Genomic DNA, 230,686 nt, shown 5'->3' on the forward strand with positions numbered 1-230,686 from the left:
CCTTCTTTCGGCGTGACGAACTCGGCCGGGATGCCCTTGGCCTTGAGGTTGGCGATGGCAGTCACGGTCAGCGGGAAGATCGCGGCTTCGTTGGTCTGGATCATTTCCGAAATCTTGGCCGAGCTCGACAGATATTCGAGCACGTTGGGGCCGACCGAGGTAGGCCATTTCTTGAAGCCCGGCTCGACGTTCTTGTCGGTGCCGCCGACCAGGCGGTTGTACATCATGAAGCCATACAGGCCGAAGGTGCTGCTGGAGATGGATTGGAATACCACCTTCTGTTTGTACTTCGGATCGGCGAAATCCAGCCACGAGGTCGGCGCAGGCCAGCCCTTTTCAGCAAACATCTTCTTGTTGTAGCCGATGCCGACCACGCCCATGTCGACCGCCACGGCCTGATCGTTGGCCAGGCGGGCGAACGGATAGAGGTCCTTGAGCACGGGGGTGTCGCGCACTTTTTCGCACAGGCCCATGTTGACTGCGCGGTACATCACGCCGTCATCGAGGAACACCACGTGCATTTGCGGCTTGTCTTTTTGCGCCTGCATCTTGGCGATGATGTCGGACGAGGTGCCGGGCACGACCACCACCTTGACGTTATTGGCTTTCTCGAAATCGGGGAAGATGCCGGTGGTGTAATTCTTTTCCATGGTGCCGCCGTTCATGCCGACGTACAGGGTTTTGGTCTGGGCCTGGGCAGACGACCACACGCCGAGGACGGCGGTCAGCATACAGGTCAGCGTCAGATATTTCATGTTCATTTGTGGATCTCCTTGGCGGTAAAAACGACCCCCGGAACCTTGGGCGCCGGGGAATTCAAACTTTTCAACTTGAAACGGTTAAACCCTTGATTCTTCTTTTGATGGCTGTTGAACTGCAAATCGCTTGATTGAAAATGCGTCAATCGGGGTGCTGCTTTCTCCTTTGGTGACCAGTTCGGCGAGCACTTCGCCGACGGCCGGGGCGAGCTGGAAACCCGCCCCCGAAAAACCGAATGCATGCAACAGGCCGGGCGTGGTGGCGCTCGGGCCGATGACCGGCTGGTGATCTGGCGTCTCGCCTTCGACGCCGCTCCAGGTACGGATCACCAGCGCGTTGCGTAGCGCCGGGACCATCTCCGTCAGCGCAGCCAGCGCCTTGAAGCTGGAGCTTGCACGCGGCCGCGTGGCATCCAGCGCCAGGTTGCCGATGCCGCGACCGCCGCCGAGCACGACGTTGCCGCGCTCGACCTGGCGTGCATAAAACGCGCCGCCGACCACGCCCAGGCTCAGGTTCATCAGCGGCGGCAGCGGTTCGGTCACGCACATGTTGGGATAGATCGCCTGTTCGGAGACGGTGTCGCCGAAATGTTCGGCGATCTCCTTGCCCCAGGCGCCGCTGCAATTGAGCAGGAAGCGGCTGCGCACGCGCTCGCCGCGGCTGTTGATCAGTACGAAATAATTGCCGTCGAAACTGCATTCCCGGACGGCGCTCTGTTGCAGCAGTCGTGCGCCGGCCTGTTCGGCGGCGCGCGCAAAAGCGGCGGCGATCAGGCGCGGATTGGCGTGACCGTCTTCGGCGCACAGCGATGCGCCATAAGCCTGCTTGCCGATCCACGGATAGCGCCGCCGCAGGGCCTCGGCTTCGAGCAATTCGAGTTCCAGTCCGTAAGCGGCCGCCATCTCGCGATAGGCGATCAGCTCTTGCATGTCGGCGTCGCTGCGCGCCAGTTTCAGATGGCCGGAGGCGATGTATTCGCCGTCGCTGCCGATGGTTTGTTCTAGTCGCCGCCAGATCGCATGCGCGCGCTGCGACAGCGGCAACTGGCAGGCGGCGCGACCCTGGCGGCGCACGCCGCCGTAGTTCACGCCGCTGGCCTGCGCCCCGCACCAGCCTTGTTCGAGCACGACTACCGAGCGTTGCTGGCGGCGCAATTCCAGCGCCGCCGAGGTGCCCATGAGGCCGCCGCCGATGATGGCGACGTCGGTGTCGATGATGCTGTTGACCTGCTTGTCGGCTGGCTTGCTCATGTCTGTTCTTCCGCAGCCAGCGCGGCGCTGACCGGTATCGGCTTGACCGGGGCCTGCACGCGCAGGCGGCCCGCTTCGGCGACGCTGACGCCGGTGGCGTGGGCCAGAATTTCTGCTGCAGCCGCGCCGCACATGCGGCCCTGGCAGCGGCCCATGCCAACACGCGTCATCGCCTTGAGGCGATTGATTTCAACGGTGCCTTCCTGCTGCACGCTGCGGCGCAATTGTCCGGCGGTGATTTCTTCGCAGCGGCAGATCACCAGATCGTCGGCGCAGTCGCGCGCCCAGTGCACGGCGGTGGGGAAGGCCGTCTCCAGTCCCTGGCGGAATTGCAGGTTGCTGCGCAGGGTTTGCGCAAGCCGCCTGCTCTCTTGTTCCGCTGCTGTTTTGGCGGCGGCGTTCGCCGGCAGGCCAAGGTCTTGCAGCAATGCCAGTGCGGCGGCGCGTCCGCTCAGTTCGGCGGCGTCGGCGCCGGCGATGCCGCTGCCGTCGCCGGCCAGATACACGCCGGGCACGCTGCTGCGGCCGGCGTCATCGCGTTGCGGCAGCCATTGCTGGTTGAGTTCATCGAAGACGAAATGGCAACCGGCCAATTCGGCGAGCTGGGTTTCCGAACGCAGGCCGAAGCCGGTCGCCAGCGCATCGCAGGCGATCTCGGTGGTCTTGCCGCCGCGCGTCCAGCGCAGGCTTTGGATGGCTTGCTTGCCATCGGCGGCGATCTGTTCGACGCCGTCCAGGAGCGGGATTCCTTTGACGCGCAGCCATCCCATGAAATACAGACCTTTGGCGAACGTAACCGGCTGGCGCAGCAGCGCCGGCAGTGCGCGCAGCTTGCCGCCGAAGCGCGCGGTATCGAGTACGGCGACCACATTGGCGCCGGCCTTGGTGTATTGATAGGCCAGCAAATACAGCAGCGGACCGGAGCCGGCGATGACGACGCGACCGTCGAGCACGCAGCCCTGCGCCTTGAGCGCGACCTGCGCTGCGCCCAGCGTGTACACACCGGGCAGCGTCCAGCCGGGGAAGGGCATGACGCGGTCGAGCGCGCCGGTGCACAGGATCAGGTGCGAGTAAGCTTGTTCGGCATGGCGTTGCGCGTGCAGCAGGTCGAGTTGTCCGGGATGGCCAGGCATGCAGTTCCATACCAGTGTGTCGGGACGGTAATCGATCTTTGCGCGCAGTTGTTCGAAGCTGTTGTGCAGCGCTTCGGCCTTGGCGGCTTCGAAGCCGTAGAGTTCTTTCTTCGAGCGTACAAAACCCGGCGGCGGCTGGCGGTAAATCTGGCCGCCGGCGCGCCGGTTTTCGTCGATGACGATCGGACGCAGGCCGGCTTCCACCAGCGTCTGCGCCGCGCGCACGCCGGCCGGTCCGGCGCCGATGATGACAATGTTCGGGGAGGTCGGGGCGGCGGCGTTCATGCGGTGTCTCCTGCGACCGTCGGAACCGTGCCGCTGAGCAGGCGCATGCCTTCCGCAATCTCGGTGGTGCACGCACGCACGGCGCCGCCGTCTTCACTGCGCATCCAGCAATCCTGGCAGCAGCCGATCAGGCAAAATCCGGCGCGCGGCGCACCGCTGAATTCGCTGCGGCGCAACTGATCGGCCTGCGTCAATACCGCCGTCAGTACGCTGTCGCCGGCGCGCGCGCTGAGCGGCTTGCCGTCGAGCCAGAACGAAACGCTCTTGCGTTCCTGTTCGGCCACGCGCCTGAGCAGGCTCATACACGTTCTCCGATGAGGATGCGGTCGAGACCGTACAGGCGATCAAGAATCAGCATGGCGCCGCCGGTGATCAGGATCATCAGCGCCGACACCGAGGCCATCATCGGATCGATCGATTCGGTGGCGTACATGTACATGCGTACCGGCAGCGTGACGGTGGCCGGCGTGGTGACGAAGATCGACATCGTCAGCTCGTCGAAACTGTTGATGAAGGCCAGCATCCAGCCGCCGCTCAGGCCAGGCAGGATCGCCGGCAGCGTGATGCGGCGAAACACCGTCCACGGCCCGGCGCCCAGCGACTGCGCGGCCTGTTCGCTGCTGCGGTCGATGCCCATCACCGCCGCCAGCACCATGCGCAGCACGTAGGGCGTGATGACCACGGTATGCGCCACGACCAGCCAGAAGAACGAACCGGTAATTCCCATCACCGAAAACATGCGCATGAAGGCCACGCCCAGCACCAGTGAAGGAATGATCAGCGGCGACAGGAACAAGCCGTTGAGCGCGTCCCGTCCGGGAAAGCGATAACGTCCCAGCGCCAGGCCGGCAGGCAGCGCGATGCATACCGACAGCGTGGCCGACATCAGCGCCAGTTGCAGGCTGTTGTAGAAGGACTGCAAAAAGTCAGGGTGATCGAACACCGCCTTGAACCAGCGCAGGGAAGCACCATAGCCGCCGGCGAACGGCAATGACAAGGTGTCTTGCGCCGTGAAGGCGACCAGGCATACCAGCACCAGCGGCGCCAGCACGAAGGTCACCACCAGCGTGTGAAAGAGCAGGGCAATCGGACCGTTGCTTCGCATGTTCTTGTCTCCGTCAGCCCAGGGTCTTGGAATAGCGGCGTTCCAGGATCCGGTTGTAAGTCATCATGATGATCAGATTGGCGACCAGCAGCACGATGGCGATCGAGGCGCCCAGCGGCCAGTTGAGCGAACCGAGGAATTCGTCGTACACGGTGGTGGCGACCATCTTCAGGCGGCGTCCGCCCAGCAGGCCGGGAATCGCGAAGGCGCTGGCGCTCAGGCCGAACACGATCAGGCTGCCCGAGAGCACACCGGGCGCGACTTGCGGCAACAGGATCCGGCGCAGCACGGTCGCTTGCGAAGCATTGAGCGACAAGGCCGCGTGTTCCACGGTCGGGTCCAGCCGTTGCAGCGCAGTCCACACCGGGATCACCATGAACGGCAGCATCACGTGCACCAGCGCCACCACGATCGCACCGGAGGTGTAGAGCATCTTCACCGGCGCCATGCCCAGGGCTTGCAGGGCGTGGTTGATGAGGCCGTCGGCGCTGAGCAGCATGCTCCAGCCGAACGCGCGCACCACCACCGACACCAGCAACGGCGCCAGGATCACGATCAGGAAGAAGGCCCGCCACTTGCGACTCATGCGGCTGAGTACATAGGCTTCCGGCGCGCCCACGATGACGCAGATCAGCGTGGTCAGTCCGGCGATCCAGAAGGTGCGCCAGAAAATGCGCAGGTAATAATCGTCGCCGAAGATCGCCAGGTAATTGTGCAGGTCATAGGTCGACTTGATGCCGACGCTGTCGTCGTAGCTGTTGAGCGCTAGCAGCGCGGTCAGCAGCAGCGGCACCAGCACCATCGTGGCGAACAGCAGCGTGGCCGGCGCCGTCAGGATATAGGGCAGCGACCGCTTCGGCTTGAGAGTGGAAGCAGCGCGGTCAGACATGCGCGCTCCGCGTTGATTGTGACTCGACTGCGCGCATGGCCGACGTCGGCCAGCGCAGCGACACGCGCTGGCCCGGCTGACAGGAAGTCTGGCCGTTGTTCTTCAGGATCACCAGGATGTCGCCGCAATCGGTCTCGAAGCGGTATAGCCATTGATTGCCGAGGAAGAAGCTGGAGGCGACCACGCCGCCCAATTGTTCTTCGGCTTCGGTACAGCATTCGATTTTTTCCGGACGGATGCACAGCGTGGTGCGCTCGCCGACTGCCAGTTCGGTGCCTTGCACTTCCAGCACATGATTGCCGACGCGCACGCCGGCGCTGCCGTCCCTGACCCATTCGACCGTGCCGGGCAAGAGATTGGCCTTGCCGACGAATTGCGAGACGAAGGCATTGACCGGATTTTCGTAGGTCTCCAGCGGCTTGCCGATCTGCACCGCATGACCGGCTTCCATCACCACCACGCGGTCGCTCATGGAGAGCGCTTCGGATTGATCGTGCGTGACCATGATGGTGGTGGTGCCGACCTTGCGCTGGATTTCACGCAATTCGATCTGCATTTCTTCGCGCAGCTTGGCGTCGAGGTTGGACATCGGTTCGTCCAACAGCAGAATCGGCGGCTGGATCACCAGCGCGCGCGCCAGCGCCACGCGCTGACGCTGGCCGCCGGACAATTCACGCGGATAGCGATGGCCGAATTTGTCGAGATGCACCAGCGCCAACGCCTGCTTGACGCGCTCGGCGCTTTCCGCTGCGCCAACCTTGCGCATCTCCAATCCGAACTTGACGTTGTCAGCCACCGTCATGTGCGGGAACAGCGCATAGCTCTGGAACACGATGCCCAGTCCGCGCCGGTTGGGCTTCTCGTTGGTGATGTCTCGACCGTTGAGCAGGATGCGTCCGGCGCTGGCTTCGACGAAGCCGGCGATCATCTGCAAGGTCGTGGTCTTGCCGCAGCCGGAGGGGCCGAGCAGCGAGACGAACTCGCCTTTTTCGACGGTCAGGTCAAGGTTCTCGACGGCGGTGAAATCGCCGTAGCGCTTGGACAGGTTTTCCAACTTGAGGAACGACATCGATGCATCTCCGGTGGCTATTTATTGCTGTTGTTATTGCTGTTGTTTATTTCTTTCATGGCGCGGTGACGGTGAGGTCGGCGCTCAGTCGATGTCGAACTTCACACCCTGCGCCAGCGGCAAGGTCTTGCTGTAGTTGATCGTGTTGGTGGCGCGGCGCATGTAGTTCTTCCAGGCGTCGGAGCCGGATTCGCGGCCGCCGCCGGTTTCCTTTTCGCCGCCGAAGGCGCCGCCGATTTCAGCGCCGCTGGTGCCGATGTTGACGTTGGCCAGGCCGCAGTCGCTGCCGACGGCGGAGACGAAGGTTTCCGCTTCGCGCACGTCGTTGGTGAAGATCGCCGACGACAAGCCCTGTGGCACGGCGTTGTTGAGCGCGATGGCGTCGGCCAGCTCGTCGTACTTCACGACGTACAGAATCGGCGCGAAGGTTTCGTGATGCATGATCGCGGTCTGGCCAGGCATGCACACCAGCGCCGGGCGTACATACACGCCGTCGCCGAGCACGTCGATGCGCTCGCCGCCGGTGACTTCGCCGCCTTGTCCGCGCGCTTGCTGCAGGGCGCTTTGCATGGCGTCGTAAGCGGCCTTGTCGATCAGCGGGCCGACCAGCGTATCGGCGAGCAAGGGATCGCCAACCTTGACGCTGGCGTAGATGCGCTTGATCTGCGCGACCACCTGGTCATGGATGCTGCTGTGGACGAACAGGCGGCGCAGGCTGGTGCAGCGCTGGCCGGCGGTGCCGACGGCGGAGAAGGTGATGGCGCGCAGCGCCAGGCTCAGGTCGGCGGTAGGCGCGACGATCATGGCATTGTTGCCGCCCAGTTCCAGCAGGCTGCGGCCGAGGCGTTCGGCGACCACGGTGGCGACCTTGCGGCCCATGCGCACGCTGCCGGTGGCGCTCACCAGCGGCACCAGCGGGGAACGCGACATCACTTCGCCGATCTCGGCGCGGCCGATCAGGATCTGGCACAGATTGGCCGGCACTACGTTCGGACGCTGGGCCGAGAAACGCTCCACCGCCTTGGCGAACAGCGCCTGTACGGCGAGAGCCACGACCGGGGTTTTTTCAGATGGCTTCCAGACGACGGCATTGCCGCAGATCAGCGCCAGCGCAGCATTCCATGCCCACACGGCGACCGGGAAGTTGAAGGCGGTGATGACGCCGCACACGCCCAGCGGGTGCCAGGTTTCCATCATGCGGTGGCCGGGACGTTCGGAGGCGATGGTCAGACCGTGCAGTTGGCGCGACAGGCCGACGGCAAAGTCGCAAATGTCGATCATTTCCTGTACTTCGCCGAGACCTTCGGAGAGGATCTTGCCGGCTTCCTGCGTGACCAGTTCGCCCAGCGCCTGGCGATGTTCGCGCAGCACCTCGCCGAGTACGCGCACCAGTTCGCCGCGCACCGGCGCCGGCACTTCGCGCCAGGCGAGGAAGGCGGTCTGCGCATCGGCCAGCGCGGTTTCGGCTTGCGCCGTGGTGTGCGCCTTGAGCGTAGCAAGCAGTTGCCCGTCGCGCGGCGAGCGGATGGTCAGATCGCTGCCGGTGTAGGCGGCCAGATCAAAATTCAGGGTGGCGAAGAGACGGGAAGAAGGCATGAAATTCCTTTGTGGCTGAATAGGGTGCAAGAGCGGTGCAATAGCATTGCAACAGCGTTCGACGCCCGAGTATAAGGAATAAGGCGGCGTTTTTTAAAATCAAAAAATGTCACGACATCATTACATTTGCTAATGCACGAAAATGTTCTGCAAGGAGGTAGGACGGTGCGCCGCGATGGTGCGATGCATCAATTGCAATGTCGCCTGAAACGCCCAGGCACATAGGGTTGGCAGGGATTTTTGGAAAGCGGCGCAACGCGGTTGTTGGTGTTGATGCACCACTTTGATGCGTAGAGGAAATAGCATGTCGACGTGTTTCAACATGACTTTTAGTGTGTTTGAGCGTATTTCCGAAACGGAGTGGCGTCGAGGTCAGCCGGCTTGCAGTTCGCTCAGTATCCAGTCGCGGAATTTGATGACGGCGGGCTTGCTGGCGTTCTTCTCGGGATAGGCCAGGTAATACGATTGCGGGCTCTTCACCGCGAACGGGAAAGGCACGTGCAATTGGCCTAGGCTGATCTCGGTTTCGACCATGAACTTGGGCATCAGCGCCACGCCCATGCCGGCCACCGCCGCCTGGATCACCATCGCCAGTTGTTCGAAGCGCGGTCCGGCAAGCGCGTTGGGACAGTCCACGCCGACATGGCGGAACCAATCCTGCCAGGCCTGCGGGCGGGTGGTGTGCTGCAGCAGAGTGATGTCGGCCAGGTCGCTGACCGAGGAGATGCGGTCGTTCATGGCTTTGCTGCAGACCGGCAGCACTTCTTCGCCCATCAGGCGGACCATGACGGTGTCAGGCCAGTCCGGCTCGCCGAAGTGGATCGCGGCGTCGACTTGGCGCGTGTTGAAATCGAAAGGCAGGACTTCGGTGCTCAGGTTGAGCAGCACGTCGGGATAGGCGGCAGCGAATTTGGTCAGGCGCGGGATCAGCCATTTCACGCCGAAGGTCGGCAAGATCGCCAGATTGAGCACGCTGGCCAGGCTGTTGTAGGTCATGACCTGAAAGGTCGCCATCTCGATCTGCTTGAGGATGCTCGACACCTGCGACGCGTAGTCGCGGCCCGGCTCGGTCAGGATCAGGCGGCGGTTGATGCGCTCGAACAGCTTGACGTTCAGATAGTCTTCCAGGATCGCGACCTGGCGACTCACCGCGCCCTGCGTCATGTGCAACTCGTGCGCCGCCTTGGTAAACGACAGGTGGCGCGCCGACGTGTCGAAGGCGATCAGGCAGGACGTGGACGGGATGAATCGGCGCATGGAGCGGAATCCGCTGGAAGGATGACCCCGCACTATAGCAAAAGCGGTGCCAGCGTTGTTACCGTTGCCATGAGTATTTGTCATGTCAGAGCTTCCCTGTTTCACGCGATCGCTTGGGGCATGTTCCGGGCGTATTCAGCCAAAGCGCGTATTGCCGAGCAGGTAATGCGGATCGAAAACCGGTTGCATGCGCGCCGCCAGCAGTTGCTGCGCCTGGCCCTGATAGCGATCGTAGTAATGCTGATTGAACGGCCCGATGCCATGCTCGGCGCTGAAGCTGCCGCGATAGCTGTGCACCACCAGATCGTAGAGGGCGGTGCGCAAGGCCTCGATGCGCGGCGGCGGGAAATGTTCCTGCTGCGCCGGCGCGATGGCGATGTTGAAATGCACGCCGCCGTCGCCCCAATGTCCGAAGTCATAGACGTCGGCGCCGGCAAAGTCGCGCGTGATCAGCGCCAGCGCTTCTTCGCGGAAAGCCGGCATGCGCGAGCGCGGCACCGAGATGTCGAAGGCGACCACTTTGCCTTCCTGCTTGACGCTGTCGCTGATGGCGTGGCGCAGGCGCCAGAGCGTGTCGGGCTTGTCCACTACGGCGTCGACGATGGCGTCGTCGAAGTGGCGCTCCAGCCAGCTCATGAACAACTGCTCCAGGTTGAACTGTTCGTTCGCTGCGGCCGATGAACTCAGTTCGATCAGCAGCGCATACGGCGGCACGGGGTTGAACGGCGCGACCGCTTGCGGCAGATGGCGCTGCACCGATTCAAGCGCGTTTTGCGAGATGCCTTCAAAGGCGCTGAGGAAATCGGCGAATTCGCGTTCCGCATCCTGCAGCAGTCGCAAGGCCGCTTCCGGTGAAGACGGCACGACCAGCGCCGTGGCGCGCTGACGCGGCAAGGGATGGGCGCGTAGCACGGCTTGCGTGACGATGCCGTAGCTGCCGGCAGTGCCGATGAAGAGTTGCTTCCAGTCGGGGCCGGTATTGTTCTTGCGCAGGCGGTTGCCCAGTTCCAGCAGTTGGCCGGGCGGCTGCATCAGCAGCGCCTGCAATCCCAGCGTGTTGTGGCGCACGTCGCCGTAGCGGATCAGGCGCGCGCCGCCGGTATTGGCGGCGAGCATGCCGCCGACCGACGGATCGGCGCCGAGGTCGATGGGGAAGCACAGGCCGTGGGGTTCCAGTGCCTGGTTCAGGTCGGACAATCGCGTGCCGGCCCAGGCCTGGATCACGCCGTCAACCGGATCGATGTCGATGATGCCCTTGATGCGTTCCATGCTCAGCACCAACTGATGGCCGGAGGCGTCGGGAGAGGCGGCGCCGACCAGGCCGGTGTTGGCGCCTTGCGGGATGATGCTGATCTTGTCCGCCGCGCACAGCCGCATCAGTTCGGCGGCTTCGGCGACGTCGGCCGGGCGGGCGATGCACAGCGCGGTGCCGGCGCCATAACGGGGGCCGTGCTCATACGGCGCGCGGGCGGAGGCTTCGACGATGCAGCCGTTCGGTCCCAGCAGTGCGGCGATTTGTTCCAGCGAGGACTCAGCGGACATTGCCGCCGGTTCCTGTGGTGGCGTTTTCTGCCGCGCCTGTCATCTTGAAAATGCCCTGGGCGTTGCCGCTGTCGAAAGTCAGATCGAGCTTGCTGACGCCGGCGTCGTCTATATACGTGTCGCGCGAGATGAATTCGTAAAACGAACCCGGCACGCTGATGTCGACCGGGGCGCCGGCGGCATCCTTGAGCTGATAGCTGACCTTGCCGGCGCGGAAGGCGGTCTGGCGTACGCGGCCGTTGCGCGAGACTTCGACCTCGTCCTTGATCGGGCGGCCCAACTGACGCTGGAGTTCTGCCGTGGCGACGACGTTGGCGACGCGGTCGGTGGCATGGTTGAATACACTGCCTTCGGTGGAGATCCAGGCCATCTCGGCGGACTCGGCGCGCAGCGCTTCGTATTGCGGCAAGGTCGGGAGGTCGTGGTGGCGCGCAAAGCAGCCCAGCATCGCGGGCAGCAAGCGCTGTGCGGAAGTGATCGGCAGTGCGCCGTCATCGGCCAGCTTGCCGAGCAGGGCCAGCAAATCGGCTGACAGCGGATCGCGCGAGCTCGCCAGCACGGCATCGACAGTACTCTGGAATTCGGCTGAGAATTTTTCCGGGTGCAGTTCGCTCACAAAGAACTGAGCGATGTTTTCCGGATCGTCGATGTGGCTGTAGACGTGGCCGGTCATGTTGATGCGCGGCAGTGGATACAGGCCGGCCAATTGGTAGCCCAGCGGCAGGAACATGCGCGTGAACAGCGCTTCGCCGTCGGGGAAGGAACCGGCTTTGCCGCGCAGCACGGTACGCACCGCGCCATGGTCGAAACAGATTTTGGTGCCGGCGGCAGCCGCATCGGCGACGTAGTCGCGTCCGGCCGGGACTTCCTGCAGCAATTTGTCGAACAGCAGCATGTTCAGCGCCTGTGCCAGTTCCAGCCGTGTGACGCTGATCGATGCCGGACGCAGGGTCGATGCCGGGACTTCCAGCAGATCGAACAGGCGCTGGACGGCATTGTCGTTCTGATATGCCGAAGTTAACAGGAGATGCAGATTGCTGTCGCGGGCTGGGGTGGTCATGCTGGCCTTGTTTGCTTCCTTATTGGATGGAGGCATCTTAAGACGCTCTTGGCGACTGACAAAACGATTAATACTGATGTTCGAATGCATTTTTCTCATGCAAACGGTGAAATGTCGCCCGGAGACTTTTCGACGGCTTTCGCTTCCGCCGGTCAGCGACCGGGCGCTTGCACCTTCTCGTTTTGAATAAATTCGAGGATCGCCAAATCATTTGACGATAGTTTTCCATCTTTGCTTTTGCGGCCCGGGAAGCCGGCTGAAAGCCGATTCTTTTCGCGTATATTGCGCCCGGTTCAGCTAACGGCGAGGTGCGACGATGCGTGTGAAAAAGATCATTGCGGTATGTCTTCTAGGTTGGTTCGCGGCGACAGGAGCGACGGCAGGGGCGACACCGGACCTGCTCGACAGCGTCAAGGCGCGCGGCACCTTGCGCGTGGCGCTGGAAGGGACTTACCCGCCATTCAACTTCAAGGACAAAAAGACCGGCGAGCTGGCGGGATTCGATGTCGAGTTCGCCCGTGCGTTGGCCGACCGGCTGGGCGTCAAGGTGGAATTCGTCGCCACCGAATGGGTCGGCATTCTGGCCGGCCTGCAGGTGGGCAAGTACGACGCCATCGTTTCCGAAGTCACCATGACGCCCAAGAGGGAAGCCGAGTTCGACTTCTCGCAGCCCTATACCTATTCGACGGCGCAGCTGATCCTGCGCAAGGACGACAAGTCCGAATACCGCGATTTCGCCAGCCTCAAGGGCAAGACGGTCGGCGTGGGGCAGGGCAGCAGCTATGCCGAAACCCTCAATGCCGTCGGCGGCATCAACGTCAAGACCTATGTCTCGGCGCCGCTCAACCTGCAGGACCTGGCCAACGGCCGCATCGACGCCGCCTTGAACGACCGCCTGCTGGTGCCTTACATGATGCAGGAGGCGAAATTGCCTCTGCGCGCAGCCGCGGCCATCGGCGAGGCGCAACGGCAGGGTATTCCATTCAAAAAGAACAATCCGAAATTCAAGGCCGCCGTCGATGCCGCCATCGCCGGCATGATCCGGGACGGCAGTTACGCGCGCATGTCGCGCAAATGGTTCGGACTGGATGCATCCCGTCCGCCTGCGCAAGAGCGCTGACGGCATCGCCTTCCTCACTTATGCTCATGGCAGAGTTTCTATCCCTCGTCGCCGATTCCGGCAATCTTGTTCTGCTGGGGACGTTTTATACCTTGCTGTATGCCGTTCTGGGCATGCTGTTCGGCCTGCCGCTCGGCATGCTGGTGACCTTCATCCGACACGAACAGCTGCCGGTGCTGGCGGGGCTGGCGCATATATATGTCAGTTTCATGCGCAGCACGCCGCAGCTGATTCAGGCTTTCCTGGTGTATTTCGGGCTGGGCGCGGCCGGCATTGACCTGCCGCTGATCGTCATCGGGACGCTGGTGTTGACCGCCAACGCCAGCGCCTACCTGTCCGAAACCATGCGCGGCGCCATGGAGGGCGTCAGCGCAGGCCAGTGGAGCGCCGGGTATAGCCTGGGCCTGACCCGGTTCCAGACGATCTGCAATATCATCGCGCCGCAGGCGCTGCGGCTGGCGATCCCCGGCATCAGCAATACCCTCATCAGCCTGTTCAAGGATACGTCGGTGCTGTCGGTGATTACCGTCGCCGAATTGATGAAATACACCGGCGACATCATTTCGGTCACGTTCCGGCCCTTCACCTTCTATCTGATTGCGGCTTTCATTTATTGGGGCCTGTGCCTCTTATATGAGTACGGCATTCATCGCCGGGTCGAAGCACGTTTCAAAAAAGCCTACCAACCCGCATTTTAATCAGATTGCCGCGCCCGCATTTTGCAGGCCGGACAAGGAATTGCAAGGGATTGCTCCACCGGCGAGGCCCTGATCGGGGCGATGACAAGGTTTTCGATGCACTGCAACCAAGTCGGGATTTTCAGGTTTCACGAGAGATGTCTAAAAAACACCGGGCGGGAGAGTGAGTGTTTATGCCGCTTTGCAGCAATTTCCCATAATATGAAATCAAATATCGCTATTTGAAAATTAAAAAAGCCCTGTTAAAATGCCTCGTCCACGCGGCGCAAAGACCGTAAAGTATTGGCACAAAGAATCCAAAGAAATCGTGTTACGGCGTATTTGCAGCTTGAACAGGCGCCGTAGTGCAGCTTAACGATCGCAGCTTAGCGATCCGGCCTACCCGCCGATCCCCTTCAACTCAGGAGACGTACCATGTCAGCCCAAATCGACCAAGTCCTGGCGCAAGCCGCCAACGATCCCGATGTGATTGAAACGCAAGAGTGGCTCGACGCCCTCGAAGCCGTGATCGACGCCGAAGGCCCGGAACGCGCACATTACCTGATGGAGCGCATGGTTGATCTGGCCCGCCGCCGCGGCGCCCACATCCCGTTCTCCAGCAACACCGCTTACGTCAACACCATTCCTGCCGATCAGGGCGAACACTGCCCGGGCAACCTGGAAATCGAAGAACGCCTGCGCTCGTGGATGCGCTGGAACGCCATGGCGATGGTCGTCAAGGCCAACCGCGTCGACGGCGACCTGGGCGGTCACTTGTCCTCGTTCGCCTCGCTGGCGAACATGCTGGGCATCGGTTTCAACCATTTCTGGCACGCCCCGACCGAAGACCACGGCGGCGACCTGCTGTACATCCAGGGCCACTCCTCGCCAGGTATCTACGCCCGCGCGTTCCTGGAAGGCCGCCTGACCGAAGACCAACTGATCCATTTCCGCCGCGAAGCCGACGGTCATGGTCTGTCGTCGTATCCGCATCCGAAGCTGATGCCTGAATTCTGGCAGTTCCCGACCGTGTCGATGGGCCTGGGCCCGCTGATGGCGATCTATCAGGCGCGTTTCCTGAAATACCTGCACGCACGCGGCATCGCCAAGACCGACAACCGCAAGGTCTGGGCCTTCTGCGGCGACGGTGAAATGGACGAACCGGAATCGATGGGCGCCATCGGCATGGCCGGTCGCGAAAAGCTGAACAACCTGGTCATCGTGGTCAATTGCAACCTGCAACGCCTGGACGGTCCGGTGCGCGGCAACGGCAAGATCATCCAGGAACTGGAATCCGATTTCCGCGGCGCCGGCTGGAACGTCGTCAAGGTCATCTGGGGCAGCGGCTGGGACGAGCTGCTGGCCAAGGACAAGGAAGGCATCCTGCAAAAAGTGATGATGGAAACCGTCGACGGCGAATATCAGAACTACAAGGCCAAGGATGGCGCATTCGTGCGCAAGCACTTCTTCGGCAAGCATCCGAAGCTGCTGGAAATGGTCAGCAAGATGTCCGACGACGACATCTGGCGCCTGACCCGCGGCGGCCACGATCCGCACAAAATCTACGCCGCGTTCAAGGTTGCGCAGGACAGCAAGGATCAACCGACCGTGATCCTGGCCAAGTCGATCAAGGGCTATGGTTTCGGCAAATCCGGCGAAGCACGCAACACCGCACACAACACCAAGAAACTGGACGACGAAGCCATCAAGGCCATGCGTGACCGTTTCCAACTGCCGATCTCCGACGCCGACTTGCCGAACATCCCGTTCTTCAAGCCGTCCAACGACACCCCGGAAATGCAATACCTGCACGAGCGCCGCAAAGCGCTGGGCGGTTACCTGCCGCAGCGCCGTCCGCAAGCTGACGAAAAGCTGGTGGTGCCTGAGCTGTCGGCATTCCAGGTCATGCTGGAACCAACCGCCGAAGGCCGTGAAATCTCCACCACCGCCGCGTACTCGCGCGTGCTGACCGCGCTGCTGCGCGACAGCAGCCTGGGTCAGCGCGTGGTGCCGATCATGGTCGACGAATCGCGTACCTTCGGTATGGAAGGCCTGTTCCGCCAGATCGGTATTTTCAGCCAGGTCGGTCAGCTGTACGAACCGGTCGACAAGGACCAGGTCATGTACTACCGCGAAGACAAGGCCGGTCAGATCCTGCAGGAAGGCATTAACGAAGCGGGCGGCATGAGCTCGTGGATCGCTGCGGCGACCTCGTACTCGACCAACAACCGCATCATGATTCCGTTCTACACGTATTACTCGATGTTCGGTCTGCAACGTATCGGCGATCTGGCCTGGGCTGCCGGCGACATGCGCGCCCGCGGCTTCCTGATCGGCGGCACTGCCGGCCGCACTACGCTGAACGGCGAAGGCCTGCAGCACGAAGACGGTCACAGCCACGTGTTTGCTTCGGCGATTCCGAACTGCGTGCCTTACGATCCGACCTTCGCCCACGAAGTCGCCGTGATCATCCATGACGGCCTGCGCCGCATGGTCGGCAACCAGGAAGACGTGTTCTATTACATCACCGTGATGAACGAGAACTACGCACACCCGGGCATCAAGGCCGGTCAGGAAGAGGGCATCCTCAAGGGCCTGTACCTGTTGAACGAAAGCAGCAAGAAGAACAAGCTGCGCGTGCAACTGCTGGGTTCGGGCACGATCCTGCGCGAAGTCATCGCCGCCGCCGATCTGCTGCGCGACGACTGGAAGGTCGACGCCGACGTCTGGTCCGCACCGTCGTTCACGCTGCTGGCGCGCGACGGTCAGGACGTGGAACGCTGGAACATGCTGCATCCGGCCGATGCGGCAAAGAAGAGCCACTTCGAGCAATCGATGGAAGGCACCGAAGGTCCGATCGTGGTGTCGACCGATTACATGCGCACCTACGCCGAGCAAGTTCGCGCCTTCGTACCGAAGGGCCGTACTTACAAGGTGCTGGGCACCGACGGTTACGGCCGTTCCGACACCCGCGCCAAGTTGCGCGAGTTCTTCGAAGTCGACCGTCACTACGTGACTGTGGCTGCGCTGAAGTCGCTGGCTGACGAAGGCAAGATCAAGCCTTCCGTGGTTGCCGAAGCGATCGCCAAGTACGGCATCAATCCGGAAAAACCAAATCCGGTGACGGTGTAATTCGCCAATTTGGCGAACTTGAAACCATCCGCAAGGCGGCTTGTCAGGTAATATCGGCAAGCCGCCTTCAACATGAGTGGACATACATTCGACGCTGCATAGTTGCAACGTACCGGATCCAGAACAAACGGAGCGCAAGAGATGAGTCAAATCGAAGTAAAAGTACCGGATATTGGCGACTTCAAGGAAGTCGAAGTCATTGAAGTCCTGGTCAAGGTAGGCGATACCATCAAAATCGAACAATCCCTGCTGACGGTCGAATCCGACAAGGCCAGCATGGAAATCCCATCCAGCCATGCCGGCGTGGTCAAAGAGATCCGCGTGAAGATCGGCGACAAGGTCGCTGAAGGCTCGGTGGTCGTGATTGTTGACGCTGAAGGCGCTGGTGCTACCGCTGCACCAGCAGCAGCTCCGGCTGCAGCGGCTGCTGCCCCTGCCGCCGCGACAGCATCCGCGCCGGCGCCGGCCGCTCCTGCACCCGCTGCTGCCCCGGCAGCATCGGGCGGCGTACAAGACATCCTGGTCCCCGATATCGGCGATTTCGCCGAAGTCGAAGTGATCGAACTGCTGGTCAAGGTCGGCGACACCGTCAAGGTCGAACAATCCCTGCTGACCGTCGAGTCCGACAAGGCCAGCATGGAAATCCCGTCCAGCCACGCCGGCGTGATCAAGGAACTGAAAGTCAAGATCGGCGACAAGGTTGCCAAGGGTTCGCTGGTTGCCGTGGTGGAAGCCACCGGCGGCGCAGCTGCTCCGGCTGCTCCTGCAGCAGCACCGGCTCCTGCAGCTGCAGCGCCGGCAGCGTCCGCACCGGCAGCTGCCCCAGCCGCAGCCGCCACCCCTGCGATGGCGGTTGCCGCCGTCACGCCAGGTGCGGCCAACAAATCGCACGCGTCGCCGTCGGTACGCAAGTACGGCCGCGAACTCGGCGTTGATCTGGCCCGCGTGGTCGGCACCGGCCCGAAGAACCGCATCCTGCAGGAAGACATCCAGAAATTCGTCAAGGCGGCATTGGCCGGCGGCGCCGGTACGGCATCTTCCGCACCAGCCAAGAACGGCAGCGGCGTTGGCCTGGATCTGTTGCCATGGCCGTCGCTGGACTTCAGCAAATTCGGCGCGACCGAACTGCTTCCGTTGTCGCGCATCAAGAAGATCAGCGGCCCGAACCTGCATCGCAACTGGGTCATGATCCCGCACGTGACGCAATTCGACGAAGCCGACGTGACCGAGCTGGAAGAATTCCGCAAGACCTCCAACGACGCCTACGCCAAGGCCAAGTCGCCGGTCAAGCTGACCATGCTGGCGTTCGTGATCAAGGCCAGCGTCTCGGCGCTGAAGAAATTCCCGGCGTTCAATTCCTCGCTGGATGCCAAGGGCGAAAACCTGATCCTGAAGCAGTACTACAACATCGGCTTCGCCGCCGACACGCCGAACGGTCTGGTGGTGCCCGTGATCAAGAACGCCGATCAGAAGACCATCGGCCAGATCGCCACCGAAATGGGCGACCTGTCGGCGCAAGCGCGCGACGGCAAGTTGAAGCCTGCCGACATGCAAGGCGCGACCTTCACCATTTCGTCGCTGGGCGGCATTGGCGGCACGGCCTTCACGCCGATCATCAATGCACCTGAAGTGGCGATCCTGGGCTTGTCCAAGTCGATCATCAAACCAGTCTGGGACGGCAAGCAATTCGTGCCGCGCCTGATGCTGCCGACCTCGCTGTCCTACGACCACCGCGTGGTCGACGGCGCGATGGGCGCGCGCTTCTCGGCCTATCTGGCCGAAGTGCTGGGCGATTTGCGTAAATCGCTGCTGTAATTGTTTCTGCTGCGCCGTGCCGATTCAGATCGGTGCGGCGCTTCAGTTTCAGGCATCTCCAAAGCAGCGTCGCTGATTCGTTTCTGCAATGAATCAGCGCAGCGCAAACAAGCGAACAACAGAATTTACGGAGTTAAGACATGAGTCTGAGCGAAGTCAAAGTCCCCGATATCGGCGATTTCAAGGAAGTGGAAGTAATCGAATTGCTGGTCAAGGTCGGCGACACGATCAAGGTCGAGCAATCGCTGATCACCGTCGAGTCCGACAAGGCCAGCATGGAAATCCCGTCCAGCACTGCTGGCGTGGTCAAAGAATTGAAGGTCAAGGTAGGCGACAAGGTTGCCGAAGGTTCCGTGCTGCTGCTGGTGGAAGCCAGCGGTGACGCCGCAGCTGCGCCTGCTGCTCCGGCAACTACGCCTGCAGCCGCCCCAGCACCTGCTGCGGCAGCGCCTGCACCAGCCGCTGCCCCCGCAGCTGCAGCGCCGGCTCCGGTCGCCGCCAGCTTCGGCGGTTCGGCCGACATCGAATGTGACATGATGGTCCTCGGTGCAGGTCCCGGCGGTTATTCCGCTGCGTTCCGCGCCGCCGATCTGGGCATGAACACCGTGCTGGTCGAGCGTTATTCGACCCTCGGCGGCGTCTGCCTGAACGTCGGTTGCATTCCATCGAAAGCACTGCTGCACGTTACCTCGGTGATCGATGAAACTGCCGCGATGGCTTCGCACGGCGTCACCTTCGCCAAGCCGGAAATCGACATCGACAAGCTGCGCGCCTACAAGGAAAAAGTCATCGGCACCATGACCGGCGGTCTGGCCGGCATGGCCAAGGCGCGCAAGGTCAACGTCGTGCAAGGCGTGGGCCAGTTCGTCGGCGCCAACCACATCGAAGTGACTGCAGCCGACGGCAGCAAGAAGACCGTCAAGTTCAAGCAAGCCATCATCGCCGCCGGTTCGTCGGTGGTGAACCTGCCGTTCGTGCCGCAAGATCCGCGCATCGTCGATTCGACCGGCGCGCTGGAACTGCGCCAGGTGCCCAAGCGCATGCTGGTCATCGGCGGCGGCATCATCGGTCTGGAAATGGCCACCGTGTACTCCACGCTGGGCGCACGCATCGACGTCGTCGAAATGATGGACGGCTTGATGCAAGGCGCGGACCGCGACATGGTTAAAGTTTGGCAGAAGTTCAACGAAAAGCGTTTCGACAACATCATGTTGAAGACCAAGACGGTCGGCGTCGAAGCACTGAAGGAAGGCATCAAGGTCACCTTTGAAGCCGCCGAAGCCGGCGCCAAGGCGCCGGAACCGCAAGTGTATGACCTTGTGCTGGTGGCCGTCGGCCGCAGCCCGAACGGCAAGAAGATCGCTGCCGACAAGGCCGGCGTGACCGTGACCGATCGCGGCTTCATTCCGGTCGACAGCCAGATGCGCACCAACGTGCCGCACATCTTCGCCATCGGCGATCTGGTGGGTCAGCCCATGCTGGCGCACAAGGCCGTGCACGAAGCGCACGTTGCCGCGGAAGCTGCAGCAGGCGAGAAGAGCCACTTCGACGCCAGCGTCATTCCTTCGGTGGCCTACACCGATCCGGAAGTGGCATGGGTCGGCATCACCGAAGACGAAGCCAAGGCCAAGGGCATCAAGCTGGAGAAGGGCCACTTCCCGTGGGCCGCATCCGGTCGCGCCGTTGCCAACGGTCGTTCGGAAGGCTTCACCAAGCTGCTGTTCGATGCCGAGACACATCGCATCGTCGGCGGCGGCATCGTCGGCACGCATGCCGGCGACATGATCGGTGAAATCGCGCTGGCCATCGAGATGGGCGCGGACGCCGTCGACATCGGCAAGACCATCCATCCTCACCCGACACTGGGCGAATCGATCGGCATGGCGGCGGAAGTCTACAAGGGCGTTTGCACCGACTTGCCGCCGATGCGCAAGAAGTAATCCGGAATCACTTCGGGCCTCGGCAGAGGCAAAAGAAAAACGGCTGACATCGCAAGATGCCAGCCGTTTTTTATTGCAGATGTAGATGCAGTTTCAGTTTCAGTTTCAGAATCAACCGTTGACGATACGCATTCCTTCTTCGGTGTACCGCGGTCCGGCGGCAGCATCGGCAGGGAAGAGCCGATTCAGTTCTTCCAGATGCGATGCCGTCAGGGTGACCGCCAGCGCGCCGCTGTTTTCTTCCAGATAGCTGCGGCGCTTGGTGCCGGGGATCGGCACGATATGCTCGCCTTGCGCCAGCACCCAAGCCAATGCCAGTTGCGACGGTGAGCATTCGTAACGGGTTGCGAGCTCTTTCACCTTCTCCACCAAAAGCAGGTTCTTCACAAAGTTCTCGCCCTGGAAGCGCGGATTGTGGCGACGATAATCATCAGCGTCGAACTGATCCGGACGTGTAATCGCACCGGTCAAAAAGCCGCGTCCCAGCGGGCTGTACGGCACGAAGCCGATACCCAGCTTCTTGCATGTCGCCAGCACGTCCTGTTCCGGATCACGCGTCCAGAGCGAGTATTCGCTTTGCAGCGCAGTGATCTTGTGAACCTTGCTGGCGCGCTCCAGTGTCTGCGACGATGCCTCCGATAAGCCGATGTGGCGAATCTTGCCGGCCTTGACCAGATCGGCCAGCGCGCCCACGGTTTCTTCGATCGGCGTGCTTTGATCGATGCGGTGCTGGTAATACAGGTCGATGGTGTCGACGCCCAGGCGTTTCAGGCTGCCTTCGACCGACATGCGGATGTAATCGGGTTTGCCGTTGACGCCGCGCGCCGCCGGGTTGGCCGGATCGCGCACGATGCCGAATTTGGTCGCGATGAAGACCTGGTCGCGCTTGCCCTTGATGGCTTTGGCGATCAGCTCTTCATTGATGTGCGGACCATACATGTCGGCCGTATCGAGGAAGCAGATACCGAGTTCCAGTGCGCGATGGATGGTGGCGATGGATTCGGCGTCGTCGCGGTTTGAATAGAAATCGCTCATGCCCATGCAGCCGAGGCCGATGGACGAGACGGTCGGGCCGTCAGCGCCGAGCTTGCGGGTGCCGACTTGGGTCGCCGGTTTTGCGTGTGGAGTTGTTGCGTTTGTTGCTGTCGTTGCTGTGGTCATTGGAAGCGTCCTCGATAGATTGCGGGTGAGCGACGACGACCGGTGGTAGCGCGGCCTCCATGTCCTCATACATTTTGACCTTCATATGCAGGATGGACAGGTTGCTTTGCAGTTCGGCGATCGTCTCTTCCACGGTGCGGGCATGCTGTTGCAGCAATGCCTTCCGTGCAGACACACTTTCCGCCGTATTGCCGGCGCGACGCAGTTCGGCATAGCGCAGCATGTCGCGGATCGGCAGACCGGTCGAACGCAGCTTGAGCAAGAATCCGATCCAGAGCAGATCTTCTTCACGGAACAGGCGGTGCGTATTGTCCTGGCGTGCGATCGGATCGAGCAGGCCGATCTTTTCGTAATAGCGCAGGGTATGCACCGACAAACCGGTCTTTGCGGCAGCTTGTTGTATGGTCAGGGAAGTGGTCATGTGAGGCAGTCTAGAAGTTGGAGCGCACTCTAAGTCAAGAGGGGATTTTGACTTATTTCGAGACCATCGGGGGATTTTGCTGAAAGGGCGCTTGCCACGCTGATATTGCTATTGATGCTGCAAGCGCCCGTCTTTCATGGAGCAGGGCTGGGGAGGATTAGCTGTCTGCGTTGATGCGGGAGATCAGCGTTTTGAGGACTTCTTCGGCGCGATCGTTTTCAATCTGGCAAGTACCGGCGTTCTCATGTCCGCCGCCGCCGTATTCCAGCATCAGCGCGCCGATGTTGGTCTTGGAGGTGCGGTTGAGGATGGATTTGCCAGTGGCGAAGACGGTGTTCTGATTCTTCAGGCCCCACAAGACGTGAATCGAAATATTTGTTTGTGGAAACATTGCGTAGATGATGAAGCGATTGCCGGCGAAAATCACCTCTTCGTTGCGCAAGTCCAGCACCACCAGGTTCTTGTGCACGGTGGCGCAACGGCGGATCTGTTCCTTGCACTTGTCGGCATGCTCGAAATACAGTTCGCGGCGTTCCTTGACGTCCGGTGTCTCCATGATTTCTTCGATCGTATGCGTTTTGCACAGCTCGATCAGATCCATCATCAGGTTGTAATTGGAGATGCGGAAATCGCGGAAACGGCCGAGGCCGGTGCGTGCATCCATCAGGAAGTTGAGCAGATCCCAGCCTTCCGGATTGAGCACTTCCTGTTCGTTGAAGCGCGCGGCGTCGCCCTTGTCGACTGCGGCCATCATGTCGCCCCACGATACAGGGAAGGCCTTTTCGCCGCCGTAATAGTCATACACCACGCGCGCAGCCGACGGCGCGTCAGGGTGAATCACGTGGTTCTTGCGCTCGCCGGTGTGGCGGAGGGTTTCGGACAAATGGTGATCGAATGCGATATGCACGCCGGGCACGAAGGGCAGGTTGGTGGTGATGTCATTGTCGCTAATGGCGATCTTTCCGTCCTGCATGTCTTTCGGATGCACGAACAGGATTTCATTGATCATGTTCAGATGCTTGAGCAGCACCGCACATACCAAACCATCAAAGTCGCTGCGTGTTACCAAGCGGTATTGTTTTGCTTCCGACATCATCGTCCCCTTTAGAAATTGAGTATTCATTTGCATCCCGTTGCAACGGGACCATGGTTAATCATACAACCCAAATTTGGACGTGGATAGCAGAAAAAAGGGGCGTCCGTCGCGCACTGGCGACGCGTCCGCCGCCAGCAAAGTTTCGGCGGCTGTGCAAAGATAGCGGCTTTCGCCAGAAAGCCGTATGCGACCGGTTCCTGCAAAATGCACGCCGCATCTCCAGCGGGCATCTTGCAGGGACCCGGCCCCATCGGCTTTCCCCATCTGCAACTCAGGAGAACTGAATGAGTCACCATTTTGACGCCGCCCCCATCGCCGCAAAATTCGGCATCCCCACAACCGATCTCGGCATCGAACTGATCAGCCATACGCTCGACGGCGTCGAGTACGAAAACGTGCTGCTGTTCAACAAGAAGAACACGGCGCCTGTGGCCGGCGTGATTTCCATTCCCAACTATTTCGGCATCAGCCAGAAGGCGCTGGAAGTCACCGCCACCATCATCGGGCTGAACCAGGCGATCCTGGTCGGCGACGTCTACGGCAAGACCGTGCGTCCGACGACACCGGACGAAGGCGTCGCTGCCATCGTTCCGCTGAAGAAGGATCGCGCCGAACTGCGCAAGCGCATGAACGCGGTGCTCGATGCATTCAAGGGCCAGGAAAAGGTCAAGCTGAACGGCAAGCTCGGCGCCAGCGGTTTCTGCTTCGGCGGCACCGCAACGCTGGAACTGGCGCGCTCGGGCGCGGCCTTGCAAGCGTTCGCTTCGCTGCACGGTGCGCTCGACACGCCGAACTCGAAAGATGCGGAAAACATCAAGGGCGCCATCCTGGTGCTGCACGGCGTGCAGGATCCGTCGGTGCCGCGCGACCAGGTCAACGCCTTCATCGATGAAGTCAGCACCGCCAACCTGGACTGGCAACTGGTCAACTACGGCCAGGCCGGCCACTCGTTCACCGATCCGGAAGCAAAGAATCCGGGTTTCTTCTATCATCAGAAAACGGCCGAGCGCGCATCGGTGGCGTTGAAGAACTTCTTCACCGAAAAGCTTGCTTGACTGGTAACGGAACCGCTGAGATGCGAAGGCATACGCAGGGTGCCCATGGCCCGGCCACAGCCTGGTTTGTAAATCACGGTTGAAAATGGATTCATAAAAAAAGCCCAGCGGCACTCACCGCTGGGCTTTTTTTTGAGGCAGACAATCCGGTTCAATCAGTGGCACTTACAAAATCAAAGAGCCTGCGATTAAATCAGCACGCACTATCCATTACGCATCCCTGATTCCAATAAACGTTCCACGCAGACCATTTGGATACGATTTATCCAAATTTGCACCCATGTTGGGCGCCCAGCTATCAAATTGTTCAAATACCGTGGTGAACCCCAAATCGTAAATCAGACCCAAGAGATATTCTTTCTGTATCCAGAACGATTTGTCGTTTTCATAGGATGCCCATCTCATTTTTTCTCTTTCCTCGAAAGACAAATTTGGATCGAACTCGTAATACCATCTTCCAGGCAGACCTTCGTGCATAGCCATGGGTTCAAGATTAAATTGCTTCACTCCACTGTCCATCGGCGTTGCAAAGTGAGTCTCCAAAATCAACAACTTCTTCGTGTTCCTGGCTAATTTTTCCAAGAACGCCTTCGGATTATCAAAATGGTAAAAAAGACCGCAACAAAAAGCAGCGTCAAACGGCCCATATTTGTCGAGATTCCAAGCAGTGTCTTTAACGAAATCCAAATTCGGCAAATCCAGATTTTCTTTTACATAATTACAGCAGGCAATACTCTCTTCTCTGACTTCAAGTCCTAAAGTATTGAATCCCATTTTGGCAAATTCGACTGTATATCCACCTTCCAGGCACCCCAAATCGACAACACGATAGTTTTTCTTGTTTGAAGGAAAGACTAAATTCAATATTTTTCGGGTAGAGATGGTGCATGGATGATCGCTCATAAGCATCGCACCTGGTTTTGTAAAAGACCCATCGTCCAACTGAATATTATGAGCAGTAAAATTCATTGTTCACCTTGCCTTTATCTACAGAATCAATTTGGGAGAAGTTTTTATAAAAACCCTTTTGACTAACGAACGGTGTCACTGCAATCTTACTTGCTGATACACGTTTTATGTCGAAAAATTACGATCATCACATCGTAAAATGTAAATAATTCGCCAAGCTGACTCTGCTTCTGCAGTCTTCTTTCGCATATTTTTGAGGAAAAATGGTGATTCTTTGTCGAAACATTCGGCAAGAATCAAGGCGGCACCGAGCAAGCGAGTATTGCGGCGGGACGTTCAGATATTCCAAAATCACGCGATTCTGGTGCGAGGCTTAACGAAGGTAGAAAGAGGATACGCGGCAAGCGTGAGGTGACGGGATGGCGGTAGAGAGGCGCGCGCTAAACAGAGTCTTGCTGAAACTATTGGGAATCGATGCGGTGTTTGTTTCTAAAATCAGGATCGCACCGGCTTAACACTTCCTCACGGAGTGAAAAGTAATCGCGAAGGTAGTGCTCTCGTTGCGACGTCATATAAGCGATTTTCAACGCGTTGAGCATTCGCAGTTCATCCCGACATGGATAATATAGTCGGGGCAGGAGCGGCATCAGATAGTTGACGACCTTCAGGTTTGGCGTCAACGCAAGTACTGCAGAGGCGATGCGCTCAATCACGAAAACCTTGATCTGCATGAGACTGTTACCGTGATTGGTGACTGCATTGAGTCGTTCATTCAAGCTGCTCTTCTCATGTTCTGCGATGTCAAAGATTCGCTCTGTAATCGCGAACCATGTTCGCCAGAAAATCGGCTTGGCGACAATGTAGTTGCAAAAAACGGTCGTGCGGAAATCGTTGATCAATAGCTTGAAGTCGATGGGAATATCGATTCTTTTGAAAAAATCCTCTACGATCGCAAGCATCCCGGAATAAGATTCTTCACCTTGCTGAAATACATTCAGATAGCACGCCGAATCCACCACGGACGGCGAGAATGTGTAGATGTCAGCGCCCGGTTGCTCGTTCATGAACGCAAGCGCTTTTTCCGCCGTCAGATGCGTTTGTATTTTGAAAAGCGGCGAGAAGAAGCCGTAGTAACTGCTTTCTTCAAGCAGGTTCTCAAGGAAATAGCCGCGTATTCCCCAATATTCGCGCCAATCGGGCCGGAGCTTCCCCTTGATCTCCATTGGAAGGAAACCGGGATCCAGCATTTCTCGGCTGGCCTCGTCGTTGTAGAGCTGAAAGATAGGGATGCTCATGTCATTACCGGATCTTCGTAACGTGGCGGGGACATGAGGAGATCGGGATCCTTTTCATCTGTTTTGGCTGGCCGGACATTCTCGTCGACGTGGAAAAAATCGATGTGATGTTCGTTGAATTCCAGTGCTTCGCAACGCTGTAGCACGCAGGTGCGCAGGGAGAAGTAGATGCGCAGATATTCCGTGTCGAATGAATCCGCATAGGCGATTTTTAGTGCATTGAGCAGCACCATTTCTTTTCGATAAGCAAAGTAATTGGCATTTTCTTTCCAGGGCATGACTTGAATCTCGAAATCGCATACTTTCAGCTCCGGCAGCAGTGCCAGCAGCAGGGAGGCAATGCGCTCGATGATGAAAACCTTCATCGACAGGGAAGCTTTATGATAGTCGGTCGATTTGTTCAGCAACTGTGCCAACCGACCTTCCTTCCGTTCTGCAATCTGGAATAGCCGTTCGGTGATGGTGAACCACTTATTCCAGAATACGGGCTTGGCAATGATGTAATTACAGAAAACGGTACTGCGAAAATCATTGATGAATTTGCTGAAATCGATGTTGATCTCCAGCATGTCGAGAAATTCTTTCATGACGGGGATCATGCCTGGATGGCATCTGTTGCCGTGCTCAAATACGTTTAAATAGCATGCAGCTTCCGGGAACGAGGGCGAAAAGGTATAGACATCATCGCCAGGATTTTCTGCGATGAAAGCGAAGACCTGTTGCGAATCCAGACAGGTTTTTTCTTTGAAGAGTGGGGACAGAAATCCGTAATAATCGTTTTCCCGCAATGTATTCTTGAGGAAGTATTTTCGGATCGCCCAGTACTCACGCCAATCCGGACGCGGATTGCCGGCTATCTCCAGGGGGATGAAACCGGGATCCAACATCTTCCTGCTCTTCTTGTCATAGAACAGTTGGAAAATATTTACTTTCATTCGAAAGTGCTCCAAATTCAATGCGCCTGCAAGAGGAGGCTTCTTGAGGATAGAACGTATTTCAGAAAATGAGAGAGTCGACGCTTTCAGTCTGGCTCTTCAGTCCCTCCTGAAGTTGATTTCTGAATGTTCGCGACGCAGTTCAGTCCTTCTTGTACACCGACAAGGAGGCTTTCACGTCCATGCGCATGCGAATCAACTCCTCAACTTCGGCATCACCGGTCTGATCTTCGCGAGGGGCGAACAAGGCGCGTCCGCGCTGACTTATCCCCTCGACTGGTTCGCTCAGATAGTAGACGGCAAGGGACTTGCGGAATATATGGTCTGGTTGCGTCAACGGCTTGCTCAAGCCATGCCACGAGTTCTTCGTTGTATCGAAGATGACGGCCCGATTAAATAAGGGCGCGACTTCTTTAATCAACTTTCCCGGTCTATTGGTGTTGCTGTCGTGCTCCCATAGCCCGAGATGGCCACCGTAGACGCTCAGCATCTCCTGCGAAACATAAATGATCAGGTTGATCTTGCGCTGCAAATTGATTTTCGGATGAAGCGAATAATCGAGATGTGGATTCAGATTGCCGCCGGTGCCGTGGCAATGCCAACCGCCACCATGAAGGCCACTGTCCGAATACAGCGTTTCACCGACCAGGGAGGACAGTTCGTCAAGAAATTCAGGTGAATTGAGGTAGCAAAAGAAACGGTATGTTTCAGGAGGAAAGACATTCCAGTCGTTCAGCGCTTTTTTATCCTCGATCGCATTTTTGTAGCAAAACCATTTTGGCGAATCGTAGTCGAGAAATTCTTGTGCCAGCTGTTGCAAGACTTCCGGTTTCACGAATTGATCAATCACGGCGTGAGGGAATGGCAAGGCCGAAGGAAAATCCGCAAATGCAGATCGGAGATGATGAAGGTTAATCGGAGCGTAAGAATTCGACATTCAGATCCTCCTATACCACGTCATTCAGGGAAGGACGAATGACATGTGCCGGGTTGGTTGGATTCAGAATAGTCGGCTGGGTAGCACACTCATATAGTAAAAATTCGATTAATTATGATTATTTGATTTGCTTCTAAATCTAATCACTACCGATACTTGGTCGTATCTGTTGGTTGTAAAAACGAAAAAGGCTGACATCTTGCGATGCCAGCCCTTCATTTTAGGTAGGACGGAATTATTCCTTGACCGCTCCGGTCATGCCCGACACGTAGTATTCCACGAAGAACGAATACACCACCGCCACCGGCAACGACCCCAGCAGTGCGCCCGCCATCAGCGCGCCCCAGTGATAGACGTCGCCGTCGACCAGTTCGGTCACGATACCCACCGGCACCGTCTTCACTTCCGAAGAAGAGATGAAGGTCAGCGCGTAGATGAACTCGTTCCACGACAGCGTGAAGGCGAAGATACCGGCCGAAATCAGACCCGGCACCGCCAGCGGCAGGATGATCTTGATCAGGATCTCCCAACGCGTGGCGCCGTCGATCAGCGCGCATTCTTCCAGCTCATACGGAATCGAGCGGAAGTAGCCCATCAGCAGCCAGGTGCAGAACGGAATCAGGAAAGTCGGATACGTCAGGATCAGCGCCCAGCGCGTATCGAACAGACCCAGCTTGAACACGATCGCCGCCAGCGGGATGAACAGGATCGATGGCGGGATCAGATACGCCAGGAAGATGCCCAGACCAACTTGCTTGGAGCCCTGGAAGCGCAGGCGCTCGATGGCGTAAGCGGCGAACACGCTGGCCGCCAGCGAGGCAAACGTCGACACCACCGACACGATCACCGTGTTGAGCAGCCACGCCGGATACTGGGTTTCAAACAGCAGCTTCTTGAAGTGGGCCAGCGTCGGCGCCACCACCCAGAACGGATTGCCGGTCTGGCGCAGCAGTTCGTTGTCCGGCTTGAACGCCGTGATCACCATCCAGTAGAACGGGAACAGCAGCACGAACACGAAGATGCCCAACGGAATATACGTCGTGATCCAGCGGCGCGGCACCGATTGCAGGAAATCCATGCCTTGCGTTTCCTGCTGCAGGTCTTTTGACTTCTTGCTCATTTGTCACCTCCTTGTTGCCAGCCGCGACGTTGCAGGCCGAAGTACGAAAACATGATGGCTGCGAGCAGGAAAGGAATCATGTAGGTTGCCAGAGCGGCGCCTTCACCGAGCGAGCCGCCGGGGATTGCGCGTTGGAACGACAGAGTTGCCATCAGATGCGTTGCATTCAACGGACCGCCGCGTGTGAGCACATAGATCAGCTGGAAGTCGGTGAAGGTGAACAGCACAGAGAACGTCATCACCACTGCAATGATCGGCGTCAGCAACGGCAGCGTGACGTAGCGGAATTGCTGCCACGGCTTGGCGCCGTCAATCGCCGCTGCCTCATACAGCGAAGGCGAGATGGTCTGCAGGCCGGCCAGCAGCGAGATCGCCACGAACGGAATGCCGCGCCAGACGTTGGCGACCACGGTGGAAATCCGCGCCAGCCAAGGATCGCCGAGGAAGTCGATGTAGTGATCGATCAGGCCCATCTTCACGAGTGCCCAGCTGATCACCGAAAACTGCGAGTCGTACATCCACCAGAACGCCAGCGCCGACAAGGCGGTGGGGACGATCCATGGCAGCAGCACGATGGCGCGGAAGAAGGTTTTGAGCGGCAGGTTCTTGTTGAGCAGAATCGCCAGCCACAAGCCGAGCACGAACTTCAGAATGCTGGCGGTGATGGTGTAGAACAGCGTGTTGAACAGCGACAGCTGCGCCAGCGAATCGCCCAGCAGGTAGGAATAGTTGTCCAGCCCGATGAAGCTGCCTTCGCCACCGATTTTGGTATCGGTGAAGCCAAGCCAGATTCCCAGTCCGAGCGGGTAAGTAAGAAACACGACAAGCAGTAATACGGCAGGCGCCATGAACAGCATGCCCAGCACATTACGATTGTTCAGCAGTCGGGATAACATAAGCAGACCTCGGTAAGCGTGATGACTGCGTCCGCACGGCGGTTGCCGGTGCGAACGCATGTTTTGCTCCTTGCACTACGATTTCAAGAGCAAGAATTCATTACGTAAACCTGTTCACGATCTGTAGCGAGAGGTCGTCAGGCGGTGGCGGACGGAGCACAGGAACCGGAATGTACTTCAGTACATGAGGATTCCGAGCACCGCCCGACGCCGGATCACGGCCTCGCAGTAAGATCGTGAACAGGTTTTTACGCTTTGTAGAAGCGTTTGGCCCGATCGGCAGCGCGGTCAATTGCTTGCTGCACGGTTTTGGAGCCGCTGGCCGCTTCCGCCACCATGTCGACCACCACGTAGTCGGCCATGCAGGCGGCAGACGCCTGGCCCAGCGGACCTTCGTGGCCGTGATCGATCATCAGCGCAGCCGAATCGCGATACACGGTGGCCTTCGGATCCGAAGTCCAGATGGCGTTCTTTTCATAGGCCTTGAGCGATTGGCTGACGTAGCCGATGGATGCTTCCATCCATGGGTTGTATTGCTCCGGTTCAAACATGAACTGCACGAAAGCCTTGGCCGCATTCGGGAACTTGGTGTGCTTGAAGACCATCATCTGCGTGATCTGCATCAGCTCGGTCGGCTTGCCGGCAGGGCCGACAGGGAAGTGGGCGTGCTGCGTATCCTTCGCCAATTCCTGCATCTTCGGATCAGTCGAATTCTTGGCCGCGTAGTACACCGAGATGCCGTTGGCGGTCATGCTGATCTGGCCGTCCAGGTAAGCCTTGTTGTTCGACGGATCTTGCCAGGACAGGGTGCCCGGGATGAAGGTTGCGTACAGTTGCTTGGCGTATTCAAGCGCGGCACGGGTTTCCGGCGAGTTGATGGCGACTGCGCCTTTCTTGTCGACCAGCTTACCGCCATGCGACCACAGCAGCCAATGCGCCCAGTTGTTGGCGTCGCCGACAGCTTTGCCGAGTGCGAAACCGACCGGTGTGTTCTTGGCCTTGAGGGCCTGGCACATCTTCAGGAAGCCGGCGGTGTCCTTCGGCACGGCGTCGAAGCCGGCTGCTTTCAACTGGCTTTCGCGATAGACCAGCGCATTGCCGACCACGCCGACCGGCAGCGCAATCCACTTGCCGTCCTTGGTGCCGTATTTGCGGCAGACGTCGTACCAGCCGCCCAGACGGCTGCCCAGCGATGTCGCCAGGTCGGTCAGGTCGATCAACTTGGTCGGATATTGTTGCGGGTCATCGAACCAGCTCATGACGATGTCCGGACCCGAACCCACGTTGGCTGCAACCGCCGCCTTCGGGCGCAGGTCTTCCCAGCCTTCGCTGTCGGTGCGCACGGCAACGCCGAACTTCTCGGTGAATTTCTTCACGTTCGCATTCCACAGGTCTTCATCGCCCTGGACGAAACGCTTCCAGCGCAGCACGCGCAGCGTTGCACCTTTTTCGATTTCGAACTTCAGGCCGGCGCCGGTGGCGGCCGGTGCCGCCGGTGCGGCGAATGCATTGGTGGTGGCTACTGTCGATGCCGCAGCGACGGATGCGCTGGCGGCCAGGAAATTACGTCTGGTCAGCTTAGTCATGTCTCCTACTCCTTCTCTTCTGATGAAAGTGAATGGGCCCAGGTTTTAAGGCTTTTTATTTTTTACTTTTACTTGCTGTGTTACAGGGACTGCTTGCTAAATTTGCTACCAAATCTTGACGGCCTGAGTTCTCAGTCGCGCGCCAATGTCTTGCCGCTGTCGGCATCGAACAAATGCGTGCTGCCGTGTTCCGGCACCAGCGTGATGGTGTCGCCGGCCGAGAAGTCGTGACGTTCGCGGAAGATCGATGTCAGGCTGGTGTCGCTGAAGCGGGCATACACTTCGGTATCGGCGCCGGTCGGCTCGACCACGACGACCTTGGTGCTCATGCCGCTGCCGGCAGGACCGATGGTCAGATGCTCGGGACGCACGCCGTAGACCACGCGCTGGCCGTCGACGCCGTCCAGGCCGCGATGCGCATACGGCGCCGGCAGACGCGTGCCGTCGGCGAATTCGACTTCGGCCTTGTCGGCATTGCGGCGCAACGTGGCAGGGATGAAGTTCATCGCCGGCGAGCCGATGAAGCCGGCCACGAAGATATTGGCAGGGCGGTCGTACAGTTCGAGCGGACGGCCACGCTGTTCCACCAGGCCATCGCGCATGACGACGATCTGGTCGGCCATGGTCATCGCCTCGATCTGATCGTGGGTGACGTAGACCGACGTGGTCTTCAGGCGCTGGTGCAGCTCCTTGATCTCGGTACGCATTTGTACGCGCAGCTTGGCGTCGAGGTTGGACAGCGGTTCATCGAACAGGAACACTTGCGGATCACGGACGATCGCGCGACCCATCGCCACACGTTGGCGTTGGCCGCCGGAGAGCTGGCGCGGATAGCGTTCCAGCAGCGTGGTCAGGCCGAGGATTTCGGCGGCCTTCTTGACCTGTTGCTGGATGAAGGACTTGTCCTTCTTGGCCAGCATCAGCGAGAACGCCATGTTGTCGTTGACCGTCATGTGCGGATACAAGGCGTAATTCTGGAACACCATGGCGATGTCGCGGTCCTTGGGCTGGACGTTGTTGACGACGGTGCCGCCGATGGAGATTTCACCTTCGGTGATTTCTTCGAGGCCTGCCAGCATGCGCAACAGCGTCGACTTGCCGCAGCCGGAAGGGCCCACGAGCACTGCGAATTCGCCGTCGGCGATGTCGATGTCGACACCGCGGATAACCTGGGTGCTGCCGAATTGTTTCTTGATGCCGCGAATCTGTACTGATGCCATGCCTTGCTCCTCGTCTATATCCTCGTTTTTGTGTCTGCGATAAACCCTTTCTTGGAGGGCTTCGCACATTTAATTCTGATACCTGCGCCGTTTTGGTTTTTATGGTTTTCGGCGGTACTGAGAGATACAAAATGACAGCCACTATCGCTACGTCGATAACGCCATGACAGTGGACATAGTTACATCGTCGGTATTCGTACCTCTCTGTTTTGCTCGGGGCTGCTGCTCTGCTACGGATTGCTGTGAGTACCGTGCTGCGTCTGCTTGTGTTGCTGCTGCTATTACCATTGCTGCGGACGCAGCCGGTGCTCTTGCGATTCTTGTCTCTGTTTTTTTATTTCTTCCGGCCTTCCACCACCACATACGACGGGCGTCCATTGCGGTCCCAGTCGATCAGATTCTGTGCCGCTTTGCGACGCAGTTCCTTGGCGGCGACTTCGGAATAGAAGGCGGCGTGCGGCGACAATAGCACACGTTTGTGCTGGACAATAGCGGAACTTGTCTCCGGTGGTTCGACCGGCAGTACGTCCAGTCCGGCGCCCTTCAGATTGGTGTCAAGCGCCTTCAGCAAGTCCTCGATATTGACCAGTCCGCCACGGGCCGAATTGACCAGGAAGCTGTCCTGCTGCATCAGGCTCAGCACCGACGCATTGATCATGCCGCGCGTCTCGTCGTTGAGAGGTGTATGCAGCGACACCACGTGCGCCTGCTTGAACAATTCTTCCTTGCTGACGCGTTCCACATACGCTGGGAAGTCGCCGTCGATGATGTGCGGATCGTAGGCGATTACGCGCTTGAACAGGTTGCGGCTGATGTGCGCCATGCGCTTGCCGATGCGGCCCAGACCGAAGATGCCGATAGTCATTTCGGAGCAGCGCTGGATCTTGCCGGCGGTGGTGTAATGCCATTGGCCGGACTTGACGTCGCGGTCGTAGCCGGTGATGTTGCGGATCAGGTCGAGCGCCATCGCCAGTGCATGCGTGGAGACTTCGCCGACGCCGTAGTCGGGCGAGTTGCCGACCCAGACGCCGTGTTTGGCGGCGTCCTCGGTGTTGATGGTGTCGAAGCCGGCGCCGTAGCGGCTGGCGATGCGGATTTCGGGACGGGCGGCGAACACCTTGGCATTGACCGGCGCGTATTGCACCAGCAAACCTTCACAGCCTTCGGCGGCCTTGATGACCTCGTCTTCGGTGCGGCACTGCGCCGTCACCACTTCCACGCCGGCGTCGCGATACAGCGCCAGCTCAAGATCAACGTCGGGAAAATCGTAATCGGTAATCAATACTTTCATTGCTTCATGTCTCCATATGTCGCAGTCAAAACAGACGGAAGTTCATTTTTTGGTCTTCGCTTCCTTGAAGGGAGCGCGCCTGAATCTTCCGCCGCTTGCTTGTTGAAAAATCAATTCAGATTCTTGCCTGTGCCGTCAGTGGTTGTCCTTGGGAATGCCGGAGCCGCTCTTGCCGACCAGGAAGTCGAGGTCGGCGCCGAGATTGGCCTGCTGGACATGATCGACGTAGAGCTTGACCCAGCCGCGATCGGCCGGCGCTTTCGGCGCTTGCCATGAGGCGCGGCGGCGCTCCAGTTCTTCGTCGCTGACGTGCAGGTGCAGCTTGCGTGCTTCCACATCCAGCTCCACCATATCGCCGTTCTGCACCAGCGCCAGGGGACCGCCTGCAGCGGCTTCCGGCGTCACGTGCAAGACCACGGTGCCATAAGCGGTGCCGCTCATGCGCGCATCGGACACGCGCACCATGTCGGTGATGCCTTTGCGCAGCACCTTCGGCGGCAACGGCATGTTGCCCGCTTCGCCCATGCCGGGATAACCCTTGGGGCCGCAATTCTTGAGCACCAGCACGCAGTTCTCGTCGACGTCCAGATCCTCGTCGTCAATGCGTTTGTGCAGGTCGTCGCTATTCTCGAACACCACGGCGCGGCCGGTGTGTTTCAGCAATGCAGGCGTGGCGGCGGATGGCTTGATCACTGCGCCGTCCGGACACAGGTTGCCGTGCAGGATGGCGATGCCGGCAGCCGCCTTGAACGGCGTGTCGAAAGCGTGGATGACGTCGCGGTTCCAGTTCGGCGCATCCTTGCAGTTGTCCCACAGGGTCTGGCCGTTGGCCGACAGGGCGCTCTTGTCGATGACGCTTTCAAGCTCGCGGATCACCGACGGCAGGCCGCCGGCGTAGTAGAAATCTTCCATCAGGTATTTGCCCGATGGCTGCAGGTTGACCAGGCACGGCAGCTTCTGACCGATCTTGTCCCACTCTTCCAGCTTCAGGTCGACGCCGATGCGGCCGGCAATCGCCAGCAAGTGAATCACCGCGTTGGTCGAGCCGCCGATGCCGGCGTTGACGCGGATGGCGTTTTCAAATGCGGCCTTGGTCAGGATCTTCGACATGATCAGGTCTTCCTTGACCATCTCGACGATGCGGCGACCGGAGTTGCGCGCCAGCACGTTGCGACGTGCATCCACTGCGGGAATGGCGGCGTTGCCCGGCAAGCTCATGCCGAGCGCTTCCACCATGCTGGCCATGGTCGAGGCCGTGCCCATGGTCATGCAGTGGCCGTGCGAGCGATGCATGCAGCTTTCGGCTTCAAAGAATTCTTCCTGCGACATCTGGCCGGCGCGCACTTCTTCCGACATCTGCCACACGCCGGTGCCGGAGCCCAGTTCGCCGCCGCGGTATTTGCCGGACAGCATCGGACCGCCGGAGACGCCGATGGTCGGCAGGTCGACCGACGACGCACCCATCAGCAGCGCGGGCGTGGTCTTGTCGCAACCCATCAGCAGCACTACGCCGTCGAGCGGATTGGCGCGAATGGATTCTTCGACGTCCATGCTGGCCAGATTGCGGAACAGCATCGCAGTCGGGCGCATCAGCGTTTCGCCGAGCGACATCACCGGGAACTCCAGCGGGAAACCGCCGGCTTCCCAGATGCCGATCTTGACCTGTTCGGCCAGCGCGCGGAAGTGCGAATTGCAGGGCGTCAGTTCAGAGTAGGTGTTGCAGATGCCGATGACCGGACGGCCATCAAATTGATCGTGCGGAATGCCGCGGTTCTTCACCCAGGAGCGGTAGATGAAGCCATCGCGGTCTTGCCGGCCGAACCAGGCCTGGCTGCGGCGTGTGAATGTCTTGGTGTCGCTCATGTTCTTTCCTTTTTCCTTGTGGCGTCTGGTCGCGGAGACGCCATGAATGCTGTCTGTATCGGATGGCTGCAGGAAGGATCAGTGGCGAATATTGCTTTGGTCGAAAAAGTAGCGGGAGAAATCCATCAGGTGATACGCCAGCATGGCGTCACCGTTGCCGGCGTGGCCGAGATGACAGAGATAGCGGGAGGTCGATGCAGCACAAGCGCCGGATTGCACACGCGCAGAAACAGAAAGGGACGCCGCAGCCAGACCGCGCATGCGCGGCTGCGGAACGATGGAAGTACACCCCCGGCTAGCTAAGTTCTTCAATGCCTGTCTCCAGTGCTGCGGTATGGTCCGCGGGCAGTTTTTGCTCTTGTATTTTTTATGTGTCGCAAGTCCGTGTGAAGAATGACTTGCTTCCTCAGGATGCCAGCGAGTCTATTTCAGCATTCGGACTTTGGTCAAGTGGTAATACCAGATTTGTCATACATCTTTTTGATTGATATCCCATCCATGTTCCCCTTGTTCCCTATGATGCCCAATGGTGCGTTGCGGCGTAGGTGAATTATTTTCGTGCATCGTTTTCTTTCTTGACACTGCCGGGGTGATATGAAATTCTTTTCTCGTTCTGGTAAGACCACATGACCGCTTGACAAGGTTTTGTCAGGAAACAAAAACAAAGAAAAACCGGGAAAACCCCAGCACCGGAGAGGGATAAGCCGACACAGATCGAGCTGCATGGTTCATCGACGGATTTGCAATGAATCCGTACGCTACAGGCGAAATTGCCTGCTTTTACCATCAAACGGAGGAGAGACAATGATCAGAATTCGTAGAAATCTATTGAAGACGGTGGTTGCCGCAGCCGCGGTTTTAACCTTTGGTGTTGCACATGCAGCATGGCCGGATCGGCCGGTGACGCTGGTCGTGCCGTGGGGCGCGGGCGGCGGCACCGACGCCACCGCGCGCATCATCGGCGCGCTGCTTGAGAAAGAACTGGGTCAGCCCGTCAACGTCGTCAATCGCACCGGCGGCAACGGCGTGGTCGGCCATCAGGCCATCTCGGGCGCGGCCCCGGACGGCTACACCATCGGTCTGGCAACGGTGGAAATCGCCATGATGCATCATCAGGGCCTGACCCAGCTGAGCTACAAGAACTACACGCCGATCGCACTGATGAATTTCGATCCGGCTGCGCTCACTGTCAGCTCCGAATCGCCGCATAAAACCTTCGACGACCTGCTCAAGGCGGTCAAGGCCAATCCCGGCAAGCTGAAAGCATCCGGAACCGGGCAGGGCGGCATCTGGCATCTCGGCCTGGCCGGCATGCTGAGCGACCTCAAGCTGGCGCCGACGGCGGTGCGTTTCGTACCGTCCAACGGCGCTGCGCCGGCAATGGTGGATCTGGCCGCGGGCGGGGTCGACATCGTGGCGGCATCCTTGCCGGAAGCGCGCTCCCTGATCGATGCCGGCAAGGCGCGCCCGCTGGTGATCATGGCCGATACGCCGGCTGCGCTGTATCCCAAGGTGCCGACGCTCAAGAGCCTGACCGGCAGCAACTGGACCATCGGCGCCTGGCGCGGCATCGTTGCGCCCAAGAGCCTGCCAGCCGATATCCAGACCAAGCTGGCCGGCCATCTGCAAAAAATCTACAACAGCAAGGAGTACAAGGATTTCATGGGTGGACGCGGCTTCGGCACGATGTATGCCGACTCGGCCGAGTTCGGCAAGTTCATGGAGAAGAGCGACAACGACATGGGGCAGATCCTGAAGACCCTGGGCATGGCGAAGTAGCCAGGCAGCGGACGGTTGCGCCTGACCGTCCGCATGCATCTGCTTTTTCGCGCGGTTTCACATCACGTCACATCACGTTGCATCGTGACGACGATGAGAAGCCATGGTTGAACCCGTCGGACCTTCGAACCTTGCTGCCATGAAAATCAACGATACCGTCTCTGGAATCCTGCTGGCGATATTCGCCGTCGTGATTTACGTCTACTCGGCAAACTTGCCCACGATGGCCCAGCAGATCGGGCCGGGCCTGTTTCCTCAATCGCTGGCTGTAGCCTTCCTGATCTGCGCGATCCTGCTCATGATCAAGGGCGTGCGCGAAAGGCGCGCTTCCGGCGAAAGCTGGATCAGCCTGCCCGAATGGGCCGGCGAGCGGCGCGCCGTGTTCGCCTATGCGCTGGTGCTGTTGTCGCTGGTGTTTTACATCTACGCGTCCGAACCCCTTGGCTTCCTGCCGACGGCGACCATCCTGCTGCTGTCCCTGTTCGCGACCTTCGGCGCACGCCTGGCAGTTGCGCTGCCGGTCGCCGTCGCCAGTGCGCTGGGCATTCACTACATCTTCTACAAACTGCTGAAGGTCCCGCTGCCGTGGGGTCTTCTCGAGTCTGTGGCCTGGTAAAGGACCGACCATGCTTGCCAATATCTATGCAGCCTTCGGGCTGGTGTTCGACCCCTATGTCCTGGCGGTCATTCTCGGTTCGTCCATGTTCGGATTGTTCATGGGCGCGATCCCCGGCCTCAGCGCCACCATGGCGGTAGCGCTGCTGGTGCCGGTGACGTTCTTCATGCCCGCGGTGCCTGCGGTAGCGGCGATGGTGTCGGCCACGGCGATGGCGATTTTTTCCGGCGACATCCCGGGCTGCCTGTTGCGTATCCCGGGTACGCCGTCATCGGCGGCCTATACCGATGAAGCCTATGCGATGACGAAGAAAGGTCAGGGCGAAATCGCGCTCGGCGCCAGCCTGGTGTTTTCGGCGGTGGGCGGCCTGTTCGGCACCTTCGTGCTGATCCTCGCCGCGCCGGTGTTGGCGGAACTGGCGCTGAAGTTTTCGTCTTTCGAATACTTCTGGCTGGTGCTTATGGGCCTGACCTGCGCAATCTTCATCGCCTCGGACAATCCGCTCAAGGGCTTCGTCTCGCTGTTCATCGGCATGTTCATCGCCTCCATCGGCATGGGCAACCCGGCCGGCGTGCCGCGCTTTACGTTCGACAATGCCGATCTGCTGAGCGGCGTGTCGCTGGTGCCGCTGATGGTGGGCATGTTCGCCATGTCCGAGGTGCTGCGCTATGCGGTTTCCAAAGACCAGGCGATGACCATCCCGGACGGCAAGGTCGGCAACGTGTTCAAGGGCATGTGGGACTTGACGGTGAAATATCCGAAGTCGATCCTGCGCGGAAGCGTGCTCGGCACGCTGGTCGGCATCCTGCCGGGCGCGGGCGCCGACATCGCAGCCTGGATGTCGTACGCGATGAGCAAGAAGATGTCGAAGGAGCCGGAAAAGTTCGGCACCGGCCATGCCGAAGGCATCGTCGAGTCGGGCGCCGCCAACAACTCGGCGCTGGCCGGCGCTTGGATTCCGGCGCTGGTGTTCGGCATCCCGGGCGACTCGATCACCGCCATCGTGATCGGCGTGCTGTACATGAAGAATCTGAATCCGGGTCCGATGATCTTTGTCGAGAATCCGGTCTCCATGTATGCGATTTTCATCGTCTTCATCCTCGCCAATTTGCTGATGCTGCCGCTGGGCTACTGGTGCATCAAGGTCTCCAAGCGCATACTCGGCGTTCCGCGTAACCTGTTGATGCCGCTGATCCTGTTGTTCTGCATCGTCGGTTCGTACGCCACCAACAACAGCGTGTCCGACGTCGGCATCATGCTGGTGTTCGGCCTGCTGGCCTACTTGATGGAAGAGAACGGTTTCCCGGTCGCACCGGCCGTGCTCGGCGTGGTGCTGGGCGGGATGCTGGAAGAACATTTCGTCACGTCGATGATCAAGGCCGATGGAGAATTCCTGGCCTTCTTCAGCCGGCCCATCGCCGGTACGCTCGGCGTCTTGACGATATTGCTGTGGCTGTTGCCGCTGGTCCTGCGCGGTTTGCGCAAGAAGCCGGCAATGGCATGAGATTTTTATAACGAAAGGATGGTTTGCAACATGGCTGCACCCGAACGTTTTTCCGCCGTCGAACTCAAGCAGTTCTCCACGCAACTATTGCAGAAGGCCGGCTTGCCGCTGGAGCCTGCCGCTTCAGTGGCGAGCACGCTGGTCGACGGTGACCTGCTGGGACACGACACCCATGGCCTGGCCTTGCTGGCGCCGTACGTGAAAGAAATCGAGAAGGGCGGGATGACCACGTCCGGCGAACCGGAAGTGGTGTCTGATCGTCCTGCCGCGCTGGTGTGGGACGGCCGTCGCCTGCCTGGACCGTGGCTGGTGCACAAGGGCATCGATGCACTGATTCCGCGTGCGCGCGAGCTCGGCACGGCGTCGCTGGCGATTCATCACAGCCATCACATCGCGTGTCTGGCGGCATACCTGTTGCGCGCGACTGAAGAAGGTTTTCTGATGGTGTTGTCGAGTTCCGATCCTGCGGTGCACAGCGTGGCGCCGTTCGGCGGCACGCGCGCGGTGTTCACGCCGAACCCGATCGCCGCAGGCATTCCGACTTCAGGCACACCGTTCCTGGTCGACATCTCGGCCTCGATCACCACCAATGGCATGAGCAATCGCCTGCACAAGGCTGGCCAGCAATTCGAAGAAGAATGGCTGCTCGACGCGCAGGGCAACGCCAGCCGTGACCCGGCCGTGTTCGCCGCCGATCCGCCGGGCACCATTCTGCCGCTGGGCGGTTTGTCGGCCGGCCATAAAGGCTTCGGCCTGGCGGTGCTGATCGAAGCGCTGACCGGCGGCTTGTCCGGTTTCGGCCGCGCCGATCCACCGGCGGGTTGGGGCGCCACCGTGTTCATGAGCCTGTACGATCCGGCGGCGTTCGGCGGCGAGGCCGCGTTCAAGCGCCAGATGGATCACATTGCCGAAGCCTGCCGCAACAATCCTCCACGTCCCGGCGTGGAAAAAGTGCGCATGCCCGGCGACCGCGGCATGGCGCGTCGTGCGCAACAGCTGGAGCAGGGCGTGGCGCTGCATCCGACGATTGCGCCCGGCTTGCGCGAGGCTGCGCAGCAGTATGGTCTGACGTTCCCGGCAGCGCTGGGCTGATTGCTCTTCATCACCCTTCATCGCCCGTTTCCGCTTTGGCGGCGGGCGGCAAGCGGCTCATTCGCTTGTGGTGAGATACAATCCGGCGCCAAGATTAAGAATTTTTTCATCGGACCTCCTTTATGCCAATTGAAGCGATCGAACCGCAACGACTGTACCGCCAGATCAGCGACCAACTGCGCAAGCTGATTGTCGACGGCGAATTCCCGGTCGGTTCACGCTTGCCGTCGGAGCGTGACCTGTCGGTGCAACTGGGCGTGAGCCGGCCGTCGTTGCGCGAAGCCTTGATCGCACTGGAAGTCGAAGGCTATATCGAAGTCCACATGGGCTCCGGCATCTATGTCTCGCCGCCGTCGCCCGCGCCCGAGGGCGAGATCGACCTGTCCACGCAAGAGGGGCCGCTGGAGCTGATCCGCGCACGCGCCATGCTGGAAGGCGAGGTGGCTTATGCCGCCGCCAAGAACGGCAAGAAGGCGCAGATCGATGCGATCGAAGAAGCGTTTCAGCAGATGATCGAGAACACCAGCGCCGGCGCCAATCCACTCGAAGCCGATCGCCTGTTCCACATCCGCGTGGCCGAAGCGACCGGCAACAGCGTGCTGGTCGGACTGGTGACGCAATTATTCGATGCCCGATTGGGACCGCTGTTCGATCGCCTCCACAGCCACTTCGATACGATTGAAGTATGGAACGATGCGATCGAAGAGCATTCGCGCGTGATGAAAGCGCTGCGTGCCCGCGATCCGGAAATGGCGCGGCAGGCCATGCGGCGTCACATGGATATCGCATTCAAGCGCTATAGCGCCAGCCTGGTGGGGCAGGCCGTGCAGGGTGGCAATGCCGCAGATATCAAGAAAAAGAAAGCCGGGCCGGTGAAGGAAATCAAGGCAGCCAAGCCGGCAGTCAAGAAGACGCCTGTCAAGGCCGTCACAGTCAAGCGAGTAGCCAAACCGGCTGCCGTAAAGAAGACGCCGGCGCCGAAAGTCGCCGCCAAGCGTGCACCGGTCGCATCCCCGGTCAAACGCCGCAGCGCCCGCGCCTGAGGAGGCAGCAGCTTATCCCAGCTTGCCGACGTTGCGGTCCCAGTTGCGGCCGTCGAAGTCGACGAAGCTCAGCCTGTCGTCCGACAGGTCGACGTCATCCAGGCAACGGACATTGATGGTGTAGAGCTCCGGCGCAGCGCGTGGGCGTGTGAAGACGTGCACGCCGCAGTGCGGACAGAAATGGTGTTTGGCCGCCATGGTGCCGAACTGGTAAGTCGCCAGCACGTCGGCACCTGCAACCAGGCGAAAATTCTCGGGCTGCACGCGATGGTGCAGAAATCCCTTCTTGGTACAGATCGAACAATTGCAGACGGTGATGCGCTCTATCGTCACGTCGGCTTCGAAGCGGACCTGGCCGCAATGGCAACTGCCTTTGTGATGATCCATGCGCTGCGTCTCCACTAGTTGAAGTAAGCCCTGGCCATTTCAAAGCGCGGCGCAAAATACGGATTATCCATGCGGGAAATATGCACCTTGCCGTTACCCGACGGCGCATGCACGAAGCGTCCATCGCCGATGTAGATGCCCACATGCGAGAACGGCCGGTTGAGGGTGTTGAAGAACACCAGGTCGCCCGGACGCAGATTGGATTTGTCGATCTGGCGTCCCTGGCGCGCCATGTCGGCGGCGCTGCCGGACAGCCTGAGGCCGGCGGCGCGGTTGAAAATGTAGGACACCATACCGCTGCAGTCAAAGCCGGCTTCCGGATTCTTGCCGCCGAAGCGATAGCCGGTGCCGATCATGTCCAGCGCAAAAATCGCGACTTCGCTGCCATGTTCAGTGGCGGCGTCGGAGCGGACGTCGGTCGGCGCCGGTGTCGGGGTGGAGGCTTCCGGCGCACGCATCGGCGCGCTGCCGCAGGCCGTCAGCAGGACGGCGATGCAGCAGGCGGCGAGCGCATGCAGTTGCTTCGGCGAGAGCAGGTCGAGGCTGCGCATTGCTGCCGGGTCCTGATCAGTGACCCAGTTTCACCAGTACGCCTTCCAGCATGGTCAGCATCTGATCGATTTCATCCTTGGTCACGTTCAGCGACGGCATGAAGCGGAGCAGGTTCGGACGCGGCGAATTGAGCAGCAGGCCGACCGGGTTCAGGTCGCGCGCAGCTTCAACGATTTGCGGACCGATGTCCTTGCCCAGCTTCAGCGCGCGCAGCAAGCCTTCGCCGCGTTCGCCTTCGAAGCCATGCTTGTCCGACAGCTTGATCAGTTCGGCGCTGAGATACGCGCCGGTCGCCTTGACCGTCGGCAGGAAATCGGGCTTGAGCAATTCCTTGATCACGGCGGCGCCGACGGCAGTCATCAGCGGATTGCCGTTGTAGGTGCCGCCTTGTTCGCCGGCTTCGAAGCAGGCGATTTCTTCACGCGCCAGCAGGGCTGCCAGCGGTACGCCGCCGCCGATGCCTTTGCCCAGCGTCATGATGTCCGGCTCGATGCCCGACAGCTGATAACCGAACAGTTCGCCGGTGCGGCCGACGCCGGTCTGCACTTCATCGACGATGAGCAGCAGGTTGGCGTTCTTGGTCAGGCGGCGCAGGCCTTGCATGAATTCGCGCGTGGCCGGGATCACACCGCCTTCGCCTTGCACCGGTTCCAGCATGACGGCGACGGTCTTCTTGCTGATCAGGCGCTCAACGCTGGCGAGATCATTCAGATCGGCTTTCAGGAAACCCGGCACTTGCGGCGCGAACATGGTGTCCCAGCCCGGCTTGCCGCTGGCCGACATGGTCGCGATGGTGCGGCCGTGGAAGCTGTGGTTGAAGGTGATGATTTCAAAGCGGTCTTCGCCGGCGCTGTTCTTGTTGAGCTTGCCCCATTTGCGGGCCAGCTTGAACGCGCCTTCGTTGGCTTCGGCGCCGCTGTTGGTGAAGAACACGCGGTCGAAGACGGAGTTCTCGGTCAGCAGGTTGGCCAGCTCGATCGACGGCGCATTGTAGAAAGCCGGCGACGGATTGATCAGCTTCTTGCCCTGTGCGACCAGCGCATCGGAGATGCATTGCGGCGCATGGCCCAGCGCATTCACGGCCCAGCCTTGCAGATAGTCGAGGTATCGCTTGCCGGTGTGATCGGTCATCCACATGCCGCTGCCTTCGGTGAAAACGATTTCAGGGCGGTTAGTGACATACATCAGCTTGTTGATGGCGAACTCGTTGAATTCCATTGAATGACTCCTGCTAAGGATGTGTGAAAAATGTGAAAGGCGGCGGCGGTAACCGAACTGTAATAAAAATGACAGTAAACGCGGACACGAAAAAAACGATAAAAAAAAGCCACAGGGATTGCCTGTGGCTTCGTGACCAGGGTCAACTCACGCGCACGGCAAACCTCGTTGAGGTTGGCTGCGACGTCGCAAGGAGATGGTGGTAGCGTTCATGCGGTCAATATTAGGACGTTTTGCGCGATGCGTCAAAACTAATTTGGTGCAAATTGCCGCTGTTTTTTAGAACGCTCACCACTTTGCAACATGCAGCCGCATGCGGCGGCACATTGAATTACTGCACCGTCGCCAGATCCGCCGCCGACGTGAACGAGTCGGCGTAGAACTCTTCTTCCGGCAAGCCGCACTTGGCGACGAAATCACGCTGGGCGGACTCCACCACGATCGGCGCGCCGCAGGCATAGACCTGATAGCCCGACAGGTCCGGCTGGTCGTCGATGACGGCCTGGTGGACGAAGCCGGCGCGGCCGTTCCAGTTGTCTTCCGGCTGGGCGTTCGAGATCACCGGCACGTACTTGAAGTTCGGTAGGCTCTGCGCCCAGGTCTTGCACAGATCATCCATGTACAAGTCCTGCGGACGGCGGCCGCCCCAATACAGCGTGACCGGACGGGTCGACTTGGCGTGCTCGAGCTGCTCGACGATCGCCTTGATCGGCGCGAAGCCGGTACCGGACGCCAGCAGCACGATCGGCTTGTTGGAATCTTCACGCAGGAAGAAGGTTCCCAGCGGACCTTCGAAGCGCAGGATGTCGCGCTCTTTCAGCGTCGAGAACACCTGGTCGGTGAACAGGCCGCCCGGCATGTGACGGATGTGCAGCGTCAGGTGTTCGTCCTTGTGCGGCGCATTGGCCATACTGTAGCTGCGGCGCTTGCCGTCGCGCAGCATGAACTCGACGTACTGGCCGGCCTTGTATTGCAGGCGGTCGTTGGCCGGCAATTGCAGCGACAGGATGATGACGTCGTCGGCGACCTTGTCCAATTTGGCCACGCGCACCGGCATTTTCTTGACCGGGAAGTCGCCGATGCCGGCCACTTCGCGTGCTTCGATGACCACGTCCGAGTTCGGACGGGCGCAGCAGAACAGAGAAAAGCCCAGGCTCTCATCCTGTGCCGATAGCGCGCGTTCCTGATGCGGACCGTGGGTCACGCTGCCTTCGACCAGCTTGCCCTTGCAGGAGCTGCATGCGCCGTTTTTGCAGCCGTAAGGCAGGCCGACGCCGGCGCGAATTGCGGCGGTGAGGATGGTTTCGCCTTCGTCACAGGTAAACTGATGGCCGCTGGGCTGAACGGTAACTTGAAAACTCATACAATCCTGACAATGAACAATGTAAAAAAAATCGGCAAACCGCGTCTGTTGATGCTCGGCTGCGGCGACGTCGGCATGCGCATACTGCCGCTGGTGCGCGCGCGTTTCCGCGTGATCGTCGTCACCAGCAAGCCGGAGCGCTGCGCTGAACTGCGTGCCGCCGGCGCCATCCCGCTGGTGGCCGACCTCGACCGGCCCGAAACCTTGGCTCGTCTGGCGCGCCTGGCGCAGGTGATCGTGCATCTTGCTCCGCCGCAATCTTCCGGTGAGAAAGACCGCCGCACCCGCAATTTGGCCGCCATTTTACCCGACCGCGCCAATCTGGTTTACATCAGCACCACCGGTGTCTACGGCGATTGCGGCGGCGCCAGTTTCGACGAGACGCGTCCGACCCGGCCGGCCAATCCGCGCGCGCGTCGCCGCGTCGACGCCGAACAGGTATTGCGCGCCTGGGCGCGCCGCTCCGGCAGCCGGCTGGCGATCCTGCGCGTGCCCGGCATCTACGCGCGCGACCGGCTGCCGCTGGAGCGCCTGCAGAAGGGCACGCCGGCGTTGAGCGCCGAGGACGACGTCTACACCAATCATATCCACGCCGACGATCTCGCCGCGATCGCAGTGCGCGCCATCGACCAGGCGCGGCCACTGCGCGTGTATCACGCGGTGGATGATTCGGACATGAAGATGGGCGATTACTTCGATGCCGTGGCGCATACCTTCAATTTGCCGCCGCCGCCGCGCTTGCCGCGCACCGAGTTGCAGCAACAGGTTACGCCGATGATGTTGTCGTTCATGTCGGAGTCGCGCCGACTGCGCAACGACCGGCTGCGCAACGAACTCGGCGTGCGTCTGCGTTATCCGGACGTGGCGGCGCTGCTGAAAGAATTGTCATAAAAGAAATGTTTCCACAAAAGATTTATGCTTATTTGTTTTTCGTATAAGCATACGTCTTTTAAATTGTTGTCCGGCAAGCACGATGCCAGTAAAGTCGCAGCCTACCGTCTGAAAGTCCGTGCAAAGTTGCCTTGATTGCAACGCATCGGCTCAACGCATCGGCGACTCGTTCACTCAGCATTGTCAGCATTGCCCGCATCGTATTTATGAAGCTATCTTTTAAAAACATACAAAAGAGTTTTTCCGGCCTGCACGTCATCGACGATTTCAGCCGCGACATCGAGCAGGGCGAACTGGTCGCGCTGGTCGGCCCGTCCGGCTGCGGCAAATCGACGCTGCTGCACATCGCCGCCGGCCTGGAAACACCGAGCTCCGGTTCCATCCTGGCCGATGGCCAGCCGGTCACCGGTCCGCATCCTGAACGCACGCTGATGTTCCAGGAAAACGCGCTCTATCCCTGGCTGACGCTGGAGCAGAACGTCGCGCTGGCGCTCGAGTTCCAGAACGTCGACAAGAAGTCCGCCACCACCCAGGCGCGCGCATGGCTGGCCAAGGTCAACCTGTCGGGATTCGAAACCTACTATCCGCATCAGGTCTCGGGCGGCATGCGCCAACGCGCGGCGCTGGCACGCGCCTTCATCTCGCAACCGAAGGCGTTGCTGCTGGACGAGCCGTTCGGCGCGCTCGACGCATTGACGCGCATGACCCTGCAGGACGCATTGCGCACCCTGATCCGTTCGGAAGTGCAGGGCAAAGCGCCGACCGTGCTGCTGGTCACGCACGACGTCGACGAAGCGCTGTTCCTGGCCGACCGCATTTTGGTCTTCAGCGCGCGTCCCGCCACCGTGCTCAAGGAATTCAATCTGGTGCATCACGAAAAGACGCATGATCTGTCGGAGTTCTCGGCAATCCGTCGCGAAATTCTCTGCTTGCTTGGCATCCACGCCGAACAGGACGAGTTTGCTAAAACAATAGAAGGGGTTGGGATATGAAATTGAAACTGAAAAGTTTGCTGCTGCTGGCATCCGCTGCACTGGTGTTTTCCGCACCGGCCATGGCGCTCGAAAAATTCAAGATCGGCTATCTGCGCGTGATGGATGACGCACAGGCGATGGCCGCCTATGAAGCCGGCCTGTACAAGAAGTACGGCCTCGACGTCGAACTGATCGAATTCAAATCCGGCACCGACCTGATCAAGGCTATCGTCGGCGGCCAACTCGACAGCGGCGTGTTCGGTTTCACCAATGCCGTGGCCTGGGCCTCCAAGGGCGCCGACCTCAAGGTGGTCAGCGGCGCACAACTCGGCTACCACGCCATCGTCGCGCGTGAAGACGCGCACATCAACAAGGTCTCCGACCTCAAGGGCAAGACCCTGGCCTCGCAAGCCGAAGGCAGCACTGCCGACGTGGTGTTGAAGGGCGTGGTGTTCCGTGACGCCGGCCTCAAGGCCGACGACGTCAACGTGCTCGGCGTAAGCCCGCAAGTGGCGGTGCAGTCGCTGGTCGGCAAGCGTGTCGATGCGGCCTTCCTGTTCGAACCGCAAGCGCGCATCGCGCAACTGATCGCACCGGTCAAGCAAATCTATGAAATCGGCGAAGTCTGGCCTTTCCCTTGCATGGTCGTGATCACTTCCGGCGAAACCCTGAAGAACCGCCGCGCCGCCGTGTGGAAGTCGCTCGACGCGCAACGCGATGCGATCGAACTGCTGAAGAAGAAGCCGGCCGAAGCTGCCAAGCTGATCGCCGGCTATTTCATCGCCGAGCCGACGCTGAAGACCCTGAAGCACGGCGAAGTGCTGCGCGAAGACGTCATCCGCGACGCCATCAAGAGCCAGACCTTCAACGCCAAGCTGAACGAAAAAGAACAGAACCGCATGCAGGAAATCGCCGATATCCTGCAAGCCCAGGGTTCGCTGAAGACCAAGGACGGCAAGCCGTTTGAAGTGCGCAGCATCGTAGACCTAGCCTGGCAAAAAGACAGGAAGTTGTAATCCGTGTAAAGCTACTGCGCGCGCCGATTTCCGATCTGCGATGCTCACCGTGTACCTGCACGGCTGCGCTTCTCGATCAGAACTCGACGCGCTCGCTACGCTTTCCATCGTATTACGGACAGCCATCGAAACACTATTTATTGAGGCCGACGACTTCGTCGGCCATTGCATTTTTACTCAGTTCTAATTCATGAGCTCTCAGCGTCGCGTTACCGGTTACCGTAAAAAACTCGCCATGGTGTTGGCGATCGCCTTCATTTTGTTGATGTGGCAGATCGCCGCATGGTCCTTGCCGGACTTCCTGATGCCGGGCGTGCCGACCGTGCTGGCGCGGCTGTGGAATGAAGTGCAGACGCCTGCTTTCCGGGTCGCGCTGTGGGGCAGCCTGACGCGCCTGGGCGGCGGTTACGGTGCGGCGCTGTTGTTCGGTATCGGCTTCGGTCTGATCGGCGCGGTGCTGTTTTTCTTCCGCGAAGTGCTCAAGTCGGCCATCATCATTTTGCAGTCGATTCCTTCGATTGCGTGGGTGCCGCTGTTCCTGATCCTGATGGGTTTCGGCAATCTGCCGATCATCGTGGTCGTTGCGATCGCGGCGTTTTTCCCGGCGGCCCTGTCGGTCATGAACGCCACCGAAAGCGTGCAGCAAGTGCATGTGTCCGCTGCACGCGTCATGGGCGCCTCGCGCCTCGGCATGCTGCGCCGCGTGTACCTGCCGGCCGTCATGCCTGAATTGATCACCGGCGCGCAACTGGCGTTCGGCAACGCCTGGCGTGCGCTGATTTCGGCCGAGATGCTGATCGGTTTCGGCAAGGGTTTGGGTCGCACGCTGGCGTATTCGGGCGAGACCGCCGACATGGTCGGGGTGATGACCAACATCCTGACCATCGCGATCCTTGCTGCGTTGATCGATCAGGTGATTCTTGAAAACCTCAAGCATCGTCTGCTGCGTTACCAATACGTCTGATCCTGATGAATACGCAGTCCGTCTCCGTCGTGTTGCTGCGTCTGTCCGCTTTCGTGGTGGCGATGAGCGCCTTCACGGGCGTGCAAGCCGGCGTGCTGGATGACGCCAAGGCACGCGGCGCCGTGCGCATCGGGCAGGATTACGTTCCACCAGCCTATACCGCGGGCGCCAAATTTCGCACGCCTGAAGGCGTCGACATCATCCTCGCCGAAGATATCGCCAAGCGCCTGAGCCTCAAGCTGGACAGCGTGCGCAATGCGGGCACTAGCGGCGACGGCAAGGCGGCGCAAGCCCTGAAAGGCGCGCGTCCCGACATCGCCTTGATCACGGTGGAGGAGGGTGCCGCGCGCAGCGGCACCGCCGCCGACGGCAGCGTGCTGATCCCGACCGGTTACAGTGCCGGCGCGATGGCCATCATGCGCACAGATACTGACATCAAGAAGTGGGAGCAGCTCAAGGGCCGCACCGTGTGCCTGTCCGAAGGCGGCTCGTATGTCGGCCAGATGGCCGCGCGTTACGGTGCCATCGAGAAGGTCATGCGCGCGCCGGCCGACTCGTTGCTGGCGGTGCGCATCGGCCAGTGCGATGCCGCCGTGCACGATGACACCATGCTCAAGGAATTGCTCAAGCTTCCCGAGTGGAAGAAGTTCTCCGCGCAGTTACCGGCGCAAAGCCGTTCGGCGCTGATGATCAAGGTCCCCGCCGCCGACGGTGCGGCGATCGCCTACTTCAGGCAGACCGTCGCTGAATGGTCGCGCGGCGACTTCTGGGCGGCGCTCAAAAAGAAGTGGAGCAACACCGTGGCCTTCGAGGTGTACCTGGATCAGAACGTACCCGATTGCCATTGACGTGCTGTATCTGAAATAAAAAAATGCCCGCGATCTGCGGGCATTTTTCATGGGGCGATGCAATCTGCGTCAACGTCCCGCGCCGCCTGGACCAAGCGGTGCTGTGCTGGAAAAAACGGGCACGGCATCGCGATTTTCATCGCCGGCATGTTCCGCATTTTCCTTACCCATCGCCTTCACCGCGAGCGCTGCGATCAGCGAGAATACGGTGATCAGCAAGGCCACCATCCACGGGCTGCCGCCGCTCCTGGCCAGCAGCAGCGACGACAACACCGGCGTGATGCCGCCGCCGACCAGTGCGCCGATCTGGTGGGCAATGCCGACGCCGCTGTAGCGCACGCGCGTGCCGAACAGGCCGGCGAACAACGCGCCTTGCGGGCCGTACATCATCGGATGGATGACGCCCAGCGCAATCGCCACCGCCAGGCCGACCAGCAGCGGCTGCGCCGTATTGATCAGTGCGAAGTAGGGCCACACACAGGCCGCGGCGCACAGCGAGCCGATGATGTACATGCGGCGATAGCCGATGCGATCCGACAGCGCGGCGAAGAAGGTATTGCCGAACATCGAGATGCAGGCGCCGATCAGGATCGCGTTGAGGATCATCGGCTTGCCGATCTTCAGCTGGCTCACCGCATAGGCGGTCGTGAACACCAATACGTTGATCGGCCAGGCGATCTCGCCGGCGCGGGCGATCGACGCCAGCAAGATCTGTTTCTTGTGGTCTCGCACCAATGTACGCAACGGCGTCTTGCTGACCGTGCCGGCCTGCTTTGCCGCTTCGAACTCATGCGACTCCGGCAGGCGGGTGCGTGCAATCACGCCGATCACCACCAGCACCATGCTGAACAGGAAAGGCAGGCGCCAGCCCCAGCTCAGGAAATCTGCTTCCGGCAGCTTGGCGGTCAGCGACAAGGCCAGCGTCGACAGCACCAGCCCCGCCATGCCGCCGCTCGAACTCCAGCTGCCGAACAGGCCGCGTTTTGCCTTCGGCGCGTTCTCGACGGCGATCAGGATGGCGCCGCCTTGTTCGCCGCCCAGCGCAATGCCCTGGATCAGGCGCAACAGGCACAGTAGCGTCGGCGCCCAGATGCCGGCGCTGGCGTAGGTCGGCAGCAGGCCGATCAGCGTCGAGGCCACTCCCATGACGATCAGCGTCGCCAGCAGGATCGATTTGCGGCCGTAGCGGTCGCCCAGGTAGCCGCACAGGATGCTGCCGAGCGGACGGCCGACGTAGCCGGTGGCGTAGGTCGCGATTGCGGCCAGGGCGCCGGTGAGCGGATCAAGCGTGGGGAAGAACAGTTTGTTGAACACCAGCGCGGCGGCGGTGCCGTACAGCAGGAAGTCATATTGCTCAAGCGCGGTGCCGATGAAACTCGACAGGAACACGATCGCGCGGCGCGGCTTTTTTGGAATGGAACTGGACATGGACGGCTCCCGGTTTAGATGAATCTGAGCTGAATCTAAGCTGAATCTGAGCGGAATTCTGGAGGATGTGACTGACGCGATCAGGCTCGGTCAGCCGCGTTGCCGCAGCACGCGGCGCGCGAACATCGCGAAGCTGGCCTTGACGATGCTGGGCGACAGCAGGAAGTCGTGCGACTCCTTGGCCAGCGCCGGATCAAGCTCCTTGAGCGTGCCGTAGGCGGCCATCGCCTGCAGCTGGTTGCGCGCGGCGCGTTCGATCAGCACCGACAGGTACAGGCTTTCTTCCACGCTGGACGTGGCCGCCAGGAAACCGTGATTGACCAGCAGGATGGTGCGCTTGTCGCCCAGCGCGGCGGAAATGATTTCGCCTTCCTGGTCGGCAATCGGCAGGCCAGGCCATTCTGCGAGGAACGCGCAGTCGTCGTGGAACGGCGTGGCGTCCATGTGCGCCACCACCAGCGGCTGGCCGGTCATGCTCAGTGTGGAGACATATTGCGGATGCGTGTGGATGATGCAGTTGACGTCGCTGCGGCGCGCATACACCCACAGATGGAAGCGGATCGCCGGGTTGGGCACGCCTTTGCCTTCCAGTACCTCCAGCTTGTCATTGATGCGGATCACCGCGTCGGCGTCGAGTTCGTCGAAGCCTTGCGCCAATGGTGTTGTGAGGAAGGTGCCGTCGGGCTGGCGCAGCGTGATCTGGCCGGCCAGGGTTTCCGAGTGACCCTCGGCGGCGAGGATGTTGCAGGACAGTGCAATCTTTTCGCGCGGCGTCCAGTTGCCGTAATCAAGCGCGCCCGACATGCGGCGCAACGCCTGGCTGGAAACATCTTCCTTGGCTGAGTCAATCATTGTCTTCTCCCTTTAATAAAGTGAGACAAGATTAGACGCGTCGCCCCTTTACGACTGACACCTGTGCGCACAACGGCATGTCTGCACGCGCCGCTGAATGTGTTGCGGATCAGGCCTGAACCGGTGCTGCACTGCGCAACGCCGACGGCGGCACACCGTAGCGATGGCGGAAGCTGCGGCTGAAATGGCTGGCATTGTTGAAGCCGACCCGGAAGCCGATATCCGACACCGACAGCTTGCTGCAGGCCTGGTTGCACAGGTCGGCGTGGGCGCGCTCCAGCCGCCGCTCCAGCAGGTAATTGCTGTAGCGATGGCCATGGCTGGCGAACAATCGATGCACCAGCCGCGGAGAAATGCCGAGCGCCTGGGACAGTTGCGTGACGCTCAGGTCCGGCTCGCACAACATGGCGTCGAGCGTGCTGATCAGGGTATCCCAGCGCATCTCTTGTCGGGCCGGAGCGGGCAGGGCCTCTGGCGCGGCGTGTTGCGACTCGGCGTAGGCGGCCGATAGCAGCGACACGAAAGCCTGCTCGGCGTGATAAATGGTGCTGGTCGATTGATCTCCGGCCAGCGCCGGCAGCACTTCGTGCGCGTAGTGCCAGAGCGTGCTGCGCAAGGGCGAATCGCGTCGCGCCAGCGTCGGCATGAAGCGTTCGAAGCGGCTGGTATGGGCGCCGTTGAAGCGGCTGAAGGAAAATCGCAGCAGCACGAAGCGACAAGCCGTCGTGTTCTGCACCGTCGACGGCATGCGCGCCTTGCGATAGAACACGTCGCCCGTATTGAAGTCGAGATCCACACCGTTCTGCGACACACGCCCGCTGCCTTCGAGGACGATGCTGGCCAGCACGTCGTTGGATTCCAGCGCGGCGACATGCTCCCACTCATGGCGCACGGTGCAGCCGGCCGGCAAGGCAGCGATCACCATCACGCCGCCACCGACCAGGCGACAGGCCGACAGCGTGCCGGGCAAGGCTGAATCTGTGCAATCAGTGCGAATGTCGCCGGGAGAGACCAGATCATCCAGCGCGTATTTCAGGTGATGCATCGAATAGGCATTGACCGGATGCAGCGACGGCATGTAGGGCAGGCCGGAAATCAGGGACGTGGACATGGAGGAATCTCCTTGGTGCTTGGGCGGATGGCGGTCTCATCATACAAGCAATTTCTGTGCTTGAAACATGCGTAAACAAGCGACGTTGCAAGCGGGTTCCAGTGCCTTCATCGTCGGCGCACACAAGCAAGAATCCAACGTGGAAATGACGCGCACAGGCAAGCATGTTGTAGCGCGGCCCTCAGATTTTTCCTGATGTTGCCGCAATGGAAAGAAGGCTTTTCGTGGCTGGCATCACGCTTCATTGCGGACGGTGACATGACTAAATATCAATTTCCACGCAGGAATACCCTTGTGTCGTCGGGCTTTGAGGCGAGACGCCTGGAGCTGTCTCCTTGCGGGTGTCAAAATTGAGCCTCGAAAGAGGCGGCAGGGCAGCCGCAATCCGTTGCCAATCGGGCAATCCGGGTTTGTAACCAATTCTCTTGAGCGACTTGGCGTCTCGCTTCAAAGGTGTAAGATGAAGTCCTGTCCGCGCTTTCCAAGACGCCGGGCGGCTTTGAAATCTGGTTTGAAAGGTGGTCAATATGGACGTCGCAATTACTGCCAGTTCGCCTGGCGCCGTTTCCAGCTCTCCCGACACCGGCCCATCGGTGAACAACCTAGACGAAGCGCGTCGTGCGCAGGCGCGTCAGGATGCGGAAAACGCGCAGCGCCGGATCGAGGAACAGCGTGCGGAAGAAACCCGTCAGGCGCAAGCGCGTCAGGCCTCGCGCAATTCCAACGGCGAAGTCATCGGTACTACCGTCAGCACGACTGCCTGATTGTTTTCAGCTGCAGTAAAGAACCCGCCGCGGCGGGTTTTTGTCGTTAACGTGCAATGCGTTTGCCGTGCACTGCATTGATTGCTACGGCTTGTAGCCGTCCGTCAGCGTCTTCAGAAACGCAATCACATCCTTGATCTCCGCATCGCTGAGCGCCGGCTTGTCGCCGGGCTGGCGGTCGAACGGCGCTTCCACATTCACATTCGGGAAATGCGCGGGCAACAGGTCGTCGAACTTGCGGATGCTGCCGTCGCGATTGCGTGGGTACCACTTCTCCGGATTGGTATCGCGCTGAACGTAGAACTCCATGACTTCTTGCAGCGTGTGGAACACGCCATTGTGGAAGAAGCTGCCGCGCAGCGCGACGTTGCGCAAGGTCGGCGTCTTGAACAGGCCGCAATACTCCGGGTTGTCCTTGAAGTCGGTGCGCTCCGGGCCGCACAGGCCGAAGTCGTAATAGCGCGGATCCTTGTTGGCCGCAATCTTCTTGTTGCGCGGCACGCCCACGGCGATCAGGCCGTAATCGGTGAACTGCGGGAACGCGCCGTTGGGCAGGATCTCGCTGATGTGGCAGGACGCGCAATTGCCCTTGGTCGGCTCGTTGAACAATTCCAGTCCGCGCAACTCCTGCGCGTTCAGCGACGTCTGCTTGCGCAGGTAGGCGTCGTATTTGCTGGTGTAAGGATAGAAGTCAGCCGGGCTTTCCTGGAATACTTCCAGCGCCATCAGCGCCGCCTCGAAGGCGCGCGCACCGTCATCGAAAATCATCTCGCCGAAAGTTGCGCGGAATTGTGCGGCGTAAGGAGCGCGCCTGAGCTTGGCCACCACTTCGGCGGGCGAGGCGTTGGCCATTTCGTGCGGCGACAGCAAGGGGATGCGCGCCTGGTCGTGCGCCGAATCGGCGCGGCCGTCCCAGGTGCGTCCGCCGGTCGGACCGGCGTCGATGCTGTCGTCGCCGTCGTCATCGTGGAAGTGCTCGCTGAACGGCGGCACGTTTTGCAGATAGCGCAGCGAAGGCACCGCACGCGTGCCGGCGGTTTTCATGTCCTTGCCGCCGAGCTGCACCGACAAGTTGTTGGGCGGACCGAATGCGTGGTCGGGACTGTGGCAAGTTGCGCACGATTGCTGACCGGAACCTGACAGCGACGGATCGAAAAACATGGTGCGGCCGAGTGCGGTCATTTCTTCCACGCTGGGACGGCGGCCCGGCTGCGGCGCATAGGCTGCGCCGGTGTAGGCGGGAGCAGTGGCAGTAGCAGTGCCGCCGGAAGCCGCAACGGCGGGGGACTGGCTGTCGAATCGCAGCGCAACAAAGGCGAGTGCCGCCAGCGCGGCGAGGATGGGGGTGGCTTTCATGCGCGCAGGATAGCAAAACTCTGTGACTTGTCGATGAAGAAGCGGACGCTGCGCTGCAATGTCATTCTGTAGTTATATTTTTCGGCTAGCATCGTGCTCCTGTCGGTTGTATCCTGCCTCATCCTTCCCGAGTCAATAAAAAGAGAATATCCATGCGAGCAAAAATTAGCCAGTCTTTCAGCCAGCCAATGCGTTTGTCGCTTTTAGCCGTTGCCATTGCAGCAGGACTCTCGGCATGCGGCGGCAACGCCAACATCGCCGGTGACGACGCCGCCGTGCGCAGTATCGACACTGTGGTCGTGATCTACGCCGAGAACCGCGGCTTCGATACGCTGTACGGTCTGTTCCCGGGCGCCAATGGCGTCCCCGGCGTGAACCCATCGTCGAAAGGCGCGTATCTGCCGCAAGTCGATGTCGACGGCGCCGTGCTGCCGGTGCTGCCGCCGACCTGGGGCGGCATGACCGCCGCAGGTCAGAGCAAGGTGATCACGCAGGCGCAGTCGGCCGGCATGCCGAACAAGCCATTCCAGATCGACGGCAAGGATGGCGTGGCGCTGGAAGCCAGCGTCGTCACGCGCGACCTGGTGCATCGTTTCTACAATAACCAGATGCAGATCAACGGCGGCCGGAATGACCGATTCGCCACGTATTCCGACGCCGGCGGTTTGTCGATGGGCTACTACGACGGTAGCAACATGGCGATGTGGCAGCTGGCGAAAGAGTACACGCTGGCCGACAACTTCTTCATGGGTTCCTTCGGCGGCTCGTTCCAGAATCATCAATACCTGATCTGCGCCTGCACCCCGCAATATCCGAATGCCGACAAGTCGCCTGCCAAGGGCGGCATCTCCAAGGTCGAGTTCGACGCGCAAGGCAATTTCGTGCGCCTCACGCCCGCAGCCAGCACGCCTAAATCGGTACTCGGCGGCGCACCCAAATACGCCAACGACGGCACGCTGACACCGCCTGACGACAAGGGCATGTACTACGCCATCAACACCATGCAGCCGGCGTATCAGCCGAGCAATGTCGCCGCACCCGCAAGCGACGCCGCCAAGCTCTATGCCGATCCGAACAGCGCCTCGACGCTGCCGCCGCAAACGCAAAAGAACATCGGCGACCTGCTGAGCGGCAAGGGCGTCAGCTGGGCCTGGTATGCCGGCGCCTGGAACTCCACGCTGAAGGTGGCGCAGAGCGACCGCAAGTTCCCGTCGCCGACGCCGAACTTCCAGTTCCATCACCAGCCGTTCAATTATTTCGCCAACATGGATCCGGTGAAGAACGCCGCTTACCGTGCTGAACATCTGAAGGACTTCGACGCCAGCTTCCTGCAGGATGCGGCGGCCGGCAAGCTGCCGGCCGTGTCGTTCTACAAGCCGCAGGGCAACCTGAACCAGCACGCCGGTTATGCCGACGTCGCGTCGGGCGATGCGCACATTGCCGATGTGGTCAACAAGCTGCGCCAGAGCCCGCAATGGAAGCACATGCTGATTGTCGTCACCTATGACGAAAACGGTGGTTTCTGGGATCACGCCGCGCCGCCGAAGGCCGACAAGTGGGGCCCGGGCACACGCATACCGGCGATCATCGTGTCGCCGTATGCGAAGAAGGGCTATGTCGACAACAGCCTGTACGACACCAGCTCGGTGCTGCGCTTCATCACGCGGCGCTGGTCGCTGCCGGTACTCGACGGCATCGCGCTGCGCGACAAGGCGATCCAGGCCAACGGCGGTACGCCGATCGGCGACCTGAGCAACGCACTGGCGTCGCAAGCGAACTAAGTCTTTCGCCCGGCTACAAAAGAAAACGGCGTCATCGCAATCTGCGTGACGCCGTTTTTTTCATGTCATCGTTCAATGCGCTGCGTTGAGCGAACCCATCAGCCAGGTTTCCGCCAGATCGATCTGATTGATCAGCGCGATGAAGGTCTCGTCGTTGATCTGCTGCTCGGCACGCAGGTGATGGACTTCGCGGCGTTCGGCGCGGATCGCTTCGAGTCGCAGTTCACGTTCGAAGTGCTTGACGCGATTGGCGGTGCGGTGGGTTTCTTCGGTGCCGCTTTCGGCGTCCATGCGCATGCGGTATGTCGCCAGCAGGCGGCCGCTGACTTCGGTTAACAGGGCAAGTTCTTCCTGGTCCATGTCGGCGCCCAGGCGCTCCTGCGCTTCCTCGATGCAGCGTACGGCCGCTTCCGAAACGCGCAGGCGCGCCATGGTTTCTTCCGTGCGGCGGCGTTCGTTGTCGGCATCCAGCTTCAGACCCCTGAGCAACCAAGGCAGTAAAAAGCTGCCGGCCAGCAGGGAGCACACGATCACCCCGGTGGCCAGGAATATCAGCAGGTCGCGCGCCGGGAAGGCATGGCCGTTGGGCATCAGCAGCGGAATCGACATCACGCCCGCAAGCGTGATCGCACCGCGCACGCCGGCCAGCGACGTGATGCTGATCAGGCGCACGTCGAAATAGCGTTGTCTGGCACGCTGGCCGCGCACCGCGTTGGAGAAGCGGCGCAGGCGCAGGTTGAACCAGACCCAGAAGAAGCGCAGCGTGATCAGCGCCACTGTGATCGCGATGATGTAGGCGAACAGATGCCACACCGGCACGTTGCCGGCGACCTGGGCGTCGAGATGCGCGAGGCTGACGATGGCCGGCAATTGCAGGCCCAGCAGGATGAAGGACATGCCGTTGAAGACGAACTCCAGCATCGTCAGCATGCTCTGGCTCTGCATGCGCGTGGCGGCCGATTCGGCACCGGCGGTGTCGATGTAAGGCATCAGCATGCCGGCGGCGACCGCCGACAGGATGCCGGACAGGCCGAAGTGTTCGGCGAAGATGTAGGCCGAAAACGGAATCAGCAACAGCAGCACGACCTGGATGCCGGGCTCGTCGCCGCTCCATTCAATGATCTTGCGGCGGATCAGGCCGAAGCCCCAGGCCACGATCAGTCCGACCGCGATGCCGCCGATGGCGATCAGCGTGAAGCTGATGCCGGCGTCGAGCAACGAGAAGGTGCCCGACAGCACCGCGATGATGGCGAATTTGAACGCCACCAGGCCGGAGGCGTCGTTCATCAGCGCCTCGCCTTCGAGCACGTGCTGCATGGTGGACGGCAGCCGGCGCTTGCCGATGATGGACGATACCGCGACGGCATCGGTCGGCGACAGCACCGCCGCCAGCGCAAATGCGGACGGCAGCGCGATGGCCGGGATCATCCAGTGGATGAAGTAGCCGACTCCGACTACGGTGAACAGCACCAGGCCGAGCGCCAGCGCCAGGATCGGTTGCGCCAGCCGGAAGAACTCGCGCTTGGGCATGCGCCAGCCGTCGGTAAACAGCAGCGGCGGGATGAACAACAGCAGGAACAACTCAGGGTCAAAGCTGATGCGCAGGCCGAACAGCGGCAGCGCCAGCACGGCGCCGAGGCCGATCTGGAACAGCGGCAGCGGGATTTTGAACGGGACCAGGCGCGCTGCTACGCCGGAGACGGCGACGGCCAGCAGCAGGATCAGAACGGTGAAAACAATTTCCATCGGAGAGAGAACAGAAGAATCGTACGGGATTGAAGCGGAGATCGCGACTGAAAATCAGGACCTGACAAGTTGTAAGTATAGAGCCTGGGCGGCCTCCGGCAGCAAAAACGGATCAGGCATAGAATCATTGTTCCCCGGTGACATGGAGTACATGAATGAGCAAGAACGGCAATCAACTGCAACATCGCAAACTCGGCAACTCCGCCATTGAAGTCGCGCCGTTGGCATTTGGCGGCAATGTGTTCGGCTGGACGGCCGACGAAGCAACATCGTTTTCCCTGCTCGACAAATTCGTCGATGCCGGCCTCAACCTGGTCGACACCGCCGACGTCTATTCGCGCTGGGCCAACGGCAACAAGGGCGGCGAATCCGAAACCATCATCGGCAAGTGGATCAAGCAAAGCGGCAAGCGCGACAAGCTGGTCATCGCCACCAAGGTCGGCATGGACATGGGGGACGGCAAGATCGGCCTGTCGCCGGCCTACATCAGGCGTGCGGTGGAAGACTCGCTGACGCGTTTGCAAACCGACTACATCGATCTCTACCAGTCGCACACCGACGACAAGAACACGCCGCAGGAAGAAACCCTGCACACCTACGGCGAGCTGGTTCAGCAAGGCAAGGTGCGGTTGATCGGCGCGTCCAACTTCGGCGTCGACCGGCTGAAAGAAGCCCGCACGCTCAGCCGCGAACACGGCTACCCGCTGTACCAGACGCTGCAACCGGAATACAACCTGTATTCGCGCGCCGACTTCGAAAACAATCTTGAGCAGTACTGCCTCAAGGAAAAAATCGGCGTCATCAATTATTACTCGCTCGCCAGCGGTTTCCTCAGCGGCAAATACCGCTCCGAAAAAGATCTCGGCAAGAGCACGCGCGGCGGCAAGACGCAAAGCTATCTGAATCCGCGCGGCCTGCGCATCCTTGATGCGCTCGACGCCGTTGCCGCACGCTACGACAGCACGCCTGCCGCCGTGGCTTTGGCGTGGCTGATTGCACGTCCGAGCATCTCCGCGCCGATCGCCAGCGCCACCACGCTGGACCAAATGGATGCGCTGATAGCAGCAACGCGCCTGTCGCTGGATGCCGCTGCCATCGCGCAGCTGGACCAGGCTAGCGCTCTTTAAGCTAAACCTTTAAGCTAAATCTTGTCGTCGACAGCCGTCATGGCCGGTGTGGCCATGCCGGTGTCGGGCGCCAGTCCGCGTGGCTGCGCCGACAGCATGTGGGCTGTGCGCCAGCCGCCGTAGCGGTAATACGCGACCGCCAGCACGATCAGCACCACGCTGCCGAGCGGGAAGCTCCACCAGATCGCCTCCGCGCCGTAAGTCGGGATCAACCATTTCGCAAACGGCAGGCGCACCAGCCAGATCGCGATGAACAGCATCACCAGCGGCGCCATCACCGCGCCGGTCGAGCGCACCACGCCGAACAGCACCATCGTCACGCCGAACAGCACGAAGGACCACGCCACGATATTGTTGATGTGGCGCGCCACACCCATGGCTTCGCCCTCATGCGGCAGGAACAGGCCCAGCGCCGCATGATCGAACAGATACAGCAAGGCCACCAGCGCGCCGGTCAGCAGAAAGTTGTAGCCGACGCCGATGGTGGCGATGCGCGTGACGCGATCCCAGCGACCGGCGCCGATATTCTGTGCGGCCATTGACGACACGCTCGCGCCCAGCGCCAGCGCCGGCATCTGCACATAGGTCCACAACTGCGAGGTCACGCCGTAACCGGCCGTCACCTGCGAGCCGTAGCCGTTGACGAGGCTGATCATCACCAGTGCGGACGATGAAATCACCAGCATCTGCAAGCCCATCGGCAGGCCCTTGGTCACCAGCGCGCGCAGGATCGCCAGGTCGGGTTTCAGGTAATTCAGCTCATTGCTGTGCAACGCCAGGAAGTGCTTGCGGCGATAGAGGAAGGCGATCATCAGCAGCAGGCTGCCCGACTGCGCGATCAGCGTCGCCAGCGCCGAGCCGGCAATCCCCATCGGCGGGATCGGGCCAAGGCCGAAGATCAGCAGCGGATTGAGCGCGATATCCAGTCCCACCGACAACAGCATGAAATAGAACGGCGTGCGCGAGTCGCCCGCGCCGCGCAGCGTCATCATCATGAAGTTATAGAAATACATCATCGGCAGCGCGATGAAGATGATGCGCAGATACGCAATCGCATAGGGTGCGGCGTCGGCCGGCGTCTGCATCAGCGCGAGGATGTGCGGCGTGAAGATGTAGCCGGCGATCGCCACCAGGATCGACAGCGTCGCAAAGAAGCTTGCACCGGTGCCGACCACGCGCTTGGCGCGGTCGATGTCGCGCGCGCCGATCGCCTGCCCGACCAGGATGGTGGTCGCCATGCTGATGCCGAACACCACACCGAGCAGGAAGAACAGGACGATGTTGGCGTTCGAGGTCGCGGTCAGCGCCGCCTCGCCGAGATAGTGGCCGACCCAGATTGCATTGACCGAGGCGTTCAGCGATTGCAGGACGTTGCTGCCGAGTACCGGCAAGGCGAACATCAGCAGCGTGGTGGCGATGGGTCCGTTGACCAGGTCGGGGCGGGAGGATGTCGAAGAAGAACGCGGGGCAGGTTGGGCGGACATGGGGTGGCAGATGGCTGGTGAAACAAAGGTCTCATGCTAGCGCAGTTCGCACTTCGCATTTGTATCGGCATGTAAGTGGAGGGAAGGGGAGCAAAGCGCCTCGGCATGCAGGCTTGCCTTCTCGTCAACATTCCTCGTCGAGCACACATGAAAAAGGTTTGACCATTGCGGAAAGTCCTCGCTTGACAGGCCCCGGACCCGCACCTATTCTCTGCATACCCAAAGGTCTTACCACATGCCCGCACCGCCATGCGCATCCTTCGGCGACCAGAACATATAACAGGCACCCAAGCAGACTCCATGTCCTTCGATCCCATCGTCCAGAAATCCATTTCCGAGCAAGTTGCACAGCGCCTGCTCACCATGATCCGCAGCGGCCTGCTCAAGCCCGGCCAGCAATTGCCGCCGGAGCGTGAACTGGCGGCCATGCTCGGCGTCGGTCGTCCGGCCGTGCGCGAAGCGATCCGCGGCCTGGCGCTGCTCGGCCTGCTGCGCATCCGCCAGGGTGAAGGCACCTTTGTCGGCAAGCTCGAAACGCGCGAACTGCTCGAACCGCTGGAAATGATCATCGACCTCAACGCCGGCACGCTGGAAGCGCTGTTCGACGCGCGCCTGATCATCGAAACCGGCGTCGCCGCACTGGCCGCGACGCACATGGCCGAAGAAGAACTCGAGCGCCTGACGCGTAACGTCGACGACGAAGCGCGCCTGCTCAGCGACCCGGCCGCTTTTGCCGCCGCCGACGTGGAGTTCCACGAAGCCATCATTGAGGCCTGCGACAATCCTTTCCTGCAAAGCATCGCCGGCAGCCTCTACATGCTAGGCAAGAAAAGCCGCACCATTACCTCGCGCATTCCGGCTACGCTGGAACGCAGCCTGCAGGATCACCGCGACATTCTCATCGCATTGAAAGCGCGTGATCCGAAGCAGGCCTCCGACGCCATGCGCACCCATCTGATTCGTGTGCGCGACGCTTATCGCGGCGCGGCGCAGAACAAGGATGAATCGGTGCATGACTGACTTGTACAGTCATCTGCACCGTCATTGATGTTGATTTCGATTTGCTCAGAAAAATAAAAAAATACCCCGGCCTTCAAAGAACACAAACATTGAAACGAACGGGACCGTGATTCCCCCTATGGTTCACGCCATGCTTACTTTCTCAGGAGAACAGCAATGCAAGATCTGGCAGGTAAAGTCGTCTTCATCAGCGGCGCCAGCACCGGTATCGGCGCTTCCGCCGCACGCGCCTTCGGCGCCAAGGGCGCCCACGTCGTGGTCCACTACAACAAGTCGGCAACCGAAGCCGAAGCCGTCGCTGCCGAGATCCGCAAGGGCGGCACCAAGGCGATCACGATCGGCGCCGACGTACGCGACAGTAAAGCCATCGACAAGGCAATCGCCAGTGCGGTCGAACAGCTCGGCCGCATCGACGTCCTCATCAACAACGCCGGCAGCCTGGTCAAGCGCGAAGCGCTGGAAAAGATCAGCGACGACCTGTTCGACGAAGTCGTGCAGATCAATGCGCGTTCGGTGGTGGCGTTCACGCGCGCCGTGATCCCGGTCATGCGCAAGCAGGGCGGCGGCAACATCATCAACGTCACCTCGGTGGCGGCACGCCACGGCGGCGGCCCCGGCGCGCTGATTTACGCAGCCTCGAAAGGCTTCGTCAGCACCATCACGCGCGGTATGGCGAAAGAACTGCAGCCGGACAACATCCGCGTCAACGCGGTGGCGCCGGGCGTGATCATGACGCCGTTCCAGGAACGCTTCACCACGCCGGAGCAGCTGGAATCGTTCCGCAAGACCATCCCGATGGGCCGCATCGGCGACCCGGCGGAATGCGACGGCGCGTTCCTCTATCTGGCTTCGGATGAGCTGTCGGGATATGTGACGGGACAGATCATTGATGTGAATGGTGGGCAGTACATGCCGTGACGCCGGCTCGGGCTCAATAAAGAGTCAATCTGGGACACCAACGCCGCCTTCAGCGAGAGCTCAAGGCGGCGTTTTTTTATCGGGAAAGATGTTTCCGGAAAGTATTGGCATGAGGCTTGCACTAGGCCTGTTGTCTGCATAAACCGGAATGTCCATGTTCGCTCCTACCGAAATAAAGCCGATCAGCGCCATGGATTCCGTCATGCACGGTTCCAGCGACGCGACGCTGCTGCGCGACAAGCTGACCCTGTTGCTGGACTCCACCGGCGAAGGCATCTACGGCATCGACCTCGACGGCCGCTGCACCTTCATCAATCGCGCCGGCGCGGAGATGCTCGGGTACCGGATCGAGCAGATGCTGGGCAAGAACATGCACGAGCTCGTGCACCACAGCCATGAACACGGCGCACACTATCCGGAAGAAGAGTGTCCGATCCTGAAGGCCTTCCGCAAGGGCGAATCGTGCCGGGTCGATCAGGAAGTGTTCTGGCGTGCCGATGGCACCAATTTCGCCACCGAATATTCTTCTTACCAGATCATCGACGGCGGCCAGGTGCGTGGGGCGGTGATCACGTTCAGCGATATTTCCAAACGGCGTCTGGCCGAAGAGCAGTTGCAGCGCGCCAAGGCGGAGCTGGAGCAGCGCGTGGCCGAGCGTACGCGTGAGTTGTCGGCGGCGCTGATGCAGGTGCGCGAACTGTCGGCGCATGCGCATTCGGTGCGCGAGGATGAACGCACGCGCATCGCGCGCGAGATTCATGACGAGCTCGGCAGCCTGTTGGTGGCGCTGAAGCTGGACGTGAACTGGATGGCCAGCCGGGTTGCCGACCGCGAGCCGGTGGCGCGCAAGTGCGCCAGCATGAACCGGCTGATCGAGGCGGCGGTAGACAACGTCGGGCGCATCATCACCGATCTGCGGCCGAGCATTCTTGATCACCAAGGTTTGATCGCGGCGCTGGAGTGGCAGGTGCAGGAATTCTCCGAAGCGACCGAGCTGCCGTGCGACGTCGAGTTCGACATTTCTCCGCAGGCTTTTGCGCCGCAGGGGACGCTGGCGACGGCGGCGTTTCGTATCTTCCAGGAAATGCTGAGCAACGTGGCACAGCATTCGCAAGCAACGCAGGTGAAGATCGCCGTACACCTGACACCGGATGCCTTGCTGATGGAAGTGGAAGACAACGGCGTCGGCGTGCCGGCAACGGCGTTGGAGAATCCCAAGTCCTACGGCGTGATGGGCATGCGTGAGCGGGCCTTGCACTTTGCTGGCGCACTGACTATTGAAAACGCCGTTGATGGTGCAGGCGCTGCACCTGAAAGTCGCAATCCGGGCACGCGCGTGCGCCTGGTTTTGCCGCTGAGGAACGATGCATGACGATGCGCCAACAATCAACACAAACGCAGCCACAAGGAAACCCATGATCCGCATCCTGCTCTGCGACGACCACCGCATCGTGCGCGAAGGTCTCAAGCAGATCCTCGCCGACACGCCCGACATCGAGGTGGCGGCCGAGTGCGCCGACGGCCCCGAGGTGCTGCGCAAGGCGCGCGTGGAAGCGATCGACCTGGTCTTGCTGGACATCGCCATCCCGCTGCAGGATGGCCTCGACGTGCTGCGCCAGCTCAAGCAGGAGATGCCGCGCCTGCCGGTGCTGATGCTGTCGACTTATCCCGAGAAGCAATACGCCGCGCGTTGCCATCGCCTGGGCGCCGCCGGTTATCTGAACAAGAGCGCCGACACCGAGCAGTTGGTTGCGGCAATCCGCAAGGCGGCCGATGGCGGCGTGTACGTCAGCCCGCACATGGCCGAGACGCTGGCTGCCGAGCTCAATGCGCATGCGGCCAGCACCCAGCGCGCCGCGCATGAGACGCTGTCGCATCGCGAATACCAGGTGTTCCAGCTGATCGCCGCCGGGCGCAGCGTCAAGGAAATCGCCGACCAGCTCACGCTGAGCCCGAACACGGTCAGCACTTACCGCAGCCGTATCCTCGAGAAGACCGGCGCCAGCAACGACGTCGGCATCGCGATGTATGCCGTGCGGCATCAGCTTCTACCAGCTTAAGTTGTCGCTCTGACAGCGTCTTGTAGTCGTTCCACTACAAGGCGTCGTCTGTCGATGACATTGCCAGGCACGCTGGCAAGCCCCTTGCACAGGGTGGAGTAACAAAGCAGCCGTTACTTCATCCATCCATCGGGGGAATCCATGCCAAAAGAAATCGACAGCACCATCTTCCATACCTACGACGCCGAGCGCGCCGGCAACAGTTGTTCCTGCGGCAAGCATGCCAGCCAGACGGCGCATGACGACGAACAGCAACGACAGTTGCAGATGCGTGCACAGGACCCCGAGCAGTTGGGCAACGACGTGGTGGAAGAATCGGTGATGCGCGCGCTGTTCCCGCAGGCGGAGCAACGCCGCGACTTCCTGCGCGCGGTCGGCATCAACACCGCACGTGCGGCGATCGCCAGCATGTTCCCGCTGGGCGCCTTGCAGGCCATGGCGCAGGAAAAGAACGGCGCGATTGAAAAGAAGGACCTCAAGATCGGCTTCATCGCCATCACCTGCGCGGCGCCGCTGATCATGGCCGACCCGCTCGGCTTCTACAAGAAGCAGGGTCTCAACGTCTCGCTCAACAAGACCGCCGGCTGGGCGCTGATCCGCGACAAGATGATCAACAAGGAGCACGACGCCTCGCACTTCCTGTCGCCGATGCCGCTGGCGATGTCGATGGGCGTGGGCAGCAACCCGGTACAGATGCGCGTCGCCACGATCCAGAATATCAACGGCCAGGCCATCACGCTGCACGTCAAGCACAAGGACAAGCGCGATCCGAAACAATGGAAGGGCTTCAAGTTCGCGGTGCCGTTCGAGTATTCGATGCACAACTTCCTGCTGCGCTACTACCTTGCCGAGAACGGCCTCGATCCGGACCGCGACGTCCAGATCCGCGTCACGCCGCCGCCGGAAATGGTGGCCAACCTGCGCGCCGGCAACATCGACGGCTTCCTCGGCCCTGATCCGTTCAACCAGCGCGCAGTGTATGACGAAGTCGGCTTCATCCATATCCTGTCGAAGGAAATCTGGGACGGTCACCCGTGCTGCGCCTTCGGCATGTCGGAAGATTTCGTCAAGCAGAACCCCAATACCTTCGCGGCCCTGTTCCGCGCCGTGCTGACCGCCGCCGCGATGGCGCGCGATCCGGCCAACCGTTCGCTGGTGGCCAAGGTGATTTCACCGGCGGCGTATCTGAATCAGCCCGAGACCGTGGTCGAGCAGGTGCTGACCGGCCGCTTCGCCGATGGCCTGGGTAACGTCAAGAACGTGCCGGGTCGCGCCGACTTCGATCCGGTGCCGTGGGATTCGATGGCGGTGTGGATCCTGAGCCAGATGAAGCGCTGGGGCTACGTTAAAGGTGAAGTCGACTACAAGGGCATCGCCGAGCGTGTGCTGCTGCTGACCGATGCCAAGAAATACATGAAGGAACTTGGCCAGCCCGTGCCCGACGGCGCCTATCGCAAGTACAAGATCATGGGCAAGGAGTTCGACCCGGCCAAGGCCGACGCCTATGTCAACAGCTTCGCCATCAAGAGGACCGGCTGATGAAGCCGGCGGCTCAACTGGGCTGGCGCGCCGGGCTGATTTCGCTGGCGCTGTTCGGCTGCCTGTTGCTGGTGTGGCATCTGGCGACGGCGCCCAAGCAGAGCGTTGAAAACGCGCGGGCGGCGGCAACTTCTTCAGCATCTGCAGCCGACGATGAATACGCCAAGCTGATGGGCAAGAGCAGCAGCTCGCCGGTCAAGACCAGCGGCTTCCCGGGGCTGGCGCAGATGGGCGAGACCATGCGCAAGGAGCTCGCTAATCCGTTCTACGACAACGGTCCCAACGACAAGGGCATCGGCATCCAGCTCGGCTATTCGCTGGCGCGGGTCGGACTCGGGTTTGCGATTGCCGCGGTGGTGGCGATTCCGCTGGGATTCTTGCTGGGCATGTCGCCGCTGATGCAGCGGGCGCTGAACCCTTTCATCCAGATCCTCAAGCCGATCTCGCCGCTGGCGTGGATGCCGCTGGCCTTGTACACGATCAAGGATTCGTCGATCTCGGGGATCTTCGTGATCTTCATCTGCTCGGTGTGGCCGATGCTGATGAATACCGCCTTCGGCGTGGCGTCGGTGCGGCGCGACTGGCTCAACGTCGCCAAGACACTGGAGGTCACGCCGCTGCGCAAGGCTTTCCTGGTGATCTTGCCGGCGGCGGCGCCGACCATCCTGACCGGCATGCGCATTTCAATGGGGATTGCCTGGCTGGTGATCGTGGCGGCCGAGATGCTGGTCGGCGGCACCGGCATCGGCTACTTCGTCTGGAATGAATGGAACAACCTGTCGCTGACCAGCGTGATCTTCGCGATCCTGGTGATCGGCGTGACGGGCATGGTGCTGGACCTGTTCTTTGCGCGGCTGCAAAAACTCGTGACTTACACGGAATAGGCGTAACAGGAGCGATATGGAAAAAGCATTTCTCACCGTCGAGAACCTCAACAAGCGTTATACCGATGACGGCCTGCCGGTGTTCGACCAGGTCTCGTTCGGCATCGACAAGGGCGAGTTCGTTTGCATCATCGGCCACTCGGGCTGCGGCAAGACCACCATCCTGAATGTGCTGGCCGGCCTCGAAGCGCCGTCGGGCGGCGTGGTGATCATGGATCAGCGCGAGGTCAAAGGGCCGAGCCTGGATCGCGGCGTGGTGTTCCAAAGCCACGCGCTGATGCCGTGGTTCAGCGTGCTGGGCAACGTCGTGTTCGCGGTGCGCTCGCGCTGGCCGGACTGGTCGCGCGATAAGGCCGAGGCGCATGCGCGCCGCTTCATCGAGATGGTCGGCCTCAAGGGCTCGGAGCACAAGAAGCCGTCCGAACTGTCGGGCGGCATGAAGCAGCGCGTCGGCATTGCGCGGGCGTTTTCCATCGAGCCGAAAATGCTGCTGATGGATGAGCCGTTCGGTGCGCTCGATGCGCTGACGCGCGGCGTGGTGCAGGACGAGCTGCTGAAAATTTGCAGCGCCACGCACCAGACCGTATTCATGATCACGCACGACGTCGACGAGGCGATCCTGCTGGCCGACAAGATTTTCCTCATGTCCAACGGCCCGCGGGCGCGCATCGCCGAAGTGGTGGTCAACACCATGCCCAAGACGCGCACACGCGAAACCATGCATCACGATCCGCAGTTCTATCGCATCCGCAATCATCTGGTGGATTTCCTGGTGCATCGTTCGCGCCGCATCCAGGAAGCCGGCGCCGAAGACCTCGTGACGCGCGTCGTGATGCCCGGGCTGGAGCAGGGCACACCGGATGCGCCGGAATCGCTCGACAATTTCCCGCAAGCAGTAGCTTGATTTTTCACGATCATTTTTATCATTCATCGCAAGGAGAACTTCATGGACCGCAACCTCGTTACCCAAAAAATCATTCAAGCCAAGGTCAGGAACAAGATGACCTGGTCCAAGATCGCCGAGAGCATCGGCCAGAGCAAGGAATGGACGACCGCCGCCATGCTCGGCCAGATGACCCTGACTGCCAAACAGGCGGCCGTCACGCAGGAACTGTTCGGCCTGAGCGACGAAGAGACCCTGTGGTTGCAGATCGTGCCGTACAAGGGCTCGCTGCCGACACCGGTGCCGACCGATCCGCTGATCTATCGCTGGTATGAAATCGTCAGCGTCTACGGCTCGACCATCAAGGAACTGATCCACGAAGAGTTCGGCGACGGCATCATGAGCGCGATCGACTTCAAGATGGACATCCAGCGCCAGGCCGATCCCGCCGGCGACCGCGTCAATGTGGTGCTGAGCGGGAAGTTCCTGCCTTACAAAACGTATTAAACCTGTGGTGGGCGGTAGAATAAGCCGCATGGAAAAAACTACCGCCCCCCGCAAGCATTCCGTCAGCGCCATGAAGGCGCGCTTCGTCGCCATTTCGTGGCGCGACCTGGCCGTCAGTTTCGGGCCCATGGTGCTGCTGATCATCGTCGGCGTCTGGCTGGCGATCTGGCTGATTCATCCGGCGCCGCCCAAAACCATCACCATCGCGACCGGGCCGGAACACAGCAATTTCTGGAACGTCGCCGAGAAATACAAGAAGATCCTCGCGCGTGACGGCGTGACGGTGAAGATCGTGGCATCGGAAGGATCACTCGATAATCTGCACAAGCTGGTCGATCCCAAGAGCAACGTCGATGTCGCCTTCGTGCAGGGCGGTATCGCCGACAGCGTCGATATCGACAGCCTGGTGTCTCTGGGCAGCGTGGCGTATTCGCCGGTGTCGGTGTTCTATCGTAATGACAAGGTAGTCTCGCGGCTGTCCGAACTGACCGGGAAAAGCATCGCCATCGGCCTGCAGGGCAGCGGCTCGCGCGTGCTGGCGCTGACCTTGCTGAAAGCCAGCGGGATCGAGCCGGGTGGGGCGACCAAACTGATCGACATGGGCGGCGACGAGGCGGCGGACGCGCTCAGCAAGGGCAAGATCGACGTCGCCTTCCTCATGGGCGAGTCGGCGGCGCCGGCCACCATGGGCAAGCTGTTGCGCACCAACGGCATCCGTTTGCTGGACTTCTCGCAGGCCGCGGCTTACACGCGCCGCTTCAGCTATCTCAATGAGCTGACCTTGCCGCCCGGCGTATTCGACTTCCGCCGCAACCTGCCGGACCACACGATCCGCCTGATCGCACCGACCGCCGAGCTGATTGCGCGCGACGACCTGCATCCGGCCTTGTCCGACCTGCTGATCGAAGCCGCGCGCGAAGTGCACGGCAAGGCCAGCGTGCTGCAGAAGGCCGGTGAATTCCCGGCGCCGCTGGCGCATGAGTATCCGATCAGCGACGACGCCGCACGCTATTACAAGTCGGGCAAGAGCTTCTTCTACCGCACGCTGCCGTTCTGGCTGGCCAGCCTGGTGGATCGCACGATGGTGATCCTGCTGCCGATCATTCTGCTGCTGATTCCCGGCGTCAAGCTGGTGCCGCTGCTGTATGGCTGGCGCATCCGTTCACGCATCTATAAATGGTATGGCGTGCTGATCACGCTGGAGCGCGGCGTCACCAAGCACACCAAGGAAGAGCAGGAGCTGATGCTCAAGCAGCTTGATGAGATCGAGGCATCGGTCAATCGGATGAAGATGCCGCTGGCGTTTGCCGATCAGTTCTACGTGCTGCGTGAACACATCGGGTTTGTGCGCAGCCGGCTTGAAAGCGGCGCGTAGGCTGCGCAAAGTGAATAAGCGGGTTTGGCCCATTCGAGCCCGAACAGGGTAGAATGGGTTGCGTTCGGATCGAAATCGAAAAACTTCCGAAATCGCTCAAAAAACAACGAGATCGAAAACTACTGTTTATTTATACAGTGTTTGTGATACAGTGGAATCTCTTCAACAGAGATAGGAACCACTGCCATGACTCACTTGGATCTCACTTCAGGCGCTCGCTTTGGTCTGGAATCTTCTTCCCCTTCGTCTTTCAGCCTGCGCTTCGGCCGCCGCGAAATGTTCGTTTGCCGCGACTCGTACGTGCGCCGCTACCGCGTCAATCCAATAATCGAATGCAGCGCGGGCTTGCAAGCCGGCCACCTGGAAATCCTGCTGTTCCGCCGCTGGCTGGTGGTGCTGTCGAAGGCGCGCGCCTGAGCATGCTGATGTTGATGCCCATGCAGCAGCGTCTGGCGGCCCTGGCCGCACGCGAGCGGGGTTTTGAATCATGCCGTGAATGCGAGCCGGTCGGCTGGCATAGCCTTGCTGCGAGGCTGGCAGGCGTCTTCAGTCATCGGCTTTTCAAGCTTTAAATACTGACAAAATGCTGAATTTAAAACGGGAATTATTCTCATTTATGCTATAGTCGGTCGTCTTTTCGGTTGCGAAAATGCGCGTTGTCCTGTGTTTTTCGGACTTCGTGCGTCCAGCCGGAAAGCAGACTGATCAATCAGCATAAAGGGATAAGTTCATGTTTTTACGTACTTTTGTTGCAGGTATGGTGTTGGCGACCACGTCGATCGGCGTGTCTGCGCAGGAAAAGGTGATCAACCTTTACTCCGCGCGTCATTATCAGACCGATGAAGCCTTGTATGGCAATTTCACCAAGGCCACCGGCATCAAGATCAACCGTGTCGACGCCGATGATGCCGGCATTCTGGCCCGTCTCAAAAGCGAGGGAACTGCCAGCCCGGCGGACGTGATCCTGCTCGTTGACGCAGCCCGCCTGTGGCGCGGCGAGAACGACGGCCTGTTCCAACCCGTGAAATCCGGCGTGCTGGATTCGCGCATTCCCGCCAATCTGCGCGGCAAGGATGAGGGCCAGGGTTCGCAATGGTTCGGTTTCTCGACACGCGCTCGCGTGATTGTCTACAACAAGCAAAACGTGAAGCCGGAAGACGTCGACACCTATGAGTCGCTGGCCGATCCCAAGAACAAGGGCAAGCTGTGCACCCGTTCGGGCGCGCATCCTTATAACGTCTCGTTGTTCGGCGCACTGTATGAGCACGTCGGCGAAGCCAAGACCGAAGCCATCCTGAAGGGCATGGTCGCCAACATGGCGCGCTCCCCGGTGGGTGGCGACACCGACCAGATCAAGGCGGTTGCTTCCGGTGAATGCGGCGTGGCGATTTCCAACTCCTACTATGTCGCGCGCCTGATGAAGTCGACCAAGCCGGAAGACATCGCCGTGGTCAGCAAATTCGGCGTGGTCTGGCCGAACCAGAAAACCTTTGGCGCGCACGTCAACATCGCCGGCGCCGGCGTGGCGAAGAATGCCCCGCACAAGGCTGACGCTGTCAAGTTCCTGGAGTACCTGGCCAGCGATGATGCACAGCGTTACTTCGCCGAAGGCAACAACGAGTGGCCGGCAGTCAAAAGCGTGAAGACCGGCAATGCCGCGCTCGACACGCTGGGGCCGTTCAAGGCGGAAGTGATTGACGTCGCAGCGACCGGCCGTAACCAGCAGAAGGTGTTGCAGATCCTCGATCGCGTCGGCTACAAATGATGCGAGCGTAATTGTCTGTTTCGGCGGGCATGAAAAAAGCACCGGACGGCCACGGCCTCCGGTGCTTTTTTAACGATAGCGAGGTAGGAAAGGGGAAAGGCGCCGGCCTACGGGCAGGCATCTGCTTCAACCGGCAGCGCGCGGAAAAGCCACCACGTGATTGACGTCAAGCCGGATCCCGATCGATTCGCCGATGGCGTGGTCGTGATGCGAAGGCACCAGCGACAGCAACTCCAGGCCGTCGTCGAGTTGCAGCGTATAGAGGAAGTCGGCGCCGCGGAAAGACTTGCGCACGATGCGCGCCTTGAATGGCGACAGGTCGTCGTGCACGATGTCGTCGGAACGCAGCAGTACATCGAACGACTCACCCGGCGTCGCATCGGATTGCAGTGTTTCCATGATGCGCGAAACATCGTGCAATCGGCCCAGCGGCGTTTCCATCGCCATGTCGCCGGCCGCGCCCACCAGTGCACCCGGTACGAACATGCCGTGGCCGATGAAGTCGGCGACGAAGCGCGTGGCGGGGCGGTGATACAGCGCGTAGGGCTGGTCCCATTGTTCGAGACGGCTCTGCTGCATGACGCCGACCACGTCGCCGACGGCGAATGCTTCCATCTGGTCGTGCGTCACCATCAGCGCGGTGATGCCGGCTTGCTTGAGGATGCGGCGCACTTCTTCGGCCAGGCGTTCGCGCAGTTCGACGTCGAGGCTGGAGAACGGCTCGTCCAGCAGCAACAGCCGCGGCTGTGGAGCGAGCGCGCGCGCCAGGGCAACGCGCTGCTGTTGGCCGCCGGACAGCTGGTGAGGGAATTTGCTTTGCATGCCGCCCAGGCCGACCAGTTCCAGCATGTCCTGCACGCGCCGCCGACGTTGTTGCTTGTCGCCATGACTGCTATGCAAGCCGAAGCCGATGTTGGCTTCGATGTCCAGGTGAGGAAACAGCGCGAAGTCCTGGAACACCATGCCGATGCGGCGTTGCTCGGCGGCGATGCGCACGCCGGGGCCGTCCAGCAATTGGCCGTCGAGCAGGATGCTGCCGGCTTGCGGCTGTTCGAGTCCGGCGATGGCGCGCAACAGGGTAGTCTTGCCGCTGCCGGAAGGACCGATCAGCGCGCCCAGTTCACCGGGCTGCAGCGCGAACGATACCGCTTGCACCGCCGGCGCCACGGCGCGTGGATAACTGATGCTGACTTCATCGACTTGCAGAAACATGGCGGTCCTTTTTTGCAGCGCTGTTGGATGGCTTTGTATGTCCGTGGAAAATCGGCGGAGGGCATTGCCTGCGGCTACAATGCCTGTCGCTGGAACGTATCATGCAGCGAATGATTTCCATCCGTTTTCAATAAGCGAAGTGTAGCGCATCAGTATCGATGCGCTGCGCAATCCCGACCAGTTTTTCATCTCCAATTCATGTATCTCATCGGCCTGATTGCCTTCCTGATTTCGCTGCCCATCCTCGGCATCGCCGGCGCGTGGCTGCAGCTCGACGCAGCCGCCATCGACGCCTTGCATCAGCAGATGCAGACGGTGTTGCCGGGCTACCTGGTGACCTCCGCATGGCTGGCCCTGTTCGTCACGCTGGGCGTGATTGCGATCGGCGCGGCCACGGCGGTGACGATCGGCTTGTTCGAATTTCGCGGCAAGCGTTTCTTTGCCTGGGCGCTGCTGCTGCCGATGGCGATGCCGGCCTATGTGTGCGCGTATGCGTACACCGACTTCCTGCAATACGGCGGCGCAGTGCAGACCAGCCTGCGCGCGCTGTGGCCGGGATTCCGTTTCGACGTGCGCAGCCTGGCGGGGGCGATCTTCCTGTTCATCTTTACCTTGTATCCATACGCCTACCTGCTGGCGCGCAATGCGCTCGGCGAACGCGGCGTGCATCTGATGGAGGCTGCGCGCCTGCTTGGCACACCGTTGAGCGCGCGTATCCGTCGTGTGGCCTTGCCGTTGGCGCGTCCGGCGCTGATGGCGGGCGCGGCGCTGGCCCTGATGGAGACGTTGGCCGATTACGGCGTCAGCGCCTATTTCGGTTTGACCACGTTCACCACCGGCATCTACAAGGCCTGGATGGTGATGGACGATCGCATCGCGGCGGCCCAGTACGCGTCCTTGCTGCTGCTGTTCGTCGCCGTGCTGTTGTGGCTGGAGCGTCGCGAGCAGGGGCGCATGCGTTTTGCCACGGTGCGGGGAAATCGCGCCAACGGCGCCGAAGCGCGCCTGCCGGTGTTGCGCGGCGCGCGCGAAGCACTAGCCTGGCTGGTGTGCGCGACGCCGGTGCTGCTGGGCTTCGTGCTCCCGGTGCTGATCCTGTTGCAATTGATGTGGCGCGAGAGCGAATTGTCGATGGCGACCAATCTGGCGCGCTACGCCGGCTGGACCTGGAACAGCTTCCGCTTCGGCGGCCTGGCGGCGGCGATTGCGGTGGTGCTGGCGCTGGCCCTGGGTTTTGCCCAGCGCGCCGGTGGCTTGCCGCGTTTCCAGTCGACGTTCTTGCGCCTCGTAGCACGCCTGGCTGCCATGGGATACGCCATTCCCGGTTCGGTGATTGCGATCGGTATTTTGCTGCCGGTTGCCTGGCTGCAGGCGACGTTCCCCGGCAGCGGCGCGGGCGTCTGGCTGACGGCGACCGCGCTCGGCGTGATCTATGCGTATCTGGTACGCTTTACGGCCGTGGCGATGCAGTCGGTGGAAGCCGGTTACACCCGCATCCCGGCAAGCCTGGACGAAGCCGCGCGCACCATGGGCGCTTCGCGCAGCCGCATTGTGCACAAGCTGCACATGCCGTTGTTGTGGCGCTCGCTGGCGACGGGAGCATTGATGGTATTCGTTGACGTGGTGAAAGAATTGCCGGCGACGCTGCTGTTGCGTCCCTTCAATACCGATACCCTGGCCGTGATCGCCCATAATCTGGCGCGCGACGAACGTCTCGGCGAGGCCGCGTTGCCGGCGCTGAGCATCGTGCTGGTCGGCTTGATCCCGGTGATGCTCGTGACGCGGGCCCTGCGCAGATACTGAACAAACGATAGAGGAAAAAAATGAGCCAATATGATTACGACCTGTTCACCATCGGCGGCGGTTCCGGCGGCGTACGCGCCAGCCGGTTTGCTTCACAATACGGCGCGCGCGTAGCGATTGCCGAGAGCAAGGATCTGGGCGGCACCTGCGTCAATGTCGGCTGCATCCCGAAAAAACTGATGTCCTACAGCGCGCACTTCCATGAAGATTTCGCCGACGCCGCCGGCTTCGGCTGGACCGTGGGCGAGACCAGTTTCGACTGGGCCGCGCTGATCGCCGCCAAAAACAAGGAGATCGCGCGTCTCAACGGCATCTACCGCAAGATCCTCGACGGCGCCAAGGTCGACGTCGTCGAAGGCTATGCGACGGTAGAAGACGCGCACACCGTCAGCGTCAATGGCAAGCGCTACACCGCCGCACACATCCTGGTGGCTACCGGCGGGCATCCGACGGTGCCGGAGATTCCAGGCAAGGAACTGGGCATCGTGTCGGATGACTTCTTCCATCTGACCGCCTTGCCAAAACGCAGCGTGGTGCTAGGCGGCGGCTATATCGCGGTGGAGCTGGCATCGATCCTCAATGGCCTCGGCAGCGAAGTGACGCTGGTGTATCGCGGCAAGCACCTGCTGCGCGGCATGGACAGCGAACTCGGCGTGTTCCTGGCGGAAGAAATGCGCAAGAAGGGCATGACCATCCTGTTCGAAAACAATATCGAAGCCATCGAAGCCATCAAGTCGGCCGGCGACGGCAAGCGCGTCAAGCTCAGCGACGGCAAGACCATCGACGCCGATTGCGTGCTGTTCGCCACTGGTCGTCATGCCAACACGGCGGGGCTGGGACTGGAGAAGGCCGGCGTCGCGCTGACCGACAAGGGCGCAGTCAAGGTCGACGATCATTTCGTCTCGGGAGTGCCGTCGATCCATGCGATCGGCGACGTCATCGATCGCGTCGCACTGACGCCGGTGGCGCTGGCCGAAGGCATGGTGGTGGCCGCTCGCCTGTTCAACCAAGGCGGCCGGGAAATGTCTTACGAGAATATTCCGACGGCGGTGTTCAGCCATCCGAACGTCGGCACGGTCGGCCTGAGCGAGGAAGACGCGCGCAAGAAAGTCGGCGAAGTGCGCATCTTCAAATCGGAATTCAAGGCGCTCAAGCACACCTTGAGCGGCAACACCGAACGCACCTTCATGAAGCTGGTGGTCGACGCAAAAAGTGATCGCGTGCTGGGCGTGCACATGGTCGGCGCCGATGCCGGCGAGATCGTCCAGGGCTTTGCGGTGGCCTTGCAATGTGGCGCCACCAAGGCCCAGTTCGACGCCACCATCGGCATTCATCCGACCTCGGCGGAAGAGTTCGTCACGATGCGTACGCCGGTGGCATAGGCATGCCGGACAACTCTCGCCGGAGAACGCTCCGGCGAGAGTGTCGTCAGTCCTGACCTAGCGCCAGAGCGCGTAGCCGATACGGAACTGCGGCGTCGATTTCTGGTTGTAAGTCAGCAGACTCTCGCCGTAACCATAGAAATAGCTCGCCATCAAATAACCGGCCATGCCCGGCACCAGCTTCGCCAGCGGGTAGGACAGCGTCGAGTCGGCGCTGCCCGAACTGCTGCGGGTACCCTTGCGCAAGGTGGTCGAAAACTCCACGCCGTCCGGCTTGCCCACTGCCAGCTTCAGATCCGCATGGCCGCGGTACTGGCCGATGTCGGGGTTGTCGGAGCTCGGGCCAAGGTAGGTGTAGACCTTGGGCGAAACGCGCAACTGGTAGTCGTTGAGGTTGCCGAACGTGAAGGTCGGTTCGACGAAGAAGGTGTTGATGCCGCGCGATTGCGCGCCGTCGCGGCCGTTCGACTCATGCTCCAGACCGGTTGAAACTGCCATGCGACTCAGGATGCTGTTGTGGATGCCGAGATCCGGCAGGTAATAGAACAGGCTCGGCCGGTAACTGGTGTCGCGGAACGGCGCCGACGGGCTTTGCAGATCCCACAGCGAATATTGGGTATAGCCGAAATACAGGTTGTCGATCAGGCCGCGCGAGCGCATGTCTTCCGGCTGGAAGATGCGGAACTTGAAGCTGAGCTGGAACTTGGCGTTGCGGTTGCCGCCGCTGTTGCCGGCCGCGAAATACATCGGCTCATGGAACGACAGGCGCGGGATATTGATCAGGTCGAGCGCGGCCGGCGCAATGCCGATCGGACTGGCGCTGGAACCCGGTGTGATCACCGAGGCGGATGGTGTGGCCGCGCCGGCCAGCGCGATGCCTTCCGCCGACGGCACCGGCATCTTGCCGTCCTTCGGGCGAATCACAGCCACCAGCACCGGTGAGGCATCCACACCCACGGTCTCGATGCGCACCACGCCGCGCAGGTAGTCGGGCAGGGTGGCGCTGTAGGAGATCTTGCGGAATTCGCCGCGCTTGAGCGTGATTTCTCCGGGCCCGCCGGCTTCGCGCTCCATGCGCAGCTGCACCGGCGGCGTCATGTCGGCCGAAGCCGCCACCACCAGATTGTCCGGGATGGTGTAAGCCTGGCTGTCGTGATCGTCTTCGGTGACCAGCAAGGTCAGGGTGAACGGCTTGTTGCCGTCGACCAGCTTGGGCGGCTGCAGCAGCGAAATGCCGGCGCTGGCGCCATGCATGAATGACAGCGCGCCGATGGCGGCCAGCGTCTGGATCAGGCGCTTGGGGGCTAAGGGACGTTGAGCTTGCGGGTGAGGAGTGAAGAGCATGAGGCCTGGATTTTTTGCTGTTGTAGGCGAAGGGCGCATTATCGTGTTTTTTATCGATTTATCAATTGTCGGGAATGGTGCATCAGCCCTATGGATTGGTTTCCGGGCGTAAAGTTGCTTCGATCCGACGTTTCATACGCTTAAGAATGTAAAGCGGCCTGATTTCAGACTTCGTCAGACTTCGATATGTCTTTTTGCGGGATAATGGGCTAAATGCCTAAAAAATGTTGATTATTAGTTTCATATTTACACATCATGTTATCCGCTTCCTACGATAGTTTGCTCGTTGTCATATCCCTGCTGGTGGCGGTGCTCGCCTCCTATACTGCATTGGACATGACGGAGCGGATCAACGCGACCCAAGAATATGCCGGTCGTTCCTGGTTGTTCGGCGGGGCCGTCGCGATGGGTATCGGTATCTGGTCGATGCACTTTGTCGGCATGCTCGCATTCCGTTTGCCCATTGATTTGGGCTACGACCCTTGGATTACCTCCCTGTCGCTGCTGATCGCGGTCGGCGTCTCGGGCTTCGCGCTGTGGATCGTCAGCCGCCCGGAGCTGCCAATGCGCCGCCTGATCAACAGCGCGCTGGCCATGGGTATCGGTATTGCCGCGATGCATTACACGGGCATGGCGGCCATGCTGATGACGCCCGGCATCCGCTACGATCCCTTGCTTTTTGCGGCGTCTGTGGCCGTGGCCATCGGTGCCTCGGGCGCAGCTTTGTGGATAGCCTTCCGCCTGCGCCGCAATACGCCGCACGTGAAGTTCGCGCGCGCCGGCGCGGCCGTGGTGATGGGTGTGGCCATCGTCGGCATGCATTACACCGGCATGGCGGCAGCGAATTTCCCCGAAGGCAGCTTCTGTCTCGCCGTGCGAGACGGCGTCAGCCCGGGCTGGCTGGCGATCCTGATCATTGTCGTGACGCTGGCGGTGCTGACGATCGCCTTGCTGACGTCGCTGCTGGATGCGCGGCTGGAGTCGCGCACCGCCAAGCTGGCGCGTTCGCTAGCCGAAGCCAATGAAGAACTCACGCAGCTGGTCTTGCACGACAACCTGACCAAGCTGCCCAACCGCACGTTGCTGGACGATCGCCTCAACCAGGCCATCGCCAAGGCGGCGCGCGAGCAGGGGCATTTTGCACTGATGTTTTGCGACCTCGACGGTTTCAAGGCGATCAACGATTCGCTCGGCCATCATGTCGGCGACCTGATGCTGGTGGAAGTGGCGCAACGCGTCCGCTCGGTCATGCGCGCGCAGGATACGGTGGCGCGGCTGGGTGGCGACGAGTTCGTGATGCTGGTTGACCTGAAGGAACCGGACGATGCTGTGACCGTCGCCGACAAGCTGGTCAAGATCATCAACGAGCCTTTCAATATCGAAAAGCACGAGCTGCGCGTCTCGGCCAGTATCGGCATCGCGATCTATCCGGAAGACGGCAGCAGCCGCCACGACCTGGTGATCAACGCCGACGCCGCCATGTACCACACCAAGCGCAGCGGCCGTAACGGCTACCATTTCTTTGAAGCGTCGATGAACGTCAACGCGCACAATCAGTTGCAATGGCTGCAAGACCTGCGCCTGGCGCTGGAGCGCAAGGAATTCATCCTGCATTACCAGCCCAAGTACAACTCGCCGAACGGCCCGGTGTTGGGCGCTGAAGCCTTGTTGCGCTGGCAGCATCCGGTACACGGACTGGTGGGGCCGGATGAGTTCATCGGCCTGGCCGAACGTTCCGGGCTGATCGTGCCGATCGGCGCATGGGTGCTTGACGAGGCCTGCCGCCAGATGAAGGTCTGGTTCGACATCGGTCACGAAGACTGGAAGATCGCCGTCAACCTGTCCGCTCTGCAGTTCGCGCAGACCGACCTGATCGAGCTGGTCAAGGACACGCTGGCGCGCCATAGCTTGCCGGCGCGCTGCCTGACGCTGGAAGTTACTGAGTCCACCGCCATGCACGATGCTGAAAGCAGCCTCAAGACGCTGCAGCAGATCGCCGACCTCGGTGTGGATATTTCGATCGACGATTTCGGCACCGGCTATTCGAGCCTGCTGTATCTGAAGCGCCTGCCCGCCAATGAACTGAAGATCGATCGCGGCTTCGTGCGCGACCTCAGCGACGGCAACGACGACGCGGCCATCATTTCGGCCATCGTGGCGCTGGGCCGTACGCTCAATCTGCGCATCGTCGCCGAAGGCGTGGAAACCACCAAGCAGCAGAATTTCCTGACCTCGGTCGGTTGCGACGCCTTGCAGGGTTACCTCATGGGCCGCCCGATGCCGCCCGACAAATTCATTGAGGCGACTTCCAACCTGCAGAAAAACGCCGCGCAGGCGTCCTGACTTTCCTCGACCCCGCCGATGTGTTCTTCCACTCGGCGGGATCTTCCCTGGCTGCAATAGATGGCGCGCCAAGCGGTGCCGATTCTCGTATTGCCCTTCGCCAACACAAGCCCCGCAAGCCATGAACAGACGTGACAGTCACACGCTGTTCCGCGCATTCAAGGTTTTCCTCCCGGAGCATTATGGAGAGTATGTGGCCGCCTGAGCCATGTAGGAAAATCAACATTTACCTGACTTGAATGGCAGGGGGGAAACATGAACGTGATTGGAAATATGAAAATCGGCAAGCGCCTCGGACTGGGCTTCGCGATCATCCTGGCATTGTCCGTTCTGGTTGCCGTGATTGGCGTCTGGCGTCTGCAAAGCGTGGCTAACGCGACGCAAGCCATGATGGATGTGCCGCTGGCCAAGGAACGCATGATCGGCGACTGGTATCGCCACACGTTTGCCGGCATCCGTCGCACGATTGCCGTGGCCAAGAGTTCGGATCCGAGCCTGTCGGCGTTCTTCAAGCCGGAAAGCGACGAAGCCACGCGTATTTCCGGTGATCTGCAAAAGAAGATTGCCGAGCTGATCGCCAGCGATGAAGAAAAGCAGCTGTACGACAAAATCATGGCGCTGCGCAAGGTCTACCTGTCGACCCGCGACACCATTTATAAAGCCAAGAACGAGCCTGGCGCTGATCCGGCCGCGATCGCCGCAGCGCTGGAAAAGGACTTCCTGCCGGCGGCGAAGAATTATTCGACGGAAGTGGAAAACCTGCTTGCACTTCAGCGCAAGACCATCGATCAACTCAATCAGCATGTGGCCGAAATCGCCACGCAAAGCGCCAACCTGCTGATCGTGCTGGAAGTGCTGGCGCTGGCATTGGGCATCACCTGCGCCTGGTATCTGACGACCGGCATCACGCGACCGCTGAACACCGCCGTCGACATTTCACGCCGCGTTGCCGAAGGCGACCTGTCGGTAGAGATCACCGTGACCACCAAAGATGAAGCCGGCCAGTTGCTGCAGGCGCTCAAGGACATGAATGTCAGCCTGCGCAATATTGTCGGCAACGTGCGCGTCGGCACCGACACCATCGCCACGGCGTCGAGCCAGATTGCCAGCGGCAATCTCGATTTGTCGAATCGTACCGAACAGCAGGCCGGCTCCCTGGAAGAGACCGCGTCGGCGATGGAACAACTGACCTCGACCGTCAAGCAGAATGCCGACAACGCGCGTCAGGCCAATCAACTGGCCGTGTCGGCGTCCGAAGTGGCGATCCAGGGCGGCAGCGTGGTGGGGCAGGTGATCAACACGATGAGCGCGATCAATGATTCGTCCAAGAAGATCGTCGACATCATCAGCGTGATCGACGGCATCGCTTTCCAAACCAATATCCTCGCCCTGAATGCGGCGGTGGAAGCGGCACGCGCCGGTGAGCAAGGGCGTGGTTTTGCGGTGGTGGCGTCGGAAGTGCGCAGCCTCGCACAGCGCTCTTCCGCTGCGGCGAAAGAGATCAAGACGCTGATCGATGATTCGGTCTCCAAGGTCGACGTCGGCAGCAAGCTGGTGGGGCAGGCCGGATCAACCATGGAAGAAGTGGTCTCCAGCGTCAAGCGCGTCACCGACATCGTCGGCGAAATCAGTTCGGCCAGCCAGGAGCAAAGCACCGGCATCGAAGAGGTCAACCGCGCGATTGCACAAATGGACGAGAGCACACAGCAGAATGCCGCACTGGTGGAGGAAGCCGCCGCCGCCGCACAATCACTGCAGGAACAGGCCGGCAAGCTGGCGGAACTGGTCAGCGTATTCAACATTGGCAATATTGGCAACACCGCAGGCCTGGCAGCGCCTGCAGCAAAGACTTCGCGACGCACGGTTGATATCAATCCGGCGCCGCGTCTGGGGTAATCGGGGGAGGGGAGCAGCCGTCGCCTTCACCGGCGACGGCTTTTTTTTGCGCTGAAATTCCTGGATTCGATCAGGTCAGTTCAGGTCGAGCATTCTGCTCGGTAATTTTCAGCCGCGCGCTGGCTCTTGCGCCGTGCTTTTTCCATCGCCTTGGCCGGCGCATTGCGCAGGTCCTCTTCGGCCCAGGACTTGCGCTGTGCAAGTTGGGCACACTTCCTCTTTTGCTTTTCGGCGACCAGTTTGGCGCGCGCTTCTGCACGCTCCTGTTTTTCGCGTTGCCGGTTCAGCTGCTTGTCTTCCGCTGCGCGACTTTTGTCGAGGCGCTGCTGGACGGCCTTGTCTTTGGCAGAGGTAGCCGGTACGGGACTTTTCACGCCGCGTGCATCATCGATGGCGACGGTCTTGCCGTTCGCGCAGGCGGCATCGCTGTAGGTGACTTTGCCGTCACTGTCGCATTTGTAGACGGCCCAGGCGGGCAGGGAACATAGCAGCAAGGACAGCAGCAAGGGCAGCGCGAGCAGTGGCGGGCGGACGGAAAGCATGGGTGAAACTCCTGGCGGCGGAGAAATGTGTTGTCGGGGGAGCCGACCGCCGCCGTCGGCTGCGATCAGAGCACTTTGCCGGGATTCATCAATCCGTGAGGATCCAGCGCCTGTTTGATGGCATGCATGAGCCGGAGTTCTACCGGCGATTTATAACGCCGGATTTCTTCACGTTTGAGTGCGCCGAGTCCGTGTTCGGCCGAGATCGAGCCGCCGAATTTGTCGACGCTGTCATGTACGGTCCGGTTGATGGCCGGTTGTTCGAGAATGAAGTCGGTGTCCTTGACGCCGGGCGGCGGCGAGACGTTGTAGTGCAGGTTGCCGTCGCCGAGATGGCCGAAAGTGACCATGCGGCAGCCGGGCGAGGTCTGCTGCACCAGCGCGTCGGTGACGCGGATGAATTCGCCGATGCGCGAGATCGGCACCGAGATGTCGTGCTTGATGTTCTTGCCTTCGTGCGCCTGCGCCATTGAGATGTGCTCGCGCAACTGCCACAGCGCTTTCGATTGCGCGATCGAGGTAGCGATGACGGCGTCGTCGATCAGTTCCTGCTCCAGCGCTAGGCCGATCACTGCTTCGAACATTTCCGAGGCATGCGCTTCGGATTCGCTGTCCGACAATTCCAGCAATACGTACTGCGGATGGAGACGCTCGAACGGCGCGCGATGCGGCGGGAAGTGTTTGGCAACCAGCTGCATGCAAAAATCCGACATCAGCTCGAATCCGGTCAGCGCCGCGCCGCAATGCGCTTGCGCCAGGCTCAGCAGGCGCAGCGCGTGGTCCGGCGTGCGCAATGCGGCCAGCGCGGTGACTTGCGCTTTCGGTTGCGGGAACAGTTTGACGACGGCGGCGGTGACGATGCCCAGCGTGCCTTCGGCGCCGATGAACAGGTCGCGCAGGTCGTAGCCGGTATTGTCCTTGCGCAGGCCGCGCAGGCTGCTCATGATCTCGCCCTGGGCGGTGACGACTTCCAGGCCCAGGCACAATTCGCGCGTATTGCCGTAGCGCAGAACCGCAGTGCCGCCGGCGTTGGTCGACAGGTTGCCGCCGATGGTGCAGCTGCCTTCCGCGGCCAGCGACAGCGGGAACAGGCGCTGCTCTGCCGCGGCGGCTTGCTGGATGTTTTGCAGGATGCAGCCGGCTTCGACCGTCATGGTGTTGTTGACCGGGTCGACTGCGCGGATGCGATTGAGGCGCGTCAACGACAGCAGCACCGCCTTGCCGCTGGTGTCGGGCACGCTGCCCAGCACCAGGCCGGTATTGCCGCCTTGCGGAACGATCGGCACCAGATATCGGGCGCACAGTCTGACCACGGCGGCGACCTCTTCGGTGCTGCCCGGTCGCAGCACGGCCAGCGCTCGGCCGGTATAGCGTCCGCGCTGGTCGGTCAGGTAAGCCGCAGTGTCGGCTTCGGCGGTGACGACGTAAGCGGCGCCGATGGCGTCGCGACAGGCTTGCAGGAAATCTTGTGGTGCCGCGGTCATGGTCATGTCCGAACAGTTATTGCGAAGCCTTCTGGATGGCCTGGCGGGCGATTTCCTTGGCGGCTTTCTTGTAAGGGGCCAGGTACATAACCGCGCACAGGAAATACACGCAACTGAGGGCGACTTCGATCCAGCCGAGCGTGATCGACGTGGCGACGCGGTCGCTGGTGGCGCGCACGATGCCTTCGGTGAAGTAGAGCAGGATCAGCATCGACGACCATTGCATGGTGTAGACGTCGCGCTTCAAGACGCCGCGCAAGGGGAACAGCAGCGGGATCACCTTGAGCACCATCCACGAACCGCCCGGTCGCAACGGCGCCAGCGCCAGTTCCCAGGCCACGCAGAGGATGATCAGCGCGACCAGACTGACGGCGGCGCCAAGATGGAAGATGCGAAAACGATGCGTGCTCAGTGTGCTCATTCAAGTCTCCTGCAGTTTGATGGCGTTCTGTGCGAGGCGCCGGCCGAGGGCAACCGCCAGCGCGCGGGTATCGTCGGAAATCGCCTGGTTGCCGTTGACGCCGGCCCAGTGGCTGGCGCCGTAAGGCGAGCCACCGGTGCTGGTACTCATCAGCTCGGGCTGGGTGTAGGGCAGACCGACGATGAGCATGCCGTGGTGCAGCAAAGGAATCATCATCGACAGCAAGGTCGACTCCTGGCCGCCGTGCATGCTGCCGGTCGCGGTGAACACGCTGGCGGGTTTGCCGGCCAGTGCGCCCGACAGCCACTGCGGTGCGGTGCCGTCCCAGAAATACTTCATCGCCGCGGCCATGTTGCCGAAGCGCGTCGGCGAGCCGAGCGCCAGCCCGGCGCATTGCTCGAGGTCGCTCAGTTCGACGTAGGGCGCGCCGTTGGCAGGCACGTCAGGTTCGGTGGCTTCGGTCACGGTGGAGACTGCGGGCACCGTGCGCAGGCGCGCATCGCAGCCCGGCACGCTTTCCACGCCCTGGGCGATCAATTCCGCCAGTTTGCGGGTGGAGCCGTGTCTCGAGTAGTAAAGGACCAGTATCGTTGTATTAGTTGTCTTCGGCATGTTGGTATTATAGGAGCCTTTATTTATCCATCGCTACGTGTTTCATGCTCGCATTTCGAGAATGAAACCTGGCGCATGACGAGGCGGTCCTCCAGCTTCTTCATGATTTTGATTGCTTTCTCTTGCTTACTTTTCTGAAACCCATGCAGGGCTTGTCTCGTACCCAGTTGCGTGATTTGTTCCGGTTCGCCGCCAAGCGGCTGAGCGACGATCGCCTGCCGCAGGTGGCGGGCAGCCTGACGTTTACCACCATCCTGTCGCTGGTGCCGCTGCTGACCATTGCGCTGGCGATCTTCACCGCGTTCCCGCTGTTCAGCACGTTCCGCTCGGCGCTGGAGGCGTATTTCGTCCAGAGCTTGATGCCCAAGGGCGTGGCCAGCACCATCCTCGGCTACCTGAACCAGTTCTCATCCAAGTCGGCGCGCCTGTCGGCGGTCGGCGGCGTGGCGCTGATCCTGACGTCGGTGCTGACCATGGCGACCATCGACCGCGTGTTCAACCAGATCTGGCGGGTCAAGAAGTCGCGTCCTTTGCTGCAGCGCATCCTGGTGTACTGGGCCATTATCACGCTCGGTCCCTTGCTGATCGGGATTTCCATCAGCGTGACCTCGTATCTGTATTCCGCCACCAACGGCGTGGTCACCAGCGTGCCGTTCATCGGCGCCAGTTTTTACACGCTGATTTCGGTGCTGCTGACGACCAGCGCGTTCACGCTGCTGTACGTCGCCGTGCCCAACCAGTGGGTCGACTGGCGCGACGCCGTCTGGGGCGGCTTGCTGGCGGGTGTGGGGGTGGAAATCGCCAAGCGCCTGTTTGCTGCCTATGTCATGAAATTCCCGACCTACACGATGGTGTACGGCACCGTGGCGGCCTTGCCGATTTTCCTGCTGTGGATTTACATGCTGTGGATGATCACGCTGGTGGGAGCGTTGGTGACCGCTGCGCTGCCGATCGTGCGCTACGAGCGTTGGTGGCATGTGGCGTCCCCGGGCAGCGAATTCATCGACGCCATGAAAGTGCTCAAGATCCTGCATGAAGCACGCGCCAATGGCGAGTCGGCGAAGGTGGATGCCGGTTTGCTGCGCACGCGCACGCAACTGGGGCTGGAAGAATTGCAGACCTTGCTGCAAAAGATGCTCGAAGCCGGCTGGGTCGGTTCGCTCAAGGGCGATGCCCCACGCCGGTCCGCCTGGAACAAGCGCCTGGCCGACGGTCTGGACCGCTGGACGCTGCTGATCAATCCGGAATCGCTGAAGCTGGTGGACGTGTATCGTCTGTTCGTGTTCGACAGCGCCACCCATGCCGGCGAAGACCAGCAACTGGTCAACCGGGTGGAAAGCGCGGTGTCGCTGGTGCTGGACCAGACGCTGGCGTCCTATTTTTCCGAAGGCGCGCAGGCGCCGGATTTGCGTGAAGTCAGTTCGGTAACGTTGACGGCGGTTGAGTGACTTCCCGCCCGGCGGTGTTCAGAACGATAGTTGCCCGGTCAATAGCTGCCAGTACATCACCCAGTCGCCCATGAAGGAATACAGCGGCTGGCGAAAACTGGCCGGGCGGTTCTTCTCGAAGCGGAAATGGCCTACCCAGGCAAAACCATAGCCGCACAGGACCGCCGCCGCCAGCCACCAGAAACTGTGCGTCAGCAGCAACATGCCCAGGCACAGCAGCGCCAGCGTCGAGCCGGCGAAATGCAGTTGGCGGCAGGTGCGGTTCGCATGTTCGCTCAGATAGCTTGGATAGAACTCGTCGAAGCTGGTGTATTTGACATGCAGGACGGTCGGCATACGGGTCTCCCTGTGTTCTTGTGATTTCAGGGTAGGCCTTGGCGCTGGTGGAATCAATGAAAAAATTTCATTTTCGTCATCGCATTGCGATTGTGGGCCGTCGCCAAACCTCGTACCATGCATATACCGCCATTGTTTGTGGATTTTTGCTCTCGCATGGGCTACATTCCGGACAGGAGCCCGACGCTCCATGGCTACAATAACTTAAGGATGACACCATGAAAGTCTCTGAAATTCTTAAAGTCAAAGGCAACATTCTCTTCACCGTGACCCCTGACACGCCGATTGCGGATGCCGTAGACGCAATGGCCGAGAAAGACATTGGCTCCCTGGTTGTCATGGAATTCGGCGAGCTGGTCGGCATGCTGACCTTCCGCGAAGTCCTCAAGACGCTGCAGGACAACAAAGGCTCAGTTGGAACCAGCAGCGTGCGCAAGCACATGGATGACCATCCGATTACCGTCACGCCCGACACCGACCTCAACGAAGTACGCCGCATCATGCTTGAAAAGCACGCGCGCTACGTGCCGGTCATGGACGCCAAGACGCTGCTGGGTGTGATGTCGTTCTACGACGTCGCCAAGGCCGTGCTGGACGCACAGGGCTTCGAGAACAAGATGCTCAAAGCTTATATCCGCGACTGGCCGGCGGAAGAAGAGAATAGCTGAGTTGCGCGCAGGCGGTGCTGCCGAAGTACAAGCCGCCGCCCGCCATAGAAACCGTTCATGCCGTCATGAACGGTTTTTTGTTGTCCGAATTCCTGTGTTCTTGTCCGCTTATCCACTCCCGATTCCACCTCCCATCCTCTTTACTCCATGAGTCAATCCAGCCAGTTTTCCCTGCTCGGTCAACGCCGTTTCGCGCCGTTCTTCTGGACCCAGTTTCTTGGCGCGCTCAACGACAACGTGTTCAAGACCGCGCTGCTGACCATCCTGACGTATGACGCGCTGAGCTGGACCACCATCGATACGGGCCTGCTCAACAACCTGATCCCGGGTTTGTTCATCCTGCCGTTCTTCCTGTTCTCGGCGACCGCCGGGCAGCTGGCCGACAAGATGGAAAAAGGCCGGCTGGCGCGCTACGTCAAGCTGCTGGAAATCGCCATCATGGGTATCGCCGCCTACGGCTGGATGACGCATCACCTGTGGTTGCTGGTGGTGGCCGTGGCCGGCATGGGCGTGCACTCGACCCTCTTCGGACCGGTTAAATACGCCTATTTGCCGCAGCAGCTCAAGCCGCAGGAACTGATTGGCGGCAACGGCGTGATCGAAATGGGCACCTTCGTCGGCATTCTGCTGGGCGAAGTGATCGGCGCCGTGTTGGTGGTGCACAAGCCGTTCGGGCTGGAAATGGTGGCGGTGATCACGATCGGCTTTGCCGTGCTCGGCTGGCTGGCCAGCCTGGGCATCCCGAATTCGCCGGCGCCGGCGCCTGACCTGAAAATCAACTGGAATCCGTTTACGGAAATGGTGCGCAACCTTGGTTTTTCGCGCCGCAACCGTCCGGTGTTCCTGTCGATCCTGGGCAATTCCTGGTTCTGGTTCTACGGCGCCATCGTGCTGGCGCAATTCCCGCTGTATGCGAAGAATTACCTGCATGGCGACCACAGCGTGTTCGTGCTGCTGCTGATGGTGTTTTCAGTGGGTATCGGCATCGGTTCTCTGCTGTGCGAGCGCCTCTCGGGGCACAAGGTGGAAATCGGTCTGGTCCCGTTCGGCGCGATCGGCCTGTCGGTGTTCGGACTCGAGCTGTACTTCGCCAGCGTCAGCTATACCGCCACGGCGGCGGTCGACATGAGCGGCTTCCTGGCGCAGCACGGCAGCCTGCGCATCCTGTTCGATTGCGCGATGATCGGCGTGTTCGGCGGCTTGTACATCGTGCCGCTGTTCGCCCTGATCCAGACGCGCTGCGATCCGGAACACGTCTCGCGCACCATCGCCGGCATGAACATCATGAACTCGCTGTTCATGGTGGTGGCGGCTTTGCTGGCAATGGTGCTGTTGCGTTCGGGCTTCACGATTCCGCAGATATTCCTCACCACGGCGATCCTCAATGCGCTGGTGGCGAGCTACATCTTCTCGCTGGTGCCGGAATTCCTGATGCGCTTCCTGGCGTGGATGCTGATCCACACCATCCACCGGGTACGCACCGTCAACGCCGATCTGATTCCCAAGCACGGTGCGGCGGTGCTGGTCTGCAACCACGTCAGCTATGTCGACGCCATCGTGATCATGGCGGCCAGTCCGCGGCCGATCCGCTTCGTCATGGATCACCGGATCTTCAAGACGCCGGTGCTGTCGTGGATCTTCCGCACCGCCAAGGCGATTCCGATTGCGCCCGCCAAGGAAGACCCGTGGCTGATGGAAAAGGCCTACGTCGACATTGCCCAGGCGCTGCATGAAGGCGACCTGGTCTGCATCTTCCCGGAAGGCAAGCTGACCAGCACCGGCGAGATCAATGAATTCAAGGGAGGCATCAAGAAAATCATCGACCGCTCGCCGGTGCAGGTCTTCCCGCTGGCCCTGCGCGGCTTGTGGGGCAGCATGCTCACGCGCGGTGGCGGCAATCCCTTCCATCGTTCGTTCAAGCGTGGCTTGTTTTCGAAGCTGGAGCTGGCGGTAGGCGAGCCGATTCCGGCTGAGCAAGCGACGCCGGAATACCTGCAGCAACGCGTGAGTGAACTGCGCGGCGAGTGGAAGTAAGCGCCACACTGGTAAAATTCGACTTTCAGATCATTAAAAGCAGAGCTTCGTTATGTCCGGCAATACCCTCGGCACGCTGTTTACCGTTACCACCTTCGGCGAATCCCATGGCCCGGCCATCGGTTGCGTGATTGACGGCTGCCCGCCGGGCATGGAGCTCTCCGAAGCCGATATTCAGCCTGAACTGGACCGTCGCAAGCCCGGCACCTCGCGCCATGTGACCCAACGCCAGGAGCCGGATACGGTCGAAATCCTGTCCGGCGTGTTCGAAGGCAAAACTACCGGCACGCCGATCGCGCTGCTGATCCGCAACCAGGATCAGCGCAGCAAGGATTACGGCAATATTCTTGATACTTTCCGTCCCGGCCATGCCGACTACACCTACTGGCACAAGTACGGTATCCGCGATCCGCGCGGCGGCGGCCGTTCGTCGGCGCGCCTGACTGCGCCAGTGGTCGGTGCGGCGGCGGTGGCCAAGAAATGGCTGTTCGAGAAATACGGCACCACCTTCAAGGGCTGCATGAGCCAGCTCGGCGACGTCGCGATTCCGTTCGAATCCTGGGAACACGTACGCGAAAATCCTTTCTTCGCCGCCAACGCGACCATCATTCCGCAACTGGAAGACTACATGGACGCCTTGCGCAAGGCCGGCGATTCCTGCGGCGCGCGCATTGACGTGGTGGCGCAGAATGTACCGGTCGGACTGGGCGAGCCGATTTACGACAAACTCGATGCCGAGATCGCCTTTGCCCTGATGGGCATCAACGCCGTCAAGGGCGTGGAAATCGGCGCCGGCTTCAAGTCGGTGGCGCAAAAAGGCACGGAACATGGCGACGCGCTGACGCCGGAAGGTTTCGTCGGCAACAACGCCGGCGGCATTTTGGGTGGTATTTCGACCGGCCAGGACATCACCGCGTCGATCGCCATCAAGCCGACCTCCAGCATCCGGTCGCCGCGTCCGTCGATCGACAAGGCCGGCCACGCCACCGACGTCGAAACCCATGGTCGTCACGATCCCTGCGTCGGCATTCGCGCCACGCCGATCGCCGAAGCCATGCTGGCCTTGGTGTTGATGGATCACGCCCTGCGCCATCGTGCGCAATGCGGCGACGTGCATGTGACGACGCCGCAGATCGCCGCCCAAAAATAAATCGAATTTGCCGCATTTTCCGGCGGCAGGCAGAACCGAGTTGTGGTGCGCGGGTCGAATGATCCGCAAGCACAGGGAGGCATTGCGTCCACAACAACGATGCGCGGCCACGCCGCAGCATCGGTCTGACCGGACCTCTGTTCCCCTGTATTTTTATCTTTCACGAGGGGGATGGCATGGGCTACAAGGCAATCAAAACACTGCAAACATTGCGTCAACAACAATTCCTGCCGCGACTGCTGATCGCGGCGGCCGCGCTGGCGCTGACCGCCTGCGAAAGCGTGCAGACCACTCAGGGCGGGGCGGTCGGCGTGACCCGTTCGCAAAGCATGGCCTTGTCCGCGCAGGAAATCGACAACGCCGCCGTCAAGGAATACGCCCAAGTGCTCGATGAGCAAAGGAAGAAGGGCGCGCTGAACCAGAACGCCGCCCAGGTGCGCCGCGTGCGCGCCATCGCCGACCGGCTGATCCCGCAAACGGTGGCGTTCCGTCCCGACGCCGCCAAGTGGAAATGGGAAGTCAACGTCATCACCTCGCCGGAAGCCAACGCCTGGTGCATGCCCGGCGGCAAGATCGCGGTCTACACCGGCCTGATCGAGAAACTCAAGATCACCGATGACGAGCTGGCCGCCGTGATGGGCCATGAAATCTCCCACGCCTTGCGCGAACATGCGCGCGAACGCGCCTCCGAGCAGGCCGTGACCGGCTCGCTGATTTCCATCGGTTCGTCCATCCTCGGCGTTGGCGAACTCGGCCAGCAGGGCGCGCAGTACGCCTACATGGGCCTGGTCGGCCTGCCCAATTCACGCACCCACGAAACCGAAGCCGACCGCATGGGCGTGGAGCTTGCCGCCCGCGCCGGTTACGATCCGCGCGCGGCGATTTCCCTGTGGCAAAAAATGGGGCAGATCGGCGGCAGCGAACCGATGAAGTTCATGTCCACGCATCCTTCACGCGAAGACCGGATCAGCGACCTGACCGTGTATTCGCAGCGCGTGATGCCGCTCTACGAGCAAACTAAAAAAACACGCTGAAAACCTGTCCACGATCTTACTGCGAGGCCATGATCCGGCGTCGGGCGGTGCTCGGAATCCTCATGTGCTCAAGCACACTCCGGTTCCTGCGCTCCGGCCGCCACCGGCTGATGGCCTCTCGCTACAGATCGTGAACAGGTTTCGAAGCAAAGCGTTGTCCGAGCGCCTCCAAAACCACATTGCCGCCTCGGAAAAGGCGTGTTTATGGCATAATCAAAAGCTCATTTCAACGACTTGCGTAGCCTTTACACGCCCGCATCATCATGCTCAAGACGCTATACGACAAACTTTGGGAATCTCACGTTGTTCATGCTGAACAAGACGGAACGGCCATTTTGTACATTGACCGTCACCTATTGCATGAAGTGACCAGCCCGCAAGCATTCGAAGGCCTCAAGCTGGCCGGCCGCCAGCCATGGCGCAATGCCGCCAATCTGGTGGTGGCCGATCACAATGTGCCGACCACCAACCGCGCCAACGGCATCGCCGATCCGATCTCGCGCCTGCAGGTCGAGACGCTGGACGCCAACGCCAAGGAATACGGCCTGACCTATTTCGGCATGAACGACAAGCGCCAGGGCATCGTGCACGTCATCGGCCCAGAGCAAGGCGCGACGCTGCCCGGCATGACCGTGGTCTGCGGTGATTCGCACACGTCCACGCACGGCGCTTTTGCCTGTCTGGCGCACGGCATCGGCACCTCCGAAGTTGAACACGTGCTGGCGACGCAAACGCTGCTGGCCAAGAAATCCAAGTCCATGCTGGTCCAGGTCGACGGCGCCTTGCCGAACGGCGTGACCGCTAAAGACATCGTCCTGGCCGTGATCGGCAAGATCGGCACCGCCGGCGGCACCGGCTACGCGATCGAATTCGCCGGTTCGACCATGCGCTCCTTGACCATGGAAGGCCGCATGACGGTCTGCAACATGGCCATCGAAGCAGGCGCACGCGCCGGCATGATCGCAGTCGACGACACCACGATCAACTATCTCAAGGGCCGTCCGTTCTCGCCTGCGGGTCCACACTGGGAGCGCGCTGTGTCGTACTGGCGCACGCTGCATTCCGATCCGGGCGCCAAGTTCGACATGGTTGTGACATTGAACGCCACCGAGATCAAGCCGCAAGTGACCTGGGGCACCTCGCCGGAAATGGTGACGGCCATCGACAGCCGCGTGCCGGATCCGGACAAGGAAAAAGACGCCACCAAGCGCGACGGCATGGAAAAGGCCCTGGCCTACATGGCGTTGAAGCCCAATACCCCGATCGAAGACATCCGCATCGACAAGGTGTTCATCGGCTCCTGCACCAACTCGCGCATCGAAGATCTGCGTGAAGCGGCGGCGGTGGTGCGCGGCAAGTTCCGCGCGTCCAACGTCAAGCTGGCGATGGTGGTGCCGGGCTCCGGCCTGGTCAAGGAGCAGGCCGAGCGCGAAGGCCTGGACAAGATTTTCCGTGATGCCGGTTTTGAATGGCGCGAGCCTGGCTGTTCGATGTGTCTGGCGATGAACGCCGACCGTCTGGAGCCGGGCGAGCGTTGCGCATCGACGTCCAACCGCAACTTCGAAGGACGTCAGGGCGCCGGCGGCCGTACTCACCTGGTGAGCCCGGCGATGGCGGCTGCAGCAGGTATCGCAGGACATTTCGTTGACGTACGTTCTTTGTAAATAAAACTACCTTGGTGAACTCATGAAAAAAATAATCGCTTTGGCCGCACTGGCTGTTTCCATCCTGACACTGACTGCATGCAACACCGTGCGCGGTTTCGGTGAAGATGTCTCGCACGTCGGCGACAAGATGCAGGACGCGAGCAAGAAGTAATAACGCAGGTGGCGGCAGCCGGTGTATTTGCATCGTTGTCGCTGATTCGTTTTGTTGAGATAAAAGAAATCGGTTGATCGGGTTGCCGCATGGTGCGGCGATCCATCATCGATAAAAGTGCCATGAATAAATTTATTGTCCATGATGGTCTGGTTGCTCCGCTTGATCGCGCCAACGTCGATACCGACGCGATCATTCCCAAGCAATTCCTGAAATCGATCCAACGCAGCGGCTTCGGTCCGAACCTGTTCGACGAATGGCGTTACCTGGATCACGGCGAGCCGGGCATGGACAATTCCAAGCGCCCGCTGAATCCGGATTTCGTGCTGAACCAGGCGCGTTATCAAGGCGCATCGGTGCTGCTGGCGCGCAAGAATTTCGGTTGCGGCTCCTCGCGCGAACATGCGCCGTGGGCGCTGGATCAGTTCGGTTTCCGCGCAGTGATTGCGCCGAGCTTTGCCGATATTTTCTTCAATAATTGCTTCAAGAACGGCTTGCTGCCGATCGTGCTGCCGGAGCAGCAGATCGATCGCCTGTTCGATGAAGTGAAGGCATTCCCGGGCTTCCGCCTGATCATCGACCTGGAAAAACAGGTCGTCACTACCGCCAATGGCAGTCAGACTTATCCGTTTGAAGTCGGCGAATTCCGTAAGTATTGCTTGCTCAACGGCCTGGACGACATCGGTCTGACATTGCGCCAAGCGGACAAAATCCGCGCTTTTGAAGAGCGTCACCTGTTCGATCAACCTTGGCTGGCCAACACCATCTGAGCACGCGGTTAAGTACATTCGCGCAGGTTCTGAAGTTTCCGATTAGCCGGATGTCCCGCCGCACGGTCGCCAAGACCGGTGCAGGCGGGACAGCCGGCATTACCATTTTCCAAGACTAGAAGACGACGACATGAAGATTGCAATTTTGCCAGGCGATGGCATCGGTCCCGAGATCATTGAACAAGCGGTGCGCGTGCTCAATACACTGGGCGAAAAGTTTGAAATGGAAACCGCGCCGGTCGGCGGCGCAGGTTACGAAGCGCACGGCCATCCGCTGCCGGACGGCACGCTGAAGCTGGCCAAGGAATCCGATGCGATCCTGTTCGGCGCCGTCGGCGACTGGAAGTACGACACGCTGGATCGTCCGCTGCGTCCTGAGCAAGCCATCCTGGGACTGCGCAAGCATCTGCAGCTGTTCGCCAACTTCCGTCCGGCAATCTGCTATCCGGAACTGACCGGCGCTTCGTCGCTGAAGCCTGAACTGGTGGCGGGCCTGGACATCCTGATCGTGCGCGAACTGAACGGCGACATCTATTTTGGCCAGCCGCGCGGCATGCGCGAAGCGCCGGATGGTCCGTTCAAGGGCGCCCGCGAAGGCTTCGACACCATGCGTTACAGCGAGCCGGAAATCCGCCGCATTGCTCACGTCGCCTTCCAGGCTGCGGCCAAGCGCGGCAATCGCCTGTGCAGCGTCGACAAGGCCAACGTGCTGGAAACCTTCCAGTTCTGGAAAGACATCGTCACCGACGTGCACAAGGAATATCCGCAAGTCGAACTGACCCACATGTACGTAGACAATGCCGCCATGCAATTGGTCAAGGCACCGAAGAATTTCGACGTCATCGTGACCGGGAACATGTTCGGCGACATCCTGTCCGATGCTGCAGCCATGCTAACCGGTTCGATCGGCATGCTGCCGTCGGCTTCGCTGGACGCCAACAACAAGGGTCTGTACGAACCGTCGCACGGTTCGGCGCCAGACATCGCCGGCAAGGGCATCGCCAATCCGTTGGCGACCATTTTGTCGGCGGCCATGATGCTGCGCTTCTCGCTCAACAAGGCGGAGCAGGCAGATCGCATTGAAGCGGCGGTGAAGAAAGTCCTTGCACAAGGCTATCGCACCGGCGATATTTATGAAGAGGGCACCACCAAGGTCGGCACCAAGGAAATGGGCGACGCAGTCGTCAAGGCATTGGGCTGAGTTCAGCGCTGACCGCGGTGGTGGTTTTTTTAACGTTGTAGTTCATTGATGGTGGAAGTTCATTAACAGGGAAAGATGATGAAACTGGTTGGTTTAGTAGGCTGGCGTGGAATGGTGGGTTCGGTCCTGATGCAACGCATGCAGGACGAGGGTGATTTCGATCACATCGAACCGGTATTTTTTTCGACCTCGAATGCAGGCGGTAAAGCACCGTCGTTCGCCAAAACGGCAACGACGCTGAAAGACGCCAACAGCATTGACGAGCTGAAAAAATGCGACATCATTATTACCGCGCAAGGCGGCGACTACACCACCGAGATCTTCCCCAAGCTGCGCGCAGCCGGCTGGAACGGTTTCTGGATTGATGCGGCATCGACCCTGCGCATGAAGGATGATGCCGTGATCGTGCTTGATCCGGTCAATGACAATGTCATTCGCGACGCGCTGGCCAAGGGCGTCAAGAACTACATCGGCGGCAATTGCACCAACTCCATCCTGCTCATGGGTGTGGGCGGCCTGTTCAAGGAAGGTCTGGTCGAGTGGGTCAGTTCCATGACCTACCAGGCGGCTTCCGGCGGCGGCGCCAACCACATGCGCGAGCTGTTGAAGGGCATGGGCGTGATCAATGCGGCCGTGGCGGAAGAGCTGGCGACGCCGTCGTCGGCGATTCTGGACATCGACCGCAAAGTTGCCAAGACCATCCGTGAAGACGTGCCGACCGAATACTTCGGCGCGCCGCTGGCCGGCGGCCTGATCCCATGGATCGACGCGCAGCTGGAAAACGGCCAGTCCAAGGAAGAGTGGAAGGGCCAGGCCGAAGTCAACAAGATCCTCGGCAACGAAAAGCCGATTCCCGTCGACGGCCTGTGCGTGCGCATCGGCGCGATGCGTTGCCACAGCCTGGCATTGACCATCAAGCTCAAGCGCGACCTGCCGCTGGCCGAGATCGAATCCATCATCCGCGCGGGTAACCAGTGGGTGAAATGGGTGCCGAACGACCGCGCCATCACGGTCAAGGAGTTGACCCCGGCATCGATCACCGGCAGCCTGGAAATCGGCGTCGGCCGCGTGCGCAAGCTGAACCAGGGACCGGAATACATTTCCGCGTTCGTGATCGGCGATCAGTTGTTGTGGGGCGCGGCAGAACCGCTGCGCCGCATGCTGCGCATCATCCTCGGAAAATGATTGATGACGGGACGAAGGGATTTTCTTTCGTTCCGTTGTCAATTTGCAACGCTAACCCGTCAAACATTCCTTCCCCGGAATGCTGACGGGTTTTGACCATCTTGAGAACTTGGTTACACTTGCAGGCCTAAGTTCTTGATGATATGTTGAAAATCAGAATTTATCTCATCCACGTCAATAAACCGGTAGTAACGACAGGGCTGGTCAAATCCATTGCTTGATGGCAAGTTGGACGGCTTTCGTTGGCTTATCGAATTTTTACTTGTCATTGATGAAATGAACTTTGGTCTTCAGGCCTTCTTTAACGGAACGTCTACCTCACCATACAAACATGCCTCTACATACTGATAACAAGTTTCCGCTGTCCCGCCTGAAAAAACTGAGCGCCGCCGTCACCTTGGCAGTCATCCTGCCGATGGGAGCGCACGCCGCCGGGCTCGGCAAGCTGACCGTACTGTCGGCGCTGGGCCAGCCGCTGCGCGCGGAAATCGAGCTGACTTCAGTATCGAAAGATGAAGAGGGCTCGCTGGTGGCGCGTCTGGCGCCGGCAGATGCTTTCCGCAAGGCCAACATCGATTTCAATCCGGTTTTGTCGTCGCTGCGCTTTTCCGTCGAGCAGCGCCAGGGCCGGCAACTGATTCGCATCAGTTCTGCGCAGGCGCTCAATGAGCCCTTCGTCGATCTGCTGCTGGAGTTGAGTGGCGGCGGTACGCGTCTGGTACGCGAATATACCTTCCTGCTCGATCCGCCTGACATGCGCAAGCCGCAGGCTGCGCAATCCGCGCCGGCAACGCCGTCTGCAGCAGCGCCTGCTGTCGCCAAGCCTGCCGCCGCCGCTGCCACTACTGCCACGCCAGCCGCAAAACCTGCAGCGGCCGCACCGGCTGCTCCTGCTGCTGCAGCACCGACGGCCGCGGCATCGTCCGCACCTGCCAACAACAGCGACGACGAGCCGGTGTCGAGCATCGTCACCAGATCCGCACCTTCACCGCTGGCTGAAGAAATCATCCGCAATGGCCGCAGCAGTGAGCAAGCCGGCCTGACCAACGCGCCGGTGCCTGCCGCCGTGGCCGCCAAAACCGTACCTCAGCCGGCTGCCGCCAGTGCCGACGCAAAGTCCGAAGAAGCCGCTCCCGTAGCTGCCGGCAAGCGTGGCAAGGGCGCAGCAGCTACTGCAGTCAAGCCTGAAGGCAAGGCCGGCGACAAGACCTATCGCGTCAAGGAAGGCGACACCCTGGCGGACATCGCCAATCGCACCAGGGACAACACCGTGTCGCTGGATCAGATGCTGATCGCGTTGTATCGCGCCAATCCCGACGCCTTCATCGGCGACAACATCAATCGCTTGCGTGCAGGCCGCGTGTTGTCGGTGCCTGATGCCGCTGCCGCCGGCGCCGTCAACAAGGGCGAAGCGCGCACTACGGTGGTGGCGCAGGCGCAGGATTTCAACGCTTACCGCAACAAGCTGGCAGGCCAGGTCGCCAGCGGTCCGGCCCGCAAGGCCAGTGACGCCAAGCAGAGCGGCGGCGGCAAAGTGACTGCACGCGTGGAAGAAAAATCTTCCACCAACGAAGCCCGCGACCGCTTGCAATTGTCGAAGGCCGGCGCCGGAGCGAAAGATCGCGCCGCTGCTGAAAAGGCTGCGGCCGAAGACAAGATAGCAGCAGACAAGGCGATCGCCGAAGCCAACGATCGCGTCAAGGCGCTGGAGAAAAACGTCAGCGATCTGCAGAAGCTGCTGGAAATCAAGAACAAGACGCTGGCCGAAATGAGCGAGCAGCAAAAAGCGGCCGCCGCCAAGCCGGAAGCACCGGCCGCAGCGCCTGCAGCTGCCGAAGTGAAGCCGGAAGCCAAGCCCGAAGAAAAACCAGCGGAAGCCAAGCCGGCTGAAGCAACACCAGCACCGGCGCCCGAGCCTGTCAAGCCAGAGGCGGCACCTGCTCCCGCAGCCGCTCCCGCCGTAGCAAAGCCCAAAGTGGCCGTGGTCCCCGGCCCGGTTGCGACCGCCAGCTTCTTCGATCGTATTCAGGACAATCCTTTCGTGTTGCCGGGCGCCGGCGCGCTGGTCGCCTTGCTGGCGGCGTGGGGCGTAGTGCGCGTGCGCAACAACAAGAAGAAGGCTGCCGCAGCGGCAGCAAGCGATCCCGAACAGGAGGATGAGCCGGCGGCGTCGCCCAAGGAAACGCCACCGGCAGTTGAAGCCGCAGCAGTAGCAGCGGCCGCAGTTGCTGCACAAGCGGAAGAACCCGCTCCCGAACCGGTTGCTGTGGTTGAAGAACCTGTGGCGCCTCCGGCAGCCGTGGTTGTCGAAGAGCCGGAAGTCGACGCCGTCGATCCTATCGAAGAAGCGGACATGTACATTTCCTTCGGCCGCGAAGAGCAGGCTGAAGACATTCTGCAGCTGGCGCTGAAATCCGATCCGAATCGTCAGGCGATCCGCAACAAGCTGCTGGAAATCTATGCGAAGCGCCAGGACGTCGACGCCTTCAACGACGTCGCCAAGGAAATGCACGCCGGCACCGGCGGCATCGGCGAGGAGTGGGAGAAAGCCGCGGCCCTGGGCATCGTGCTGGATCCGACCAATCCGTTGTATGGCGCCGTTATCGAAGAAGAGATCGCGCCTGTGGAAGAACCGGCGCCAGCCGAGCCGGAACCCGACCAGGGCCTGGAATTCGACCTGGACGACTTCAAGGGCGCCGAAATCCAGCCGGGCGCAACGCCGCCGGCCGACATCGGCAGCAAGATCGATTTCGACCTGGAGCTTGACAGCGGCGTCAAGCCGGAGGAAGAGGAGAAGCCTGCACCGGCCGCTCCGGTACTCAATGATATCGACCTGGATTTGCCTCCGCCGGAAACACCGAAGCCGGTCGACGTGCTGGAAGACGACGAGTCCGCATTCACCGCCGAAATGTCGACCAAGCTGGACCTGGCTGCGGCCTACCAGGAAATCGGCGACAAGGAAGGCGCCCGCGAATTGCTTGAGGAAGTCATCCGCGGCGGTAACGACGCCCAGATCGCGCGCGCCCGCGACATGTTGTCCAAGCTGTCCTGAACCTAGCAAGCCGGATGTCCGGAAACGGACGAGACGGGCGTCGGCAGCGACGCCCGTTTGCATTTGTTAAGCTGTTGAATCCGTTATAAATCGATCGACCCAGGCAGGGCGCTGCAAAGCGACTGCTCCAACTTGCCGACTGCCGTGACTGAAACACCTTTTTCCGCCGAAGACACTGCCGCCACGGCGCAATCGCGTCCATCCTTCACATCGTCCACTTTGCATCGCATCGTGCTCGGCATCCAGTACGACGGCAACTCCTGGCAGGGCTGGCAGACCCAGCCGCACGGGCTCACCGTGCAGGACAAGCTGGAAGCCGCACTCAGGAAATTCACGCTGACCGACATCGACACCACCTGTGCCGGGCGCACCGATTCCGGCGTGCACGCGCTGGAACAAGTGGTGCATTTCGACACCGCCATTGCCCGCGAAACAGCTTCGTGGGTGCGTGGCGTGAATGCCTTCCTGCCGCCGTCAATCGCCGTGCGCTGGGCCTGCGAAGTGTCGTTGGAAGGAGGCTCCGCAGGCAATCCGGGGGAACGCGAAGACGGCTTCCATGCCCGTTTCAGCGCCACCGCGCGCACCTATCACTATGTCTTGTACAACCATCCGGTGCGCTCGCCGCTGCTGGCGGGCAAGGCCGGCTGGACTTTCCGTCCGCTCGACGTCGGCCTGATGCAGCAAGGCGCGGATCATCTGATAGGCATGCATGATTTTTCGAGTTTTCGCGCGGTCGAGTGCCAGGCCAAGTCGCCGGTACGCACAATGGAATCGCTGCAGGTGCGGCGCCACGGCGACATGATCGTCTTCACGCTCAAGGCCAATGCTTTCCTGCACCACATGGTGCGCAACATCGTCGGTTCACTGATCTATGTCGGCAACGGCCGGCAGCAACCGCACTGGATCGCCGAGGTGCTGGCGCAAAAAGACCGCGGCTGCGCGGCCCCGACCTTCATGCCGGACGGCTTGTATCTCGCCAAGGTGGACTATCCCTCACGCTGGCAACTGCCACAGGAAGCCGCCGTCTGGCCCTGGCTGTAGTCCGGGCCGCCCAATCGGTTAGACTGACGTCTTGCCACCTCCCTCTCTCGCCCCCATTTAACCATCATGTCCAGGACCAGAATCAAGATTTGCGGCTTGACCCGCGCTGAAGACGTTGCTGCCGCCGTTACGGCCGGCGCCGATGCGATCGGCTTCGTGTTTTACCCCAAGAGCCCGCGCTACGTCACGGCCGATGCCGCTGCGCAACTGATCTTCACGGCGCCGCCGTTCGTTTCGACCGTGGGCCTGTTCGTCAACGCCTCCGTGGAGGAGGTCGCCGCCGTCCTGCAGCAGGCGCCGTTGTCGCTGTTGCAATTTCATGGCGACGAAACGCCGGAACAGTGCGCCGCCATTGCGGCTGCGGTAAAGCGCCCGTTTATTCGCGCGGCTCGCATCGGAAGCTCGACCACGCCCGCGGATTTGATAAAATACGAACAGGATTATCGTTCCGCCAGTCCCTATTTCACGGGACTCTTGCTCGACACCCTGGTCGAGCAATACGGCGGCAGCGGAAAGGTTTTCGATTGGTCTCTCATTCCAGAAGAACTCGCGCCTCGGGTCGTTTTAAGTGGTGGCTTGAGCGTACAAAACGCGACTGACGCGGTGCAGCGCGTGCGCCCGCACGCCGTCGACATCAGCAGCGGTGTCGAACAAGCCAAAGGCATCAAGGATGCCGCCAAGATCACCGCCTTCGTCAATGCGGTACGCCTGGCGGACAACATCTGAACAAGTGCCGTCTTACCTGGATCGAACAGCAGAGGAATTGCAATGAAAGAATTGAATCCGCTCGGGAGTTTTTCCGAGCGCCAGCCCGTTGGTACCACTGCCGCCGCAGCCTTGCACCAGACTGCGCCCTACAACCTGCCTGACGCGCGCGGCCATTTCGGCCAGTACGGCGGCAGCTTCGTGTCGGAAACCCTGACACATGCGCTGAACGAATTGCGCGACGCCTATGCGCATTACCAGCACGATGAACAGTTCCTGGCCGAATTCCACACTGAACTGAAGCACTTCGTCGGTCGCCCGAGCCCGGTTTACCACGCCAAGCGCTGGTCCGAACTGGCCGGCGGCGCGCAGATCTACTTCAAGCGCGAAGATCTCAACCACACCGGCGCCCACAAGATCAACAACGTCATCGGCCAGGCTTTGCTCGCCAAACGCATGGGCAAGAAACGCATCATCGCCGAAACCGGCGCCGGCCAGCACGGCGTGGCGACCGCGACGATCTGCGCGCGCTTCGGCATGGAGTGCATCGTCTACATGGGCAGCGAAGACGTCAAGCGCCAGTTGCAGAACGTCTACCGCATGAATTTGCTGGGCGCGACAGTGGTGCCGGTCGAATCCGGTTCCAAGACCTTGAAGGATGCGCTCAACGAAGCGATGCGCGACTGGGTCACCAACGTCGAAAGCACGTTCTACATCATCGGCACCGTGGCCGGCCCGCATCCGTATCCGATGATGGTGCGCGACTTCCAGTCGGTGATCGGCAACGAATGCATCCTGCAGATGCCGGAGATCGCCAGCCGCCAGCCGGACTATGTGGTCGCTGCAGTGGGCGGCGGCTCCAATGCGATGGGGATTTTCTATCCCTACATCGATTACAAGGATGTGCAACTGGTTGGCGTCGAAGCCGCCGGCGACGGCCTCGACAGCGGCCGTCATTCGGCATCGCTGACGCTGGGTTCGCCCGGCGTGCTGCATGGTAACCGCACCTATCTGCTGCAGGATGAGAACGGCCAGATCATGGAGACCCACTCAGTCTCGGCCGGCCTCGATTATCCCGGCGTCGGCCCGGAACATTCCTGGTTGAAAGACAGCGGTCGCGCCAGCTATGCATGTATTACCGACGAAGAAGCGCTGGCCGCATTCAACACCTGCTGCCGCATCGAAGGCATCATTCCGGCGCTGGAATCGAGCCATGCGCTGGCGCATGCAGCCAAGCTGGCGGCGACCTTGCCGAAAGACAAGATCGTGCTGGCGAACCTGTCCGGCCGCGGCGACAAGGACATGCATACGGTCCAGCAGCGCCAGGGTTAAGGCAGTCTCAGCAATATCTCAGCAATACAAGGCGCCAGCCGCGTGCAAGCAACGGATGTTTAGTCCGTTGCTTGCACGGCGCAAAAATAAAACCGTGCTGGCCGAATCGACGAAACAACACATTCCAATACCATGTCCCGTATCCAATCCACTTTCTCCGCGCTGGCGGCCGCCAACAAGAAGGCGCTGGTCACCTTCATCACCGCCGGCGATCCGGCGCCGGACCTGACCGTGCCGCTGTTGCATGCGCTGGTCGCCGGCGGCGTCGATATTCTTGAACTCGGGGTGCCGTTTTCCGATCCCATGGCAGAGGGTCCGGTCATCCAGCGCGCCTGCGAGCGCGCCCTGAAGTTCAACGTCAGCACGCGCGACGTGCTGGGTTACGTGCGCGAGTTTCGCAAGACCAACACCACCACTCCGGTGGTGTTGATGGGTTATGCCAACCCGATCGAACGCTTCGGTGTGGATGCTTTCATTGCCGCAGCGAAAGAGGCGGGCGTGGACGGCACCATCGTGGTGGACTATCCGCCCGAAGAGTGCGAAGAGTTTTCGCAAAAGATGCAGGCGCAGGGCCTCGATCCGATCTTCCTGCTGGCGCCGACCTCGACCGAGGAGCGCATCATGCAGGTCGCCAAGGTCAGCAGCGGCTTCTGCTATTACGTCTCGCTCAAGGGCGTGACCGGCGCCGGCAACATCGACACCGTGGAAGTGGCGGCGCGCATTGCAGCCATCCGCAAGCACGTCAAACTGCCGATCGGCGTCGGTTTCGGCATTCGCGACGGCGCCACGGCCAAGGCGGTAAGTGAAGTGGCGGATGCGGTTGTCATCGGCAGCCGCATCATCCAGGAGCTTGAAAACACGCCGCGCGAGCGCGCGACCGAAGCGGTGCAAGCCTTCGTGGCGGACATTCGCAAGGCGCTCGACGCCTGATCCGGCGCAGGCTGCTGCAGGGTTTTCTGCAAGTGGAAACTTGCAGAAAAGCAAACAAAACACGATCCACGGCTGTGCGCGTTGGCCTCTGGTACAATGCGCCACCGGAAATTAAATGAGGTTTCTATGAGCTGGCTAGAGAAATTACTCCCGCCTCAAATTCAACGTAGCGATTCCGCAAGCCGGAAGTCGATACCCGAAGGTTTATGGGTCAAGTGCCCGTCCTGCGAAGCGGTACTCTATCGTACCGATCTGGAATCCAATCTCCACGTTTGCCCCAAGTGCAGCCACCACATGCGCATCCGCGCCCGTGCGCGCCTGGATTCGCTGCTCGACGAAGGCGGTCGTTATGAAATCGGCCAGGAAACCTTGCCGGTCGACACGCTGAAATTCAAAGACAGCAAAAAATACCCTGATCGTCTGAAAGACGCGCTGGAATCCACCGGCGAAACCGATGCCATGATCGTCATGGGCGGCGCCATCATGACCCTGCCGGTCGTGGTTGCCTGCTTCGAGTTCGAATTCATGGGCGGTTCCATGGGCTCCGTGGTCGGTGAACGCTTCACCCGCGGTGCACAAATGGCCCTGGAGCAAAAAGTACCGTTCATCTGCATTACCGCCACCGGCGGTGCGCGCATGCAGGAAGGCTTGTTGTCATTGATGCAAATGGCCAAGACCACTTCCATGCTGACCAAGCTGTCGGAAAAGAAGCTGCCGTTCATCAGCGTGCTGACCGACCCAACCATGGGCGGCGTGTCGGCATCGTTCGCCTTCATGGGCGACGTCGTGATGGCTGAGCCGAAGGCCCTGATCGGCTTTGCCGGTCCGCGCGTGATCGAGAACACCGTGCGCGAGAAGTTGCCGGAAGGCTTCCAGCGTTCCGAGTTCCTCGTGACCAAGGGTGCCATCGACATGATCGTCGATCGCCGCAAGATGCGCGAAGAAATCGCACGCCTGCTGGCGCTGCTGCAAAATCAGGCGGCCGAAACCGTTTCCTGATCGCACTGCCGCAGACAGACCCGAACTTGTCGTCATTCAACGCAAGTTCGGGTTTTTGCTTTTAAGTCGATCGTTGCGTCCCCGGCGGCGCAGCGTCGGTTCAGCTCCATCTCAGGTTCATTTCAGCTTCATTCAGCTTCATATCAGATACACCGCAGGCTCATCCATGCAAGCGCAAGCAAAACCTTCCACCCTGGCCGAATGGCTGACCCTTCTTGAAACCCGTCACACCAAGTCCATCGATATGGGCCTCGAGCGCGTCGGCAAGGTCAAGGAGCAGCTCGACATCCGTTTTGATTGTCCCGTGATCACGGTGGCCGGCACCAACGGCAAGGGTTCCACCTGCGCCATGCTGGAATCGATCCTGATGCGCGCCGGTTACCGCGTTGGTTTGTACATCAAGCCGCATTTCCTGCATTTCAACGAACGCGCCCGGGTCGAAGGCATCCCTGCATCCGACGCTGCGCTGATTGCGGCATTCGAGGCGGTGGAAGAAAAGCGCGGCGACATTTCGCTGACCTATTTCGAGTTCACCACGCTGGCGATCATGAAGCTGCTGGCCGATGCAAAGATGGACGTCGTCATCCTTGAAGTGGGCCTGGGCGGGCGTCTTGACGCGGTCAACGTGATCGACGCCGACGTCGCCATCGTCACCAGCATCGACATCGACCACACCGAATACCTCGGCACCACGCGCGAAGAGATCGGCTTCGAGAAAGCCGGCATTTTCCGCGCCGGCAAGACCGCCATCTGCGGCGATCCGATGCCGCCGCAGTCGCTGATCAAGCACGCCGAAGCGATCGGCGCCGACCTCTGGCTGATGGGGCGCGACTTCAACTACCAGGGCGACAAGCAGCAGTGGGCCTACGGCGGCCGTGCGCAACGCCGCAATTCGCTGGCCTATCCGAGCCTGCGCGGCGCCAACCAGTTGTTGAATGCTTCCGCTGCACTGGCCGCGCTGGAAGCCTTGCGCGACGTCTTGCCCATCGGCGCCCAGGAAGTACGCACCGGGCTGGCCACGGTTGAGCTGCCAGGGCGTTTCCAGGTCTTGCCGGGACAGCCGTTGGTGATCCTCGACGTCGCCCACAATCCGCACGCCGCCGCCGTTCTGGCGCAAAACCTCGACAACATGGGCTTCCATCCGTACACCTATGCGGTGTTCGGTTCGATGCTCGACAAGGACATCGAAGGCGTGATCAGCCAACTCAAGAGCAAGATCGATCACTGGTGCGTCACGGACCTGCCGCTGCCGCGCGCTGCTACGGCGCAGCAATTGAAGGATAAATTGCTGGAAGCGGGCGTTGAGCCGGAATTCAAGCCTGACGCGGCCTGCACCATAGAAACCTTCGAATCGCCGGCTGCTGCATTCGCAAATGCGCAAAGCCGGGCTACCGAGAATGATAGAATTGTGGTTTTCGGATCCTTCCTGACCGTAGGCGGCGTCATGAAAGCACGCAAGCCGGAATTACATTGAATGCGGCATTGAACTACAGCACTCAGTTTGCACCGTTTTCGCTGCATGTTCGGCGATCTTCGGTATTTGTTGCACACACGTATTTTTCAGACTACCTAACTTAAATCAGCATGGGCTTGTTCTCGTTTTTTCGTAAAAACAAGCAGGAATCTGCTTCCGGTCAGGGCGAATTCCTCTCGCGTTCCGCAGGAGGCGACCCAGCGGCGCAAAATAGCCGCGGCGGCCGTAGTGCCGGAAACGCACGCAAGTCCGGTAAGGCCGGCAAAGACGAGTCTGTCGATCCGGTCCTGCCCGAAAAGAAACGCGCACGCCGTCGACTGATCGGCGCAGTGGCGCTGGTGCTGGCGGTGGTGATCGTGTTGCCGATGATCCTCGATTCCGAGCCGCGCCCGCTGGCTGACGATATTGCCATTCAGATACCTTCCAAGGACGGCAAAGATGCCGCCAAGGATACCGTTGCTTCGTCGGCTGCGGCCGACAAGTCCAAGGCCGCTGCTGAGCCGAAAGAAGAATTCGTTGACCCCGCCACCATGAACGCCGACGTCGAAAAGCCGGCGATTGCGCCAGGCGCGTCGGCAATGCCATCCGGTCCCGCCAATGCGCCGCTGGCGCAAGTCGCCAAACCGGCAACCCCGACGTCGCCGGTCGTGGTGGAGAAGCCGGTTGAAAAGCCGGCTGCCAAGCCCGAGGTTAAAGCTGAGGTTAAAGCTGATTCTAAAGCTGACGTTAAAGACAGCAAGACCGCCGCCAAACCGGCCGAGCACAAAGACGATCACAAGAAAGACGTAAAGGAAGCCGCCAAGCCGAAGGCTGCAGACAAGCCTGATGACGCTGCGCGCGCCCTGGCGATCCTGGAGGGCAAGCCTGCCACGGCCGACAAGAAGCCCGCGCCGACGCCGGCTGCCGGCGGCAAGTTCGTGATTCAGGTGGCCGCATTGGCGACGCAGGAAAAAATTGATGAACTGCGCGGCAAGCTCAATGGCGCCGGCATCAAGTCGTACACGCAAAAGGTGGCGACGCAATCGGGCGACCGCACGCGCATCCGCGTCGGCCCGTTTGCCAGCCGCGACGAGGCCGACAAGATGCGCGCCAAGATCAACAAGCTTGGCCTGAACGCCACGGTCGTGCCGGCTTGAATTTGATGGCATCCGGTCGCATATTGCTCATGTTGCCTGTGTTGTTGTCTGACTTGTTGTCTGATTCTTCGTCTTCGCCGGGTTTGTCGTCGTGACGATCTTCGACTACCTGGTCTTGCTGGTGCTGGCCTGTTCGGTCGTCATCAGCATGTTGCGCGGATTGGTGCGCGAAGTGTTGTCGCTGGCCAGCTGGATAATTGCATTAGTCGTCGCCAACGCCTATGGTGAAGCATTGGCCCAGATGTTGCCCGACGTGATTCCGGGCGAGTCGACGAGATTGATTGTGGGATTCATCGTGTTGTTCATCGGTACGCGCCTGTTGATGGGCCTGGTGACCAGGGCGATGTCGGAAGTGGTCAAGGCAAGCGGGCTGTCGCTGATCGATCGCAGCCTGGGCGCGGTATTCGGCCTGGCGCGCGGCGCGGTGATCGTGCTGGCCGTGGTGTTGTTATGCGGTACGACGTCGATTCCGCAGCAGCCATTCTGGAAAGAGGCGCGTTTCAGTTCGCTGGCGGAAACCGCCGCCGAGACCGCCAAACCGTATTTGCCGGGGCAGTTCGCACAGCACGTCCATTTTTGATTTTGTTTGTTGGTTTCGTTTCTTCGTTTGTTTTTGCTTAGGAGTCCACCATGTGTGGCATTGTCGGCGTCGTTTCCCATAGTCCAGTCAACCAGTTGCTCTACGATGCGCTGCTGCTTCTGCAGCATCGCGGTCAGGATGCAGCGGGTATCGCAACCAACCACGCAAACGGTTTTTCGATGCATAAGGCCAACGGTCTGGTGCGCGATGTGTTCCGTACCCGCAATATGCGTTCGCTGCCGGGCAACACCGGCCTCGGCCAGGTGCGCTATCCGACCGCCGGCAGCTCCAGCGAAGAGGAAGCGCAGCCGTTCTACGTCAATGCGCCGTTCGGCATCATCCTGGTGCATAACGGCAACCTGACCAACACCGAGCAGCTCAAGGTCGAGATGTTCAAGAACGACCGCCGCCACCTCAATACCGATTCCGACACCGAAGTATTGGTCAACGTGTTTGCGCATGAATTGCAGCAAGCCACGACCGGCTACTCGCTCGATCCGGCTGCCGTGTTCAAGGCTGTTGCGATGGTCCACAAGCGGGTGCGCGGCTCCTACGCCGTGGTGGCGCAGATCGCCGGTTACGGCCTGCTGGGCTTCCGTGATCCGTACGGCATCCGTCCGATGTGCCTGGGTTTCAACGAAACCGACAAGGGTTCCGAATACATGCTGGCGAGCGAATCCGTGGCGCTGGAAGGCCTCGGTTTCCGCTTCCTGCGCGATGTGATGCCGGGCGAAGCGATCTTCATCGACAACGACGGCAAGCTGTACAACCAGCAATGCGCCGAGAATCCGACGCTGAATCCTTGCGCGTTCGAATTCGTCTACCTGGCGCGTCCGGACTCGGTCATCGACGGCGCTTCGGTCTATGCCAGCCGCCTGAAGATGGGCGAATACCTGGCCGAGAAGGTCCGTCGCGAAATCGCCAGCGGCGAAATCGACGTCGTCATGCCGATCCCCGATTCGTCGCGTCCTGCTGCGATGGAACTGGCGCTCAAGCTGAACCTCGACTATCGCGAAGGCTTCATCAAGAACCGCTACATCGGCCGCACCTTCATCATGCCGGGCCAGGGCCTGCGCAAGAAGTCGGTACGCCAGAAGCTCAACGCCATCGGTTCCGAATTCAAGGGCAAGAGCGTGCTGCTGGTCGACGATTCGATCGTGCGCGGCACGACCAGCCGTGAGATCGTGCAGATGGCGCGTGAAGCCGGCGCCAAGCGCGTGATCTTCGCTTCGGCAGCGCCGCCGGTGAAGTTCCCGAACGTCTACGGCATCGACATGCCGACGCGCGACGAACTGATAGCCTACGGCCGCACCGACGAAGAAGTCTGCCGCGAAATCACGGCCGACGCGCTGGTGTACCAGGACGTGGAAGACCTGAAGCGTTCGATCTCCGACATCAATCCGGCATTGCGCAATTTCGAAGCATCGTGCTTTGACGGCAACTACATCACCGGCGACATCTCGCGCGACTACCTCGATCGTATCGAGTTCGCCCGCAAGAATCCGAAACCGGCTTTGGAAGATGCTGTCCGTTCGCAACTGAACCTGAACCTGGCGCGCGTGGACTGATTTCCCCCGCCGTCGGACAAGATAAACGCCGGACCGCCGCTATGGCGTCCGGCGTTTTTCATTGGCGCCATCGCAATGCTGCGGCCGTCGCGGAACTGGCTTATCATCACTGTTCTCCGACGATTTACCGCCTCATACCTCGACATCTATGAACGACAAGAAGAACTACGGCTTCACCACCACCATCCTGCACAGCGATCGTCAGAAGGACATCGAACACGGTTCGCTGCACAAACCGATCCACACCTCCGTCGCCTTCGGCTACAAGGATGCGCGCCAGCTGGCCGAAGTATTCCAGGGCAAGCAATCGGGCTACCGCTACGGTCGCCAGGGCAATCCGACCGTGTCGGCGCTGGAAGACAAGGTCACCAGGATGGAAGGCGGCCTCTCGACGATCTGCTTCGCCACCGGCATGGCCGCCATCGGCGCCGTGATCCAGGGACTGCTGCGCGAAGGCGACCACGTGGTGTCGTCGGCTTTCCTGTTCGGCAACACCAACAGCATGTGGATGACGGTGCATGCGCAGGGCGCGCGCGTGTCGATGGTGGACGCCACCGACGTCAAACTGGTGGAAGCCGCGCTGACGCCGCAGACGCGCATCGTCTTCGTTGAAACCATCGCCAACCCGCGCACCCAGATTGCGGACCTGAAGCGCATCGGCGAGCTGTGCCGCGAGCGCGGCATCCTGTACATCGTCGACAACACGATGACGTCTCCCTATCTGTTCCAACCCAAGGCGGTTAACGCCGGGCTGGTGGTCAATTCACTCACCAAGTCGATCGGCGGCCACGGCAACGCGCTGGGCGGCGCGCTGACCGACACGGGTCTGTACGACTGGTCGCGTTATCCGCACATCGCCGACAACTACAAAAAGAATCCGCAGCCGCAGTGGGGCATGGCGCAGATCCGCGCCAAGGCCTTGCGCGACTTCGGCGCTTCGCTGGGACCGGAAGCGGCGCATCACATCGCCGTCGGCGCCGAAACCATTGCGCTGCGCCAGGATCGCGAATGCGCCAACGCGCTCGCCGTGGCGCAGATGCTCGACGCCGATCCGCGCGTGGCGGCGGTGTACTACCCGGGCCTGCCGTCGCATCCGCAGTACGCGCTGGCGACCGAGCTGTTCCGTTCCTACGGCAGCTTGCTGAGCTTTGAACTGAAGGATGGCATCGACTGCTTCGACTACCTGAACCGCCTGCAACTGGCGGTGGCGTCGAGCAACCTGGGTGACACACGCACGCTGGTGATCCCGGTGGCGCACACGATCTTCTTTGAGATGGGGCAGGAGCGCCGTGCAGCGATGGGCATCGCCGAATCGCTGATTCGCGTGTCCATCGGCCTGGAAGATACCGTCGACCTGGTCGACGACTTCAGGCAGGCGCTGGACTCGTAAGACAAGCACGCCATGCCGGCGACAACCGGCGTGGCGTAAGGCTTTTTACGGCAGCAGCTGGTTCACAGCCTTGTGGTCGGCCCACTTGTTGGTGTAGCTCGGCTTGTAGGTCTTGAAGCGTTGGACCAGGTTGGCCGGATCCGCATCGTGCATCATCAGCAGCGATTGTTCGGCCGTCAGGAAACGCTGCGACACCAAGTGTTCGATGAACGCGATCAGGTTGTCGTAAAAGCCGTCGACGTTGAGCAGGCCGATCGGCTTGTAGTGGAAGCCGAGCTGCGCCCAGGTCAGCACCTCAAACAATTCTTCCAAAGTACCCATGCCGCCCGGCATGGCGACAAAACCGTCCGACAATTCCGCCATCATGGCCTTGCGTTCGTGCATGTCCTTGACGATGTGCAGGCGGGTCAGGCCGTGATGGCCCAGCTCCTTGTCCAGCAGCGCCTTGGGAATGACGCCGGTGGCTTCGCCGCCCAGTCGCATCACTTCCGTTGCAATCACGCCCATCAGACCGACGTTGCCGCCGCCATACACCAGGGCAATATTGTCCTTGACCATTTGCTGCGCCAGGGCGCGCGCGCCTTGTGCGTAGACTTCGGAAGCGCCCACGGAGGAACCGCAATATACACAGATGGATTTCATTTTTCTTTCGCTCGGATTAATCAATACCGCCATGTTATAACATGAGGACAAGACCTGATCGTGACAGGCGGCGAGAGGATGACTCAAGCTAAGGAACAGCATGCAAAACAAAATCGTGACACTGGCGTTGCAAGGGGGCGGTTCGCACGGGGCATTCACCTGGGGCGTGCTGGACCGCTTGCTGGAAGACGAACGCATCGCCTTCGAAGGCATCAGCGGCGCCAGCGCAGGCGCCATGAACGCCACGGTGCTGGCGCACGGCTACAACCTCGGCGGACGCGAAGGCGCGCGCGAAGCCCTGGCGGCATTCTGGGGGCGTATTGCCACCAAGGAGCCGTTCAGCTTCCTGCCACCCGAAATGCTGCCCGGCGGTTCCAGCCTGCTGAATCAGAGCACCCCGGCGGCGATGCACGCCTTGCTGGCGATGACGCGTTTCTTTTCGCCGACCCAGCTCAATCCGCTCGACATCAACCCGTTGCGCGACATCCTCGAAGAACAGGTCGATTTCGAACGCTTGCGCAGCACCGGCGACATCAAGCTGTTCATTGCCGCCACCCGGGTCAGCACCGGCACGCTGAAAATTTTCCGCAACCGCGAGCTGACCGTGGACGCCTTGCTCGCATCGGCCTGTCTGCCTTCCATGCACCGTCCGGTGGAAATTGACGGCGAAACCTATTGGGACGGCGGCCTGACCGCCAATCCGCCGATCTTTCCCTTGCTGCACCTGTGCTCGGCGCGCGACTTGCTGGTGGTGTTGCTGCATCCCTGCAGCCGGCCCGGCACGCCGACCTCGACACAGGAAATCGGCCAGCGCCTGAGCGAAATCAGTTTCAGCTCAGCCTTCTTCACCGAACTTGGCGGCCTGGCGCTGGCCAAGCGCGAAGCGGAGAACGCCATGTTCGCCTTCGGCACGCTGGAGCGCCGCCTCCGCAAGCTCAACATGCACCTGGTGGAAGCCAATGACCTCATGAGCCAGCTCGACGTCATGAGCAAGCTCAACACCAAGACCTCGTTCATCCACGGTTTGCACGACGAAGGAAGGCAGGCTGCAGGGCGCTGGCTGGAAAAGAACTTCCACATGCTCGGCCTGAAATCCTCGTTCGATCTCGGGCGCTACCTGCAATAGGCGTGAGGGAAGGCAAGACATGGCAGGGCGGGCGAAGACGGAGGAGCTTATACTGTCAGGCTTTCCGATAGTCCTCGATCTCCATCCCATGAAGCCATCCCGTTCCGAATACCTCGACATCCGCGGCTTGCAGTACCACGTGCGCCATTGGGGCGACCCGCAAGCGCCCAAGCTGTTCATGGTGCACGGCTGGATGGATATCTCCGCATCGTTCCAGTTCATGGTCGATTGCCTGCAGAAGGAATGGCATGTGATTGCCCCCGACTGGCGCGGCTTCGGCCTGACCGAACGGCCGCAGGCCGACACCTATTGGTATCCGGACTATCTCGCCGATCTCGATGCGCTGCTGCTGCATTACTCGCCCGATGAAGCGGTCAACCTGCTCGGCCACAGCCTCGGCGGCAACGTCGTCGGCCTGTATGCCGGCGTGCGGCCGCAGCGCATTGCCAAGCTGGTCAACCTGGAAGGTTTCGGCTTGCCCGGCACCAAGCCCGAGGACGCGCCCGGACGTTTCGCCAAGTGGCTCGACGAGTTGCTGGAAAAACCCGAGATGCGTTCCTATCCCTCGCTCGACGGCGTCATCGCCCGCCTGCAAAAGACCAACCCGCGCCTGAGCCGCGAGCGCGCGGTGTTCCTGGCGGCGCATTGGGCGGGGCAGAACGATGACGGCAACTGGGAAATCCTCGGCGACCCCGCGCACAAGAACACCAATCCGCTGCTGTATCGCATCGACGAAGTGACCGCCTGCTGGGCCCGTATCACTGCTCCGGTGCTGTGGGTGGAAGCAGCGGAAACCGACATCTGGCGCTGGTTCGGCGAGAACTCGCTGATGCGCGCCGAGATCGATCGCCGTATTGCCTTCATCCCCGACGTGCGCACCGAAATCATTCCTGATGCCGGCCACATGCTGCATCACGACCAGCCGGAATTGCTGGCTGCGGCAATCGAGCGTTTCCTGGCGGAATAAGCCTCGGCGCTGCCGGTTCGCTGCTGGCCCGCCGCGTGTGCACGTGCAGCAGAGACGGCGCAGGCGGCGTACAATGGAGACATCTTTTTCTCCATTTCCGAGGTCTCGCCCGTCATGCTCAACGTCGATTTGCACTGCCACTCCAACGTCTCCGACGGCTTGCTGCCGCCGGCGGATGTGGCTGCGCGCGCCAAGGCCAACGGCGTCGACGTCTGGGCGCTGACCGACCATGACGAAATCAGCGGCATCGCCCTCGCACGCAAGGCGGCGCAAGAGCTCGACCTGCGTTACATCCCGGGCGTCGAGATTTCGGTGACCTGGGCCGGCCAGACGGTGCATATCGTCGGCCTGCGCATCGATGAAACCAACGCCGCGCTGGTACAGGGGCTGGCTGCCACACGCAACGGCCGCGAGCGGCGTGCGCGTGACATTGCCGCCGAACTCGAAGTCGCCGGCATCCCTGATGCGTTCGAGGGCGCGTTGAAACATGTCGGCAATCCCGACCTGATGTCGCGTACCCATTTCGCCCGTTACATCGTCGAAACCGGCCGTTGCGCCGATACCAAGGAAGTGTTCCGCAACTACCTGTGTGAAGGAAAACCGGGCTACGTACCGCATCGCTGGGCGTCGCTCAAGGAATCGGTCGACTGGATCCGCGGCGCCGGCGGTGTAGCGGTGATCGCTCATCCGGGCCGTTACCAGTACAGCGAGCTCGAATTCGGTGCCTTGTTCGATGAGTTCAAGCAACATGGCGGCGCCGCCATCGAAGTCACCACCGGCAGCCATACACCCGACCAGTACGAGGAATACGCCCGCGTGGCCAAGCGTTTCGGCTTCCTGGCCTCGATCGGCTCGGATTTTCATGGTCCGGGCGAATCGCGCGTCGATCTGGGCGCCTTGCCGCCGCTGCCTTCGGGCCTGACGCCGGTCTGGCACGACTGGGACCTGTAAGCCTCTTGCCTGTGTTGCATGCGCAAGTCCCTTGATTTCTCCCCAATTGTTCCTATCTAATAACCACTTTCCTGATAGGAGTTTTCCGGATGAAACGCATATTCCTCTTCCTCGCGACCAATATTGCCGTGCTGGTGGTGATGAGCGTGATCTTGTCGCTGCTCGGCGTGGACAAATTCCTGACGCGTTCCGGCCTGAACTTGCCGATGCTGCTGGTGTTTTCCATCGTGGTCGGTTTTACCGGTTCGATCATTTCGCTGCTGATGAGCAAAACCATGGCGAAATGGAGCACTGGCGCGCGCGTGATCGACACGCCGGTCAATTCCACTGAAGTCTGGCTGGTCAATACCGTCAGCAAACTTGCCCAGCGCGCCGGCATCGGCATGCCTGAAGTGGCTGTGTATGAAGGCGAACCCAACGCCTTCGCCACCGGCGCCTTCAAGGATTCTGCCTTGGTGGCGGTCTCGACCGGTCTGCTGCAGGGCATGACCAAGGAAGAAGTCGAAGCCGTGCTCGGCCACGAAGTCGCCCACATCGCCAACGGCGACATGGTGACGATGACGCTGATTCAGGGCGTGGTGAATACCTTCGTGGTGTTCCTGTCGCGCGTGGTCGGCTATTTCGTCGACTCGGCGCTGCGCCGTAGCAATGACAATTCCGGTCCCGGCATCGGTTACATGGTCACCGTCATGGTGTGCCAGATCGTGTTCGGCATCGGCGCCTCGATGATCGTCGCCTGGTTCTCGCGCCATCGCGAATTCCGCGCCGACGCCGGTTCTGCGAAACTTCTCGGCGGTCCGCAACCGATGATCAACGCGCTGGCGCGCCTGGGTGGCATTTCTTCCGCCGGTTTGCCGCAATCGATGGCGGCGATGGGCATCAGCGACAAGCCCGGTTTCATGGAATTGTTTTCCACGCACCCGCCGATGGAGCAACGCATCGCTGCGCTGCGCGGTCAGCGCTAAGCTGGTGACGGCAGAAAACGGCGGCGTCACAACCGCCGTTTTTGCCTTTTTGACAGACAGTTGATTCGTCTAATTTGAAGGACCCATGAGTCAGTTTTTCCAGATCCATCCCGACAACCCGCAGCTGCGCCTGGTCAAGCAGGCCGCGCAGATCATCCATGGCGGCGGCATCGTGGCCTTGCCTACCGATTCCTGTTACGCGCTGGTCTGCCAGCTCGACAACAAGGACGCGGTGGAACGCCTGCGCCGTATCCGCGGCGTCGACGAGAAGCATCACCTGACCCTGCTGTGCCGCGATCTCAGCGAGATCGCGCAATACGCCAAGGTCGACAACCGGCAATACCGTCTGCTCAAGGCCGCCACCCCGGGGCCGTACACCTTCATCCTGGAAGCCACCAAAGAGGTGCCGCGCCGGCTGAGCCATCCCTCGCGCAAGACCATCGGCCTGCGCGTGCCGGAAAACCAGATCGCCCATGCCTTGCTGGCCGAACTGGGCGAGCCGCTGATCGGCACCACGCTGATCCTTCCCGATCAGGAAGATGCGTTGACTGACGCCGAGGAAATCCGTGAACGCCTCGAAAAACAGATCGAACTGGTCATCGACAGCGGCGCCTGCAGCCTGGAGCCGACCACCGTGATTGACCTCAGCGACGACAACGAGCCGGTGCTGGTCAGGCAAGGGCGGGGCGACGCCGCGCCGTTCGGTTTGTAATTCCTCCCGGGAAATTAATTTCCTCAGGAACGGACCGCCATGTTGCGGTCCGTTTTCGTTTCATCTTGTTTTGTGCATATTGAAATTGTCTTTTTGATAATTTCATCTTCCGATCACGACGGTTTCGGCCGGAAGACGCTCGATATTCCCGCAGCCCGTCCTTTTCCCTCTGCTACCTCTGCTAAAATTCGCACCCATGAATGATCTTATCCAGACTGTCGCAGTGTATGCGCTCCCGGTACTGTTCGCGATTACACTGCACGAGGCGGCCCACGCCTTCGCAGCCAAGTACTTCGGCGACAATACCGCCTACATGATGGGGCGCATGAGCCTCAATCCCCTCAAGCACATCGATCCCTTCGGCACCATTGTCATTCCGGTGCTGCTGTATTTCGCCACCAGCGGCGCTTTCCTGTTCGGCTACGCCAAACCGGTGCCGCTGGACTTCGGCAAGCTGCGCAAGCCCAAGCGCGACATGGCCTGGGTGGCGTTGGCTGGTCCCGCCGCCAACTTCCTGATGGCGCTGATCTGGACGCTGATGATTTACGGGCTGGCCATCGGCGGCGTCGAAGAAGAGTTCTTCATGCTCATGGCCAAGGCCGGTGTACTGACCAATCTTGTCATGTTCGCGTTCAACCTGTTCCCGATTCCACCGCTCGATGGCGGCCGCATCCTGACCAGTTTGCTGCCGAACCGATATGCGTATAAATTTGCACAGATTGAGCCCTATGGCTTCTTCATCGTGATGGCGCTGGTGCTGCTCAAGGTGATTTATACCTGGTGGATGGCGCCGGTGATGTACCTGGCAGGCAGCCTGCTGCAACTGATCGTGTCGCCGATATCCTTCTTTTTCTGACTGAATCACAACCATGTATCCTGATCGCGTTGTCTCCGGTATGCGCCCCACAGGCGCGCTGCATCTGGGCCATTACCACGGCGCCCTGAAGAACTGGGTCAAGCTGCAATCCGAATTGCCTTGCCTGTTTTTCGTCGCCGACTGGCATGCGCTGACGACGCATTACGACGATCCCAGCGTGATCGAAACCAGCACCTGGGAAATGGTCATCGACTGGCTCGCCGCCGGTGTCGATCCCTCGCAATCGACCTTGTTCATCCAGTCGCGCGTGCCCGAACATGCCGAGTTGCACCTGTTGCTCTCGATGGCTACGCCGCTGGGCTGGCTGGAGCGCGTGCCGACCTACAAGGACCAGCAGGAAAAGCTCGCCGACCGCGATCTCGCGACCTACGGCTTCCTCGGCTATCCCTTGCTGCAGGCGGCCGACGTGCTGATCTACCGCGCCAGCCAGGTGCCGGTGGGTGACGACCAGATTCCCCATATCGAAATGATGCGCGAGATTTCGCGCCGCTTTAACCATCTGTACGGCAAGGAAAAAGGTTTCGAGGAAAAAGCGCGCGAAGCCGTCAAGAAGCTCGGCGGCAAGCGTTCCAAGCTGTATCAGGAACTGCGCACGCAATTCCAGGAGCAGGGCGACGAAGAGGCGCTGGAGCAGGCCAAGGCCATGCTGGACGACGCGCAGAATTTGTCGATGATCGACCGCGAGCGCCTGTTCGGTTACCTCGAAGGCAGCCGCAAGCTGATCCTGACCGAGCCGCAGGCCTTGCTGACCGAAGCCTCGCGCCTGCCCGGACTGGACGGCGCGAAGATGTCGAAGAGCTACGGCAACGCCATTGCGCTGCGCGAAGACAAGGATTCCGTGACCAAGAAGGTCCGCACTATGCCGACCGATCCGCAGCGCGTGCGCCGCACCGATCCGGGCGACCCCGGCAAATGCCCGGTATGGCAATTCCACCTGGTGTACTCCGACGATGCCGTGCGGCAATGGGTCGACAAGGGCTGCCGTTCGGCCGGCATCGGTTGCCTGGAATGCAAGCAACCGGTGATCGACGCCATCCTCGCCGAGCAGCAGCCGATGCTTGAGCGCGCGCAGCAATACATCGACGATCCGTCGCTGGTGCGCGCGATCATCGCCGACGGCTGCGACACGGCGCGCAAGCTGGCGCAGGACACCATGCGCGACGTGCGCGAAGCCATGGGGCTGGGTTACTGATCGCCGTAGCAACGCCAGTAACGGAACCTGCAGCTTGCAGGAACTATGTAAGCAAATCTGAACAAATTGACCGATAGCAGTGGCTATCCGCTACAATCGGTCTTTTATTTTCAACCGTATTCTCATTACGCACTAACATCATGATCAAGGGCAGCATAGTCGCCATCGTCACGCCGATGCATCCGGATGGCAGTCTCGATTTCCCGGGCCTGCGCAAATTGATTGATTGGCATATCGCAGAGGGCACCGACGGCATCGTGATCGTCGGTACAACCGGCGAATCGCCGACCGTTTCGGTCGAGGAACACTCCGAACTGATCAAGGTCGCGGTTGAGCACACTGCCAAACGCATTCCCATCATCGCCGGCACCGGCGGCAATTCGACTTCGGAAGCCATCGAGCTGACCGAATTCGCCAAGAAGGTCGGCGCCGACGCCTCGCTGCAGGTCGTTCCTTACTACAACCGTCCGACGCAAGAGGGCATGTACCTGCACTTCAAGAAGATCGCCGAAGCAGTCGATCTTCCGGTGATCCTGTACAACGTCCCCGGCCGCACCGTTGCCGACATGAGCAACGAGACCATCCTGCGCCTGGCGCAGGTCAAGGGCATCGTCGGCGTCAAGGATGCGACCGGCAACATCGGTCGCGGCACTGACCTGATCCGTCTCGCGCCGAAGTCGTTTGCGGTTTATTCCGGCGACGATCCGACTGCGTTTGCGCTGATGCTGTACGGCGGCCAGGGCAATATTTCGGTGACGGCCAACATTGCGCCGCGCGATATGCACGAGCTGTGCGCAGCGGCCATGAGCGGCAACCTCGCCCGCGCGATCGAGCTGAACAACAAGATGCTGCCTTTGCATAACAAACTGTTCGTCGAACCGAATCCGGTTCCCCTGAAATGGGCGATGATCGAAGTGGGCCTGATAGAATCCGGCATGCGTTTGCCGCTGGCTCCGCTGGGCGCTGCATATCACGATACCGTGCGTGCCGCGCTGCGCGAGTCCGGTGTATTAAAATAATTAATTAACTAAACGGCAGTGTCGTTTTCCCTTGAACCCGAACCCGCTTTTCATTGCAACGATATGACAATTCGCAAGAACGTTCACTCTGCTTCACGTCTCCTCCCACAACGTGGTCTCACGGGTCTTATGATTGCCCTGGCTTTCACCAGCCTGGCAGGATGCAGCGCCGTCAGCAACATGCTGGAAGGGGATCGTATCGACTACAAGAGCGCGGAAAAAGCCAAGGGCCCACGACTCGAAGTGCCGCCTGATCTGACCCAGCTGCAACGTGACAACCGTTACGCGATTCCGGAGTCGAGCAAGGGCGTCGCCACTGCGTCCGGCTACAACCTGGAACAAAAGACCCGTCCGGCAACCGACGCTGCTGCCGTGGCACCGGCCGCCAAGGGCGACCTGCGCATCGAGCGCGACGGCACCCAGCGCTGGCTGGTCGTGTCGCAGACGCCGGAGCAGCTGTGGGGACCGATCAAGGACTTCTGGCAAGATTCGGGCTTCCTGATCAACGTCGAATCGCAAGATACCGGCGTGATGGAAACCGATTGGGCGGAAAACCGCGCCAAGATTCCGCAAGACTTCATCCGCAACACGTTGGGCAGAGTGTTTGACTCGCTGTATTCGACCGGCGAGCGCGACAAATTCCGCACCCGTCTGGAACGCGGCCCGAACGGCACCACCGAAATCTTCGTGAGCCATCGCGGCGCCGAAGAAGTGCTGACCGGTTCGGCCAAAGAGACTTCGGTCTGGACTGCGCGTCCTTCCGATCCGGGCCTCGAAGCCGAATTCCTGGCGCGCCTGATGGTGCGTCTGGGCGCCGAAGAAACCAAGGCCAAGGCTGCCGTCGCCAATGCTCCGTCACTGCAGGCCCGTTCCAAGCTGCTCAAGACCGCCAACGGTTCCAGCGTCCGGGTTGATGAAAGCTTCGACCGCGCATGGCGCCGCGTCGGTCTGGCGCTTGACCGCGTCGGCTTTACCGTGGAAGACCGTGATCGTACGCAAGGCCTGTACTTCGTGCGTTACGTCGACCAGAACCAGGACGCCAAGGACAAGGAATCCGGCGGCTTCTTCTCGAACCTGTTCAGTTCCAAGGACAAGGACAAGAAGGCTGCGCGTTACCGTATCGTGGTCAAGGGCACCGGCGATGTCAGCGACATCTCTGTCCAGAACAACGACGGCAAGCAGGAAGTTTCGCAAACCGCCGACAAGATCCTCGGTTTGCTGAATGACCAACTGAAGTAATACTTACATCAGAACCTGTTTGCGATCTGTAGCGAGAGGCCATCAGCCGGTGGCGGCCGGAGCGGAGGAACCGGAGTGTACTTCAGTACATGAGGATTCCGAGCACCGCCCGACGCCGGATCATGGCCTTGCAGTAAGATCGCAAACAGGTTCTAAGCAGTACATGCCTTCGCGAGTCCACCGTTGAAATTCGCAAGTCTCGGCAGCGGCAGCGAAGGCAACGCCCTCATCATCTCCGGCACATCCGGCACGACCACTACCACGGTCATGCTGGATTGCGGTTTCGGCATCAAGGAAACCGAGCGTCGGCTGACTCGCATCAGCAAACTCCCACAAGACATCAACGGCATCGTCGTCACGCATGAACATCAGGATCATGTCGGCGGCGTGTTCAAGTTCGCGCGTCGCCACCGTATCCCGGTGTGGCTGACCTACGGCACCTTCCAGGCCGTGGGCGAAGAGGCCTGCAAGGACGTCCAGCTGCATTTTTGCCGCGATAGCGAAGCGGTGATCATCGGCGACTTGTCATTGATGCCCTACACGGTCCCGCACGATGCCCGCGAGCCTGTGCAGTATGTTGCAGGCGACGGCACGCGCAAGCTCGGCGTGCTGACCGACGCCGGCCAATCAACTGCCCATCTGGTACAGGCGCTGGGTGGTTGCGATGCACTGGTGCTGGAGTGTAATCACGACCGCCAGATGCTGGCCGATTCCGCCTATCCGCCATCGCTGAAACGCCGTATCGGCGGCGCCTACGGCCATCTTGCCAACGACACCAGCGCCGACATCCTGGCGGCATTGGACAAGCAAAAACTGAAGACCGTGATCGGCGCGCATCTGAGCTTGAAGAACAATACGCCCGAGCTCGCACGTGCCGCGCTGTGCGGCGCATTGGGAGCGCATCCGAGTGAAGTCATGATCGCTTGCCAGGAAGAGGGTTTTGACTGGATTGGCATCGCCTGAGGAGGCGTACGCCTGGATGGTATTCAGCGGAGGGAGGGGCGTGCGGAACAACAAGATCTGCAGCAGAGGGTGTACAGAGGCGAGCGCCAGGGGAAGCAAAGCGCGCAGGCATAAAAAAAGCCGACCATCGGTCGGCTTTTTCCAATAATCAAAAGATTATTTTGCTGGTGCTGCGTCAGCTGGCTTAGCGTCAGCTGCTGGTGCTGCAGGAGCAGCGTCAGCTGGCTTAGCATCAGCTGCTGGAGCTGCAGGAGCAGCGTCAGCTGGCTTAGCATCAGCTGCTGGTGCAGCTGGTGCTGCTGCAGGAGCTTCAACTGCTGGTGCTGGTGCAGGTGCTGGAGCTTCTTCTTTTTTACCGCAAGCAGCCAGAGCAACAGCCAACAACGATGCGATCAACAGAGTCTTTGTCATGAATATTCCTTCAATAATAATAAAATTTTGCGATGAATAATTACCGGTAATTATCGCTCTATAGGATGATTTCTTTGTCTTGCTTGTTAGCTCAACAATGAAAGCTTTCCAGCCCGATATTATAGCTACATTTTGGGAAAATCACATGCGAATTATTCTTTTCTGTAAGAATTTGTAAGATTGTTGCAAATCCCGTCAGCTTGTCGTCAGGCCTTTATTCATGCAGGTTTCCGGCCCATGGCAAATGCGCGGAAAACAAAAAATTGCCGAATTTTTAAGCTTCTCAAGCAAGCTCAAGCCAGCCTTCCTGATACCAGTTGTGGAAGGCCTCCAGCACATCTTTCGACGCCTTCGGGAGCGCCGTTTTGTCGAGTCGCCGTTCGTCCGCCAGCACGGTCAGCAGCGCCTTGTCGGCGCGTCCGACCGCAAACGACTCGCCGTTGATGAACAGGTGCTTGCCGCGATACAGCATCTGCGTTTTGCGTGAAAGCCTGATCCCGCGCTTGTTTGCGGCCTGCAGGAAGCGCGCCGGCGTGAGCGGCTTGTCGACCGGATCGAAGTAAGTGGTGGCCTTCGGTCCCGACAGATATTCGCCGAGGAAAATCGTGATGTCGTCGTCGGTGAAGCGCATCTTGTTGATTTCATCGGCCACGCGCGAGAGCAGTTGCTCCGGCAATTCGGCTGGGTGCTTGGCCGGCTCCAGCTCGGGATCGGCATAGCGGCCGGGCAGGTCGATCGAATCGGCCATGAATTGCAGGAAGGCCTCGCCCAGTTCCTGGAAAGCCGGCGCGCGGAAGCCGATCGAATAGGTCATGCACTCGCCGACCGCCACCCCGTCATGGGCATAATGCGGCGGCAGGTAGAGCATGTCGCCCGGTTCGAGCACGAATTCTTCCTCGCTCTTGAAGTTCTTCAGGATCTTCAGCGGCATGCCGTCCACCAGCGACAAATCCTTTTGCGCGCTGATGCGCCAGCGGCGTTGACCGTGCGCCTGCAACAGGAACACGTCATAGGAATCGAAATGCGGCCCGACGCCGCCGCCGTCGCTGGCGTAGCTGATCATCAGGTCGTCCAGGCGCGCATCGGGAATGAAGCGAAATTCGCGCAGCAGCGCGTCGGCGGCGTTTTCATGCAGGTTGACACCCTGAACCAGCAGGGTCCATTCCTTCTGCTTGAGCGGCGGCAGTTTGGCCAGCGGACCGTGGTCCATTTTCCAGTCCTTGCCGTTCTGCGTGATCAGGCGCGATTCGACGTCTTCACGACCGGCCAGGTCGAACAATTGCTGGCGCGTCAGCGGCGCCTGGAAACCGGGAATCGCCTGGCGGATCAGCAGGGGTTTCTTGTGCCAGTAATCGCGCAGGAAGGTGGCGGGGCTGATGCCGCCGAGCAAAGCGAGGGTATTTTTCATGGCGTCATTATAGTCGTTGGGCGAGTGTTGGCCGCTGCGGCCTTTTGCCTGACAAAACATCCAAACGGGTATAATTCGGGGTGCAGATTGCAGCGCATTCCAGCTTATGTCATGCCTTCTCGGGGCCACCGCAGCAAGGCCCCGCACCAACCGCAAGCGCAGGCAGTTCTTTTCACCTGCTGTAACCGATAACACAGCCTACCAGCTATACCGCCATACGAAAGGGGCATACATGAAGATTGCCAAAAATACCGTAGTTTCCGTCAACTACAAGCTCTCCGACGCCCAGGGCGTACTGATCGAAGAAAGCCGCGACCCGATGGTTTACCTCCACGGCGGCTACGAAAATACTCTGCCGAAGATCGAGGAAGCATTGGACGGCAAGGAAGCCGGCTACACCGTCTCGATCCAGGTCGAACCGGTCGACGCTTTCGGCGAATACGATGCCGAACTGGTCAAGATTGAACCGAAGAATCGCCTGCCGTCGCCGATCGAAGTCGGCATGCAGTTCGAAGGTTCGCCGGATGACGAAAACGAATCATCGGTGGTGTTCACCGTGACCGAAATCGCCGACGACAAGGTCGTCCTGGACGGCAACCATCCGTTGGCAGGCATCGCCTTGCGCTTCGATCTGAGCGTCTCCGAAGTACGCGCCGCCACCGAAGAAGAAGTGCAGCACCAGCACGTACACGGTCCGCACGGCCACCATGGACACGATCACGGTCACGATCATGGCGACGATGAAGGCGACGAAGGCGATCACTTCCGCAGCCATCCTGTGCATTGATTCGACTTGCATCAGCCTCAATGAAAAACGCAGCCGTGGCTGCGTTTTTTTATGTCTGCGCTATGCGTGCTCGTCGCCTGTGCGAGTTCACTGAGACGGCGGCGTCGCTCGCGCCGCCTTGGAAGAATCGCTCAATGTGAACAGCGCCGCATTGCCGCTGTCGACCGCGAATTTCGACCAGCCCGAGGCCACGCCGATGCTGCCCAGGTTGCGACGCCAGACGATGCCGGCGTTGGATTCGTCCTTCAGGGTCTCGCCATGCACCAGCAAGATCTTGCCCTTGAACGTCGCCGCCAGCGTGGTGATGCGCTGGCGCGTTTCGGCAAAACCGTCGCGCTGACCGCGCAGAAGGAAAGGGCGTTGGCTGGGTTGCGCCAGCGGATTGCCGTCGGTGAACAGCACGATGCCGGCCAGCTTCTTTTGCGCGGCGAAGGTGAATATCCGTTGCAGCCAGTCCTTGTTGGCAATCAGGCGGTCTTCGAATTCGCTGTTGCGGCCGCCATCCTGAAGGAAGTGATTATTGGCGGCCGGCAGGTTGACGGTGGCGAACAGCACGTTGCCGAATTCCCAGCGCGCGTTTTCGGTATAGCTGCGGAATTTCGGTGTGACCGACTGGCGAAACAGCGGCACCTTGCTGGCGCCGAATGAGAATTCATCAGGAAAGAACAAGTCGCGCACCTGGTTCAGCCGCTCGATTGCTACGGAACCGTTCTTGTTGCGGCAGCCGACCCAGTCGCTGGCGGCAAGCGACACGATGACGCCGTTCTCGGCTTCCTTGAGCAGATCGCGGCGCGCGCTGTACAGCGCATCGCTGCACGGCTCCGATGCGGATTTGATGCCGTTGACGACGACGAAGGCGAGATTGTCGGCGTCGCTTTCGTCCAATGCGCGGCGCAGTACACCTTCGTCAGGACTCCCGGAAAACGAATGCCCGATCACGCCGAAATGGAAGCTGTCCTGCGCCCACGATGCCGGTGCTACGCACAAGGCGCTTCCCAGCAGGGCAACGGATAGCAGCTTCCTCATGCGCGTCATGCGCCGTCGCCCAACTGCTTCAGGCGATACAGGGCGTCCAGCGCCTGCCGCGGCGTCATGGCGTCGGGATCGATATCTGCCAGCGCATCAGCGACTGCTTGTGCCAGCGGATCAACCGGTGCAGACGACGCTGCATGCACATCGTCATCGTCGGCGCGCGCCGGTGCGCTGAACAGGTCGAACTGCGGCGTGGTCTGAACCGATTGCGCTTCCAGCGCCGCCAGATGCTTGCGCGCCGCGCGGATCACCGGCGTCGGCACGCCCGCCAGTTGCGCCACCTGCAAGCCGTAGCTTTGCGATGCCGGACCGGGCTGGACCGCATGCAGGAACACGATGCTGTCCTTGTGCTCGACCGCCGACAGGTGGACGTTGGAAGCAGTCGGATGCACCTCCGGCAATTGCGTCAGTTCGAAATAGTGAGTGGCGAACAGCGTGAAGCTGCGCGTCGCGTCGATCAGGTGCTTGGCGATGGCCCAGGCCAATGCCAGGCCATCGAAGGTCGAGGTGCCGCGGCCGACTTCATCCATCAGCACCAGCGAATTCTCGGTGGCGTTGTTGAGGATGGAGGCCGACTCCGTCATCTCCACCATGAAGGTCGAACGACCGCCGGCCAGATCGTCGGCGGCGCCGATACGCGTGAAGATGCGGTCGATCGGACCGATCGTCGCGCTGGTGGCCGGCACGAAGCTGCCGACGTAGGCCAGCAGCGTGATCAGCGCCACCTGGCGCATGAAGGTCGATTTACCGCCCATGTTGGGGCCGGTGATCAGCAACAGTTTGCGTTCGGAGGTGAAGGCGCAGTCGTTGGCGATGAAGCGTTCGATCTGGTTTTCCACCACCGGATGGCGGCCTTGTTCAATCACGATGGTCGGCTCGGTCACCAACTGCGGTGCGCACCAGTTGTTGCGTGCGGCGTGGTCGGCCAGCGCCACCAGCGTATCGAGCTGGGCCAGCGCATGGGCGATGGCCTGCAGCGTCACGATGTGTGGCGACAGGTCTTGCAGCAATTGTTCGTAGAGGAATTTCTCGCGCGACAGCGCGCGTTCCTGCGCCGACAAGGCCTTGTCTTCGAAGGCCTTCAGTTCCGGCGTGATGTAGCGCTCGGCGTTCTTGAGCGTCTGGCGGCGGCGGTAGTCGTCCGGCACCTTGTCGGTCTGGCCGTGCGTGACTTCGATGTAGAAGCCGTGCACCTTGTTGTATTCGACGCGCAGGTTGGCGATGCCGGTGCGGGCGCGTTCGCGCGTTTCGAGATCGATCAGGAACTGGCCGGCGTTTTCCGACAGGCCGCGCAACTCATCCAGGTCGGCGTCGAAGCCGCGTGCGATGACGCCACCGTCGCGCACCATCGCGGCCGGTTCCAGCATGATCGAGCGTTCCAGCAAGTCCAGGCATTCGGTCGGCGTCGCCAGCGCGTCGTGCAGATCCAGCAGCAGCGGCGCATCGGCGTCGCGGCTGCACATCGCCACGTAATTGCGCAGCGAACCGAGTTGTTGCAAGCCGCCGCGCAGGCCTGCCAGGTCGCGCGGCCGCGCCGACAGCAGCGCGATGCGCGTGGTGATGCGTTCGATGTCCGGCACCGCCGCCAATGTTGCCGACAGGCCCGAGCAGGCATCGGTGCGCATCAGCGCGTTGATCGCCGCATGACGCGCGCGGGCTACTTTTTGATCACGGCGCGCATGATGCAGCCAGTGACGCAGCAGGCGCGAACCCATCGCCGTGCGGCAATGGTCGAGCAGCGAGAACAGTGTCGGCGCCAGCGCGCTGGCATCCTGCGCGCGGATGGTTTCGGTCAGTTCCAGGTTGCGGCGGGTGGAGGCGTCGAGGCCGATGAATTCGTTTTCCGATTCCACCGTCAGCGCGCGCACATGCTGCAAGCCCTTGCCTTGCGTCGACTGCGCATAGCGCAGCAGTGCGCCGCCGGCGCCGATGGCGGCGCTCATGCCTTCCGCGCCGAAGCCGTTTAACGTAGCGACCGACAATTGATCGAGCAAGGCCTTCTGGCCGCTCGGCTGGTCGAAATGCCAGTCCGGCACCGTGGTCGGTTTGCCGCTGAGGAGATGCGCATAAGCGGCTTCCTCACTGTCGCCGATCAGCGTTTCGGCCGGCGAGATGCGTTCCAGTTCCTGTTTCAGGCGCGCTTCCAGCAAGGCCGGCTCGGCGCTGAACTCCATGAGCTTCAATGCGCCGCTGGCCATCGACAGCCAGGCCAGGCCGACGGTGACGGTCTTGCGTTGTTTGCTGGAGGCGACGTTGACGGCCAGCAGCGGACGTTCTGATTTTTCGGGCAGCAAGTCAGAGTCGGTCAGCGTGCCCGGCGTGATCACGCGCACCACCTTGCGTTCGACCGGTCCCTTGCTGGTGGCCGGGTCGCCGATCTGTTCGCAGATCGCCACCGACTCGCCCAGCTTGATCAGCTTGACCAGATACTGGTCGACGGAGTGGAAGGGAATCCCCGCCATCTTGATCGGCGAGCCGTTCGACGAGCCGCGCTGGGTCAGGGTGATGCCCATCAGGCGCGAGGCTTTTTCAGCGTCGTCGAAGAACAGTTCGTAGAAGTCGCCCATGCGGTAGAACACCAGCGTGGTCGGATACTCCGCCTTGATGCGCAGGTACTGGACCATCATGGGAGTGTGCTTCTCGCCGCCGGCGCTGCCGGGATCGGATTCAACGGTGGATTTCAAGTGTTTGGTCATTCAGTCAATTGCCGCCGCCGCTTCAGTCGGAAGGGCGTCGTCTTGCGAGTTTTCGGGGTTCTGGCGATCTGCCATTTTACCGCGTGCAGGAGCGATGAGCCGAAATGGGGCCTCTCCCGGTCCGGGGATTAACTTGATTGTCTGTTTTTCGTATGTTGTGCCGACGAAAGAAATAATGAAACATATTTGTTAATATTCAGTAGAGAACGTAATTTTAATAACGACTATTGAGTTCGAATGAAAATTATAAAAAAGGTAACAATTAGATACTTCCGATCCATTTATACGGCTTCGATTAACGATTGCGCCGAGTTAAATGTGATATCGGGGCGCAATGACTGCGGGAAGTCAAACACACTTCGAGCTCTAAATCTATTTTTTAATCAACAAACGGACTGGAAGAGAGAGCTTTCTTTCTACGAAGATTTTTCCGTCCAACGATTGGATAGCGTCCGAAAAGAGTCAGTTAAGGGAAAGCAGTTCATTTCTGTGGAAATTGAATTTGAGCGACCCTCAACTTACTCCGCTAGCTTGCCAGAGACATTTTCAGTTACTCGCACTTGGTATCGGGACAGTGCGCAGTACGAAGAACGAAATAATTTGGATTCTTCAGCTGTGATAAATAAATTGCCTTCCAAATTGGCAACCGCAAAAAGGGCCTTGCAAGCTTTCCTCAATCGAATCCAATACGAGTATGTTCCAGCAATCAAGGACCGTCCATACACCTTGCATCTGCTTGCAAGGCTTCAAAAAAACATGCTTGATCTGGAAGGCCCTCAATCTGCTAGCTTGACCAGAATAGTCAAGACGATGTCCGATACGATGAGAAAGCAAGTCGCTGAGCTTAATAGCGAGTTCAAGAGTGCGACAGGGCTGTCTGCTGGATTTAAATCTCCTACGGAAATGTCCGCACTTTTCCATGCTTTTAATGTTGTGACAGACAGCAATACCGATCAACCGATCGCATTGCAGGCTCGCGGAGATGGGATTCAGGCGCGATACCTGTCTTCTGTACTTTACGCGTTGGCATCTCAAAGTAGGCGTTTCTTCATTTGGGGGTTTGAAGAACCTGAAAATTCGTTGGAAATGGGAGCTACGGAGAAACTCGCGAAAGAGTTTTCAACTCTGTACGCTAAAAAGAGCCAGATTTTTCTCACGACCCATTCGCCGGCTTTTATTTCTCTGGAAGGCGCGCACGTAGCAAGATTCCGAACGTTTCAGGACGATTACCGTACTCAATTGGTAAATCTAGATGGGAAAGGAAAGAACTTTGAACATATGGAGTCATTGGAACGCGAATTGGGAATGTTGCAAATCCAAGAAAAAATTCACCAGATTTATGCTGCTCAAATTGCCGAATTTCATGATCTTCAAAAGATAAAAGAAAAAATTCATGCGGAGCTCAGAAGTTCGAAATTACCGCTGGTTTTGGTAGAAGGAAAAAGCGACAAACTCATTATTGATACTGCTTGGGAGAAGTTATATAAAAAGCCTATGCCCTTCAAAGTAAGGGTGGCAGATCCTGCAGGAGACGGAGGGACCGGGGGCGCCGGTATGCTGGCAAAGACTATTGAGAGCGTACATCCTGACGACGGCAGAAAGTGTATTGCTATATTTGATCAAGATCATGAAGGAATTAAAAGCTTCCAAGGTTTGAGTAAAAACTTCACTCTTTTGTCTGCTTTCAATGATTGCAAAGTTCATAAGAACAAGCATTCATATGTATTCCTTTTACCTGCGCCGTCATATCGTTCGGACTATGTCGATGCGCAAAATCATATGATCGAATACATGTTTGATGACCATGCCTTGGGAACAAAACATAGAGGAAGGGGACTGACCTTCTCTCAAGGAGAGGCCGCACTATTAGTAAACGGGAAAAAAATAAAGATCACGCAGTCACAACAACTCCAGCTAGGTTTCGAACTTTTACAGCATCGAGTTATCATTTCTGGCAAAGATACTTTCTCGGAGACGATTGTTCCTAAACTGGAAGCAGATGCTTTTGCAGGTTTTGTCCCATTGTTTGAACTGATAGGTAATTTGTTGTCGCTAGAGTAAAGATCGGTAGTCAATATTTTCGTCAAATCTTTGATCGGAAATTTTTTCGATCAACCCCAGATGACGGACTTTAATAAGTCTAAAAAAGGGCGAACCGCTCGCACGGCCCGCCCCAAACTCCTCAAAAAACCTGAAGCGCGTTTCAGCGCGTATGCACGCAAGCCCCGGCTGAATACGTCGCCGCAATTGCGCGGTCGTCAGCCAGGATTGCCAGGGCAAACAGTTGTTCTTCCAGACTCTCTGTGGTGGCGCTGCGGCGCGCCAGCAGCGGCGTGCATTTCGGATCGAGCACGATGAAGTCGGCGTCGCAGCCGGCGGCGAAGTTGCCGATCTTGCCTTCCAGCTGCAGGGCGCGTGCACCGCCCAGCGTCGCCAGGTAGAACATGCGCTGCGCCGAAAGATGCGTACCGGCCATGCGGCCGACCTTGTACAGCTCATTCATCGTCTGCAACATCGAGAAGCTGGTGCCGCCGCCCACATCGGTCGCCAGCGATACCGGCATGCGCAGCTTGTCGGCGTTGGCAAAGTCGAACAGGCCGCTGCCGAGGAACAGGTTGGAGGTCGGGCATACAGTCGCCACCGATTGCGTCGCCGCCATGCGCGCGCGGTCGGCGTCGTCCAGCCAGATGCAGTGCGCATACAGCGCGCGCTCGCGCATCAGGCCGTATTGATCGTAGACGTCGAGATAGCTGCGGGCGTCAGGGAACAGTTCCTTGACCCATTGCACTTCATCGGTGTTTTCGGCGACGTGGGTCTGGATGTAGGTGTCCGGATATTGCGTCGCCAGCTCACCGGCCAGCTTCAGCTGTTGCGGCGTCGAGGTCGGCGCAAAGCGCACCGTGATCGCGTAGTGCTGGCGGCCCTTGTTGTGCCAGCGCTGGATCAGTTCTTCGGTCTCGCGCGCGCCGCTCTCGGCGGTGTCGCGCAGGAAGTCCGGCGCGTTGCGATCCATCAGGCATTTGCCGGCCACCATGCGCAGGTTCAGTTCGCTGCTGCGGCTGAAGAAGGCATCGACCGATTGCGGATGCACGGTGCAATACACGGCGGCCGTAGTGGTGCCGTTGCGCAGCAGTTCAGCCAGGAAAAAGTCGGCCACTTCACTCGCATGTTCGCCGCTTTCGAAACGACGCTCGGCCGGGAAGGTGTACGTGTTCAGCCACGGCAGCAGGCCCGGCGCGGGCGAGCCGATGATGTCGGTTTGCGGATAGTGGACGTGGGTGTCGATGAAGCCGGGCGTGATGATCTTGCCGCGATAGTCGAGCGGCACGCAATCAGGGGGCAGGGTGGCGGCCAGCTTGCTGTAGTCGCCGGCGGCGACGATTTTTCCATCGGAGACGATCAGCAGGCCGTCGCTATGCCATTGCGTGGCGCGTTCGTCGAAGGCGGGATCGTTGCGGAAATGGAGCAGGCTGGCGCGATAGGCTTGCACGTGGGAAGTCATGGGTAATCCTTAATCTTGGCTCAAACCTGCTCAATGTCTTACTGCGAGGCCGTGATCTGGCAGCGTACGGTGCTCGGAATCCTCATGTACTTCAGTACATTCCGGTTCCTGCGCTCCGGGCGCTACCAGCTGACGACCTCTCGCTACAGACCTTGAACAGGTTTCTTGATAACTAAATGATACTAGTATGGGATGGAACAGATGCTGCTGAGGCGACGGTCCGGTTGTCCTTAACTCCGGCCGTCCAGCATGTGTGTGGGCGGTCTCGCCTTGAGTGTGCCGGACAAGTCTGGCTGCTGCGGCTGCTGCGCTTTCACCACCCGCAGCGCCTGCAGCTCCCACAGTTGCAGCAACTGCGCCACCACCGCCAGCGCGATGCTGGCGGGTTCCTTGCCGTAGATGCCCGGAATGCCGATCGGGCAGGTCATCTTGTTCAGTTGTTCCTGCGTGATGCCGCGGTCGAGCAGGCGATGTTCGAACTGCTTGCGCTTGGTCTGCGAACCGATCAGGCCGTACCAGCCGATGTCGGCGCGCTTCAGGATGCGTTCACTCAGTTGTTGATCCAGCGCATGGCTGTGCGTCATCACGAGGAAGTAGGCGCCCGGTTCGGCCATGTCCACCACGGCGTTGGGCACGTCGGTAGCTTCCACCGTCACCTGCATCGGTAGGTCGGCCGGGAACATGTCTTCGCGTTCATCGACCCACAGCACGCGGCAGGGCAGCGTCGCCAGCACGCGCACGATGGCGGCGCCGACATGGCCGGCGCCGAACAGCACGACCTGCGGCTGATGCGCGCGGCAGCGGTCGAGCAGCCAGCGGCGGCCGTAACGGTCTTGCGTGACATGGGTGTTGCCGGCATGACGGAATTGTTCGGCGTCCAGTCCGTTGTCGGGCGCGCTGAGGTCGCAGGCTTCGCCTTCCAGTTCGTACAGCAGCGTCGGGTCGTCCGATTCCAGCGCGACTGCGCGCCAGATGTCGACGCCGTTGCGCCAGTGCTGTTCGAGTTCGGTCAGCATGAGGCCGGCACGGGTATCGATGCGCTGCTCGATGCGTTCAAACGCCAGGAACACCACACCGCCGCAGCACTGGCCCAGGCTCGGTCCCAGCGCGATGCGTTCGAATTTGCGGATGCCGGCGAATACCGTCGCATCCGACTCAAGCATGTCGCGCGCGATCTGCGCCGCACGCCATTCCAGATGGCCGCCGCCGATGGTGTCGTACTGGCCGTCGGCCGTAAACACCATGCGCGCACCCGCCTCGCGCGGCGTCGACCCTTGGATGGTCGCCACCGTGACCAGCACTGCCGGGACGGCGGTGCTGTGCAAGTCCTTGAGTGCGGCGAGCCATACGGTCATGAATTCCCCTTGAAGTTGAAAACGTCCACCAGGTTACTGCGCAAGTTGTGTAGCTTTCACCGCATCAATCGCATCCAGAATCGCTTCGCTGGTCGCCGGTGCGCGCAGCGGCGGATTGACGCGATGGTCGCCCACCGCCGACACCGCATCGCGGATCGCCAGGAACACCGAGAACGGCAGCAGTAGCGGCGGTTCGCCGGTGGCCTTGGAGCGGTGGATGGTGTCCGACACATTGCTGTTCTTGAACAACTGCGTGCGGAAATCGGTCGGGCAATCCGACACCGCCGGAATCTTGTACGTCGACGGCGCATGCGTCATCAGCTTGCCGTCCTTGTTCCACCACAGCTCTTCCGTGGTCAGCCAGCCCATGCCCTGGATGAAGCCGCCTTCGACCTGGCCGACGTCGATGGCCGGGTTCAGGCTCTCGCCGGCGTCGTACAGCGAGTCCGCACGGATCAGGCGCCACTCGCCGGTCAGCGTATCGATCACGACTTCGGCCACCGCCGCGCCATAGGCGAAGTAGAAGAACGGATGGCCGTTCATGGTCTTGGAATTCCAGTGCACCTTGGGCGTCGAGTAGAACCCGTCCGACCACAATTGCACGCGCTTCAGGTAAGCCTGCATCACCAGTTCTTCGAACGTCACCGATTGCGCGCCGGTTGAGACCATGCCGTCGGCGAAGCGCACTTCGCTGACGTCGGCGTTGAAGCGTTCCGCCGCAACCTGCGCCAGTCGCGCGCGGATTTGCAAGGCTGCATCCTGCGCCGCCTTGCCGTTCAGGTCGCTGCCGGTGGAGGCGGCGGTGGCCGAGGTGTTGGCGATCTTGCTGGTGTCGGTCGCTGTGCAGCGAACCTGTTCCAGCGGCAGGCCGAGCGCGTTGGCGACGACTTGCGCGACCTTGGTATTGAGCCCCTGGCCCATTTCCGTGCCGCCGTGATTGACCAGTACCGAGCCGTCGGTATAGACGTGCACCAGCGAGCCGGCCTGGTTCAGGTGCGGCACGTTGAACGAGATACCGAACTTGACCGGCGTCAGCGCCAGGCCGCGTTTGAGGATGGTGTTCCCGGCGTTGAAGGCCTTGATGGCCAGTCGGCGTTCCTGGTACTCGCTGGTGCGTTCCAGTTCGTCGACCAGCGCCTGAATCACGTTGTCTTCGACCTTCTGGCCGTAGTGCGTGGTGTTGCGCGCATCCGGGCCGTCGGCGTCGCTGCTGCCGTAGAAGTTGGCGCGGCGCACTTCCAGCGCATCCTTGCCGAGATTGCGGGCGATTTCGTCGATGATGTATTCGATCGCGATGGCGCCTTGCGGACCGCCGAAGCCGCGGAAGGCGGTATTCGATTGCGTGTTGGTCTTGCCGCACATGGCGTGGATTTCCACGTCCGACAGATAGTAGGCATTGTCGAAGTGGCAGACTGCGCGTGTCGCGACCGGGCCCGACAAGTCGGCCGAGAAACCGGCGCGCGAGACCATGTCGATCTTGGCGGCAACGATGCGGCCGTTGTCGTCGTAGCCGATTTCGTAATCGTAGGCGAAGCAATGGCGCTTGCCGGTGACGATCATGTCATCGTCGCGATCGGCGCGCAGCTTGATCGGGCGGCGCAGGCGCACCGCAGCCACGGCAGCGGCGCAAGCCCACAAGGCCGATTGCGATTCCTTGCCGCCGAAGCCGCCGCCCATGCGACGGCATTCGACCAGCACGTCATGCGAAGCGACGTGCAGTACGTGGGCAATGTGATGCTGCATTTCGCTCGGATGCTGGGTCGAGCAGTAAACGTGCATGCCGCGTCCTTCTTTCGGGATCGCGTACGAGATCTGTCCTTCCAGGTAAAACTGCTCCTGGCCACCGACGTCGAACTTGCCCTTGAGCTTGTGCGGCGCGTTGTTGAAGGCTTCCGACGGATTGCCGCGGGTCAGGTGCATCGGCGGCAACACATAGGATTCGGCTGCATGCGCGGCGCGCGGCGTCAGCACGGCCGGCAGTTCTTCATAGTCGATCACGGCCTGGCGCGCGGCGCGGCGAGCGTTGTCGTGGCTGTCGGCGATAACGATGAAGATCGGCTGGCCGACGTATTGCACCAGGTCTTCCGCCAGCACCGGATCATCCTTGATGATGGCGCCGCATTGGTTTTCACCGGGGATGTCGGCGGCGGTGTAGACCGCGACCACGCCCACCGATGCCTTGACCTTGCTCAGATCGATAGCACGCAGTTTTGCATGCGCCTTGCTCGACAGGCCGAGCGCAGCATGCAGCGTGCCTTGCAGTTCGACGATGTCGTCGGTGTAGGTGGCTTCGCCGGTGACGTGCAGGATGGCGGACTCGTGCGGATGCGGTTTGCCGACCTCGGTCCAGGGTGCCTTGGAGGATTTGATAGACATGAATTCTTCAGTTTGCTTGTTCATTGCGCTTCCTTCCTAAGCAATCTGGGCAGCATTTTTACCGTGCACAAATGCGCTCACGGAGGCGGGCGGCAACGGCGCGTCGGTGCGCGTCTCCAGCCAGTAGCGGTACAACAGGTTTTGTGCGGTTCTCATACGATACGCCGAAGACGCACGCATGTCAGAAAGCGGTGCGTAATCTTGCGTCAGCGCAAGCATTGCCGCTTTGACATTGGCCTCGTTCCATTCCTTGCCGTTGAGCGCTGCCTCGGCCTGCGCAGCACGCTTGGGCGTGGCCGCCATGCCGCCGTAGGCCATGCGGGCATCGACTACCTTGCCGCCGTCAAGACGGAAGGCAAACGCGGCGCACACCGCCGAGATGTCCTGATCGAAACGCTTGGTCAGCTTGTACACGCGGAAGGCGATGTCCTTGCGCGGCAACGGCACGCGCACGGCCTGGACGAACTCATTGGGCAGGATCGCCGACTTCTGGTACGCGATATAAAAATCTTCCAGCGGCATGACGCGTTGGCCGTCGACGCCGTACAACACGATTTCAGTGCCGAGCGCGATCAGCCACGGCATCGAGTCGCCGATCGGCGAGCCGTTGGCGACATTGCCGCCCAGCGTGCCGGCGTTGCGCACCGGCAGCGAGGCGAAGCGTTGCCACATTTCGGACAACTCATCCGGATATTGTTCGGTCAATGCGGCGTAGGCTTTTTCCAGCGTGACGCCGGCGCCGATTTCCAGCCAGCCGTCCTGCTGGATGATGTGGCGGATTTCTTCCACTTGGCCGATGTAGATGATGTCGCCCAGATCGCGCATGTGTTTGGTCACCCACAGGCCGACGTCGGTCGAGCCGGCCAGGATGCGCGCCTTCGGCAAGTCGTTGCGCAAGGTCGCCAGTTGCGCCAGCGTGCGCGGCGCGTGGAAGGTCTGGCCGGCATGCGTGACGCTCAATGGTTCTTCGCGACGGATCGCGCGCAGGGCCTCGATCACCGGTGCGCGGTCGAAGCTCACCTTGGGCAATTCACCCATGCGGCGCGCGGCGTCGATGATCGGACGATAGCCGGTGCAGCGGCACAGGTTGCCGGACAGGGCGTCGTCGATTTCACGCGTGGTCGGAGCGACGCTGTCCTGCTCATGCTTGAGATACAAGCCCCACAGCGACATCACGAAGCCCGGCGTGCAGAAGCCGCATTGGGAACCGTGGCATTCGACCATCGCTTGCTGAGCCGGGTGCAGGCAACCGTCGCGTTGTTTCAGATCTTCCACCGTGAACAGCGCCTTACCGTCCAGCGTCGGTACGAACTGGATGCAGGAGTTGACCGTTTTCAGTTCCAGATCGTTGCCGCGCAACTCGCCCACGACCACCGTACAGGCGCCGCAATCGCCTTCCGCGCAACCCTCTTTGGTGCCGGTGCAATGCAGGTCTTCGCGCAAATGCTGCAAAACGGTGCGTGTATTGGGCAGTCCATCGACTTGATGGGTCTCGCCGCGGAAATAGAAGCGAATCGGTTCGGACATGGTGTGCTTTGCTATATAAAAATGGCTATCGAAGAAACAGTGAATCAAGATCTGTGCCGGGACCTTTTAGAGAGAAGACTGATTTGCCGCAGCCGATTGTTGCGGCTGATTGTCGATGCAGTCCGCTCTCTGAAAAATCCTTCTGTCTTGCTGCCGGCGTCCCTCCGAAGAGCGACGCCGGCATTCCGTCAGGTAGCGCTGTGAGCTGTTATCCGCCCAGGTAAATCATCTTGAACAGGAAGATCGCCGCGATCACCCAGATCACCGCCGACACGTCCTTGACGCGACCGGTCAGCAGCTTCAGCGCGGCGTAGCTGATGAAGCCCAGCGCCAGGCCGTTGGCGATCGAATACGTGAACGGCATCACCAGGGCGGTGATCACGGCCGGCACGCTTTCGGTGGTGTCGTTCCAATCGATGTCGGCCAGTTCGCGCAGCATCAGGCACGCCACGAAGAACAGCGCCGGCGCCGTTGCATAGGCCGGCACCACGCCCGCCAGCGGTGCAATGAACAGGGCCAGCAGGAACAGCACGGCCACCGCCACCGCCGTCAGGCCGGTGCGTCCACCGGCTTGCACGCCGGCCGCACTTTCAATATAGGCAGTGGTGCTCGAAGTGCCAAGCAGCGAACCGGCGACGATCGCGCCGCTGTCCGCTAGCAAGGCCTTGTTGATGCGCTCGATCTTGCCGTTCTTGACCAGTCCGGCGCGTTGCGCCACGCCCATCAGCGTGCCGGTGGCGTCAAACAATTCCACCAGGAAGAACACCAGCACCACGTTCAGCAGGCCCATCGAAATCGCGCCCTTGAGATCGAGCTGGAACAGCGTCGGCGAGATCGATGGCGGCATGGAGAACACACCGTTGAAATGATTGCCGCCGAAGATGAAGCTCAGCACCGTCACGGTCAGGATGCCGATCAGCAGCGCGCCGCGGATCTTCAGCTGGTCCAGCGCGACGATCACCAGGAAGCCGATGATGGCCAGCACCGGCGCGGCCTGATGCAGGTCACCCATGGTGACGAAGGTGGCAGGGCTGGCGGCGACGATGCCGGCGTTCTTGAGCGATATCAGCGCGAGGAACAGTCCTATCCCCGCCGGTATCGCCGTGCGCAATGAATGCGGGATGGCGTTGATGATCAGCTCGCGGATACGGAACAGGCTCACCAGCAGGAACAGGCAGCCCGAGATGAACACCGCGCCCAGCGCAGCCTGCCACGGGAAGCCCATGCCCTTGACCACGGCGTAGGCGAAGTAGGCGTTGAGACCCATGCCCGGCGCCAGGCCGATCGGGTAGTTGGCGTACAGGCCCATGATCAGTGTGCCGATTGCCGCCGCCACACAGGTGGCGACGAAGACGGAATCCTTCGGCATGCCCGCATCCCCGAGTATGGATGGGTTGACGAAGATGATGTATGCCATCGTCAGGAAGGTCGTGAGACCGGCCAGCAGCTCGGTACGGACGGTCGTACCGTTGTCGCTGAGTTTGAAATAGTTGTCCAGAAAAGTCATGAGAATTGTCTCCGTTTACGCAGTGATTACAGTGCGCGATTCTTTTTTATACGCCAGAAAACTTGCAGATTTCTCAGGTCCGCAAAAAATGGGCGTTCTGATTTGTATCTTGTTTTGCGCCGGCTCCCAGTCCTGACAGAAAGCACGTAAACCGGCTTCAAGCAGATTGATTGCAGCGTATGTAATGTCGTTGAAATATTTGGTGAAAAAGTAAGGCATGGGGAATATCAACTATAAGCTTATGGGTATATGGTGATGAGAAAATTGAATAATGACAATTTGCCATCTCTTCCATCATGCAATTCCTGATCGGAATGTATCGAATCAGCGAACAATGATGAAACTAAGCTGTGCCAAAGACGGTATTTATCCTCTGGTCCAGTAATCCGGCTGCGAATACACCTCCTTCAGATAATCGATGAAAAAGCGCGTCTTCGCCGGCAGATGCCGTTGTTGCGGGTAGACGGCCATGATGTCGTAATGGGGCAGGGCGTAGTCGTCCAGCACCGTGATCAGCTCGCCTGAGGCCAGCTGCGACTGGATTTCCCAGGTCGAGCGCCACGCCAGCCCGAGTCCTTCGCTGGCCCAGCGGTGCAGCAGCTCGCCGTCGTTGCAATCCAGGTTGCCCTGCGCGCGGATGATCACCGGCTTGCCGTTCTGCTGGAAATACCAGCCGCGCTGCTGCCCGCCTTGCAGGTTGAAGGCCAGGCAATTGTGCTGTGCCAGGTCGTCCAGCGTTTTGGGGATGCCGTTGCGGTGCAGGTATTCCGGCGCGGCGCACACCACGCGGCGGTTGCTGGCCAGCTTGACCGCCACGAAACTCGGCTCGATCGCGCCGCCGATGCGAATGCCAAGGTCATAACCTTCACGCACCAGGTCCACCACGCGGTCGGTCAGGTTGAACGAGATCTGCACCTCCGGATGATTGGCCAGGAAAGCCGGCGCATGCGGCGCCACGTGCAGCCGTCCATACGCCGCCGGCGTCGAGACCACCAGATGGCCGGTGGCCTTGTGGCGGCCTTCGGCGATGCTCTTTTCCGCCACCTCGATATCGCCCAGCAGCTTGCGGCAATGGTCGAGGAAAACACTGCCTTGTTCGGTCAGCGTCAGATGCCGTGTGGTGCGATGCATGAGCTTGGTGCCGAGGCGTTTTTCCAGGGCGTCGATGCGTCGGCCCAGCATCACCGGGGTGATGTTTTCTTCCAGCGCGGCGGCGGCGAGGCTGCCTTTTTCGACCACGGACACGAACGCTTCGATCTGTTTGAGTTTGTCCATAAATCCTCCTTATTCAATACTTTTACTATGTTTCCATATTTTTAGTACGGAATAAACAGATATTTACTGGCCTTATCAAACAATATTGTTGGTTATAGGATGCATCTCACTAGCTGAGGGGCATCGTTGTTTTGCTTCCGGCGCATCAGGACCTAACAACCCAGGAGGCAACATGGCAAAGATGAAGGCAGTAGACGCAGCGGTATATGTGCTGGAAAAAGAGGGCTGCCTGCAAGCCTTCGGCGTGCCCGGCGCAGCGATCAATCCATTCTACTCGGCGCTGAAACGCCATGGCGGCATCCAGCACATTCTGGCGCGCCACGTCGAAGGCGCCTCGCACATGGCCGAAGGCTATACCCGCGCCAAGGCCGGCAATATCGGTATCTGCATCGGCACCTCCGGTCCGGCCGGCACCGACATGATCACCGGCCTGTACTCCGCCCAAGCCGACTCGATCCCCATCCTGTGCATCACCGGCCAGGCGCCGCGTGCACGTTTGTATAAAGAAGACTTCCAGGCCGTCGACATCGAGTCGATCGCCAAGCCGGTCACCAAGTGGGCCGTCACCGTGCGCGAACCGGCCCTGGTGCCGCGCGTGTTCCAGCAGGCTTTCCACCTGATGCGCTCGGGCCGTCCCGGTCCGGTGCTGATCGATTTGCCGTTCGACGTGCAGATGGCCGAGATCGAATTCGACCCGGACACTTACGAGCCACTGCCGGTCTATCGCCCATCGGCCACCCGCGCCCAGATCGAAAAAGCGCTGACCATGCTGAACCAGTCCGAGCGTCCGTTGCTGACCATCGGCGGCGGTGTGGTCAATGCCGATGCGGCTGAGCTGGCGGTCGAGTTCGCCGAACTCACCGGCGTGCCGGTCATCCCGACCCTGATGGCCTGGGGCGCGATCCCCGACGATCACCCGCAAATGGCCGGCATGGTCGGTCTGCAGACCAGCCACCGCTACGGCAACGCCACCATGCTGGCGTCCGACTTTGTGCTCGGCATCGGCAACCGCTGGGCCAACCGCCACACCGGTTCCATCGAAGTCTTCACCAAGGACCGCACCTTCGTCCACGTCGACATCGAGCCGACCCAGATCGGTCGCGTGTTCGGTCCGGACTACGGCATCGTCTCCGACGCCAAGGCCGCGTTGAAGCTGTTCATCGAAGTCGCCAAAGAACTGAAAGCCGCCGGCAAGCTGCCCGACCGCTCAGCATGGCTGGCCGACTGCCAGGAGCGCAAGCGCACCCTGCATCGCCGCACCCACTTTGACGAAGTGCCGATCAAGCCGCAACGCGTCTATGAAGAAATGAACCGCGCCTTCGGTCGCGACACCTGCTACGTCAGCACCATCGGCCTGTCGCAGATCGCCGCCGCGCAATTCCTGCACGTTTATAAAGACCGTCACTGGATCAATTGCGGCCAGGCCGGTCCGCTGGGCTGGACGATTTCCGCCGCGCTGGGCGTGTGCGCCGCCGATCTGCAACGCAAAGTGGTGGCGATCTCGGGCGACTACGACTTCCAGTTCATGATCGAAGAACTCGCCGTCGGCGCGCAATTCAACCTGCCATATCTGCACGTGGTGGTGAACAACTCCTACCTCGGCCTGATCCGCCAGGCGCAACGCGGCTTCGAGATGGACTACTGCGTGCAACTGGCGTTCGAGAACATCAACGCGCCCGAACTCAACGGCTACGGCGTCGACCACGTCGCCGTGGTGGAAGGCCTCGGCTGCAAGGCGATCCGCGTCACCAACCCGAACGAGATCCAGGACGCCTTCGCCGTGGCGCAGCGCTGGATGGCCGAGTACCGCGTACCGGTGGTGGTGGAAATCATCCTGGAGCGCGTCACCAACATCGCGATGGGCACCGAGATCAACGCCATCAACGAGTTCGAAGAGCTGGCCACCAAGCGCGAGCATGCGCCGACGGCAATCAGCCTGCTGGACTGATCAGGAAGGTTAAGAAGATCAGAGGAGACAGCGACGGCGGACAACTACATCAGCTTGCCGGCACATGCCCCCATGTGCCGAGCGGGCGACCGCTGTCGTGTATTGCTGTGCATTGTTGTACGCCACCGCATCCTGGCATTTGCCGGGACCGCGGTGGCGGTTTTAACCCCGACCTGAACCGGCAAGCACCACGACTACCAAGGACACCCAGACATGACCAAACTCGCCGCTAACCTGACCATGCTCTTCACCGAGCTGCCGTTCATCGAGCGTTTCCGCGCCGCTGCGCAAGCCAACTTCAAGGCTGTGGAATTCCTGTTCCCGTACGCCTTCGAACCGGCGCAGATCGCCGAACAATTGCGCAAGAACGAGCTGGAGCTGGTCCTGCACAATCTGCCCGCAGGCAACTGGGAAGCCGGCGAGCGCGGCATCGCCTGTCATCCGGATCGCGTCGGTGAATTCCGCCAGGGCGTCGACGACGCGATCCGCTACGCAAAAATCCTCGGCGTCAAACAACTGAACTGCCTAGTCGGCATCCAGCAGCAAGGCGTCAGCGCCGCCGCTGCGCGCGAGACCCTGGTCGCCAATTTGAAGTTCGCCGCCGACAAGCTGCAAGCCGAAGGCATCGCCTTGCTGATCGAACCGATCAACTATTTCGACATCCCCGGCTTCTTCCTCAACACCACGAAGCAAGCTGCCGAACTGATCGCCTCGACCGGTTCCAACAACCTGTTCATCCAGTACGACATCTATCACATGCAACGCATGGAAGGCGAACTGGCCAACACCATCAAGGCCAATCTCTCGCTGATCCGCCACGTGCAACTGGCCGACAACCCGGGCCGCTTCGAGCCGGGCACGGGCGAGATCAACTACCGCTTCCTGTTCAAGTACCTGGACGAGATCGGCTATCAGGGCTGGATCGGCTGCGAGTACAAGCCCAAGGCCGGCACCGTCGAAGGTCTCGGCTGGCGCGCGGCGCACGGTCTTTGATCGTCGTTTGAAACGCATTCATTTATTCATCTCAGAGGAGACACATCATGGCAAAAGTCGGATTCATCGGATTGGGCATCATGGGTTCGCCCATGGCGGAAAACCTGCAAAAGGGCGGTCACAAGCTCTACCTGCATGATCAAAAAAATCCACCTGCAGCGCTGATCGAAGGCGGCGCCACCGTCTGCACTTCGGGCTCAGAAGTCGCCAAGCGCGCCGACATCATCATCGTGATGGTGCCGGACACGCCGCACGTTGAAGCGGTGCTGTTCAGCAAAGGCGGCGTCGCCGAAGGCCTGAGTGCCGGCAAGATCGTGGTCGACATGAGCTCGATCTCGCCGATCGCGACCAAGGGTTTCGCGCAGAAGATCAACGCACTCGGTTGCGAATACCTGGACGCGCCGGTCTCCGGCGGCGAAGTCGGCGCCAAGGCGGCGTCGCTGACGATCATGGTTGGCGGCAACGAGTCGGCGTTCAATGATGTCAAGTCCTTGTTCGAGCTGATGGGCAAGAACATCACCTTGGTCGGCGGTAACGGCGACGGCCAGACCACCAAGGTGGCGAATCAGATCATCGTTGCGCTGAATATTCAGGCGGTGGCTGAAGCGTTGTTGTTTGCTTCCAAGGCGGGTGCGGATCCTGCGCGGGTGCGGCAGGCGTTGATGGGCGGGTTTGCTTCTTCGCGCATTCTGGAAGTGCATGGCGAGCGCATGGTCAAGCGTACTTTCAATCCTGGTTTCCGGATTGAGTTGCATCAGAAGGATTTGAATCTGGCTTTGCAGGGGGCGAAGGCTTTGGGTGTCAGCTTGCCTAATACGGCGGCTACGCAGGAGTTGATGAATGCTTGTGCGGCTAATGGGATGAGTGGGTTGGATCACTCGGCGTTGTGCCGGGCGATTGAGTTGATGTCGAATCATGAGATTGCCAAGGGCTGATCTGGCTGGTCGTTGCTGAGTCTTTTCTTTCTTCGGACGACCATGGTTGCCGGGGGCGGCCCGGCAGCCGCTCACTTTCTTTGCTTCGCCAAAGAAAGTAAGCAAAGAAAGGCGACCGCGATTCGCCGCCCCGCTGCGCGGGGTTCCCGTTGGTGCCGCACTCAAATCGGGAAGGGAAACAAACTCGCTGCGCTCAGACAAGTTTCCCTTCTTTATCCGATTTGAGCACGTCACCAACGGCGACTCATAAGCGGAATTCTTCTTCGGCTCGCTTCGCATTGCCTTGGGTGGCTCGCCTGCGGCATCGTGATTCTCATTCTTTCGTCTTTTTAGAGCGATAGTGAAGAACTGCGGCCGTCACATGATCTCTGTCCCCTGGCGATGCGAAGCGAGCCAGTCTGGAAGTCCGCTTGCGAGTAGCCGGTGGCGGCAGGTGCAAATCGGATAAAGAGGGGAAATTTGTCTGAGCGCAGCGAGTTTATTTCCCCTCCCGATTTGTGCCTGCCGACGCCGGGGACCCCGAAGGGGCTACGAACCAGCGGTCGCTTCTTTTGCTTACTTTTCTTGGCGAGACAAGAAAAGTGAGTAGCCGCCGGGCTACCCCCGGCAGGGTTGATCGAAGAAAAAACAGCATTCATCAACGCACAACAAGCAAGTCGGAACAATAAGGAATCAACAAAATGCAACTCAACCCCCGCCAATTCCTCCTCGACCTCTACACCGCCGCCGTCTCCGCAGTAAGCGCAGAAAAATCCCTCCCATCCTTCCTGCCCGAACCGCCGAAAAATGGCCGCACCATCGTCATAGGCGCAGGCAAAGGCGCCGCAGCCATGGCCAAGACAGTAGAGCAGCACTGGCCCGGAAAAATATCAGGACTGGTAGTGACCAGATACGGCCACGGCGCCGACTGCCAACAAATCGAAGTCGTCGAAGCCTCCCACCCCGTGCCCGACGAAGCCGGCCGCCAAGCCGCCGCCCGCATGCTGGCCATGGTCAACGGCCTCACCAAAGACGACCTGGTCCTCTGCCTGATCTCCGGCGGCGGCTCAGCGCTGCTCGCACTCCCGGCCGAAGGCATCACCCTCGAACAAAAGCAGGCCATCAACAAAGCCCTGCTCAAAAGCGGCGCCAATATCTTCGAAATGAACTGCGTCCGCAAACACCTCTCCGCCATCAAAGGCGGCCGCCTCGCTTTGGCCTGTGCACCGGCGCGCGTAGTGACGCTGATGATCTCCGACATCCCCGGCGACGATCCCGGCATCATCGCCAGCGGCCCGACCTTGCCTGACGCCACCACCTGTGCCGAGGCCTTGGCGGTGCTGCGCAAATACAAGATCGAGGTTCCACCATCGGTGCAAGTGCATCTGGAGTCCGGCATCGGCGAAACCCCCAAGCCCGGCGATGAACGCCTGGCCGCCAACGAACACCACGTCATCGCCACCGCCCAGCAAGCCCTGCAGGCAGCGGCAACAGCTGCACGCGCCGCCGGCATCACGCCCTATATCCTGTCCGATGACATGGAAGGCGAAGCGTGCGACATCGGCCTCGCGCACGCGGCGATCGCAAAACAGATCGCCCAGCACGACCAGCCGTTCAAGAAACCCTGCGTGCTGATCTCCGGCGGCGAAACCACCGTCACCGTGCGCGGCACCGGTCGCGGCGGACGCAATGCGGAATTCCTGCTCAGTCTCGCCAACGCCCTCAACGGCGCACCCGGCATGCATGCGATCGCCTGCGACACCGACGGCATCGACGGTTCGGAAGACAACGCCGGCGCGATCTATGAACCCGACTCAATGAAGCGCGCCGCAGAACTCGGCCTCAATCCGAAGGCGCTGCTGGAGAACAACGACGGCTACGGTTTCTTCAGCGCGCTCGGCGACCTCGTCGTCAGCGGCCCGACGCGTACCAACGTCAACGATTTCCGCGCCATCCTGATCCTTTAAAAAATTACCGTCGTCAGTGATAGCTGCTGGCGACGTCGTCACCAACAACACCAAGGAGACCGTCCATGCGACGTCAACGCCAGGCAAAAATCGTAGCCACACTCGGCCCCGCCAGCGCTACCAAAGAGATGATCAAAGCGCTGTTCGAAGCCGGAGCCGATGTGTTCCGCTTCAACTTCAGCCACGGCACCCACGCCGACCATCACGCGCGTTTTGAGATCGTGCGCGCCGTCGAGCGTGAAGTCGGCCGCCCGATCGCCATCCTCGCCGACCTGCAAGGTCCCAAGCTGCGCGTCGGCCAGTTCGCCGAGGGCAAGGTCCAGTTGGAAGCAGGGCAGGAGTTCATTCTCGACCGCGATACCACGCCCGGCGACAACACCCGTGTCTGTCTGCCGCATGCCGAACTGTTTGAAGTTATCGCCGCCGGCCAGTCGCTGCTGCTCGACGACGGCAAGCTGCGTCTGCAAGTGCTCGACAGCGACGGCCAACGCATCCGCACCAAGGTCATCAACGGCGGCGCCTTGTCCGACCGCAAGGGCGTCAACGTGCCCGACGCCGTGCTGCCGATTCCCGCGCTGACCGAGAAAGACAAACGCGACCTGGCCTTCGCCCTGGAACTCGGCGTCGACTGGATCGCGCTGTCGTTCGTCCAGCGTCCCGAAGACGTGCACGAAGCATGCGCCCTGATCAACGGCCGCGCCGCCGTCTTGTCCAAATTGGAAAAGCCCGCCGCTCTCGACCGCCTCGATGAAATCGTCCAGGCCTCCGACGCCATCATGGTCGCGCGCGGCGACCTCGGCGTCGAGCTGCCGCCCGAGCGCGTGCCCGGCACGCAAAAGCGTATCCTGCGTGTCTGCCGCCAGCACGGTCGTCCCATCGTCATCGCCACGCAGATGCTGGAGTCGATGATCACGAGTCCCGTGCCGACCCGTGCCGAAGTCTCCGACGTCGCCGCCGCCATTTACGACGGCTCCGACGCCGTCATGCTGTCGGCAGAATCCGCCAACGGCAGCTACCCGCTGCAAGCCGTCGCCATGATGGACCGCGTCATCAGCGAAGTCGAACGCGACCCGCTCTACCGCAACATGCTCGACGCCCAGCAGGAGACGCCGCAAGCCAACAGCTCTGATGCGATCTGCTCCGCCCTGCGCGACGTCACCCGCATCGTCGGCGCCACCGCCACCGTGACCTACACCAGCTCCGGCCACACCAGCCTGCGCGCCGCCCGCGAACGCCCGATGGCGCCGATCCTGAGCATCACGCCGAAGATTGCGACCGCACGCAAGCTGGCATTGGTGTGGGGAGTACATTCAACGATCAGCGACCAGATTCACAACGAAAGCGAAATGGTCAGCGCAGCATGCCAGACGGCATTGAAGGAAGGATTTGCGAAGAAGGGTGATCAGATCGCGATTACCGCCGGCATGCCCTTTGGGCAGCCGGGGAGTACCAATTTGTTGCGGTTGGCGGAGGTGTGGGGAGACTCTTCCAATCATTGAACATCATTGAGGATTCCGGAAGGCCGGAATCCTCTGATCCGTTAAGGACTGATTCCGGCAAATGCCTTGCAACCTATCTCCAGCTGCTCTTTGTCGTAAGTGACAATGACTGCACCGTCAATCTGACCTTTCACATATGGATCTTTGCTGGCCTCAAGTCTTTTTATTTCGTCTCTTGTTTTTTGGTCGAACCCACTGCTCTCTGATGAAAACTGGGCCTTAATTTTTTCCGTCAGGTGGGGATAGAGTTTGTTGCAGTTTCTTGTCGTAGCAACGACGTAGAGTGCATTTTTCAGACTGTCGGCATAGATGGCCGATGCGACGTCAATTGCCTGCACAAGAACTGCTTCTTTTTCTTTGCTTAGAACCGGTGGTGCATCTTGTGCGAATACCGGGCTGCTGAAAAACAGAGCAAGAACAAGAGCCCTGTTTGGCGAACGTCCAAAATTCATTTGATTTCCTTGTTCAGTTTTTTGTCTATGTATTGCTTTTTTGTCAATCAAGCAATGCCTTCCGCTGCTTCCCGCTCAAGCCCTTCAACGCCTTGTCATAAGCCCACCGTACCAGTTCCTTCAAATACTCCTCCGGCATGGTCCGCACATCCACAATCGTCACCCAATGAAAGCGCGCCATGTAACGCGCCGGCTTGATGCCGGGCATGTCGGTCAGTTCGATGAAGCGTTCGGGGCTGACGCGGAAGCTGAAGCGCCATTTTTCGGGATCGCTGGTCTTGAACCAGGCGAAGTTTTTTTCACCGACTGAATACACCAGGATATTGGATGGCGGCAGGGCGAGGTGTGAGGTCGCGGCCGGCAGGTCGCTGCAGAATTTTTTGAGCTGAGTGGTGTTCATCGTGACAAGGCAGGTTCGGGAAAACGTCGCGTGCAAGGTATTTCAATTGAAAGCGGTGCCTCAAACGATCCGAGGGCGCCGCTTCATTCTTCCCGTCTGAAACGGACTACCGGAACATGGACGGCAATCGATTCATCGCGTAGGGGATCGAATCAACACGCACCGGCATCATTGCCAGTTCACCGCTTTTCTGCATGTCGACGATCGCCTTCAACAGCATCTGTTCCAGCGCGCGTTCGAAAGCGACGTTGGTGGGAAGTCCCTCAATACCCGGAGGCAGCGAGGTATTGCCGATGGCGCTGTAGATGGCGTGCTTGATGGCTGTGTGGGTGAAGGTCTTGCCGTTGATGTTGACGCTGACGGTGAGTTCATAGTTATCCATCACAGTGGTGCCGGCGAGGCCGAAGGTCAAGCCGACGCCGGCTCCTTTGGCGGCGGCGGCGCCGATATCTGCAATGTTGTTGACGGTCACTTCAATCGTGCCGGCGCCATCGTCGCCGGCCGGCACGATTACACCGGTGCCGCGCAGGATGCGCTCCGTACTATCTTTGAGCATCGCGTTGACACGGGGAAATGCCTTGCCGTTGCGTTGAAATTCGGTAGTGACTTTAAGCTTGAGCGATTCCTGGCGTTTTTGCAGAGCGTCATACGAAATTTTGGGAACCGACGGGTCCACGAAAGACCTCGGTGTAAAACATCCACTCAGAACAAAGCAAAGACATGCTGCGGTGGCAATTTTGATTTTTGTGTACATGAGAGTGCCTGGTTGTCGTGTGAAAAAATCGGAAACAGCGGGATGCCGTGAATGCGCGAATGCACATTCCGGCGTATGAAAAACATGCACATGGACGCCGGAAGCAGAAAAGTCCGGAAGCGAATTTTTTTGTTTTGCTGAGCACTCCCAGTGATACCGGGAAGGATGGTGGGAGGGCGCCTCGCTGCAAACGGCGCATGGCCGACATTGCAGATGTTTGTTTTTCCCCTGAAGCCAGCATGTAGATATTTTTAGTCAGCCTGCAAGCGTCATCGCAATGCAAGCGATTCGCTCATTTTTTAGTACGGAAATAGTAAAGCAAAAGTAACGAATGCAGCGCGGTGGAAGGAAAATAAAAAAACGGCGCAGAGGCGCCGTTTTTTCATTGAAGATGATTGGAGAGAGTCGCTGGTATCTGCGATTGCTTCGGTTGCAGCTGGCCTGATTGTTGATGAATTGATAAAAGTCTTCGGCCGGACTATCAGATCAGAATTGTTCCCAATCCTCATCCTTGCCGACGGTTGCCGCAACCGGTTTGGGGGCCGACGCCAAGGCAGGAACGGACGCAGCAGCAGGTTTTTTCACCTGCTTCAGCTGCGCCGGCCGCGGCGTGACGTCAACCGTGGCTTGCTTGCGTGCCAAAACGGAAGACGCTGGAGCAACCTGCTGATCCAGCTTGAACACACTGACCAGTTGCATCAGCTTGGCAGCCTGATCCTGCAGCGACTGAGCGGCGGCGGCTGATTGTTCCACCAGTGCGGCGTTCTGCTGCGTGGTTTCGTCGATGCTGGTGATGGCGCGGCCGACTTCGTCGATGCCCTGGCTTTGTTCCTGGCTGGCGGCGCTGATTTCGCCGACGATATCCGTTACTCGTTTTACGCTGGCGACGACTTCGGTCATGGTGGTGCCGGCTTGCTCGACCAGCTTGCTGCCGGTGTCGACCTTGGCGACGGAGTCGTCGATGAGGATCTTGATTTCCTTGGCCGCAGCCGCACTGCGCTGGGCCAGGCTGCGCACTTCGCTGGCGACCACCGCAAAGCCGCGGCCTTGTTCGCCGGCGCGGGCTGCTTCCACCGCAGCGTTCAGCGCGAGAATGTTGGTCTGGAAGGCGATGCCGTCGATCACGCCGATGATGTCGACGATCTTGCGCGACGAATCGTTGATCGAGCTCATTGTGTCGACCACCTTGCCGACCACGGTGCCGCCGTCGACGGCGACACTCGATGCGGATACGGCAAGCTGGTTGGCCTGGCGCGCGTTGTCGGCGTTTTGGCGGACGGTGGAGGTGAGTTCTTCCATGGCCGAGGCAGTTTCCTCCAGCGAGCCGGCTTGCTGTTCGGTGCGTGCTGACAGGTCCATGTTGCCGGTGGCGATTTCACTGGAGGCGGTGGCGATGGTGTCGGTGCCTTGCCGTACCTGGCTGACGATGTTGTAGAGGTTGCTGTTCATGGTTTGCAGCGCGGACATGAGCTGGCCGGTTTCGTCGGTGGATTTGACTTCGACTTTCGTCGTGAGGTCGCCGTCGGCGACGCGACGGGCGACATCGACTGCTTCGGTCAGCGGTCGCGTGATGCTGCGCGAGACCAGCCAGGCGACCATCGCCGACAGCAGCAAGGTGATGGCTGCGAGCGTGTTGATGATCATGCGGGCGCTGCCGGATTCGCTGCTGGCCTTGTCGCCGGCGGCGTCCATCAGGCCGCCCTGGTAGTCGAACATGGCGTCGAGCGCGATGAAGTATTTGATCTGCAGCGGCATGAACTGTTGCGGCAGGTAAGCCTTGGCTTCCTCGACCTGGCCGGCCAGCGCCAGCTTCAGGAGACCGTCGCGCACGGGGAGGTAAGCGTCGCGCGCGGTCATGGCGTCCTTGACGTAACGCTTGTCTTCGTCGGTCTTTGCAATCGTTTGCATTTGCGCGAGACTTTCATTCATCTTCTTGTCGGCGGCGGTGGCGTCGCCGACCAGGAATTTGATCTTGTCGGCATCGCCGGTGAGCATGATGTCGCGGATATCGAGAGCGATCTTGTTGACCTGGATCTGGATGGTGTTGGCCAGCACGGTCTTGGGGTAGCGGTCCTTGGTGATCAGGTTGATGCCGTCGTTGAGGCGGCCCAGCTGGATATTGCTGAGCGCCGTGATGGCGACCAGCAGGACGATCACGATGCCGAAGCCGATGGCCAGGCGTTGGCCGATTTTCATGTTGGCGATTTTCATGGGGATACCTTTGCTGTTCAGTGGACTGCGAAACATTGCGCCAGTCATGTGTGGCGTTACCTAAAAGGCAATTCTCATGCCAGTGTTCTAAGCATTTCCACCGTGCAATTATGTCGACGGCGCATGGCAAAACATTCCGGGCTGCTCGGGTGGGAGCGGGCCGGAATGTCGTTTTTTTTGTTTTTGATTAGTGGTGCTTGCTGCTTACTGCATGTCAGTTTGCTGCGTCCGCCAGCTCAAATGCCAGCGTGTTATGGCGCTCGATGACGGATCCGAGATCGATTGTTGTGCATTGACCTTCACGTACGATCACGCGGCCATTGATGACGCTGTAGGACACGTTGGCCGGCGTGCAGAACACCAGCGCGGCGACCGGGTCGTGCAGCGCGCCGGCGAAACCGATCTGATCCAGTTTGAACATCACGACGTCGGCCGACATGCCCGGCTTCAGTGCGCCGATGTCGTCGCGGTTCAATACCTTGGCGCCGCCGAGGGTGGCGATTTCCAGCGCCTGTCGTGCGGTCATGGCGTCCGGGCCGAAGCCGACGCGTTGCAGCAGCATGGCTTGGCGCACTTCACCGAGCATATGGGCGCCGTCGTTGGAGGCGCTGCCGTCGACGCCGAGACCGACCGGGACGCCGGCATCGATCATCTTGCGGATCGGGGCGATGCCGGAGGCCAGGCGCATGTTGGAACAGGGACAGTGCGCCACGCCGGTGCCGGTGCGGGCGAACAGGGCTATGCCGTGGTCGTCGAGTTGGACGCAGTGCGCATGCCAGACGTCGTGGCCGACCCAGCCGCAGTCTTCGGCGTATTCGGCCGGCGTCATGTTGAATTTCTCGCGGCTGTAGGCGATGTCGTTGACGTTTTCGGCGAGGTGGGTGTGCAGCGAGACTTTGTAGCTGCGCGCCATGTCGGCCGCTTCGCGCATGAGGTCGCGCGAGACCGAGAACGGCGAACAGGGCGCGACCACGATGCGTTGCATGGCGTGGCGGCTGTGGTCGTGGTAGGTCTCGATCAGGCGCTGGGTGTCGCGCAGGATGTCTTTTTCATCTTCCACCACGCGGTCCGGCGGCAGGCCGCCTTTGGACTGGCCGACGCTCATCGCGCCGCGCGCGCCGTGGAAGCGCATGCCGATTTCCTGCGCGGCTTCGATGCTGTCGTCGAGACGGGTCTTGTTTGGATAAATATAGAGGTGGTCGCTGCTGGTGGTGCAGCCGGAGAGGATCAGTTCGGCCATCGCGGTGAGCGTGGAGACCTTGATCATTTCCGGTGTCAGGCCGGCCCAGATGGGGTAGAGGTTGGTGAGCCAGTTGAACAGTTCGCCGTCTTGCGCGGCGGGGATCACGCGCGTGAGGCTTTGGTACATGTGGTGGTGGGTGTTGATCAGGCCGGGCAGCACCACGTGGTTGGTTGCGTCGATTACCTCGTCGGCGGTTTGGGGGAGGTCTGCGGTTTGGCCTACTTGTTCGATTACGTTGTTGCGGATGAAGAGGGCGCCGTTTTTGATTTCTTCTCTGGTGTCGTTCATTGTTACTACGACGGTGGCGTTTTTGATTAATAGGGTTTTGGTCATTTGGGACTCACTGGGTTGTGTTTGGTGTTGGGTGTTGATTCGGCGCGGGTGATAGTGGAGTCCCTTTTAAACCCTATTAACGCTTTGCCTGGCTTTGTTGATTGTTTCTTTTTTGTTGCGTGTGTCGGTAGCTAATTCTGTTTTCTCTTCGGTCGACCGTGCCGGGGGTAGCCCGGCGGCTACTCACTTTCTTTGCTTCGCCAAAGAAAGTAAGCAAAGAAAGGCGACCGCGATTCGCCGCCCCGCTTTGCGGGGTTCCCGTTGGTGCCGCACTCAAATCGGGAAGGGAAACAAACTCGCTTCGCTCAGACAAGTTTCCCTTCTTTATCCGATTTGTGCGCGTCCCCAACGGCGACTCATAAGCGGAATTCTTTTTTTCGGCTCGCTTCGCATTGCCTTGGGTTACTCGCCTTCGGCATCGTGCTGCTAGGCTGCTTGCTTTTTAAACCTTCGCCTTAAAATTCCGCAAGAAATCCAACAGGATCTGCGCTGACACTTCGGCGTCATCCGCCGTCATCGTCTCCAACGGATTGTGGCTGATGCCGCCGTTGCCGCAGCGTGTGAACAGCATGGCGACATCGGTCATCTTGGCGATGGTCATGGCGTCGTGGCCTGCGCCGGAGGCGAGTTCGAATGGTTTGACGCCGGCGCGTTCGGTGGCGGCGGCGAGTTGGTTCATCAGCCAGTGCGCGCAGGGCGCGGCCGGGGCGGAGACGGTCTTTTCGATGGTAACGTCGACGCTGCGGCGTTGGCTGATTTCTTCGATCTTCTTGAGCACATCTTCGACCGCCGCATCGCGGATGTCGTCTGCGGCAGCGCGGATGTCGAGCGATAGCACGCACGCGCCGGGGATGACGTTGGTGGAGCCGTTGGGGACTTGCAACTGGCCGACGGTGCCGACCAATGAAGCATGCTGGTCCTGGCCGCAACGCTGCTCGACGTAGAGGATGATTTCTGCAGCGGCGGCGGCGGCGTCCTTGCGCATGCTCATCGGCGTGGTGCCGGCGTGGCTGGCGACGCCTTTGAGGTTGACCAGGTAGCGCGAGCTGCCGGCGATCGAGGTGACGATGCCGACCGGGAGGTCGCGGTTGAGCAGGACCGGGCCTTGTTCGATGTGGACTTCGACGTAGCCGAGCAGGTCGGACGGGTCGCGTGCGATCTTCGGAATCGCGGTGACGTCGTGGCCGGCTTGCGTGAGCACGTCGCGCATGCTGACGCCGTCGCGGTCGGTGAGGTTGAGCAGGTTGAGGTCGAACTGGCCGATGATGGCGTTGCTGCCCAGGAAGGTGCTCTTGAAGCGCACGCCTTCTTCTTCCGAGAAACCGATGATCTCGAAATGGAAGGGCAGGGTTTCGCCTTTTTCATGCAAATGCTTGACGATGGCGATCGGCAGCAGGATGCCTTCGCGGCCGTCGTACTTGCCGCCGTTGCGCACCGTGTCGTAGTGCGAGCCCGTCATCAGGGTCTTGGCCTGCGGGTCGGTCGAGAGGTAGCGGCCGACTACGTTGCCGACCGCGTCGATGTGGGCGTGCATGCCCGCTTCGCGCATCCAGTGGGCGATCTGGTCGGCGGTGCGGCGGTGCGCGTCGGTCATGAAGGTGCAGGTCAGGGCGCCTTCGTCTTCGCTCCAGGAGCCGATTTCTTCGGCCCATTCCATGATGGTGGCGCCGATGGCCGGGGTGTAGCCGAGCAGGTCGTTGATGCGCATTTCGGCAATGCGGCCGATCTGACGCAGCGCTTCGCGCAGTTCGTCTTCGGGCTGATTGCGCAGGCGGCGGGTGAAGGTGGTGATGATTTGCTGGCGCGTCAGGCCCTTGCCGGTGGCGCCCTTGACCGCGAGGATGAAGGGGAAACCGAATTTGGCGTTGTAATCGCCGTTGAGCTTTTGCAGCGTAGCGAACTCTTCCGGCGTGCACAGGTTGAGGCCGGCCTTGGCTTGCTCGCCGGTGGACTCGGCGGTCAGCTCGCCGGCGATGGCGGCTTTGCCTGCCAGCTCGGGGTGGGCGCGGATCAGGCCCAGTTGTTCTGCGCGCTCGGCGCCGGTGACCACGCCTTGCAGCGCCTGCTTCAGGGCCGTGATGTTGGCGAAGGGGCCGAGCTTGGCTGCCCGTTCGGGAATCCATGGCGAGTGCTCGTAGATCCCGTGCAGGGTGTTGACGAAAGCCGGTACGTCGCGCGCGGCGCTGCCGTTCAATTGTTCTAGTGTGGTCATCGTGATACCTGTTGCCAATAAATACGGATGGTTGCTTGTGTTTGTTGCTGTTTCTGCTGGTTGTTTCTTTTGTTTCTGCTGCTGCGACAGGACGGTATGCCGTCCTGTCGTATTTCAATTGTCAGTGATCGGAACTCTGTGCCGCCGCCAACGCATAGTTGGCGACTTCATCATCACTGCCGCGGCCGTTGAAGAACACATTCAACACGACCGCCATGGTGGATGCAAGCAATATGCCACTATGGAAGATAGTGGACAAGAAGCCGGGCATCTTGTCAAAGAAGGTCGGCGCGACGATCGGGATCATGCCCACGCCGATGCTGATGGCGACGATGAACAGGTTGTTGCGGTTGGTGTTGAAATCGACCTTGGCCAGGATCTTGATCCCGGTCGCGGCCACCATGCCGAACATCACGATGCCGGCGCCGCCCAGCACGAATTGCGGGATCGATGCGGCTACGTGCGCCATTTTGGGGAACAGGCCGAACGCCGCCAGGATCACGCCGGCGGCGACGCAGACATAGCGGCTGCGGATGCCGGTGACGCCGACCAGACCGACGTTCTGCGAGAACGAGGTGTACGGGAAGGTGTTGAAGACGCCGCCGATCACCGTGCCCAGGCCGTCCACGCGCAGACCGCGCGCCAGCGTCTTGTCGTCGACTTTCTTCTCGACGATGTCGCCCAGCGCCATGAACATGCCGGTCGATTCGATCATGGTGACGATCATGACCAGGCACATGCTGATGATGGAGCCGACGTCGAACTGCGGCCAGCCGTAGTGGAACGGTTTGATCACGGCGAACCATTCCGTTGCGCCGAGACCGTCAAAGTTGATCTTGCCCAGCGATAAGGCGATGACGAAGCCGACGATCATGCCCATCAGCACCGAGATGTTGGCGATGAAGCCTTTGACATATTTGGTGATGAGCAGGATGGAGACGAGGACCACGGCGGCGATCGACAGGCTCAGCGGCGAGCCGTAATCGGGATTCGGGATCTTGACGAAGACGCCGTCGATCAATTTGCCGATGATGGGTTGACCACCGGCCGCCCAGTTGATGCCGACGCCCATCAGCGATACGCCGATGACCGTGATGACGGTGCCGGTCACCACCGGCGGGAAGTAGCGCATGAGCTTGCTCATGTAGGGCGAGGCCAGCATGCAGAATATCCCTGACGCGATGACGGCCCCGTAGATATGCAGGATGCTCAGCGAAGGATTGTTGGCCATGGCGACCATCGGCCCGACGGCGGCGAAGGTGACGCCCATCATCACCGGCATGCGGATGCCGAACTTCCAGATGCCGAGGCTCTGGATGATGGTGACCAGGCCGCAGCAGAACAGGTCGGCGCTGATCAGGTAAGCGATTTCGGATTTTGGCAGGTTTAGGGCACCGCCGACGATGAGCGGTACTGCGATGGCGCCGGCATACATCACGAGTACGTGTTGCATGCCCAGCGCGGCAAGTTTGAGTATCGGCAGTCTTTCGTCCACCGGATGTGTTTGGGTTGTCATGGCTGTCTCCAAGTTTTTATATGGAGACCGTCGCAAGTTGAATGCTGGATCCGACTTGCTGCGGCCTCTCGTCAAGTCCTTGCAGAAGGGTGCAGATTCTGAGCAGGATCCTCCGTACAGGCTTGTGGGCCGATACTAAAGTAAATCACTCAGTCCAATATATAGGTCAGCCAATACTCGTTTTCTGAATGTGGATATAAGCAACTCGATGCTGATGTTGCCCGAAAGCCTTAGTTGACAAGCATTTTCGCCGCTGCGCTGACCTGTGCACGCAGCCATTTATGCTCGGTCGCCTGATGGACGCGTTCATGCCACAACTGATAAAAACGCAGCGGCGGAAACTTGATCGGTACGCTGTAACTCTTCAGCGACAAGGTCTTTTCATAGAAGCTGGCGAACTGCTGGCCGGCGCTCAGCACCAGGTCGGTTTGCGCCACCATGTAAGGCAGCATGCGGAAGTGCGCCGACTCCACCACGACGTTGCGATGCAGGTTCTGCTTTTCGAGGAAGGTGTCGATGGTGCCGTGGTAGCCGGGCAAGATCTGCGACGGCGCCGCGTGCGGCAGGGTCAGGTAATCCTCGATGGTCATGGCGTCCTTGGCGGTGCGCTTGGCATAGGCGCAATCGGAACGCATCAGGCAGACGATGGGGTCGTCGAACAGCTTGGACAAATGCAGATGCGGCGGCGGCTCGTCCCAGTTGGCGATGACGAGGTCGAGTTCGCCGTCCGACAGCAGGCGTACGTAATCGGTCTCGGGGCCGAGCGCATGGATCACGATATGGCTCTTGGGCGACTCGCGGCGCAGGCGCGCGATGACCTCGGTGAAGAAGGGCGTGTTCATGTAATCCGGCGCGGCGATGTGGAAGGTGCGTGCTTCTTCCTGCGGCACGAAGGCGGTTTTGGGCACGAACAGGCGCTCGGTTTCGTCGAGGATGCGCTTGGCCGGTTTCAGCAGGCTCTCGCCGTGCTGGGTCGGCACCATGCCGCGTGCGCCGCGCACCAGCAGCGGATCGCCGGTGAGTTCGCGCAGCTTGCGCAGCGAGGCCGAGATCGACGGCTGCGGCTGGTTGAGTTTAAGGGCGACGCGCGAGACGTTCTTTTCGCACAGCAACAGATAGAGAATGCGGATCAGGTGGATATCGAGATGGTCTGGCAGCCTGGACATGATTGTCTCCGGGTAACTGGTAAAGCGAGGCGGGCGTCTGCGCAGGGCGCGCTGAACTGCCTTCTTACCCGTGGAGGGTGGCCGCACGTTGTTGATGTTATGAAAAGTCTCTGGTTATATTTTTTGGCGTATAGAGCTTCCCACATAACCTGATCATTGTTGTATATGAATATGCGTATGTCAAATATAAGATGCTGGCAATGTTTTAAAGAGCCAACACGTTTATCGTTCCAGCATCCCGGTCGCACCGTCAGTGCGCAGGCTGCGACTGAGAAAAATAACAGATGGCAATCGCCATCGAGGTCGTCGCGGCAGCAGGTAACGAGGATTTACGCAGAGGCAGGAGACGCTCTGCGCAAGTCTTCTTATTTATCCGGAGCATGTGTTTTTACATTGCATCGGATCGACCGTTTTGTGATCTGAGGCCCGGCCTCGCTCACCTGAAGCGCCCGCAGTGGCAGGTGAGGAACAAACGTGGGGAAGACATGGAAGCATTGTTCGTATCGTATGGCATCGAGTGGCTCAATCTGCTGGTGCGCTGGTTGCACCTGATCACCGGGATTGCGTGGATCGGCGCCTCGTTCTATTTCGTCTGGCTGGACAACTCCATCCGTCCGCCGAAACCGGGCAGTGATCTGGCGAAGAAGGGCGTGTCCGGCGAGTTGTGGGCCGTGCACGGCGGCGGCTTCTACAACCCGCAGAAATATCTCGTCGCGCCTTCCGAATTGCCGGAAGAACTGCACTGGTTCAAGTGGGAAGCCTATGCCACCTGGATCAGCGGCTTCGCGATGCTGTTCATCGTCTATTACTTCAATGCCTCGGCCATGATGGTCGACAAATCGGTTGCCGATCTCTCCGGCCTGCAATCGGTCGGCGTCGGTCTCGGCACGCTGGTGCTCGGCTGGATTGTCTACGACCTGCTGTGCAAATCGCCGCTGGGAAAACGCGAAGGCCTGCTCGGCTCGGTCATGTTCGTCTTCATCGTCGCGGTGGCGTATGTGCTGACGCACCTGCTCAGCGGTCGCGCCGCCTACATCCACGTCGGCGCGATGATCGGCACCATCATGGTCGGCAACGTGCTGATGGTGATCATCCCCGGTCAGCGCAAGCTGGTGGAAGCCATGAAGGAAGGCAAATCGCCTGATCCGATCTACGGCAAGAAGGGCAAGCAGCGCAGCGTGCACAACAACTACTTCACGCTGCCCATCCTGTTCATCATGATCAGCAACCACTACGCGATGACCTACACCCATGCGTACAGCTGGCTGGTGCTGGCAGCGATCATGGCCGCAGGCGTGCTGATCCGTCACTTCTTCAACCTGCGCCATGCCGGCAAGGTCTCGATCGGTTTCCCGATTGCCGGTTGCGTATTGCTGCTGGGCGTGGCGATTGCGATTGCGCCGAAGCCGTTGCCGAAGGTCGCCGCTGTACCGGTAGTTTCACCAGCCGCTGCAACCGGCACTGCGACTGATAGCAGCGCAACTGTACCTGTCGCCGCCGCGGCAAGCGGCGTAGACTTTGCCCGCGTGCAGGAAGTCATCACCCAGCGTTGCGCCAGCTGCCACTCCGCACAGCCGACGCAGGCAGGTTTCGCCACGGCGCCGGCAGGCATGATGCTGCAGACGCCGGAACTGATTCGCCAGCACGCCGCCAAGGTGTACCAGCGCGCGGTCCAGACCAAGGACATGCCGCTGGCCAACATGACGCACATGACCGACGAAGAGCGCGCGCTGATCGGCGCCTGGTTCGAAGCGGGCGCGAAGTAATCCGACCGACAGAGAAATCGACAAAGAAATACAAGGAATATTCATGACCACCATCACCATCGACGGTTTCAACCTCAACGCTGCGCAAGTCGTGAGCGTCTCTCGCGGCACGAACGGCAGCAATGGCTCGTACGCCAAAGTCGCACTCGCCGACTCCTCGCGCGCTGCCCTGAAGCAAAGCCGCGACTTCATCGAGTCGACCTGGATGCACGACGAAGCGCCCATGATGTACAGCTTCAACACCGGCGTCGGTTTGTTGAAAGACACCCGCATCAAGGTCGAGCACATCGAACTGTTCCAGACGCAATTAATTAAAGCCCACAGCGCCGGCATCGGCGAACCGTTCTCCGAAGAAGTCAGCCGCGCCACCATGCTGTTGCGCGCCAACGCCTTCGCCAGCAATTACTCCGCGCCGCGCGTGGAAGTGGTCGATCGCCTGCTGGACTTCATCAATGCCGGCATCCATCCGATCATGCCGCAAAAGGGTTCGGTCGGCGCTTCCGGCGATCTCGCGCCGCTGGCTTACCTGGCAGCCGCCATCGTCGGTTTCGACGAAGCCGAAGTGATGTACCAGGGCAAGCGCATGAGCGCGCCCGAAGCCATCACCAAGGCCGGCATCGGCCCGGTCAAGTTCGACCTGAAGGCCAAGGACGCCTCGGCCCTGATCAACGGCTGCACCGCCTCGCTCGCGGTCGCCGTACTGGCAGCGCACGATTCACGCAACCTGCTGACCGACGCCTGCCTGTCGCTCGGCCTCACGCTGGAAGCCATGCGCGCCGAAATGTCCGCCTTCGATGCCCGCATCCAGCAGGCGCGTCCGCACGCCGGCCAGATCAAAACCGCCGCCGTCATCCGCACCTTGCTCAAGGGTTCCACCCGCACCACGCACGAAGCACGCTCGGTGCAGCTGCCGGACGAATCGCGCCGCACCGATATTCCGTACTCGTCGCGGATCCAGGACGTCTATTCGCTGCGCTGCGCGCCGCAGGTCTATGGCCCGGTGTTCGATGCGCTGGATTACATCGACACCATCGTCGACAAGGAAATCAACTCCGCCACGGATAACCCGCTGATCTTTGACAAGGAAGGCGGCGGCTTCGAGATCATCTCCGGCGGCAACTTCCACGGCCAGTATCTGGCGCAGGCGATGGACTTGCTGGCGATGACGATCACTGATCTCGGCAGCATCTGCGAACGCCGCATTGCGCGTCTGATCGATCCGACCTTGTCGTGGGGCCTGCCGCGCAACCTGATGAGCGGCGTGCGTGGGGTCAACACCGGCTATCCGGTGGTGCAGTGCTCGATGAGTTCACTGGTGATGGAAAATCGCACCCTGTCCATGCCGGGCAGCGTCGACAGCATCCCGTCCAAGGGCAACAGCGAAGACCACGTCTCCAACTCGACCTGGTGCGCGCGCAAGGCGGCGACAGTCGTCGCCAATACGCAGTACATCGTCGGCGTGGAAATGCTGCTGGCGGCGCAGGGGCTGACCATGACGGAAGAGTTGCTCAATGACTTCGTGCTGGGTGAGGGGACGCAGGCGGCTTACGAAGAGATCCGCAAGCAGATTCCGGCGTGCCTCGATGGGGATCGTTGGTTCCACAACGATATTCAGGTGGCGCATTCGTTCATCACCAGCGGGTCGGTGCGGGAGGCTGTTGTGGGACGGATTGGGAAGTTTGTTTGATGGGGTTTGTGGTGTGATGAAAAAAGAGCAGCTTTGGCTGCTCTTTTTTATTGTGTGGTTGTTTCGACTTGCTTGCTGCGGGTTGCTAAGATTTTTCTTTCTTCGGACGACCAAGCCGGGGGCGGCCCGGCAGCCGCTCACTTTCTTTGCTTCGCCAAAGAAAGTAAGCAAAGAAAGGCGACCGCAAGTTCGCAGCCCCTTCGGGGTGCCCGGCGTCGTCGAGCACAAATCGGGAAGGGAAACAAACTCGCTGCGCTCAGACAAGTTTCCCTTCTTTATCCGATTTGTACTCGCCGCCGCCGGCTGCTCGCAAGCGGGAATTCCAGACTGGCTCGCTTCGCCTCGCCAAGGTAGGGCGGTGGCGTGATGGTCTGTGTTCTTCGCTACCGTTAACAACGACGTAAATGGGCACGACCAAAGATGAGAATTACGAAGCCGAAGGCGAGTGCCCCCTGGCGATGCGCAGCGAGCCAGTTTGGCCGGTCCGCTTATGAGTCGCCGTTGGTGACGCGCACAAATCGGAAAAAGAAGGGAAACTTGTCTGAGCGCAGCGAGTTTGTTTCCCTTCCCGATTTGTGCGTGGCATCAACGGGTACCCCGCGCAGCGGGGCGGCGAATCGCGGTCGCCTTCTTTGGCTTACTTTTCTTGGCGAGACAAGAAAAGTGAGTAGCTGCCGGGCTACCCCCGGCGAATGGTTGATCGAAGAAAGAACAATCTAAGCTACCGACGAAACGAAGTCGGAACAAAACACAAAACTCAATCCTCATCCCCCAAATCCTTCTTCACCACCGCATACCGCAACAACGTCCTCTTCCGCGCCTCCGCATGATCCACCATCGGCTCCGGATAATCCTTGCCGATCTTGACCCCTGCCGCCTTCAGCAAATCCGCCGGACACAACCACGGTGCATGAATATGCTTGTCCGGCAACCCGGCTAGCTGCGGCAAATAGCGCCGGATGAACTTGCCCTCCGCATCAAACTTCTCCGACTGCGTAATCGGATTGAAGATGCGGAAATAAGGCTGCGCATCGCAACCTGAAGACGATGCCCACTGCCAGCCGCCATTGTTGGCCGACAGGTCGAAGTCATTGAGCAGATCGGCGAAATACTTCTCGCCCCAGCGCCAGTCGATCCCCAAGTCCTTGGTCAGGAAACTCGCCGTCACCATGCGCAGGCGATTGTGCATGTAGCCGGTCTGGTTCAGTTGCAGCATGGCGGCGTCGACCAGCGGATAACCCGTGCGGCCCTCGCACCACTTCGCAAACATGTCGCGCGCATGCTTGCCGCCTTCCCATTGGATCGCGTCGTAATCGGCCTTGAAGGAGCGCTCCGTCACGCGCGGATGATGGAACAGGATCATGAAATAGAAGTCGCGCCAGACCAGTTCCGACAGCCACACCGGCGCACCGCGACGACCCTCGCCGATGCGCATGGCGTCGACGGCGGCGCGCGCCAGCGTGCGGATCGAGATGGTGCCGAAGCGCAGGTGCACCGACAGGTAGGACGGTCCCTTGACGGCAGGAAAGTCGCGCGTGTCGCCGTACTTGCCCAGGCGCGGCAGGAAGTCTTCCAGCAATTGCTCCGCCCCGGACATGCCGGTTGGGATGCGCAAGTCCTTCAGGTTGCTGGGTGCAAAGCCGAGTTGCTCCAGCGTCGGCAGGGGCTGGTGATGCTTCTTCGACGGCGGTGCCAGTTGTGCGAAGTAGGCGTCGACCGGGTAAGGCTTGAGATAGAAGTCGCCGCCCGGACCGGACAGCTTGTTCATCCAGGCGTTCTTGTAGGGAGTGAAAACCGAGAAGGGGCGGCCGGCCAGCGACAGCACTTCGTCTTTTTCAAAGATGACCTGGTCCTTGTAGCTCAGCAACTGGCGACCATCTTTTTCGAGCTGCTTCCTGACGGCGGCGTCGCGCTTGATCGCCTGCGGTTCGTAATCGTCGTTGGTGAAGACGGCGTCGACGCCGAGCTCCGCCGCCAGCGCCGGGATGTCCTGTTGCGCTGAGGCGTGGAGCACGATCAGCGCGCCGCCGGCTGCGCGTAAGGCCGCGTCCAGTTCGGCGATGGACGCCATGATGAAATCGATGCGGCGATCGGCTTGCAGGCCGTCGGCCAGCAGCGCGTCGAGGATCTCGCGGTCGTAGACGAACACGCAATGTACTTGCTTGCTCTGCTTGAGCGCGTAGTACAGCGCGGCGTGATCGCTGATGCGCAGGTCGCGGCGGAACCAGACGAGGGAAGAGTCGAAAGTCGGCATGGAGGGACTAAGTTGATTTGTGAAGGCAATGAATGGAGGCAATAACGCACGATGGTAAAGCATCCTGCCGGCACAAACAAAAACAGCGGCCGTCAGGCCGCTGTTCTTGATGAGAGCAAATGCGAAACGATCAGCCGCCCAGATAGGCTTCGACCACTTTCGGGTTGTGCAGCAGGTTGGCGCCGGTGTCTTCCAGCACGATCTTGCCGGTTTCGAGCACGTAGCCGCGTTGCGCGATGCGCAGCGCCTGGCGCACGTTTTGTTCGACCAGCAGGACCGTCATGCCGGTCTTGTTGATCTCTTTCACGATGCGGAAGATTTCCTGGATGATCAGCGGCGCCAGGCCCATCGACGGTTCGTCCAGCAGCAGAACCTTGGGTTTGGCCATCAGCGCGCGTGCGATGGCGAGCATCTGCTGTTCGCCGCCGGAGAGGTTGCCAGCCAGGCCCTTGGCGCGTTGCTTCAGGACCGGGAACAGCGTATAGACCCACTCCAGGTCGCCGGCCACTCCAGCCTTGTCCTTGCGCGTGTAGGCGCCTAGCGAGAGGTTTTCTTCGATGGTCAGCGTGGTCAGGGTGGCGCGGCCTTCGGCGACTTGCACCACGCCGCTGCCGACGATGCGATGCGGCGATTGCTGGGTGATGTCTTCACCGTTGAAAATCACCTTGCCGCGCGCCGCCTTGACCAGGCCGGAGATGGCCAGCAGCGAGGTGCTCTTGCCGGCGCCGTTGGCGCCGACCAGCGCGGTGATCTCGCCTTCGTTGAGGGTCAGGCTGATGCCTTTGACGGCTTCGATGTGGCCGTAGGAAACCGCCAGGTCCTGGACTTGCAGAATTACATTGGGGACAGTCTGGCTCATTCTTTTTCCTTGCCGAGGTAGGCCTCGATCACTTCCTGATTGTTCTTGATCTCATCCGGGGTGCCTTCGGCGATGATCTTGCCGAAGTTGAGCACGGCGACGCGGTCGCACAGGCCCATCACGAAACGCATGTCGTGTTCGATCATGAAGATCGAGAAACCGCGCTGCTTGATGTTGATGATTTCAGCCATGAGCTCGGTCTTTTCGGCCGGGTTCATGCCGGCCACCGGTTCGTCCAGCAGCAAGAGCTTGGGCTTGGTCGCCAGCGCACGGGCGAATTCCAGCTTGCGCTGTTCGCCGTAGGAGAGGCTGTCGGCCAGCATCTCGGCCTTGTGGTCGAGGCGCACCCAGGACAGCAGTTCGAGCGCGCGTTCGCGGGCTTCCTTCTCGATCTTGCGGAACGAGCCGAGGTTCAGCAGCAGACCGCCGAAACCGTAGTCGAGGTGGTCGTGCATGCCGACCACGACGTTCTCGAGCAGCGTCATTTCCTTGAACACGCGGATGTTCTGGAAGGTGCGCGCGATGCCGCGTTCGGTGATCTTGTGCGGAGCGACGTTGCCGATGTCCTGGCCGTTGAACACGATGTTGCCGGAGGAGGCGCGCAGCAGGCCGGTGATCAGGTTGAACACGGTGGTCTTGCCGGCGCCGTTGGGGCCGATCAGACCGAAGATGCCGCCTTCGGGCACGTTGAACTGGACGCCTTGCAGGACCTGCAAACCGCCGAAGTTTTTACTGATCTGGTTGAATTGTAAAAGCATCAGTTCACCTTCTTGCTTGCAGAGTTACCGGCATTGCCAGGATTACGACGGTGCATGAACGCGCGAATGCGACGCGGATCCCAGATGCCCTTCGGCAGATACAGCACGACCAGGATCAGGATCAGGCCGTTGGCGGCCAGGCGGAAGTCCTTGAAATGGCGCAGCACTTCCGGCAGCAGCGAGAGAATGGTCGAGCCGATCATCGGGCCGATCAGGTTGCTGGTGCCGCCGAACACGGCCATGGTCAGGATATCCACGGCGTTTTCGAAACCGTAGTTGTTGGGACCGATGGTGAAGGTGTAGTGCGCATTGAGCGCGCCGGCAACGCCGGCAATCGCTGCGCCGATGACGAAGGCCAGCAGCTTGTAGCCGGCCACGTTGACGCCCATCAGGCGGGCGGCGACTTCGTCTTCCTTGATCGCTTCAAACGCACGGCCGATCTTGGAGCGGCGTACGCGGGCGAGGAAGTACACGGTAATGCCCAGCAGCAGCACGATGTGCCACCACTCGGTGACCGGCGGAACGCCGTTCAGGCCCATCGGGCCGCCGGTGATTTCCATGTTCAGCACCACCACGCGCACCACTTCGCCGAAGCCCAGCGTCGCCATCGCGAGATAGACGCCGGACAGGCGCAGCGTCGGGATGCCGATCACCAGCGCTACCAGCGCCGGCAGGATGCCGCCGGCTGCGAGCGCAACCGGGAAGGGCAGACCGGTCTGCATGGTAATCAGGGACGCGACGTAAGCGCCGATCCCCATGAACGCTGCGTTGGCCAGCGACAGCAGGCCGCACGACAGCGTGACGTAGATTGACAGGGCCAGCATGGCGTTGACGCCGACGCTGAAGATGACGGTGTTGTACGTCGCCCAGAATCCATCCCACCATTCCATCATAGTCATGGGATTAAGCCTTTCTTTCCAGCACTTTGCCGAACATGCCTGAAGGCTTGACCAACAAAATCAAAAACAGCAGACCAAACGCCACCGCATCGCGGAAGTCGCTCGAAATATATGCCACCGTGAGCACCTCGGCAAAGCCGAGGAACAAGCCACCGATCATGGCGCCGCGAATGTCGCCCATGCCGCCCAGGATGATGACGGCGATGCCCTTGTGCAGCATCGGCTGGCCCATGAACGGTGAGATCGCGTTGAACGACAGGCCGACCAGCACGCCCGCTGCGCCGCCGAGGGCGGCCGCTGCAAACGAGGTCAGGTAGAACAGGCCTTCGACGTTGATGCCCAGCAGGTAAGCCGCTTTTGGCGACTCGGCAATGGCGCGCAGCGCGCGGCCCAGTTGCGTCCGGCGCATCACGGCCAGCAGCACGATCATCAGCACGAAGGCGATGACGACGATGCCGACCTGCACGGCGGTGACGTGCAGGTTGCCGATGGTGACGCTGTCTTCCGGAATGGTGCCGATCGGGAAGCGCTTGTTCTCGGCGCCGAACAGGCCTTGCGCGAGATTGGTCAGCATGATCGCCACGCCGATGGTGGCGATCATGGGAATCAGGTGGGGTGCATTGCGCTTGCGCAGTGGTTTCAGCACCAGGATGTCGACGATCAGGCCGATCAGTCCGGTGGCGACCATCGCGGCGAGCATGGCCAGCCACAGCGGCAGCGCCATTTTTTCGACCAGCAGCAGGGCGGCATAGCTGCCCAGCATGAAGATCGCGCCATGCGACAGATTGATGACGCCGAGTACGCCGAACACCAGCGTGAAGCCCAGCGCAAAGAGCGCATAGACACTGCCCAGCGAAAGGGCGTTGATAAGTTGTTGTTCTAACATAGGGCCTGCGAATAGTGATGATGAGTGGTGAGGTACGCCGGTCTCATCCGTCAGTTGCACATCCGGGCAAACTGGCAGGCTGGCGATGTATCCCTCGTTACATCAGAAAAGCGGCTTTTGGCTAGCCTGTTCTTTTTCGCGATTGGTGAAGCGTGGTGAAGCTTGTGAAGCAGGGCAAGCGATGCAACAAAAAGACTCCGGTAAAAAATACCGGAGTCTTTGTACGCGTCGCAGTTCGACCGAAGATTACTTCAGCAGTGTGAACTTGCCACCCTTGGCGATGCTGACCACGGCTTCTTGCTGAGCATCGAAACCGACTTGCTTGCCGGCGACCGGCGGAGCAGGGCGGAAGGCGAACTTGCCGGTGGCGCCGTCGATCTTGACGGCAGGCAGGGCTTGACGCAGGGCGTCGCGGTCCTTGTCCAGGGCGCCCGACAGCTTGACGTTCTTGAGTGCTTCGGCAACTACGTGCAGAGCATCGTAGGCTTGTGCGGAGAACTGGTCAGGATCGGAACCGAACTTGGCCTTGTACGCGGCGATGAACGCCTTGTTGGCCGGGGTCAGGTTTTCCGACGACCATGGGCTGCCCATCAGCGTGTTGTCGCCGGCATCCTTGGCGATCTCAAACAGCTTCGGCGAGTTCAGGCCGTTGCCGCCGATGAACGGCTGCTTCATGCCCAGGGTGCGGGTTTGCAGGATGATGTTGGCAGCTTCTTCGGCCAGGCAGGAGCAGACGATGGCGTCAGGATTGCCGGCCTTGATCTTGGTCAGCTGCGCCTTGAAGTCGACGTCGCCCTTGGCATATGCCTCGGTTGTCGTGACCGGGATCTTTTGCTGTTCCAGCGTGGCCTTGAAGACGTCGTAACCGGACTTGGTGAACGCATCGTCGTTACCGTAGATCACGGCGACCTTCTTGATGCCGAAATGCTTGACGGCAGCCTTGACTGTCACTGGCAGCACGTCGGCTTCCATGACGGAGTTGCGGAAGGTGAACGGGCCCATGGCAGTGATGCCGTCGGCGGTGTTGCTGGTGCCGAAAGCGACGACCTTGGCGGCGTTGGCGATCGGGTCAGCGGCGAATGCCGAGTTGGACAGGGTCGGGCCGAAGACCATCAGTACCTTGTCCTGGAAAATCAGTTTCTTGAAGACGTTGATGGCTTCTTCTTTCTTGCCTTGTTCGTCTTCTGCAATCAGCACCAGTTTGTTGCCGTTGACACCGCCCTTGGCGTTGACTTCGTCAGCGGCCAGCGTGAAGCCGTTCTTGATGGCGACGCCGTATTTGGCGGCAGGGCCGGTCAGCGCAGCGGCGAGGCCGAGCTTGACGTCGGCGGCCAATGCGGCATTTGCCATGGTCACGCCGATCATCAGCGCAGGCAAGGTCTTTAAAGCAGTTTTAAGCATGTTGAATCGCATCGAGTTCTCTCCTTAGTTAGATATTCTTATAGAGGATGACGCGAAATATTAGCCGGGGGTAACCGACGCAGGAATCTTTGGTGGGACTCCCTATTTTGCTCCATCCTCTTTAGGCCGTCGTGCAGCCTTTGGGATACAACCGGTCAAGAATACCGTAAACCGGTTTAAACACACTGCTGCACTGCAACCTGGTAAGTTGTCGCGCAACCGTCTGTTGGCTCCGCGGAAGCGGAGGTGCTGCTGATGACAGATGTGATGCTGGCCTGTCCGGAGACGGGCCGGTCCTGCTGATTACCTCGCACTGCTACTTTTGGTACAGACTCAGTACAACGGGATCCGGGGCGCGTTGGCGATGTGGATCCCGCTGATATTTCCATTATTTCTATTCTGTAATTTCTCTACTTCAGAGCGACTTGCGCAGTTCTGCAATCGCCAGGCGCACCTGGTTAGGCGCCGTGCCGCCGATGTGGTCGCGTGCGGCCACCGAGCCTTCCAGCGTCAGGACGCCGAAGATGTCGTTTTCAATCAATGGCGAATAGACGCGCAGTTCGTCCAGCGTCAGATCCGACAGGTCGCAGTTGCGGTCGACACAGGTACGCACTGCGTGGGCGACGGCTTCGTGGGCGTCGCGGAACGGCAGGCCCTTCTTGACCAGATAGTCGGCCAGGTCGGTGGCGGTGGCGTAACCTTGCAAGGCAGCGGCGCGCATCGCGTCCGGCTTGACGGTGATGCCGCCGGCCATGTCGGCGAAAATGCGCAGCGTGTCGGTCAGCGTGTCGACGGTGTCGAACAGCGGTTCCTTGTCTTCCTGGTTGTCCTTGTTGTAGGCCAGCGGCTGGCCTTTCATCAGGGTCAGCAGAGCGATCAGGTGGCCGTTGACGCGACCGGTCTTGCCGCGCGCCAGTTCAGGCACATCGGGGTTTTTCTTTTGCGGCATGATCGACGAACCGGTGCAGAAGCGGTCGGCGATGTCGATGAAGCCGACGCGCGGGCTCATCCAGATCACCAGTTCTTCCGACATGCGGGAGATGTGGGTCATGACCAGCGCAGCGGCGGCGCAGAATTCAATCGCGAAGTCGCGGTCGGAAACGGCGTCCAGCGAGTTGCGGCAGACATCGTCGAAACCCAGCGTCTTGGCTACGCGCAGGCGGTCGATCGGGAAAGTGGTGCCGGCCAGCGCAGCGGCGCCCAGCGGCAGGCGGTTGACGCGCTTGCGGGCATCAGCCATGCGCTCGGCGTCGCGGCCGAACATTTCAACGTAAGCCAGCACGTGGTGGCCGAAGGTGATCGGTTGCGCCACTTGCATGTGGGTGAAGCCCGGCAGGATGGTGTCGGCATGCTGTTCGGCCAGATCCACCAGGGCCGAGCGCAGGTCGCGCAGCAGGCCGCTGATGTCGTCGATGGCGGCGCGCATGTACAGACGGATGTCGGTAGCGACCTGGTCGTTGCGCGAACGACCGGTATGCAGGCGCTTGCCGGCGTCGCCGACCAGTTCGGTCAGGCGCTTTTCGATATTCAGGTGGACGTCTTCGAGGTCGAGCAGCCATTCGAACTGGCCGCCGTCGATTTCACCCTTGATCTGCGCCATGCCGCGCTGGATGTCGGCGTAGTCTTGCGCGCTGATGATCTGCTGGTGCGCCAGCATTTCGGCGTGGGCAAGCGAGCCCTGGATGTCGAATTGCGCCAGGCGATTGTCGAAAAAGACAGAGGCGGTGTAACGTTTCACCAGATCGGAAACGGGTTCGGAAAAGCGAGCCGACCAGGCTTCGCCTTTTTTCGATAATTGTGCAGTCATAGTGGGGATCCCAGAGAATGCGCGATTATAGCAAGTCGATGACATTTGAGCCACGCCGCACCTGTTTGCAGGCGGAGTCAATAGGGAATTTTCTGCGTGGTATGGATGCCGATTGCCACGATTCATGGCACAAAAACCATTGCACTCTTGGCAAATCTTTAAGATACTCAAAACGCTGTTTTGTAAATCCAAACTATTCGAATTTGTTGTATCAGGACTCGTCCGGGGAGAGGTCTCATGAATTTTGAAGCACTGTTTCAGCAGCAAGCCGCGTTACCCAGCATTCCCAAGGTGGTGCAGGAAGTCATCGAGAGCTTCAATAACGACAATGTCTCTATCGAAGACATCGCCAAGAAGCTGAGCGCCGACCAGGTCTTGAGCGCCAAGCTGCTGCGCCTGGCGAATTCGTCCTACTACCACGTCTCGCGCAGCATCGGCACCGTCGACGATGCCGTGCTGATGCTCGGTTTCATGACCGTGCGCACGCTGGTGGTCAGCACCGGCCTCACCGGCAGCTTCAAGTCCATGTCCGGCGTGGACCTCAAGTTGTTCTGGCGCTACAGTCTGCACACCGCGATCGTCGCCAAATGGCTGGCGAAGAAGCAGGGCCTCAATTCCGACCTGGCGTTTACCGTCGGCCTGATGCACGCCATCGGCCAGTTGGTCATGCACGCGGCCATGCCTGAACAGACCCGCCAGATCGACAAGATCGCCAGCACCATCGACGCGCGCCGCCTAGACGTCGAGCATACGTCGTTCGGTTACGACTTCTCCGACGTCGGTGCGGAGCTTGCCAAGCGCTGGCGCTTCCCGGAAGAGTTCTCGGAAGCCATTGCTGCGTTCCCGAGTCCGCTGGAAGCCGAGCCGTTCAATAAAATCGCTGCCGTGATCCATATCGCGGCCTGGCGCGCGCGTGCGGAAGAGAATGACTATTCCCGTGAGGAAATGGAATCGACCTTCCCGGATGACGTCGCTGGCAAGCTGGGTGTGAAGCCGGGCGTGCTGTTCGACGATCTGCCGCCGCTGGCCGAGCTGGGTGCAGGGATGGAAGAACTGATTTCCTGAAAATTTCCTGAGGAAATGAGTTCAAAAAATTACGGCCGACATTGTCGGCCGTAATTTTTTGTGCGGGGTCCTGCAATCCTGCAATTTGTGTAGCAGCGTTCCTACAATTCCCTGACCATCGTGATTTCACTGGCGACGAACCCCGCCTTGCGATAGAGCGCTTGCGCCGCGGTGTTGTGGGCGAACACGTTCAGGTTCAGGCTGCCGAGACCGCGCAGCCGGGCTTCTTCCGCCAGCAGCGCCAGCGCCGCCGCCGCAAAACCGCGTCGTCGCCAGGCTGGCGCTATCCACAGATCGTACAAGAAGGCCGACGTCGCGTCGTTATTGCTGATCTCCCCGAACCACATCATTCCCACGGTGGCGCTGTTTTCCTGCTCCTGTAACAGCATCAGGTAATGCCCCGGCGTCGCCGGCCCCTGCGGCAGCAATGCATCGAGGCCGGCGAGCGTCCCGGTCTGATTGGTGGCCAGGGACGGCAGGCCCGTCAGGCGGCACTGTTCCACATAATCGGCAGCCGAGCTTGCGCGGAAGCCTTCGAAGTCGGCGGTGCTCATGGGCGTCATTTTCAGCATGTGTTTTCCTTGTCAGCCGTGCTTATTGCTTGTTTAACAGCACCGTAGCGGTGAAGTTCCCTGTCGGGATGCACCTCGGACGCGCCCAATAAAAAAGCGGACGGGCCTGCGCCTCGTCCGCTTCATGATCAGCCTGCCGTCGTCAGTCCAGCTTTTCTTTCAGGAACTTCAGCATCTCGCGATAGGCCTCGGCGCGTGCGTCGGCATTGCCGCCGCTGGTAACACCGGCGCCCGGTTTGCCGACACCGGTGATGTCCATGCGCACGTGTATCGGCATGCCCGGTGCGTCGAAGTCATGATAGGTGTCGGGGTAGAGACGCAAGGTGATCGGCGTGTCGCTGTCCTGCATTTTCTTTTCCAGCGATTCGCAGGCTTCCGGCGGCGTCCAGTCGTCGTTTTCACCCATCAGGATCAACATCGGCGCGGCCGGCTTGTAAGGCGTGCGGTTCTTGGAAAAGGCCGTGCAGGTTGGATAGAACGCCACGGCGGCCTTGGGCTGCACTTTGCGTACGGCGACGTCGGTCTGCGCCAGGTTCAGCGCCGACAGGATGGTGGTGGCGCCGTGCGACCAGCCGACCATGCCGATGCGGGAATAGTCGACGTCCTCCTGCGTGGCCAGCCAGCGCAAGGCGACTTGCACATCGAGGCGGCGGTTGGCGCTGCTGGCTTCGCGCTGCTGCAGGCTTTCCTGGCAGATCGAGCGGCGGCCGCGCGGCGTGAAGCTGTCGGGGAACAGGACGTTGTAGCCGGCATCGGTCAGCGCGCGCGCCATGGCGATATGGCGCGGCGTAAATTCGATCTTTTCCTTGTTGACGCTGCTGTAGAGGCCGCCGCAACCGTGCATGGCGATGATGGTCGGTCGCTTGTCGGCCTTGCCTTTGCCCTTGAACCAGTAACCGAACAAGGCGGTCGCCTTGCCGCCTGGCGTGTCGACGCTGGTCAGCGCGACGCGTTCGGTGCGCAACGGCGGCAATGACTTGACGGTCTCTTTCGGCGCGGCAGCTGCAGCATGTCCGCACACGCCCGCAAAACAGAGCGATGCGATGGTTTTACCCCAGGTACCCATGAACTTCCCCTTGTTGTGTTGGCAACCCCTCCGGCGCCCACCTGCATGAGGTCAGCTTGCCGAGGTTTTGCCGTCAATCTTTTGTTTTGAGCCAGCGCGCGCGGGCATCAACACCAGCAGCAGCGCCATTCCGATCAGTGCGCCGCCGGCGGCATACGCACACGATAAATGTTCCTGCAAGAACAGCCACCCCCACAAGACACCGAACAAGGGAATCAGGAAGGTAACGGTTAACGACTTAACAGGACCTATATCGGCAATTAATCGGAAAAATAAAATGTAAGCCAGCGCCGAACACACAAAACCCAACGTCAATAAAGCAAACCACGTACCAATGCCGGCATGCAGCGGGGCGGCAGGGCCGTCCTCCAAGGCTGCCATGACGGCAAAGAACGGCAACAGCAGCGCGACGGCGCCCAACTGGCTGCCGCATGCCACCAGCTTGCTGTCCAGACCGCCGCGATCGGTGATCCAGCGCTTGGTCAGGAAGCTTGCCAAACCATAGCAACTGGTCGCCAGCAGGCAGGCCAGTGCACCCAAAACGGTCGCCGTGTCGAACTCTACCGGCCCGGTCCTTGTCAGGACTGCAACGCCGGCCAGGCCCAGGATGACGCCGCCCACTTTTCGCGACGTTAGCTTATCGCCAAAAAATAACGCCCCGATGACCACGCCCATCAAGGGAGCAGTTCCGTTGAGGATGGCTGAGTACCCGGCCGGCAATACCGTGGCGGCGAAGCTGAACAGCACGAACGGCAAGCCTGAATTGATGGCGCCCAGCAACATTGTGGCGCGTAGCTTGCCTTCAAAACGCCATTTTACGCGCAAGATCGCCAGCAACAGCAGCAAACCGGCCGCGCCGAACAGCACGCGGAAGAATGCGGTATTGAGCGCGCCCATTTCCGGCACGGCGATGCGCATGAACAGGAAGCTGGCGCCCCAGATGGCGGACAGCGCTAGCAGGCGGAGCAGATCGGCTGGTTTCATGACGCTTCCGGCAATAATGAGGGGCGCTCATTTTGACTAACCGATGATGCCGCCGCACTCCAAAACTTGCTATCGTGATTTTCCTGATATGGAAAACGCTGCCCGAAGCCGGATGTGGTCTCGGGCAGCAGGGCCGGGCATCAGCCCGTATTGCGCAGCCCGGCGGCGATGCCGTTGATGGTCAGGTGGATGCCGCGCTGTACGCGTTCCTCGACCTTCTTGCCGGACGCCGCCGTGGAGCGATGGCGCTTGATGAGCTCGACCTGCAAGTGATTCAGCGGATCGAGATAGGCGAAGCGGTTCTTGATCGAACGCGCCAGCAGCGGATTGCCGGCCAGGCGATCCTTGTTGCCGGTGATCGAACCGAGCAGCTGGCTGGTGCGTTCATGCTCGCCCACGATACGACCGAAGATCGCGTTGCGCAGCTTGCGGTCGGCGACCAGCCCGGCGTAGCGCGAGGCCACGGCCAGGTCGGTCTTGGACAGCACCATGTCCATGTTCGACAGCAGCGCGGCGAAGAACGGCCATTCCTTGTACATCGCGCGTAGCGTGGCAAGACGCTTGGATTGCTCCTTGCTGCCGCCTTCCTGCAGCCATTCCGACACCGCGCTGCCGAAGCCGTACCAGCCCGGGAACAGCAGGCGGCACTGGCCCCACGAGAAGCCCCACGGAATCGCACGCAGGTCTTCGATACGGCGCGTCGACTTGCGTGAAGCAGGGCGCGAGCCGATGTTGAGCTCGGCGATTTCGGCGATCGGCGTGGCGGCGAAGAAGTAGTCGGTGAAGCCCGGGGTCTCGTAGACCAGGTTGCGATAGGCCTGATAGGCGCGGTCGGACAGGTCGCCCATGACGCGTTCGAACTCGGCCAGCTTGCGGGTCTCTTTGGCGTCGGTGGTTTCCGGCATCAGGCTGGCTTCCAGCGTCGCCGCCACCAGCAGTTCCAGGTTGCGGCGGCCAATTTCCGGATTGGAGAACTTGGACGCAATGATTTCACCTTGCTCGGTCAGGCGGATCTGGCCGTTGACCGTGCCCGGCGGTTGCGCCAGGATGGCCTGGTAGCTTGGACCGCCGCCGCGACCGACGGTGCCGCCGCGGCCGTGGAACAGGCGCAGCTTGACGCCGGCGCGGTTGAACAATTCCACCAGGCGGTTTTCCGATTTGTACAACTCCCAGTTCGAGGTCAGGAAGCCGCCGTCCTTGTTGGAGTCGGAGTAGCCCAGCATGACTTCCTGCAGCTTGCCTTGCTTGACGATCAGCGGCGCCACCAATGGGAATGACAGCCATTGCTCCATGATGTCGGCGGCGCAGCGCAAGTCGGGAATGGTCTCGAACAGCGGGATCACCATCAGCTCAAGTTCGGACAGCTTCGAGGGATCCTTGGCGTCGGCGTGCAGCAGGCCGGTTTCCTTTTGCAGCAACAGCACTTCCAGCAAATCGGACGCGGTTTCGGTGTGCGAGATGATGTAGTTGCGGATCGCGCGCGCGCCGTAGCGCTGGCGGATTTCGCGGGCCGTGCGCAGGATGGTCAGTTCGGAATTGGTTTCGTCCGAATACGTCAGGTACGGCGAATACAGCAGGCGCGGCTTGGCCAGTTCGGCCAGCAGCAGGGCGATTTTCTTTTCCTCGCTGAGGCCGGCATAGGACGGCTCGACCTGCGCGCTGGCGAACAATTCACCGAGCACGCGCTCGTGCACGTCGGAGCTTTGGCGCATGTCCAGCGTGGCGAGGTGGAAGCCGAAGATTTCAATCGAACGCTTCAGCACTGCCAGGCGAGGCTTGACCAGCGCGCTGCCGTGGTTGGCGTTGAGCGAGTCGACCAGCACCTGCAGTTCGGCGATGCATTCCTCAGGCGCGGCGTAATGCGCGGCGGCGCCGACTTCCTGGCGCAGGATGTTGACCACGCCGAGATGACGGGCGGTTGCCGCCAGACGCGCGTACACGCCGATCAGCGCGCGGCGGTAGGGCTCGTCGGCGCGATGATTGGAGTTGTCCGGCGAGGCGTCGGCCAGGGCCAGCAGTTCGGCGCTGGCGTCGACCATCAAGGTCGAGATCGACAGTTCGGCGCCGAGCGCGTGGACTTCATCAAGATAGAAGTCGAAGATCGTGCTCGACTGGCGTTGCAGCGCGCGCTGCATGGTGCCGGCGTTGACGTTGGGATTGCCGTCGCGGTCGCCGCCGATCCAGCTGCCCATCTGCACGAAGGGCGGCAGTTCCGCCGGCGTGGTGCGGGCACTGGTTTTGGCGCGTAAGCGCGACGGAAACTGCGCGTTGATTTCTTCTTCGATGTCGTCGTACAGCGCCGGCAGTTCACGCAGGAAGGTGATGCGGTAATAGGACAGCGCGTTTTCGATTTCGTCGGCGACCGTTAGCTTGGTGTAGCGCAGCATGCGGGTTTGCCACAGCGTGGCGATGCGCGCGCGCAGCAGTTCGGTGTTGTCGCGCAATTCCTTCGGCGTCAGCGGCTGGTCGCGCAGCGCCAGCAGGCGGGCGATTTCGCGCTCGGCGTCGAGGATGCTCTTGCGCTGCACTTCGGTCGGATGCGCGGTCAGCACCGGAGAGATCAGCGACTCGGACAGGAAGTTGCGCACGGTATTGCCCGACACGCCGGCATTGTCCAGGCGCGACAGCGCGTAGGCCACGCTGCTCGGTTGCGGCGCCGAGCCGGCCAGCAAGTGGGCGCGGCGGCGGCGGTTGTGATGCTGGTCTTCGGCGATGTTGGCCAGGTGCGAGAAGTACGAGAACGCGCGCACCACCGAGTTGGTCTGGTCGCGCGTCAGCTTCTTGAGCAGCTTGTCGAGTTCGGCGCCGGCCTTGGCGTCGGATTCGCGGCGGAAGCGCACGGCGGTCTGGCGTATGGTCTCGACCACTTCGAAGACAGCGTCGCCTTCCTGGTGGCGCAGCACTTCGCCGAGCAGACGACCGAGCAGGCGGATGTCTTCTTTCAGCGGCGCGTCTTTGTCGGCGCTAGTTTTGGCTACGCGCTTTTCGGCAGACTTTTCAGCAGATTTATCGGAACGGACAGGGGCAGAACGAGCAGGGGTTTGGGTTTTTGGTTTAGTTGCCATGATCAACAATTGCTACGGTTTTCAGAGGAGAAAGTCGGGCGTGCTGGTCGAACTGTCAGTGATGCTGCGTGCTAGAATCTGCTCACTTGATTGCCTCACTTTTTTTATATTTTTATGCGCCGGGCATCTTCACAGATGACTCGGCGACTACCGGAAGAACCGTCTTGAAAGAATTTCCTCCCTCCAGTCTGGTCATCGCTTCACGTGAAAGCCGTCTCGCCATGTGGCAAGCCGAACACGTGCGCGACCGGTTGGCTGCATTATATCCGCAGTGCAGCATAACCATCCTCGGAATGACCACGCGCGGCGACCAGATCCTCGATCGCACCTTGTCCAAGGTCGGCGGCAAGGGGCTGTTCGTGAAGGAACTGGAAGTCGCCATGGCCGAGGGGCGCGCCGATTTTGCGGTGCATTCGCTCAAGGACGTGCCGATGGAATTGCCGGAAGGTTTTGTGCTGGGCGCCGTTCTGGAGCGCGAAGATCCGCGCGATGCCTTCGTCTCCAACGACTACGCCGGCCTGGACGACTTGCCCGCCGGCGCCGTGGTCGGCACCAGCAGCCTGCGCCGCCAGGCGCTGATCGCCGCGCGCTATCCGCACCTGGTAATCAAACCCCTGCGTGGCAATCTCGACACGCGCCTGGGCAAACTGGATCGCGGCGACTATGCCGCCATCATCCTTGCCGTGGCCGGCCTGAAACGCCTTGGTCTGGAGTCGCGCATCCGCTCCGCCATCGCGCCGGAACAAAGCCTGCCGGCGCCCGGGCAGGGCGCGATGGCGATTGAGATCCTGGCCGACCGCACCGATTTGCAACGCGTGCTGGCGCCGATCAACCATCTGGCTACCGATCGTGCCGTGACGGCCGAGCGTACGCTGTCGCGCACCTTCGGCGGCAGCTGCCAGATTCCGCTGGCGGCTTTCGCCACGATAGACGGCGATCGCATGCGCATGCGCGCCCTGGTGGCGACGCCGGACGGCAAGCAGATCGCCGAGGCTGAAGCCGAAGGTCCGGCTGATGCGCCGGCCGCGCTGGGCAAACAGGTTGCCGACTTGCTGCAGACGCAGGGCGCCGAAGCGATTCTGGCGGCGTGCAAGGCTGAGGCTGACGCGGCTGAATGATTCGGCACCGCGCATTTGCCCCTCTTTACTCTCTGAACTGAAGGGAACGCCGTGAAGGAGCTCGCTGCCAGGCCGGTAGTCATCACGCGTCCCTTGGCGCAGGCTGGCGCGTTCGCCACGCAAGTCACGGCGATCGGCCGCATGCCGGTGATTTTTCCCTTGCTGGAAATCGCGCCGGTGGCCGACAGCGCCGAACTGCAACACGTGCTGTCCATGCTGGAGCGGTATGCGCTGGTGGTGTTCGTCAGTCCCAACGCCATCGATGCCGCCTTCCAGTTCATTCCGTCGTGGCCGGGGAATGTCGCCATCGGCATCGTCGGCGAAGGCAGCCGGCTGGCCTTGCAGCGCCACGGCGTCGACGAATCCCACGCCACCATCCACGCGCCGCGCAACAGCGAGCGCATGGATTCCGAAGAATTGTTCAAATCACTCAATCTCGACGCGCTGCGCGGCAAACGCGTGTTGATCGTGCGCGGCCAGGCCGGGCGTGACTTCCTGACCGACATGCTGCGCGCCAGCCAAGTGGAAGTCGACCACGTGACCGCGTATCAACGCCTGCTGCCGAAAATCGACGCTGAAAAGGCAGTGCATCTGCGCAGCCTGATCGACGCCGGCAGCGAATGGGTGGTGACCAGTTCCGAGGCTTTGCGCAACCTGCTGCAGATCACGGCCGATGCACTGGGACAGGACTGTGTTGCAAAACTACAACGCAATGAAATCATCGTTTCGCACCAGCGGATCGCTGAAACAGCGCACTCGCTGGGTTTCTCCCATGTGACCATGACCGGATCAGGGGACGAACGCCTGATTGCCGCGTTACAATCCCCTGCATGAACGAACTGCAATCCTCCCCCGACCAGAACCAGCCGGACGCGAAAGCGGCCCCCGGACTGCAGGCGAGCACGGTGCTCCCTTCCTTTACACCTTCGGACAACGGCGTGCTGAAAAAGCGCCTGCGGCTGCTGACCTTGCTGGTGGTGATTCTCGCCATCGTGCTGGTGGCGCAGTGGTGGGTCTCGCACAGCGAAATCCGCGGCCTGCGCGAAGAAGTCGCGCGCCGCCTGCAAACCGGCGACGTCGCCAACACCGAAGTCAAGGGCGTGCTCAAGACCGTCCAGGAAAGCACCAAGGAGTTGCAAGCCAAGGTCAGTGTGCTCGACAGCAAGCAGGCCGAGTCGCAAAGCCAGCAACTGGCGCTTGAACAGCTGTATCAAGATCTCTCCAAGAACCGCGATGACTGGGCCCTCTCGGAAATCGAAGAAGTGCTCTCGACCGCCAGCCAGCAGCTGGAACTGGCCGGCAACGTCCAGGGTGCGCTGATCGCCTTGCAAAACGCCGACAAGAGCCTGTCGCGCTCCGACAAGCCGCAATTCATCGCCATTCGCCGCGCCATCGCGCGCGACCAGGACCGCCTGAAAGCCTTGCCGACGGTTGACGTGCCCGGTATCGCCGTGCGCCTCGACAGCGTCATCGGCCAGATCGACAGCATGCCTTTGCTGTCGGACGAAAAACCCGTGATGTCGGTGACCGAACCGAAGAAGCAACCGATGCGCGCCGCTCCCAAAGCTGCTGCCAAGGTGAACGGCAAGGAGCAGCCGGCTGCCGCACCGGCAAGCGACTGGCTGGCCGATGCGCAAGAAAAGTGGCAAAGCTTCAGCGCCGAGATGTGGACCGAATTGAAGCAACTGGTGCGCATTCGCAGCGTCGATACGCCGGACGCCTTGCTGCTGTCGCCGACTCAGGCGTATTACGCCCGTGAAAACCTCAAGCTGCGCCTGCTCAACGCACGCCTGGCGCTGCTGTCGCGCAATGAGTTTGCGTTCCGCAACGACCTGGCCGCAGCGCAAGACACCATCGCCAAGTACTTCGACACTCGTGCCAAGCAAGTGCAGACCACGCAGGCAATGTTGAAGCAAGTCCAGGGCAGCAACCTGTCGATCCAGATGCCGACGCTCAGCGAAAGCATCAACGCGGTGCGCAATTACAAAGGCCGCCGTTAATTAAGACGACAGAAATATGCGAATTCTCCTCTGGCTCCTGACCCTGTTTGCTTCCGCCATCGGCCTGGCGGTACTGGCGCGCTTCAATCCCGGCAACGTCGTGCTGTTCTATCCGCCGTACCGCGTCGATTTGTCGCTCAACTTCTTCCTGGCCGCCGTGGTGGTGCTGTTCATCGCGCTGTACGTGCTGATCCGCGCCGTGCGCCTGACCCAAAAGCTGCCTGGCCGCGTGATCGCCTATCGCCGCCAGAAGCGTGAAAACGACGGCAACAAGGCTTTGCGTGATTCGATCAAGGCTTTCTTCGAAGGCCGCTTCGGTCACGCTGAAAAAGCCGCCACGCGCGCTGCCGAATTGCCCGACAACGCCGGCATCGCCGCACTGGTCGGTGCGCGTGCAGCGCACCGTATGCGCCAGACCGACCGCCGCGACATCTGGCTGGCCAGCACCGACGGCGACAATGGACTCAAGGCCGCGCGCCTGATGACGACGCTGGAATTGCTGGTCGACGATCACCAGTTCAAGGCCGCGCTCGATACCGTCGATGAGCTCAACGCCAACGGCACGCGCCACATCCAGGCGCTGCAATGGGCGCTCAAGGCCAACCAGCAAGCCAAGAACTGGCCAGAAGTGCTGCGTCTGGTGCAAACGCTGGACAAGCGCAATGCGCTGCATCCGGCCTTGTCCAACCGCTTGCGCGAAATGGCCTACGACGCCTTGCTGTCGGATCGTTCGCACGATGCCGAATCGATTCGCCGCCTGTGGGCCGAGGTGCCCAACGCCGATCGCCTGAAACCTTATATTGCCGCACGCGCCGCTCAGGCTTTCAGCAGCCGCAGCCTGCACGATGAAGCGCGCACGCTGCTGGAACGTGCATTGGCCGCCGACTGGGATGATCGCCTGATCCGCGCCTACCGTGATTCAACGGCCGAAGCCGGCTCGCCGGCCTTGCTGGCGCAGATCGAGCGCTGCGAAGCGTGGTTGGCGAAACGTCCGACCGATGCCGAACTGGCGCTGACGCTGGGCATGTTCTGCCTGCGCCAGAAGCTGTGGGGCAAGGCCCAGCGGCATCTGGAGCAAGCCTTGTCCGATGCCCTTGAGCCGCGCACGGTGCGTGAATCGCACCTGAGCCTGGCGCAGCTGCATGATGCGCTCGACCAGCATGAGCAAGCTGCGGCACATTACAAGCAATGCGCGCTGGCGACGGCGATCCGCTAGTTTTCTTCCGATAAAAAAGAGCCGCCGGGGCGTTGCGACGACCCGGCGGCTTTTTTTATTGCCTGTTTTCAAGAGCTTGCGGATTCGGCGCGGATTGATGCTGATGGCCTGAATGCCGTTATAATCTCGGGTTTTCCCATCCCTTCATTTCTTTACGAGAAAGCACCATGAGCCTGAATAACGTCCCGTCCGGCCGCGACCTGCCCAACGACTTCAATGTGATCATCGAGATCCCGATGAACGCCGATCCGATCAAGTATGAAGTGGACAAGGATAGCGGCGCCATTTTCGTCGACCGTTTCATGGGCACCGCGATGCACTATCCGTGCAACTACGGTTACATCCCGCAAACCCTGTCCGAAGACGGCGACCCGGTCGACGTGCTGGTGATCACGCCGTTCCCGCTGTTCCCGGGCGTAGTGGTGCGTTGCCGTCCTATCGGCGTGCTCAAGATGACCGATGAAGCCGGTGTCGACGCCAAATTGCTGGCCGTGCCGGTCGACAAGGTATTGTCGATTTACACACACTGGCAAAAGCCGGAAGACATGAACGAACTGCGCCTGAAGCAGATCCAGCATTTCTTCGAGCACTACAAAGACCTGGAAAAGGGCAAATGGGTCAAGATCGACGGCTGGGAAGGTCCGGAATCCGCCAAGGCAGAAATTCTGGCCGGCGTCGAAGCCTTCAAGAAGCAGCAAGCCAAGTAATCTGCAGTCCAGGCATTGCCGATAAAAAAGCGCACCCGCGGGTGCGCTTTTTTTGCGCCGGTCGCAGTCACGTCGAATCTCGAAACGGATTGCGCTCGTTGAGTTCGCTCAGGTAATCGTCGATGCCGCCGCCTTCGCGCTCAAGGAAGCGTTCCACCGCGTCGGCAAACGAAGGATGCGCCAGCCAGTGCGCCGACCAGGTTTTCTGCGGCAGGAAACCGCGCGCCATCTTGTGCTCGCCCTGGGCGCCGCCTTCGAACCAGGCAATCTTGTTGTCGATGCAGAATTCCAGCGGCTGGTAGTAAGCCGTTTCGAAATGCAGGCAGGGGATTTCTTCCAGCGCGCCCCAGTAGCGGCCGTACAGTGCGTCGTCGTCATAGATCACCAGCGACGAGGCGACCGGTTTGCCGTCGCGGTAGGCCACTGTCAGCAGCAGGTGCTGCGGCATCCCGGCGGCGATACGCAGGAAAAAATCGAGGTTCAGATAAGGCGTCGAATGGTGTGCCGCATAAGTGTGGCGGTAGCAGCGGTGGAAAAAGCGCCAGTCGGCTTCACCGGCTTCGTGGCCGCGCAGATGGCGGAATGTCACGCCTGCTTCGCCTACCTTGCGCCGTTCGGCCAGGATGTTCTTGCGTTTCTTGCGTTCCAGCGTCGCCAGGAACTCGGCGAAGTCGCGGTAGCCTTCGTTATGCCAGTGGAACTGCACGCCGCTGCGCAGCATGAAGCCGGCTTCAGCCAGCGTCTGCGCCTCTGCCGCCGGCGGGTAGAGCACGTGGGTGGAGGACGTTTGCGCGGCTTCCTGAAGTTGCTGCAGCGCCTGCACCAGCGCCTGGCGCGCGATGTCGTCAACCGCGAGAAGCCGGCCGCCCGTGACCGGCGTGAATGGAATTGCCGACAGCAACTTGGGGTAGTAGGGCAGGCCGTGACGCTCGTAGGCTTCGGCCCAGGCCCAGTCGAACACGTACTCGCCGTAGGAGTGATATTTCAGGTACAGCGGCAATGCCGCCTTCAAGGCGTCGTCTTGCCACAGCGTCAGGTATTGCGGCTCCCAGCCGGTGTCCTTGGCGGCGGAGCCGCTTTCATGCAGCGCATGCAGGAAAGCATAGGACAAAAACGGCGTGGCGTCGGCCTGGGCGGCAAGCAGCGCATCCCATGCCGGCTGGCCAACTTCTGCCAGAGAAGAAATGATTCGCGTGCGATAATGAGACTCTGCGTTCACTGCGTGCAGCTCCCCGGCACCGGTGTTGCGTCCGTACTCTTCGTCATTTTCTTACCGTCATTTCTTACTTGTCGCCATCATGTCAGTCAAAGTCGCCATCGCCCAGATCAACAGCACCGTTGGAGATATCTCGGGCAATCGCAACAAAATCGTCGAATTCGCTCGCCGTGCCGCAGCGCTGGGTGCGGACATCGTCCTCACGCCGGAATTGTCGCTGGTAGGCTATCCGCCTGAAGACCTGTTGCTGCGTCAGGCATTCTACGCAAAAACCGACGAAGCGTTGCAAGCGCTTACGGCCGAGCTGGCCGGGTTGAAAGACGTGCACGTCATCGTCGGTCATCCGGTGCTCAAGGATGGTGCCCGCTTCAATGCGGCATCGGTTCTGCTCAACGGCAAAATCACCGGCAGCTATCACAAGCTGGAGCTGCCCAACGACAGCGTGTTTGACGAGAAGCGCTACTTCACACCCGACGGCACGCCGCTGGTGTTCGACGTCAAGGGCACGAAATTCGGCATCAACATCTGCGAAGACACCTGGTTCCCGCGCGCGCCTGCCCGCGCCAAGGAAGCCGGTGCGCAAGTCCTGCTGATCCTGAACGGTTCGCCGTACCACATGAACAAGCAGTCGCTGCGCCTCGACGTGATGCGCGACAACGTGACCAAGCAAGGCATGCCGCTGGTGTTCGCCAATCTGGTGGGCGGCCAGGACGAATTGATTTTCGACGGTAATTCCTTCGCCATGGATATCGCCGGCGAATTGGTCGCCAGCCTGGCGCATGCGCAGGAAGATTTGCAGGTCATCGAATTCGACGGTGTGCAGATCCGCAATCCACAGATGGCGCCGGCGCTGTCGATTGAAGCGCAGGTGTACCAGGCGCTGGTGCTGGGCGTGCGCGATTACGTCGGCAAGAACGGTTTCCCTAGCGTGCTGATCGGTCTGTCCGGCGGTGTCGATTCGGCGCTGACGCTGGCCGTCGCGGTCGATGCGCTGGGCGCCGACAAGGTGCGCGCGATCATGATGCCGTCGCCTTACACCGCCGATATTTCCTGGATTGACTCGCGCGACATGGTCGAACGCATCAAGGTGCGCTACGACGAGATTTCGATCAACGATTGTTTCTCGGCCTTCCGCAGCACCTTGTCCGAAGAGTTCAAGGGACTCAAGGAAGACACTACCGAAGAAAACATCCAGGCACGCATCCGCGGCACGCTGCTCATGGCGCTGTCCAATAAATACGGTTCCATCGTCCTCACCACCGGCAACAAGAGCGAGATGGCGGTGGGCTACTGCACGCTGTACGGCGACATGGCCGGCGGCTTCGCGGTGATCAAGGACATCGCCAAGACGCTGGTCTATCGTTTGTGCGCTTACCGCAACAGCATTTCCGAAGTCATTCCCGAACGCATCCTGACACGTGCGCCGTCGGCCGAACTGCGTCCCGACCAGAAGGACCAGGATTCGCTGCCGCCGTATGAAGTCCTCGACGCCATCATGCAGATGTACATGGAAGAAAATCTCGGCATAGTCGAGATCGAGCGGGCCGGTTACCAGAAGGAAGATATCGAGCGCATCACGCGCCTGATCAAGATCAACGAATACAAGCGGCGCCAGGCGCCGGTGGGTATCCGGGTCACCCACAGGGCTTTCGGTCGCGACTGGCGATATCCGATTACGTCAAGATTCCGCGAATAACATTACGTTGTTCAGCGCACATAATTAAGAGTGTTCTGTAAAAACTTTTATTGATTTAATTCGATTTTCTGCGACATTTTATAAGGAGGGAATAGCCATGAAGCAAGTCACTGCTATCATCAAACCGTTCAAGTTGGACGAAGTTCGCGAGTCGCTGGCCGAAGTCGGCGTCACCGGACTGACCGTTACCGAAGTCAAGGGTTTCGGTCGCCAGAAGGGCCATACCGAGCTGTATCGCGGCGCCGAATACGTCGTCGATTTCCTGCCCAAGGTGAAGATCGAAGTCGTGGTCGACAACAGCGTGGTGGAACCGGTGGTCGACGCCATCATCAAGGCGGCGCGCACCGGCAAGATCGGCGACGGCAAGATTTTTGTGCAAGAAGTCGAACAGGTCATTCGCATCCGCACCGGCGAGACAGGAGCGGAAGCGGTATAACACCGTGAAGGGGAGATCGCATGTCGGAGCAGCTTCGATGGTTGTTTCGAATTTTTCCGATCTTATTGTCAACGTGTTTGCTCTCCCCTGCACATGCCGACGCCGGCGTCTCCGATACCCGCATCCTGCTCGGGCAATCGGCCGGCATGTCGGGCCCCACGGCGCAATACGCGCGCCAGGCGCTGATCGGCGCCAAAGCCTATTTCGACAAGATCAACCTGCAAGGCGGCGTGAACGGCAGACGCATTGAACTGCTGACTCGCGACGACCAATATTCCCCATCCCTGGCAGCCTACAACACGCGTCAGTTGATCGAGCGTGACGGCGTGTTTGCGCTGTTCGGATTCGTCGGATGGCCGACCAGCCAGGCCGGTCTGCAGATCGCGTCGCGCTCGGGCGTGCCTTTTTTTGCCCCGTTCACCGGCGGTGCGCTCCATGCGCCTTTCGATCGCCATCTGTTTTCGATCCGTGCGAGCTATGCCGACGAATATGCCTACTTCCTGCGCAACATGAACTGGCTAGGCATACGCAAGCTGGCGCTGCTGTATCAGCAGGACCAGCACGGCGTGATGATCAAGCAAGACGTCGAAAATCGCGCACGCCGCGAGGCAATTGAGCTGACCAGCATCGGCATCAACCACGGCGGCGTCAACCTCGAGCCCCTGATCGACAAAACGCTGAGCGTGCAGGCCGACGTCGTCATGCTGGTTCAGGCCGATTCCCAGATCAACGCCCGCATCGTGCGCAGCTTGCGAAACCGCGGCTTCCTCGGGCAGTTCTTTGCCGTGTCCTTCGTCGGCAACAAGCAACTGGCCAGCGAACTGGGCGAGCTGGCGCACGGCATCCTGGTCACGCAAGTGGTGCCGCTGCCGTGGCGCATTTCAATGCCGCTCGTTGCCGAATACCGCAAGCGCATGGCTGAGTCAGGTTACGAGGAATTCACCGTCACCAGCCTGGAAGGCTATATTGCAGCCCGCGTGCTGGTGGAAGGCTTGAAGCGGGCGGGGCGCAATCTGACGCGCGAGCGCCTGATCCGCGCGCTCGAAAGCATCAATGCGCGCAATTACGACGGCGGCGGCTACGTCGTCAATTTCTCCGCCACCAACCATCAGGGTTCGATGTACGTGGACATTGCGACCATGACCAAAGATGCGCGCTTCATGAACTGAAACCGTCAATTCGCGGGATCGTCCGATCTTTGCGATCGCCGTTGCATCTGATATAAAATACTGTATATATGTACAGTATTAAAATGCAGAGGCAATGAACCCATGAGCAACTCCGGTTACCGCAAAGTGCCGTTGCAAATCACACAAGTACGCGAGAGCGAAGGCGAGACGTTCACGCGCGTGTTCGACGCGCGCAAGGGGCGTGGTGCGGTCAGCAATATACAGGGGCGCTACGAGGTGGAGCAGCGCGTCGGCTTCGATGACGGCTGGGGTGTGCCTGAATCAGAAAATGGCGAAGGCGACGAACCGGCAGCCGTGCCCACCATCGTCACCGAGGAGACCGCCAAAACCATCATCAGCCGCAACAAGTCGCCCGACCTGCCGTTCAACGTGTCGCTCAATCCGTATCGCGGTTGCGAGCACGGCTGCGTGTATTGCTTTGCACGGCCCACGCATGCCTACCTCGGCCTGTCGCCGGGACTGGATTTCGAGAGCAGGATTTTCGCCAAGACCAACGCGCCTGAACTGCTGCTGCGCGAACTGGCGAAGCCATCTTATGTGCCAGAGACGATCACCGTCGGCATCAACACCGACGCCTACCAGCCCTGCGAGCGCGAGCTGCAGATCACGCGGCGCGTATTGCAGATACTCAGCGATTGCCGGCATCCGGCTGCGCTGATCACCAAGTCCTCGCTGATCGAACGCGACATTGACATCCTCGCGCCGATGGCTGAACGGCGGCAGGTGATCGCCGCCGTCACCATCGCCACGCTCGATCCGGCGCTGGCGCGCAAGCTGGAGCCGCGCGCAGCCACGCCGACACGTCGCCTGCGCGTGATTCGTACGTTGGCCGAGGCGGGCATTCCGGTCAGCGTCAGCGTTGCGCCGGTGATTCCCTTCATCAACGAACCGGAACTGGAGGCCATTGTCGCGGCCGCCGCCGACGCTGGTGCGCGACGCGCCGGTTACACCGTGCTGCGCTTGCCGTGGGAAGTCAATCCGCTGTTCCAGCAATGGTTGCAGACTTACTTTCCGGAGCGCGCCAACCGTGTCATGAACCGCATTCGCGAGATGCGCGGCGGCAAGGACAACGACTCCGACTTCGCCACGCGCATGCGCGGGGAAGGCGTGTGGGCCGAGCTGATACGCCAGCGTTTTGAAAAGGCCGTGCAGCGCAGCGGCATGCATGAGCGCGGCTGGTTCGATATGCTCGACGCGTCCCAGTTCGTGGCGCCCGCACGGCCGGCGCGGGCGTCGCCGTCCGGTCAGTTCCATTTGTTCTGACCGGCCGTGTGAGGCGTTACAGCGATGGTTTACTTCTCGCTGTCCAGATGCGCCATCGCATGCGCGGCATAGCGATCGCCCGCCGCGGCATCGGCCGGAATCGCTTCTTCGATGCGCGCCAGATCCTGAGCGGTCAAGGTGAGCTTGAGTGCACCCAGTGATTCGGCCAGACGTTCCGGGCGACGTGCGCCGACCAGCGGCACGATGTCGCTGCCTTGCGCCAGCACCCAGGCGATCGCGACCTGTGCAGGCGTTGCTTGCTTGTCGGCGGCGACGCTGCGCAGCACGTCGATCAGCGACAGGTTATGCGCCAGATTGTCGGCCGAGAAGCGCGGACTGTGGCTGCGGAAGTCGTTCGCCGCCAGCTGGCGCGACGCATCCCAATGACCGCTGATGAGGCCGCGCGACAGCACGCCGTAGGCCGTGATGCCGATGCCGAGTTCGCGGCAGGTCGGCAGGATGTCCTTTTCGATGCCGCGCGAGATCAGCGAATACTCGATCTGCAAATCGGTGATCGGATGCACGGCGTGGGCGCGGCGCAAGGTGTCTGCACCGACTTCCGACAAGCCGATGTGACGCACGCGGCCGGCCTTGATTTCATCGGCGATGGCGCCGACGGTGTCTTCGATCGGCACGTTCGGATCAAGGCGTGCTGGACGGTAGATGTCGATATGGTCGGTGCCGAGACGGCGCAGCGTATAGGCCAGGAAATTCTTGACCGCCGCCGGACGGTTGTCCATGCCGACCCAGTTGCCGCCGGCGTCGCGCATGGCGCCGAATTTTACGCTCAGCTGGACCTTGTCGCGACTGTTGCCATCGCCTCCCGTGCTGCGCAGGGCCTCGCGGATCAGCATTTCGTTGTGCCCCATACCGTAGAAGTCGCCGGTATCGAGCAGCGTGACGCCGGCGTCCAGTGCGGCGTGGATGGTGGCGATGCCGGCTTGTTCATCGGCCGGGCCGTACAGATCGGACATGCCCATGCAGCCGAGGCCGAGAGCCGACGAAGACAGGCCGTTGCGGCCGAGTATGCGGTGTTCCATGATGCTTCCTTCCAGTCAAAATGTGGGCGCGCCTGTCGAAGAAAGGGCGATGGCAGCCGTTCTTTGGCGCATGGACGGTATTATCGGACTTGTTGAATTTCGAATAAATAGCGTTAAAATGATTTCTTTATTCGAATATCAATAATTATTATGGACCGCTTGCAGGCAATGGAAGTATTCGTGCGCGTCGCCGAACTGGGCAGCTTCACCAAGACTGCCGAGCAGATGGGCTTGCCGGCGGCGACCGTGACCAACGCCATCCAGGCGGTGGAAAAGCGCGTCGGCGTGCGCCTGCTGCAGCGGACCACGCGCAAGGTCACGCTGACCGATGACGGTGCTGCCTATCTTGAACGTTGCCAGCGCTTGCTGGCGGAATTCCAGGATGTCGAAAACCTGTTCGACAACGAGCAGCCGCAAGGCGTGGTGCGTGTCGACCTGCCCGAACGGCTGGCGCACAAGAGCGTGATTCCGCGCCTGCCGGAATTCTTCGCGCGCTATCCGGACATCCGCGTCAAGCTCAACGCCAGCGACCGCTTCGTCGACCTGATCGGCGAAGGCGTCGACTGCGTGGTGCGCGTCGGCATCCTCAGCGACTCGACGTTGATTGCGCGCAGCATCGGCGCGATGGAGCAGATCACTTGCGCGTCCAGGGCCTATCTTGATCGTCACGGCCGTCCGCGTACGCTGGCGGAGCTGGAGCAGCACACCATGATCAATTACTTTTCCAGCCGCACCGGCCGCGAGCTGCCGTGGGAATACATGCAGAACGGCGAGCTGAAAACCTTGAAGCTGCGCGGCCAGGTATCGGTGGCGAGCTCGGAAGCATACATGGCGTGCTGCCTGGCGGGACTGGGATTGGTGCAGGCGCCTTTGCTGGGCGCCGAGGACTTGCTGGCGCAGGGCGTGATCGAAGAAGTGCTGCCGGAGTTCAAACCGCCGCCGTTACCGGTAGCGATCGTGTATTCACACAACCGGCATCTGTCGCCGCGCGTGCGGGTGTTCGTCGACTGGCTGGCCGAGATACTGAAAATTCGCTAGCGGTTCCAGTGGCGCTAGCGGCTGGCCGGCGCGCTCGATTGCAGCAGCACGATGAGAGCACCCGAGCCTCCGTCTGCCGGCTGGGCCTGGCAAAAGGCGATGACTTCGTCCTTCTGCGCCAGCCAGTTGCGCACTTTCTGTTTCAGCACCGGCTCCTTGTTGACCGAGCCCAGGCCCTTGCCATGGATGATGCGCACGCAGCGCTGGCCGCGGCGGCGCGCCTGGCGCAGGAATTCGCCGAGCGCTTCGCGTGCTTCATCGCGGCGCAGGCCGTGCAGGTCGAGCTGGTTCTGGATTGCCCAATGACCGCGCCGCAATTTGCTGAGCACGTCGCTGCCTACGCCGGGACGCGCGAAGCTGAGGTTTTCGTCGGTGTCGAGCAGGGTGTCGAAGGTGAATTCGTCGGACAGCGATTCCATCAACGCGGCCTGTTCGTCGGCGATGTGGTGGCGTGCGATCGGCAAGGGTTGTGGCGGGAACAGGGCGGCTTTTTCGTTGCTGCGCAGCGGCGCTATCTTGCCGACGCTGCTGCGGAAAATATCGGCTTCGGCGCGCAGGCGTTTTTCATCTTCCAGGCGCTGGCGTTCGGCGGCGAGGCGCGCTTCTTCCTGCGCCTTGAGATCCTTGCGCAATGACTTGAGCGCCGAAAAATCCTTTATAGTCGCCATGATCGCGCACCGGTGAAAATTGAAAAAGCCCTCCCGCGATGAAGAGGGAGGGCTGAGGATTACAAGCTGATCGACAAGCTAATTACTCCAGGCCTTCCAGATAGCGCTGGGAGTCCAGCGCGGCCATGCAACCGGTGCCGGCGCTGGTGATGGCCTGACGATAGATGTGATCCTGCACGTCGCCGGCGGCAAACACGCCGTTGATGCTGGTAGCGGTGGCGAAGCCTTCCAGGCCGGTGCGGGTCTTGATGTAGCCGTTATGCATGTCGAGCTGGCCCTCGAAGATGCCGGTGTTCGGCTTGTGGCCGATGGCGATGAACAGGCCGTGCAGGGTGATCGGCGTGACGCTGCCGTCCTGGGTCGACTTGATCTTGATGCCGGTGACGCCGCTTTCATCGCCGACGACTTCTTCCAGCGTGTGGTGCCACTTGATCTCGATCTTGCCTTCGGTAACCTTATGCAGCAGGCGGTCGATCAGGATAGGTTCGGCGCGGAACTTGTCGCGGCGATGGATGATGGTGACCTTGCTGGCGATGTTGGACAGATACAGCGCTTCTTCGACCGCGGTGTTGCCGCCGCCGACCACCGCGACTTCCTTGCCGCGATAGAAAAAGCCGTCGCAGGTGGCGCAGGCCGACACGCCCTTGCCCATGAAGGCTTCTTCGGAAGGCAGGCCGAGGTATTGCGCCGAAGCGCCGGTGGCGATGATCAGTGCGTCGCAAGTGTATTCGCCGGAGTCACCGATCAGGCGGAATGGCCGTTCCGACAACTTGGTGGTGTGGATGTGATCAAAAATGATTTCCGTATTGAAACGCTCGGCATGCTGCAGCAGGCGCTGCATCAGTTCCGGGCCTTGCACGCCCATCGGATCGCCGGGCCAGTTTTCGACGTCGGTGGTGGTCATCAGCTGGCCGCCTTGCTCGACGCCGGTGATCAGCACCGGATTGAGGTTGGCGCGGGCTGCGTAGACGGCAGCACTGTAGCCGGCGGGGCCGGAACCGAGAATCAAAACCTTGGCGTGTTTGGACGTGGTCATAAAATACTCTTAATGAACTGAACAGAAGTGGGGCGCAGCGGCATGTCATTAAAATGATGCCGGACTGCCGGATTTCAATGCGCGCGCGAGGATGACCGGCTGCGATGCCGGAAGACTGCGGCTTATGTTGCCGTTTATCCTATATTGCGCTGCAAAACGGTTAAGATTATAGACGAAGCGCCAGACCGGCCCGATGGAATTACGCTATTCCATCAATAGGGCCGTCCGCCCTGCGATTTGCCCTGATTCTCTGCCGATTTCCACGCCCCGGTTTTCTGCCCGGCAATCGCCGTTACAATGTCGCCTGAGTTAAATGCGCCCACAAGGCGCGCCAGATAAAGATTTATGACCAAGACCAGCCAAGCCTATACCCGCAACACCAAAGCCGCCGAAACTCCGCAGCTGCCGAGCAGGCTGGTGCGCCTCCTGTACGAAGCGCGCTGGCTGGCCATGGCGACCTTGCTGGTGTATTTGTCTCTGATCCTGCTGACCTATTCACGCAGCGACCCGGGCTGGTCGGTGGCCAATTCAGTGCCGCACCTGCATAACTGGGGCGGCCGCGTCGGCGCCTGGGTGGCTGACCTGATGCTGTACATCTTCGGCATGTCGACCTGGTGGTGGTGCGTGCTGCTGGGCCATTCCATCTGGCGGAGCTATCGGCACCTGGCCAATCGCTTCCTGATGCAGAAAGAGACCGAACCCGAGCACCATCAGGAAGGCCTGATCCGCGCCATCGGCTTCGTATTCCTGCTGGCCGGCAGCCTTGGCATCGAATACATGCGCATGTACACCATGAAGGCGCCGATGCCGCGTGCGCCGGGCGGCGTGCTGGGCGAAATGATCGGCAGCGCGGCGCAGACCTCGCTCGGTTTCACCGGCGCCACGTTGTTGCTGTTGCTGCTGTTCGGACTGGGCTTCAGCCTGTTCTTCCACGTCTCGTGGCTGGCTGCGGTTGAACGCATTGGCGGCGCGATTGAAGACGGCATTTTCTGGATCCGCAATTTCTACTCGGCGCGCGAAGACCGCAAGGTCGGCCATGTCGCCGCCGTCAAACGTGAAGAAGTCGTGGTGCAGGAACGCGCCAAGATCGACGAAGCGCCGCCGATCCGCATCGAGCCGCAAGTGGTGGCGGTGCCGAAGTCGGAGCGCATCGAGAAGGAGCGCCAGACCAGCCTGTTCCAGGACATCGACTCCAGCCTGCCGCCGTTGTCGCTGCTGGACGAGGCACCGCCGGCGCAGCAGACGGTGTCCGTCGAAACGCTGGAATTCACCAGCCGCCTGATCGAGAAGAAACTGTCCGACTTCGGCGTCGAAGTCAAAGTGGTCGCCGCCTATCCCGGCCCGGTCATTACGCGCTACGAAATCGAACCGGCCACCGGCGTCAAGGGCAGCCAGATCGTCGGCCTGGCGCGCGACCTCGCACGCTCGCTGTCGCTGACCTCGATCCGTGTGGTGGAAGTCATCCAGGGCAAGAATTACATGGGCCTGGAGCTGCCCAATCCCAAGCGCCAGATCGTGCGCCTGACCGAGATTCTCAGCTCCAAGGTTTACAACGACAGCCATTCCAGCCTGACCATCGCGCTCGGCAAAGACATCGCCGGCAACCCGGTGGTGGCCGACCTTGCCAAGATGCCGCACTTGCTGGTCGCGGGTACGACGGGCTCGGGTAAATCGGTCGGCATCAACGCCACCATCCTGTCGCTGCTGTACAAGTCGACGCCGAAACAGGTGCGCCTGATCCTGATCGATCCGAAGATGCTGGAGCTCTCCATTTATGAAGGCATCCCGCATCTGCTGGCGCCGGTCGTGACCGACATGCGCCAGGCTGGCCATGCGCTGAACTGGGCCGTGGCCGAGATGGAACGCCGCTACAAGCGCATGTCGAAACTGGGCGTGCGCAATCTGGCCGGCTACAACCAGAAGATCATCGACGCCGACAAGCGCGGCGAAAAGATCCCCAATCCATTCAGCCTGACGCCGGACGCGCCGGAGCCGCTGGAACAGCTCGAAACCATCGTCATCATCATCGACGAATTGGCCGACCTGATGATGGTGGTCGGCAAGAAGGTGGAAGAACTGATCGCGCGTATCGCACAAAAGGCGCGCGCGGCCGGCATCCATTTGATCCTCGCGACGCAGCGTCCTTCGGTCGACGTCATCACCGGGCTGATCAAGGCCAACGTGCCTACGCGCATTGCCTTCCAGGTCAGCAGCAAGATCGACTCGCGCACGATTCTCGACCAGATGGGCGCGGAAGCGCTGCTCGGCATGGGCGACATGCTGTACATGCCGCCCGGCACCGGCTTGCCGATTCGCGTGCATGGCGCCTTTGTTTCCGATGAAGAGGTCCACCGCGTGGTGGATCACCTGAAAGAGCAGGGGGAACCGAATTACATTGAGGGCATCCTAGAAGGAGGCGTTGCCGAAGATGCCGATGGGGCAGTCGGCGGTGGCGCTGCGGGTGGCACAGAAGGCGACGAACTTTATGATCAGGCCGTCGCGGTCGTGCTGAAAAACCGCCGGGCCTCGATTTCTCTGGTGCAGCGTCACTTGCGCATCGGCTACAACCGCGCCGCGCGTCTGCTGGAGCAGATGGAGCAAAGCGGCCTGGTGTCGACGATGCAATCGAACGGCAACCGGGAAATCCTCGTGCCGGCAGGAAATACTACGGAATAAAGACGTACACCATGCAAATAAAAATACAGGCATCACCTCTTCTGAACAAATGGCATGTCGCCGGAGTGACCGTTGCAATCGGTCTGAGCGGGGCCTTGTTTTCCGCACAGGCTGCGGCCAGCGCACTGGAGCAATTCAAGCAGTTCGTGGCGTCGACGCAATCGGCCAAGGGCGAGTTCGTGCAGCGCCTGGTCAAGACCGACAGCGGCACCGTCAAGGTGTCGAACACCTCGAGCGGCACGTTTGTGTTTTCGCGTCCTGGCAAATTCATCTGGACTTACCAGAAACCGTATGAGCAAGTCTTGCAGGCCGACGGCGACAAGCTGTTCATCTACGACAAGGACCTGAACCAGGTCACCACCAAGAAGCTGGGCAACGCGCTCGGCTCATCGCCGGCTGCGATCTTGTTCGGCAGCAACGACCTGGAAAAGAATTTCACGCTGAAAGAGGGCGGCACCAAGGACGGCATGGAATGGCTGGAAGCCACACCCAAGACCAAGGACACGACCTTTGACCGCATCGGCATCGCCTTGAAGGACGGCGTGCCGCATGCGATGGAGTTGCGCGATTCGTTCGGGCAGACCTCGCTGCTGTCGTTCACCAACTTCGAGAAGAATCCGCCGTTGAAAGCGACCAGCTTCACCTTCGTCGTGCCCAAGGGCGCCGACGTCTTCAATCAATAATCGGACTTATCAATAATCGGATTTAACTGCGGCGGGTCAGATCGACGTCTTGAGCATGTCGATCTTGCCTTCGACCTCGCGCCATTGGGCGTGGTCGGGCATCGGCGCCTGGGCCTGGGTGATCGGTTTCCAGCCCGGGTGCTTGGCCAGTTTTGCGTTCAGTTCGGTGAAATGGCGCAGCCCTTCGGGCAGGTCGATCTCGTTGTAGATGGCGCCGACCGGGCATTCCGGCACGCACATCGAGCAATCGATGCAACCGTCCGGATCGATGGCCAGGAAGTTCGGGCCTTCGACAAAACAATCCATGGGACAGACGCTGACGCAGTCGGTGTATTTGCAGGCGATGCAGGAATCGGTGACGACAAAGGGCATGGGCTGAACGCGCCGGTCGCGCGCCGAATAATGAATAACGTAAGCAAAATGGCAAGCTGCGGATAGAGCGCTTGTCCGGCAACCAGTCCTGTTTCCATCCTGTTTCCGTCCTATCTCCGCAAGCCCGGCAGGATTCTAGCATCCGGACCGATAGCCCGCTGCCGGATCGGTTAGACTGGCAATCCATTTTAATTCCCCAATTTGACCGCTCCATGAATTCCGCGCCGTTAGCCGAACGTCTCCGCCCGCACTCCTTTGACGATGTCATCGGCCAGCAGCACCTGCTCGGCGCGGGCAAACCGCTGCGCGTGGCGTTCGAATCGGGTGAGCCGCATTCGATGATCCTGTGGGGCCCGCCGGGCGTGGGCAAGACCACGCTGGCGCGCATCATGGCGGACAGTTTCAATGCCGAATTCATCGCCTTGTCGGCGGTGCTGTCGGGCGTCAAGGACATCCGCGAAGCGGTCGAGCGCGCGGAAGTCATCCGCGCCAATTCCGGTCGCCGCACCATTCTGTTTGTCGACGAAGTGCATCGCTTCAACAAGAGTCAGCAGGATGCTTTCCTGCCGCATGTGGAAAGCGGCCTGTTCACCTTCATCGGCGCGACGACGGAAAATCCCTCATTTGAAGTCAACGGTGCGTTGCTGTCGCGCGCGGCTGTGTATGTGCTCAAGTCGCTGACGGAGGACGATCTCGGCGCGCTGATCGACCGCGCCTGCCGCGACGAACTTGACGGCCTGCAATTCGAACCCGAAGCCAAGGAAATGCTGATCGCCAGCGCCGACGGCGACGGTCGCAAGCTGCTCAACAACCTGGAAATCGTGGCGCGCGCCGCACAGGCGAAGAGCGTCGCCATGGTCGGCACGGAACTGCTGGCGGAATGCCTGGGCGATGCGCTGCGTCGTTTCGACAAGGGCGGCGACGCCTTCTACGACCAGATTTCAGCGTTGCATAAATCGGTGCGCGGCTCCAGTCCCGACGGCGCCTTGTACTGGCTCACGCGCATGCTCGACGGCGGCACGGATCCGCGTTACCTGGCACGCCGCATCGTGCGCATGGCGTGGGAAGACATCGGCCTGGCCGATCCGCGCGCCATGACGATTGCCAATGACGCCGCCGCAACGTATGAGCGCCTCGGCTCGCCCGAAGGTGAACTGGCGTTGGCGCAGGCGGTGATTTATCTGGCGATTGCGGCCAAGAGCAACGCCGGCTACATGGCCTACAACCAGGCCCGCGCCTTCGTCGCGAAAGACAAATCACGCGGCGTGCCGGAGCACCTGCGCAATGCGCCGACCAAGCTCATGAAGCAACTGGGTTACGGCAAGCTGTATCGTTATGCTCATGACGAACCGGAAGGCTATGCCGCCGGCGAGACTTACCTGCCGGACGGGATTCCCGATCCGCACTGGTACCAGCCGGTGCCGCGCGGGCTCGAGGCCAAGATCGGCGACAAGATGGCGCATTTGCGCGAGCTTGATCGCGAGTACAAGAAGAACAACAAGGATTGAGGCCGGGCGGGGCGGCAATACAAGGACTAGAGACAGTATTGCGCCCGTGATTCAGACCGCTTTCTTCCACACCTCGAACACACCCTCCATTGCTCCCATTGCCGCGATCACGGCGGCATAGGTGGCGTCGTTGTCGTAGCCCGGCAATTTCACCTTGAACTCTTCCATCAGGCTTTCCAGCCCCGGCGTGTCGTTGGGCAGGCGGATGCCGCCCTTGGCGGTGGCGAGCATCCAATACGGCATCGGCAGGAAATCGTCGCCGATGGTGATGATGATGCGCTCGACGTCTTGCCAGGCGATGCTTTCCAGTTCGGCGCCGGCGCGGGTGGTCTTGATGAATTCATCGTCGAACGCCACCGTCACGGGTTTGGCGCGCGCCGCGGCACGCTTGGCCGGACGCAGGTCGGCGGCGCTGGGGCCGGCGTTGATTTTCCATTTGGTCGATTCCGGCGTCGGGAACAGGCGGTTCTTGACGCGTTGCCCGAAGGCGAACATGGCGCCGAAGGCCAGTCCGGTCAGCACGCCATAGCCGATGCTCGAGCCGGTCAGGGCGAATTGCGAACCGGCCCAGATGGCGCAGCAGGCGGACAGGGCGAAGCCGATCAGGTAGGCGATCAAAGGCGGCTGGGAGGGTTTGTCGGACATGACGGGTTCCTGTAATGGTCCTGAATGTTGGCGGCAATGGTAACGCAAGCGAGGCTATTTTTCGCGCATTCAGCCGGCCGCCCGCGAGGATAGTCAATGTCCTTGGTACAATCTCGTTTTTACCGCATTCACCGCATTTACTTTTTCTGGCACTCCATGATCGACATCCAACTTCTTCGTAAAGACATCGACAATGTCGCCGCCCGTCTGGCCGCGCGCAAATTCCAGCTCGATGTCGCCGCTTTCAATGCACTCGAAGGCGAGCGCAAGCAGATCCAGACCCGCACTGAAGAATTGCAGGGCAAGCGCAACAGCCTGTCCAAGCAGGTCGGCATGCTCAAGGGCAAGGGCGAAGACGCCTCGGCGGTGATGGCGGAAGTGTCCGGCATCGGCGATGAACTCAAGGCATCCGCCGCACGCCTGGAAGAAGTGCAGGTGCAATTGAGCGATTTCCTGCTGACGCTGCCGAACCTGCCGCACGAATCCGTGCCGGCCGGCGCCGATGAAAGCGGCAATGTCGAACTGCGCAAGGTCGGCACACCGCGCACCTTCGATTTTGAGGTCAAAGACCACGTCGACGTCGGCGCCGCGCTCGGCCTCGACTTTGATGTCGCCACCAAACTCACCGGCTCGCGCTTCGCCGTCATGAAGGGCGGTATCGCCCGCCTGCATCGTGCACTCGCGCAATTCATGCTCGACACGCACACGCTCGAGCACGGTTATACCGAGTGCTACACGCCATACATCGTCAACGCCGATTCGCTGCGCGGCACCGGCCAACTGCCTAAATTTGAAGCCGACCTGTTTGCGGCCAAGAAGGGCGGGCAGGAGGGCGACTCCAGCGACAACGCTGCGCTGTACCTGATCCCGACTGCCGAAGTGCCGTTGACCAACCTGGTGCGCGACGAAATCGTGGCCGGCGACACGCTGCCGCTGAAGATGACCGCGCATTCCCCGTGCTTCCGTTCGGAAGCCGGCAGCTACGGCCGCGACACGCGCGGCATGATCCGCCAGCATCAGTTCGACAAGGTCGAAATGGTGCAGATCGTGCATCCGGAAAAGTCCTACGAAGCGCTGGACGAAATGCTCGGTCACGCCGAAAACATTCTCAAGAAGCTGGGCCTGCCTTATCGCGTCATTACACTGTGCACCGGCGACATGGGCTTCGGCGCGGCCAAGACCTTCGACATCGAAGTCTGGCTGCCGGCGCAGAACACCTATCGTGAAATCTCGTCGGTGTCGAATTGCGAAGCCTTCCAGGCGCGCCGCATGCAGGCGCGTTTCCGCAATCCTCAAGGCAAGCCGGAACTGGTGCATACGCTCAACGGCTCCGGCCTGGCAGTCGGTCGCACCTTGGTCGCGGTGCTGGAAAACGGCCAGCAGGCCGACGGCAGCGTGACGATTCCGGAGGTATTGCGTCCTTACATGGGCGGACTGGAAAAGCTGGCGCCGTAAGCCGCGCAATCCAGGCAATCCACACCGCACCATAAAAAATGGCTGATGTCCGCAGGGGCATCAGCCATTTTTCATGCGCCGTCCAATGAGGCGCGCGCAGCTATTTGGGATCGTTTACATTGCCCATGAGAAAGTCGCCGGTACGCGCCGCTCGATGAACAGGCTGTTGCCTGGCGTCTTCTTGGCCTGCTTCTTGGCCTTGGTCGCGGCCGAGGCGATCTGGTGCGGTGACGAGTATTGCGAGGGTTCGATCTTGACCGCGCCCAGCGACAGGCTCACCAGCGGATGCAGCACCCGGTCACCCTGGCGGTCTTCGCTGTAATAGCCGCCGCGTTCCTTGTCTTCGACATAGTAAAAACTTTGCGAGGCGACCGCGAACGCTTCCAGCATTGCTTTGCAGCGATGCTCCCAGTCTTCGCTCTGGAACATGATCAGGAAGTCGTCGCCGCCGATGTGGCCGATGAAGTCCAGTTGCGTGTCGCAGAACTGGCTCAGCGTGCGGCCGGTCAGCTGGATCATGTCATCGCCCTTGCGATAGCCGTAGACATCGTTGAAGGGTTTGAAATTGTCGAGGTCGCAGTAGCAGATGCAAAACTCGACACCGCTTTGCAGCAGGAACTCGATGTGTTCGTTGATCGGCACGTTGCCCGGCAACTGCGTCAGCGGGTTGGCGTAGCGCGCCGCTTCGATCTGCATTTGTGTGATTTCACGCAGCAGGTCATGGCCGGTGCCCATGCCGACGTACTGGCCCTGGTCGACAATGATGAAGCCGTTCGACAAGTGATGCGATTCGGCCTGTACCAGGATGTGGCTGAGGTCTTGCAGGCTGGTGTCCTGCTCGGTCAGCAGCGGGTTGGGGTCCATGAAGAAGGTGCAGGATTTCTTGCCGTACAGCTCGCGGCCATACAGGCGGGCGAAGCGCTCCACCATGCTGTAGCGATTGATCAGGCCGACCGGGATGCCGTTGCTGACCACCGGCAGTGCCTGCAATTGCGGATCGTTGACGAACAGGTGGTAGACCTCGTCGTTGGACACGTCTGGCGCGACGTACTGGCTTTCGCGCAGCAGTTTGAAGACAGTGGTGCTCTTCTTGCCGGGACCGTATTTTTGCGCGGCCAGCGGCACTTTGTCGCGCCGCAGGACCTTGCTGATGTCATCGGCGACCACGGTCTTCGGATTGGCGTGCGGACGGGCGATGTGATAACCCTGGCCGCAGGCGATGCCGAGGTCGCGGATGGTCAGCAGCTCGGCCTGGGTTTCGATGCCTTCGGCGATGACGATGGAACCGGACTTCTCGGCGATCTCCTGAATCGATCGGACGAACTGCAATTTCATCGGGTCGTTGTTGATGCCCTGGATAAAGTGCATGTCGACCTTGACGTATTCCGGCTGCAGCTCGGACCACAGGCGCAGGCTGGAAAACCCCTCGCCGAGATCGTCAATGGCGATCTGGAAACCCATGTTGCGATAATGCATGGCGGCGTTGCGCAGCAGCGTGTAATCGTAGGTCGGTTCGTTCTCGGTCAGCTCAATGATGATGCGTTGCGGATTGATACCGAGTTTTTCGAGGTGGCGCAGGGTCTCGCCCTGAATCGCCTCAGGCTGCACCAGCGCGCCCGGGCTCACGTTCAGGAACAGATTGCCGGGCAGGCCGGATTGGGCGAACTGCGCCATGACGATGTGGCGGCACAGATGTTCGACTTGCACCGACAGCTTGTTGGCGCGCGCCACCTTGAACAGGTTCAGCGGCGAATGCAGCGGACTGTTGGAGGGGCCGCGGATCAGGCCTTCATAGCCGATGATTTCGCCGCTGCGCATGCGGATGATGGGCTGGAACAGCGCCGTCAGGCTGCGCTGGGCGATGATTTCGTGCAAATGCGACAGTAGTTGCGAGTTCTGCTGTGACTCCTGCTGTTCGGACGCCAACTGGGCATTGCCCGGTTCACCCAGGCCGACAGGAAAGGGCGGAACACGGTGATCGAAATCGTGCGAGGCAAATGGGGCCATGTCAGGTCCAGTGGGTCCAACCGAAGAGGTAAATGAATAAATGCCGATCGCGCCGGCAGCATGCCAAAAGAGCTTGAGCGCCGGGCAACATCTGATCGTAGAGAAGATTTATGACAAGATGATGATGTGTAAATTATTTTCCACAGCCGGGCCGGGAAAATATTTGCAGATTTGTCGGTAAGACTGTTTCCATCTTCAAATTGGTTCTGCTATAATCTTTTGCTTTGCTGCCCTAGGGTAAGCAAGTCGACTAAGTTAACCGGAGAGGTGGCAGAGTGGTCGAATGTACCTGACTCGAAATCAGGCGTACGGTTTCCCGTACCGTGGGTTCGAATCCCACCCTCTCCGCCAGAATCAAGCATCAAAGTAAAAACGCCCGCTTCATGCGGGCGTTTTGCTATCCGCTCGCCTGATTGTTTCCTGATTGCATCCAGCTTTTTGCTGCGTTGCGTTCGGATCGCCTGCCTGATGAAAATGGGCAATCCCGGCCGGCAGTTCTCATTATATTTTTAATAATAATTAATGTGCCCGGCCGAGTCGCCATGGGCATCCGGGGTTATCGATGTCGCTGAAACGCCTGTTCTGGCTTGTCTCCGTCGCGCTGATGCTGCTGTTTTCCGTGCTGGCCTCACGCATCGTGCTGATCGAGTGGGATGCCTACCGGCGCGGCGCGCGCAGCGTCGAGGCGGTACGCGTGGTGCAACTGACCTTGCTGGCGATGGAAAAAGTGTCGATCGAACGTGGACCCTCGAATGCTCTCATGGGCGGCGAGGGCGATGCGCTGCCGGCGTTGCGAAAGAGGCTGGCTGCAGCGCGGCGCGAAAGTGATGAGGCGCTGTTTCGCGTACTGGACAGCCTGCGCCAGGAGGCTGATGTCCGCTACGCGCCGGCGATCCGCAAGATCGAGGCGGTGCGCCAGGCGCTCGGGCCGGCGCGTGACCGGGTCGACCAGCAGGTCGGGCTGATCAAGTGGCAGCGTTCGTCGCGCGACATCACCGAGGCGGTTGACGGCATGGTTGCGCTCATTCCGATGATGGTGTCGTCGGTGGCCGATTTGTCCAGCATTGCCATCCAGGCCGACCCTGAGGTGCTCGACGGTCTGACCGGCATGCGGGTGGCTGCCAGTCTGCGCGAATACGCCGGCCAGGTCGGCTCCAAGTTCACAGCCCCGGTCATCATGCAGCGTCCGCTGACAAAAAATGAAGTGATCGAAATCGGCAAGCTCTATGGCCGCATCGAGCAGTTGCGCACCTTGCTCGACATTCAGATGCGCGCTTACAAGGACAACACGGCGTTCCGTGCGGCGCTGTCTGATCTCGACACCCAGTATTTCGGGCAGGGTTTTCCTTTCCTGGACGGCTTGCTGCAGACCGGTTTGCTGTCCGGCGCATACGAAGTCAACACTGCTGAACTGGCAGCGCGCTATGTTCCGCCCATGGGGTCGATTCTGCGGCTGCGCGACGTGATTCTGGTTGACCTGATCCGCGAGGCGGAAATCCGCCATCGCCAGGCATTCAACCTGCTGGTCGGCGCCATCACGATGACGCTGTTCGCCTTCGTATTCTTTTTTGTGTTGCTGTATCTGGTGCGCCAGCGCGTGTTGCAGCCGGTCCTGAGGGCGACGCAACTGGTGGTCGGTCTGGCCGAAGGCAATCACGATGCGCCGATCCCGCAGGCGCGCTACAAGGATGAAATCGGCGACATGCTGCGCGCGCTGCACGTGCTCAAGGCGCGCAGCCTGGAGCGTATCAGCCTGGCCGGCGAGCGCGAAACGCTGATAGAGCAGCTGCAGCTGTCGTCCAATACCGATTTCCTGACCGGCGTGCTCAACCGCCGCGCCTTTTTCGCGCACAGCGAGCAACAACTGGCGATTGCACAGCGCTACGGCCGCAATCTGGCGCTGGTGCTGCTCGACATCGATCACTTCAAGCGCTTCAATGACAATTACGGTCACCTTGTCGGCGACGATATCTTGCGCAATGCGGTGCAGAAGATCGCACAGTTGTTGCGCAAAATGGATGTGTTCGCGCGCTATGGCGGCGAAGAGTTCATCATCTTGCTGCCCGAGTCGGATCTGGAGCAGGGCGTGGCGGTGGCGGAGAAATTGCGCGCCATGCTGGCGGCGCAGGCATTTGCGCTGGAGGACGGCCGCGAACTCGGCATCACCGCCAGCTTCGGCGTCAGCGCGCTGAGCGCAGGGGAAAGTCTCGATCAGTTGATCCGGCAGGCTGATGAAGCCCTGTATTCCGCCAAGGGCAAGGGGCGCAACCGCGTCGAGCGAGCCGGCTGATTTGTCCTGATTCTTGCGTGGTCTTCAGTCGCGGTCGTTGAAGGCCGAGATGTGCGAGACCTGGAACACGCTCGACAGCGAATGCAATTCGTTGCGATGCAATTGCGCCAGGCGGTGCAGGTATTGTTCGCCGGTTTCCGTCAGCCGCACCTGGACCAGGCGCTTGTCCTTGTCGTCCTGAGTGCGTGTCACCAATCCCGCTTTTTCACAGCGCGTCACCAGCGCCACCACGCCGTGATGCTGCGACTGCAGGCGTTCGGCGAGTTCGCTGATGCTGGCCCAGTCGCGTTCCGGAAATCCCTTGATGTGCAACATCAACAGGTATTGCAGCGGCGTCAGCCCTTCGCTTTGCGCGGCATCTTCGCTGAAGCGGATGAAGCGGCGCAACTGATAACGGAATTCCGAAAGCGCTTCGAAGTCGTCTTTTTGCAGGCGTGGGGATGTTTTCATTGGCGAAGGTCGGATGCTGCAAATAAGCGGATAAAAATAAGCCGGAAAACAGCAAGATATATCATCTTGTGATGTAATTGCGATTTGACGTTATTCCGAAATGGGTTAGGGCATGCGCGATTCTATCCTGCAATGGCTGAGAAGTTTCATTCCGCAAAAAACGGCGGTGGATCGCTTCGAGCGCATGCGCGCCAGCGTCGGGGCCCTGTTCGGGATCCTGCTGACGGGTTTGCTGAGCTACCTGATCCTGCCGCACAACGCCGCCACGGTCTGGCTGATCGCGCCGATGGGCGCCTCCGCGGTCCTGTTGTTTGCGGTGCCGTCCAGCCCGCTGGCGCAGCCGTGGTCGATTATCGGCGGCAACCTGGTGGCGGCGCTGGTTGGCGTGTCGTGCGCCAAACTGATCGGTGAACCGGCGCTGGCGGCGGCGCTTGCTATTGCACTGGCGATCGCCTGCATGTTCGCGTTGCGCTGCATTCATCCGCCCAGCGGCGCGGTGGCGTTGACGGCGGTGCTGGGCGGCCCGGCCGTGCATGATATGGGCTACGGCTTCGTGCTGTCGCCGGTGCTGCTCAATTCTTTTTTACTGCTGGCGATGGCGCTGTTTTTCAACAACGCGACGCGTCGTCGTTATCCGCATGCGCAGCAGAGCGAGCACCGCAACAACCTGCACCAGACGCATGATGTGGCGCCGAGTGCGCGGCTGGGTTTTACGCATGAAGACCTGGATGCGGTGCTGCGCCGTTATAACCAGGTTCTGGACATCAGTCGTGACGATCTTGAAGAAATCCTCCAGCAAACCGAAATGGAGGCCTACCGCCGCCGTTTTGGCGAGACCGTGTGCGCTGACATCATGTCCGGCGACGTTGTCTCGGTTGAGTTCTCGACCGAGCTGGCCGAGGCCTGGCGGCAGATGCGCGCGCATCGCCTGCAGGCCTTGCCGGTGGTGGATCGTGCGCGTCGCGTGATCGGCATCGTGACCAAGACGGATTTCCTGCAGCATGCCGGTACTCACGATTACGAAAAGCTCGGCGACAAGCTGCGCTCCTTCCTGCAGCGCACACCGCATACACATTCGGCCAAGGCGGAAGTGGTCGGGCAGATCATGAGCAAGTCTGTGAAAACTGCTTCGGTGCATCTGCCCATCGTGCAACTGGTGCCGCTGATGGCGGACGAGGGCGTGCATCAGATCCCGGTAATTGATGATGAGCGCCGACTGGCGGGCATGGTGACGCAATCGGACATGGTGGCGGCGTTGTACGTGAACAATTTGTCGCGTGCGCGCGGCGGCTTGCGTGCGGTGGCTTCGTAGCCTGACGAACCATTTGGATGGGCGGCGTCTAAAATGCAGGGATGGAGGGAATTCGCGCAACACCCAAACAGGAGATCGCCATGCGCCATGCCGTTCTGATTGCCGTCGTCGCCATTGCCGTGCTGGCCACGGCCTGCCAGCGCAAGGACAAGCCGCCTACGCCCACGGTGTCGCTGGCGCCGGCCGTGCAAGTACTGGCTTGATGGGATGAGTTATTGCTTTTGTGAATATCTGCTATTGGAACAATAAAGCAGACGGGGGGAGGGTGCGTCGCTATAGTTACACCTGTCTCCTCCAATTCTCCTCCTTAAGAAGATTGGATTCAGCCCGCAACCTCTGGTTCGCGGGCTTTTTTTTGTCCTGAGATTTTGTGCCGGGAATGGTTTCGCGCTTCTTGGTAAGATGTCGGCAAGCCCCATGCAGTCCTTGTAAAGATATCCATGTCCCAGACTCCCCCTGAACGCCCCGATACCCCTTGTGTTGCCGTTTGTTCCACCACTTTTGACGATGTTTGCCGCGGTTGCGGTCGCACCGTGTCGGAAGTCGCACACTGGGTGTTCATGACCGAGCAGGAGAAGGACGCGGTCTGGATACGTATTACCGCCGAGGGATATCCGCGTCGCAAGTCCTAGGCGAACTCTGCATCTGCATGCGCCATGCATCACAACCAACGGAGTAGACACCATGATCCAGAAACGAATCGCCTGTACTGCTGCTTCAGCCTTGCTGCTGGCCGCCTTGACCGCCTGCGGCTCGATGCCGGCCGCGACCACCGCCAATAGCATTCCGGAAATTCCCGCGCCGGCACAAGTGAGCTTGCCGGCTGCGAGCACCGCCTTGCTGGTGCTCGATATCAACACTGCCGTCTGCCAGCCGAACCCGGCCTGCATGAGCACGGTGCCGGCTGTTGCCGCGTTGATCGCCAAGGCGCGTGCGGCGAATGTGCCGGTGCTGTACTCGACAACCGTCAGCCCTTCCGGACCGCCGCTGACCCTGACTCAAGTGGCGCCACAGGCCGGCGAGCCGGTGGTCTCGACGCGCGCCAATAAATTCACGGGCACCAATCTGGAAGAGTTGTTGAAGCAGAAGAAAGCGGAAACCCTGGTGATCGTCGGCAGTGCCGCCAACGGCGCCGTGATGTACACCTCGTTTCATGCCAACACGCGCGGCTTTACGGTGGTGGTCGCGGAAGACGGCATTTCGAGCCCGACCCCGATCAATACCGTGCTGGCGCGCTACCAGTTGCTGAACCAGCCTGGTTTCATCAATGCCGCGAATGCGCCATTGGCCGACAAGAAGGTCACGCTGAGTCGCGGCGACCTGATTACGTTCAAATAACGCCGGAGTCGGCGGCGGCAACACCAAAAAACGGCATGCCAGCATTGCGTAGCATGCCGGTCAACGCAATCATCGGCAATCCGGTCAGGGCGGTAGGATCGGTGCTGTCGATTCTTTCCAGGATGGCGATTCCCAATCCTTCGTTCTTGGCGCTGCCGGCGCAATCGTAAGGCTGTTCGATGCGCAGGTAGGCGTCCAGCTCGGCATCCGGCAGATCGCGGAAGGTGACGAAGGTCTGGATATTCTCGATCTGAATGACTGGGGCTTCGGCGCGACGGTGATCCGACAGGCACAGCGCCGTATGGAAAATCACGCGGCGGCCGCGCATCTTGATGAGTTGCTGCAAGGCATTGGCATGGTTGCCGGGTTTGCCGATTTGTTCGCCGTCGAGCGTGGCGACCTGGTCCGAGCTGATGATCAGCGCGTCAGGATGGCGTTGCGCAATCGCGTCGCCTTTCTGGCGCGCCAGGCGCAGGGCGGTGGATTCCGGGCTTTCACCCGCCGCCGGGGTTTCGTCGATGTCGGGCGCAATGACCTCAAAAGGCAATTGCAAACGCGACAATAGCTCGCGCCGGTAGATCGAGCTGGAGGCCAGGATGAGGCGGGGCAGGACGGGAGTTTTGGGCATTATGCGACAGCAAGGTGGCGGTGCTCGCGAAAAATACGCTAACACTTTGACGAATAAGGGAAAACGCTGTTATTATCGCAGGTTTTCCGGATTCAGCTTTCGCCATGAGTGCTTTTGTGATCGACGCATTTGAATTTAGTCGGCTCAAAGAGCAGGCCGAGGGCGAACTCGCGGTGGCCGATATGGCGCGCCTGGCGGGCGAAACGGCTGATCGTGCCGGCGTCCTCAAATGGTCGCTGAGCGGCGGCGCCGACAAGATCGGTCACCCGCAATTGAAGCTTTCCGTATCCGGCCAGGTTAACCTGGTGTGCCAGCGGTGCCTGACCGCGATGCCTTTTGAGGTGTCGTCCGAGTCGGTGCTGGTACTGGCCAAGGATGAGGAGTCGGCCGACGCCATTGATGAATTGCTCAACGACGAGTCAATTGACGTGATTGTCGGTGAGGCCGAATTCAATGTCAGTTATCTGATTGAAGACGAGGCTTTGCTTGCCTTGCCGGTAGCGCCCAAGCACGATGTCTGTCCTGCGCAAGCGGTGGCGGAGTCGGGGGCGGCAGCGACCGAGAAGGTATCGCCGTTTTCGGTATTGAAGAATTTGAAGCAGTAAAAGAAGGTGGCGGGATATTTCTGCCGGATGTAAGGATTCTCGGTTGGGCAGTGAGTTTGCTGGCCGGATATGTTAAAATTTTAGAACTTAAGATTCAGGAGTTATCATGGCTGTTCAGCAAAACAAAAAGACCCCATCGAAGCGCGGTATGCATCGTGCACACGATTTCCTGACAGCGCCACCGCTGGCAGTCGAGCCGACAACTGGTGAAACGCACCTGCGTCACCACATCAGCCCGAACGGTTTCTACCGTGGTCGCAAGGTCCTGAAGACCAAGAACGACGAGTAATCGGAAATTGCTGTTAAGGCAAAATGCGGCGCAATGAATTTTTCAATTGGCGCCGCTTTTTATATGCTGCTTCAGCTTAGCGCGTCATTTTGAATCGCGCCAAATCTGCCCCATAATGCGGGTTGGCAAGGCTCTGAATCAAAACAATGACCATCAAAATTTCCATTGACTGCATGGGCGGCGATCACGGCCCTTCAGTCACTATCCCAGCCGCCATTTCGTTTTTGCAGCGCGAGCCTGACGCCGAGTTGATATTGGTCGGTCAGGAAGAAGCGCTGCGCGCCGCTTTGCGCAAGCACAAGCAAGGCGACATTTCACGCCTGCACGTTCAGAACGCCACCGAAGTCGTCACCATGGACGATTCGATCGAGGTCGCCCTGCGCCGCAAGAAGGACTCGTCCATGCGCGTCGCGGTCAACCTGGTCAAGGAAGGGCGGGCCAGCGCTGCCGTCTCCGCCGGCAATACCGGCGCACTGATGGCGGTCTCGCGTTATGTGCTGAAAACTATCCCGGGCGTAGATCGTCCGGCGATCTGCACGATTCTTCCCAATCAAAAAGACGGCCCGACCTACATGCTCGATCTCGGCGCCAACGTCGATTGCGAGCCGCAGCATTTGCATCAGTTCGCGCTGATGGGTTCTGCGCTGGTCTCGGCCATGGAAGGCAAGCCGCGCCCTACGGTTGGCTTGCTCAACGTCGGTGAAGAAGAAATCAAGGGCAATGAGGTGGTCAAGCAGACCGCCGAACTGCTCCACGCGGATCACGAAAAAGGCCTGATCAATTTCTACGGCAACGTCGAAGGCAACGACATTTTCGAAGGCACGACCGATATCGTGGTGTGCGACGGCTTTGTCGGCAACGTCACGCTGAAGGCCTCAGAAGGCCTCGGTCGTTTCGTCAAGATCGTGCTCACGACCGAATTCAAAAAAGGCTTCTTCAACAAGCTCGGCGCCCTGATCGCCTATGGCGCCATCAAGGCCCTGTCGCGCCGCCTCAATCCATCCCGCTACAATGGCGCCAGCCTGCTCGGTTTGCGCGGCCTGGTGTTCAAGAGCCATGGCGGCGCGGATGCATATGCGTTCGAGTGGGCTATCCAGCGGGCTTACGATGCGGCCAAATATGACGTGCTGTCGCGCATCACGACCACTATCGCCGAACTGATTCCACAGGCGGAAGGTGCAGTTGAGCGCGTTAATGCAATCACACCATCAACCGATCTAACAGAACAGAAAACGGTATGACTCTTTATAGCAAAATTGTCGGCACCGGCAGTTACCTGCCACCCAAGCGCGTGACCAACGACGAGTTGGCGCGACAGCTTGCAGAGAAGGGCATCGAGACTTCCGACGAATGGATTTTTTCGCGCAGCGGCATTTCCGCGCGCCACTACGCCGAAGCCGACGTGCTGTCGAGCGACCTCGCGGTGGCAGCCTCGCAGCGCGCGCTGGAAGCGGCCGGTTTGCAGGCCAATGACATTGACCTGATCATCCTGGCGACATCGACGCCGGATCATCTGGGCGGCTTCCCGAGCACGGCTTGCGTCGTGCAGCGCAAGCTGGGCATCAACAACGGCGGCGCCGCGATGGACGTGCAGGCGGTGTGCAGCGGCTTCGTGTACGCGATGTCGGTGGCCGACAGTTTCATCAAGACCGGCATGCACAAGAACGTGCTGGTGATTGGCGCGGAAGTGTTTTCGCGCATCCTGAATTTCGAAGACCGCACCACCTGTGTGCTGTTCGGCGACGGCGCCGGCGCGATCGTCATGACGGCGTCAAAAGAGCCGGGTATCCTCGCGGCGAAACTGCACGCCGACGGCAGCCACGGCCATATCCTGTGCGTACCGGGCAACGTCAATGACGGCGCAGTCGCGGGCAATGCCTACTTGTACATGGACGGCCCGGCAGTGTTCAAGCTGGCGGTGTCGGTGCTGGACAAGGTGGCGCGCGAAGTGCTGGAAATCGCCAAGATCGATGCGAAAGAAGTCGACTGGCTGATTCCGCATCAGGCCAACATCCGCATCATGCAAGGCACGGCCAAGAAGCTCGGCCTGCCGCTGGAAAAAATGGTGGTGACCGTCGACGAGCACGGCAACACATCGGCCGCCTCGATTCCGTTGGCGTTGGACCAGGCGGTGCGCGACGGTCGCGTCAAGCCGGGCCAGAACGTCATGATGGAAGGCGTCGGCGGCGGCTTCACCTGGGGCGCCGTGCTGGCGCGCATGTAAGTCGGCGCGGCCGGCTTTGAACTGATTTTTCAACGATAAAATAGAGCATGACAACATTTGCTTTTGTTTTTCCGGGCCAGGGTTCGCAGGCCATCGGAATGCTGAATGGATTTGCCGACAATGAAGTGGTCAAGGCGACCGTTGCGGAAGCCTCCGACGCGTTGCAATTCGATCTCGGCAAGCTGATCGCCGAAGGTCCGAAAGAGGATCTCGACCTGACCACCAATACCCAGCCGGTCATGCTGACTGCGGCCGTGGCGTTTTACCGCGCCTGGCTCGCTGCCGGCGGCAAGGCTCCGGCGCTGGTCGCCGGTCACAGCCTTGGTGAATATTCCGCGCTTGTGGCAGCCGGCGTGATCGCGTTCAAGGACGCCGTGCCGTTGGTGCGTTTCCGCGCGCAAGCCATGCAGGAAGCCGTGCCGGTCGGGCAGGGTGGCATGGCGGCAATTCTTGGCCTGTCGGATGACGACGTGCGCGCCGCGTGCGCCGAAGCTGCGCAGGGCGACGTGGTCGAAGCCGTCAATTACAATTCACCGGCGCAAGTGGTGATCGCCGGCAGCAAGGCCGCGGTTGAACGCGCCTGTGAAATCGCCAAGGCAAAGGGCGCCAAGCGCGCATTGGTGTTGCCGGTTTCGGCGCCGTTCCATTCGTCGCTGCTCAAGCCGGCTTCGGATCGCTTGCAACAGTATCTGGCCGGCGTGCCGTTCTCTGCGGCGCAGATTCCGCTGATCAACAATGTCGACGTCGCCATTGTCAACGATCCTGCTGCGATCAAAGACGCGCTGGTGCGTCAGGCGGCCAGCGCCGTGCGTTGGGTCGAGACTGTGCAGAAGATGTCGGTGGAAGGCATCACCCACGTGGTCGAATGCGGTCCCGGCAAGGTGTTGGCCGGTTTGACCAAGCGTATCAATGGCGATCTGGTCGGCGAGGCAATCGTTGATCAGGCATCCCTGGACAAAGTATTGGAGCTGCTCAAGTGAGTGAACAAAATCCGCAAAATTCGCAAAATTTACAAAATCAAATCGCGCTGGTGACCGGCGCTTCCCGCGGCATCGGACGCGCCATCGCGCTGGAACTGGCGCGCCAGGGCGCGAAAGTCGTCGGTACGGCAACGTCGGCAGCCGGCGCTGCGGCCATCAGCGAATACCTCGAGCAGGCGCAGCCTGGTTGCGGCAAGGGCGTGGTCCTCAACGTCAATGATGCCGCTGCCTGCATCGCCGTCATCGATGACGTGCAAAAAGAATTCGGCGGTCTGTCCATCCTCGTCAACAATGCCGGCATCACGCAAGACCAATTGGCCATGCGCATGAAAGACGAAGAGTGGGATAATGTCATCGCGACCAACCTGACCGCGGTCGGACGTCTGTCGCGCGCAGTCTTGCGCGGCATGATGAAGGCGCGTAACGGCCGTATCATCAACATCACGTCGGTGGTCGGTTCGGCCGGCAACTCGGGACAAATGAACTACGCTGCGGCGAAGGCCGGCGTGGCGGGCATGAGCCGTGCGCTGGCGCGTGAAATCGGCAGCCGCAACATTACCGTCAACTGCATCGCGCCGGGTTTCATCGATACCGACATGACCAAGGTGCTGGGCGAGCAGCAGACCGCCGCCTTGCTGCAGCAGATTCCATTGGGGCGTCTGGGCGCTCCGGAGGACATCGCAGCGGCCGTGGCCTTCCTGGCGTCGCCGCAAGCGGCCTACATCACCGGCACGACCTTGCATGTCAATGGCGGCATGTACATGAATTAAGCGTCTTTGGACGCAGATCGTAGCAACTTACTTATTCTTGTCGAGAATACTTAAAAGTAAATTTTTGGCGTGCAAACCTGATAAAATGCGCGCACTTTTGTAACCTATCCACTGGAGGCATTTATGTCCGATATCGAACAACGCGTTAAAAAGATCGTCGCTGAACAACTGGGCGTCGCAGAAGCAGACATCAAGACAGAATCGTCGTTCGTGGACGATCTGGGCGCCGACTCGCTCGACACCGTCGAACTGGTCATGGCACTGGAAGATGAGTTCGAAATGGAAATTCCTGACGAACAAGCTGAAAAGATTACAACCGTGCAACAGGCGATCGATTACGCCAAGGCACACGTCAAGGCCTAAGCTGGTTTTGAACGACTCTAGGAGAATTGCTTGAGCCGCTCACGTGAACGTCGTGTAGTCATTACCGGTCTTGGATGCATTTCACCCGTCGGCAACAACATTGCCGATGCGTGGGGCGCGGTCAAGGAAGGTAAGTCGGGCATTGCCACCATCACCAAGTTTGACGCCACTCCTTTTTCTACGCATTTTGCGGGAGAAGTGAAGGGCTTCAACATCGAAGATTACATCCCCGCCAAAGAAGCGCGCCACATGGATACGTTTATCCATTTCGGCATGGCGGCGGGCATGCAGGCCTTTCAGGACAGCGGCCTGGTAGTCACCGATGAAAACGCCGAGCGTATCGGCGTCATCATCGGTTCCGGTATCGGTGGCTTGCCGCTGATCGAGCAGACCCATGAAGAGCTGACCAATCGCGGCCCGCGCCGCATCAGCCCGTTCTTCATCCCGGCTTCGATCATCAATATGATTTCCGGTAACTTGTCCATCAAGTACGGTCTGAAGGGCCCTAATCTGGCCATCGTGACTGCTTGTACGACAGGTTTGCATTGCATCGGCTCCGCCAGCCGCATGATTCAGTACGGCGATGCCGACGTGATGATTGCCGGTGGTGCTGAATCCAGCGTTTCGCCGCTGGGCATCGGCGGTTTCGCTTCGGCGCGCGCGTTGTCCACCCGCAATGACGATCCGGCGACTGCGTCCCGTCCATGGGACAAGGATCGCGACGGTTTCGTGCTGGGCGAAGGCGCAGGTGTGATGGTGCTGGAAGAGTACGAGCACGCCAAGGCGCGCGGCGCCAAGATCTATGCAGAAGTGCTGGGTTTCGGCATGAGCGGCGACGCTTACCACATGACCGCTCCGAGCCTGGACGGCCCGCGCCGTTGCGTGGTGTCGGCCTTGCGCGATGCAGGCGTGAATCCGGACGAAGTCCAGTATCTGAATGCACACGGTACATCCACGCCTCTGGGCGACAAGAATGAAACCGATGCAATCAAGGCTGCCTTCGGCGACCATGCTTACAAGATGGTCGTCAACTCCACCAAGTCCATGACCGGCCATCTGCTGGGCGGTGCGGGCGGACTGGAGTCGGTGTTCACCGTGCTGGCGTTGCACAATCAGATCTCTCCTCCGACGATCAACATCTTCAATCAGGATCCGGAATGTGATCTTGACTACTGCGCCAACCAGGCGCGCGACATGAAGATCGATATCGCCGTCAAGAATTCGTTCGGATTCGGCGGCACCAACGGCACTTTGGTGTTCGGCAAGGTATAAGAACCTGGCCCGGCTTTCGAGAGAAAGCCGGGTTTTGCTTTTCCACTCTCCCCATTCCTATGTCGATAGCAGTCTCTGCGGATATCAAACCTTCCCGTCTGCTTTTGATCATGATGGCGGCAGCGGCTGCCGGCGTTGCCCTCATCGGCGTTATTTTTGCCTTCGCCCTGGTCGGGCAACTGTCTTTTGTTTTCAGAATGTCGCTGGCGGGGGCTTGTGTCGTCGCGGCAATTCTGGCGTTCTGGCTGGTGCTGAGAAGTCGCACGGCCGTCTGGCTGCATATTTCCGGCACCGGACAGATTCGGCTGGTCGAACATCACGCGGTGGTGCGCGCCAAGCCGGGTTCGCAAGTGATGAGCGGTGGCCTGGCGCAATTGCTGGCCGGCTCAACTGTATGGCCGAACCTGCTGCTGTTGCGGCTGAGGCTGGAAAACGGCCGGATTCGGACTATTCCGGTACTGCCCGATTCTGTCTCCAGGGAAACTTTCCGGGCGCTGCAAGTGGCTTGTCGGTGGGTTGCGAGTCATAATAACGACGCCTAATGGCACGGGCTCCACAAAAAAATCGAAAAGATAGTACGCTTATTGAATTAATTGCTTCGAAATGGATCAATGGTTCGGTTTGCGCAGAAATGATAAAAAAACAAGGAAACTGGATTTGACGACGGAACGCGAAATTGATCAACTGCTTGTCGAGCGTGTGCAGCGTGGCGATAAGAAGGCGTTCGAGCTATTAGTTGCCAAATATCAACGGAAACTGATGCGGCTCGTATCGCGCCTGGTGCGCGATCAGGCGGAAGCGGAAGATGTCGTGCAGGAAGCCTTCATCAAGGCTTACCGCGCGCTGCCGCAGTTCCGTGGCGATTCGGCGTTCTATACCTGGTTGTACCGGATCGGTATCAACACGGCCAAGAACTACCTTGTGACCATGGGCAGAAGGGCGCCGACGTCAACTGAAGCAGATGCAGAAGAGGCTGAAACTTTTGACGACGGAGAGCACCTAAGAGACATCAATACTCCCGAGTCGATGTTGGCGACCAAGCAGATTGCTCAGACGGTCAACGTTGCGATGGAAGCTTTGCCGGAAGAATTGCGGACTGCGATTACCCTGCGCGAAATCGAGGGTTTGAGCTACGACGAAATCGCCGAGGCCATGGGTTGCCCCATTGGTACGGTGCGCAGCCGGATCTTCCGGGCGCGCGAAGCGATTGCGGAGAAGCTGAGGCCGCTGCTTGGAACTGCCCTCGACAAGCGTTGGTAGTTGATTTTAAGTTGTAAGCGAAGCACGGGAGTTATGCGTTATATGACGTCGTAGGCGTCAGTAAAAGACATAAAAATAAGAGCGGGTGATGGAACTGAAATTTTGTGGCCGGGTGACTACTTATGGATACCAAAGAAATTAGCAGAGAACAAATTTCGGCATTGGCCGACGGCGAGCTGGTTGACGCACATGTCAGCATGGCTCTTGCCGTTTTACGCCAGCCGGAGGAACAAGTGACGTGGGATCTGTACCATCAGATCGGCGATGTCATGCGTTCGGAAGAGATGGCGTTTTCGCTCAGCGACGGCTTTGCCGCCAAAATGAGCGCGCGCCTTGACGCCGAGCCGACGATCATCGCCCCACAGTTGACGACGACCGCATCCGAACAGATCATCGTTTCGCCTGCGGTGAATGACGCGACGGCTTCCAATGTCGTCTCGTTGGCGCCGATGCGCAAGCGCTTCGTACGTCGTTTCGTGATGCCGGGTGCTGCAGCTGCGGCGGCGATTGTCGCTGTTGTTCTGGTAACAGGACAGCAGCAGTCGACGACATTGGCGAGTGCTCCGGCACCAGCGTCTGTTGTGGCGACTGCGGCGACGGTAACTGTGCCGTCGGCAATCACAACCGTGGCGGCAACGTCTTCCGCACCGCAAGGCACGGCGTCAATCAGCAGTCTGGCGCAACAGGGTGAAGTCGCTCGCGATCCGCGTATCGACGATTATCTGCTGGCGCATCAACGCTTCTCGCCTTCGATGTACAGTTCGACCCAATATGCCCGTTCGGCGGCTTTCGCAATGGATTCAGATAAATAATATGCGGCAGACACAGGGTTTGCTCCGGGTCGTTCTTTTTCTTTCGGCATGTGTAGCATTCTCCGCTCAGGCGGAGAATGCATTGCCGACAAAAGTAAATAACAATCAGGATGCGCAGGTCTTACTAAAAAAAATCCAATCCGCAGCGCAGCGGCTCAATTATTCCGGTACTTTCGTCTACCAGCAGTCCAACCAGATGCGCACATCGCGCATCACGCACATTCTGTCCGGCAAAAACGAAATCGAGAAGCTGGAAGTCCTTGATGGCAAGCCGCGTGAATATATCCGCAACAACGATGATGTCGCCTGCTACGTTCCCGAGGCGAAGACCGTCCTGATCGAAAAGCGAGTTACGCGCGATGTATTCCCCGCCATCCTTGCCGCCAATCCGACCGATCTGGTGGATTACTACAGCGTCAAAATGGGCGAGACCGGTCGCGTAGCCGGTCACGATTGCCAGGCGGTGATTCTGGAACCCAAGGATAAATTGCGCTACGGCTACAAACTGTGGGCCGACAAGGCCACCGGCTTGCTGTTGCGTGCGCAGACTTTCGATGCCAAGAATGAAGTGGTGGAGCAGATTTCCTTCACTCAGATCGAGATCGGCAACATCGACCATAATCGCGTCAAGCCGAGCATCACCAACACCAATGGCTGGCATATCGAGAACTCGGTGATGAGCCAGGTCAATCTGTCCGGCTGGTCGGTGACGCCGCCGCCGGGATTCAAGAAGATCCAGGAAGTAAAACGCATGATTTCCGACACGCAGAACACCGGTGCGTCGGCGACCCAGCACGGCGTGACGACCCAGCGGGAAGTGTCGCAAATCGTGTTTTCCGACGGGCTGGCGGCGATTTCCGTATTCATCGAGCCGGGTTCGCAGAGCCGCACTGAAGGCTCCATGCAGCAGGGCGCGATGAATATCGTAGGCCGTCGTCAGGGTGATTACTGGCTCACCGTAGTCGGAGAAGTGCCGGGTTCGGCCATTCGACAAGTGTCGAATTCCATAGAATTCAAATCCGAATTCAAATCCAAATAATACGAAAAATACCAATGATGATTCCCGCCAAGAAAATCTTGTTGTCGTCGTTACTGAGCGCTTCCGTTCTCGCCTTGTCGCCCGCGCTGACCGGCATGAGTGCAGCGGTCGCAGCGCCGGCTGTCGCCGGCTTGCCTGATTTCGCGGATATCGTCGACCGCACCGGTCCGGGCGTGGTCAACATTCGCACCACCGAACGCGTCAAGACCGGCCAGCCGCAAGCCGGCGCGGATGACGAAGAAATGCAGGAATTTTTCCGCCGCTTCTTCGGCGTTCCAATGCCGCGCCAGCAGCAGCCCAATACCCCGAACACTCCGCGTCCCAACCCTAATCGCAAGGGCGGCAGCGCCCAGCAAGAAGAAGTGCCGCGCGGCGTCGGTTCCGGCTTCATCATTTCGGCAGACGGCTACATCATGACCAACGCCCACGTGGTCGAAGGCGCCAGCGATGTGTATGTAACGCTGACCGACAAGCGTGAATTCAAGGCCAAGATCATCGGTTCCGACACGCGAACCGATGTGGCGCTGCTCAAGATTGACGGCAACAGCTTGCCGCGTCTGGTGATCGGCGACTCGGACAAGATCCGCGCCGGCGAATGGGTACTGGCGATCGGATCGCCGTTCGGCCTGGAAAATACCGTCACCGCCGGCATCATTTCCGCCAAGGCCCGCGACACCGGCGATTACCTGCCGCTGATTCAGACCGACGTCGCGGTCAATCCCGGTAACTCGGGTGGTCCGCTGATCAATCTGAAAGGCGAAGTGATCGGCATCAATTCGCAGATTTACAGTCGTTCCGGCGGCTTCATGGGCATCTCTTTTGCAGTGCCCATCGATGAAGCACTGCGCGTGTCCGAACAACTGAAGGCTTCCGGTCGCGTGACGCGCGGTCGTATCGGTGTCCAAATTGGTGAAGTCACCAAGGATGTGGCCGAATCGCTGGGCCTGGCCAAGGCGCAGGGTGCGCTGGTGCAGCGCATTGAACCGGGCGGTCCTGCAGAAAAGGGTGGCCTGGAAGCGGGCGACATCATTCTGAAATTCAACGGCGTCGCCATCGAGAAGCCGAGCGATCTGCCGCGCATGGTCGGCGGCACCAAGCCTGGTTCGCGTGCGACGGTCAATATCTGGCGCAAGGGCAGTGCCCGTGATATCGCCGTGACCGTGGTGGAGATCGAGGCCGACAAGCCGGCCAAGGTGGAAGAGAAGAAGCCGAAGCAGGAAGCCACGCCAAATTCTCTGGGCCTGGTAGTCAGCGACCTGACTGATGCGCAGAAAAAAGAACTCAAGGTCGACAGCGGCGTGCTGGTGGAATCTGCAGTCGGCGTGGCAGCAGCAGCCGGTTTGCGTGCCGGCGATGTGGTCCAGCGCCTGAACGACGTTGACGTCAAGGATGCCAAGCAATTCAACGGTCTGGTGGCCAAACTGGATCCGAAGAAGCGCGCAGCAGTGCTGGTGCGTCGTGGCGACTCATCGCAGTTTGTGCCTCTGCGCCCAAGCGCCAGCGGCAACTGAGAATGCGGGGCGCAAGCCCGCGCCCACGTTATTCGTCCAACATGAAGGCTGCATACCTCCCCAGGTTGCAGCCTTTGTTTTGTGATCTTCGCGACTGAACCGGAACGTCCGATGTCCTCTCCCCATTTCATTCTCTATTCCCGTTCCTACTGCCATTTATGCGAGGACATGCTGCAGGCGCTGGAAAAATTCCGCCCGATGCATGATTTCACCATAGAGACTGTCGACGTTGATGCCGACGAAGCGCTGGTGCAGCGCTATGACGAGCTGGTGCCGGTGCTGGTCGGGTGCAGGGAGGGGCGGCCCGCCGTACAGCTTTGCCATTACTTCCTGGATGCTGCCGGTGTTGAGAAGTTCTTGCTTGAAAGCAATTGACCAGGCGTTTTATCCATCGGAGGGTCCTCGTGCCGCAGAATCGCTCCGCAGAGCAAGCCGTCCACGGCTTATTCGGGTTTTACCCTCTGAAATCCGGTAGAATGATGGGTTGAACAAAAGCTGTTGTAAAGGCGCTCAATTGGGAGACGCTCCCATTCTGGAGCGCCTTTTTTCATCGTTTTCTGCAATTTAATGAACAATATCCGTAATTTCTCGATCATTGCCCATATTGACCACGGCAAATCCACGCTCGCCGATCGCATCATCCAGTTGTGCGGCGGCCTTTCCAACCGCGAGATGGAAGCTCAGGTGCTCGACTCGATGGACATCGAGCGCGAGCGCGGCATCACGATCAAGGCGCAAACCGCAGCGTTGCATTACAAGGCGCGGGACGGCCAGATCTACAACCTCAACCTGATCGATACGCCGGGCCACGTCGACTTCAGCTATGAAGTCAGCCGCTCGCTGTCGGCATGCGAAGGCGCGCTGCTGGTCGTCGACGCATCGCAAGGTGTGGAAGCGCAGACCGTAGCCAACTGCTACACGGCGCTGGAGCTGGGCGTGGAAGTGGTCCCCGTGCTCAACAAGATCGACTTGCCGTCGGCCGACCCCGACAACGCCAAGAGCGAGATCGAAGAAGTCATCGGCATCGATGCCTCCGACGCTACGCCATGTTCGGCCAAAACCGGCCTGGGCGTGGAAGACGTCATCGAAGCGATGATCGCCAAAGTGCCGGCGCCTAAGGGTGATCCGGACGCGCCGCTGCAGGCGCTGATCATCGATTCCTGGTTCGACAATTATGTTGGCGTGGTCATGCTGGTGCGCATCGTCAACGGCACCTTGCATCCGAAGGAAAAGATTTTCCTGATGGCGACCGAGTCGACTCACCTGACCGAAAGCATCGGCGTTTTCACGCCGAAATCGCAATCGCGCGAAACGCTGTCGGCAGGACAGGTCGGCTTCATCATCGCCGGCATCAAGGAACTGAAAGCAGCCAAGGTCGGCGACACCGTCACGCTGGCTGCGAACAAGGCCAGCGAGCCGCTGCCGGGCTTCAAGGAAGTGCAGCCGCAAGTGTTTGCCGGCCTGTTCCCGGTCGAGGCGAATCAATACGACGCGCTGCGCGACTCGCTCGAAAAACTGAAGCTCAACGACGCCGCCCTGCAATATGAACCGGAAGTGTCGCAAGCGCTGGGCTTCGGCTTCCGCTGCGGCTTCCTCGGTTTACTACACATGGAAATCGTGCAGGAACGTCTCGAGCGCGAGTTCGACATGGACCTCATCACGACCGCACCGACCGTGGTGTACGAAGTCGTGCTGCGCGATGGCGAAGGCACCATCCTGATGGTCGACAACCCGTCGAAGATGCCTGAACCGTCCAGGATCGAAGAAGTGCGCGAGCCGATCGTCACCGTCAATCTGTACATGCCGCAAGAATACGTCGGCTCGGTCATCACGCTGTGTACGCAAAAGCGCGGCGTGCAGATCAACATGAGCTATCACGGCAAGCAAGTGCAGCTGACCTACGAAATGCCGATGGCCGAAATCGTGCTCGATTTCTTCGATCGCCTGAAGTCGACCTCGCGCGGCTATGCGTCGATGGACTACGAATTCAAGGAATATCGTTCGGCCGATGTGGTCAAGGTCGACATGCTGATCAACAGCGAAAAGGTCGATGCCCTCGCCATCATCGTGCACCGCGCCAACAGTCAGTTCCGCGGCCGCGCCGTGGCGGCCAAGATGCGTGAGCTGATCCCGCGCCAGATGTTCGACGTGGCGATCCAGGCAGCCATCGGCGCCACCATCATCTCGCGTGAAAACGTCAAGGCGCTGCGCAAGAACGTGCTGGCCAAATGCTACGGCGGCGACATCAGCCGTAAGCGCAAACTGCTTGAGAAGCAGAAGGCCGGCAAGAAGCGCATGAAACAGGTCGGCTCGGTGGAAATTCCACAGGAAGCATTCCTGGCAATCTTACAAGTGGACGACAAATGAACCTGCAGGCTCTCTTAGGCAATTTCGCACTGATTCTGTTTGTGTTGATGGTGCTGACCGGCGTCATCTGGTTCCTGGACACCTATTTCTGGTCCAAGCAGCGGCGCGCGAAGGCCGATGCGGCATTGGCCGAGTTCGACGCGCGCATCGCCAAAAACGCCAGCGACGGCGTCAAGAGCGATACATCCAGCCGCGCCAAGATCGAAGCCGACCTGTTGCGTCAGCCGACCTGGATCGAATATTCGGGCAGCTTCTTCCCGGTCATCGCGCTGGTGTTTTTCCTGCGCTCGTTCCTGTATGAGCCGTTCAAGATTCCGTCGAGCTCGATGGTGCCGACCTTGCTGGTGGGCGACCTGATCCTGGTGAACAAATACACCTACGGCATTCGACTGCCGATCGTGAACAAGAAGATCATCAGCATCAACGATCCGCAGCGCGGCGACGTGATGGTGTTCAAATATCCGAAGGATACGACGGTTGACTACATCAAGCGCGTTGTTGGCGTGCCAGGTGATAAAATTGTCTATAAAAACAAGCACCTAACCGTAAATGGTAAAGAAGTTTCTTACAAGCCATTGCCAGATTATCTGGATGATGAGAATCTGACGTACTATAAGCAGTGGCAGGAAGACCTGACCGGCGTCGGCCACAAGATACTGACGGATGAGCGCGCTCCCAATTTTGTACCGAATCCGGACGCTTTCCCTCAGCATGAGCTGTGCAGCTACAACACGGAAGGCTTTGCCTGCACCGTGCCCGCCGGCCAGTACTTCATGATGGGCGACAACCGCGACAACAGCCTGGACAGCCGCTATTGGGGCTTTGTGCCGGATCAGAACATTGTCGGGAAAGCATTTTTTGTCTGGATGAATCTGGGTAATCTGAAGCGTATCGGCAGTTTCCATTAAGTTTCTGTCTGGCATTAATTTTTCGGAGGTGGAACACGGCTTTTTTCCGGTGTTTTTCTCTGTTCCAGGAAAATCCCACAGCCAGCCGGCCGGCGTATTCTGTAGCGACGACGGCGGGTTGCAGGTAACGGGCCGGATGGCCTGGGAGGTCTGTGAAAGGCGGCAGGACAGCGCAGCCAGGCTCGCCTCTCTAAGCGACGGATGAATAAATGGATCCATTAGTATTGCAAAATCGGCTGGGGCACAACTTCAAGGACGCTACGTTACTGCAGCAGGCCTTGACACATCGTAGCCATAGCAGCTTGCATAACGAACGCCTCGAATTCCTCGGCGACTCTATCCTCAATTGCGTTGTCGCCTCTCTCTTGTTCGACCGTTACAACAAGATCGACGAAGGCGATTTGTCGCGCCTGCGCGCTAACCTCGTCAAGCAGCAATCGCTCTATGAAATCGCCCAACGCCTCGACCTGTCGCAGTTTCTGCGGCTCGGTGAAGGCGAACTGAAATCGGGCGGTTTTCGCCGTCCCTCAATCTTGGCCGATACGCTGGAGGCACTGTTCGGCGCGATTTTCCTCGATGCCGGTTTCAACGCCGCGCGCGACGTGATCCGCTCGCTGTACATACCGATTCTCGATACCGTCGATCCCAAGACCCTGGGCAAGGACGCCAAGACGCTGTTGCAGGAATACCTGCAGGGCAAGAAAATCCCGCTGCCGCAATATAACGTGGTCGCCACGCACGGCGCCGCGCATAACCAGGAATTTGAAATCGAATGCCTGGTGCCCAAGCTGGAAATCCAGGTCTTCGGTACCGGCGGCAGCCGTCGCGCAGGTGAGCAGGCGGCAGCCAAACTGGCGCTCGAAGCGGTCCAGGCCGCTTTGGTCAAGACACCTGCTTCGACACGCAAACCGCGCGCACGCACCACGCAACTCAAGCTGGCAGGCATCGCCACGATTCAGCCTGACGCCCCGAACGAGGAGTTGCCGCTGGTTGTCGAGGCGCCTGCTGCCAAGCCGGAAAAACTGGAGAAGCCGGTTGCCGTCAAGGCCGCCAAAAGCGAGGCCAAGCCCGACTTGAAAGTAGAGTCAAAAGCTGAAACCAAAGCTGAAACCAAGGCAGACCACAAAGCCGAACCCAAAACGACCGACGGAAAAAGCGATAGCAAGGCCCAGACGGCCGCCGCCGATCTGAACGATTCCCGCACCGAGGCGCCGACAGCAGCTTCGGCGCCTTCAGTAACACAAAGCAAAACCGCATGACAGAACTCAACGCCCCTTCCGACGATTCGCCTGACGCTTCGACCGATTATCGATGCGGTTACATCGCCATTGTCGGGCGCCCGAACGTCGGCAAATCGACCTTGATGAACGCATTGATCGGCGCCAAAGTCAGCATCACGTCGCGCAAGGCGCAGACTACGCGTCACCGCATCACCGGCATTCAGACGATCGCCGACACGCAATACGTCTACGTCGACACGCCGGGTTTCCAGACCCGTCACAGCAACGCCCTGAACAAGACCCTGAACCGCACCGTCACCACCACGCTGACCGCTGCCGACGTGATCCTGTACGTGATCGAAGCAGGCACTTTCGGCCCAGCCGACAAGCAGGTCATGTCGCTGCTGCCGGCCAACGTGCCGTGCATCCTGGTGATGAACAAGTCCGACCGCAGCAAGGACAAATCGGTGCTGATGCCGTTCGCGCAGGAAGTCGCATCGCAGCACAATTTCGCCTCCGTGGTGCCGGTGTCGGCCAAGCAGCGTTTCCAGCTCGATTCCCTGCAGGAAGAAATTCGCAAGCTGTTGCCGAACAATCCGCCGATGTTCGACGAAGACGACATTACCGACCGCAGCGAAAAATTTCTCGCCTCTGAAATCGTGCGCGAAAAAGTGTTCCGTTTCGTCGGTGAAGAACTGCCATACACCAGCACCGTCCTGATCGAGAAGTTTGAACAGGAAGGCAACCTGCGCCGCGTGTTCGCCGCCATCCTGGTCGAACGCGACGGTCACAAGGCCATGGTGATCGGCAACAAGGGTGCGCGCCTGAAAGAAATTTCGACGCAGGCGCGCCTGGACATGGAGCGCCTGTTCGGCGGTCCGGTCTATCTGGAAATCTGGATCAAGGTCAAATCCGGCTGGGCTGATAACGAAGCCGGATTGCGTGCCTACGGCTACGAATAGCACACACACATACTCTATGGCTGCGATCATCGCTGATTCTGCTGTTGGTCAACCTCAAACACTGGATGCCGAAGCCCTGAGCGCTGCGGCCGCCGAGTCTGCGTTGGCCAACGCCAAAAATTCCGCTGCACCCAAGCGCACCACGCGCGCAACCAGCACCACTGGGACCGCGCGTCGTTCCAAGGTTCCTGAAAAAGACACGCGCGTCCAGGCCCAGCCCGGTTTCGTGCTGCACAGCTATCCCTACAAGGAAACCAGCCTGATTGTCGACGTTTTCTCGCGCGATCACGGTCGCGTGGCGCTGGTTGCGAAGGGCGCCAAACGTCCGCATTCCAAGCTGCGCGGGGTGTTGCAGACCTTCCAGCCGCTGTCGGTGAGCTGGAGCGGCAAATCCGAAGTGCGCACGCTGACTGCGGCCGAATGGGTCGGCGGCCTGTTGCCGCTGGAGAAATCGGCCTTGCTGTGTGGCTTCTATCTCAATGAATTGCTGGTCAAACTGCTGGCGCGCGAGGATGCGCATCCGGCCTTGTTCGATCACTATGTCTCGACGCTGAACCAGTTGGCGCACGGCGAATCGGCACCGATCGTGCTGCGCAAGTTCGAGCGTGCCTTGCTCAAGGAAACCGGCGTGGCCGGCGACTGGACGGTCTGCGTCACCAATGGCAAGCCGGTCACGCCGGACGACATCTATGTCGTCGATCCGGAGCAGGGCGTGCGTTTCCCGCGCCTGTCCGACACCGGGCCCAAAGTGTCCGGCAAGACCTTGCTCGACATGGAAAAAGAAGACTATAGCGACGCCACCACCCAGAGCCAGAGCAAGTTGCTGATGCGCTCGCTGCTGTCGCACCACCTTGGCGGCGCACAACTGAACACGCGTCAGATTCTGATCGATCTGTCGCAACTCTGAGTTCGGGAATCCACGTGTTCAAAGACTTTTCCTGGTCTGGCACGGCGGCGGGTTTTGTCGCCGTGCTGATCGGCTTCACCAGTTCCGCCGCCATCATCTTCCAGGCCGCCGCCGCTGCCGGCGCCACGCCCGGCCAGATCAGTTCGTGGATCTTCGCGCTCGGCGTCGGCATGGGCGTGACCTGCATCGGCCTGTCGCTGTACTACCGCACCCCGGTCGTTACCGCCTGGTCGACACCCGGCGCCGCCTTGCTGATCACCGGCCTGGCCGGCCTGAGCATGCCGCAGGCGATCGGCGTGTTCATGTTCTCCGCTGCGCTGGTGACAATTTGCGGCGTCACCGGCTTGTTCGCGCGGGCCATGAACCGCATCCCGATTTCGATCGCCGCCGCCATGCTGGCAGGCATCCTGGCGCGTTTCGGCATGGACGTGTTCGTCGCCATGAAACTCGAGTTCGGCCTGGTGCTGCTGATGTTCGCCGCCTACCTGTTCGGCAAGCGCTGGTTGCCGCGCTACGCCATCATCCTGGTGCTGGCGCTCGGCACCGTCTTCGCCGGCACGCAAGGTCTGCTGAAATTCGACAGCTTCCACCTGGCTCTCGCGACACCCGAATTCGTCATGCCGGAGTTCACGCTGACCAGCCTGCTGGGCGTCGGCATTCCCTTGTTCGTCGTCACCATGGCGTCGCAGAATGCGCCCGGCGTGGCCATCATGCGTGCCTCCGGCTACAACATGCCGGTGTCGCCGCTGATGACCTGGACCGGGTTGACCACACTGGTGCTGGCGCCGTTCGGCTGTTTCTCGATCTGCCTGGCCGCGATTACCGCCGCCATCTGCATGGGCAAGGAAGCACATGAGGATCCTTCCCGGCGCTACATGGCCAGCGTCGCCGCCGGCGTGTTCTACCTGATCGCAGGCGTGTCCGGCGCCACCGTGGTGGCCTTGTTTGCGGCCTTCCCCAAGGCGCTGATCATGGCGATTGCCGGCCTGGCGTTGTTCGGCACCATCGCTAACGGCCTGACCGTGGCCATGGCCAATGAAAAGCAGCGCGAAGCGGCGCTGATCACCTTCCTCGTGACTGCCTCCGGCGTGTCGCTGTTCGGCATCGGCACGGCCTTCTGGGGCCTGGTCGCCGGCGGCCTGGCGCTGCTGGTGTTCAATGGGCGCTGGCAGCGGGGCGCCGCCATCGAAATCAACGACACCAACGACGCTAAAGCGACGCACGCGTCCTCCACCCCATCCACCCCTAGCACATCGCGATAATTCCATGAGCTTCCTGAATCCCGTCGGCCCTGCCATCGAACTGGGCATCAATATCGATCACGTCGCCACCTTGCGCAACGCGCGCGGCACCACCTATCCGGATCCGATCCAGGCTGCCTTGCAGGCGGAAGAAGCCGGCGCCGACGCCATCACGCTGCATTTGCGCGAAGACCGCCGCCACATCCGCGACGCCGATGTCGAAGCGATTCGTCCGCTGCTGCGCACGCGCATGAATCTGGAGGCGGCAGTGACCAGCGAGATGATCGATTTTTCCTGCCGCATCAAGCCGCAGGATTCTTGCCTGGTGCCCGAGAAGCGCACGGAAATCACCACCGAAGGTGGGCTCGACGTCGTCACCCATTTCGCTCAGGTCCAAGCCGCAGTGAAACAGCTGCAGGCCGAAGGCATCCGCGTCAGCCTGTTCATCGATCCCGACGACGAGCAGATCAAGGCCGCTGCTGAAACCGGCGCACCGGTGATCGAATTGCATACCGGCCGCTACGCCGAGGCGCACGACCAGGCCGAGATGGAAAAGGAACTGGAACGCGTGCGCGCCGGCGTGCTTGAAGGCATCCGTCGCGGCCTCAAGGTCAATGCCGGACATGGCCTGCATTACACCAACGTGCAAGCCATCGCAGCGATTCCCGATATCGCCGAGCTCAACATCGGCCACGCCATCGTCGCGCAAGCGGTGTTCGTCGGCTGGCACAAGGCGGTCAGCGACATGAAGGCGATCATGCTCAAGGCGCGCCTCTTGTCGGTTGGCGCGGTTGGAAAAGCCTGATCATGATCTACGGCATCGGTACCGACATCCTGCAGATTTCGCGTCTCAAGGCGACGCTTGCGCGGCGCGGTGATCGCTTCGCCGAGAAGATTCTCGGCCCGGAAGAAATGATCAAATACCTGAGCCGCAAGGCCAAGGTCGAAGCGCGCGGTATCAGCTTCCTGGCAACGCGTTTCACCGCCAAGGAAGCATTTTCCAAGGCGATCGGCTTGGGCATGCGCACGCCTATGACATGGCGGTCGATGCAGACGCTCAACGCGCCGAGCGGCAAGCCGGTCGTGGTCTGCAGCGGCGCACTCAAGGCATGGATGGAAGAAAAAGGACTGACCGCACAAGTCTCGATCACCGATGAGGTGGAGTACGCGGTCGCATTCGTCATCGCGGAGAAAACATGAAGGCAGCAGGTCAGTCACAACAATCGGATCAATCACGCCAGCCACTCGGCCCCGTCATGCTCGACGTGGTCGGCACCACGCTCACAGCGGAAGACATCCGCCGCATTCAACATCCGCTGACCGGCGGCGTGATCCTGTTTGCGCGCAACTATGAGAATCGCCAACAACTGGTGACGCTGACGCAGGGCATCCATGCCGCGCGTCCCGGCGTGCTGATTGCAGTCGACCATGAAGGTGGTCGCGTGCAGCGCTTCAAAACCGATGGCTTCACGCATCTGCCGGCCATGCGTACGCTGGGCGAACTGTGGGACCGCGACGTGCTGCAGGCGACCAAGTTGGCCACCGCCGCCGGTTACGTGCTGGCGTCGGAACTGCGCGCCTGCGGTGTCGATCTGTCGTTCACGCCGGTGCTGGACCTCGACTTCGGTGGTTCATCCGTGATCGGTACGCGCTCCTTCCATCGTGATCCGCGCGTGGTGACCTTGCTGGCCAAGAGCCTCAACCATGGTCTGGCGCTGGCCGGCATGGCCAATTGCGGCAAGCATTTCCCCGGTCACGGTTACGTCACGGCCGATTCGCACGTCGACCTGCCGGTGGACGAGCGCCCGCTCAAGGACATCCTCGGCGACGACGCCGCGCCTTACGACTGGCTCGGCATGAGCCTGACCGCCGTGATGCCGGCGCACGTGATTTATCCCAAGGTGGACAAGCATCCGGCCGGTTTCTCGAAGAAGTGGCTGGGTATCCTGCGCAAGGATCTCGGCTTCCAAGGCGTCATCTTCAGCGACGACCTCAGCATGCATGGCGCCAGCGTCGCCGGTGGTGCGCTCGATGGCGCCAACGCTGCATTGCAGGCAGGCTGCGACATGGTGCTGATGTGCAATTCACCGGACAAAGCCGATCAGCTGCTGAGCGGTTTGCAGGTCAAGGTATCGCCCGCTTCGGCTGCCCGCATTGCTGCGCTGGTGCCGCAAGGCGCCGCGCCGGAATGGGATGCGCTGCAACAGGATGAGCGCTTCCTCGCAGCGAAAAAGCTGCTGCAGACGCTCGCGTGATTGACTGACTCCACAGCAATGTCCGATATTCAGCCGCCTTCGCCGCCTGATCCACGTGAGATCGTCCTTGAGACGGTCGCCAAACTGCCGCACCTGCCCGGCGTGTATCGCTATTTCGATGCCGAAGACAACGTGCTCTACGTCGGCAAGGCGCGCGACCTCAAGAAGCGCGTATCGAGCTATTTCCAGAAGACGCTGAGCAGCCCGCGCATCGCCATGATGGTCGAGCGCATCGCGCGGCTCGAGACCACGGTCACACGCAGCGAAGCCGAAGCGCTGCTGCTGGAAAACAATCTGATCAAGACCTTGCGGCCGCGCTTCAATATCCTGTTCCGCGACGACAAGTCCTATCCGTATCTCAAAATCACCGGCCACGCTTATCCGCGCATGGCCTATTACCGCGGCGCGGTGGACAAGAAGAACCAGTATTTCGGCCCGTTCCCGAATGCCTGGGCGGTCAAGGAATCGATCCAGATCCTGCAGAAAGTGTTCCTGCTGCGCACCTGCGAAGACACCGTCTACGCCAACCGCACGCGGCCTTGCCTTTTGCACCAGATCCATCGTTGCAGCGGTCCGTGCGTGAAACTGATCAACACCGAGGACTACGCGCTCGACGTCGAGAACGCCTCCAAATTCCTGCGCGGCCGCCAGAGCGAAGTGCTCGACGTGCTGGAGAAAAAAATGCACGCCTATGCCGGTGAGCTCAAGTTCGAACAGGCCGCGGCAGTGCGCAATCAGATCACCTCGCTCTCGAGCGTGCTGCACCAGCAAACCATGGAAACCGGCGGCGACGCCGACATCGACATCATTGCCGTGATCGTGCAGGGCGGTCGCGCCTGCGTGAATCTGGCGATGGTGCGCGGCGGCCGGCATCTGGGCGACCGTGCCTATTTCCCGACGCATGTCGACGGCGCGATCCCCGACGGCGAAGAGTCGATCGAGGCCGAAGTTTTGAAAGCCTTCATCGCCCAGCATTACATCGAAAAATTCATCCCCGGCAATCTGATCGTCAATACTGAATTCGACGATCCCGCCCTGATGCTGGCGCTGATGGAGCAATGCGGCCACCGCATCACGCTCACGCTGCAGCCGCAGGGCCAGCGCCGCCAATGGCTGGAAATGGCGCACAAGGGCGGCGAAATCGCGCTGGCGCGCTTGTTGTCCGAGCAGGGCTCGCAGCAGGCGCGCACACGTGCTCTGGTCGAAGCGCTCGGCACCGAGGTGGAAGACATCGAAACCCTGCGCGTGGAATGCTTCGACATCAGCCACACGCAAGGCGAAGCAACCCAGGCCTCGTGCGTGGTGTTCCATCATCACGCCATGCAGAACGGCGAATACCGTCGTTACAACATCAACGACATCACGCCCGGCGACGATTACGCCGCGATGCGCCAGGTGCTCACGCGTCGCTATGAAAAAGTCGCCAACGGCGACGGCACCATGCCCGACATCGTGCTGATCGACGGCGGCAAGGGCCAGGTGGAAATCGCGCGCCAGGTCTTTACCGAACTCGGCCTCGACATCAGCCTCATCGTCGGCGTGTCGAAAGGGGAAGGGCGCAAGGTCGGCCTGGAGACGCTGGTCTTCGTCGACGGTCGCGCGCCGCAAGAGCTCGGCAAGGAATCCGCCGCGCTGATGCTGATCGCGCAAATCCGCGACGAAGCGCACCGCTTCGCCATCACCGGCATGCGTGCCAAACGCGCCAAGGCGCGGCAGACTTCGCGGCTGGAAGAGATCGAGGGCATCGGCGCCAAGCGTCGGCAAAAATTGCTGGCGCGCTTCGGCGGTTTGCGCGGTGTGGCCGACGCCAGCATCGACGAACTGGCCTCGGTGGAAGGGATTTCACACACGCTGGCCGAAGAAATCTATCGCCAGTTGCATTGAGCTATTGTTTTCTTCTGCTTCGCCTGCAAGTGCGAGGCGGGCGCACCTTTTCTCCCTGTAACAGGTTTTAAGAGGCGGCTCTGATACTATCTCGGTAAATTTCAATCCGCGCACCCGTCGACGACAACAAATAAACGTATGCCATTCAATTTCCCCATCTTGCTCACCTGGTTGCGTGTTGCCCTGATTCCGCTGGTGGTCGGCGTGTTTTATGTGCCGGAACTCGGCCTCTCGCGCTTCGAACAGGGCGTGGCGTCGACCGCGATCTTCGTCGTGGCCGCCGCCACCGACTGGTTCGACGGCTTCCTGGCGCGACGCTGGAACCAGACCTCGGCGTTCGGCGCCTTCCTCGACCCGGTCGCCGACAAGCTCATGGTCACCGGCGCGCTGCTGGTGCTGGTGCATCTGGACCGCGTGCATCCGATCACGGCCTTCATCATCATCGGCCGCGAGATCGCCATCTCGGCGCTGC

Annotated in this window: 202 protein-coding genes, 1 tRNA gene and 3 other RNA genes (2 of these 206 running past the window's edge); 124 read left to right on the forward strand and 82 right to left on the reverse strand. The window is 60.3% G+C overall.

The genetic code is table 11. The features are described from left to right. The 11 genes from E4P32_RS00790 to E4P32_RS00840 form a co-directional block, all read right to left on the reverse strand. Positions 1–761: the 5' portion of an ABC transporter substrate-binding protein gene (locus E4P32_RS00790; RefSeq protein ID WP_116433695.1), read on the reverse strand. Its footprint begins 289 nt before the window's first position; the window shows 761 of its 1,050 coding nt (coding positions 1–761); it begins with the start codon at positions 759–761; its stop codon lies beyond the left edge, outside the window. Positions 762–839: 78 nt separating this feature from the next. Continuing rightward, positions 840–2,009 (reverse strand): FAD-binding oxidoreductase, encoded by a 1,170-nt coding sequence (locus tag E4P32_RS00795; protein WP_199525593.1) that lies wholly within the window; start codon positions 2,007–2,009, stop codon positions 840–842. Then, positions 2,006–3,427 (reverse strand): NAD(P)/FAD-dependent oxidoreductase, encoded by a 1,422-nt coding sequence (locus E4P32_RS00800; RefSeq protein ID WP_116433694.1) that lies wholly within the window; start codon positions 3,425–3,427, stop codon positions 2,006–2,008. Before E4P32_RS00800 ends, E4P32_RS00795 begins: the two co-directional genes overlap by 4 nt. Next, on the reverse strand, positions 3,424–3,729 hold the full coding sequence (locus E4P32_RS00805; protein WP_116433693.1) for a (2Fe-2S)-binding protein: 306 nt from the start codon (positions 3,727–3,729) through the stop codon (positions 3,424–3,426). Before E4P32_RS00805 ends, E4P32_RS00800 begins: the two co-directional genes overlap by 4 nt. Then, the gene (locus E4P32_RS00810; protein ID WP_116433692.1) at positions 3,726–4,532 is read right to left on the reverse strand and encodes an ABC transporter permease; all 807 of its coding nucleotides are present in this window, start codon (positions 4,530–4,532) and stop codon (positions 3,726–3,728) included. The genes E4P32_RS00805 and E4P32_RS00810 overlap by 4 nt, the downstream gene beginning before the upstream one ends. A 13-nt stretch (positions 4,533–4,545) precedes the next feature. Continuing rightward, positions 4,546–5,421 (reverse strand): ABC transporter permease, encoded by an 876-nt coding sequence (locus E4P32_RS00815; protein ID WP_116433691.1) that lies wholly within the window; start codon positions 5,419–5,421, stop codon positions 4,546–4,548. Continuing rightward, positions 5,414–6,490: an ABC transporter ATP-binding protein gene (locus E4P32_RS00820; RefSeq protein WP_116433690.1), complete on the reverse strand. Its 1,077-nt coding sequence runs from the start codon at positions 6,488–6,490 to the stop codon at positions 5,414–5,416. The genes E4P32_RS00815 and E4P32_RS00820 overlap by 8 nt, the downstream gene beginning before the upstream one ends. Positions 6,491–6,574: 84 nt before the next feature. After that, positions 6,575–8,086, reverse strand: a complete 1,512-nt coding sequence (locus E4P32_RS00825) for an aldehyde dehydrogenase family protein (protein WP_116433689.1) — start codon at positions 8,084–8,086, stop codon at positions 6,575–6,577. A 372-nt stretch (positions 8,087–8,458) separates the two neighbouring features. After that, positions 8,459–9,343 carry a transcriptional regulator GcvA gene (gene gcvA / locus E4P32_RS00830; protein ID WP_007876197.1) on the reverse strand — a complete coding sequence of 295 codons (885 nt, stop codon included), beginning with the start codon at positions 9,341–9,343 and terminating at the stop codon, positions 8,459–8,461. A gap of 135 nt (positions 9,344–9,478) precedes the next feature. Next, on the reverse strand, positions 9,479–10,885 hold the full coding sequence (locus E4P32_RS00835) for an FAD-binding oxidoreductase (RefSeq protein WP_116433688.1): 1,407 nt from the start codon (positions 10,883–10,885) through the stop codon (positions 9,479–9,481). Next, entirely contained in the window at positions 10,875–11,945 is a 1,071-nt protein-coding gene (locus E4P32_RS00840) for a DUF1338 domain-containing protein (protein ID WP_116433687.1), read from the reverse strand. Before E4P32_RS00840 ends, E4P32_RS00835 begins: the two co-directional genes overlap by 11 nt. Positions 11,946–12,261: 316 nt before the next feature. On the opposite strand from E4P32_RS00840, the gene E4P32_RS00845 reads away from it, so the two are divergent. The 5 genes from E4P32_RS00845 to lpdA all read left to right on the forward strand — a co-directional run bounded on the left by E4P32_RS00845 (position 12,262) and on the right by lpdA (position 20,629). Further along, entirely contained in the window at positions 12,262–13,065 is an 804-nt protein-coding gene (locus tag E4P32_RS00845) for a transporter substrate-binding domain-containing protein (protein WP_116433686.1), read from the forward strand. A 26-nt stretch (positions 13,066–13,091) separates the two neighbouring features. Then, on the forward strand, positions 13,092–13,763 hold the full coding sequence (locus E4P32_RS00850; protein WP_233526591.1) for an amino acid ABC transporter permease: 672 nt from the start codon (positions 13,092–13,094) through the stop codon (positions 13,761–13,763). Positions 13,764–14,177: 414 nt separating this feature from the next. Then, on the forward strand, positions 14,178–16,874 hold the full coding sequence (gene aceE / locus E4P32_RS00855; RefSeq protein ID WP_116433684.1) for a pyruvate dehydrogenase (acetyl-transferring), homodimeric type: 2,697 nt from the start codon (positions 14,178–14,180) through the stop codon (positions 16,872–16,874). Between the two features lie 141 nt (positions 16,875–17,015). Further along, entirely contained in the window at positions 17,016–18,689 is a 1,674-nt protein-coding gene (gene aceF, locus E4P32_RS00860; RefSeq protein ID WP_116433683.1) for a dihydrolipoyllysine-residue acetyltransferase, read from the forward strand. Between the two features lie 140 nt (positions 18,690–18,829). After that, positions 18,830–20,629, forward strand: a complete 1,800-nt coding sequence (gene lpdA, locus E4P32_RS00865; RefSeq protein WP_116433682.1) for a dihydrolipoyl dehydrogenase — start codon at positions 18,830–18,832, stop codon at positions 20,627–20,629. Positions 20,630–20,740: 111 nt separating this feature from the next. On the opposite strand, the gene E4P32_RS00870 is transcribed toward lpdA, so the two are convergent. The 3 genes from E4P32_RS00870 to E4P32_RS00880 all read right to left on the reverse strand — a co-directional run bounded on the left by E4P32_RS00870 (position 20,741) and on the right by E4P32_RS00880 (position 23,304). After that, positions 20,741–21,790 carry an aldo/keto reductase gene (locus tag E4P32_RS00870; RefSeq protein WP_147306543.1) on the reverse strand — a complete coding sequence of 350 codons (1,050 nt, stop codon included), beginning with the start codon at positions 21,788–21,790 and terminating at the stop codon, positions 20,741–20,743. Further along, positions 21,705–22,211: a MerR family transcriptional regulator gene (locus tag E4P32_RS00875; RefSeq protein WP_116433680.1), complete on the reverse strand. Its 507-nt coding sequence runs from the start codon at positions 22,209–22,211 to the stop codon at positions 21,705–21,707. Before E4P32_RS00875 ends, E4P32_RS00870 begins: the two co-directional genes overlap by 86 nt. A gap of 157 nt (positions 22,212–22,368) precedes the next feature. Further along, on the reverse strand, positions 22,369–23,304 hold the full coding sequence (locus E4P32_RS00880; protein WP_116433963.1) for an exopolyphosphatase: 936 nt from the start codon (positions 23,302–23,304) through the stop codon (positions 22,369–22,371). 287 nt (positions 23,305–23,591) lie between these two features. Between E4P32_RS00880 and E4P32_RS00885 the strand changes: the two genes are divergently transcribed. Then, positions 23,592–24,362 (forward strand): dienelactone hydrolase family protein, encoded by a 771-nt coding sequence (locus E4P32_RS00885; RefSeq protein WP_116433679.1) that lies wholly within the window; start codon positions 23,592–23,594, stop codon positions 24,360–24,362. Positions 24,363–24,572: 210 nt separating this feature from the next. Here the strand turns inward: E4P32_RS00885 and E4P32_RS00890 are convergent, their stop codons facing one another. From E4P32_RS00890 to E4P32_RS00945, 12 genes are all read right to left on the reverse strand, one after another. Further along, the gene (locus tag E4P32_RS00890; RefSeq protein WP_116433678.1) at positions 24,573–25,331 is read right to left on the reverse strand and encodes a class I SAM-dependent methyltransferase; all 759 of its coding nucleotides are present in this window, start codon (positions 25,329–25,331) and stop codon (positions 24,573–24,575) included. 401 nt (positions 25,332–25,732) lie between these two features. Continuing rightward, entirely contained in the window at positions 25,733–26,566 is an 834-nt protein-coding gene (locus tag E4P32_RS00895; protein ID WP_116433677.1) for a hypothetical protein, read from the reverse strand. Beyond that, positions 26,563–27,501 carry a hypothetical protein gene (locus E4P32_RS00900; RefSeq protein ID WP_199525592.1) on the reverse strand — a complete coding sequence of 313 codons (939 nt, stop codon included), beginning with the start codon at positions 27,499–27,501 and terminating at the stop codon, positions 26,563–26,565. Before E4P32_RS00900 ends, E4P32_RS00895 begins: the two co-directional genes overlap by 4 nt. Before the next feature lie 142 nt (positions 27,502–27,643). Beyond that, positions 27,644–28,438, reverse strand: coding sequence for a 2OG-Fe(II) oxygenase (locus E4P32_RS00905; protein WP_116433676.1), 795 nt, complete (start codon positions 28,436–28,438; stop codon positions 27,644–27,646). A gap of 235 nt (positions 28,439–28,673) precedes the next feature. Next, on the reverse strand, positions 28,674–29,558 hold the full coding sequence (locus E4P32_RS00910; protein WP_016835554.1) for a carbohydrate ABC transporter permease: 885 nt from the start codon (positions 29,556–29,558) through the stop codon (positions 28,674–28,676). Next, positions 29,555–30,454 carry a sugar ABC transporter permease gene (locus E4P32_RS00915; protein ID WP_116433675.1) on the reverse strand — a complete coding sequence of 300 codons (900 nt, stop codon included), beginning with the start codon at positions 30,452–30,454 and terminating at the stop codon, positions 29,555–29,557. The genes E4P32_RS00910 and E4P32_RS00915 overlap by 4 nt, the downstream gene beginning before the upstream one ends. 111 nt (positions 30,455–30,565) lie before the next feature. Continuing rightward, positions 30,566–30,640, reverse strand: a non-coding RNA gene (locus tag E4P32_RS00920) — sX9 sRNA. A gap of 62 nt (positions 30,641–30,702) precedes the next feature. Beyond that, on the reverse strand, positions 30,703–32,040 hold the full coding sequence (locus E4P32_RS00925; RefSeq protein WP_116433674.1) for an extracellular solute-binding protein: 1,338 nt from the start codon (positions 32,038–32,040) through the stop codon (positions 30,703–30,705). A gap of 131 nt (positions 32,041–32,171) precedes the next feature. Further along, positions 32,172–33,260, reverse strand: coding sequence for a sn-glycerol-3-phosphate ABC transporter ATP-binding protein UgpC (ugpC, locus tag E4P32_RS00930; RefSeq protein ID WP_116433673.1), 1,089 nt, complete (start codon positions 33,258–33,260; stop codon positions 32,172–32,174). A 334-nt stretch (positions 33,261–33,594) separates the two neighbouring features. Next, positions 33,595–34,551, reverse strand: coding sequence for a C-terminal binding protein (locus tag E4P32_RS00935; protein WP_116433672.1), 957 nt, complete (start codon positions 34,549–34,551; stop codon positions 33,595–33,597). Between the two features lie 135 nt (positions 34,552–34,686). Beyond that, a complete protein-coding gene (locus E4P32_RS00940) occupies positions 34,687–36,414 on the reverse strand; it encodes an IlvD/Edd family dehydratase (RefSeq protein WP_116433671.1) in 1,728 nt (575 codons plus the stop codon). A 78-nt stretch (positions 36,415–36,492) separates the two neighbouring features. Continuing rightward, on the reverse strand, positions 36,493–36,726 hold the full coding sequence (locus tag E4P32_RS00945) for a hypothetical protein (RefSeq protein WP_135008693.1): 234 nt from the start codon (positions 36,724–36,726) through the stop codon (positions 36,493–36,495). Positions 36,727–37,218: 492 nt separating this feature from the next. Between E4P32_RS00945 and E4P32_RS00950 the strand changes: the two genes are divergently transcribed. The 5 genes from E4P32_RS00950 to E4P32_RS00970 all read left to right on the forward strand — a co-directional run bounded on the left by E4P32_RS00950 (position 37,219) and on the right by E4P32_RS00970 (position 42,448). Continuing rightward, positions 37,219–38,193 carry a tripartite tricarboxylate transporter substrate binding protein gene (locus E4P32_RS00950; protein ID WP_116433670.1) on the forward strand — a complete coding sequence of 325 codons (975 nt, stop codon included), beginning with the start codon at positions 37,219–37,221 and terminating at the stop codon, positions 38,191–38,193. Between the two features lie 103 nt (positions 38,194–38,296). Continuing rightward, positions 38,297–38,809, forward strand: a complete 513-nt coding sequence (locus tag E4P32_RS00955) for a tripartite tricarboxylate transporter TctB family protein (RefSeq protein ID WP_348533501.1) — start codon at positions 38,297–38,299, stop codon at positions 38,807–38,809. A 10-nt stretch (positions 38,810–38,819) separates the two neighbouring features. Then, positions 38,820–40,313: a tripartite tricarboxylate transporter permease gene (locus E4P32_RS00960; RefSeq protein WP_116433669.1), complete on the forward strand. Its 1,494-nt coding sequence runs from the start codon at positions 38,820–38,822 to the stop codon at positions 40,311–40,313. Positions 40,314–40,343: 30 nt separating this feature from the next. After that, positions 40,344–41,405 carry an Ldh family oxidoreductase gene (locus E4P32_RS00965; protein ID WP_199525591.1) on the forward strand — a complete coding sequence of 354 codons (1,062 nt, stop codon included), beginning with the start codon at positions 40,344–40,346 and terminating at the stop codon, positions 41,403–41,405. Between the two features lie 122 nt (positions 41,406–41,527). Next, positions 41,528–42,448 carry an FCD domain-containing protein gene (locus E4P32_RS00970; protein WP_116433667.1) on the forward strand — a complete coding sequence of 307 codons (921 nt, stop codon included), beginning with the start codon at positions 41,528–41,530 and terminating at the stop codon, positions 42,446–42,448. 12 nt (positions 42,449–42,460) lie between these two features. On the opposite strand, the gene E4P32_RS00975 is transcribed toward E4P32_RS00970, so the two are convergent. From E4P32_RS00975 to E4P32_RS00990, 4 genes are all read right to left on the reverse strand, one after another. After that, the gene (locus tag E4P32_RS00975; RefSeq protein WP_116433666.1) at positions 42,461–42,835 is read right to left on the reverse strand and encodes a GFA family protein; all 375 of its coding nucleotides are present in this window, start codon (positions 42,833–42,835) and stop codon (positions 42,461–42,463) included. 14 nt (positions 42,836–42,849) lie between these two features. Beyond that, on the reverse strand, positions 42,850–43,386 hold the full coding sequence (locus tag E4P32_RS00980; protein WP_116433665.1) for a C40 family peptidase: 537 nt from the start codon (positions 43,384–43,386) through the stop codon (positions 42,850–42,852). Between the two features lie 16 nt (positions 43,387–43,402). Next, complete coding sequence (locus E4P32_RS00985; RefSeq protein WP_116433664.1) at positions 43,403–44,605, reverse strand: acetylornithine transaminase; 1,203 nt, start codon at positions 44,603–44,605, stop codon at positions 43,403–43,405. Positions 44,606–44,936: 331 nt separating this feature from the next. Then, positions 44,937–45,968 (reverse strand): CDP-6-deoxy-delta-3,4-glucoseen reductase, encoded by a 1,032-nt coding sequence (locus tag E4P32_RS00990; protein WP_116433663.1) that lies wholly within the window; start codon positions 45,966–45,968, stop codon positions 44,937–44,939. A 12-nt stretch (positions 45,969–45,980) separates the two neighbouring features. Here E4P32_RS00990 and E4P32_RS00995 point away from each other — a divergent pair, with 12 nt between their 5' ends. From E4P32_RS00995 to E4P32_RS01015, 5 genes are all read left to right on the forward strand, one after another. Further along, positions 45,981–46,859, forward strand: a complete 879-nt coding sequence (locus E4P32_RS00995) for an NAD-dependent epimerase/dehydratase family protein (RefSeq protein WP_116433662.1) — start codon at positions 45,981–45,983, stop codon at positions 46,857–46,859. Between the two features lie 206 nt (positions 46,860–47,065). Then, positions 47,066–47,851, forward strand: coding sequence for an ABC transporter ATP-binding protein (locus E4P32_RS01000; RefSeq protein ID WP_116433661.1), 786 nt, complete (start codon positions 47,066–47,068; stop codon positions 47,849–47,851). Further along, positions 47,848–48,849 carry an ABC transporter substrate-binding protein gene (locus E4P32_RS01005; protein ID WP_167747539.1) on the forward strand — a complete coding sequence of 334 codons (1,002 nt, stop codon included), beginning with the start codon at positions 47,848–47,850 and terminating at the stop codon, positions 48,847–48,849. Before E4P32_RS01000 ends, E4P32_RS01005 begins: the two co-directional genes overlap by 4 nt. A 190-nt stretch (positions 48,850–49,039) precedes the next feature. Further along, the gene (locus E4P32_RS01010) at positions 49,040–49,813 is read left to right on the forward strand and encodes an ABC transporter permease subunit (RefSeq protein WP_116433660.1); all 774 of its coding nucleotides are present in this window, start codon (positions 49,040–49,042) and stop codon (positions 49,811–49,813) included. Positions 49,814–49,818: 5 nt separating this feature from the next. After that, positions 49,819–50,661 carry a transporter substrate-binding domain-containing protein gene (locus tag E4P32_RS01015; RefSeq protein WP_116433659.1) on the forward strand — a complete coding sequence of 281 codons (843 nt, stop codon included), beginning with the start codon at positions 49,819–49,821 and terminating at the stop codon, positions 50,659–50,661. Positions 50,662–50,730: 69 nt separating this feature from the next. On the opposite strand, the gene E4P32_RS01020 is transcribed toward E4P32_RS01015, so the two are convergent. The 3 genes from E4P32_RS01020 to E4P32_RS01030 all read right to left on the reverse strand — a co-directional run bounded on the left by E4P32_RS01020 (position 50,731) and on the right by E4P32_RS01030 (position 54,052). Further along, entirely contained in the window at positions 50,731–52,089 is a 1,359-nt protein-coding gene (locus E4P32_RS01020) for an MFS transporter (RefSeq protein ID WP_116433658.1), read from the reverse strand. Between the two features lie 90 nt (positions 52,090–52,179). After that, positions 52,180–52,941 (reverse strand): aldolase, encoded by a 762-nt coding sequence (locus tag E4P32_RS01025; RefSeq protein WP_116433657.1) that lies wholly within the window; start codon positions 52,939–52,941, stop codon positions 52,180–52,182. A 109-nt stretch (positions 52,942–53,050) separates the two neighbouring features. Beyond that, positions 53,051–54,052, reverse strand: a complete 1,002-nt coding sequence (locus E4P32_RS01030) for a helix-turn-helix transcriptional regulator (RefSeq protein WP_116433656.1) — start codon at positions 54,050–54,052, stop codon at positions 53,051–53,053. Positions 54,053–54,579: 527 nt separating this feature from the next. Between E4P32_RS01030 and E4P32_RS01035 the strand changes: the two genes are divergently transcribed. Next, positions 54,580–54,816 (forward strand): hypothetical protein, encoded by a 237-nt coding sequence (locus E4P32_RS01035; RefSeq protein ID WP_116433655.1) that lies wholly within the window; start codon positions 54,580–54,582, stop codon positions 54,814–54,816. Between the two features lie 84 nt (positions 54,817–54,900). On the opposite strand, the gene E4P32_RS01040 is transcribed toward E4P32_RS01035, so the two are convergent. Then, entirely contained in the window at positions 54,901–56,172 is a 1,272-nt protein-coding gene (locus tag E4P32_RS01040) for a cytochrome-c peroxidase (RefSeq protein WP_116433654.1), read from the reverse strand. A gap of 152 nt (positions 56,173–56,324) precedes the next feature. Here E4P32_RS01040 and acpA point away from each other — a divergent pair, with 152 nt between their 5' ends. Further along, positions 56,325–57,953 carry an acid phosphatase gene (gene acpA, locus E4P32_RS01045; protein ID WP_116433653.1) on the forward strand — a complete coding sequence of 543 codons (1,629 nt, stop codon included), beginning with the start codon at positions 56,325–56,327 and terminating at the stop codon, positions 57,951–57,953. Positions 57,954–58,025: 72 nt separating this feature from the next. On the opposite strand, the gene E4P32_RS01050 is transcribed toward acpA, so the two are convergent. Then, positions 58,026–59,699: a Na+/H+ antiporter gene (locus tag E4P32_RS01050; RefSeq protein ID WP_116433652.1), complete on the reverse strand. Its 1,674-nt coding sequence runs from the start codon at positions 59,697–59,699 to the stop codon at positions 58,026–58,028. A gap of 155 nt (positions 59,700–59,854) precedes the next feature. On the opposite strand from E4P32_RS01050, the gene E4P32_RS01055 reads away from it, so the two are divergent. Continuing rightward, the gene (locus tag E4P32_RS01055; protein WP_116433651.1) at positions 59,855–60,826 is read left to right on the forward strand and encodes an aldo/keto reductase; all 972 of its coding nucleotides are present in this window, start codon (positions 59,855–59,857) and stop codon (positions 60,824–60,826) included. A 14-nt stretch (positions 60,827–60,840) separates the two neighbouring features. Here E4P32_RS01055 and E4P32_RS01060 read toward each other — a convergent pair whose 3' ends face one another. Next, a complete protein-coding gene (locus tag E4P32_RS01060) occupies positions 60,841–62,310 on the reverse strand; it encodes an MATE family efflux transporter (protein ID WP_116433650.1) in 1,470 nt (489 codons plus the stop codon). Positions 62,311–62,610: 300 nt separating this feature from the next. Here E4P32_RS01060 and E4P32_RS01065 point away from each other — a divergent pair, with 300 nt between their 5' ends. From E4P32_RS01065 to E4P32_RS01115, 11 genes are all read left to right on the forward strand, one after another. Continuing rightward, positions 62,611–63,330, forward strand: a complete 720-nt coding sequence (locus E4P32_RS01065; RefSeq protein WP_116433649.1) for a FadR/GntR family transcriptional regulator — start codon at positions 62,611–62,613, stop codon at positions 63,328–63,330. A gap of 156 nt (positions 63,331–63,486) precedes the next feature. Next, the gene (locus tag E4P32_RS01070; protein ID WP_116433648.1) at positions 63,487–64,248 is read left to right on the forward strand and encodes a glucose 1-dehydrogenase; all 762 of its coding nucleotides are present in this window, start codon (positions 63,487–63,489) and stop codon (positions 64,246–64,248) included. A 190-nt stretch (positions 64,249–64,438) separates the two neighbouring features. Further along, complete coding sequence (locus E4P32_RS01075) at positions 64,439–65,620, forward strand: PAS domain S-box protein (RefSeq protein ID WP_116433960.1); 1,182 nt, start codon at positions 64,439–64,441, stop codon at positions 65,618–65,620. 43 nt (positions 65,621–65,663) lie between these two features. Next, on the forward strand, positions 65,664–66,308 hold the full coding sequence (locus E4P32_RS01080; protein ID WP_116433647.1) for a response regulator transcription factor: 645 nt from the start codon (positions 65,664–65,666) through the stop codon (positions 66,306–66,308). 141 nt (positions 66,309–66,449) lie between these two features. Next, positions 66,450–67,847: a CmpA/NrtA family ABC transporter substrate-binding protein gene (locus E4P32_RS01085; RefSeq protein WP_116433646.1), complete on the forward strand. Its 1,398-nt coding sequence runs from the start codon at positions 66,450–66,452 to the stop codon at positions 67,845–67,847. After that, complete coding sequence (gene ntrB / locus E4P32_RS01090) at positions 67,847–68,731, forward strand: nitrate ABC transporter permease (RefSeq protein WP_116433645.1); 885 nt, start codon at positions 67,847–67,849, stop codon at positions 68,729–68,731. The genes E4P32_RS01085 and ntrB overlap by 1 nt, the downstream gene beginning before the upstream one ends. A gap of 16 nt (positions 68,732–68,747) precedes the next feature. Beyond that, a complete protein-coding gene (locus E4P32_RS01095; RefSeq protein WP_116433644.1) occupies positions 68,748–69,635 on the forward strand; it encodes an ABC transporter ATP-binding protein in 888 nt (295 codons plus the stop codon). Positions 69,636–69,677: 42 nt separating this feature from the next. Then, positions 69,678–70,121: a cyanase gene (gene cynS / locus E4P32_RS01100; RefSeq protein WP_116433643.1), complete on the forward strand. Its 444-nt coding sequence runs from the start codon at positions 69,678–69,680 to the stop codon at positions 70,119–70,121. Positions 70,122–70,149: 28 nt separating this feature from the next. Further along, a complete protein-coding gene (locus tag E4P32_RS01105; RefSeq protein WP_116433642.1) occupies positions 70,150–71,496 on the forward strand; it encodes a TAXI family TRAP transporter solute-binding subunit in 1,347 nt (448 codons plus the stop codon). 186 nt (positions 71,497–71,682) lie between these two features. Beyond that, positions 71,683–71,913 carry a hypothetical protein gene (locus tag E4P32_RS01110; protein WP_116433641.1) on the forward strand — a complete coding sequence of 77 codons (231 nt, stop codon included), beginning with the start codon at positions 71,683–71,685 and terminating at the stop codon, positions 71,911–71,913. Positions 71,914–72,226: 313 nt separating this feature from the next. Continuing rightward, positions 72,227–73,261 carry an extracellular solute-binding protein gene (locus E4P32_RS01115; protein ID WP_116433640.1) on the forward strand — a complete coding sequence of 345 codons (1,035 nt, stop codon included), beginning with the start codon at positions 72,227–72,229 and terminating at the stop codon, positions 73,259–73,261. Positions 73,262–73,387: 126 nt separating this feature from the next. On the opposite strand, the gene E4P32_RS01120 is transcribed toward E4P32_RS01115, so the two are convergent. Then, positions 73,388–74,473, reverse strand: a complete 1,086-nt coding sequence (locus E4P32_RS01120; RefSeq protein WP_116433639.1) for an ABC transporter ATP-binding protein — start codon at positions 74,471–74,473, stop codon at positions 73,388–73,390. A 198-nt stretch (positions 74,474–74,671) separates the two neighbouring features. Between E4P32_RS01120 and E4P32_RS01125 the strand changes: the two genes are divergently transcribed. Further along, on the forward strand, positions 74,672–76,276 hold the full coding sequence (locus E4P32_RS01125; RefSeq protein ID WP_116433638.1) for an iron ABC transporter permease: 1,605 nt from the start codon (positions 74,672–74,674) through the stop codon (positions 76,274–76,276). A 20-nt stretch (positions 76,277–76,296) separates the two neighbouring features. Continuing rightward, positions 76,297–77,658, forward strand: a complete 1,362-nt coding sequence (gene gorA, locus E4P32_RS01130; RefSeq protein ID WP_116433637.1) for a glutathione-disulfide reductase — start codon at positions 76,297–76,299, stop codon at positions 77,656–77,658. 57 nt (positions 77,659–77,715) lie between these two features. On the opposite strand, the gene E4P32_RS01135 is transcribed toward gorA, so the two are convergent. Beyond that, positions 77,716–79,002, reverse strand: a complete 1,287-nt coding sequence (locus E4P32_RS01135; RefSeq protein WP_116433636.1) for a phospholipase A — start codon at positions 79,000–79,002, stop codon at positions 77,716–77,718. A gap of 255 nt (positions 79,003–79,257) precedes the next feature. Between E4P32_RS01135 and E4P32_RS01140 the strand changes: the two genes are divergently transcribed. Together E4P32_RS01140 and E4P32_RS01145 are read left to right on the forward strand one after the other, a co-directional pair. Continuing rightward, positions 79,258–81,345: a bifunctional diguanylate cyclase/phosphodiesterase gene (locus E4P32_RS01140; RefSeq protein ID WP_116433635.1), complete on the forward strand. Its 2,088-nt coding sequence runs from the start codon at positions 79,258–79,260 to the stop codon at positions 81,343–81,345. A 255-nt stretch (positions 81,346–81,600) separates the two neighbouring features. Next, positions 81,601–83,241, forward strand: a complete 1,641-nt coding sequence (locus tag E4P32_RS01145; RefSeq protein ID WP_116433634.1) for a methyl-accepting chemotaxis protein — start codon at positions 81,601–81,603, stop codon at positions 83,239–83,241. Positions 83,242–83,321: 80 nt separating this feature from the next. Here E4P32_RS01145 and E4P32_RS01150 read toward each other — a convergent pair whose 3' ends face one another. The 4 genes from E4P32_RS01150 to wrbA all read right to left on the reverse strand — a co-directional run bounded on the left by E4P32_RS01150 (position 83,322) and on the right by wrbA (position 86,300). Beyond that, positions 83,322–83,783, reverse strand: a complete 462-nt coding sequence (locus tag E4P32_RS01150; protein ID WP_116433633.1) for a DUF4124 domain-containing protein — start codon at positions 83,781–83,783, stop codon at positions 83,322–83,324. A 65-nt stretch (positions 83,784–83,848) separates the two neighbouring features. Beyond that, positions 83,849–85,267 (reverse strand): FAD-binding oxidoreductase, encoded by a 1,419-nt coding sequence (locus tag E4P32_RS01155; RefSeq protein WP_116433959.1) that lies wholly within the window; start codon positions 85,265–85,267, stop codon positions 83,849–83,851. 16 nt (positions 85,268–85,283) lie between these two features. After that, positions 85,284–85,688 carry a DUF2069 domain-containing protein gene (locus E4P32_RS01160; RefSeq protein ID WP_116433632.1) on the reverse strand — a complete coding sequence of 135 codons (405 nt, stop codon included), beginning with the start codon at positions 85,686–85,688 and terminating at the stop codon, positions 85,284–85,286. Beyond that, positions 85,689–86,300: an NAD(P)H:quinone oxidoreductase gene (gene wrbA / locus E4P32_RS01165; RefSeq protein WP_116433631.1), complete on the reverse strand. Its 612-nt coding sequence runs from the start codon at positions 86,298–86,300 to the stop codon at positions 85,689–85,691. A gap of 143 nt (positions 86,301–86,443) precedes the next feature. On the opposite strand from wrbA, the gene E4P32_RS01170 reads away from it, so the two are divergent. Next, entirely contained in the window at positions 86,444–87,748 is a 1,305-nt protein-coding gene (locus E4P32_RS01170) for a YihY family inner membrane protein (RefSeq protein WP_116433630.1), read from the forward strand. 18 nt (positions 87,749–87,766) lie between these two features. Here E4P32_RS01170 and E4P32_RS01175 read toward each other — a convergent pair whose 3' ends face one another. Beyond that, positions 87,767–88,084 carry a DUF962 domain-containing protein gene (locus E4P32_RS01175; RefSeq protein WP_116433629.1) on the reverse strand — a complete coding sequence of 106 codons (318 nt, stop codon included), beginning with the start codon at positions 88,082–88,084 and terminating at the stop codon, positions 87,767–87,769. A 218-nt stretch (positions 88,085–88,302) separates the two neighbouring features. Between E4P32_RS01175 and E4P32_RS01180 the strand changes: the two genes are divergently transcribed. The 21 genes from E4P32_RS01180 to E4P32_RS01280 all read left to right on the forward strand — a co-directional run bounded on the left by E4P32_RS01180 (position 88,303) and on the right by E4P32_RS01280 (position 112,151). Next, entirely contained in the window at positions 88,303–88,752 is a 450-nt protein-coding gene (locus E4P32_RS01180) for a CBS domain-containing protein (RefSeq protein ID WP_016833438.1), read from the forward strand. 147 nt (positions 88,753–88,899) lie between these two features. Further along, positions 88,900–90,786 (forward strand): MFS transporter, encoded by a 1,887-nt coding sequence (locus tag E4P32_RS01185; RefSeq protein WP_116433628.1) that lies wholly within the window; start codon positions 88,900–88,902, stop codon positions 90,784–90,786. A gap of 52 nt (positions 90,787–90,838) precedes the next feature. Continuing rightward, positions 90,839–91,936 (forward strand): chorismate synthase, encoded by a 1,098-nt coding sequence (gene aroC, locus E4P32_RS01190; protein WP_116433627.1) that lies wholly within the window; start codon positions 90,839–90,841, stop codon positions 91,934–91,936. 176 nt (positions 91,937–92,112) lie between these two features. After that, positions 92,113–92,970, forward strand: a complete 858-nt coding sequence (locus E4P32_RS01195) for a M48 family metallopeptidase (protein WP_233526590.1) — start codon at positions 92,113–92,115, stop codon at positions 92,968–92,970. A 62-nt stretch (positions 92,971–93,032) separates the two neighbouring features. Beyond that, positions 93,033–93,107, forward strand: a non-coding RNA gene (locus E4P32_RS01200) — sX9 sRNA. 126 nt (positions 93,108–93,233) lie between these two features. Then, a complete protein-coding gene (leuC, locus tag E4P32_RS01205) occupies positions 93,234–94,634 on the forward strand; it encodes a 3-isopropylmalate dehydratase large subunit (protein WP_116433626.1) in 1,401 nt (466 codons plus the stop codon). 22 nt (positions 94,635–94,656) lie between these two features. Then, complete coding sequence (locus E4P32_RS01210; protein ID WP_116433625.1) at positions 94,657–94,788, forward strand: entericidin A/B family lipoprotein; 132 nt, start codon at positions 94,657–94,659, stop codon at positions 94,786–94,788. A gap of 122 nt (positions 94,789–94,910) precedes the next feature. Beyond that, positions 94,911–95,558, forward strand: coding sequence for a 3-isopropylmalate dehydratase small subunit (gene leuD / locus E4P32_RS01215; protein ID WP_116433624.1), 648 nt, complete (start codon positions 94,911–94,913; stop codon positions 95,556–95,558). 130 nt (positions 95,559–95,688) lie between these two features. Beyond that, positions 95,689–96,759 (forward strand): 3-isopropylmalate dehydrogenase, encoded by a 1,071-nt coding sequence (gene leuB, locus E4P32_RS01220; protein WP_016833447.1) that lies wholly within the window; start codon positions 95,689–95,691, stop codon positions 96,757–96,759. Positions 96,760–96,837: 78 nt separating this feature from the next. Beyond that, positions 96,838–97,944 carry an aspartate-semialdehyde dehydrogenase gene (gene asd, locus E4P32_RS01225; RefSeq protein WP_116433623.1) on the forward strand — a complete coding sequence of 369 codons (1,107 nt, stop codon included), beginning with the start codon at positions 96,838–96,840 and terminating at the stop codon, positions 97,942–97,944. Positions 97,945–98,275: 331 nt separating this feature from the next. Beyond that, positions 98,276–100,996, forward strand: coding sequence for a FimV/HubP family polar landmark protein (locus E4P32_RS01230; protein WP_116433622.1), 2,721 nt, complete (start codon positions 98,276–98,278; stop codon positions 100,994–100,996). Positions 100,997–101,215: 219 nt separating this feature from the next. Continuing rightward, entirely contained in the window at positions 101,216–102,037 is an 822-nt protein-coding gene (gene truA, locus E4P32_RS01235; protein WP_116433957.1) for a tRNA pseudouridine(38-40) synthase TruA, read from the forward strand. Positions 102,038–102,100: 63 nt separating this feature from the next. Beyond that, positions 102,101–102,763: a phosphoribosylanthranilate isomerase gene (locus tag E4P32_RS01240; protein ID WP_116433621.1), complete on the forward strand. Its 663-nt coding sequence runs from the start codon at positions 102,101–102,103 to the stop codon at positions 102,761–102,763. Between the two features lie 42 nt (positions 102,764–102,805). Beyond that, the gene (gene trpB, locus E4P32_RS01245) at positions 102,806–104,074 is read left to right on the forward strand and encodes a tryptophan synthase subunit beta (RefSeq protein WP_116433620.1); all 1,269 of its coding nucleotides are present in this window, start codon (positions 102,806–102,808) and stop codon (positions 104,072–104,074) included. 132 nt (positions 104,075–104,206) lie between these two features. Continuing rightward, on the forward strand, positions 104,207–105,004 hold the full coding sequence (gene trpA, locus E4P32_RS01250; protein WP_116433619.1) for a tryptophan synthase subunit alpha: 798 nt from the start codon (positions 104,207–104,209) through the stop codon (positions 105,002–105,004). A 126-nt stretch (positions 105,005–105,130) separates the two neighbouring features. Next, the gene (gene accD, locus E4P32_RS01255) at positions 105,131–106,003 is read left to right on the forward strand and encodes an acetyl-CoA carboxylase, carboxyltransferase subunit beta (protein ID WP_053196637.1); all 873 of its coding nucleotides are present in this window, start codon (positions 105,131–105,133) and stop codon (positions 106,001–106,003) included. Positions 106,004–106,169: 166 nt separating this feature from the next. Continuing rightward, a complete protein-coding gene (gene folC / locus E4P32_RS01260; protein ID WP_116433618.1) occupies positions 106,170–107,477 on the forward strand; it encodes a bifunctional tetrahydrofolate synthase/dihydrofolate synthase in 1,308 nt (435 codons plus the stop codon). Between the two features lie 110 nt (positions 107,478–107,587). Next, complete coding sequence (locus tag E4P32_RS01265; RefSeq protein ID WP_116433617.1) at positions 107,588–108,613, forward strand: SPOR domain-containing protein; 1,026 nt, start codon at positions 107,588–107,590, stop codon at positions 108,611–108,613. 91 nt (positions 108,614–108,704) lie between these two features. Then, positions 108,705–109,193, forward strand: coding sequence for a CvpA family protein (locus E4P32_RS01270; protein WP_116433616.1), 489 nt, complete (start codon positions 108,705–108,707; stop codon positions 109,191–109,193). A 50-nt stretch (positions 109,194–109,243) separates the two neighbouring features. Next, positions 109,244–110,761, forward strand: coding sequence for an amidophosphoribosyltransferase (gene purF, locus E4P32_RS01275; RefSeq protein ID WP_116433615.1), 1,518 nt, complete (start codon positions 109,244–109,246; stop codon positions 110,759–110,761). Positions 110,762–110,909: 148 nt separating this feature from the next. Next, complete coding sequence (locus E4P32_RS01280; RefSeq protein ID WP_116433614.1) at positions 110,910–112,151, forward strand: cystathionine gamma-synthase family protein; 1,242 nt, start codon at positions 110,910–110,912, stop codon at positions 112,149–112,151. A 45-nt stretch (positions 112,152–112,196) separates the two neighbouring features. Here the strand turns inward: E4P32_RS01280 and E4P32_RS01285 are convergent, their stop codons facing one another. After that, positions 112,197–112,793: a TIGR00730 family Rossman fold protein gene (locus E4P32_RS01285; protein WP_116433613.1), complete on the reverse strand. Its 597-nt coding sequence runs from the start codon at positions 112,791–112,793 to the stop codon at positions 112,197–112,199. A gap of 100 nt (positions 112,794–112,893) precedes the next feature. Here E4P32_RS01285 and E4P32_RS01290 point away from each other — a divergent pair, with 100 nt between their 5' ends. The 10 genes from E4P32_RS01290 (at position 112,894) to E4P32_RS01335 (ending at position 122,804) form a co-directional block, all read left to right on the forward strand. Continuing rightward, positions 112,894–113,919: a patatin-like phospholipase family protein gene (locus E4P32_RS01290; protein ID WP_116433612.1), complete on the forward strand. Its 1,026-nt coding sequence runs from the start codon at positions 112,894–112,896 to the stop codon at positions 113,917–113,919. 88 nt (positions 113,920–114,007) lie between these two features. Continuing rightward, positions 114,008–114,886 (forward strand): alpha/beta hydrolase, encoded by an 879-nt coding sequence (locus E4P32_RS01295; protein WP_116433611.1) that lies wholly within the window; start codon positions 114,008–114,010, stop codon positions 114,884–114,886. A 114-nt stretch (positions 114,887–115,000) separates the two neighbouring features. Further along, positions 115,001–115,837, forward strand: coding sequence for a 3',5'-nucleoside bisphosphate phosphatase (locus tag E4P32_RS01300; protein WP_116433610.1), 837 nt, complete (start codon positions 115,001–115,003; stop codon positions 115,835–115,837). 89 nt (positions 115,838–115,926) lie between these two features. Further along, the gene (htpX, locus tag E4P32_RS01305; protein WP_116433609.1) at positions 115,927–116,802 is read left to right on the forward strand and encodes a protease HtpX; all 876 of its coding nucleotides are present in this window, start codon (positions 115,927–115,929) and stop codon (positions 116,800–116,802) included. A gap of 85 nt (positions 116,803–116,887) precedes the next feature. Further along, a complete protein-coding gene (locus tag E4P32_RS01310; protein WP_016833461.1) occupies positions 116,888–117,514 on the forward strand; it encodes an L-threonylcarbamoyladenylate synthase in 627 nt (208 codons plus the stop codon). A 196-nt stretch (positions 117,515–117,710) separates the two neighbouring features. Next, a complete protein-coding gene (locus E4P32_RS01315; RefSeq protein ID WP_116433608.1) occupies positions 117,711–118,370 on the forward strand; it encodes a site-2 protease family protein in 660 nt (219 codons plus the stop codon). Positions 118,371–118,383: 13 nt separating this feature from the next. Then, positions 118,384–119,583 (forward strand): tryptophan--tRNA ligase, encoded by a 1,200-nt coding sequence (locus E4P32_RS01320; protein ID WP_116433607.1) that lies wholly within the window; start codon positions 118,384–118,386, stop codon positions 119,581–119,583. A gap of 140 nt (positions 119,584–119,723) precedes the next feature. After that, positions 119,724–120,602, forward strand: coding sequence for a 4-hydroxy-tetrahydrodipicolinate synthase (gene dapA, locus E4P32_RS01325; protein ID WP_116433606.1), 879 nt, complete (start codon positions 119,724–119,726; stop codon positions 120,600–120,602). A gap of 180 nt (positions 120,603–120,782) precedes the next feature. Continuing rightward, positions 120,783–121,841, forward strand: a complete 1,059-nt coding sequence (gene bamC / locus E4P32_RS01330) for an outer membrane protein assembly factor BamC (protein ID WP_116433956.1) — start codon at positions 120,783–120,785, stop codon at positions 121,839–121,841. Between the two features lie 183 nt (positions 121,842–122,024). Further along, on the forward strand, positions 122,025–122,804 hold the full coding sequence (locus E4P32_RS01335) for an MBL fold metallo-hydrolase (RefSeq protein ID WP_116433605.1): 780 nt from the start codon (positions 122,025–122,027) through the stop codon (positions 122,802–122,804). A 23-nt stretch (positions 122,805–122,827) separates the two neighbouring features. Here the strand turns inward: E4P32_RS01335 and E4P32_RS24195 are convergent, their stop codons facing one another. Together E4P32_RS24195 and E4P32_RS01345 are read right to left on the reverse strand one after the other, a co-directional pair. Further along, positions 122,828–123,178 (reverse strand): hypothetical protein, encoded by a 351-nt coding sequence (locus E4P32_RS24195; protein WP_199525590.1) that lies wholly within the window; start codon positions 123,176–123,178, stop codon positions 122,828–122,830. Between the two features lie 320 nt (positions 123,179–123,498). After that, positions 123,499–124,623 (reverse strand): cupin domain-containing protein, encoded by a 1,125-nt coding sequence (locus E4P32_RS01345; protein WP_116433955.1) that lies wholly within the window; start codon positions 124,621–124,623, stop codon positions 123,499–123,501. Positions 124,624–124,855: 232 nt separating this feature from the next. Here E4P32_RS01345 and E4P32_RS01350 point away from each other — a divergent pair, with 232 nt between their 5' ends. Next, the gene (locus E4P32_RS01350) at positions 124,856–125,410 is read left to right on the forward strand and encodes a peptidylprolyl isomerase (RefSeq protein WP_116433603.1); all 555 of its coding nucleotides are present in this window, start codon (positions 124,856–124,858) and stop codon (positions 125,408–125,410) included. Positions 125,411–125,497: 87 nt separating this feature from the next. Here E4P32_RS01350 and E4P32_RS01355 read toward each other — a convergent pair whose 3' ends face one another. Together E4P32_RS01355 and mutS are read right to left on the reverse strand one after the other, a co-directional pair. Then, complete coding sequence (locus E4P32_RS01355; RefSeq protein ID WP_116433954.1) at positions 125,498–126,436, reverse strand: hypothetical protein; 939 nt, start codon at positions 126,434–126,436, stop codon at positions 125,498–125,500. A 5-nt stretch (positions 126,437–126,441) separates the two neighbouring features. After that, positions 126,442–129,138, reverse strand: a complete 2,697-nt coding sequence (gene mutS / locus E4P32_RS01360; protein ID WP_116433602.1) for a DNA mismatch repair protein MutS — start codon at positions 129,136–129,138, stop codon at positions 126,442–126,444. Positions 129,139–129,375: 237 nt separating this feature from the next. On the opposite strand from mutS, the gene E4P32_RS01365 reads away from it, so the two are divergent. Then, on the forward strand, positions 129,376–131,199 hold the full coding sequence (locus E4P32_RS01365) for an ATP-binding protein (protein ID WP_116433601.1): 1,824 nt from the start codon (positions 129,376–129,378) through the stop codon (positions 131,197–131,199). A gap of 142 nt (positions 131,200–131,341) precedes the next feature. Here E4P32_RS01365 and guaD read toward each other — a convergent pair whose 3' ends face one another. After that, positions 131,342–132,640, reverse strand: a complete 1,299-nt coding sequence (gene guaD / locus E4P32_RS01370; protein ID WP_116433600.1) for a guanine deaminase — start codon at positions 132,638–132,640, stop codon at positions 131,342–131,344. Positions 132,641–132,724: 84 nt separating this feature from the next. Between guaD and E4P32_RS01375 the strand changes: the two genes are divergently transcribed. Then, positions 132,725–132,814, forward strand: a non-coding RNA gene (locus E4P32_RS01375) — sX9 sRNA. Between the two features lie 56 nt (positions 132,815–132,870). On the opposite strand, the gene xdhC is transcribed toward E4P32_RS01375, so the two are convergent. The 5 genes from xdhC to E4P32_RS01400 all read right to left on the reverse strand — a co-directional run bounded on the left by xdhC (position 132,871) and on the right by E4P32_RS01400 (position 140,680). Beyond that, entirely contained in the window at positions 132,871–133,995 is a 1,125-nt protein-coding gene (gene xdhC / locus E4P32_RS01380; RefSeq protein WP_116433599.1) for a xanthine dehydrogenase accessory protein XdhC, read from the reverse strand. A gap of 33 nt (positions 133,996–134,028) precedes the next feature. Beyond that, on the reverse strand, positions 134,029–136,395 hold the full coding sequence (xdhB, locus tag E4P32_RS01385) for a xanthine dehydrogenase molybdopterin binding subunit (RefSeq protein WP_116433598.1): 2,367 nt from the start codon (positions 136,393–136,395) through the stop codon (positions 134,029–134,031). Between the two features lie 12 nt (positions 136,396–136,407). Beyond that, a complete protein-coding gene (gene xdhA, locus E4P32_RS01390; RefSeq protein WP_116433597.1) occupies positions 136,408–137,898 on the reverse strand; it encodes a xanthine dehydrogenase small subunit in 1,491 nt (496 codons plus the stop codon). 208 nt (positions 137,899–138,106) lie between these two features. Further along, positions 138,107–139,405 (reverse strand): NCS2 family permease, encoded by a 1,299-nt coding sequence (locus E4P32_RS01395; RefSeq protein WP_116433596.1) that lies wholly within the window; start codon positions 139,403–139,405, stop codon positions 138,107–138,109. 366 nt (positions 139,406–139,771) lie between these two features. Next, positions 139,772–140,680, reverse strand: a complete 909-nt coding sequence (locus tag E4P32_RS01400; RefSeq protein ID WP_116433595.1) for a LysR family transcriptional regulator — start codon at positions 140,678–140,680, stop codon at positions 139,772–139,774. Positions 140,681–140,852: 172 nt separating this feature from the next. On the opposite strand from E4P32_RS01400, the gene gcl reads away from it, so the two are divergent. From gcl to pyk, 5 genes are all read left to right on the forward strand, one after another. Further along, positions 140,853–142,628 carry a glyoxylate carboligase gene (gene gcl, locus E4P32_RS01405; protein ID WP_116433594.1) on the forward strand — a complete coding sequence of 592 codons (1,776 nt, stop codon included), beginning with the start codon at positions 140,853–140,855 and terminating at the stop codon, positions 142,626–142,628. A gap of 213 nt (positions 142,629–142,841) precedes the next feature. Beyond that, entirely contained in the window at positions 142,842–143,621 is a 780-nt protein-coding gene (gene hyi, locus E4P32_RS01410) for a hydroxypyruvate isomerase (protein WP_116433593.1), read from the forward strand. Positions 143,622–143,668: 47 nt separating this feature from the next. Further along, positions 143,669–144,556 (forward strand): 2-hydroxy-3-oxopropionate reductase, encoded by an 888-nt coding sequence (gene glxR / locus E4P32_RS01415; protein WP_116433592.1) that lies wholly within the window; start codon positions 143,669–143,671, stop codon positions 144,554–144,556. A 680-nt stretch (positions 144,557–145,236) separates the two neighbouring features. After that, the gene (locus E4P32_RS01420; protein WP_116433591.1) at positions 145,237–146,502 is read left to right on the forward strand and encodes a glycerate kinase; all 1,266 of its coding nucleotides are present in this window, start codon (positions 145,237–145,239) and stop codon (positions 146,500–146,502) included. Positions 146,503–146,567: 65 nt separating this feature from the next. Further along, a complete protein-coding gene (gene pyk / locus E4P32_RS01425) occupies positions 146,568–148,001 on the forward strand; it encodes a pyruvate kinase (RefSeq protein WP_116433590.1) in 1,434 nt (477 codons plus the stop codon). A gap of 41 nt (positions 148,002–148,042) precedes the next feature. Here the strand turns inward: pyk and E4P32_RS01430 are convergent, their stop codons facing one another. The 8 genes from E4P32_RS01430 to E4P32_RS01470 form a co-directional block, all read right to left on the reverse strand. Then, entirely contained in the window at positions 148,043–148,504 is a 462-nt protein-coding gene (locus E4P32_RS01430; protein WP_199525589.1) for a hypothetical protein, read from the reverse strand. Beyond that, positions 148,497–148,853, reverse strand: a complete 357-nt coding sequence (locus tag E4P32_RS01435; protein ID WP_116433589.1) for an MmcQ/YjbR family DNA-binding protein — start codon at positions 148,851–148,853, stop codon at positions 148,497–148,499. Before E4P32_RS01435 ends, E4P32_RS01430 begins: the two co-directional genes overlap by 8 nt. A gap of 106 nt (positions 148,854–148,959) precedes the next feature. Beyond that, positions 148,960–149,607, reverse strand: coding sequence for a hypothetical protein (locus tag E4P32_RS01440; protein ID WP_135008694.1), 648 nt, complete (start codon positions 149,605–149,607; stop codon positions 148,960–148,962). 486 nt (positions 149,608–150,093) lie between these two features. Next, a complete protein-coding gene (locus E4P32_RS01445) occupies positions 150,094–151,818 on the reverse strand; it encodes a methyl-accepting chemotaxis protein (protein WP_116433587.1) in 1,725 nt (574 codons plus the stop codon). Positions 151,819–152,032: 214 nt separating this feature from the next. Further along, a complete protein-coding gene (locus E4P32_RS01450) occupies positions 152,033–153,394 on the reverse strand; it encodes an 8-oxoguanine deaminase (protein ID WP_116433586.1) in 1,362 nt (453 codons plus the stop codon). A 442-nt stretch (positions 153,395–153,836) separates the two neighbouring features. Then, the gene (locus E4P32_RS01460) at positions 153,837–155,606 is read right to left on the reverse strand and encodes an allantoate amidohydrolase (protein ID WP_116433584.1); all 1,770 of its coding nucleotides are present in this window, start codon (positions 155,604–155,606) and stop codon (positions 153,837–153,839) included. Between the two features lie 121 nt (positions 155,607–155,727). Next, positions 155,728–157,122 carry a nucleobase:cation symporter-2 family protein gene (locus E4P32_RS01465; RefSeq protein ID WP_116433583.1) on the reverse strand — a complete coding sequence of 465 codons (1,395 nt, stop codon included), beginning with the start codon at positions 157,120–157,122 and terminating at the stop codon, positions 155,728–155,730. A 230-nt stretch (positions 157,123–157,352) separates the two neighbouring features. Then, positions 157,353–158,288 (reverse strand): LysR substrate-binding domain-containing protein, encoded by a 936-nt coding sequence (locus E4P32_RS01470; protein ID WP_016833487.1) that lies wholly within the window; start codon positions 158,286–158,288, stop codon positions 157,353–157,355. A 485-nt stretch (positions 158,289–158,773) separates the two neighbouring features. Between E4P32_RS01470 and E4P32_RS01475 the strand changes: the two genes are divergently transcribed. Genes E4P32_RS01475 through E4P32_RS24200 form a run of 3 tightly spaced genes read left to right on the forward strand, consistent with a single transcriptional unit; the run spans position 158,774 to position 162,108 of the window. After that, positions 158,774–160,054 (forward strand): urate hydroxylase PuuD, encoded by a 1,281-nt coding sequence (locus tag E4P32_RS01475; protein ID WP_116433582.1) that lies wholly within the window; start codon positions 158,774–158,776, stop codon positions 160,052–160,054. Between the two features lie 43 nt (positions 160,055–160,097). Continuing rightward, positions 160,098–161,741 (forward strand): aromatic amino acid ammonia-lyase, encoded by a 1,644-nt coding sequence (locus E4P32_RS01480; RefSeq protein ID WP_116433581.1) that lies wholly within the window; start codon positions 160,098–160,100, stop codon positions 161,739–161,741. 16 nt (positions 161,742–161,757) lie between these two features. Next, positions 161,758–162,108: a hypothetical protein gene (locus E4P32_RS24200; RefSeq protein ID WP_199525588.1), complete on the forward strand. Its 351-nt coding sequence runs from the start codon at positions 161,758–161,760 to the stop codon at positions 162,106–162,108. Positions 162,109–162,498: 390 nt separating this feature from the next. Here E4P32_RS24200 and E4P32_RS01490 read toward each other — a convergent pair whose 3' ends face one another. The 7 genes from E4P32_RS01490 to argH all read right to left on the reverse strand — a co-directional run bounded on the left by E4P32_RS01490 (position 162,499) and on the right by argH (position 170,605). Next, on the reverse strand, positions 162,499–163,995 hold the full coding sequence (locus E4P32_RS01490) for a deoxyribodipyrimidine photo-lyase (RefSeq protein ID WP_116433580.1): 1,497 nt from the start codon (positions 163,993–163,995) through the stop codon (positions 162,499–162,501). A 130-nt stretch (positions 163,996–164,125) separates the two neighbouring features. After that, on the reverse strand, positions 164,126–164,854 hold the full coding sequence (locus tag E4P32_RS01495; protein WP_116433579.1) for an ABC transporter ATP-binding protein: 729 nt from the start codon (positions 164,852–164,854) through the stop codon (positions 164,126–164,128). Then, a complete protein-coding gene (locus E4P32_RS01500; protein WP_116433578.1) occupies positions 164,851–165,612 on the reverse strand; it encodes an ABC transporter ATP-binding protein in 762 nt (253 codons plus the stop codon). The genes E4P32_RS01495 and E4P32_RS01500 overlap by 4 nt, the downstream gene beginning before the upstream one ends. After that, positions 165,612–166,511: a branched-chain amino acid ABC transporter permease gene (locus E4P32_RS01505; RefSeq protein WP_116433577.1), complete on the reverse strand. Its 900-nt coding sequence runs from the start codon at positions 166,509–166,511 to the stop codon at positions 165,612–165,614. Before E4P32_RS01505 ends, E4P32_RS01500 begins: the two co-directional genes overlap by 1 nt. 4 nt (positions 166,512–166,515) lie before the next feature. After that, the gene (locus E4P32_RS01510; protein WP_116433576.1) at positions 166,516–167,397 is read right to left on the reverse strand and encodes a branched-chain amino acid ABC transporter permease; all 882 of its coding nucleotides are present in this window, start codon (positions 167,395–167,397) and stop codon (positions 166,516–166,518) included. 246 nt (positions 167,398–167,643) lie between these two features. Further along, positions 167,644–168,810: an ABC transporter substrate-binding protein gene (locus tag E4P32_RS01515; RefSeq protein WP_116433575.1), complete on the reverse strand. Its 1,167-nt coding sequence runs from the start codon at positions 168,808–168,810 to the stop codon at positions 167,644–167,646. Between the two features lie 403 nt (positions 168,811–169,213). Further along, positions 169,214–170,605, reverse strand: coding sequence for an argininosuccinate lyase (gene argH, locus E4P32_RS01520; RefSeq protein WP_116433574.1), 1,392 nt, complete (start codon positions 170,603–170,605; stop codon positions 169,214–169,216). 237 nt (positions 170,606–170,842) lie between these two features. Between argH and E4P32_RS01525 the strand changes: the two genes are divergently transcribed. After that, complete coding sequence (locus E4P32_RS01525) at positions 170,843–171,670, forward strand: HDOD domain-containing protein (RefSeq protein WP_116433573.1); 828 nt, start codon at positions 170,843–170,845, stop codon at positions 171,668–171,670. 101 nt (positions 171,671–171,771) lie between these two features. Here the strand turns inward: E4P32_RS01525 and E4P32_RS01530 are convergent, their stop codons facing one another. The 4 genes from E4P32_RS01530 to ppc form a co-directional block, all read right to left on the reverse strand. After that, positions 171,772–172,242 (reverse strand): GNAT family N-acetyltransferase, encoded by a 471-nt coding sequence (locus E4P32_RS01530; RefSeq protein WP_116433572.1) that lies wholly within the window; start codon positions 172,240–172,242, stop codon positions 171,772–171,774. A gap of 142 nt (positions 172,243–172,384) precedes the next feature. Then, positions 172,385–173,308, reverse strand: a complete 924-nt coding sequence (locus E4P32_RS01535) for a dienelactone hydrolase family protein (protein WP_116433571.1) — start codon at positions 173,306–173,308, stop codon at positions 172,385–172,387. A 51-nt stretch (positions 173,309–173,359) separates the two neighbouring features. Next, complete coding sequence (locus E4P32_RS01540) at positions 173,360–174,292, reverse strand: DMT family transporter (protein WP_116433570.1); 933 nt, start codon at positions 174,290–174,292, stop codon at positions 173,360–173,362. 140 nt (positions 174,293–174,432) lie between these two features. Beyond that, on the reverse strand, positions 174,433–177,357 hold the full coding sequence (gene ppc / locus E4P32_RS01545; protein WP_116433953.1) for a phosphoenolpyruvate carboxylase: 2,925 nt from the start codon (positions 177,355–177,357) through the stop codon (positions 174,433–174,435). 164 nt (positions 177,358–177,521) lie between these two features. Between ppc and hemC the strand changes: the two genes are divergently transcribed. From hemC to ppa, 5 genes are all read left to right on the forward strand, one after another. Next, positions 177,522–178,475 (forward strand): hydroxymethylbilane synthase, encoded by a 954-nt coding sequence (gene hemC, locus E4P32_RS01550; protein ID WP_116433569.1) that lies wholly within the window; start codon positions 177,522–177,524, stop codon positions 178,473–178,475. 51 nt (positions 178,476–178,526) lie between these two features. Further along, a complete protein-coding gene (locus tag E4P32_RS01555) occupies positions 178,527–179,309 on the forward strand; it encodes a uroporphyrinogen-III synthase (protein WP_233526588.1) in 783 nt (260 codons plus the stop codon). Then, on the forward strand, positions 179,306–180,475 hold the full coding sequence (locus E4P32_RS01560) for a uroporphyrinogen-III C-methyltransferase (protein ID WP_116433567.1): 1,170 nt from the start codon (positions 179,306–179,308) through the stop codon (positions 180,473–180,475). The genes E4P32_RS01555 and E4P32_RS01560 overlap by 4 nt, the downstream gene beginning before the upstream one ends. Before the next feature lie 16 nt (positions 180,476–180,491). After that, positions 180,492–181,691: a heme biosynthesis protein HemY gene (locus E4P32_RS01565; RefSeq protein WP_116433566.1), complete on the forward strand. Its 1,200-nt coding sequence runs from the start codon at positions 180,492–180,494 to the stop codon at positions 181,689–181,691. A gap of 167 nt (positions 181,692–181,858) precedes the next feature. Next, positions 181,859–182,398, forward strand: a complete 540-nt coding sequence (gene ppa / locus E4P32_RS01570) for an inorganic diphosphatase (protein WP_116433565.1) — start codon at positions 181,859–181,861, stop codon at positions 182,396–182,398. Positions 182,399–182,465: 67 nt separating this feature from the next. Here ppa and E4P32_RS01575 read toward each other — a convergent pair whose 3' ends face one another. After that, positions 182,466–183,617, reverse strand: a complete 1,152-nt coding sequence (locus E4P32_RS01575) for a GNAT family N-acetyltransferase (RefSeq protein ID WP_116433564.1) — start codon at positions 183,615–183,617, stop codon at positions 182,466–182,468. 79 nt (positions 183,618–183,696) lie between these two features. Between E4P32_RS01575 and E4P32_RS01580 the strand changes: the two genes are divergently transcribed. From E4P32_RS01580 to E4P32_RS01595, 4 genes are all read left to right on the forward strand, one after another. Next, the gene (locus tag E4P32_RS01580) at positions 183,697–185,310 is read left to right on the forward strand and encodes an NAD+ synthase (RefSeq protein WP_116433563.1); all 1,614 of its coding nucleotides are present in this window, start codon (positions 183,697–183,699) and stop codon (positions 185,308–185,310) included. Positions 185,311–185,407: 97 nt separating this feature from the next. After that, positions 185,408–185,746, forward strand: coding sequence for a P-II family nitrogen regulator (locus tag E4P32_RS01585; RefSeq protein ID WP_007881397.1), 339 nt, complete (start codon positions 185,408–185,410; stop codon positions 185,744–185,746). 77 nt (positions 185,747–185,823) lie between these two features. Beyond that, the gene (locus tag E4P32_RS01590) at positions 185,824–186,915 is read left to right on the forward strand and encodes an ABC transporter substrate-binding protein (protein WP_158559714.1); all 1,092 of its coding nucleotides are present in this window, start codon (positions 185,824–185,826) and stop codon (positions 186,913–186,915) included. A 102-nt stretch (positions 186,916–187,017) separates the two neighbouring features. Continuing rightward, the gene (locus tag E4P32_RS01595) at positions 187,018–188,199 is read left to right on the forward strand and encodes a PA0069 family radical SAM protein (protein WP_116433561.1); all 1,182 of its coding nucleotides are present in this window, start codon (positions 187,018–187,020) and stop codon (positions 188,197–188,199) included. A 29-nt stretch (positions 188,200–188,228) separates the two neighbouring features. Here the strand turns inward: E4P32_RS01595 and E4P32_RS01600 are convergent, their stop codons facing one another. Continuing rightward, positions 188,229–189,239, reverse strand: a complete 1,011-nt coding sequence (locus E4P32_RS01600) for an aldo/keto reductase (RefSeq protein ID WP_116433560.1) — start codon at positions 189,237–189,239, stop codon at positions 188,229–188,231. On the opposite strand from E4P32_RS01600, the gene E4P32_RS24015 reads away from it, so the two are divergent. Together E4P32_RS24015 and E4P32_RS01605 are read left to right on the forward strand one after the other, a co-directional pair. Next, on the forward strand, positions 189,238–189,384 hold the full coding sequence (locus E4P32_RS24015) for a hypothetical protein (RefSeq protein ID WP_158559713.1): 147 nt from the start codon (positions 189,238–189,240) through the stop codon (positions 189,382–189,384). The two genes, E4P32_RS01600 and E4P32_RS24015, sit on opposite strands and share 2 nt — an antisense overlap. Positions 189,385–189,389: 5 nt before the next feature. Further along, on the forward strand, positions 189,390–190,277 hold the full coding sequence (locus E4P32_RS01605; protein ID WP_116433559.1) for a LysR family transcriptional regulator: 888 nt from the start codon (positions 189,390–189,392) through the stop codon (positions 190,275–190,277). A 14-nt stretch (positions 190,278–190,291) separates the two neighbouring features. Here the strand turns inward: E4P32_RS01605 and E4P32_RS01610 are convergent, their stop codons facing one another. Both E4P32_RS01610 and trxB read right to left on the reverse strand, forming a co-directional pair. Next, the gene (locus E4P32_RS01610) at positions 190,292–190,945 is read right to left on the reverse strand and encodes a Smr/MutS family protein (RefSeq protein WP_116433558.1); all 654 of its coding nucleotides are present in this window, start codon (positions 190,943–190,945) and stop codon (positions 190,292–190,294) included. An 82-nt stretch (positions 190,946–191,027) separates the two neighbouring features. After that, the gene (trxB, locus tag E4P32_RS01615; RefSeq protein WP_116433557.1) at positions 191,028–191,981 is read right to left on the reverse strand and encodes a thioredoxin-disulfide reductase; all 954 of its coding nucleotides are present in this window, start codon (positions 191,979–191,981) and stop codon (positions 191,028–191,030) included. 345 nt (positions 191,982–192,326) lie between these two features. On the opposite strand from trxB, the gene E4P32_RS01620 reads away from it, so the two are divergent. Together E4P32_RS01620 and lolA are read left to right on the forward strand one after the other, a co-directional pair. Then, a complete protein-coding gene (locus E4P32_RS01620) occupies positions 192,327–194,657 on the forward strand; it encodes a DNA translocase FtsK (RefSeq protein ID WP_116433556.1) in 2,331 nt (776 codons plus the stop codon). Between the two features lie 11 nt (positions 194,658–194,668). Beyond that, positions 194,669–195,340: an outer membrane lipoprotein chaperone LolA gene (gene lolA / locus E4P32_RS01625; RefSeq protein WP_116433555.1), complete on the forward strand. Its 672-nt coding sequence runs from the start codon at positions 194,669–194,671 to the stop codon at positions 195,338–195,340. A 36-nt stretch (positions 195,341–195,376) separates the two neighbouring features. Here the strand turns inward: lolA and fdxA are convergent, their stop codons facing one another. Next, the gene (gene fdxA, locus E4P32_RS01630; protein WP_116433554.1) at positions 195,377–195,712 is read right to left on the reverse strand and encodes a ferredoxin FdxA; all 336 of its coding nucleotides are present in this window, start codon (positions 195,710–195,712) and stop codon (positions 195,377–195,379) included. A 212-nt stretch (positions 195,713–195,924) separates the two neighbouring features. Between fdxA and E4P32_RS01635 the strand changes: the two genes are divergently transcribed. Continuing rightward, positions 195,925–197,220: a replication-associated recombination protein A gene (locus E4P32_RS01635; protein ID WP_116433553.1), complete on the forward strand. Its 1,296-nt coding sequence runs from the start codon at positions 195,925–195,927 to the stop codon at positions 197,218–197,220. A 51-nt stretch (positions 197,221–197,271) separates the two neighbouring features. On the opposite strand, the gene E4P32_RS01640 is transcribed toward E4P32_RS01635, so the two are convergent. Beyond that, the gene (locus E4P32_RS01640) at positions 197,272–197,865 is read right to left on the reverse strand and encodes a hypothetical protein (RefSeq protein WP_116433552.1); all 594 of its coding nucleotides are present in this window, start codon (positions 197,863–197,865) and stop codon (positions 197,272–197,274) included. A gap of 156 nt (positions 197,866–198,021) precedes the next feature. Here E4P32_RS01640 and serS point away from each other — a divergent pair, with 156 nt between their 5' ends. Continuing rightward, entirely contained in the window at positions 198,022–199,320 is a 1,299-nt protein-coding gene (gene serS / locus E4P32_RS01645; RefSeq protein WP_116433551.1) for a serine--tRNA ligase, read from the forward strand. A 114-nt stretch (positions 199,321–199,434) separates the two neighbouring features. Here the strand turns inward: serS and E4P32_RS01650 are convergent, their stop codons facing one another. Beyond that, the gene (locus E4P32_RS01650; RefSeq protein WP_233526587.1) at positions 199,435–201,327 is read right to left on the reverse strand and encodes a GGDEF domain-containing protein; all 1,893 of its coding nucleotides are present in this window, start codon (positions 201,325–201,327) and stop codon (positions 199,435–199,437) included. A 261-nt stretch (positions 201,328–201,588) separates the two neighbouring features. On the opposite strand from E4P32_RS01650, the gene E4P32_RS01655 reads away from it, so the two are divergent. Further along, a tRNA-Ser gene (locus E4P32_RS01655) sits at positions 201,589–201,678 on the forward strand. A gap of 211 nt (positions 201,679–201,889) precedes the next feature. Further along, on the forward strand, positions 201,890–203,617 hold the full coding sequence (locus tag E4P32_RS01660; protein ID WP_116433550.1) for a GGDEF domain-containing protein: 1,728 nt from the start codon (positions 201,890–201,892) through the stop codon (positions 203,615–203,617). Positions 203,618–203,641: 24 nt separating this feature from the next. Here E4P32_RS01660 and E4P32_RS01665 read toward each other — a convergent pair whose 3' ends face one another. Then, positions 203,642–204,067 carry a MarR family transcriptional regulator gene (locus E4P32_RS01665; protein WP_116433549.1) on the reverse strand — a complete coding sequence of 142 codons (426 nt, stop codon included), beginning with the start codon at positions 204,065–204,067 and terminating at the stop codon, positions 203,642–203,644. A 112-nt stretch (positions 204,068–204,179) separates the two neighbouring features. On the opposite strand from E4P32_RS01665, the gene E4P32_RS01670 reads away from it, so the two are divergent. The 4 genes from E4P32_RS01670 to E4P32_RS01680 all read left to right on the forward strand — a co-directional run bounded on the left by E4P32_RS01670 (position 204,180) and on the right by E4P32_RS01680 (position 206,717). Continuing rightward, the gene (locus tag E4P32_RS01670) at positions 204,180–205,379 is read left to right on the forward strand and encodes an HPP family protein (RefSeq protein ID WP_116433548.1); all 1,200 of its coding nucleotides are present in this window, start codon (positions 204,180–204,182) and stop codon (positions 205,377–205,379) included. A gap of 80 nt (positions 205,380–205,459) precedes the next feature. Beyond that, positions 205,460–205,582 carry a hypothetical protein gene (locus E4P32_RS24340; protein WP_255419417.1) on the forward strand — a complete coding sequence of 41 codons (123 nt, stop codon included), beginning with the start codon at positions 205,460–205,462 and terminating at the stop codon, positions 205,580–205,582. A 237-nt stretch (positions 205,583–205,819) separates the two neighbouring features. Continuing rightward, positions 205,820–206,011 carry a DUF1289 domain-containing protein gene (locus tag E4P32_RS01675; RefSeq protein ID WP_116433547.1) on the forward strand — a complete coding sequence of 64 codons (192 nt, stop codon included), beginning with the start codon at positions 205,820–205,822 and terminating at the stop codon, positions 206,009–206,011. Between the two features lie 52 nt (positions 206,012–206,063). Beyond that, positions 206,064–206,717 (forward strand): isochorismatase family protein, encoded by a 654-nt coding sequence (locus E4P32_RS01680; protein ID WP_116433546.1) that lies wholly within the window; start codon positions 206,064–206,066, stop codon positions 206,715–206,717. On the opposite strand, the gene E4P32_RS01685 is transcribed toward E4P32_RS01680, so the two are convergent. Beyond that, positions 206,710–207,345, reverse strand: coding sequence for a Maf-like protein (locus E4P32_RS01685; RefSeq protein ID WP_116433545.1), 636 nt, complete (start codon positions 207,343–207,345; stop codon positions 206,710–206,712). The two genes, E4P32_RS01680 and E4P32_RS01685, sit on opposite strands and share 8 nt — an antisense overlap. A gap of 104 nt (positions 207,346–207,449) precedes the next feature. Here E4P32_RS01685 and E4P32_RS01690 point away from each other — a divergent pair, with 104 nt between their 5' ends. From E4P32_RS01690 to pgsA, 25 genes are all read left to right on the forward strand, one after another. Then, complete coding sequence (locus tag E4P32_RS01690) at positions 207,450–207,950, forward strand: YceD family protein (RefSeq protein ID WP_199525587.1); 501 nt, start codon at positions 207,450–207,452, stop codon at positions 207,948–207,950. Between the two features lie 106 nt (positions 207,951–208,056). Continuing rightward, positions 208,057–208,239, forward strand: a complete 183-nt coding sequence (gene rpmF / locus E4P32_RS01695; RefSeq protein WP_006463510.1) for a 50S ribosomal protein L32 — start codon at positions 208,057–208,059, stop codon at positions 208,237–208,239. Positions 208,240–208,385: 146 nt separating this feature from the next. Continuing rightward, a complete protein-coding gene (gene plsX, locus E4P32_RS01700; RefSeq protein WP_116433543.1) occupies positions 208,386–209,480 on the forward strand; it encodes a phosphate acyltransferase PlsX in 1,095 nt (364 codons plus the stop codon). Beyond that, a complete protein-coding gene (locus E4P32_RS01705; protein WP_116433542.1) occupies positions 209,477–210,463 on the forward strand; it encodes a beta-ketoacyl-ACP synthase III in 987 nt (328 codons plus the stop codon). Before plsX ends, E4P32_RS01705 begins: the two co-directional genes overlap by 4 nt. 47 nt (positions 210,464–210,510) lie before the next feature. After that, positions 210,511–211,443 carry an ACP S-malonyltransferase gene (gene fabD, locus E4P32_RS01710; RefSeq protein ID WP_116433541.1) on the forward strand — a complete coding sequence of 311 codons (933 nt, stop codon included), beginning with the start codon at positions 210,511–210,513 and terminating at the stop codon, positions 211,441–211,443. After that, entirely contained in the window at positions 211,440–212,213 is a 774-nt protein-coding gene (gene fabG / locus E4P32_RS01715; RefSeq protein WP_116433540.1) for a 3-oxoacyl-ACP reductase FabG, read from the forward strand. The genes fabD and fabG overlap by 4 nt, the downstream gene beginning before the upstream one ends. A 123-nt stretch (positions 212,214–212,336) precedes the next feature. Continuing rightward, positions 212,337–212,576, forward strand: coding sequence for an acyl carrier protein (gene acpP / locus E4P32_RS01720; RefSeq protein WP_007881445.1), 240 nt, complete (start codon positions 212,337–212,339; stop codon positions 212,574–212,576). Positions 212,577–212,606: 30 nt separating this feature from the next. Next, positions 212,607–213,848, forward strand: a complete 1,242-nt coding sequence (gene fabF / locus E4P32_RS01725) for a beta-ketoacyl-ACP synthase II (RefSeq protein ID WP_116433539.1) — start codon at positions 212,607–212,609, stop codon at positions 213,846–213,848. A gap of 59 nt (positions 213,849–213,907) precedes the next feature. Then, positions 213,908–214,390 (forward strand): protein YgfX, encoded by a 483-nt coding sequence (locus tag E4P32_RS01730; protein ID WP_116433538.1) that lies wholly within the window; start codon positions 213,908–213,910, stop codon positions 214,388–214,390. A gap of 61 nt (positions 214,391–214,451) precedes the next feature. Next, positions 214,452–215,108, forward strand: a complete 657-nt coding sequence (rpoE, locus tag E4P32_RS01735; RefSeq protein ID WP_116433537.1) for an RNA polymerase sigma factor RpoE — start codon at positions 214,452–214,454, stop codon at positions 215,106–215,108. 122 nt (positions 215,109–215,230) lie between these two features. After that, positions 215,231–215,920, forward strand: coding sequence for a sigma-E factor negative regulatory protein (locus E4P32_RS01740; protein WP_116433536.1), 690 nt, complete (start codon positions 215,231–215,233; stop codon positions 215,918–215,920). Between the two features lies 1 nt (position 215,921). Further along, positions 215,922–216,959 carry a MucB/RseB C-terminal domain-containing protein gene (locus E4P32_RS01745; RefSeq protein WP_116433535.1) on the forward strand — a complete coding sequence of 346 codons (1,038 nt, stop codon included), beginning with the start codon at positions 215,922–215,924 and terminating at the stop codon, positions 216,957–216,959. 17 nt (positions 216,960–216,976) lie between these two features. Continuing rightward, a complete protein-coding gene (locus E4P32_RS01750; RefSeq protein WP_116433951.1) occupies positions 216,977–218,470 on the forward strand; it encodes a DegQ family serine endoprotease in 1,494 nt (497 codons plus the stop codon). 111 nt (positions 218,471–218,581) lie between these two features. After that, positions 218,582–218,845 carry a glutaredoxin family protein gene (locus tag E4P32_RS01755; protein ID WP_116433534.1) on the forward strand — a complete coding sequence of 88 codons (264 nt, stop codon included), beginning with the start codon at positions 218,582–218,584 and terminating at the stop codon, positions 218,843–218,845. Positions 218,846–219,037: 192 nt separating this feature from the next. Continuing rightward, positions 219,038–220,837 carry a translation elongation factor 4 gene (lepA, locus tag E4P32_RS01760; RefSeq protein ID WP_116433533.1) on the forward strand — a complete coding sequence of 600 codons (1,800 nt, stop codon included), beginning with the start codon at positions 219,038–219,040 and terminating at the stop codon, positions 220,835–220,837. Further along, complete coding sequence (lepB, locus tag E4P32_RS01765) at positions 220,834–221,745, forward strand: signal peptidase I (RefSeq protein ID WP_116433532.1); 912 nt, start codon at positions 220,834–220,836, stop codon at positions 221,743–221,745. The genes lepA and lepB overlap by 4 nt, the downstream gene beginning before the upstream one ends. A 209-nt stretch (positions 221,746–221,954) precedes the next feature. After that, a complete protein-coding gene (gene rnc / locus E4P32_RS01770; protein WP_116433531.1) occupies positions 221,955–223,004 on the forward strand; it encodes a ribonuclease III in 1,050 nt (349 codons plus the stop codon). Continuing rightward, positions 223,001–223,927, forward strand: coding sequence for a GTPase Era (gene era / locus E4P32_RS01775; protein ID WP_116433530.1), 927 nt, complete (start codon positions 223,001–223,003; stop codon positions 223,925–223,927). Before rnc ends, era begins: the two co-directional genes overlap by 4 nt. Positions 223,928–223,943: 16 nt before the next feature. Continuing rightward, positions 223,944–224,834: a DNA repair protein RecO gene (recO, locus tag E4P32_RS01780; protein ID WP_116433529.1), complete on the forward strand. Its 891-nt coding sequence runs from the start codon at positions 223,944–223,946 to the stop codon at positions 224,832–224,834. Between the two features lie 14 nt (positions 224,835–224,848). Continuing rightward, on the forward strand, positions 224,849–226,096 hold the full coding sequence (locus E4P32_RS01785; protein ID WP_116433528.1) for a benzoate/H(+) symporter BenE family transporter: 1,248 nt from the start codon (positions 224,849–224,851) through the stop codon (positions 226,094–226,096). A gap of 4 nt (positions 226,097–226,100) precedes the next feature. Beyond that, the gene (pdxJ, locus tag E4P32_RS01790; protein WP_116433527.1) at positions 226,101–226,880 is read left to right on the forward strand and encodes a pyridoxine 5'-phosphate synthase; all 780 of its coding nucleotides are present in this window, start codon (positions 226,101–226,103) and stop codon (positions 226,878–226,880) included. A 2-nt stretch (positions 226,881–226,882) separates the two neighbouring features. Next, on the forward strand, positions 226,883–227,275 hold the full coding sequence (acpS, locus tag E4P32_RS01795) for a holo-ACP synthase (RefSeq protein WP_116433526.1): 393 nt from the start codon (positions 226,883–226,885) through the stop codon (positions 227,273–227,275). Then, positions 227,272–228,330: a beta-N-acetylhexosaminidase gene (gene nagZ / locus E4P32_RS01800; RefSeq protein ID WP_116433525.1), complete on the forward strand. Its 1,059-nt coding sequence runs from the start codon at positions 227,272–227,274 to the stop codon at positions 228,328–228,330. The genes acpS and nagZ overlap by 4 nt, the downstream gene beginning before the upstream one ends. A gap of 18 nt (positions 228,331–228,348) precedes the next feature. Further along, a complete protein-coding gene (uvrC, locus tag E4P32_RS01805) occupies positions 228,349–230,214 on the forward strand; it encodes an excinuclease ABC subunit UvrC (protein ID WP_116433524.1) in 1,866 nt (621 codons plus the stop codon). Positions 230,215–230,352: 138 nt separating this feature from the next. After that, positions 230,353–230,686: the 5' portion of a CDP-diacylglycerol--glycerol-3-phosphate 3-phosphatidyltransferase gene (gene pgsA, locus E4P32_RS01810; RefSeq protein WP_116433523.1), read on the forward strand. The gene runs 257 nt beyond the window's last position; 334 of the gene's 591 nt are visible here — the first part of the coding sequence; it begins with the start codon at positions 230,353–230,355; the stop codon falls past the right edge of the window.

Source organism: Herbaspirillum sp. 3R11 (genome assembly GCF_004563925.1).
GTDB lineage: Bacteria > Pseudomonadota > Gammaproteobacteria > Burkholderiales > Burkholderiaceae_D > Herbaspirillum.

Excerpts from the sequence above, each read along its gene's own strand:
- E4P32_RS00795 (WP_199525593.1), bottom strand. The coding sequence starts at position 2,009 with ATGAGCAAGCCAGCCGACAAGCAGGTCAACAGCATCATCGACACCGAC.
- E4P32_RS00800 (WP_116433694.1), bottom strand. The coding sequence starts at position 3,427 with ATGAACGCCGCCGCCCCGACCTCCCCGAACATTGTCATCATCGGCGCC.
- E4P32_RS00805 (WP_116433693.1), bottom strand. The coding sequence starts at position 3,729 with ATGAGCCTGCTCAGGCGCGTGGCCGAACAGGAACGCAAGAGCGTTTCG.
- E4P32_RS00810 (WP_116433692.1), bottom strand. The coding sequence starts at position 4,532 with ATGCGAAGCAACGGTCCGATTGCCCTGCTCTTTCACACGCTGGTGGTG.
- E4P32_RS00815 (WP_116433691.1), bottom strand. The coding sequence starts at position 5,421 with ATGTCTGACCGCGCTGCTTCCACTCTCAAGCCGAAGCGGTCGCTGCCC.
- E4P32_RS00820 (WP_116433690.1), bottom strand. The coding sequence starts at position 6,490 with ATGTCGTTCCTCAAGTTGGAAAACCTGTCCAAGCGCTACGGCGATTTC.
- E4P32_RS00825 (WP_116433689.1), bottom strand. The coding sequence starts at position 8,086 with ATGCCTTCTTCCCGTCTCTTCGCCACCCTGAATTTTGATCTGGCCGCC.
- gcvA (WP_007876197.1), bottom strand. The coding sequence starts at position 9,343 with ATGCGCCGATTCATCCCGTCCACGTCCTGCCTGATCGCCTTCGACACG.
- E4P32_RS00835 (WP_116433688.1), bottom strand. The coding sequence starts at position 10,885 with ATGTCCGCTGAGTCCTCGCTGGAACAAATCGCCGCACTGCTGGGACCG.
- E4P32_RS00840 (WP_116433687.1), bottom strand. The coding sequence starts at position 11,945 with ATGACCACCCCAGCCCGCGACAGCAATCTGCATCTCCTGTTAACTTCG.
- E4P32_RS00845 (WP_116433686.1), top strand. The coding sequence starts at position 12,262 with ATGCGTGTGAAAAAGATCATTGCGGTATGTCTTCTAGGTTGGTTCGCG.
- E4P32_RS00850 (WP_233526591.1), top strand. The coding sequence starts at position 13,092 with ATGGCAGAGTTTCTATCCCTCGTCGCCGATTCCGGCAATCTTGTTCTG.
- aceE (WP_116433684.1), top strand. The coding sequence starts at position 14,178 with ATGTCAGCCCAAATCGACCAAGTCCTGGCGCAAGCCGCCAACGATCCC.
- aceF (WP_116433683.1), top strand. The coding sequence starts at position 17,016 with ATGAGTCAAATCGAAGTAAAAGTACCGGATATTGGCGACTTCAAGGAA.
- lpdA (WP_116433682.1), top strand. The coding sequence starts at position 18,830 with ATGAGTCTGAGCGAAGTCAAAGTCCCCGATATCGGCGATTTCAAGGAA.
- E4P32_RS00870 (WP_147306543.1), bottom strand. The coding sequence starts at position 21,790 with ATGACCACAGCAACGACAGCAACAAACGCAACAACTCCACACGCAAAA.
- E4P32_RS00875 (WP_116433680.1), bottom strand. The coding sequence starts at position 22,211 with ATGACCACTTCCCTGACCATACAACAAGCTGCCGCAAAGACCGGTTTG.
- E4P32_RS00880 (WP_116433963.1), bottom strand. The coding sequence starts at position 23,304 with ATGTCGGAAGCAAAACAATACCGCTTGGTAACACGCAGCGACTTTGAT.
- E4P32_RS00885 (WP_116433679.1), top strand. The coding sequence starts at position 23,592 with ATGAGTCACCATTTTGACGCCGCCCCCATCGCCGCAAAATTCGGCATC.
- E4P32_RS00890 (WP_116433678.1), bottom strand. The coding sequence starts at position 25,331 with ATGAATTTTACTGCTCATAATATTCAGTTGGACGATGGGTCTTTTACA.
- E4P32_RS00895 (WP_116433677.1), bottom strand. The coding sequence starts at position 26,566 with ATGAGCATCCCTATCTTTCAGCTCTACAACGACGAGGCCAGCCGAGAA.
- E4P32_RS00900 (WP_199525592.1), bottom strand. The coding sequence starts at position 27,501 with ATGAAAGTAAATATTTTCCAACTGTTCTATGACAAGAAGAGCAGGAAG.
- E4P32_RS00905 (WP_116433676.1), bottom strand. The coding sequence starts at position 28,438 with ATGTCGAATTCTTACGCTCCGATTAACCTTCATCATCTCCGATCTGCA.
- E4P32_RS00910 (WP_016835554.1), bottom strand. The coding sequence starts at position 29,558 with ATGAGCAAGAAGTCAAAAGACCTGCAGCAGGAAACGCAAGGCATGGAT.
- E4P32_RS00915 (WP_116433675.1), bottom strand. The coding sequence starts at position 30,454 with ATGTTATCCCGACTGCTGAACAATCGTAATGTGCTGGGCATGCTGTTC.
- E4P32_RS00925 (WP_116433674.1), bottom strand. The coding sequence starts at position 32,040 with ATGACTAAGCTGACCAGACGTAATTTCCTGGCCGCCAGCGCATCCGTC.
- ugpC (WP_116433673.1), bottom strand. The coding sequence starts at position 33,260 with ATGGCATCAGTACAGATTCGCGGCATCAAGAAACAATTCGGCAGCACC.
- E4P32_RS00935 (WP_116433672.1), bottom strand. The coding sequence starts at position 34,551 with ATGAAAGTATTGATTACCGATTACGATTTTCCCGACGTTGATCTTGAG.
- E4P32_RS00940 (WP_116433671.1), bottom strand. The coding sequence starts at position 36,414 with ATGAGCGACACCAAGACATTCACACGCCGCAGCCAGGCCTGGTTCGGC.
- E4P32_RS00950 (WP_116433670.1), top strand. The coding sequence starts at position 37,219 with ATGATCAGAATTCGTAGAAATCTATTGAAGACGGTGGTTGCCGCAGCC.
- E4P32_RS00955 (WP_348533501.1), top strand. The coding sequence starts at position 38,297 with ATGGTTGAACCCGTCGGACCTTCGAACCTTGCTGCCATGAAAATCAAC.
- E4P32_RS00960 (WP_116433669.1), top strand. The coding sequence starts at position 38,820 with ATGCTTGCCAATATCTATGCAGCCTTCGGGCTGGTGTTCGACCCCTAT.
- E4P32_RS00965 (WP_199525591.1), top strand. The coding sequence starts at position 40,344 with ATGGCTGCACCCGAACGTTTTTCCGCCGTCGAACTCAAGCAGTTCTCC.
- E4P32_RS00970 (WP_116433667.1), top strand. The coding sequence starts at position 41,528 with ATGCCAATTGAAGCGATCGAACCGCAACGACTGTACCGCCAGATCAGC.
- E4P32_RS00975 (WP_116433666.1), bottom strand. The coding sequence starts at position 42,835 with ATGGATCATCACAAAGGCAGTTGCCATTGCGGCCAGGTCCGCTTCGAA.
- E4P32_RS00980 (WP_116433665.1), bottom strand. The coding sequence starts at position 43,386 with ATGCGCAGCCTCGACCTGCTCTCGCCGAAGCAACTGCATGCGCTCGCC.
- E4P32_RS00985 (WP_116433664.1), bottom strand. The coding sequence starts at position 44,605 with ATGGAATTCAACGAGTTCGCCATCAACAAGCTGATGTATGTCACTAAC.
- E4P32_RS00990 (WP_116433663.1), bottom strand. The coding sequence starts at position 45,968 with ATGAGTTTTCAAGTTACCGTTCAGCCCAGCGGCCATCAGTTTACCTGT.
- E4P32_RS00995 (WP_116433662.1), top strand. The coding sequence starts at position 45,981 with ATGAACAATGTAAAAAAAATCGGCAAACCGCGTCTGTTGATGCTCGGC.
- E4P32_RS01000 (WP_116433661.1), top strand. The coding sequence starts at position 47,066 with ATGAAGCTATCTTTTAAAAACATACAAAAGAGTTTTTCCGGCCTGCAC.
- E4P32_RS01005 (WP_167747539.1), top strand. The coding sequence starts at position 47,848 with ATGAAATTGAAACTGAAAAGTTTGCTGCTGCTGGCATCCGCTGCACTG.
- E4P32_RS01010 (WP_116433660.1), top strand. The coding sequence starts at position 49,040 with ATGAGCTCTCAGCGTCGCGTTACCGGTTACCGTAAAAAACTCGCCATG.
- E4P32_RS01015 (WP_116433659.1), top strand. The coding sequence starts at position 49,819 with ATGAATACGCAGTCCGTCTCCGTCGTGTTGCTGCGTCTGTCCGCTTTC.
- E4P32_RS01020 (WP_116433658.1), bottom strand. The coding sequence starts at position 52,089 with ATGTCCAGTTCCATTCCAAAAAAGCCGCGCCGCGCGATCGTGTTCCTG.
- E4P32_RS01025 (WP_116433657.1), bottom strand. The coding sequence starts at position 52,941 with ATGATTGACTCAGCCAAGGAAGATGTTTCCAGCCAGGCGTTGCGCCGC.
- E4P32_RS01030 (WP_116433656.1), bottom strand. The coding sequence starts at position 54,052 with ATGTCCACGTCCCTGATTTCCGGCCTGCCCTACATGCCGTCGCTGCAT.
- E4P32_RS01035 (WP_116433655.1), top strand. The coding sequence starts at position 54,580 with ATGGACGTCGCAATTACTGCCAGTTCGCCTGGCGCCGTTTCCAGCTCT.
- E4P32_RS01040 (WP_116433654.1), bottom strand. The coding sequence starts at position 56,172 with ATGAAAGCCACCCCCATCCTCGCCGCGCTGGCGGCACTCGCCTTTGTT.
- acpA (WP_116433653.1), top strand. The coding sequence starts at position 56,325 with ATGCGAGCAAAAATTAGCCAGTCTTTCAGCCAGCCAATGCGTTTGTCG.
- E4P32_RS01050 (WP_116433652.1), bottom strand. The coding sequence starts at position 59,699 with ATGGAAATTGTTTTCACCGTTCTGATCCTGCTGCTGGCCGTCGCCGTC.
- E4P32_RS01055 (WP_116433651.1), top strand. The coding sequence starts at position 59,855 with ATGAGCAAGAACGGCAATCAACTGCAACATCGCAAACTCGGCAACTCC.
- E4P32_RS01060 (WP_116433650.1), bottom strand. The coding sequence starts at position 62,310 with ATGTCCGCCCAACCTGCCCCGCGTTCTTCTTCGACATCCTCCCGCCCC.
- E4P32_RS01065 (WP_116433649.1), top strand. The coding sequence starts at position 62,611 with ATGTCCTTCGATCCCATCGTCCAGAAATCCATTTCCGAGCAAGTTGCA.
- E4P32_RS01070 (WP_116433648.1), top strand. The coding sequence starts at position 63,487 with ATGCAAGATCTGGCAGGTAAAGTCGTCTTCATCAGCGGCGCCAGCACC.
- E4P32_RS01075 (WP_116433960.1), top strand. The coding sequence starts at position 64,439 with ATGGATTCCGTCATGCACGGTTCCAGCGACGCGACGCTGCTGCGCGAC.
- E4P32_RS01080 (WP_116433647.1), top strand. The coding sequence starts at position 65,664 with ATGATCCGCATCCTGCTCTGCGACGACCACCGCATCGTGCGCGAAGGT.
- E4P32_RS01085 (WP_116433646.1), top strand. The coding sequence starts at position 66,450 with ATGCCAAAAGAAATCGACAGCACCATCTTCCATACCTACGACGCCGAG.
- ntrB (WP_116433645.1), top strand. The coding sequence starts at position 67,847 with ATGAAGCCGGCGGCTCAACTGGGCTGGCGCGCCGGGCTGATTTCGCTG.
- E4P32_RS01095 (WP_116433644.1), top strand. The coding sequence starts at position 68,748 with ATGGAAAAAGCATTTCTCACCGTCGAGAACCTCAACAAGCGTTATACC.
- cynS (WP_116433643.1), top strand. The coding sequence starts at position 69,678 with ATGGACCGCAACCTCGTTACCCAAAAAATCATTCAAGCCAAGGTCAGG.
- E4P32_RS01105 (WP_116433642.1), top strand. The coding sequence starts at position 70,150 with ATGGAAAAAACTACCGCCCCCCGCAAGCATTCCGTCAGCGCCATGAAG.
- E4P32_RS01110 (WP_116433641.1), top strand. The coding sequence starts at position 71,683 with ATGACTCACTTGGATCTCACTTCAGGCGCTCGCTTTGGTCTGGAATCT.
- E4P32_RS01115 (WP_116433640.1), top strand. The coding sequence starts at position 72,227 with ATGTTTTTACGTACTTTTGTTGCAGGTATGGTGTTGGCGACCACGTCG.
- E4P32_RS01120 (WP_116433639.1), bottom strand. The coding sequence starts at position 74,473 with ATGTTTCTGCAAGTCGATGAAGTCAGCATCAGTTATCCACGCGCCGTG.
- E4P32_RS01125 (WP_116433638.1), top strand. The coding sequence starts at position 74,672 with ATGTATCTCATCGGCCTGATTGCCTTCCTGATTTCGCTGCCCATCCTC.
- gorA (WP_116433637.1), top strand. The coding sequence starts at position 76,297 with ATGAGCCAATATGATTACGACCTGTTCACCATCGGCGGCGGTTCCGGC.
- E4P32_RS01135 (WP_116433636.1), bottom strand. The coding sequence starts at position 79,002 with ATGCTCTTCACTCCTCACCCGCAAGCTCAACGTCCCTTAGCCCCCAAG.
- E4P32_RS01140 (WP_116433635.1), top strand. The coding sequence starts at position 79,258 with ATGTTATCCGCTTCCTACGATAGTTTGCTCGTTGTCATATCCCTGCTG.
- E4P32_RS01145 (WP_116433634.1), top strand. The coding sequence starts at position 81,601 with ATGAACGTGATTGGAAATATGAAAATCGGCAAGCGCCTCGGACTGGGC.
- E4P32_RS01150 (WP_116433633.1), bottom strand. The coding sequence starts at position 83,783 with ATGCTTTCCGTCCGCCCGCCACTGCTCGCGCTGCCCTTGCTGCTGTCC.
- E4P32_RS01155 (WP_116433959.1), bottom strand. The coding sequence starts at position 85,267 with ATGACCGCGGCACCACAAGATTTCCTGCAAGCCTGTCGCGACGCCATC.
- E4P32_RS01160 (WP_116433632.1), bottom strand. The coding sequence starts at position 85,688 with ATGAGCACACTGAGCACGCATCGTTTTCGCATCTTCCATCTTGGCGCC.
- wrbA (WP_116433631.1), bottom strand. The coding sequence starts at position 86,300 with ATGCCGAAGACAACTAATACAACGATACTGGTCCTTTACTACTCGAGA.
- E4P32_RS01170 (WP_116433630.1), top strand. The coding sequence starts at position 86,444 with ATGCAGGGCTTGTCTCGTACCCAGTTGCGTGATTTGTTCCGGTTCGCC.
- E4P32_RS01175 (WP_116433629.1), bottom strand. The coding sequence starts at position 88,084 with ATGCCGACCGTCCTGCATGTCAAATACACCAGCTTCGACGAGTTCTAT.
- E4P32_RS01180 (WP_016833438.1), top strand. The coding sequence starts at position 88,303 with ATGAAAGTCTCTGAAATTCTTAAAGTCAAAGGCAACATTCTCTTCACC.
- E4P32_RS01185 (WP_116433628.1), top strand. The coding sequence starts at position 88,900 with ATGAGTCAATCCAGCCAGTTTTCCCTGCTCGGTCAACGCCGTTTCGCG.
- aroC (WP_116433627.1), top strand. The coding sequence starts at position 90,839 with ATGTCCGGCAATACCCTCGGCACGCTGTTTACCGTTACCACCTTCGGC.
- E4P32_RS01195 (WP_233526590.1), top strand. The coding sequence starts at position 92,113 with ATGGGCTACAAGGCAATCAAAACACTGCAAACATTGCGTCAACAACAA.
- leuC (WP_116433626.1), top strand. The coding sequence starts at position 93,234 with ATGCTCAAGACGCTATACGACAAACTTTGGGAATCTCACGTTGTTCAT.
- E4P32_RS01210 (WP_116433625.1), top strand. The coding sequence starts at position 94,657 with ATGAAAAAAATAATCGCTTTGGCCGCACTGGCTGTTTCCATCCTGACA.
- leuD (WP_116433624.1), top strand. The coding sequence starts at position 94,911 with ATGAATAAATTTATTGTCCATGATGGTCTGGTTGCTCCGCTTGATCGC.
- leuB (WP_016833447.1), top strand. The coding sequence starts at position 95,689 with ATGAAGATTGCAATTTTGCCAGGCGATGGCATCGGTCCCGAGATCATT.
- asd (WP_116433623.1), top strand. The coding sequence starts at position 96,838 with ATGAAACTGGTTGGTTTAGTAGGCTGGCGTGGAATGGTGGGTTCGGTC.
- E4P32_RS01230 (WP_116433622.1), top strand. The coding sequence starts at position 98,276 with ATGCCTCTACATACTGATAACAAGTTTCCGCTGTCCCGCCTGAAAAAA.
- trpB (WP_116433620.1), top strand. The coding sequence starts at position 102,806 with ATGAAAGAATTGAATCCGCTCGGGAGTTTTTCCGAGCGCCAGCCCGTT.
- trpA (WP_116433619.1), top strand. The coding sequence starts at position 104,207 with ATGTCCCGTATCCAATCCACTTTCTCCGCGCTGGCGGCCGCCAACAAG.
- accD (WP_053196637.1), top strand. The coding sequence starts at position 105,131 with ATGAGCTGGCTAGAGAAATTACTCCCGCCTCAAATTCAACGTAGCGAT.
- folC (WP_116433618.1), top strand. The coding sequence starts at position 106,170 with ATGCAAGCGCAAGCAAAACCTTCCACCCTGGCCGAATGGCTGACCCTT.
- E4P32_RS01265 (WP_116433617.1), top strand. The coding sequence starts at position 107,588 with ATGGGCTTGTTCTCGTTTTTTCGTAAAAACAAGCAGGAATCTGCTTCC.
- purF (WP_116433615.1), top strand. The coding sequence starts at position 109,244 with ATGTGTGGCATTGTCGGCGTCGTTTCCCATAGTCCAGTCAACCAGTTG.
- E4P32_RS01280 (WP_116433614.1), top strand. The coding sequence starts at position 110,910 with ATGAACGACAAGAAGAACTACGGCTTCACCACCACCATCCTGCACAGC.
- E4P32_RS01285 (WP_116433613.1), bottom strand. The coding sequence starts at position 112,793 with ATGAAATCCATCTGTGTATATTGCGGTTCCTCCGTGGGCGCTTCCGAA.
- E4P32_RS01290 (WP_116433612.1), top strand. The coding sequence starts at position 112,894 with ATGCAAAACAAAATCGTGACACTGGCGTTGCAAGGGGGCGGTTCGCAC.
- E4P32_RS01295 (WP_116433611.1), top strand. The coding sequence starts at position 114,008 with ATGAAGCCATCCCGTTCCGAATACCTCGACATCCGCGGCTTGCAGTAC.
- E4P32_RS01300 (WP_116433610.1), top strand. The coding sequence starts at position 115,001 with ATGCTCAACGTCGATTTGCACTGCCACTCCAACGTCTCCGACGGCTTG.
- htpX (WP_116433609.1), top strand. The coding sequence starts at position 115,927 with ATGAAACGCATATTCCTCTTCCTCGCGACCAATATTGCCGTGCTGGTG.
- E4P32_RS01310 (WP_016833461.1), top strand. The coding sequence starts at position 116,888 with ATGAGTCAGTTTTTCCAGATCCATCCCGACAACCCGCAGCTGCGCCTG.
- E4P32_RS01315 (WP_116433608.1), top strand. The coding sequence starts at position 117,711 with ATGAATGATCTTATCCAGACTGTCGCAGTGTATGCGCTCCCGGTACTG.
- E4P32_RS01320 (WP_116433607.1), top strand. The coding sequence starts at position 118,384 with ATGTATCCTGATCGCGTTGTCTCCGGTATGCGCCCCACAGGCGCGCTG.
- dapA (WP_116433606.1), top strand. The coding sequence starts at position 119,724 with ATGATCAAGGGCAGCATAGTCGCCATCGTCACGCCGATGCATCCGGAT.
- bamC (WP_116433956.1), top strand. The coding sequence starts at position 120,783 with ATGCTGGAAGGGGATCGTATCGACTACAAGAGCGCGGAAAAAGCCAAG.
- E4P32_RS01345 (WP_116433955.1), bottom strand. The coding sequence starts at position 124,623 with ATGAAAAATACCCTCGCTTTGCTCGGCGGCATCAGCCCCGCCACCTTC.
- E4P32_RS01350 (WP_116433603.1), top strand. The coding sequence starts at position 124,856 with ATGAAGATTGCCAAAAATACCGTAGTTTCCGTCAACTACAAGCTCTCC.
- E4P32_RS01355 (WP_116433954.1), bottom strand. The coding sequence starts at position 126,436 with ATGAGGAAGCTGCTATCCGTTGCCCTGCTGGGAAGCGCCTTGTGCGTA.
- mutS (WP_116433602.1), bottom strand. The coding sequence starts at position 129,138 with ATGACCAAACACTTGAAATCCACCGTTGAATCCGATCCCGGCAGCGCC.
- E4P32_RS01365 (WP_116433601.1), top strand. The coding sequence starts at position 129,376 with ATGAAAATTATAAAAAAGGTAACAATTAGATACTTCCGATCCATTTAT.
- guaD (WP_116433600.1), bottom strand. The coding sequence starts at position 132,640 with ATGACTTCCCACGTGCAAGCCTATCGCGCCAGCCTGCTCCATTTCCGC.
- xdhC (WP_116433599.1), bottom strand. The coding sequence starts at position 133,995 with ATGACCGTATGGCTCGCCGCACTCAAGGACTTGCACAGCACCGCCGTC.
- xdhB (WP_116433598.1), bottom strand. The coding sequence starts at position 136,395 with ATGAACAAGCAAACTGAAGAATTCATGTCTATCAAATCCTCCAAGGCA.
- xdhA (WP_116433597.1), bottom strand. The coding sequence starts at position 137,898 with ATGTCCGAACCGATTCGCTTCTATTTCCGCGGCGAGACCCATCAAGTC.
- E4P32_RS01395 (WP_116433596.1), bottom strand. The coding sequence starts at position 139,405 with ATGACTTTTCTGGACAACTATTTCAAACTCAGCGACAACGGTACGACC.
- E4P32_RS01400 (WP_116433595.1), bottom strand. The coding sequence starts at position 140,680 with ATGGACAAACTCAAACAGATCGAAGCGTTCGTGTCCGTGGTCGAAAAA.
- gcl (WP_116433594.1), top strand. The coding sequence starts at position 140,853 with ATGGCAAAGATGAAGGCAGTAGACGCAGCGGTATATGTGCTGGAAAAA.
- hyi (WP_116433593.1), top strand. The coding sequence starts at position 142,842 with ATGACCAAACTCGCCGCTAACCTGACCATGCTCTTCACCGAGCTGCCG.
- glxR (WP_116433592.1), top strand. The coding sequence starts at position 143,669 with ATGGCAAAAGTCGGATTCATCGGATTGGGCATCATGGGTTCGCCCATG.
- E4P32_RS01420 (WP_116433591.1), top strand. The coding sequence starts at position 145,237 with ATGCAACTCAACCCCCGCCAATTCCTCCTCGACCTCTACACCGCCGCC.
- pyk (WP_116433590.1), top strand. The coding sequence starts at position 146,568 with ATGCGACGTCAACGCCAGGCAAAAATCGTAGCCACACTCGGCCCCGCC.
- E4P32_RS01435 (WP_116433589.1), bottom strand. The coding sequence starts at position 148,853 with ATGAACACCACTCAGCTCAAAAAATTCTGCAGCGACCTGCCGGCCGCG.
- E4P32_RS01440 (WP_135008694.1), bottom strand. The coding sequence starts at position 149,607 with ATGTACACAAAAATCAAAATTGCCACCGCAGCATGTCTTTGCTTTGTT.
- E4P32_RS01445 (WP_116433587.1), bottom strand. The coding sequence starts at position 151,818 with ATGAAAATCGCCAACATGAAAATCGGCCAACGCCTGGCCATCGGCTTC.
- E4P32_RS01450 (WP_116433586.1), bottom strand. The coding sequence starts at position 153,394 with ATGACCAAAACCCTATTAATCAAAAACGCCACCGTCGTAGTAACAATG.
- E4P32_RS01460 (WP_116433584.1), bottom strand. The coding sequence starts at position 155,606 with ATGACCACACTAGAACAATTGAACGGCAGCGCCGCGCGCGACGTACCG.
- E4P32_RS01465 (WP_116433583.1), bottom strand. The coding sequence starts at position 157,122 with ATGACAACCCAAACACATCCGGTGGACGAAAGACTGCCGATACTCAAA.
- E4P32_RS01470 (WP_016833487.1), bottom strand. The coding sequence starts at position 158,288 with ATGTCCAGGCTGCCAGACCATCTCGATATCCACCTGATCCGCATTCTC.
- E4P32_RS01475 (WP_116433582.1), top strand. The coding sequence starts at position 158,774 with ATGGAAGCATTGTTCGTATCGTATGGCATCGAGTGGCTCAATCTGCTG.
- E4P32_RS01480 (WP_116433581.1), top strand. The coding sequence starts at position 160,098 with ATGACCACCATCACCATCGACGGTTTCAACCTCAACGCTGCGCAAGTC.
- E4P32_RS24200 (WP_199525588.1), top strand. The coding sequence starts at position 161,758 with ATGAAAAAAGAGCAGCTTTGGCTGCTCTTTTTTATTGTGTGGTTGTTT.
- E4P32_RS01490 (WP_116433580.1), bottom strand. The coding sequence starts at position 163,995 with ATGCCGACTTTCGACTCTTCCCTCGTCTGGTTCCGCCGCGACCTGCGC.
- E4P32_RS01495 (WP_116433579.1), bottom strand. The coding sequence starts at position 164,854 with ATGAGCCAGACTGTCCCCAATGTAATTCTGCAAGTCCAGGACCTGGCG.
- E4P32_RS01500 (WP_116433578.1), bottom strand. The coding sequence starts at position 165,612 with ATGCTTTTACAATTCAACCAGATCAGTAAAAACTTCGGCGGTTTGCAG.
- E4P32_RS01505 (WP_116433577.1), bottom strand. The coding sequence starts at position 166,511 with ATGACTATGATGGAATGGTGGGATGGATTCTGGGCGACGTACAACACC.
- E4P32_RS01510 (WP_116433576.1), bottom strand. The coding sequence starts at position 167,397 with ATGTTAGAACAACAACTTATCAACGCCCTTTCGCTGGGCAGTGTCTAT.
- E4P32_RS01515 (WP_116433575.1), bottom strand. The coding sequence starts at position 168,810 with ATGCGATTCAACATGCTTAAAACTGCTTTAAAGACCTTGCCTGCGCTG.
- argH (WP_116433574.1), bottom strand. The coding sequence starts at position 170,605 with ATGACTGCACAATTATCGAAAAAAGGCGAAGCCTGGTCGGCTCGCTTT.
- E4P32_RS01525 (WP_116433573.1), top strand. The coding sequence starts at position 170,843 with ATGAATTTTGAAGCACTGTTTCAGCAGCAAGCCGCGTTACCCAGCATT.
- E4P32_RS01530 (WP_116433572.1), bottom strand. The coding sequence starts at position 172,242 with ATGCTGAAAATGACGCCCATGAGCACCGCCGACTTCGAAGGCTTCCGC.
- E4P32_RS01535 (WP_116433571.1), bottom strand. The coding sequence starts at position 173,308 with ATGGGTACCTGGGGTAAAACCATCGCATCGCTCTGTTTTGCGGGCGTG.
- E4P32_RS01540 (WP_116433570.1), bottom strand. The coding sequence starts at position 174,292 with ATGAAACCAGCCGATCTGCTCCGCCTGCTAGCGCTGTCCGCCATCTGG.
- ppc (WP_116433953.1), bottom strand. The coding sequence starts at position 177,357 with ATGGCAACTAAACCAAAAACCCAAACCCCTGCTCGTTCTGCCCCTGTC.
- E4P32_RS01560 (WP_116433567.1), top strand. The coding sequence starts at position 179,306 with ATGAACGAACTGCAATCCTCCCCCGACCAGAACCAGCCGGACGCGAAA.
- E4P32_RS01565 (WP_116433566.1), top strand. The coding sequence starts at position 180,492 with ATGCGAATTCTCCTCTGGCTCCTGACCCTGTTTGCTTCCGCCATCGGC.
- ppa (WP_116433565.1), top strand. The coding sequence starts at position 181,859 with ATGAGCCTGAATAACGTCCCGTCCGGCCGCGACCTGCCCAACGACTTC.
- E4P32_RS01580 (WP_116433563.1), top strand. The coding sequence starts at position 183,697 with ATGTCAGTCAAAGTCGCCATCGCCCAGATCAACAGCACCGTTGGAGAT.
- E4P32_RS01585 (WP_007881397.1), top strand. The coding sequence starts at position 185,408 with ATGAAGCAAGTCACTGCTATCATCAAACCGTTCAAGTTGGACGAAGTT.
- E4P32_RS01595 (WP_116433561.1), top strand. The coding sequence starts at position 187,018 with ATGAGCAACTCCGGTTACCGCAAAGTGCCGTTGCAAATCACACAAGTA.
- E4P32_RS24015 (WP_158559713.1), top strand. The coding sequence starts at position 189,238 with ATGATGCTTCCTTCCAGTCAAAATGTGGGCGCGCCTGTCGAAGAAAGG.
- E4P32_RS01600 (WP_116433560.1), bottom strand. The coding sequence starts at position 189,239 with ATGGAACACCGCATACTCGGCCGCAACGGCCTGTCTTCGTCGGCTCTC.
- E4P32_RS01605 (WP_116433559.1), top strand. The coding sequence starts at position 189,390 with ATGGACCGCTTGCAGGCAATGGAAGTATTCGTGCGCGTCGCCGAACTG.
- E4P32_RS01610 (WP_116433558.1), bottom strand. The coding sequence starts at position 190,945 with ATGGCGACTATAAAGGATTTTTCGGCGCTCAAGTCATTGCGCAAGGAT.
- trxB (WP_116433557.1), bottom strand. The coding sequence starts at position 191,981 with ATGACCACGTCCAAACACGCCAAGGTTTTGATTCTCGGTTCCGGCCCC.
- E4P32_RS01620 (WP_116433556.1), top strand. The coding sequence starts at position 192,327 with ATGACCAAGACCAGCCAAGCCTATACCCGCAACACCAAAGCCGCCGAA.
- lolA (WP_116433555.1), top strand. The coding sequence starts at position 194,669 with ATGCAAATAAAAATACAGGCATCACCTCTTCTGAACAAATGGCATGTC.
- fdxA (WP_116433554.1), bottom strand. The coding sequence starts at position 195,712 with ATGCCCTTTGTCGTCACCGATTCCTGCATCGCCTGCAAATACACCGAC.
- E4P32_RS01635 (WP_116433553.1), top strand. The coding sequence starts at position 195,925 with ATGAATTCCGCGCCGTTAGCCGAACGTCTCCGCCCGCACTCCTTTGAC.
- E4P32_RS01640 (WP_116433552.1), bottom strand. The coding sequence starts at position 197,865 with ATGTCCGACAAACCCTCCCAGCCGCCTTTGATCGCCTACCTGATCGGC.
- serS (WP_116433551.1), top strand. The coding sequence starts at position 198,022 with ATGATCGACATCCAACTTCTTCGTAAAGACATCGACAATGTCGCCGCC.
- E4P32_RS01650 (WP_233526587.1), bottom strand. The coding sequence starts at position 201,327 with ATGGCCCCATTTGCCTCGCACGATTTCGATCACCGTGTTCCGCCCTTT.
- E4P32_RS01660 (WP_116433550.1), top strand. The coding sequence starts at position 201,890 with ATGTCGCTGAAACGCCTGTTCTGGCTTGTCTCCGTCGCGCTGATGCTG.
- E4P32_RS01665 (WP_116433549.1), bottom strand. The coding sequence starts at position 204,067 with ATGAAAACATCCCCACGCCTGCAAAAAGACGACTTCGAAGCGCTTTCG.
- E4P32_RS01670 (WP_116433548.1), top strand. The coding sequence starts at position 204,180 with ATGCGCGATTCTATCCTGCAATGGCTGAGAAGTTTCATTCCGCAAAAA.
- E4P32_RS24340 (WP_255419417.1), top strand. The coding sequence starts at position 205,460 with ATGCGCCATGCCGTTCTGATTGCCGTCGTCGCCATTGCCGTGCTGGCC.
- E4P32_RS01675 (WP_116433547.1), top strand. The coding sequence starts at position 205,820 with ATGTCCCAGACTCCCCCTGAACGCCCCGATACCCCTTGTGTTGCCGTT.
- E4P32_RS01680 (WP_116433546.1), top strand. The coding sequence starts at position 206,064 with ATGATCCAGAAACGAATCGCCTGTACTGCTGCTTCAGCCTTGCTGCTG.
- E4P32_RS01685 (WP_116433545.1), bottom strand. The coding sequence starts at position 207,345 with ATGCCCAAAACTCCCGTCCTGCCCCGCCTCATCCTGGCCTCCAGCTCG.
- E4P32_RS01690 (WP_199525587.1), top strand. The coding sequence starts at position 207,450 with ATGAGTGCTTTTGTGATCGACGCATTTGAATTTAGTCGGCTCAAAGAG.
- rpmF (WP_006463510.1), top strand. The coding sequence starts at position 208,057 with ATGGCTGTTCAGCAAAACAAAAAGACCCCATCGAAGCGCGGTATGCAT.
- plsX (WP_116433543.1), top strand. The coding sequence starts at position 208,386 with ATGACCATCAAAATTTCCATTGACTGCATGGGCGGCGATCACGGCCCT.
- E4P32_RS01705 (WP_116433542.1), top strand. The coding sequence starts at position 209,477 with ATGACTCTTTATAGCAAAATTGTCGGCACCGGCAGTTACCTGCCACCC.
- fabD (WP_116433541.1), top strand. The coding sequence starts at position 210,511 with ATGACAACATTTGCTTTTGTTTTTCCGGGCCAGGGTTCGCAGGCCATC.
- acpP (WP_007881445.1), top strand. The coding sequence starts at position 212,337 with ATGTCCGATATCGAACAACGCGTTAAAAAGATCGTCGCTGAACAACTG.
- E4P32_RS01730 (WP_116433538.1), top strand. The coding sequence starts at position 213,908 with ATGTCGATAGCAGTCTCTGCGGATATCAAACCTTCCCGTCTGCTTTTG.
- rpoE (WP_116433537.1), top strand. The coding sequence starts at position 214,452 with ATGGATCAATGGTTCGGTTTGCGCAGAAATGATAAAAAAACAAGGAAA.
- E4P32_RS01740 (WP_116433536.1), top strand. The coding sequence starts at position 215,231 with ATGGATACCAAAGAAATTAGCAGAGAACAAATTTCGGCATTGGCCGAC.
- E4P32_RS01745 (WP_116433535.1), top strand. The coding sequence starts at position 215,922 with ATGCGGCAGACACAGGGTTTGCTCCGGGTCGTTCTTTTTCTTTCGGCA.
- E4P32_RS01750 (WP_116433951.1), top strand. The coding sequence starts at position 216,977 with ATGATTCCCGCCAAGAAAATCTTGTTGTCGTCGTTACTGAGCGCTTCC.
- E4P32_RS01755 (WP_116433534.1), top strand. The coding sequence starts at position 218,582 with ATGTCCTCTCCCCATTTCATTCTCTATTCCCGTTCCTACTGCCATTTA.
- lepA (WP_116433533.1), top strand. The coding sequence starts at position 219,038 with ATGAACAATATCCGTAATTTCTCGATCATTGCCCATATTGACCACGGC.
- lepB (WP_116433532.1), top strand. The coding sequence starts at position 220,834 with ATGAACCTGCAGGCTCTCTTAGGCAATTTCGCACTGATTCTGTTTGTG.
- rnc (WP_116433531.1), top strand. The coding sequence starts at position 221,955 with ATGGATCCATTAGTATTGCAAAATCGGCTGGGGCACAACTTCAAGGAC.
- era (WP_116433530.1), top strand. The coding sequence starts at position 223,001 with ATGACAGAACTCAACGCCCCTTCCGACGATTCGCCTGACGCTTCGACC.
- recO (WP_116433529.1), top strand. The coding sequence starts at position 223,944 with ATGGCTGCGATCATCGCTGATTCTGCTGTTGGTCAACCTCAAACACTG.
- pdxJ (WP_116433527.1), top strand. The coding sequence starts at position 226,101 with ATGAGCTTCCTGAATCCCGTCGGCCCTGCCATCGAACTGGGCATCAAT.
- acpS (WP_116433526.1), top strand. The coding sequence starts at position 226,883 with ATGATCTACGGCATCGGTACCGACATCCTGCAGATTTCGCGTCTCAAG.
- nagZ (WP_116433525.1), top strand. The coding sequence starts at position 227,272 with ATGAAGGCAGCAGGTCAGTCACAACAATCGGATCAATCACGCCAGCCA.
- uvrC (WP_116433524.1), top strand. The coding sequence starts at position 228,349 with ATGTCCGATATTCAGCCGCCTTCGCCGCCTGATCCACGTGAGATCGTC.